General features: G+C 63.4%; 198 protein-coding genes, 3 tRNA genes and 2 pseudogenes (2 of these 203 cut by a window edge). 71 read left to right on the top strand and 132 right to left on the bottom strand.

Annotation, left to right across the window (positions count from 1 at the left end; genetic code table 11):
* Positions 1–1,334: the 3' portion of an Hsp60 family chaperonin gene (locus H2LOC_RS14440; RefSeq protein ID WP_136497686.1), read on the top strand. The gene continues 343 nt to the left of window position 1, outside the view; the window shows 1,334 of its 1,677 coding nt (coding positions 344–1,677); its start codon lies off the left edge, out of view; it ends in the stop codon at positions 1,332–1,334.
* 155 nt (positions 1,335–1,489) lie between these two features.
* Here the strand turns inward: H2LOC_RS14440 and mmoC are convergent, their stop codons facing one another.
* From mmoC to mmoX, 6 genes are all read right to left on the bottom strand, one after another.
* A complete protein-coding gene (gene mmoC / locus H2LOC_RS14435; RefSeq protein WP_136497685.1) occupies positions 1,490–2,524 on the bottom strand; it encodes an aromatic/alkene monooxygenase hydroxylase FAD-binding subunit MmoC in 1,035 nt (344 codons plus the stop codon).
* Positions 2,525–2,536: 12 nt separating this feature from the next.
* Positions 2,537–2,911: a soluble methane monooxygenase-binding protein MmoD gene (gene mmoD / locus H2LOC_RS14430; RefSeq protein WP_136497684.1), complete on the bottom strand. Its 375-nt coding sequence runs from the start codon at positions 2,909–2,911 to the stop codon at positions 2,537–2,539.
* Between the two features lie 79 nt (positions 2,912–2,990).
* Positions 2,991–3,497 (bottom strand): aromatic/alkene monooxygenase hydroxylase subunit gamma, encoded by a 507-nt coding sequence (gene mmoZ / locus H2LOC_RS14425; protein WP_136497683.1) that lies wholly within the window; start codon positions 3,495–3,497, stop codon positions 2,991–2,993.
* 32 nt (positions 3,498–3,529) lie between these two features.
* A complete protein-coding gene (gene mmoB / locus H2LOC_RS14420) occupies positions 3,530–3,946 on the bottom strand; it encodes a methane monooxygenase regulator MmoB (protein ID WP_136497682.1) in 417 nt (138 codons plus the stop codon).
* Positions 3,947–3,958: 12 nt separating this feature from the next.
* Entirely contained in the window at positions 3,959–5,149 is a 1,191-nt protein-coding gene (gene mmoY, locus H2LOC_RS14415) for an aromatic/alkene monooxygenase hydroxylase subunit beta (RefSeq protein ID WP_136497681.1), read from the bottom strand.
* Positions 5,150–5,274: 125 nt separating this feature from the next.
* The gene (gene mmoX / locus H2LOC_RS14410) at positions 5,275–6,855 is read right to left on the bottom strand and encodes an aromatic/alkene monooxygenase hydroxylase subunit alpha (RefSeq protein ID WP_136497680.1); all 1,581 of its coding nucleotides are present in this window, start codon (positions 6,853–6,855) and stop codon (positions 5,275–5,277) included.
* 1,072 nt (positions 6,856–7,927) lie between these two features.
* On the opposite strand from mmoX, the gene H2LOC_RS14405 reads away from it, so the two are divergent.
* The 3 genes from H2LOC_RS14405 to H2LOC_RS14395 are packed head-to-tail and all read left to right on the top strand — an operon-like array spanning position 7,928 to position 9,491.
* Complete coding sequence (locus H2LOC_RS14405; RefSeq protein ID WP_136497679.1) at positions 7,928–8,704, top strand: helix-turn-helix domain-containing protein; 777 nt, start codon at positions 7,928–7,930, stop codon at positions 8,702–8,704.
* A gap of 51 nt (positions 8,705–8,755) precedes the next feature.
* Positions 8,756–9,145: a VOC family protein gene (locus tag H2LOC_RS14400; RefSeq protein WP_136497678.1), complete on the top strand. Its 390-nt coding sequence runs from the start codon at positions 8,756–8,758 to the stop codon at positions 9,143–9,145.
* Between the two features lie 7 nt (positions 9,146–9,152).
* Entirely contained in the window at positions 9,153–9,491 is a 339-nt protein-coding gene (locus H2LOC_RS14395) for a TfoX/Sxy family protein (protein ID WP_136497677.1), read from the top strand.
* 20 nt (positions 9,492–9,511) lie between these two features.
* Here H2LOC_RS14395 and H2LOC_RS21815 read toward each other — a convergent pair.
* From H2LOC_RS21815 to H2LOC_RS14355, 9 genes and pseudogenes are all read right to left on the bottom strand, one after another.
* Positions 9,512–9,698 (bottom strand): annotated as a pseudogene (locus tag H2LOC_RS21815) (hypothetical protein); the annotation flags it as partial.
* 50 nt (positions 9,699–9,748) lie between these two features.
* The gene (locus H2LOC_RS14390) at positions 9,749–11,128 is read right to left on the bottom strand and encodes an MmgE/PrpD family protein (protein WP_136497675.1); all 1,380 of its coding nucleotides are present in this window, start codon (positions 11,126–11,128) and stop codon (positions 9,749–9,751) included.
* Between the two features lie 27 nt (positions 11,129–11,155).
* Positions 11,156–12,319, bottom strand: coding sequence for a PrpF domain-containing protein (locus H2LOC_RS14385; RefSeq protein ID WP_136497674.1), 1,164 nt, complete (start codon positions 12,317–12,319; stop codon positions 11,156–11,158).
* A 64-nt stretch (positions 12,320–12,383) separates the two neighbouring features.
* Entirely contained in the window at positions 12,384–13,964 is a 1,581-nt protein-coding gene (locus H2LOC_RS14380; protein ID WP_210251881.1) for a UbiD family decarboxylase, read from the bottom strand.
* Between the two features lie 123 nt (positions 13,965–14,087).
* Positions 14,088–15,692, bottom strand: a complete 1,605-nt coding sequence (locus H2LOC_RS14375; RefSeq protein ID WP_136497672.1) for a UbiD family decarboxylase — start codon at positions 15,690–15,692, stop codon at positions 14,088–14,090.
* A gap of 55 nt (positions 15,693–15,747) precedes the next feature.
* Positions 15,748–16,257 carry a pyridoxamine 5'-phosphate oxidase family protein gene (locus H2LOC_RS14370; RefSeq protein WP_136497671.1) on the bottom strand — a complete coding sequence of 170 codons (510 nt, stop codon included), beginning with the start codon at positions 16,255–16,257 and terminating at the stop codon, positions 15,748–15,750.
* Positions 16,247–16,837, bottom strand: coding sequence for a UbiX family flavin prenyltransferase (locus tag H2LOC_RS14365; RefSeq protein ID WP_425487304.1), 591 nt, complete (start codon positions 16,835–16,837; stop codon positions 16,247–16,249). The genes H2LOC_RS14370 and H2LOC_RS14365 overlap by 11 nt, the downstream gene beginning before the upstream one ends.
* 76 nt (positions 16,838–16,913) lie before the next feature.
* The gene (locus tag H2LOC_RS14360; RefSeq protein WP_136497669.1) at positions 16,914–18,677 is read right to left on the bottom strand and encodes a UbiD family decarboxylase; all 1,764 of its coding nucleotides are present in this window, start codon (positions 18,675–18,677) and stop codon (positions 16,914–16,916) included.
* Positions 18,678–18,916: 239 nt separating this feature from the next.
* Positions 18,917–20,548: a UbiD family decarboxylase gene (locus tag H2LOC_RS14355; protein ID WP_136497668.1), complete on the bottom strand. Its 1,632-nt coding sequence runs from the start codon at positions 20,546–20,548 to the stop codon at positions 18,917–18,919.
* A 311-nt stretch (positions 20,549–20,859) separates the two neighbouring features.
* Here H2LOC_RS14355 and H2LOC_RS21810 point away from each other — a divergent pair.
* A pseudogene (locus H2LOC_RS21810) lies at positions 20,860–21,051 on the top strand (ISAs1 family transposase); the annotation flags it as partial.
* On the opposite strand, the gene H2LOC_RS14345 reads toward H2LOC_RS21810, so the two are convergent.
* Positions 21,033–22,184: a hypothetical protein gene (locus tag H2LOC_RS14345; RefSeq protein WP_136497667.1), complete on the bottom strand. Its 1,152-nt coding sequence runs from the start codon at positions 22,182–22,184 to the stop codon at positions 21,033–21,035. The pseudogene H2LOC_RS21810 and the gene H2LOC_RS14345 overlap by 19 nt on opposite strands.
* A gap of 510 nt (positions 22,185–22,694) precedes the next feature.
* Here H2LOC_RS14345 and H2LOC_RS14340 point away from each other — a divergent pair.
* From H2LOC_RS14340 to H2LOC_RS14330, 3 genes are all read left to right on the top strand, one after another.
* Complete coding sequence (locus H2LOC_RS14340; protein ID WP_136497666.1) at positions 22,695–22,949, top strand: hypothetical protein; 255 nt, start codon at positions 22,695–22,697, stop codon at positions 22,947–22,949.
* Positions 22,950–23,314: 365 nt separating this feature from the next.
* A complete protein-coding gene (locus H2LOC_RS14335) occupies positions 23,315–23,485 on the top strand; it encodes a cytochrome c oxidase assembly protein (RefSeq protein WP_136497665.1) in 171 nt (56 codons plus the stop codon).
* A gap of 149 nt (positions 23,486–23,634) precedes the next feature.
* Complete coding sequence (locus H2LOC_RS14330; RefSeq protein ID WP_136497664.1) at positions 23,635–23,964, top strand: SMR family transporter; 330 nt, start codon at positions 23,635–23,637, stop codon at positions 23,962–23,964.
* Positions 23,965–24,027: 63 nt separating this feature from the next.
* On the opposite strand, the gene H2LOC_RS14325 is transcribed toward H2LOC_RS14330, so the two are convergent.
* From H2LOC_RS14325 to H2LOC_RS14300, 6 genes are all read right to left on the bottom strand, one after another.
* Positions 24,028–26,736, bottom strand: a complete 2,709-nt coding sequence (locus tag H2LOC_RS14325; RefSeq protein WP_136497663.1) for a sensor domain-containing protein — start codon at positions 26,734–26,736, stop codon at positions 24,028–24,030.
* Positions 26,729–27,193 (bottom strand): hydrogenase maturation protease, encoded by a 465-nt coding sequence (locus H2LOC_RS14320; protein WP_136497662.1) that lies wholly within the window; start codon positions 27,191–27,193, stop codon positions 26,729–26,731. Before H2LOC_RS14320 ends, H2LOC_RS14325 begins: the two co-directional genes overlap by 8 nt.
* Positions 27,194–27,205: 12 nt before the next feature.
* Positions 27,206–28,735, bottom strand: a complete 1,530-nt coding sequence (locus H2LOC_RS14315) for a nickel-dependent hydrogenase large subunit (RefSeq protein ID WP_136497661.1) — start codon at positions 28,733–28,735, stop codon at positions 27,206–27,208.
* 1 nt (position 28,736) lies between these two features.
* Positions 28,737–29,693: an NADH-quinone oxidoreductase subunit B family protein gene (locus H2LOC_RS14310; RefSeq protein WP_202620470.1), complete on the bottom strand. Its 957-nt coding sequence runs from the start codon at positions 29,691–29,693 to the stop codon at positions 28,737–28,739.
* A gap of 268 nt (positions 29,694–29,961) precedes the next feature.
* Positions 29,962–30,528: an HdeD family acid-resistance protein gene (locus tag H2LOC_RS14305; protein WP_136497660.1), complete on the bottom strand. Its 567-nt coding sequence runs from the start codon at positions 30,526–30,528 to the stop codon at positions 29,962–29,964.
* A 142-nt stretch (positions 30,529–30,670) separates the two neighbouring features.
* The gene (locus H2LOC_RS14300) at positions 30,671–31,162 is read right to left on the bottom strand and encodes a hypothetical protein (RefSeq protein WP_246206840.1); all 492 of its coding nucleotides are present in this window, start codon (positions 31,160–31,162) and stop codon (positions 30,671–30,673) included.
* 365 nt (positions 31,163–31,527) lie between these two features.
* Here H2LOC_RS14300 and H2LOC_RS14295 point away from each other — a divergent pair, with 365 nt between their 5' ends.
* The 3 genes from H2LOC_RS14295 to H2LOC_RS14285 all read left to right on the top strand — a co-directional run bounded on the left by H2LOC_RS14295 (position 31,528) and on the right by H2LOC_RS14285 (position 44,833).
* On the top strand, positions 31,528–36,639 hold the full coding sequence (locus H2LOC_RS14295; protein WP_136497658.1) for a hypothetical protein: 5,112 nt from the start codon (positions 31,528–31,530) through the stop codon (positions 36,637–36,639).
* A 23-nt stretch (positions 36,640–36,662) separates the two neighbouring features.
* Positions 36,663–42,500 carry an alpha-2-macroglobulin gene (locus H2LOC_RS14290; protein ID WP_484502534.1) on the top strand — a complete coding sequence of 1,946 codons (5,838 nt, stop codon included), beginning with the start codon at positions 36,663–36,665 and terminating at the stop codon, positions 42,498–42,500.
* 104 nt (positions 42,501–42,604) lie between these two features.
* A complete protein-coding gene (locus H2LOC_RS14285; protein ID WP_154331673.1) occupies positions 42,605–44,833 on the top strand; it encodes a transglycosylase domain-containing protein in 2,229 nt (742 codons plus the stop codon).
* Here the strand turns inward: H2LOC_RS14285 and H2LOC_RS14280 are convergent, their stop codons facing one another.
* Positions 44,834–45,046 carry a hypothetical protein gene (locus H2LOC_RS14280; RefSeq protein WP_136497656.1) on the bottom strand — a complete coding sequence of 71 codons (213 nt, stop codon included), beginning with the start codon at positions 45,044–45,046 and terminating at the stop codon, positions 44,834–44,836.
* A 792-nt stretch (positions 45,047–45,838) separates the two neighbouring features.
* Between H2LOC_RS14280 and H2LOC_RS14275 the strand changes: the two genes are divergently transcribed.
* Both H2LOC_RS14275 and H2LOC_RS14270 read left to right on the top strand, forming a co-directional pair.
* Complete coding sequence (locus H2LOC_RS14275) at positions 45,839–46,291, top strand: adenylyl-sulfate kinase (RefSeq protein ID WP_246207188.1); 453 nt, start codon at positions 45,839–45,841, stop codon at positions 46,289–46,291.
* Positions 46,292–46,572: 281 nt separating this feature from the next.
* Positions 46,573–48,147, top strand: a complete 1,575-nt coding sequence (locus H2LOC_RS14270; protein ID WP_162009776.1) for a fibronectin type III domain-containing protein — start codon at positions 46,573–46,575, stop codon at positions 48,145–48,147.
* A 227-nt stretch (positions 48,148–48,374) separates the two neighbouring features.
* Here the strand turns inward: H2LOC_RS14270 and H2LOC_RS14265 are convergent, their stop codons facing one another.
* From H2LOC_RS14265 to H2LOC_RS14255, 3 genes are all read right to left on the bottom strand, one after another.
* Positions 48,375–48,884, bottom strand: coding sequence for a hypothetical protein (locus H2LOC_RS14265; protein ID WP_136497653.1), 510 nt, complete (start codon positions 48,882–48,884; stop codon positions 48,375–48,377).
* A gap of 121 nt (positions 48,885–49,005) precedes the next feature.
* Entirely contained in the window at positions 49,006–49,797 is a 792-nt protein-coding gene (locus H2LOC_RS14260) for an ankyrin repeat domain-containing protein (protein ID WP_136497652.1), read from the bottom strand.
* A gap of 67 nt (positions 49,798–49,864) precedes the next feature.
* Positions 49,865–50,311 (bottom strand): hypothetical protein, encoded by a 447-nt coding sequence (locus H2LOC_RS14255; protein ID WP_136497651.1) that lies wholly within the window; start codon positions 50,309–50,311, stop codon positions 49,865–49,867.
* A gap of 312 nt (positions 50,312–50,623) precedes the next feature.
* Here H2LOC_RS14255 and H2LOC_RS14250 point away from each other — a divergent pair, with 312 nt between their 5' ends.
* The 6 genes from H2LOC_RS14250 to H2LOC_RS14225 are packed head-to-tail and all read left to right on the top strand — an operon-like array spanning position 50,624 to position 53,737.
* Complete coding sequence (locus H2LOC_RS14250) at positions 50,624–50,968, top strand: ArsR/SmtB family transcription factor (protein ID WP_136497650.1); 345 nt, start codon at positions 50,624–50,626, stop codon at positions 50,966–50,968.
* Positions 50,952–51,854 carry an SRPBCC family protein gene (locus H2LOC_RS14245; protein ID WP_136497649.1) on the top strand — a complete coding sequence of 301 codons (903 nt, stop codon included), beginning with the start codon at positions 50,952–50,954 and terminating at the stop codon, positions 51,852–51,854. Before H2LOC_RS14250 ends, H2LOC_RS14245 begins: the two co-directional genes overlap by 17 nt.
* Positions 51,855–51,880: 26 nt before the next feature.
* Positions 51,881–52,246 (top strand): hypothetical protein, encoded by a 366-nt coding sequence (locus H2LOC_RS14240; protein WP_136497648.1) that lies wholly within the window; start codon positions 51,881–51,883, stop codon positions 52,244–52,246.
* A gap of 35 nt (positions 52,247–52,281) precedes the next feature.
* Complete coding sequence (locus H2LOC_RS14235; protein WP_136497647.1) at positions 52,282–52,686, top strand: SRPBCC family protein; 405 nt, start codon at positions 52,282–52,284, stop codon at positions 52,684–52,686.
* A gap of 17 nt (positions 52,687–52,703) precedes the next feature.
* Positions 52,704–53,231 (top strand): SRPBCC family protein, encoded by a 528-nt coding sequence (locus H2LOC_RS14230; protein WP_136497646.1) that lies wholly within the window; start codon positions 52,704–52,706, stop codon positions 53,229–53,231.
* 20 nt (positions 53,232–53,251) lie between these two features.
* Positions 53,252–53,737 carry a VOC family protein gene (locus H2LOC_RS14225; RefSeq protein WP_136497645.1) on the top strand — a complete coding sequence of 162 codons (486 nt, stop codon included), beginning with the start codon at positions 53,252–53,254 and terminating at the stop codon, positions 53,735–53,737.
* A gap of 25 nt (positions 53,738–53,762) precedes the next feature.
* Here the strand turns inward: H2LOC_RS14225 and H2LOC_RS14220 are convergent, their stop codons facing one another.
* The 7 genes from H2LOC_RS14220 to H2LOC_RS14190 form a co-directional block, all read right to left on the bottom strand.
* Complete coding sequence (locus tag H2LOC_RS14220) at positions 53,763–54,455, bottom strand: DsbA family oxidoreductase (protein ID WP_202620469.1); 693 nt, start codon at positions 54,453–54,455, stop codon at positions 53,763–53,765.
* 140 nt (positions 54,456–54,595) lie between these two features.
* A tRNA-Met gene (locus H2LOC_RS14215) sits at positions 54,596–54,672 on the bottom strand.
* Positions 54,673–54,792: 120 nt separating this feature from the next.
* A complete protein-coding gene (locus H2LOC_RS14210; protein ID WP_136497637.1) occupies positions 54,793–55,611 on the bottom strand; it encodes a DNA adenine methylase in 819 nt (272 codons plus the stop codon).
* Between the two features lie 112 nt (positions 55,612–55,723).
* The gene (locus H2LOC_RS14205; protein WP_136497636.1) at positions 55,724–56,716 is read right to left on the bottom strand and encodes a phage late control D family protein; all 993 of its coding nucleotides are present in this window, start codon (positions 56,714–56,716) and stop codon (positions 55,724–55,726) included.
* Complete coding sequence (locus H2LOC_RS14200) at positions 56,713–56,931, bottom strand: tail protein X (protein WP_202620468.1); 219 nt, start codon at positions 56,929–56,931, stop codon at positions 56,713–56,715. Before H2LOC_RS14200 ends, H2LOC_RS14205 begins: the two co-directional genes overlap by 4 nt.
* Before the next feature lie 9 nt (positions 56,932–56,940).
* Entirely contained in the window at positions 56,941–57,363 is a 423-nt protein-coding gene (locus H2LOC_RS14195; RefSeq protein ID WP_136497635.1) for a phage tail protein, read from the bottom strand.
* Entirely contained in the window at positions 57,363–59,543 is a 2,181-nt protein-coding gene (locus H2LOC_RS14190; protein ID WP_136497634.1) for a hypothetical protein, read from the bottom strand. The genes H2LOC_RS14195 and H2LOC_RS14190 overlap by 1 nt, the downstream gene beginning before the upstream one ends.
* Before the next feature lie 26 nt (positions 59,544–59,569).
* Between H2LOC_RS14190 and H2LOC_RS21955 the strand changes: the two genes are divergently transcribed.
* The gene (locus H2LOC_RS21955; RefSeq protein ID WP_281350513.1) at positions 59,570–59,692 is read left to right on the top strand and encodes a hypothetical protein; all 123 of its coding nucleotides are present in this window, start codon (positions 59,570–59,572) and stop codon (positions 59,690–59,692) included.
* On the opposite strand, the gene H2LOC_RS14185 is transcribed toward H2LOC_RS21955, so the two are convergent.
* The 22 genes from H2LOC_RS14185 to H2LOC_RS14080 form a co-directional block, all read right to left on the bottom strand.
* On the bottom strand, positions 59,689–60,069 hold the full coding sequence (locus H2LOC_RS14185; RefSeq protein WP_136497633.1) for a phage tail assembly protein: 381 nt from the start codon (positions 60,067–60,069) through the stop codon (positions 59,689–59,691). The two genes, H2LOC_RS21955 and H2LOC_RS14185, sit on opposite strands and share 4 nt — an antisense overlap.
* Positions 60,070–60,084: 15 nt before the next feature.
* On the bottom strand, positions 60,085–60,606 hold the full coding sequence (locus H2LOC_RS14180; protein WP_136497632.1) for a phage major tail tube protein: 522 nt from the start codon (positions 60,604–60,606) through the stop codon (positions 60,085–60,087).
* Positions 60,607–61,866, bottom strand: coding sequence for a phage tail sheath C-terminal domain-containing protein (locus H2LOC_RS14175; RefSeq protein ID WP_136497631.1), 1,260 nt, complete (start codon positions 61,864–61,866; stop codon positions 60,607–60,609). It lies immediately after the preceding gene.
* A 101-nt stretch (positions 61,867–61,967) separates the two neighbouring features.
* On the bottom strand, positions 61,968–62,438 hold the full coding sequence (locus tag H2LOC_RS14170; protein ID WP_136497630.1) for a hypothetical protein: 471 nt from the start codon (positions 62,436–62,438) through the stop codon (positions 61,968–61,970).
* Between the two features lie 11 nt (positions 62,439–62,449).
* Entirely contained in the window at positions 62,450–62,641 is a 192-nt protein-coding gene (locus H2LOC_RS14165) for a hypothetical protein (protein WP_136497629.1), read from the bottom strand.
* Between the two features lies 1 nt (position 62,642).
* The gene (locus H2LOC_RS14160) at positions 62,643–64,250 is read right to left on the bottom strand and encodes a hypothetical protein (RefSeq protein WP_136497628.1); all 1,608 of its coding nucleotides are present in this window, start codon (positions 64,248–64,250) and stop codon (positions 62,643–62,645) included.
* Positions 64,247–64,624, bottom strand: a complete 378-nt coding sequence (locus tag H2LOC_RS14155; RefSeq protein WP_136497627.1) for a hypothetical protein — start codon at positions 64,622–64,624, stop codon at positions 64,247–64,249. Before H2LOC_RS14155 ends, H2LOC_RS14160 begins: the two co-directional genes overlap by 4 nt.
* Entirely contained in the window at positions 64,621–65,160 is a 540-nt protein-coding gene (locus H2LOC_RS14150; RefSeq protein ID WP_136497626.1) for a DUF4376 domain-containing protein, read from the bottom strand. The genes H2LOC_RS14155 and H2LOC_RS14150 overlap by 4 nt, the downstream gene beginning before the upstream one ends.
* Before the next feature lie 5 nt (positions 65,161–65,165).
* Positions 65,166–66,758: a phage tail-collar fiber domain-containing protein gene (locus tag H2LOC_RS14145; protein WP_136497625.1), complete on the bottom strand. Its 1,593-nt coding sequence runs from the start codon at positions 66,756–66,758 to the stop codon at positions 65,166–65,168.
* On the bottom strand, positions 66,755–67,408 hold the full coding sequence (locus H2LOC_RS14140) for a phage tail protein I (protein ID WP_162009775.1): 654 nt from the start codon (positions 67,406–67,408) through the stop codon (positions 66,755–66,757). Before H2LOC_RS14140 ends, H2LOC_RS14145 begins: the two co-directional genes overlap by 4 nt.
* Positions 67,405–68,352: a baseplate J/gp47 family protein gene (locus H2LOC_RS14135; RefSeq protein WP_136497623.1), complete on the bottom strand. Its 948-nt coding sequence runs from the start codon at positions 68,350–68,352 to the stop codon at positions 67,405–67,407. Before H2LOC_RS14135 ends, H2LOC_RS14140 begins: the two co-directional genes overlap by 4 nt.
* The gene (locus H2LOC_RS14130; RefSeq protein WP_136497622.1) at positions 68,349–68,729 is read right to left on the bottom strand and encodes a GPW/gp25 family protein; all 381 of its coding nucleotides are present in this window, start codon (positions 68,727–68,729) and stop codon (positions 68,349–68,351) included. Before H2LOC_RS14130 ends, H2LOC_RS14135 begins: the two co-directional genes overlap by 4 nt.
* Positions 68,730–68,732: 3 nt before the next feature.
* Entirely contained in the window at positions 68,733–69,017 is a 285-nt protein-coding gene (locus tag H2LOC_RS14125) for a hypothetical protein (RefSeq protein WP_136497621.1), read from the bottom strand.
* Between the two features lie 11 nt (positions 69,018–69,028).
* On the bottom strand, positions 69,029–69,595 hold the full coding sequence (locus H2LOC_RS14120) for a phage baseplate assembly protein V (protein WP_136497620.1): 567 nt from the start codon (positions 69,593–69,595) through the stop codon (positions 69,029–69,031).
* Positions 69,592–70,209, bottom strand: coding sequence for a hypothetical protein (locus H2LOC_RS14115; RefSeq protein ID WP_136497619.1), 618 nt, complete (start codon positions 70,207–70,209; stop codon positions 69,592–69,594). Before H2LOC_RS14115 ends, H2LOC_RS14120 begins: the two co-directional genes overlap by 4 nt.
* Positions 70,206–70,694, bottom strand: a complete 489-nt coding sequence (locus H2LOC_RS14110; RefSeq protein WP_136497618.1) for a phage virion morphogenesis family protein — start codon at positions 70,692–70,694, stop codon at positions 70,206–70,208. The genes H2LOC_RS14115 and H2LOC_RS14110 overlap by 4 nt, the downstream gene beginning before the upstream one ends.
* Positions 70,694–71,131: a DUF1320 domain-containing protein gene (locus tag H2LOC_RS14105; RefSeq protein ID WP_136497617.1), complete on the bottom strand. Its 438-nt coding sequence runs from the start codon at positions 71,129–71,131 to the stop codon at positions 70,694–70,696. Before H2LOC_RS14105 ends, H2LOC_RS14110 begins: the two co-directional genes overlap by 1 nt.
* A gap of 250 nt (positions 71,132–71,381) precedes the next feature.
* Positions 71,382–71,458, bottom strand: a tRNA-Met gene (locus tag H2LOC_RS14100).
* 8 nt (positions 71,459–71,466) lie between these two features.
* Positions 71,467–71,700, bottom strand: a complete 234-nt coding sequence (locus tag H2LOC_RS14095) for a hypothetical protein (RefSeq protein WP_136497616.1) — start codon at positions 71,698–71,700, stop codon at positions 71,467–71,469.
* 11 nt (positions 71,701–71,711) lie between these two features.
* On the bottom strand, positions 71,712–72,668 hold the full coding sequence (locus H2LOC_RS14090) for a Mu-like prophage major head subunit gpT family protein (protein WP_136497615.1): 957 nt from the start codon (positions 72,666–72,668) through the stop codon (positions 71,712–71,714).
* Between the two features lie 17 nt (positions 72,669–72,685).
* A complete protein-coding gene (locus H2LOC_RS14085; protein WP_136497614.1) occupies positions 72,686–73,108 on the bottom strand; it encodes a hypothetical protein in 423 nt (140 codons plus the stop codon).
* A gap of 22 nt (positions 73,109–73,130) precedes the next feature.
* Entirely contained in the window at positions 73,131–74,123 is a 993-nt protein-coding gene (locus H2LOC_RS14080) for a phage protease (protein WP_136497613.1), read from the bottom strand.
* Between the two features lie 115 nt (positions 74,124–74,238).
* On the opposite strand from H2LOC_RS14080, the gene H2LOC_RS14075 reads away from it, so the two are divergent.
* Positions 74,239–75,030: a hypothetical protein gene (locus tag H2LOC_RS14075; RefSeq protein WP_136497612.1), complete on the top strand. Its 792-nt coding sequence runs from the start codon at positions 74,239–74,241 to the stop codon at positions 75,028–75,030.
* Positions 75,031–75,257: 227 nt separating this feature from the next.
* Positions 75,258–76,979 carry a hypothetical protein gene (locus tag H2LOC_RS14070; RefSeq protein WP_136497611.1) on the top strand — a complete coding sequence of 574 codons (1,722 nt, stop codon included), beginning with the start codon at positions 75,258–75,260 and terminating at the stop codon, positions 76,977–76,979.
* 130 nt (positions 76,980–77,109) lie between these two features.
* Here H2LOC_RS14070 and H2LOC_RS14065 read toward each other — a convergent pair whose 3' ends face one another.
* The 29 genes from H2LOC_RS14065 to H2LOC_RS13930 all read right to left on the bottom strand — a co-directional run bounded on the left by H2LOC_RS14065 (position 77,110) and on the right by H2LOC_RS13930 (position 95,471).
* The gene (locus H2LOC_RS14065) at positions 77,110–78,270 is read right to left on the bottom strand and encodes a phage head morphogenesis protein (RefSeq protein ID WP_136497610.1); all 1,161 of its coding nucleotides are present in this window, start codon (positions 78,268–78,270) and stop codon (positions 77,110–77,112) included.
* Entirely contained in the window at positions 78,263–79,933 is a 1,671-nt protein-coding gene (locus tag H2LOC_RS14060) for a DUF935 domain-containing protein (protein ID WP_202620467.1), read from the bottom strand. The genes H2LOC_RS14065 and H2LOC_RS14060 overlap by 8 nt, the downstream gene beginning before the upstream one ends.
* Positions 79,933–81,543, bottom strand: coding sequence for a terminase large subunit domain-containing protein (locus H2LOC_RS14055; RefSeq protein ID WP_136497609.1), 1,611 nt, complete (start codon positions 81,541–81,543; stop codon positions 79,933–79,935). The genes H2LOC_RS14060 and H2LOC_RS14055 overlap by 1 nt, the downstream gene beginning before the upstream one ends.
* On the bottom strand, positions 81,540–82,133 hold the full coding sequence (locus H2LOC_RS14050) for an MT-A70 family methyltransferase (protein WP_136497608.1): 594 nt from the start codon (positions 82,131–82,133) through the stop codon (positions 81,540–81,542). The genes H2LOC_RS14055 and H2LOC_RS14050 overlap by 4 nt, the downstream gene beginning before the upstream one ends.
* Positions 82,130–82,696 carry a DUF3486 family protein gene (locus tag H2LOC_RS14045; RefSeq protein ID WP_136497607.1) on the bottom strand — a complete coding sequence of 189 codons (567 nt, stop codon included), beginning with the start codon at positions 82,694–82,696 and terminating at the stop codon, positions 82,130–82,132. The genes H2LOC_RS14050 and H2LOC_RS14045 overlap by 4 nt, the downstream gene beginning before the upstream one ends.
* Positions 82,697–82,700: 4 nt before the next feature.
* Positions 82,701–83,000 (bottom strand): VpaChn25_0724 family phage protein, encoded by a 300-nt coding sequence (locus H2LOC_RS14040; protein WP_136497606.1) that lies wholly within the window; start codon positions 82,998–83,000, stop codon positions 82,701–82,703.
* Positions 82,997–83,389, bottom strand: coding sequence for a DUF2730 family protein (locus tag H2LOC_RS14035; protein WP_136497605.1), 393 nt, complete (start codon positions 83,387–83,389; stop codon positions 82,997–82,999). The genes H2LOC_RS14040 and H2LOC_RS14035 overlap by 4 nt, the downstream gene beginning before the upstream one ends.
* Before the next feature lie 126 nt (positions 83,390–83,515).
* The gene (locus H2LOC_RS14030; RefSeq protein WP_136497604.1) at positions 83,516–83,698 is read right to left on the bottom strand and encodes a hypothetical protein; all 183 of its coding nucleotides are present in this window, start codon (positions 83,696–83,698) and stop codon (positions 83,516–83,518) included.
* A complete protein-coding gene (locus H2LOC_RS14025; protein ID WP_136497603.1) occupies positions 83,685–83,903 on the bottom strand; it encodes a hypothetical protein in 219 nt (72 codons plus the stop codon). The genes H2LOC_RS14030 and H2LOC_RS14025 overlap by 14 nt, the downstream gene beginning before the upstream one ends.
* The gene (locus H2LOC_RS14020; protein WP_136497602.1) at positions 83,900–84,130 is read right to left on the bottom strand and encodes a hypothetical protein; all 231 of its coding nucleotides are present in this window, start codon (positions 84,128–84,130) and stop codon (positions 83,900–83,902) included. Before H2LOC_RS14020 ends, H2LOC_RS14025 begins: the two co-directional genes overlap by 4 nt.
* A 144-nt stretch (positions 84,131–84,274) precedes the next feature.
* Positions 84,275–84,814 carry a M15 family metallopeptidase gene (locus tag H2LOC_RS14015; RefSeq protein ID WP_136497601.1) on the bottom strand — a complete coding sequence of 180 codons (540 nt, stop codon included), beginning with the start codon at positions 84,812–84,814 and terminating at the stop codon, positions 84,275–84,277.
* A 3-nt stretch (positions 84,815–84,817) separates the two neighbouring features.
* The gene (locus H2LOC_RS14010) at positions 84,818–85,297 is read right to left on the bottom strand and encodes a septal ring lytic transglycosylase RlpA family protein (protein ID WP_425487303.1); all 480 of its coding nucleotides are present in this window, start codon (positions 85,295–85,297) and stop codon (positions 84,818–84,820) included.
* A 125-nt stretch (positions 85,298–85,422) separates the two neighbouring features.
* Positions 85,423–85,818, bottom strand: a complete 396-nt coding sequence (locus H2LOC_RS14005) for a helix-turn-helix domain-containing protein (RefSeq protein ID WP_136497600.1) — start codon at positions 85,816–85,818, stop codon at positions 85,423–85,425.
* Positions 85,815–86,033 carry a hypothetical protein gene (locus tag H2LOC_RS14000; protein ID WP_136497599.1) on the bottom strand — a complete coding sequence of 73 codons (219 nt, stop codon included), beginning with the start codon at positions 86,031–86,033 and terminating at the stop codon, positions 85,815–85,817. Before H2LOC_RS14000 ends, H2LOC_RS14005 begins: the two co-directional genes overlap by 4 nt.
* The gene (locus H2LOC_RS13995) at positions 86,030–86,209 is read right to left on the bottom strand and encodes a hypothetical protein (RefSeq protein WP_136497598.1); all 180 of its coding nucleotides are present in this window, start codon (positions 86,207–86,209) and stop codon (positions 86,030–86,032) included. The genes H2LOC_RS14000 and H2LOC_RS13995 overlap by 4 nt, the downstream gene beginning before the upstream one ends.
* Before the next feature lie 48 nt (positions 86,210–86,257).
* Positions 86,258–86,764, bottom strand: a complete 507-nt coding sequence (locus H2LOC_RS21405) for a phospholipase D-like domain-containing protein (protein WP_162009774.1) — start codon at positions 86,762–86,764, stop codon at positions 86,258–86,260.
* Positions 86,761–87,015 (bottom strand): hypothetical protein, encoded by a 255-nt coding sequence (locus H2LOC_RS21400; protein ID WP_162009773.1) that lies wholly within the window; start codon positions 87,013–87,015, stop codon positions 86,761–86,763. The genes H2LOC_RS21405 and H2LOC_RS21400 overlap by 4 nt, the downstream gene beginning before the upstream one ends.
* Positions 87,016–87,027: 12 nt before the next feature.
* A complete protein-coding gene (locus H2LOC_RS13985) occupies positions 87,028–87,828 on the bottom strand; it encodes a regulatory protein GemA (protein WP_136497597.1) in 801 nt (266 codons plus the stop codon).
* Positions 87,825–88,010 (bottom strand): hypothetical protein, encoded by a 186-nt coding sequence (locus tag H2LOC_RS13980; RefSeq protein WP_136497596.1) that lies wholly within the window; start codon positions 88,008–88,010, stop codon positions 87,825–87,827. The genes H2LOC_RS13985 and H2LOC_RS13980 overlap by 4 nt, the downstream gene beginning before the upstream one ends.
* On the bottom strand, positions 88,007–88,645 hold the full coding sequence (locus H2LOC_RS13975) for a DUF3164 family protein (RefSeq protein ID WP_136497639.1): 639 nt from the start codon (positions 88,643–88,645) through the stop codon (positions 88,007–88,009). The genes H2LOC_RS13980 and H2LOC_RS13975 overlap by 4 nt, the downstream gene beginning before the upstream one ends.
* A 2-nt stretch (positions 88,646–88,647) precedes the next feature.
* Positions 88,648–89,445 (bottom strand): helix-turn-helix domain-containing protein, encoded by a 798-nt coding sequence (locus H2LOC_RS13970; RefSeq protein ID WP_136497595.1) that lies wholly within the window; start codon positions 89,443–89,445, stop codon positions 88,648–88,650.
* Positions 89,429–90,028: a hypothetical protein gene (locus H2LOC_RS13965; protein WP_136497594.1), complete on the bottom strand. Its 600-nt coding sequence runs from the start codon at positions 90,026–90,028 to the stop codon at positions 89,429–89,431. Before H2LOC_RS13965 ends, H2LOC_RS13970 begins: the two co-directional genes overlap by 17 nt.
* Positions 90,021–90,443 carry a transcriptional regulator gene (locus tag H2LOC_RS21395; protein WP_162009772.1) on the bottom strand — a complete coding sequence of 141 codons (423 nt, stop codon included), beginning with the start codon at positions 90,441–90,443 and terminating at the stop codon, positions 90,021–90,023. The genes H2LOC_RS13965 and H2LOC_RS21395 overlap by 8 nt, the downstream gene beginning before the upstream one ends.
* Positions 90,440–91,063 (bottom strand): hypothetical protein, encoded by a 624-nt coding sequence (locus tag H2LOC_RS13955; RefSeq protein WP_136497592.1) that lies wholly within the window; start codon positions 91,061–91,063, stop codon positions 90,440–90,442. Before H2LOC_RS13955 ends, H2LOC_RS21395 begins: the two co-directional genes overlap by 4 nt.
* Positions 91,060–91,863, bottom strand: coding sequence for an AAA family ATPase (locus H2LOC_RS13950; protein WP_136497591.1), 804 nt, complete (start codon positions 91,861–91,863; stop codon positions 91,060–91,062). Before H2LOC_RS13950 ends, H2LOC_RS13955 begins: the two co-directional genes overlap by 4 nt.
* Positions 91,864–91,934: 71 nt before the next feature.
* Positions 91,935–94,025, bottom strand: coding sequence for a DDE-type integrase/transposase/recombinase (locus H2LOC_RS13945; protein ID WP_136497590.1), 2,091 nt, complete (start codon positions 94,023–94,025; stop codon positions 91,935–91,937).
* Positions 94,022–94,270 (bottom strand): hypothetical protein, encoded by a 249-nt coding sequence (locus H2LOC_RS13940; protein ID WP_136497589.1) that lies wholly within the window; start codon positions 94,268–94,270, stop codon positions 94,022–94,024. Before H2LOC_RS13940 ends, H2LOC_RS13945 begins: the two co-directional genes overlap by 4 nt.
* Positions 94,267–95,118 carry a ParB/RepB/Spo0J family partition protein gene (locus tag H2LOC_RS13935; protein WP_136497588.1) on the bottom strand — a complete coding sequence of 284 codons (852 nt, stop codon included), beginning with the start codon at positions 95,116–95,118 and terminating at the stop codon, positions 94,267–94,269. The genes H2LOC_RS13940 and H2LOC_RS13935 overlap by 4 nt, the downstream gene beginning before the upstream one ends.
* 38 nt (positions 95,119–95,156) lie before the next feature.
* The gene (locus H2LOC_RS13930) at positions 95,157–95,471 is read right to left on the bottom strand and encodes a helix-turn-helix domain-containing protein (RefSeq protein WP_246207184.1); all 315 of its coding nucleotides are present in this window, start codon (positions 95,469–95,471) and stop codon (positions 95,157–95,159) included.
* Between the two features lie 78 nt (positions 95,472–95,549).
* Here H2LOC_RS13930 and H2LOC_RS13925 point away from each other — a divergent pair, with 78 nt between their 5' ends.
* From H2LOC_RS13925 to H2LOC_RS13915, 3 genes are read left to right on the top strand one after another with little or no spacing between them, the layout of a single operon-like run.
* On the top strand, positions 95,550–96,251 hold the full coding sequence (locus H2LOC_RS13925; protein ID WP_136497586.1) for an XRE family transcriptional regulator: 702 nt from the start codon (positions 95,550–95,552) through the stop codon (positions 96,249–96,251).
* A gap of 17 nt (positions 96,252–96,268) precedes the next feature.
* Positions 96,269–96,745 (top strand): superinfection immunity protein, encoded by a 477-nt coding sequence (locus H2LOC_RS13920; protein ID WP_136497585.1) that lies wholly within the window; start codon positions 96,269–96,271, stop codon positions 96,743–96,745.
* A 32-nt stretch (positions 96,746–96,777) separates the two neighbouring features.
* Positions 96,778–97,074 carry a hypothetical protein gene (locus tag H2LOC_RS13915; protein ID WP_136497584.1) on the top strand — a complete coding sequence of 99 codons (297 nt, stop codon included), beginning with the start codon at positions 96,778–96,780 and terminating at the stop codon, positions 97,072–97,074.
* A gap of 723 nt (positions 97,075–97,797) precedes the next feature.
* Here the strand turns inward: H2LOC_RS13915 and H2LOC_RS13910 are convergent.
* Positions 97,798–98,025, bottom strand: coding sequence for a hypothetical protein (locus tag H2LOC_RS13910; protein ID WP_136497583.1), 228 nt, complete (start codon positions 98,023–98,025; stop codon positions 97,798–97,800).
* 129 nt (positions 98,026–98,154) lie between these two features.
* Between H2LOC_RS13910 and H2LOC_RS13905 the strand changes: the two genes are divergently transcribed.
* The 5 genes from H2LOC_RS13905 to H2LOC_RS13885 all read left to right on the top strand — a co-directional run bounded on the left by H2LOC_RS13905 (position 98,155) and on the right by H2LOC_RS13885 (position 105,129).
* Positions 98,155–98,898, top strand: coding sequence for a 4'-phosphopantetheinyl transferase family protein (locus tag H2LOC_RS13905; protein ID WP_136497582.1), 744 nt, complete (start codon positions 98,155–98,157; stop codon positions 98,896–98,898).
* Between the two features lie 235 nt (positions 98,899–99,133).
* Entirely contained in the window at positions 99,134–99,505 is a 372-nt protein-coding gene (locus tag H2LOC_RS13900; RefSeq protein ID WP_136497581.1) for a hypothetical protein, read from the top strand.
* A 185-nt stretch (positions 99,506–99,690) separates the two neighbouring features.
* A complete protein-coding gene (locus H2LOC_RS13895; protein WP_136497580.1) occupies positions 99,691–100,605 on the top strand; it encodes an outer membrane protein in 915 nt (304 codons plus the stop codon).
* Positions 100,606–100,702: 97 nt separating this feature from the next.
* Entirely contained in the window at positions 100,703–103,165 is a 2,463-nt protein-coding gene (locus H2LOC_RS13890; protein ID WP_162009771.1) for a TonB-dependent siderophore receptor, read from the top strand.
* Positions 103,166–103,227: 62 nt separating this feature from the next.
* Positions 103,228–105,129, top strand: a complete 1,902-nt coding sequence (locus H2LOC_RS13885; RefSeq protein ID WP_136497578.1) for an HAD-IIIC family phosphatase — start codon at positions 103,228–103,230, stop codon at positions 105,127–105,129.
* Positions 105,130–105,149: 20 nt separating this feature from the next.
* Here H2LOC_RS13885 and H2LOC_RS13880 read toward each other — a convergent pair whose 3' ends face one another.
* Positions 105,150–106,685: an MBOAT family O-acyltransferase gene (locus tag H2LOC_RS13880; RefSeq protein WP_136497577.1), complete on the bottom strand. Its 1,536-nt coding sequence runs from the start codon at positions 106,683–106,685 to the stop codon at positions 105,150–105,152.
* A gap of 289 nt (positions 106,686–106,974) precedes the next feature.
* Between H2LOC_RS13880 and H2LOC_RS13875 the strand changes: the two genes are divergently transcribed.
* From H2LOC_RS13875 to H2LOC_RS13855, 5 genes are all read left to right on the top strand, one after another.
* A complete protein-coding gene (locus H2LOC_RS13875) occupies positions 106,975–107,184 on the top strand; it encodes a hypothetical protein (protein ID WP_136497576.1) in 210 nt (69 codons plus the stop codon).
* 332 nt (positions 107,185–107,516) lie between these two features.
* Positions 107,517–108,239: a thioesterase II family protein gene (locus H2LOC_RS13870; RefSeq protein ID WP_136497575.1), complete on the top strand. Its 723-nt coding sequence runs from the start codon at positions 107,517–107,519 to the stop codon at positions 108,237–108,239.
* A 920-nt stretch (positions 108,240–109,159) separates the two neighbouring features.
* Positions 109,160–109,660: an RNA polymerase sigma factor gene (locus tag H2LOC_RS13865; protein WP_136497574.1), complete on the top strand. Its 501-nt coding sequence runs from the start codon at positions 109,160–109,162 to the stop codon at positions 109,658–109,660.
* Positions 109,661–109,872: 212 nt separating this feature from the next.
* Positions 109,873–110,624 (top strand): IS5 family transposase gene (locus H2LOC_RS13860; RefSeq protein ID WP_202620455.1). Its coding sequence is split into 2 segments (ribosomal slippage): positions 109,873–110,203 and positions 110,203–110,624, totalling 753 coding nucleotides; the frame shifts between segments, so codons are not numbered across the junction.
* Between the two features lie 112 nt (positions 110,625–110,736).
* Positions 110,737–112,422 (top strand): hypothetical protein, encoded by a 1,686-nt coding sequence (locus H2LOC_RS13855; RefSeq protein WP_136497573.1) that lies wholly within the window; start codon positions 110,737–110,739, stop codon positions 112,420–112,422.
* Between the two features lie 16 nt (positions 112,423–112,438).
* Here H2LOC_RS13855 and H2LOC_RS13850 read toward each other — a convergent pair whose 3' ends face one another.
* The 4 genes from H2LOC_RS13850 to H2LOC_RS13835 all read right to left on the bottom strand — a co-directional run bounded on the left by H2LOC_RS13850 (position 112,439) and on the right by H2LOC_RS13835 (position 118,480).
* Complete coding sequence (locus tag H2LOC_RS13850) at positions 112,439–113,884, bottom strand: efflux transporter outer membrane subunit (protein WP_246206839.1); 1,446 nt, start codon at positions 113,882–113,884, stop codon at positions 112,439–112,441.
* Complete coding sequence (locus tag H2LOC_RS13845; RefSeq protein WP_136497571.1) at positions 113,877–115,862, bottom strand: MacB family efflux pump subunit; 1,986 nt, start codon at positions 115,860–115,862, stop codon at positions 113,877–113,879. The genes H2LOC_RS13850 and H2LOC_RS13845 overlap by 8 nt, the downstream gene beginning before the upstream one ends.
* Complete coding sequence (locus H2LOC_RS13840) at positions 115,859–117,055, bottom strand: efflux RND transporter periplasmic adaptor subunit (protein ID WP_136497570.1); 1,197 nt, start codon at positions 117,053–117,055, stop codon at positions 115,859–115,861. The genes H2LOC_RS13845 and H2LOC_RS13840 overlap by 4 nt, the downstream gene beginning before the upstream one ends.
* 171 nt (positions 117,056–117,226) lie before the next feature.
* On the bottom strand, positions 117,227–118,480 hold the full coding sequence (locus H2LOC_RS13835; protein ID WP_136497569.1) for a PepSY-associated TM helix domain-containing protein: 1,254 nt from the start codon (positions 118,478–118,480) through the stop codon (positions 117,227–117,229).
* Positions 118,481–118,949: 469 nt separating this feature from the next.
* On the opposite strand from H2LOC_RS13835, the gene H2LOC_RS13830 reads away from it, so the two are divergent.
* The 11 genes from H2LOC_RS13830 (at position 118,950) to H2LOC_RS13780 (ending at position 169,121) form a co-directional block, all read left to right on the top strand.
* The gene (locus H2LOC_RS13830; RefSeq protein ID WP_246206838.1) at positions 118,950–120,419 is read left to right on the top strand and encodes a diaminobutyrate--2-oxoglutarate transaminase; all 1,470 of its coding nucleotides are present in this window, start codon (positions 118,950–118,952) and stop codon (positions 120,417–120,419) included.
* 56 nt (positions 120,420–120,475) lie between these two features.
* Positions 120,476–120,712, top strand: coding sequence for an MbtH family protein (locus tag H2LOC_RS13825; protein WP_136497568.1), 237 nt, complete (start codon positions 120,476–120,478; stop codon positions 120,710–120,712).
* 65 nt (positions 120,713–120,777) lie between these two features.
* A complete protein-coding gene (locus H2LOC_RS13820; RefSeq protein WP_136497567.1) occupies positions 120,778–121,674 on the top strand; it encodes a cupin-like domain-containing protein in 897 nt (298 codons plus the stop codon).
* Between the two features lie 39 nt (positions 121,675–121,713).
* Positions 121,714–130,356 (top strand): non-ribosomal peptide synthetase, encoded by an 8,643-nt coding sequence (locus tag H2LOC_RS13815; RefSeq protein WP_162009770.1) that lies wholly within the window; start codon positions 121,714–121,716, stop codon positions 130,354–130,356.
* Between the two features lie 13 nt (positions 130,357–130,369).
* Complete coding sequence (locus tag H2LOC_RS13810; protein ID WP_136497565.1) at positions 130,370–133,726, top strand: non-ribosomal peptide synthetase; 3,357 nt, start codon at positions 130,370–130,372, stop codon at positions 133,724–133,726.
* A complete protein-coding gene (locus tag H2LOC_RS13805; protein WP_136497564.1) occupies positions 133,719–135,317 on the top strand; it encodes an MBL fold metallo-hydrolase in 1,599 nt (532 codons plus the stop codon). The genes H2LOC_RS13810 and H2LOC_RS13805 overlap by 8 nt, the downstream gene beginning before the upstream one ends.
* A gap of 38 nt (positions 135,318–135,355) precedes the next feature.
* The gene (locus H2LOC_RS13800) at positions 135,356–162,292 is read left to right on the top strand and encodes a non-ribosomal peptide synthase/polyketide synthase (RefSeq protein WP_154331672.1); all 26,937 of its coding nucleotides are present in this window, start codon (positions 135,356–135,358) and stop codon (positions 162,290–162,292) included.
* Positions 162,293–162,306: 14 nt separating this feature from the next.
* Positions 162,307–163,986, top strand: a complete 1,680-nt coding sequence (locus H2LOC_RS13795; protein WP_136496903.1) for a cyclic peptide export ABC transporter — start codon at positions 162,307–162,309, stop codon at positions 163,984–163,986.
* Positions 163,949–166,366 carry a penicillin acylase family protein gene (locus tag H2LOC_RS13790; RefSeq protein WP_136496902.1) on the top strand — a complete coding sequence of 806 codons (2,418 nt, stop codon included), beginning with the start codon at positions 163,949–163,951 and terminating at the stop codon, positions 166,364–166,366. Before H2LOC_RS13795 ends, H2LOC_RS13790 begins: the two co-directional genes overlap by 38 nt.
* A gap of 215 nt (positions 166,367–166,581) precedes the next feature.
* The gene (locus H2LOC_RS13785) at positions 166,582–167,778 is read left to right on the top strand and encodes a YncE family protein (RefSeq protein WP_136496901.1); all 1,197 of its coding nucleotides are present in this window, start codon (positions 166,582–166,584) and stop codon (positions 167,776–167,778) included.
* 194 nt (positions 167,779–167,972) lie between these two features.
* A complete protein-coding gene (locus H2LOC_RS13780) occupies positions 167,973–169,121 on the top strand; it encodes a hypothetical protein (RefSeq protein WP_136496900.1) in 1,149 nt (382 codons plus the stop codon).
* 250 nt (positions 169,122–169,371) lie between these two features.
* Here H2LOC_RS13780 and H2LOC_RS13775 read toward each other — a convergent pair whose 3' ends face one another.
* Positions 169,372–169,614 (bottom strand): acyl carrier protein, encoded by a 243-nt coding sequence (locus H2LOC_RS13775; RefSeq protein WP_136496899.1) that lies wholly within the window; start codon positions 169,612–169,614, stop codon positions 169,372–169,374.
* 156 nt (positions 169,615–169,770) lie between these two features.
* On the opposite strand from H2LOC_RS13775, the gene H2LOC_RS13770 reads away from it, so the two are divergent.
* From H2LOC_RS13770 to H2LOC_RS13750, 5 genes are all read left to right on the top strand, one after another.
* Positions 169,771–171,003 (top strand): glycosyltransferase family 2 protein, encoded by a 1,233-nt coding sequence (locus H2LOC_RS13770; protein WP_202620466.1) that lies wholly within the window; start codon positions 169,771–169,773, stop codon positions 171,001–171,003.
* Entirely contained in the window at positions 170,991–172,586 is a 1,596-nt protein-coding gene (locus tag H2LOC_RS13765) for a GMC oxidoreductase (RefSeq protein ID WP_136496898.1), read from the top strand. The genes H2LOC_RS13770 and H2LOC_RS13765 overlap by 13 nt, the downstream gene beginning before the upstream one ends.
* The gene (locus H2LOC_RS13760) at positions 172,583–173,515 is read left to right on the top strand and encodes an NAD-dependent epimerase/dehydratase family protein (RefSeq protein WP_136496897.1); all 933 of its coding nucleotides are present in this window, start codon (positions 172,583–172,585) and stop codon (positions 173,513–173,515) included. The genes H2LOC_RS13765 and H2LOC_RS13760 overlap by 4 nt, the downstream gene beginning before the upstream one ends.
* Before the next feature lie 54 nt (positions 173,516–173,569).
* Positions 173,570–175,189 carry a glycosyltransferase family protein gene (locus tag H2LOC_RS13755; protein WP_154331671.1) on the top strand — a complete coding sequence of 540 codons (1,620 nt, stop codon included), beginning with the start codon at positions 173,570–173,572 and terminating at the stop codon, positions 175,187–175,189.
* Positions 175,190–175,623: 434 nt separating this feature from the next.
* A complete protein-coding gene (locus tag H2LOC_RS13750; protein WP_246206837.1) occupies positions 175,624–176,304 on the top strand; it encodes a terminase TerL endonuclease subunit in 681 nt (226 codons plus the stop codon).
* A gap of 21 nt (positions 176,305–176,325) precedes the next feature.
* Here H2LOC_RS13750 and H2LOC_RS13745 read toward each other — a convergent pair whose 3' ends face one another.
* The 5 genes from H2LOC_RS13745 to H2LOC_RS13725 form a co-directional block, all read right to left on the bottom strand.
* Positions 176,326–176,976, bottom strand: coding sequence for a hypothetical protein (locus tag H2LOC_RS13745; protein ID WP_136496895.1), 651 nt, complete (start codon positions 176,974–176,976; stop codon positions 176,326–176,328).
* A gap of 208 nt (positions 176,977–177,184) precedes the next feature.
* Positions 177,185–178,267, bottom strand: a complete 1,083-nt coding sequence (locus H2LOC_RS13740; protein WP_136496894.1) for a tyrosine-type recombinase/integrase — start codon at positions 178,265–178,267, stop codon at positions 177,185–177,187.
* Between the two features lie 216 nt (positions 178,268–178,483).
* Positions 178,484–178,729, bottom strand: coding sequence for a hypothetical protein (locus H2LOC_RS13735; protein WP_136496893.1), 246 nt, complete (start codon positions 178,727–178,729; stop codon positions 178,484–178,486).
* A 57-nt stretch (positions 178,730–178,786) separates the two neighbouring features.
* Positions 178,787–179,005 (bottom strand): hypothetical protein, encoded by a 219-nt coding sequence (locus H2LOC_RS13730; protein WP_136496892.1) that lies wholly within the window; start codon positions 179,003–179,005, stop codon positions 178,787–178,789.
* Positions 179,006–179,016: 11 nt separating this feature from the next.
* Positions 179,017–179,190, bottom strand: coding sequence for an Arc family DNA-binding protein (locus tag H2LOC_RS13725; protein WP_136496891.1), 174 nt, complete (start codon positions 179,188–179,190; stop codon positions 179,017–179,019).
* A gap of 100 nt (positions 179,191–179,290) precedes the next feature.
* Here H2LOC_RS13725 and H2LOC_RS13720 point away from each other — a divergent pair, with 100 nt between their 5' ends.
* Both H2LOC_RS13720 and H2LOC_RS13715 read left to right on the top strand, forming a co-directional pair.
* Complete coding sequence (locus tag H2LOC_RS13720) at positions 179,291–179,602, top strand: Arc family DNA-binding protein (protein ID WP_162009769.1); 312 nt, start codon at positions 179,291–179,293, stop codon at positions 179,600–179,602.
* Positions 179,603–179,628: 26 nt separating this feature from the next.
* The gene (locus H2LOC_RS13715; RefSeq protein WP_136496889.1) at positions 179,629–180,327 is read left to right on the top strand and encodes a DUF4145 domain-containing protein; all 699 of its coding nucleotides are present in this window, start codon (positions 179,629–179,631) and stop codon (positions 180,325–180,327) included.
* Positions 180,328–180,353: 26 nt separating this feature from the next.
* On the opposite strand, the gene H2LOC_RS13710 is transcribed toward H2LOC_RS13715, so the two are convergent.
* The 16 genes from H2LOC_RS13710 to H2LOC_RS13635 form a co-directional block, all read right to left on the bottom strand.
* Entirely contained in the window at positions 180,354–183,875 is a 3,522-nt protein-coding gene (locus H2LOC_RS13710; RefSeq protein WP_136496888.1) for a tape measure protein, read from the bottom strand.
* A gap of 31 nt (positions 183,876–183,906) precedes the next feature.
* Positions 183,907–185,544: a terminase large subunit gene (locus tag H2LOC_RS13705; protein WP_136496887.1), complete on the bottom strand. Its 1,638-nt coding sequence runs from the start codon at positions 185,542–185,544 to the stop codon at positions 183,907–183,909.
* Complete coding sequence (locus H2LOC_RS13700) at positions 185,541–185,870, bottom strand: phage head closure protein (protein ID WP_136496886.1); 330 nt, start codon at positions 185,868–185,870, stop codon at positions 185,541–185,543. The genes H2LOC_RS13705 and H2LOC_RS13700 overlap by 4 nt, the downstream gene beginning before the upstream one ends.
* Positions 185,867–186,283 carry a DUF3168 domain-containing protein gene (locus tag H2LOC_RS13695; RefSeq protein WP_136496885.1) on the bottom strand — a complete coding sequence of 139 codons (417 nt, stop codon included), beginning with the start codon at positions 186,281–186,283 and terminating at the stop codon, positions 185,867–185,869. The genes H2LOC_RS13700 and H2LOC_RS13695 overlap by 4 nt, the downstream gene beginning before the upstream one ends.
* A complete protein-coding gene (locus tag H2LOC_RS13690; protein WP_136496884.1) occupies positions 186,280–186,693 on the bottom strand; it encodes an HK97-gp10 family putative phage morphogenesis protein in 414 nt (137 codons plus the stop codon). Before H2LOC_RS13690 ends, H2LOC_RS13695 begins: the two co-directional genes overlap by 4 nt.
* 9 nt (positions 186,694–186,702) lie before the next feature.
* Positions 186,703–186,999: a head-tail connector protein gene (locus tag H2LOC_RS13685; RefSeq protein ID WP_136496883.1), complete on the bottom strand. Its 297-nt coding sequence runs from the start codon at positions 186,997–186,999 to the stop codon at positions 186,703–186,705.
* Positions 186,996–187,532 carry a hypothetical protein gene (locus H2LOC_RS13680; protein WP_154331670.1) on the bottom strand — a complete coding sequence of 179 codons (537 nt, stop codon included), beginning with the start codon at positions 187,530–187,532 and terminating at the stop codon, positions 186,996–186,998. Before H2LOC_RS13680 ends, H2LOC_RS13685 begins: the two co-directional genes overlap by 4 nt.
* A complete protein-coding gene (locus H2LOC_RS22015) occupies positions 187,529–187,684 on the bottom strand; it encodes an HNH endonuclease signature motif containing protein (RefSeq protein WP_343040029.1) in 156 nt (51 codons plus the stop codon). The genes H2LOC_RS13680 and H2LOC_RS22015 overlap by 4 nt, the downstream gene beginning before the upstream one ends.
* Positions 187,681–188,085: a helix-turn-helix domain-containing protein gene (locus H2LOC_RS22010; RefSeq protein WP_136496880.1), complete on the bottom strand. Its 405-nt coding sequence runs from the start codon at positions 188,083–188,085 to the stop codon at positions 187,681–187,683. Before H2LOC_RS22010 ends, H2LOC_RS22015 begins: the two co-directional genes overlap by 4 nt.
* The gene (locus tag H2LOC_RS13665) at positions 188,082–188,648 is read right to left on the bottom strand and encodes a hypothetical protein (protein ID WP_136496879.1); all 567 of its coding nucleotides are present in this window, start codon (positions 188,646–188,648) and stop codon (positions 188,082–188,084) included. The genes H2LOC_RS22010 and H2LOC_RS13665 overlap by 4 nt, the downstream gene beginning before the upstream one ends.
* Positions 188,649–188,670: 22 nt before the next feature.
* On the bottom strand, positions 188,671–189,408 hold the full coding sequence (locus tag H2LOC_RS13660; RefSeq protein WP_136496878.1) for an Ig domain-containing protein: 738 nt from the start codon (positions 189,406–189,408) through the stop codon (positions 188,671–188,673).
* A 29-nt stretch (positions 189,409–189,437) separates the two neighbouring features.
* Positions 189,438–189,818, bottom strand: a complete 381-nt coding sequence (locus H2LOC_RS13655; RefSeq protein ID WP_136496877.1) for a hypothetical protein — start codon at positions 189,816–189,818, stop codon at positions 189,438–189,440.
* A 61-nt stretch (positions 189,819–189,879) separates the two neighbouring features.
* Positions 189,880–191,040, bottom strand: coding sequence for a phage major capsid protein (locus tag H2LOC_RS13650; RefSeq protein WP_154331669.1), 1,161 nt, complete (start codon positions 191,038–191,040; stop codon positions 189,880–189,882).
* Positions 191,037–191,543: an HK97 family phage prohead protease gene (locus tag H2LOC_RS13645; protein WP_136496875.1), complete on the bottom strand. Its 507-nt coding sequence runs from the start codon at positions 191,541–191,543 to the stop codon at positions 191,037–191,039. Before H2LOC_RS13645 ends, H2LOC_RS13650 begins: the two co-directional genes overlap by 4 nt.
* Positions 191,544–191,546: 3 nt before the next feature.
* Positions 191,547–191,885: a gene transfer agent family protein gene (locus tag H2LOC_RS13640; RefSeq protein WP_136496874.1), complete on the bottom strand. Its 339-nt coding sequence runs from the start codon at positions 191,883–191,885 to the stop codon at positions 191,547–191,549.
* Entirely contained in the window at positions 191,872–193,176 is a 1,305-nt protein-coding gene (locus tag H2LOC_RS13635; protein ID WP_136496873.1) for a phage portal protein, read from the bottom strand. The genes H2LOC_RS13640 and H2LOC_RS13635 overlap by 14 nt, the downstream gene beginning before the upstream one ends.
* Between H2LOC_RS13635 and H2LOC_RS13630 the strand changes: the two genes are divergently transcribed.
* Positions 193,175–193,351 carry a hypothetical protein gene (locus H2LOC_RS13630; protein WP_154331668.1) on the top strand — a complete coding sequence of 59 codons (177 nt, stop codon included), beginning with the start codon at positions 193,175–193,177 and terminating at the stop codon, positions 193,349–193,351. The genes H2LOC_RS13635 and H2LOC_RS13630 overlap by 2 nt on opposite strands.
* A 214-nt stretch (positions 193,352–193,565) precedes the next feature.
* Here H2LOC_RS13630 and H2LOC_RS13625 read toward each other — a convergent pair whose 3' ends face one another.
* The 7 genes from H2LOC_RS13625 to H2LOC_RS13595 all read right to left on the bottom strand — a co-directional run bounded on the left by H2LOC_RS13625 (position 193,566) and on the right by H2LOC_RS13595 (position 200,983).
* Entirely contained in the window at positions 193,566–194,486 is a 921-nt protein-coding gene (locus H2LOC_RS13625; protein ID WP_136496872.1) for a hypothetical protein, read from the bottom strand.
* Between the two features lie 418 nt (positions 194,487–194,904).
* A tRNA-Thr gene (locus H2LOC_RS13620) sits at positions 194,905–194,979 on the bottom strand.
* Positions 194,980–195,267: 288 nt separating this feature from the next.
* Entirely contained in the window at positions 195,268–196,092 is an 825-nt protein-coding gene (locus tag H2LOC_RS13615; RefSeq protein ID WP_136496871.1) for a transglutaminase family protein, read from the bottom strand.
* A 15-nt stretch (positions 196,093–196,107) separates the two neighbouring features.
* Complete coding sequence (locus H2LOC_RS13610; protein ID WP_136496870.1) at positions 196,108–197,055, bottom strand: alpha-E domain-containing protein; 948 nt, start codon at positions 197,053–197,055, stop codon at positions 196,108–196,110.
* A gap of 66 nt (positions 197,056–197,121) precedes the next feature.
* The gene (locus H2LOC_RS13605; RefSeq protein WP_136497119.1) at positions 197,122–198,528 is read right to left on the bottom strand and encodes a circularly permuted type 2 ATP-grasp protein; all 1,407 of its coding nucleotides are present in this window, start codon (positions 198,526–198,528) and stop codon (positions 197,122–197,124) included.
* Positions 198,529–198,909: 381 nt separating this feature from the next.
* On the bottom strand, positions 198,910–199,392 hold the full coding sequence (locus H2LOC_RS13600) for a glutathione peroxidase (RefSeq protein WP_136496869.1): 483 nt from the start codon (positions 199,390–199,392) through the stop codon (positions 198,910–198,912).
* A 91-nt stretch (positions 199,393–199,483) separates the two neighbouring features.
* Complete coding sequence (locus H2LOC_RS13595; protein WP_136496868.1) at positions 199,484–200,983, bottom strand: sigma-54-dependent transcriptional regulator; 1,500 nt, start codon at positions 200,981–200,983, stop codon at positions 199,484–199,486.
* A 434-nt stretch (positions 200,984–201,417) separates the two neighbouring features.
* On the opposite strand from H2LOC_RS13595, the gene H2LOC_RS13590 reads away from it, so the two are divergent.
* Positions 201,418–203,229, top strand: a complete 1,812-nt coding sequence (locus tag H2LOC_RS13590) for a M3 family oligoendopeptidase (RefSeq protein ID WP_136496867.1) — start codon at positions 201,418–201,420, stop codon at positions 203,227–203,229.
* Positions 203,230–203,532: 303 nt separating this feature from the next.
* Here H2LOC_RS13590 and H2LOC_RS13585 read toward each other — a convergent pair whose 3' ends face one another.
* The gene (locus H2LOC_RS13585) at positions 203,533–203,943 is read right to left on the bottom strand and encodes a VanZ family protein (RefSeq protein WP_136496866.1); all 411 of its coding nucleotides are present in this window, start codon (positions 203,941–203,943) and stop codon (positions 203,533–203,535) included.
* Between the two features lie 522 nt (positions 203,944–204,465).
* On the opposite strand from H2LOC_RS13585, the gene H2LOC_RS13580 reads away from it, so the two are divergent.
* Complete coding sequence (locus H2LOC_RS13580) at positions 204,466–204,987, top strand: DUF992 domain-containing protein (protein ID WP_136496865.1); 522 nt, start codon at positions 204,466–204,468, stop codon at positions 204,985–204,987.
* Between the two features lie 139 nt (positions 204,988–205,126).
* Here the strand turns inward: H2LOC_RS13580 and tam are convergent, their stop codons facing one another.
* Entirely contained in the window at positions 205,127–205,897 is a 771-nt protein-coding gene (tam, locus tag H2LOC_RS13575) for a trans-aconitate 2-methyltransferase (protein ID WP_136496864.1), read from the bottom strand.
* A gap of 114 nt (positions 205,898–206,011) precedes the next feature.
* On the opposite strand from tam, the gene H2LOC_RS13570 reads away from it, so the two are divergent.
* The 6 genes from H2LOC_RS13570 to H2LOC_RS13545 all read left to right on the top strand — a co-directional run bounded on the left by H2LOC_RS13570 (position 206,012) and on the right by H2LOC_RS13545 (position 212,052).
* On the top strand, positions 206,012–207,046 hold the full coding sequence (locus H2LOC_RS13570) for a sulfate ABC transporter substrate-binding protein (protein ID WP_136496863.1): 1,035 nt from the start codon (positions 206,012–206,014) through the stop codon (positions 207,044–207,046).
* Positions 207,043–207,903, top strand: a complete 861-nt coding sequence (gene cysT / locus H2LOC_RS13565) for a sulfate ABC transporter permease subunit CysT (protein WP_136496862.1) — start codon at positions 207,043–207,045, stop codon at positions 207,901–207,903. The genes H2LOC_RS13570 and cysT overlap by 4 nt, the downstream gene beginning before the upstream one ends.
* Positions 207,896–208,792: a sulfate ABC transporter permease subunit CysW gene (gene cysW / locus H2LOC_RS13560; RefSeq protein WP_136496861.1), complete on the top strand. Its 897-nt coding sequence runs from the start codon at positions 207,896–207,898 to the stop codon at positions 208,790–208,792. The genes cysT and cysW overlap by 8 nt, the downstream gene beginning before the upstream one ends.
* Positions 208,767–209,888: a sulfate/molybdate ABC transporter ATP-binding protein gene (locus H2LOC_RS13555; RefSeq protein WP_136496860.1), complete on the top strand. Its 1,122-nt coding sequence runs from the start codon at positions 208,767–208,769 to the stop codon at positions 209,886–209,888. The genes cysW and H2LOC_RS13555 overlap by 26 nt, the downstream gene beginning before the upstream one ends.
* Positions 209,889–210,024: 136 nt before the next feature.
* Entirely contained in the window at positions 210,025–211,590 is a 1,566-nt protein-coding gene (locus H2LOC_RS13550; RefSeq protein ID WP_136496859.1) for a PepSY domain-containing protein, read from the top strand.
* Positions 211,591–211,731: 141 nt separating this feature from the next.
* Positions 211,732–212,052, top strand: coding sequence for an acylphosphatase (locus H2LOC_RS13545; RefSeq protein WP_136496858.1), 321 nt, complete (start codon positions 211,732–211,734; stop codon positions 212,050–212,052).
* Positions 212,053–212,076: 24 nt separating this feature from the next.
* Here H2LOC_RS13545 and H2LOC_RS13540 read toward each other — a convergent pair whose 3' ends face one another.
* From H2LOC_RS13540 to H2LOC_RS13495, 10 genes are all read right to left on the bottom strand, one after another.
* Positions 212,077–212,508, bottom strand: coding sequence for a universal stress protein (locus tag H2LOC_RS13540; protein ID WP_136496857.1), 432 nt, complete (start codon positions 212,506–212,508; stop codon positions 212,077–212,079).
* A 215-nt stretch (positions 212,509–212,723) separates the two neighbouring features.
* On the bottom strand, positions 212,724–213,293 hold the full coding sequence (locus H2LOC_RS13535) for a hypothetical protein (RefSeq protein WP_136496856.1): 570 nt from the start codon (positions 213,291–213,293) through the stop codon (positions 212,724–212,726).
* 207 nt (positions 213,294–213,500) lie between these two features.
* A complete protein-coding gene (locus H2LOC_RS13530) occupies positions 213,501–213,926 on the bottom strand; it encodes a cytochrome C oxidase subunit IV family protein (protein WP_136496855.1) in 426 nt (141 codons plus the stop codon).
* A gap of 15 nt (positions 213,927–213,941) precedes the next feature.
* Positions 213,942–214,667: a heme-copper oxidase subunit III family protein gene (locus H2LOC_RS13525; RefSeq protein ID WP_136496854.1), complete on the bottom strand. Its 726-nt coding sequence runs from the start codon at positions 214,665–214,667 to the stop codon at positions 213,942–213,944.
* Positions 214,668–214,695: 28 nt separating this feature from the next.
* A complete protein-coding gene (locus tag H2LOC_RS13520) occupies positions 214,696–215,400 on the bottom strand; it encodes a cytochrome c oxidase subunit 3 (protein WP_136496853.1) in 705 nt (234 codons plus the stop codon).
* Positions 215,397–217,163, bottom strand: a complete 1,767-nt coding sequence (locus H2LOC_RS13515; protein WP_136496852.1) for a cytochrome c oxidase subunit I — start codon at positions 217,161–217,163, stop codon at positions 215,397–215,399. Before H2LOC_RS13515 ends, H2LOC_RS13520 begins: the two co-directional genes overlap by 4 nt.
* Positions 217,164–217,209: 46 nt before the next feature.
* On the bottom strand, positions 217,210–218,037 hold the full coding sequence (locus H2LOC_RS13510; protein ID WP_136496851.1) for a cytochrome c oxidase subunit II: 828 nt from the start codon (positions 218,035–218,037) through the stop codon (positions 217,210–217,212).
* Between the two features lie 452 nt (positions 218,038–218,489).
* Positions 218,490–219,020 (bottom strand): GlcG/HbpS family heme-binding protein, encoded by a 531-nt coding sequence (locus H2LOC_RS13505; protein WP_136496850.1) that lies wholly within the window; start codon positions 219,018–219,020, stop codon positions 218,490–218,492.
* A 41-nt stretch (positions 219,021–219,061) separates the two neighbouring features.
* Positions 219,062–219,304 (bottom strand): hypothetical protein, encoded by a 243-nt coding sequence (locus H2LOC_RS13500; protein WP_246206836.1) that lies wholly within the window; start codon positions 219,302–219,304, stop codon positions 219,062–219,064.
* On the bottom strand, positions 219,301–220,716 hold the full coding sequence (locus H2LOC_RS13495; RefSeq protein WP_202620464.1) for an aryl-sulfate sulfotransferase: 1,416 nt from the start codon (positions 220,714–220,716) through the stop codon (positions 219,301–219,303). The genes H2LOC_RS13500 and H2LOC_RS13495 overlap by 4 nt, the downstream gene beginning before the upstream one ends.
* Before the next feature lie 197 nt (positions 220,717–220,913).
* On the opposite strand from H2LOC_RS13495, the gene H2LOC_RS13490 reads away from it, so the two are divergent.
* Positions 220,914–222,326, top strand: coding sequence for a PQQ-dependent sugar dehydrogenase (locus tag H2LOC_RS13490; RefSeq protein ID WP_246206835.1), 1,413 nt, complete (start codon positions 220,914–220,916; stop codon positions 222,324–222,326).
* A gap of 61 nt (positions 222,327–222,387) precedes the next feature.
* Here H2LOC_RS13490 and H2LOC_RS13485 read toward each other — a convergent pair whose 3' ends face one another.
* Positions 222,388–222,546, bottom strand: a complete 159-nt coding sequence (locus tag H2LOC_RS13485) for a hypothetical protein (RefSeq protein ID WP_154331667.1) — start codon at positions 222,544–222,546, stop codon at positions 222,388–222,390.
* A 411-nt stretch (positions 222,547–222,957) separates the two neighbouring features.
* On the opposite strand from H2LOC_RS13485, the gene H2LOC_RS13480 reads away from it, so the two are divergent.
* The 8 genes from H2LOC_RS13480 to tnpC all read left to right on the top strand — a co-directional run.
* Positions 222,958–223,395: a nuclear transport factor 2 family protein gene (locus H2LOC_RS13480; RefSeq protein ID WP_136496849.1), complete on the top strand. Its 438-nt coding sequence runs from the start codon at positions 222,958–222,960 to the stop codon at positions 223,393–223,395.
* A gap of 235 nt (positions 223,396–223,630) precedes the next feature.
* Positions 223,631–223,831 (top strand): hypothetical protein, encoded by a 201-nt coding sequence (locus H2LOC_RS13475; RefSeq protein WP_136496848.1) that lies wholly within the window; start codon positions 223,631–223,633, stop codon positions 223,829–223,831.
* A gap of 326 nt (positions 223,832–224,157) precedes the next feature.
* Positions 224,158–224,796 carry a hypothetical protein gene (locus H2LOC_RS13470; RefSeq protein WP_202620463.1) on the top strand — a complete coding sequence of 213 codons (639 nt, stop codon included), beginning with the start codon at positions 224,158–224,160 and terminating at the stop codon, positions 224,794–224,796.
* An 80-nt stretch (positions 224,797–224,876) separates the two neighbouring features.
* A complete protein-coding gene (locus tag H2LOC_RS13465; RefSeq protein WP_202620462.1) occupies positions 224,877–225,089 on the top strand; it encodes a helix-turn-helix domain-containing protein in 213 nt (70 codons plus the stop codon).
* Entirely contained in the window at positions 225,086–226,435 is a 1,350-nt protein-coding gene (locus H2LOC_RS21600) for a DUF3631 domain-containing protein (RefSeq protein ID WP_202620461.1), read from the top strand. Before H2LOC_RS13465 ends, H2LOC_RS21600 begins: the two co-directional genes overlap by 4 nt.
* A gap of 1,272 nt (positions 226,436–227,707) precedes the next feature.
* Positions 227,708–228,097 carry a transposase gene (locus H2LOC_RS13455; protein WP_136495378.1) on the top strand — a complete coding sequence of 130 codons (390 nt, stop codon included), beginning with the start codon at positions 227,708–227,710 and terminating at the stop codon, positions 228,095–228,097.
* On the top strand, positions 228,094–228,438 hold the full coding sequence (gene tnpB / locus H2LOC_RS13450) for an IS66 family insertion sequence element accessory protein TnpB (RefSeq protein ID WP_136495377.1): 345 nt from the start codon (positions 228,094–228,096) through the stop codon (positions 228,436–228,438). Before H2LOC_RS13455 ends, tnpB begins: the two co-directional genes overlap by 4 nt.
* Before the next feature lie 78 nt (positions 228,439–228,516).
* A protein-coding gene (tnpC, locus tag H2LOC_RS13445; protein ID WP_246206786.1) for an IS66 family transposase crosses the window boundary here: on the top strand, positions 228,517–229,934 show its 5' portion. The gene runs 169 nt beyond the window's last position; only the first 1,418 of its 1,587 coding nucleotides appear in the window; the start codon lies at positions 228,517–228,519; its stop codon lies beyond the right edge, outside the window.

Here is a 229,934-nt window from a genome sequence, read left to right as displayed (position 1 = left end):
GCGACGTCTCGCTCGGTATGGAGAAGGCCTGGCGCGCCGTCGACGAAGATTTGTCTCGCCGCGCCCGGCCGTGCTCGGACAGGCGCGCGCTTGCGGATGTCGCCAAACTCGCTTCCGGGGACGAAAGCATTGGCGCGCTCGTGGCAGAGGCGTTCGATCTCGCGGGCGACGGCGTGATGTCGGTCGAACTCGGCAGCGGCGTCTCGGATGCAATCGAAACGTCGGAGGGCATGCGCTGGGCGCAAGGCTATCGCTCACCCTACTTCATCACCGACAGTTCGCGTAAGGTCGCGGAGCTGGAGCAGCCCTACATTCTGATCTACGACCGCGTAATCAGCGACCTAGGCGAACTCGTTCCCGTGCTCGAACTGGTGCGGGAGCGGGGCGGCAGCCTATTGATAGTCGCCGAAAACATCGCCGAGGAGGTGCTGCCGGCGCTGTTGCTGAATCATATCCGTAAGAACCTCTGCTCCATCGCCGTCAAAGGGCCAGGTTACGGCGACGGACGATATGATTTTCTGATCGACCTGGCGGCGCTGACGGGAGGCCGGGCGGTCCTCGAGGCCTGCGGCGACGATCTGCGCAAAGTTACGCTAGGGCATCTTGGGCGCGCGCGCCGTGTCATCGTCGGCGAGGAGGAGACGCTCGTCGTCGGCGGCGCCGGCGACCCCGGCGCCATTGCCGAGCGTCTTACGAGCGTCAGACAGCAGATCGATTGGATCGAGAACGGCGATCCCAGGCAAGGCTCGCCGAGCGGCAAGAGGCGAGAACTCGAAAAGCTGAACGACCGGGTCGGCGCACTCTCCGGAAAAATCGTCACGATCAAGGCGGGAGGCCTGTCGGATATTTTGATCAAGGAAAGGATGCAGCGCATCGACAACGCACTCAATGCGGCGCGGATGGCGCGCGAGGGCGGAGTCGTCGCGGGCGGAGGCGTCGGCCTTTACCGTTCTCAAAGCGCGCTTTCGACGTTCCGGGGCGACAATCTCGACCAGACTCACGGCGTCGCCATCGTCAAACGTGCGCTGACCGAGCCGCTACGTCGTATTGTGGAAAACGCGGGACACGACGCGCATGAGGTGATGTTCGAACTGGGCCGCTCCAACGAGGAGTTCTGGGGGTTCGACGCGCAGTCTGGAGTCTACGGCGATCTCTATGAAGCCGGCGTCATCGACCCCGTGCGCGTGACGCGGCTTGCTCTGCGCAATGCTGTGAGCACAGCTTCCTCGATGATGACGGTGGAATGCGCCGTCATGACCCGGCCGCCAGCCGATCCGACTTTCGGCTTCGATCCGCACGACGCCGCAGTGACGAGGGAAGACCCTCGGGCGTGACGCGTATCTGGCCCGAGCCGCGTGTTTCATCCGAGCAGCGGTGGGACAGGCGGTCAGCTACTAAATTCAAAAAAGAAGCCCGCCCTCTGCGAACGCCTGGGCGGGCCGTTATTTAGCGCGCGAAGATAGTGAGCGGCGCGCATTTAAGGGCAAGCTCAGCCGCTGGCCAGAAATTTTTCCTGATAGACCTGCTCCCTCGGTACGCCTGCCGCCGCCGCCGCCGCGAAGGCCGCGTCGATCATGCCGGGGGGACCGCAAAGATAAATGTCTGGATCAGCGGCGCGGATCAGCAGCTCCTCGCGTAGCAGATCGATGACGGTGCCGTGCGCGACGTCCTTGCGCTCCGCTCCTTCGACCACGGCGACCAGCACGTCGAGGTTCGACATCCCGTCCCGCAGCGATTTGAGCTCGTCGAGATAGAAGAGCTCGTCACACCGGTTGACGCCGAAGAACAGCTTCGCCGGCCGATTGTCGCCCTCCTTTTTCATCTGCCGGATCATGGACAGCACAGGGGAAAGACCTGTGCCGCCGCCGACGAAATACCGAGGACGCATACCGTTCTCGTGGAGGCCGAAAGATCCCGCTGGCCCCCGCATATTAATGCGCATTCCGATCTTCGCCTCATTTGTGAGAAACTTCGAAAAAGCGCCGTCTGGAAGGATGCGAATGAAGAACTCCAGCAAGCAGTCGCCGGACACGGAAGCCATCGAATAGGAGCGTTTCGTATGCGTTCCAGGAATTTCTATATCGATGAACTGACCAGGCTTGAAGTTGAGGGCGATCGGTGCGCTTCCGTCGGCTGTGAGCACTTGAACCACCAGCCTCACCACATTTGACGAGACCTTGTCGTAAATCTTGATCTCGCCGATCCAATTGGTCTGGATCGCTTCGAAGGAGATACGATCGTGCGTGTAAGGGACCAGAATGTGCAGATCGCTCCGCGGATAGGTGCGGCAGAGCAGCACCATGCCGTTTTCTTCTTCGTCGGGCGGCAGGGCCTGAACCTTCGCGTCGACCAATTCATAGTCGCCGTCCGTACACTCGCCTTTGCAGGTCGCGCAGCCGCCGGCCCGGCAGGACGACAGCAGAATGACGCTCTGGCGGAGCCCTGCGGAAATCACGTCTTCGCTGGGTCCACATTCGAACGATACGGTTTCACCTTCCTCGGTTTCGATTATCACCTGATACATTTTAAGCCGCCTTCAACGGGGTTCGACCGGAGCCGTGCTCTCGTCACGGCTCAAAAACTGCGCCACGCCGACGTCGAGCAGTAACTCTCGAATGGCGTCCGCGTAGCCGCCTTGTTGGGCGCGCGCCTGTTCCTGGAGTTCGAAGTGTCGGATCACATGAGCGACCGCCTCGCGCGACGATGATTCCGATAAGGAACAGCCCTCTTGCACGAACTCGCCGTCGCGACGGATCTCCCAATGCCACATGTAATCGAGATCGGTCGCGTGAGCGGCGTATCGGGAGTCGGCATATATGAGAATGGCGTTGGGAAAGGTCGGCTCGATCGGCTGGGTCAAGCCGGCCCCGTTGTCCTTGTCTTGAAGATTGGTGTTCTGGCTCGGTTGCATGATGGTAATCCTTACAAGACGCGATAACGCCCGGGCAACTACGCCCGGGCCTGAAACGCATGAGAGTAGGCGCGCGATCTCACGCGAGATGAAGAACTCTGACGCCGCGTTGCTCACGCAGCCCTTCGAGCGGAGTTGCGTAATAATCGGTGTTGCGTAGCTCCATAAGGATTGTGCCAAGCGCCGCATCCGTGCGCAGGAACACGTTCACTGGGAGAACCGGCGGCTTATAGAGCTGACGGAATTCCGCGTGAATCCGCTCCGCCTCGAATTTGCTCTTGGCTGTCTTCATCTTCGCGATCCACGCCTGCTCAACGGCGACGGCGTCTTCGCCAGTCGTCGCCTTGGTGACGAGCTCCGCCGGTTTAAACTGCGTGACCTTCAGCTGCGAAAGCTTCTCTTCGATTTTGCGCTCGATGAATTGATAATCGAGGTCGAGATCGTAGCTCTTACGCCAGGGTGAAGTGTTGGCGATGCGGAAGTCCTGGATGAATTTCGTCGCCGCTTCGATACTCGCCAGCTTGGCGATCTTTCCTTCCCACTCCGTGCGAGTGGCGTTTTCGTGAATTCGTTCTGCTTTCGCCATTTGACGCAATCCTTATAAATGGACCCGGCAGGTCAGATGTCGGTCAGGGCGCGATCGAGGCCCATGAGTTCGGAGGTGATGGTGAATTTCGTGCCGAGCGTGTAGGAGCGGCCGACCGTCGAGGAGACGTTCACCAAAAGATCGTAGACTGAGAAGGGCTTGCCGAGCAGATCGGCGGCATCGGCGGCGTCGATTTCGATCGCGCCGTCGGCCTTGATCCACCAGAAGCCCGCCTTGTCCTCCACGACGATGGATGGATTCTTTTTCTTGCCTTCGCCGAGAACGATGTCTTCGACGATGGCGTCGATCTCGTCGCTCTTCATCAGGACGAGGACGACGGCGTTCGACTCATGCACGGTCTGGTTTTCTTCGGCGAAGAACTCGTCGGCGAAAGCCTTGCCGGTCTTCTGCATGATGCCGGCGTTGTAAGCGTTGTGCGCAGTGGACATTTGAGCGATTCCTTAGTTCTTGAAGCCGGCCAGGATCGCGTCGACCTGCTGATCGACGTTGACCTTGTAGCTGATCTTGTCGGCGTAATCGGCCTTCCAGTCGCTGAAGACGCGATGCAGCGCCTGGCTGACGCCAGCCTTGTCGGTCGCTCCGGCGACCTTTTCGACCTTGGCGTAGAGACCAACAAAATCCTTGAGCGCATTGACCGACTGGCCGAGGTAGTGATCGGTCCAGACGTGCAGGAACGCGCGATTGTGCGCGCCAAACTCGTGGTCGTTGGCAAGGCAGTGGACGAAGAGATCCTCAATCGCGCCGCGAGTGATCTGGAAATAGGTCTGCGACTGCGCCGTGAAGAACGGCGTCAGCGTGTCGCCATAGACCGTCGCCAGACGCTGGAAAAACTCGCGCCGTACGAACTGGCCGAAAGTTGCGTCGTAGACGGCGTGGCCCGCCCAGAGGATTTCGTTCCAGTCCTGGATACCCTGCCATATCCCTTCGACGGTCGAACGGGCGCCTGCGTAGATCGGATCGCTCGTCCAAATTTTCTTCGGTATGTCGGTCGCAGCGTCGAAACCCGGAACGAGCTTGGCGATGAACAGACGTTCCATCTGGATCATCTGCGCATTGTCGACCTTGTCGAGGCTGGCGAACACCGCCGTCTGGCGGATCACGTCGGACAGGCAGTCGCGGCCGACCGAGGAGTGCGAGTTGAATAGGCCATATTCGTTGTAGAGCAACGCGCCATAATATTTGTTGAGGATCTCGTCGCGCCAGTAGACGTCGATCGTGCGGATCGAGCCTTCCGAGGCATAGGCCTGAAGGAAGCGCTGGGTGTAGCGGGCTTCTTCGGACTTGTCCTTCACATAGGGCGCGTGCCAGCGGCGCGCCGGATCGCGATGGCGATACCAATCCGTCGTGCGCAGCTCGGTTGACTCATTGCCCCATGAGGGACGGCCCCCATGGAACTTCTGAGTCCAATCGCCCCAATCGAGGCCGCCAGCGATCCAGTCGGGATTGGGCTGCGCATAGATCGAAAGCTGCTCATATTCGGAAAGGCGCTTCCAGCGCGGTTGGATAAAGTAGTGATATTTGCGCTGGGTGTCGAGCGCGTGATCAGGAACGGCCTTGAGGATGACGGCGGCGCGTTCGGGATCGATCAGACCCCGCTTGGTGACCGCGGAACTCTGTTGCGGTTGAGACATTTCAAGTTTCCTCCATTGAGGGGTTTTGATGCTTCGTGCTTATTGCGCCGGGCGTGCGCGTCCGGCGGTCGACACCGGGCCTTGAGCCCGGCGCCTTCCGTTCAAAGCCGCAGAGGCGACTTCGATCAGAACCTGGCCAACGGATCTGAAAAGACGCAGCCCGCGCGCTTGATATCGTCGAGCGTCCAAAGATTGTCGCCGCGGACGTGGGGCTGGGCGATCAGCGTCTTGCCGTCTGAGCGAACGCCATGGCCTTCGGCGATCACGTCGGACAGCTCGCGTCCCTCGTACTGCTCGAAGATATTGTGGCACTCGTAGCGCTCCGGCTCCGTCAGCCACATCCGCTCGCCCCATTGATCCGTGAGCGAGTGCTTTTTGCCGTTGTATTCATGTACGCGCAGCGACCCAGAACCTTTCGCCAGCGACGGAATGAACGGAACCTGCGAGACGCGGTCGATGTAAACATCGTGACCGTTCTGCAGCAGCCAGGCGTAGGGGATGAACCCGCTTTTGGGGTCCTCGTAGCCGAGCTTCTTCCATTCGTTGTAGATTTTGCCGTAGTGGTCGGCCCACCCCGGATAGTTCGCCTCGAACCACTCCTGATCTTCTTGGTCCGGGAGGGACAGGCGCGAAAAGCCCAAAGGCCAAAGAGCGTAGGCGGCGAGCGCGAGATCGTGGTGCGCCCAATAGGCGTCCGTCTTCGCATCGCGCAGCGAGCGGGGACTCTCCACACCGTATTTGCCGAGGCGGCCGATCCAGATTCCACCCCAGTCCTCATAGACCCAGCGGTTCCAAGTCTTCACCCAAGGCTCGACCTTGAACTTGGAGCCATATTCGAACAGGTAGCCAAGCGCCGGCGTGAAATATTTCTGCTGGGTCCAGAACGCGTTGTTCAAATCGGTGTTCAGATATTTCGCCGAAGCCGGATCATGGGCGATCGACACGACCGTCTGATAGCCATTGGCCATGTGACGGAGTTCATCGGTCTCGACCGAGAGGAACACGGTCGGCGTGATCTCGTCGCCGTTGGCTGAGGCCCACTCGGTGACCGCCACGATCAGCGGGTTGGTGAAGCAGGCTTCACCAACAAGCTGAAGGTTGATAGAGCACTCCACCGCGTCGCCGGAGATAAAGCCGTCGGCGAACACGCGCTTCATGCCCTTCCACAGCGGGCCGATCGCGCGGGTGCGGCGCGCGTCGTTGTGTCCCGCCGGATCGTGATAATGTTTCGAGTAATAGTGGTTGATGAAGGCGCACTGATGAGTGTGACGGATTTCGTCGAGCACCTGGGCCAAATAGCCGTTCTTCTGTTCGGCGGCCGTGGCTGAGTCCCATAGCATCGCAGAAGCCGCGATCGCGTTATATTCGCCGACCTCGAGAAAGTTTGAGATAACCTTCATCGTCTCGCCCCAGCGCGGGTGCACGCGGTTGCCCGCGCCGAGACGCGCGAGACCGTCGAGGAGCGTGCCGAACTGGCGCTCGTCCTTCGCGGCCTCCATGCGGGCGTATTCCTTGGCGATGACCTTGAACTGCTCCTTGGTCTCGTTCGCCATGTGATACTTGGTGGCATATTTCGTGCGGTTGTTCTTGAAATCCCAGTTGAAGCTTTGGAGCCACTTGTGGACCTCCTGCGGCTCGACGCCGACCGGAGCGCGGTTGACCTTGAAAGCATCGGTCGCCGCGTTCGTGGCGAGACTGATGGCCATGTCTTTTCCTCCATTTACATCTTGAGCAGCGCCGAATTCGTGAGCGCTGGCTGACGCCAGTTCACGGGTTTGACGCGGGTTCTCATTCGCGCTTGATAGCGATTGCCGCATTTGGTGATTGTTGCTTGGGCCAAAAGCATCGCCGGCTTGCGCGCCAACCCTTCAGCAAGGGGTGTACCACGACCAAAGACTGCTGAAGATAATAGGCTTTCTCGAAACTTGGGCGCTGTGAGCGCCCGCAACTCATGTTCAGAAAATTGTTAGACGCATCGCGCTCTTTACAGGTGTATAAAAAGCGAACGCCATGCATCACTCGTTAAAGCTAGTATCCGGAATCAGTGATCCGCGAAACATGGTCTGAGGCGGTTTCGTTGTAGCTTGCGATGAAGTCCTCGATATGAACGTCGAGTTCCGGAACGCTCTGGAAGAGAGCATGCAAAATCGTGGGGGGCTTCATGCTGCAAGGCCCGCTGGGTAGCTTTCATCGTCTGGTTGGAAATCTGGATAGAGCCGCCTGAAGAAACCCGCGAGTGTTTTGTTGAGAACGGCGACGCGCACGTCGAGGAAGGGCTGTACGGACCCATCTATTCCATCGCATCTGCTGTTTTTTGATCATGCGTTTTGAAGGAATTTCGTTGACCGCGCTTTCGACGAAAGCGGTTGCAATTGGCTGCAGATCGCGGCATCTCAGTCCATAGCTCACGAGTGCAAGCTGATTGGCGTGAAGATGTTCAATTAGGTCGTTAACGTGTAGCTGGGCTGCGGCGGGGCCTTTGACATCTCCGACATGAGCGGCGTCAAACCAATGGGTCAGGCGCGCCAATCGCGTTTGGCATGCGTTCGATCGACCTTGCCAAAGTTTCCACCTGGAGCTCTCGAGCTCGCGGATTGGATGACCACGGAGGTAATACTCCCCACGACCTTGCATGCTCTCATCCTGAAGCGGCTTGGCCCGCTTGCGAAAAGGTGAAGAGGACTCTCTCTGGACACATGGTTTACACGCGAGATGTTCCGCCAGCTTCGTGATACGCTGGAGCCTGAAGTTCAGTGAGACACATGGAGTAATCATTTCATGCCATTGCCGCCCGGCTACTCGGAAAGCATTCGGATCGGCGATCGTGTCGCGCCGGTTGAGGCGGCTTGGCGTTACTTTGCAGAGATGGACGGCGAGCATCGCGTCTTGCCCGACGGGCGCTGCGACCTGATTTTGCGGTTCCATTCCGACGGTGAGTCGGCGTTAGGAGACGTCGTTCCGGTGATCGCGGGACCCGCTACGCGATTTCATCTGGTTCCACTCGCCGGAAATACGGCGTTCGTAGGCGTGAGGTTGCGCCCCGGCATTGCTCGCGCCGTACTCGGCATAGAACTCGCACCACTCGTCAATCGCGTTTTCGTTGGCCAGGATACTCTGGCGCTCATCCCAGCGCTTTCACAATTGCGATTGTGCGGGCTATCGATTGAACAGATCGCTGCACAGCTCGATGCTTTCGTTGCCGAGCGTTGCTCAGGCGCCGTGATCGACTTGGTTGCGCTTTCCCTGATTGACAGTTTTCACGTGACCGGCGGCCGGGTGTCGGTCGAGGATGTCGCGCGATCACATGGGGTTCATCCGAAGACTGTCCGACGGAAAATTTCTGGGGCAACAGGTCTTACGCCCAAGCAATATACGTCGATCGTACGATTCCACCGTGCGCTCCGGCTCCGGCGTGATGCCGGTCTCGACGCGGTCGCAGCCGCCTTCGAAGCGGGCTTTGCCGATCAGCCCCACATGTCCCGAACCTTTCGGCACATGGGTGGCATCAGCGCCGCAAAGCCCGTGACGTCCGTGCTGGCCGGACTTCCGATTTGACCGTCCCTTTTCTTCAAGACTGAGCCATCGACGATCTGTATTATCGGCCGCATGAAACTTGGATACACCATTCTTTACGTCGGCGACGTGCTGGCCACCGTCGATTTCTATGAGCGGGCTTTCGGCCTGAAGCGCCGTTTCGTGCATGAGAGCCAGCTCTATGCTGAGCTCGAAACCGGCGAGACAACACTCGCCTTTGCGGGCGAGGCGATCGCGGAAGCCAACGGCCTTGCCATCAGGCCCAACCGGAAGGGTGACGTTGCTGGCGGCTTCGAAGTGGCGCTTGTCACCGAAGACCCGGTTCAGGCTTATGCCTCGGCCATCGATGCGGGCGCGGGCGCGGTCTCTCCGCCCGTCAAAAAGCCGTGGGGGCAGCTTGTTGGTTATGTCCGGGATATCAACGGGTGCCTGATCGAGATCTGTTCCCCGGTCAGCCGCTGAGTCCACCGTGGCCACGCGAACACAAACCGTCGACTTCATTCTCGATCAACTTTCCGATCTCGTTAGCGTGTCGGCGCGGAAAATGTTCGGAGATTACGAACTATGGTTTGATGGCAAGCTGGTGGCGGTGATTTGCCGCGATCAGTTGTTCCTTAAAATTACGGCGGCGGGGCGAGCATTGACAGTCGATCCGGTCGAAACTCCGCCGTATCCGGGAGCCAAGCCGAGCTTGCTGATCGACGCGGGTCGGTGGGACGATAGGGAATGGCTCGGTGGTCTAATCCAGAAAACCGCCTATCAACTTCCGACTCCTGCGCCCAAACGGCCCAAGAGAGCTCGACAATAGACCACGTCTGGGTGCGGCGCTCACGCGCCGCCGAACCTCCAGACCGGGATGCCGAGCTTTCTTAGCCTTGTCGGCGAGGTTGTCGTTGATGCCCGTGCCGGGGAAGTGCATCACGCCCTTCGGCACGATGTCGAGCAACGCATCATTGCGCTTGAAGGGCGCCGCGCGGCCGTGTTTGGCCCAGTCGGGTGCGAAGCCGATCTGCGGGTGGGGCTGCAAATACCACGTGCGTCGGGCGTCGCGCCCCGGGACGACTTTCAGGCCAGCTGCTCGCGGCTCATGGCCTGCATCAGGACGGTCAGGTCGTCTAGTCCCATAAACCCGCGCAGCATTCCCAACAGAGCTTCGATTTTCGAGGGCGCCGCCAGCGGCGCGAGGTTTTTGCGGAACTTCGCTTCCAATTCCTCGATCGACATGGGGTTTTGCTGCGTGCCTTTGGAATGGCGCACGCGCTCCTCGTAATTCTGACCGGAGCGAAGCGTGACTATGACGATGCTGCCAAATCCCTCAAACTGCTCCTTCTCGGCCGTCGGGTCGATGAACATGGTGATTTTCGCGGCAAGCTCGCGTATGCGAGGGTCGTTGACGACTTCGTCCGTGACGTCGTATTCCCCCGGGGGGCCGTTGACCAAGGCGATAGCCAGCATGGTGTTGCAGCTGAACTGAGCCGACACGGCGTCCTCGGGATGGCGCATGGCTCCGACATGGTCTACGCCGAACTTGCTGTGGCCGACTTCGACCTTTTCGATGTCCTCGGGCCGACTGCCACGTTTGTCGCAGATGGACAGGAACGCCTCCAGAGCCGAGTGGATAACGTAGCAGCAGTTGTAGGGCTTGAACGCCGTCTGCAGCATGAGCCAGTCGTGACCGAGACCGTCGGCGATCCGTCCGATATGCGCGCCGTCGTCAAAGGTCTTGCAGACGCCATGGTCGCCTTCGAGAATCGAAGCCGGCCCGGTCAGGCCCTGCCTGGCCAAATAGGCGGCATTGATGCCGGCAATCGCTGCGATGCCGGGTAGGCAACGTTTCACCTCGCCGCCGGTGCGCGTGTATTCCTCTACCCCGCCGGCAAAACTGCCGCAGATGCCCAGGGCATTGACCAGGGCCTTCTTGTCGAAGCCGAGGAGGAGGCCGGCTGTCACGGCCGCGCCGAAGGGCCCCGCTACGTCTGGCGTGTGGAACCCCCGGGCATGGCTGGCGGGAATGGCGAAACCGATGCGGGTCATGGCCTCCATCCCGATGGCGATGGCCTTGGCTGCTTCGACCGGTTTGGCCCCGACCTGCTCGGCCATGGCCAGGGCTACGGGGATCATGATGCCCGAGGCATGGAGCCTGGCCCGGACGTTGGTGTCGTCAAAATCCTGAGCATGGCCGGCGCTGGCGTTTATGAAGGCCGCCTGCTGGGGCGAAAGACGGTCGCCATGGTAGGCTGTCGTCGCTTTGCCCACGGCCGGAAAGGTCGTCACGGCTCGGCGGACGCCCTCGGTCCAGGGGAACCGACTTCCGGCGATTTCCAGCCCGATCTTATCGATCAGCAGCTTCGGCAGGAATGCGGCCACGTCCGGCGGCAGGTCCCCCGCGAAGGCGGCCAAGCAGAAATCGGCCAGAGTTTCGGCAAGGTAATGCTTCTGTTCCATCGGACATTCTCTTCTTTTTGGATCGCCTTACAGGCAGTCCACGGCGTCGGCCCACGGTTTCAAGGAAATGAAGCCTTCCATGATGCGTCTCGCCGTGCGGGCATAAGCGGCGCGTCGGATCACGTAGCCGTCGCCGGCTTTTTCCAGGGCGATTTCCACCTCGAACTTCCCGCAGGGATGACCGATCCGAATTATCGGGGCAGCCTTGGCCGCCTCGGACAAAACGGCGTTCACCACGGTGCCGGCGAGCCGTGACGCCACCGCTGTGCACACTGCGCCCGTGCCCGAATAGGTCCGGTGGTAGGCTCCCGCGAAGCGGATGATCGCTTTGACGTCGTAGCTGTCCGCCGCGATGGCCGTTCCGTTCTGGAAGCTGGCGTAGGGGATCGGCGGGCCGACGAAAACGCAAAAGGGCATGGTCGGATTGGTCTTAAGGAACGTCACGAGGTTCTCGTAGAGCCCGAGCTTGACCCCTGCGGCGCCGCGTATCTTGTCTGCGAGGTCGCCGAGGCCCTGGTTTCCGAGCACGGCCTCGAAAGGTTCGCCGCCGGTCAGGCCCACGTCCGCCGCCTTGACGAACACTGCCGGGTTGGCCGCGTCCACGATGGAAACCGTGAAAGCGCCGCAACCCTCCACCTCGAGCGTTTCCACGGCATTACCGGTCGGCAGCAGGCCCTTGCCGAGAGTGCCGCCGGTGCCAGCGAAATCCAGGAGAATTTTCGCTCCTGTCCCTGGCACGCCATCGATGGCGAAATCGCCGGCCACCGCCGCCTTGCCGTCGACGACCGGCACCTCGGCCACGATGATCTTGTCGGTATTCGTGTTGTAGATGCGGACCTTGGTCACCGGCGAGACCGCCGCCGCCAATCCCTCGTCCACGGCGAAAGGTCCGACGCCGGCGGAGATATTGCCGCAATTGATCCGGTAGTCCACCAGCGGTTCGGTGAACATGACCTGACCGAACGTATAGTCGACATCGGCGTCAGGGCGTGCGCTCGGGCCGATGATGGCCGTCTTGCTGGTGAGCACGTTGGACCCGCCCAAACCGTCGATCTCGGTGATGTCCGGGGCGCCGTAGACGTCGAGGATGACCTCGTCGCGCAGGACCGGATCGGCGGGCAGATCGTTGACGTGGAAATAGACCCCCTTGCTCGTGCCGCCGCGCATAAACACACCGCGTATCTTTTTCATGGCGAGTTCCCCTGCCGCTGATGGGCCTCATGGAGCAGTCTCCGATACCGGCTCCGGCGCGTTGTTATTTCCCGTCTTTGCTTTTCTCGTAGACGAAGCAAGTTTCGGCGAAAGCGTAGGGATATTGCGGCCTGCGGTCGGCGATTCGGCCCAGCTTGGAGAAAGCCCTGTACAACAAGGGATTCGGCTGCCCGTGGAATTCCTTCAGGATTTCCAGCCAGGTTCGAGGCGCGGAACGGATGAAATCCGCCATGCGTTCGGTGAGCTGTTCCTCCGAGAGCGCCGTGACGCCGGCCGGAATGGCCCCCAGCGGTTCGGTGATGGCGCAGGCCCGGAAAGACTCGAGGTCATAGCCGCCAACCAGCGGGATGGTGCAATCGAAGCCTACCTTGGACATGAAGACTGGCGGCTTGTCCGTGCGACCCAGGGGGTCGAGCGGCAGAACGTTGAGCTCCGGGATGATGAGCGTGTCCTTATGCGGGTCGTAGCGCCACGCCATCGCCCACTTCACGCGGTCGTCGTCGAAAATGTCCACGTCCTCGTCGAAGACATAGGCGAGTTTGGGGAACCACTGCCGGGAGCAGCTGAGCATGATGGCCAGCGTCTGCTTGGCGTCTCCTCCGCCACGGGTCTTGATGCGCGCATAGGCGATGTTCGTGCATCCGCCCGGCGGCATGAAAACATCCAGTACATGAATTCCCGCGGCCTTCAGCGCCGAGTGGATGTCGCCTTCGACGGCCAGGTTGAAGATTTGCATGTCCGTGAGGCCAGGCTTGAGCCCGCCGATGGTGGCGTGCTGGAAGATCGCGCCCTTGCGGTGAGTGATGCAGTCCACGATGAAGCGACAGTTGCTCGGCAGCCCTCCGCCGTAGGTTCCGGTGAACTCGCCATACGGGCCTTCGTCATAGATCCAGCCTTCGGTAGTGATGATGCGCCCTTCCAGCACGATCTCCGCGTTGGCCGGCACGGTGAGATCGTTCGTCTCGCATTTGACGACTTCCGCGGGCTCCCCGCGAAAGCCGCCGAGCACATCCCAATCGTCGACGCCGGGAAACGAGAACATGCTCGCGATCTTGTCCAGGGTCGGTCCGCCCACCACCATCGCCGCCGGCATGTCACGGCCGAGTTCCTGGTAGCGCTTGGCGTTGACCCGGGAGTTGTGACTGTCGTTCCTCATATCGACGTTGGTCTCGTTTTTGGAGCGGTACATGAGCCGGTACATGCCCCAGTTTATGAGCCCGGAGTCGGGGTGGCGGGAGACCACATTCACATCTTGGATATACGCGTGACCGTCGTGGGGATGGTGGAGGAACAGCGGAAAGCGCGTCAGATCGACATCGTCGCCTTTACGGATGACGTCCTTGCACGGGGCGGTGTCGACGACCACGGGAGGGATGCGCCGGTGGGCGAGCTCGCCCAGCTTGGCGCTGACGGCCCGGGGGTCGCAGCCCAGCGCGTGAGCGTACTGCGTCCGGTTCGAATAGGCTCCGGCCAGGACTGGGAAGTCGTGGTCCTTGATCTTTTCGACGAGCACGGCCTTGTCATGGACCGCGTCGATCAGCGAAGGCAGTTCGTCGGCCCGTTTTTCCTCTGCGATCCGAACGAGCTGGCCGAGCTTTTCAAGCTCCGAGACAAAGTCCGACATGCTCTTTCGCGACATGATTTAATCTCTCTTCGCGCTGCGTTGTATGACGACAATTCCCAAAAGGCCTGGTCCGCACCCGCCCCGCGCGAGGCGTCCACCGTGCTCGGGCGCCCTTGGCCCAAGCTACTTTCGGTCCCGTTCCTTCTCGTAGACGAAGCATTTGTCGGCGAAAGTGTAGGGATATTGCGGACGGCGGTCGGCGATGCGGCCGAGCTTGGGCCGCAGATTGCCGAAAGCCCGATAGATCAGCGGGTAGGGCTGCCCGTGAAACTGCTTCAGGATCTCGCGCCACATGCGCGGCTCCTTCTCGATGTAGGCGGCCATGGCTTCGGTAAGCGCTTGCTCCGTCATCGGTGCGACTTCGCCGGGATCGCCCAAGGGGGCGGTCACGGAACATTTTTCGAAGCTGAAGCGGTCGATGTCGCCCACGATGGGAATGGTGCAGTCGAAGCCCACCTTGGGCGTGTGCACGGGCGGGTGATTGGTCTGGGCGAGAGGGTCGAGCGGCAGGATGTTGAGGTCGGGAATGACCACCGTGTCGATCTGTGGATTGTAGCGCCAGGCCTGCGCCCATTTGACCTGATCGTCGTCGAAAATGTCGATGTCTTCGTCGAAGACATAGGCGAGCTTGGGGAACCATTGCCGCGAACAGGTGAGCATCAGCCCCAGCGTCTGCTTGGCGTCGCCGCCTCCGCGCACCTTGATGCGGGCGTAGACGATGTTGTGGCTGCCGCCGTAAGGCGCGAAAACGTCCAAGACCTGAATGCCGGCGTTGACCAGGGCCGTGTAGATGTCGGCCTCGACAGTCGGATCGAATATCATCAGATCGGTGCGGCCCGGATGCAGGCCGCCGATCGTGGCGTATTGATAGATTCCGCCCTTGCGATAGGTGATGCAGTCCACCACGAAACGGCAGTTGGCGGGCAGGCCCGAGCCATAGGTGCCGGTGTATTCGCCGTAGGGCCCCTCGTCGTAGATCCAGCCCTCGGAGGTCATCATCCGGCCCTCGATCACGATCTCGGCGTTGGCCGGCACGGTGAGGTCGCTGGTCTCGCATTTCACGACCTTGGCCGGTTCGCCGTAGAAGCCGCTGAGCACGTCCCAGTCGTCCACTCCCGGGAAGGAATACATCGAGGCCACCTTGTCCAGGGTCGGACCGCCCACCACCACGGCGACAGGCATATCCAGTCCGCGCTCCTGGTATTTCTTGGCCTGTATGCGGCCGTTGTGTGAATCGTTGCGCATGTCCACGTTGGTCTCGTTTTTCGAGCGGAACATGAAGCGGTAGATGCCCCAGTTGATCAGCCCCGTTTCAGGGTCGCGCGAGACCACATTTGTGTCCTGAATGAAGGCGTGGCCGTCGTAGGGGTGGTAAAGGAACAGGGGGAAACGGGTGAGGTCCACCTCGTCGCCTTTCAGAATCACCTCCTTGCACGGCGCGGTCGGCGTCAGCGCGGGTTTGCCGCGCCGGGGAGTCAGCTTCGCGATCTCCTTTCCGAGGTCGCGCGGGTCGCAACCGAGGGCGTGGGCGTATTGCTCCCGGGTGCAATAGGCGCCGGCCAGGAACTGGAATTCGCAATCCCTGACCTTTTCCACCAGAACCGCCTTGTCTGGATGCGCCTCCATGATCGCAGGCAATTCGTCGACGCGCTTCTCCCCTGCGATGCGGACCAGTTGACCGATCTTTTCCAGTTCCGTGACGAAATCCGACAGGTTCTGTTGCGCCATGGCTCTCTCCTCGGGGGCTTATTGCTTCGCGCCGAAAACGTCGGCGCGTTCCTGGTCATTGTGAATCCTCCCGCTCGGGCGACCCCAACGGCAGGCCGTCTTCGAGGCGGACGACGAAGCGCGTTCCGAAGCCCAGTCTGTTGTCGAGGTAGCGGATGCGCGTCGGGATGAAGACATGGGGCGTCACGCGGGCCGCCTTGCGGGCGACCTCGCCCGGATGCGTCAGCAGATCGGCGACGAAAGGAAACTTCGTCACATAGGCGGCCATGGCGGACGCTTTGTCGAGCAACTCCGACAACGGCTCGGCCCGACCCTCCATTTGCACGCCGCGTATGTCGCGCCAGGACGCCACGACCGGATGAATAGTGGCGGCGCAGGTCGGCTGGGCCGCGAGATTGCGGCAATGCCGAGAGGTAGGCGACGATAAAAAAACGAGCCGCCGTCCTTGCGTCGCGAAATAGACGTCCGTCGCCCAGGGAACGCCGTCCGCGCAGGTCGCCAGCGTCACGACCGGAACCTGTTCCAGTATGTCGCCGAGGGCCTGGTCGAACTCTTCAAGCGTCATGGCCGCCCCAGCGCTTGAACAGCGTATGGGGGATCTCGAATTGGTCCAGGATCTTGCCGATGGTCTGATCTACCATGTCCATGATGGTTTGCGGGTGATGGTAGAAAGACGGCGCCGGCGGCAGGATCACCGCGCCCATTTCGGCCAGAGCGACCATATGGCGCAAATGCCCAAGGTGCAGAGGCGTCTCGCGCGGCACGAGCACCAGTTTGCGCCGCTCTTTCAGAGTCACGTCGGCGGCTCGGGCCAGCAGATTGTCGCCGAGCGACAGGGCGATCTGGGCTAGGCTCTTCATCGAGCAGGGCGCGACAACCATGCCGTAGACCGGGAAGGAGCCGCTGGAGACCGAGGCGGCCAGATTGGCGTGGTCGTGGACCACATCGGCCAGGGCGGCGACATCCTGCGTCGTGCGGTCGGTTTCGAGCTGGAGGGTGAGGCGCGCGCCCTTGCTTAAAATCAGATGGGTTTCCACCTCCGGGATCGTGCGAAGAACTTCAAGCAGCCTGACGCCGAAAATGACGCCGCTGGAGCCGGAGACGCCGACGACAAGACGTTTCATGGAACGGTTTCCTTCCCGCATGTTTTTTGGATCGGAGGCCAGCCGGACTCGCCGGCCGAACCCCCGTTGTTCTTATGGCGTAGAGACGTCTTGCGCCCTACACGTCGGTGGAGAAATCGTCCCGCAGCGGGAAGCCCGGGGGATATTCCACTTCGCCGGTCTTTTCGTTGTATTGGACCACGCCTTTGCGGGGCACGCCGGCGGTGGGCCCGCCCACAGCGTCGGCGTCGACGAGAGAGGCGGTGCGAATTCCGTTCAGCAGCCAATCGCCGGCGACGGCGCGCTCGGCGCATTTGGTCCATTCGTCGGTCCAGTCGCCGAGGTTGTAGCCATACCATTTCCAGCGCGGGGCGACCGGCGGAAGGCCCGCCTCGAGCCACAGATCGCGGGCTTCCTCCATGATCTCCTTGGTCGGCAGCGCCACCGGCGGCATGGGATAGTGCATGGTGGCGTCGATCATGATCTTGGCCTCCCATTCGCGGTCGCGCAGCTTGGGCGCATGGCCGTTGGCCTGGTAGTCCTCGATCTTCACCGATTTCATGAGGTCGGTGCGATAGGCGATGGCCCAGAGCACTTCCTCGACATTGTTGGGATTGACGTCCTCGTCGACGGCCACGGTGATCTTGCCCACCGAACGCATGAAGGTGGTGGCGCCTGAGAGCGCCCGCCAGACTTCCGTGCGCGGAGTGTTTTTCTCCAGCACGATGACGGTCAGTCGCGACACGCCGATCATGGGGCCGTGGAGCGCCACGTCCTTCACCTGTCGGATGTAAAGCGTGTCCTTCAGGTGGTTCAGCATCACCGCGCTGTAGTTGAGCTGCTTGATGACGCCGGATTCCGAAGGGGCCATCTGGGAAATCATCGAGGTGATGATGGCTTGCCTGCGCCTCGTGATGGCGGTGACCGTGATCGAGTGGTTGTATTCCTCCACGCTCATATTGCCGTAGGATTCGCCGAAAGGCGCCTCCATTTCTAGCTTGGCGGGATCGATCCAGCCTTCGATGATGATTTGTGCGTCCGCCGGAGCCCACAGCGGCACGGTCTTGCAGCGGACCTTGCGATAGGGCGCGCCGACGAGGCCGCCGGCCACGTCCAGATCGTTCAGGTTCTCGGGCGTCTTCTGCGGGCCGATGACCTGGAGCGCGGGCGGCGCCCCGACAATCAGGGCCACGGGCATCTTCTCGCCGCGCTCTTTGTATTTCACCCAGTTGTTGTGGGCGCCGCCGTTGGTCTGGATCAACCACATGGCGGTCATGCGATCCGACGCCTTGAGGCTGCACCGATTCTGGCTGATGTTCTCGACGCCGGTGTCGAGGTCCTTGGTGATCCACAGCCCGGCGGAGAAATAGGGGGCCGTATCCCACCCGGGGGTGTTGTTGGGCACGGGCAGCGCGGCCAGCCCTTTGCCTTCGCCTCCTTTAAGCTCGTCGCCCGTGATGATCACTTCGTGGACCGGAGCTTCCTCGGAGGGTATCTCCACGGCCGGAATGGGATTACTGAAAGCGTGGACCCATTTCTCGTAGACTTTTTGCGACAGCGCCGTGAAGTCGTCGCCGGCATCGTCGATGCCGAGCGAAGCGGCGTATATCCGCGGGGAGCCGGCTGTGCCGCCGACCATTACATCGCAGTCGCCCTTATATTTGCGGCCCTTGCTGTCGGTGACGTTAGTGAAGAGAAAGGCCCGTTTGGGGTTGGTGCTGACCACCGTGCCGACGTCGCCGACATAGCCCCAGCGCACGAAGGGATGCAGGTGTCTGTCTTTGTTGATTTCGTGATCGACGGTCCACAGCAGACCGGCCTTGTCCAGTTTTTCCAGGTGGTCGTTCAAGTCGTCGTAATGACGTGGAAATCCCTTTTGCATGGGCGTCCCTCTTGTACACGTTGCGACTTTGGTGTGATTATTTCTGGAAATTTGAGACCAAAAGCGACTGGAGCGACTTAAGCTTTCATGAACTTTTGTGATCGTTTGAATATAGATAAGTCGTTCCCTTGAAGTCGTTCCGCGTTCAGTATTCGCTCCAACTTCATCTTTGCGCAAGCGTTTCGAGATGCGAGGCATTGTCGCACGAAGGCTTTGTGGGCGCCCGTGCTCGGAACCTCCTATTCGGCGCGGAAGACGATCCCGCGCGCAGGGTCTTGCGGCTCCGCCGTCGCGCTGCGGTGCGCCGCCGAGCGCCGGCCATTGGCGATCCAGTCGCCCTTGGCGGCGCGGGCGGCGCAGGCGTCCCATTCATCCGACCAGTCCCCCAGCGAATAGCCGCTCCACGGAGATTCCGGCGCCAGCTGGGGAAGTTTGAGTTCCTCCCAGATGACCCGCGCCCGGTCCATGAACTCCTTTTTCGGCAGGGCCACAGGCGGAAAATTCCCCTTGGCGGTGGCGTCGACGAGCATGGTGGAATCGGTCCCTCCGCCGGGCAGCTCAGGTCCGTGTCCCTTGCCCCGGTTGGGCACGACATGGGTGTCGACCAGGGGATTGGAGCGGTAGGCGATGGCCCAAAGCACATGGTCGGCGTTTTCAGGGTCGATGTCTTCGTCGATGGCGACGCAGAATTTCCCGATCGCCGGAGTGAAGCTGGCGGCGCCGAGAAGCGCCCGCCACACTTCGGTGTTGGGCGTGCCTTTGGCGATGGTGATGAAGAGAAAGCGCCGCAGATTGGTCAGAGGCTCGTGCATCGAGACCCGCTTGACGCCTTTGATGTTCAGCGCATTGCGCAGGTGGTCGAGGTAGAGCGGCTCATAGGCCACTTTCTTGATCACGCTCGATTCACTCGGCGTGACCTGGGAGATGATGGAGGTGATGGTGTAATTGGTCCGGCGGGTGATGGCCGTAACCGTCATGGAGAAGTTATATTCCTCCAGCGCCATATATCCGTGGGATTCGCCGAAGGGGCCTTCGGGCTCCAGACTGTCGGTGTCGATGAGGCCTTCCACGATCACTTGCGCGTGGGCCGGCGCCAGCAGGTCTACCGTCTTGCAGCGCACCACCTCGACGGGACGACCGCCCAGCCCGCCGGCCACGGTGAGCTCGTCGCAATCGAGCGGCAGCTTCTGTGGGCCGGTGAAGGCCACCAGGGGCGGCGCGCCCAGCACGACGGCCACGGGCATTTTCTCGCCCCGGGCCTTGTATTTGAGCCAATGCACGCCGCCGCCGGCGAGCGTCGAGCGCTCCATCATCACGGCCACCCGGTTGGGGGCCTTGAGATTGCCCCGGTAGAGGCCGAGATTCTGAACGCCGGTGTCAGGGTCGCGCGTGGCCCAAAGCCCCGCGGTGAAATAAGGCGCGGTGTCGTAGCCCGGCGTCGAGATCGGGATCGGCAGCGCGTCGAGCCCCTTTCCCTCCCCGAGGAGATCGTCGCCCGTCAGGACGATCTCCTGGCAAGGCGCGCTGTCCACGAGGCGGGGGGCGATCGGCGCGGCCATGGCGGCGAGCCAAGCCCGACCGATGTCGGCCACGGGCTTGCCGAGTCCGACCGCATATATTTCAGGGTTCGCAGCAAGGGCGCCGATAGCGACGCGCGCGCCGGGATAGGAGCGTCCCTTGGCGTCGGTAACATTCGTGAAAAGAAATGCCTTGCGCCGGCTTTCCGGAATGCCGCCGCGATACTGCCAGCGCACCAGCGGGTGCATCTCGCGATCCTTGTCGATGGGGCGGTCTATGACATGGAGCAGGCCGGCGGCGGCCAGCTTTTGCAAATGGGCGTCGAGCGCATCGGTTTCTGGGCTGTCGCTCACGAGAACCTCCGGCAGGCTGGCTTTTGCGGGCTCTCCGCTTTCTCCTCGACGGGCACGGGTCTGAACGGATCAGCCGGTTCTGCGCTTCTCCTGCATCGAGACCCTTGCTCGTATCGGCGACGCGCGTTTTGGCGAGATCTACAACCTTTTATCGATGTTCATGCCTGAAGATGAAGACAGACGGCGGAATAAAATCTTGCTTGCGCTGTCGAGCAAAAGGTAACCCAAGCTTTATCGGGCCGCAACACGAACTTGGCCTTTCCAGGGCAATCGGGTGAAGAAGTAGCTGACAAAGGGTTAAATGTCTGAATGGACAGGTCGACGTGGCGCAAAAGTCCAACGAGATCGTCGCGATTCCCGCGCTTTAAGAGATGATGGCGATCGAAGGCGCCGTCGTGACGATCGACGCCATGGGATGCCAGCGCGCCATCGCCAAAAAGATCAAAGACAAGAAGGCCGATTACAACATCGCGCTCAAGGGCAATCAGGGAACGCTGCACGAAGACGCGATGCTGTTCGCAAAAGAGCAGAAGGCCGCGGGCTTCAAGGATACGACACTGGCCGGATCCCAATAAACGAAACCCGGCTGCGTTCCGGCCGAATGAATATCGCCGCCTATCAGAGCGGGATTGCCGCCCTCGATCCGGACGTAGGAGGCTATTACGCCGAGCAGCCCGGCGTTTTGGGTGACGCCGTAAACGCTTGTCGGGCATTCGGCGCTGGCGACGCCCTGCATGACGACGCTGGCGCCCGACGTGCCGAGGGTTTTGTAGTCGAAGTTCGTAGGATTGATGAGGTGGGCGTCATTGTCGATCAGCGGCACAAAGTTGGCGCTGTCCACGCAATAATAGCTGCCGCCATAGGATTGCTCGAGTGCGTTCCACACCGTGAACAGCAGCTTGGTCGTGTGCAGCTGATAATCTTGCCGCAGATCCTGGTTGCAGCTGGCCACCGCAAGATAGTTCCCGCCGGCGCCGAGCCGGCCGAGGGTTGCGCCGTTAGGCATGAATGAAGCCGCATTGTACGATGGACATGCATCGTAATCGTTCGGCCGGCCGTCCAGGCGAATGGCGCCGGGCGGTCCCATTACGGTATTATCCGCCGCCGGTCCGCTTCCAAAGGCGTTCAACGCCCAAAAGGACCAGGCGCTGTATTTGAGCGCGCCGCCGACGCCCAGAACCGATGCTGCGCCATGCAGATGGTTGAACGCGATTTGCTGCGTCGCGCCCTGGTCGACCGCAAAGCAAACCAGCTCGCCCCGGTAAATGCCGCCAAAGACGGGATAATCGCCGTAGCTCGGGAACGGCGGAGGCCTGATCTGATCGCCGGTCCTGGTTCGAACATCCCAGGATACGGTTGCTTTTCCCGACATCTCGAAGCCGAAGCCGACTCTGCCTTTTTGCTCGTTCACATAATAGCATTCGACCTGAACCGGCGTGACCTGATCGTTCGAGATTTCGATGATCGTGTCGGCGCTCGCCCCCGGATCTATATTTATCATGGGGAAGATCAGCAGACTCCCTTTCTTGGACGTATTGGTCACGGAGACTGTGGAGGTCGAGGGCGGGATCTGAGCAACGGCCGAACCGGCGCTGAAGGCAAGAGCGATGGCCGCCAAAAGGATTTTGGCCGTCATGCAAAGACTCCTCGGGTCTGATTTATCGGATCTAAACTAAATTATCGTTGCTCGTCATTATCTTATGTAATACGGCAATTGTATATGACAACATTTTGCAATGTTGACAATTAAACGAGTTGACATGGTTAACCAAATGTGATCCGCGAACAAATAGTGGGATCGCATTTGTTTCAACTGAAATACCGATCGCCATAGGTTCATGATCTATCGAATATTTCGTTGCATCAGGCGTTTTACAGTCTCTCTTTCAGGGGCTTTCCCTTCTCCCTCGAAGGAAGACGCCATGAAAAAACCGCGGCGTTTTGCTCCTCTCTCTGAGCTTTCTGGCGCCGAGCGAAGCGGCTATGGCGAGCGGATGCGCCAAAGGCGCAACCATCGGGGCGGCTGCCGCCCAAAGCGCGGGCGTCTCCGACCGGCGCTGAGCGCGCGCCAAAGATTGACCGTGAAGCCTGTCAACTTTCGCCGCGCGCGCTCTAAATCACCTCCTGCGGCGCAGGGGAATTCGACATGACCCAGGACAATTCGCACAGCCACGATCCCCAGGTCTCCAAAAAGGAGGCGGACCGTTACACCGGCATGGCCGAAATCGACTTCGCCATCAGCCCCAGCGTGATCGTATGCGGGCTAGCTGGCGCGGTCCTCGGATTCATCCTCGCCATGTGGGCGACGTCCGAGATCCCGATCGTCTTCGCGACGACGATCGTTTTCGGGGTTCTGTCAGGCATTTTCGGCCTGTTCGTCCCATGGTGGAAGCCTCGTTGACCCCGCGACAGGACCGAGTTCCCGGCGTTTGAAGCGCGTGCGAATCTTGTTGAGCCACATTCGCTTCAGCCCTCGGCGCGGTTCAAACCGCCGAAGCGCTCGCGCGAGGGCGCCTCTAGAGCGCGTTCTTGTTTCGTGGAAACATGGACGCGCTCTAAACTTTTTTAACGCGTTTCCCATGCCGAACCGGCGGCATCCACTTCGACTGGAAACGCTCGAGCATCTCGAACAAGAAAGTCTCTTGAGATGCAATTGTCTCGACGCGCGCTGAACTCCTAGAGGCCTTTCGCGGCGAGGCGCTGCAAGGGTCGAACGCAGCGGCGCGGCTTCGCTCGCAATATGCTCGAGGCGCAAAAACGCGACTGATGATGGGCCCGCCGGTCGGTTGCGGCCTCGTCGGCGTCACGCGGCCTTTCGCTCTCGAAGACCAGCATTACGCGGGCCTCGTCATCTGGGTCGGCGGCAGGCTGGTCTATCTCCTTGTGATCCCGCGGCTGTTCATCGATTGGATGCGCCCCTGCGGAACCAACCGTTAGCTTTACACAGTTAGAGTCGGCGCTCACGCAGCCGGCGCAAAGCCGCGTGCTGTGCATGTTCCCGAACCGGCGAAGCGGCTTTTGGAAAAGAACATGCTCGGGCGATAAAATTTGAAGCGCGTTCGACTGTTTCTCAGGAGGGGCTGCAAATGAAATGGGCATATCTGCTGGTCGCCATTTGCGCGGAAGTCGCTGCGACTTCCGCGCTGAAGGCTTCGGCGGGGTTTACGAGGCTCGTCCCTTCCGTCGCCGTCGTGATCGGATATTGCGTCGCATTCTATTTCCTGTCGTTGACGCTCGACACCATTCCGGTAGGCATCTCCTATGCGATATGGTCTGGAGTCGGAATCGTCCTGATCTCCCTCATCGGCTGGCTGAGCTTTGGTCAGAACCTGGACGCGCCCGCCATCGCCGGAATCGCCCTCATCATAGCCGGCGTCGCCGTGATCAATCTGGTTTCCAAAACCGCTTCGCATTGACGCCGCGCCGCGCCCGGCCTTGCGGGCGGGCGCGAAAACCCGGCGCCGTTCTTTGATGTGGCTTCATGCCCGGCGAAGAAGGCCGCCATTGTCTTTTTCGTTCCCGAACTCCGTTCTCTGCGTCAGCTTGGCCGGCATGGCGCGTGAAGCATGGCTCAGAAGCATGTCCTCCATGGCCGAGGCGGCGAGCGGGCGGCTGAACAGGAAGCCCTGGGCTTCCTCGCAGCCCATTTCCGCGAGGCATTGGGCCTGAGCGGGCGTCTCGATCCCTTCCGCGAGAACATTCAGATGCAGGCTGTGGCCGAGCGCCACGATGGCGCGGGCGATCGCGGCTTCATTCTCTCCGCTCGGAAGGTCCGCGACGAAGGAGCGGTCGATCTTCAGCTTGTTCACGGGCAGACGCTTGAGATAGGCGAGGGACGACTGACCCGTGCCGAAATCGTCGATCGCCAGGGAAAGGCCGAAAGCGCGGAGGGCGTCGAGAACCTGTATGTTCTGCTGCGCCTGGCGCATGACATAGGTCTCGGTGATCTCCAGCTCGAGAAACTCGGGCGGCAAGCCGGTCTCGGCCAGCACATCCCCGACCATGCCGACGATATCCGAGCGCTCGATCTGGACGCCGGATATGTTCACGGCGATGCGGCGCAGGCCGCACCCCTTGCGCGCCCATTCCATCGCCTGGCCGCAGGCGGTCCGCAGGGCCCATTCGCCGAGGCGCAGGATCAGGCCGGTCTCCTCTGCGATGGCGATGAAACTGGCGGGCGGGATGTCGCCGCGCTCGGCGTGGCGCCAGCGCATCAGCGCCTCCGAGCCGAGAAGCCGGCCGTTGGCGAGCTCGAACTGCGGCTGGTATTCAAGGAACAGTTCGTCCTTGTCCATCGCCTTGCACAGCTCGCCTTCCAGAAACAGCCGTTCCTGGGCCCGATCCGTCAGCTGCGCCGTGTAGAACATGAACTTGCCGCGTCCTTCCTCCTTGGCCTGATACATGGCGAGGTCGGCGTTCTTGATCAGCGTGGCGGCGTCTTCGCCGTCGCCGGGATAGCTGCTGACGCCGATGGAAGTGCGAACCTCGAGCCGATGGCCCTGGATGACGAACGGCCTTGAAAGCGCCGCCAGGATTTTCTGCGCGACTCGCTCGGCGTCCTCGGGGCCGTGGACGTTCTGCAGCAGCACGATGAATTCGTCGCCCCCGAGACGCGCGATCGTGTCGCTCTGGCGCAGGTTCTGCGTCAGCCGCGCCGCGACAGCCCGCAAAAGCTCGTCTCCGACCGGGTGTCCCAGGCTGTCGTTGATGTATTTGAAGCGGTCGAGATCGAGAAAAAGCAGGCAGAGCTTGCGGCCGGTGCGCTGCGACATTTTGATGGCCTGGGCGCAGCGGTCGTTGAAAAGCTGTCGGTTGGGCAGGTCGGTCAGCGTGTCGTAATAGGCGAGGTGATGGATATGCGCGGCCGAGCGCTTCTGCTCGCTGAGGTCGTAGAAAACCCCGATATAGTTCTTCACCTTGCCGTGCTCGTCGCGCACGGCCGAGATATTCTGCCACAGCGGGACGACCTTGCCGTCCTTGCGGCGGTCCCAGATTTCGCCCTGCCACTCGCCTTCCCGGATCAGCCTCGCCCATATCTGCTCGTAGAATGACGCATCGTGGCGCTTCGACTTGAAGATGCTGGTCCTTTTTCCGACGACTTCCTCCGGCTCATAGCCGAGAATGCGGCTGAAGGCGGGGTTGGCCTTGATGATCCGGGTTTCGGAGTCGGTGATGATCACGCCGTTGAGGCTGCTGTCGAACACGCTGGCGGCGAGGCCGAGCTGCTCGTCCGCCAGACGCTGGGCGGTGACGTCCTGGAGGGTTCCGGTCGCGCGCAACGGCTTCCCGCCCTCGTCGTAATGGATCAGCCCGCGCAATTGGATGCATTTCGTTCCGCCGTTGGCCAGCAACAGTCGGCAGTTGCACGAAAAAAGGCGATGACCGGCGATCGCGGCGCTGAAAGCCTCGGCGATTTGCTGGCGGTCGTTCGGATGGACGATGGCCAAAAAATCCTCGGTTCGCGCCGGGGGGCGCCCGAGTTCGCAGATTTGCAGCAACTCGTCCGACCATTGGACGACCTCGCCGGTGGTCGGGTCGAGCTCCCAGCGACCGATCTGGGCGATGCGCTGAGCCTCCTTGAGTTGCCTTTCGCTCTCGATGAGGGCGTCGCGCTGGTTCTTGATCGCGGTTATGTCCGTCGCGCAGACGACGGCGCCTTCCTCCTTGCCCTGGGGATCGTGCTGGACGCTGGCTTCGAGCCAATAGACGCGATATCGCCCGTCCCTGCCCAGCAGGCGGTGTTCCGCGCAGTAGGAGCCGGCGCTGCGCGCCAGTTCGAACAGCGGCGAATAGACCGGCCACGGCAGGGCGCCGAGCGACAGCTCCAGCCGGGCTTTTTCTTCCGGCGGCAGCCATTCGTCCAGGACGCGCCGGGCCGCCGGCGCTTCCGGCTCGCCCAGGGCGACGCCGAAGCGGCGGTTGACCTGGCGTATGAAACCTTCCGGCCCGAGAACGATCATCAGAGCGGAGGAGGTGTCCATCACCCGCTGGATGAAATTGGCCTGGCTGGTCTGGCGCTGATTGGCTTCCTGCAGGGCCTCGGCCTGCAGCTCCATCGTGCGCAGCATCCTGTCCGCCTCGCCGGCGTCGACGCCCAATTGCCTTTGTATGGCCGCGTTGGCGAGACGAAGCGTCTCCACCTCCGCGCGCAGGCGGATGATTTCTTGCGCGAGTTCCGGATCAGACATGGCGTTCGGAGTCGAAATAGGAACGAAGGAGCAGCGCCGCAACTTCATCGGCGGCGCGCGCCACCGGCTCCGAGAGCCCCGGGCGAAACGGCGCGACGGTCCCGGCCTCCGCTCCGATGATCTCGATGGCCGGCGGGCGCTCGGAAAGCGCCGCGAGGGCGCGCAGGACATAGCCCAGTCCGACGCCATGCCCGGCGGGCGTCGCTTCCTGCATGACGGCGGCCGGAGAGGGTCGTCCGATCCGCCCCGGAGTTCCGGCGGGCGCCAGCGCATCGACGATGACGATTTCGGCGCAGTCCTGGAACAGCGCCAGCGCAGCCGGTCCCGGCGCGCCGGCCTCCGTGAGGCGCAGGCCGGCGGGCCGCGCGTGCGGCGCCAGCCGTTGGTAGACCGCCGGGCCGAAGCCGTCGTCGCCGTGCAGCGGGTTGCCGAAGCAGATGATATGGCGCTCGATCACGAAGCGGTTCCCTTATGCGCCAAAATGGACCTTGCCGCCGGTGTCCAGCATATGGACCGTGCAAACCAGGCAGGGATCGTGAGAACGGATGATATGGCCGATTTCGATGGGATCGTCGGGATCCTTCACCGTGACGCCGACGAGGCTCTGCTCCCAATGGCCGGGCAGGCCCGCGCTGTCGCGCGGCGAGGCGTTCCAGGCTGTCGGCGTAATGATCTGGTAACGCTCGATGACGCCGTTCCGAATCGCGATCCAGTGGCCGAGCGCGCCGCGCGCCGCCATGACGAGGCCGAATCCGTCGCCGTCGGCCTCGCTGCTCCCGGCGGGCGGGGTGAAATGCTCGCCATGCGGCTCGGCCGCGAGTTCGTCGAGCATGCGCTGGGCGTAAAAGAACTCATAGGCGATGCGCCTCACCCGCGCGAACTGACGCAGCCAGGCGCCGCCGCCCTCCATTGCGTGGAGCGACGCGATCAGGGCGTCGCCGCCGATCAGCAGTTCGGCGAGCGGCCCGGTCTGGACGGCCTTATCGCCATAGCGGGGCGCCTTGGCCCAGCTGTAGCGATCGCCGCCCGGCTGGTAGTTCGGGACGGTTTCTCCGCGCCAGGGATGTCTGCCGCCGTCGTAATGCCGGAACCAGGAATGGCGCACATGCTCGTTGATCAGCTCCTGGTCGAGCTGGGCGACCGATCCGGCGTCGCCGTCGTAAAAACCGGAGCGAAGCAAAGACGCGCCGGCTCCGGGCGAGGATTCCAGCGGATCGCGCCAGGAGCCGTAGCTCAGCATATGTCCGGTCCCGGCGGCGGCGCGATGCAGTCCGAGCGCACGAGCGCAGCGGGTGAGGGCGCCGAGAGCGCTCGCCGCATGGAGGGGCTCGTCCAGCCAGGCGAGGTAATCTTCCGCCCTGTCCAGCGCCAGCCAGCGGTCGAGCGGCGCGCCGACGATGCGCTGCTCGTACCAGCGCTGGGCCTCCTGCAGCACGGCGCGGCACGCCGAGATGCGCCGCAAATCGGCCGGCAGGGTGACGCCGCCGGGAGCCATATAGCTGGAATGCGGCCATTGTCCGCCGAAATGAGCCACGATCTCGACCAGCCGCCGCGTCATGGCCAGAGTTTCGAGATAGATCGCGCCGCGGAACGGCTCGAACATCGCCGTCATTTCGTCGAACCAGGGCTCGCCGGCGTAGCGCGAAGTGCAGAAGTCGGGCGAGAAGAACAGAAAGGTCTGCCGCAGGTCGTTCTGGAGGCCTTCCGCCATCAGGCACAGATTGCGGATGCGCGTGGCGTTGGGCGGCGGCGACAGGCGCCAGGCGTTCTCGAGCGCCAGGACGGCGGAATAAAGATGCGCTGTGCCGCAAATGCCGCAGACGCGCGGCGTGATCACCAGCGAGTCGCGCGGGGCGCGGCCGATCATGATCTGCTCGAAGCCGCGATACATCGTGCCGATCGTGCGGGCTTCCGCCACGACGCCGTCCTCCAGCGCGACGGCGATTTCGAGATCGCCCTCGACCCGATTGAGGCTGACGTTGAGTTCGAGGCGCGCCATGTCAGACGTCCATCTCCTTGTCCTTCACGCGCTGGGGCGCGGCGGCGCGGGCGAGGTTCTTGTAGGCCATGTAGCGGGCTCGCTCGACCCCCATGGGGAGACGAAGCGGGACGTCGCCGATCTTCGCGGTGGTAAAGAGATCGGCCTCGCGCGGGAAGTTGGGCGCCGTGCAGCCGAAGCAGGGCACGCCCGCCCTGGTCTTGCTGCTTACGCCGTTCCAAAGATCGTCGTTGCACACCGCCTGCGTCAGCGGTCCCTGACATCCCAGATTGAAGAACAGGCAGGCATGGCCGCCGAGCTGCGCGTCCTCGATGTCGTATTCGTGGTACTCGCTGCGCGTGCAGCCCTGATGCACCAGCATGCTGAAGAAAGCGCTCGGACGATTGAGCGGATCGAGAGCGATCGGCATGTCCTCGGCGAGCGCCGCCAGGGTCTGCGTCATGGCGTGGGGATGCGCCGGACAGCCGGCGATATTGATGACGGGCGCCCCGGATCGCGAGCGCCAGCCGGCGGGCAGCAGGCCCCCCGGATTGGCCCGATTGAACTGCATGCCCGTGCAATCGCCGGGGTTGGGGCTGGCCGCGTGGACTCCGCCGAAACTGGCGCAGGTTCCCATGGCGACGACGAATTCGGCGCGCTCCGCGAGGCTGCGAGCGATATCCATCCGCGCGCGGCCCTTGTAGCTGTCGAACAGCCCGGTGCCGCGCGGCGCGGTGATGATGCTGCCTTCGACGCACAGAATGTCCAGTTTCTGCGAGCCCGATGCGATGTCTTCGATCAGCGCGTCGAAGCGTTTGGCCGGCGCATGCGAGAGCGAAGGATGCCAGAGAAGCTCGATCCCGTAAGAAAGAAGCAGTTGCTCGAAGCTGGGCGCCTCGGCGCTGAGGATCGCGAGTGAATCGCCGCCGCAAGCCCCGGTCTGGAGCCAGAACAAGGTTTTCACCTGCGTCCCTCTCATATTTGCATGTCTGCCATAGGACCGTGCAAAGCTTTAAAATTCTTGAAACTTTGTGCTCGAAAGCCTCTGCGGGGGAGATTGCGCGACGCGGTGAGCGGTCCGCCCCGGCGGGGCGCGATGGCTTCAGACCGGCGAACCGGCGCGGCGAAAATGCGTTGCGGCTCGCGGCGCATGGTTACGGATCGGTAAACGGCCGCCCGAAGCGCGGCGGCCGTTTTGTCGGTTCATCGCGATCGTCCTGCGAAGACGACGGCGGCGGTTCGCCGGTTCATTCCGAAATCGCCCGAAGCTGCAATCCGAGTGCGACGATCGCGGCGCCCTTGAGGATCAGATCGACCCCGATGAACAGTCCGATCGCCCACACTCCGGACAGCGGCCAGCCCGCGAGCAGCATTCCTCCGAGCAGCGCGCTGACGAGGCCCTGGAGCGCATAGGCCCATTGCCCCTCGATATGGGCGGAAAGCGCGAAGCCGATCGATAGGACGCCTGTCGTGACGAGATAGAACCCGATCACCAGCGTCATCGCTTCGGCGCTGATGGCCGGGCGCGTGACGAGGATGAGCCCGACCACCGCCAGCATGGCCGCCCACAGCACGTGAATGAAGAAATCGGTCCAGTAGCCGGCGAGCAGAATGGCGAAGAGCAGCACCGCGAGGGCGCTCACGAGCAGCAGCGCCCCCAGAAAACTCACATAGATCAGGGTCGCCGCCCGAGCGCGCCAGAGGCACGCGAAACCGAGCGCGGCCACGATCAGCCCGAGCGCGATCGGCCATCCCCAATGAACCGCCAGCACGTCAGGCGCTTCCGCGACGAAAATTTCGAAATGCCTTTGCATATGGCCCCCTCTATAAACGCGTCCGGCTCGCAGCGAGCCTATCGCGTAAACGTCCGGCGACGCTTTCGGTTGCGGCGGCGCGACCAAAAGACGCGGCCTCGCTCTGACGCGCGCGGGCCGGAGGCCGAATGGAGAGGGCGTTCTATTCCCGGCTCATCCTTCGAGCTATTTCGCTGCGCAGCCATTTCCACGCTTCGATCACGCGCGGCTTCGCCCAGAGATAAAAGGCCTTTCCCCATTTCCAGGCCTGGCGCCCGGCGGTTTTGGCGAGTTCGACCGCCCGGTCGAACCAGGGCAATAGAGGGCTGTCGGGCGGAATCTTCGCCCGCGCCCAGGCCACCCGATCGTTGACGATCTGAGAGGCGGCGCGCCCCAATTGGCCCCACGGGTCATCGACCGGCGCATGTTGCACGACATCGCGATAATGAGCGAATTCGGCGGCGATCTTGACGCGCGTGCGGCGTTCTTCCTCGAGCTCGGCCGCGAGGGCGTTGGCGCGCGCGGTCTCCTGTTGCGTCCGATGCTCGCACTCTTCCGCCTTCCTGGCGTTATGCTCCGCAACCAGCATGGCGTCGTCGATTTCCCGGGTGGCCTCGTTCACCTGAAGAGCCATCGCCTCAAATTGGGAAACCACTTTGTCGCGCTGCTCGGTCACATCGCGCAAAAGCGCGATCAGCTGGTCGCGCCCCAGTTGCTGGCGATCGATATCGACGCCCGGTCCGGGAATGGGATCTTCCGACAGCGTCCCCTCCTATTGAAATTCCATGTTTAATTTCGGCGTCGCGGCGTCCCGGCGAAAGAACCGCGGCTGCGGCGATAACGGTTAGGTAATGCGGTCGAGCTTGTCGTCCAGCACAACGCGCGAGCGGCGCCGATTTTTGAGAAGGAAAACCGCTCGGATCCGACGAATAGAGCTTTCATCGCGCCGATTTCAGATTAAGCTTGCCCCGGGCGCGGGACGCAAACCGCTCTTTTTATTTGGCGACTTTGGGGGGCTCGATGCGCCGTCCTGTTTTTAGCGCCTGTGCGGCGGCGATTGCGTTTTTTTCCTTTTCCGGCGCGCTGGGCGCGGCCCGCGACCAGGCCGCGAAACCTCCGGCCGGGACAGCCGCGCCGAAAGCGGTCGACATTGCGCCGCGCGAATTGGCCGGCGGGCAGGACGGCGACAGTCTGATCTCCATTCCCACTCCCGGCCGTTATTCGATCCGCGCCAAAAACGCGTCCGGCGCGCGCATCGAGCTCGTCGACATGATCGCCGGCCCGCTCGACTCCTCGGATTCGGACGGCGTCCGCGACAGCCGCATCGACGCGCTGCTGGACAAGGGCGTCTACAAGCTGCGCGTCAAAGCGCGGAAAAACGCCTCGGGAAAAACCGCGCTTTCCGCGCTGCCCTTCGTCGAAGCCGAGCCGGGCGCCCCGACTCTGGCCGCCGGCAAGGTTTTGAGCGGCGAGCTCGGCGACCTCCAGCGGCGCTCCTATGCGCTCGAGACCGCCGCAGAGGGCCCCGTAGCGATCGAAGCGATCGGCCGCGCCCTGCAGGATCTGCGGGTCTGGAACGCCGAAGGCGAGCTGGTCGACCTCGCTTTCGAGCGTGCGGCCGCAGAGACGAGGCCCGGTCGCTTCATGACCAGGCTGCGGCTTCAGGGCGCGCTGGCGCCGGGGCGCTATGTCGTCACCGCCTATGGAGGCGAGCCGCTGACCTGGGGCGACGGCGCCAAAGCCCAGCCTTTCCTGATCCGGCTCGATACTCCGGCCTTGCTCGCCGCGGGAGCGGCGCAAGGCGTGATCGACGCTTTCGGGATCGCGCGTTTCGAGGCGCCGGCGAGCTATGATTCCTTCCGGCTCGATCTGCCGCAGCAGGCGTCGGCCGCGATCGAGGCGAGGCGGGGCGCTTCGCGGCAAATGGCGGCGATCGACAAGAAAAGCCGTCAACCCGCGGTCGTTCTGCGCCTCGGCGGGGACGGCAAGACCGCCGCGCAGCTGGAAGTGACGGGCTATGAAGGCCAGGCCTTCGCGCTCAGCGCCCTGCGCCAATCGAATTACGAAACTTTCCGCGGCGCGGGACCGCATCTGGTCTTCCTCGACCTCGCCGGCGAAGGCGGCGACGAGGCGCCGGCGACCGCTTTGTTCGCCCGCCTCGACACCGACGGCAAGGCCCGCGTCATCGCTTCGGACGCGCCCCGCATCGGCGCGGGCGCCCCCTGGCGCGGCAAGTTCAATCTGTTCGGGCCGACTTCGATCCTTTTCGAGGCGGCGCAGGACGGGCCTGTCGCGATCGAGGCCAAAGGCGTCGCGCTCGACGCCGCCATCGAACCCGCGCTCGGCCAGCTCGCCCCCACGGCCGACGGCAAGGATAAGACCCGTTATGATCTTCAGGCCGGCTTCTACTTTCTGAAACTCACGCCCAAGGAAGGCGCCGCGGGCGTCGTCGACGTGCAGCTCGGCCCGCCGGGCCTCGGCGCGCCGCCGCCCGCCCCAGCTCCGGCCCGCGCGCAAATATCCTTCGGCGCCCAAAACCTCGAAGGGGACGGCGCCTATCTGATCCTCGCCAATGTCGCGCCGCAATTGCTGACGGGCCCCCGCGTGGTCGCGCTGCCGGCGGAACTCGCCAAAGCCCCGCTCGCCCTGCGGCAGGACGCGGGGCGGGAGATCGCTTTGCCGGTGCGAATCCCGCAGAAAGGCCGCATCGTCGCGCGCGACGACGGGAACGCCGTGATCGGGACGACGCTCCTCGACGAAAAAATTGAAGCCGAGCAGCGTCTTGCGACCTTGAAGATCGCGGCCCCGACGGCCTCCCGCGCCATCGGCCTCGTTTTCGTTCCAGAGGCCGCGCCGGAGGAAAAAAACGAAGCGGAGACGACGCAGAAGGGCAAGCCGCTCGCTTTCGCGGTCGGGCGTCCAGCCTTTTTCGATCTCGCGCGGGACGAGACCCGGCGAGCGCGGTTCGAGGTCGCGCAGGGCGGGCTTTATCGGGTGGAGACTCTGGGCCGCATGAAGACGGCGCTGCGGATCGGGGCCGTGGTCTCGCCCAATCTCGGACAAGGCGACGCCAACGGCCCCGGCGCCAACGGCCTCGTAACCACCTTCCTGCGGGCCGGCGCCTACCGCGCGGCGGTGACGGCGGAGGAGTCGGCCGGCCATCTCGGCCTCAGCGTTGCGCCGGCGGCCCTCGCGGCGGCGGCGAAGATCGTCGATGAAGGCGTGGCGCGCGCGACGCTGCGGCCCGGCGAGGGCGCGGCGATACCATTCGACATCACGCGGGCAGGCGAATACCGGCTCGATCTTCTCGGCCTCGCGCATGATTGGCGCGCCCGTCTCGAAGACGCGGAAGGCTGGCCTCTCGCCGCGCCGGGAACGCTGAAGACCCTCACGCAGCATTTCGACCCCGGCGCCTATCGTCTCGTCGTCAGCCCGGAAGATGTCGAGGGGCGGGTGGTGGCGCGGCTCGCGCCGGTCCCGGCGCCGCCGGCGCTCGAGGGTCATGGGCCTCACGCCCTTCCTTTCGAGGCGGCGCAAAAGCTGCAATGGCGCGAACCGCAGGGAAAAGACGCCCCCCGCGCGCCCGATGTCTGGCGTTTCGCGCTCCACGGCGACGCCGACGTCGAGCTGTCGATCGGCGAAGGCATGATCGGCGAGATTTTCAAAGGCGACGAAAGCGTCGGCAGGACCGCCGGGGACCGGCCTTTCAAGGGCAAGCTCGGCGCCGGGGATTACCGGGTCGAAGCGCGCAGTCTCGCCCATGACGACCGGCTCGATTATGAGATTTCCCTGTCTTCCAAACAATTGCAGCCGGGCGCCACGCGCCGCGTCGACCTCCCGGCGCAGCTCGAATTTTCGCTTGCTGCGGACGGGATCGTCGATATTTCCGGCTTCGGCGACATCGAGACCATCGGCGTCCTGAAGACCGCGTCGGGCGAAGCGGTCGAGCGCCTGGAGCCCCGACCCGACGACTGGAACCTCGCGCTGTCGCGGCGTCTCCCCGCCGGAGCCTATCGGCTCGAGCTGGAGGAGCTCGGCGCAGGCCTGGGATCGTCCGCGCAGGAGGAGGCGAGCAGCGAAGAATCCTCGGATCAGTCCGAGGCGCAGGACGGCGAAGGCGCCGACGGCGAGACCGAGCCCTCCGGCGTCGAAATCCGCCTCGCTCTGCCCGCCGAAAAAGACGAAGGCGCGCTGGAGGCGAAGGGCGGAACGCGCCTTTCCGGCGCGAGCGCCCATGCGCTGCGTCTCGCCCCGACGCCCGAAGGATCGCTTGCGCTGGTCGCCGCGCGCTCGGAGGCCGACGTGGCGCTCGCGGTGGAGCGCCGCGAGGGCGACGCGTGGCGCTTGATCGGCATGGACCGCGGACGCGCTCCGGCGGTCGCCTGGCCCGCCGGCAGGGACAAAGCCGAGCTCCGCGTGCTGCTGTGGCCGCTGGGGGACGCCCAGGCGCAAATCGACGTCGTGGCCCGCGTCGTCGAAGGGCGCGGACGGGCCCCCGGCGAGGTCGCTATGGAGCCGGTCGAAGGAACCTCCCTTTGCGCAGCCAAGGTCGCGACCCCCGACGCAGCGCTGGTCACGGCCGCCTTCGCCGGCAAATTCGCGGCCGGCTCGACGCCGGGCGAAGCGCTGCGCTGGCGGGAGAGAGGGCCGCTGGCGCCGCAATCCCAGTCGCTGTGGCTGGTCGCGCGCGGCGACTGCAAGGCGCCTCTCCGGATCGACGCCTTCGCCTGGCGCGGCGAGGAAGTCGCGCTCGATCTTCAGGAAGGCGAGCGCGTACGACTGCCGGCGCTGGCTCCCCCGAAGAATAAAACCCGGCTCTGGCTGGCGCGGTCTTCCCTAGCGCAGCCCGCGCTGGACGCCGGCGCGGGGATGGGCGTCGCAAAGGGCGCGGCGCTGGCCTTTGCCGCCGGCAAGGAGCCGCTGCTCTGGAACGCCGACCCTGGCGCGTCCATGCGCGCGGCCTTGCGCGCCATCGATCTCGATACGCGCGAGCCCGTCTCCGCCGGCGCGCTCTATGCGGGCGTCATCCCGCCGATGAGCGTGCAGCCGGTCGATCTCGAAAAATCGCAAACAGCGCTCGCCCTCGATCTCGGCCCCGGCCTCGCCGCTTTCGCCGGCGGGACCGGCGTCTTCGGCGACGGCGCGGCTGTCTCGCGCGTGGCGGCGGGCGCGGACCGGGTCTGGCTCGCCAATCTTTCCGCCGAGCCGGCGCCGGCGCGCATCGCCCGCGCCACCGGCGAAACGACCAAGCTCGCGCCGGGCGCTCTGCTGCGCCGCTTTTTCCCGGCGGCCGGCGAACGCGCGCTCTTGCTGGAGGCCAAGCCCGGCGATCGTCTCGTGGTCCTGGGCGCGGAGGCGACTTTCGTTTCGCAGAGCGGGCGCATCGCGCGCGGGCGCGACATTGCGCTCGACGGACCCGGGGAGGCCGTGCTCGCCTTTTCTCCCGGACTTGTCGTCGCCTGGATCGAACGTGACGGCAAGACGCCCTGGCCGCAAGCGCAGACGGTCGCGCTGACGCCGCCCCAGCGGGTCAGGCTGGAAGGCGCCGCCATGCGCTTTTCCGTCAAGCTCGACACGCCCGCGCTCATCAGCGCCACCGGCGGCGCGCCCGCTCTTGCGGCGCTCACCCAGAATGGCAGGCGCGAGACTTTCGCCTTCGCGTCGGGCGTGGACCTGCATCATTATGCCGCCGCGGGCGAGACGACGCTCGAAATCGCCGCCGCCCATGACGGCGGGGCGCTTTCGGGGACGCTCGAAATCTCGGCTCAGCCGGCGATCGAGGCGCATGAGGGCGTCAACGATCCGGTCGCCGTTTCGCCGGGCTCGAGCGCCCTCTTCACCTTCGTGACCAAACGGGACGGGGACATCGGCGTCGGCCTGCGCGCCGAGCCCGACCGCATCTTCGCGCGGTTGCTCGACGCCGAGGGCAAAACCGTCGCCGAAGGGGTGGCGATGATGAAAAAGCTCCCGCCGGGACGCTGGTTCCTGGAGGCCCGCGCTCCCTCCGACGCCGGCGCGACCACGATCCGCGCGGCGATCCTCGGCCTGTCGCCCCCTCCGGCCGCGCCTCCGGACGAGGTGGTGGCGGCGCTTCTCGAAAAAGCCGGCATGAAAAAAGGCGGCAGGAAATGACCCAGAAACCGACGGGCTCCGCGATGAGAAAGATCCTGCTGCTCGCCTTCTGCGCGGCGCTCGGCTTCGCGCAACCCTTGCGGGCCGAAACGCCGCCGGTGTTCGACCGCGTTCAGCGCTCCGACGGCGCCAGACTCGCTCCCGACAGATTCTTGCGCGGCTATGACCCGCTGACGATCTTCTTTTCTTCCGACGCCGGCCCCAAGGCGGGCGGCCCGGAGGACGCGCCCGACAAATTCGCGACGATTACGCCGCCGCCGCCGGGCGAATGGCGCTGGCTCGGGCCGCGCGCCCTGCAATTCCGGCCGGCCGAACCCTGGACGCCGCTCGCCCGCTACAGCGTGAAATCGGGCGGCGCCGAAACCAGGCTCGTCGCCCTGTTGCCGACGCCTGTCTCGACGCAGCCCACGGCCGACGCCGATCCGCCGGCCGAGCTGACGCAGATCGCTCTCGTCTTCGCGCAGCCGGTCGACGCCGCCTCCCTGGCGCGGCTGCTGACGATCGAGCTGCGGCCCTCTCCCGGGGTTTCGCCGCAGGGGGGACAGCTCCTCAGTCCTTCAGCCTACGACATCCGCCCGCTCGAGCGCGCCGAACGCGACAAGCAGCAAAGCTATGTCCTGCGTTTCCACGAACCCGTCGCCGATGGACGGGTCGCCGTCCTGCGCCTCAAGCTCTCGGACGAGCCGGGGCTCGACGACGAGACCTATGAATTGCGCTTGCGCACGGCGCCGCCCTTCGCCGTGACCGAGGCGACTTGCGGCCGCGGCTGGAGCGACGACAAAAATCCGGATGTGCTGCGCTGCGCCGCCAACGCGCCCGAGCCTGTTTCCCGCGGCGAGGACGAAGACAGCGCCGTAAAAGCGCCAGATTATGCCCCTGCGGCGAGAAGGCGGATCACGCTGAGCTTTTCGGCGCCGCCGGAAGAACTCGACATCCAGCGCGCGCGCAACGCCCTGCGCTTCACGCCGCCGGTAGACGATCTCGCGGTCGAAGCCGATCGCGCGCATCTGAAGATCAGCGGAAGATTTCTCTCCGACAAGGTCTATGAGCTCGCTTTGGCGCCCGGCGCGCTGCATGACGAGCGCGGCCGCGCGCTCGGTCCCGCTTTCGTCCAGCGTTTCGCCTTTACGCGCGACGTGCCGGCGATCCAATGGGACGCCGGATATGGCGTAGTCGAACGCTTCGGCCCTCAGCTCCTGCCCTTGCGCGGGCGCGGCTACGACCATGCCGACATTCGCATCCACGCGATAGATCCGCTGGCGCGCGACTTCTGGCCCTTCCCGGCGCAGGGCGTGGAGACGCAGGACGATCAGGCGCCGCCTTTGCCGGGCGCCGAGCCCAAGCGATGGTCGGAGAGCGGCAATATCGAAGCCGAGGCAATCAAGGAGAGGATCAAGACCCTGGGCTCGCCCGCCGTCTCGCGGCTGGCCGATCTGCCGATCCGCCGCAATGGCGGCGACGCCAAATTCGGGCTCGATCTGCGCGAGGATTTCGCGCGCATCGCCGGGCGGGATCAGCCGGGGGCCTATCTCGTCGGCCTGCGCGCCGTGGACAAGGACGTGCGCCGCTGGATTCGCGTGCAGGTCACCGACCTGACCCTTTCCGCCGTCGAGGAGCCGACGCGGGTGCGCTTCGCCGTCACCTCGCTCAGCGCGGCGCAGCCGGTCGGCGGCGCCCAGATCCGCATCGAGGGCGTGAAGGACGACAAATTCGTTTCGCTCGCGAGCGGCATCACCGACGATTCAGGGTTCTTCTCATGGAGCCCCGGCGCCCGCGGCGCAGGCGAGCTGCGGCGGGTGGTCGTCAGCAAGGGTCTCGACGTCCTCGTCATCGATCCCGACAGCGCGCCGTCCGAATACGCCAAGGAAAACTGGTCCAGGCCGGAGTCGCCCTGGCTCTCCTGGACCGGCGAGGCCGATGCGCCGCGGGCGGAAAAGCCGCGGACGCTGTGCCATCTGTTTTCGGAGCGGCCGATCTACCGTCCCGAAGAGGCCGCTCATATCAAGGGCTTCGTGCGGATCTACCGCGGCGGCTCCCTGAGCCTTCCCAAGAAAGGCGGAACCCTCGTCGTCTCGGGTCCGAGCAATCAGGAATGGCGGATTCCGGTGAAGCTCGATTCGAGCGGCGGCTTCTATCACAAATTCGACGCGCAGACCCCGGCGACGGGCGATTACGCCGTGCGTTTCGAGCCCGACGCGCCGAAAGCCAAGCCCAAAGCCAAAGACGCCAAAACGGAAGAAAGCGAAAAGCCTTCCGACGACGAAGAGACCGCGGACGCCGGGCCCGACCAGGACATTTCCTGCGGACGTTTCTCCTTCAAGAAGGAAGCCTATCGCCTGCCGACCTTCGAGGTCGTGCTCAACGCGCCTCAGACGGCGGCTCTGGACGGAACTTTCGACGTCGATCTGCTCGCGAGATATTTTGCCGGCGGCCTCGCCGCGGACCGTCCGGTGAAATGGCGCGCCGCGCAATTTCCCCATATTTTCACGCCGCCCAATCGCGAGGGGTTTTTGTTCTCGACCGACGCCCGTTTCTCGGGCGAAGGCAAGTTCAAATCCAGCGCCGTGCTGGAGCGCGACCAGCGCACCGACGCGGGCGGCGCCGCGCGCATGACCTTCGACGCGACGATCGAACCGACCGCCCAGCCGCGCAGATATTCGATCGAGGCGACGGTGACGGGCGACGACGGCATAGAAGTCCGCAATGTGCAGAACGTCATTGCGTTGCCTCCCTTCGTGCTCGGGGTCAAGACGCCGCGCTATGTCGAGCGGCCCGGCGTCGTGACGCCGGAGCTGATCGCGGTCAACGGCAAGGGCGAGGCCGTCGAAGGCCTGGAGATGACCTTGCGCTTCATGCGCCGCAATTGGATATCCACTCTGCAGGCCAGCGATTTCGCGCTGGGAGCCGCCAAATATGTCACACAGGCGCAGGACGACATCATCTTCGAGCGGAAAATCGCGAGCGCCAAAGAGGCGCAGAAGATCGAGCTCCAGGCCAAAGAGGCCGGCGTCTATATCGTGCAGCTCGAAGCCTATGACCGCCTGAAGCGCCGCCAGCAGGTGAGCGTCGATTTCTTCGTCGGCGGCGATACGCCCGTCACTTTCTCGCGCCCGCCGGCGGCCTCGGCCACGGTGACTTCCGACAAGGATAGATATGCTCCCGGCGAAGTCGCGACGCTGATCGTTCAATCGCCGTTCCAGACTGCGCGCGCGCTCGCCATCATCGAGCAGCCGAACGGACTCTATGATTACAGCTTCGTCGACATCGCCAACGGCTTCGGCCGTTTGGCGGTTCCGCTGAAGAAGGAGCAGACGCCGAAGCTCGCGGTGCATTTCCTGATCATGCGCGGAAGGCTCAAGGACAGTCCGCCCCAGCCCGCAGCCAATTTCGACCAGGGCAAGCCCGTCACCATCGCCGCCACCAAATGGATCGAGGTGACGCCGGTGAAAAACATCGTCAACGTCAAGCTGGAGCATCCCTCCCAGGCGCGTCCGGGCGACGAGGTGGAGGTGACGCTGCGGCTTTCCGACGACGCCGGAAAACCCCTCGCCGGGGAAGCGACCTTCTGGATGGTGGATCAGGCGGTGCTGTCGCTCGCAAAAGAGCGCCCGCTCGATCCGCTGCCGGATTTCATCGTCGCGCGCGAGACCAAGATGGCGGCGCGAGACACCCGCAACATGGCTTTCGGAGTGATCCCGCTGGAGGAGATCGCCGGTGGCGACGGCGATCTGCAGGAATGGGGCGCGGAGAACAACATCTCCGTGCGCAAGAATTTCACGCCCGTTCCGATCTATCTGCCGAGCGTGAAGGTCGGGGCCGATGGCGCGGCGAAGATAAAGGTCCGGCTGCCCGATACGCTGACCGTTTTCAAGCTGCGGGCCAAGGCGGTGAGCGGGCCGGATCGCTTCGGCGCCGCGGGCGGTGAAATGTTCATCCGCCAGGCGCTGGTGGCGCAGCCCGCCCTGCCGCGCTTCGCCCGCGCGGGGGATTCATTCGATGTCGGTCTCGTCGCGCGCATCGTCGAAGGGCCGGGGGGCTCGGGCAAGGCGGCGATCGCGGCGAATGGGCTGAAGCTGCAGGGCGAGGCGAGCCGCAAAATAGAATGGGCGCAGAACAAGCCCGTGCGCGTCGATCTTCGCGCCGAGGTTCCACAAGATGCGCAACAGGAAGCCAAGCTTCGCTTCCGCATCGAGCGCGACGCCGACCACGCTAAGGACGCGGTCGAGGTCGACCTGGCCGTAAAGCCGGATCGCGAGCCCACCCGCCGCTACGAGATCGTCGAAATCGCGCCCGGCGAAACCAAAACGGTCGCGGCCCTCGGCGAGGCGGCGCGGCCCGGGACATTGTCGCGAACGGCCGTCGTCGCCGCCGATCCGGCGCTGGTCAAATTGATCGCGGGGCTCAACGCCCTGGTCGCTTATCCTTATGGCTGCACCGAGCAGCGCCTGTCGCTGGCGCGCGCGGGACTGGCGTTGAAAAGCTTCGCCCCCATTCTCGCCGCCGCCGGACTGGAGGATCGTCTTTCCGCCAATGTCAAATCGACGGCGCAACAGATCGATCAGGCGGTCGACCACGACGGCCTCGTCGCCTTCTGGCCGCGCGCGCGCGGAAACGTGTCGCTCACCGCCTGGTCCTACGCTTTTCTCACCGAGGCCGACCGCGCGGGCGAGCCGGTCGATAAAACGCTGATGGACCGGCTGGCGAATATTCTCAAACTTTCGCTGCGCTCAGACTATCCCCGGCTGCTCGACGGCCAGGAGATGCGCGAGCGCGCCGAGGCGCTGGCGGCGCTCGCGGAAGGCGGCCGGCTCGACGATTCCTACGTGGCGGAATTCGTGCGGCGGGCCGATTTCCTCCCCAATGCCAGCGTCGCGCAGCTTGCCGCTGCGGCGGCGTCTCTGCCGAAAGTCGATCCGCGCGTCGTCTCTTCGCTCGCCGAGACCATGTGGGGCCGGGTGAAATTCGCGATGCGCAACGGCGCGCAGGTCTACGTCGGCCAGGCGGCCGACTCCGGGGCGCCGATCATTCTGCCTTCCGAGACCCGCAGCCTCGCGGAAATCCTGCGCGCAGCGGCGCTCGCCGCGCCTTCCGATCCGCGCGCCGCCGTTTTGCGCGAGGCCCTGCTGCGGCTCGGCGAGGGCGACGGCTGGGGCGAGACCCGTGCGGACAGCGCCGCCATCACGGCGCTGGCGCAATACTGGCGGCGGCCTGCGAACCCGATCAAAGTGACCTTCGCCTCGGGAGAGGCGTCGAAGGAGGCGATCATCGAGGCCAACCAGCCGGTCGCGCGTCATGTCGACGCCAGCGCCGCGCCGCTCGCCATCGCCAACAGCTCCAATGCGCCGCTGATCGCCCTGATCGAAACCAGCTATGTTCCGCAGCAGCCCGGCGCGCTGGCGGAGCCGGTTTCGGAAGGGTTTGCGATCACGCGGGGGAGCTGGCGCATCAAGAGCGGGGCCGCTCCCGAAAAACTCGAAGCGCAGAACGCCGCAATCCGAGCGTCGGTCGGCGACGTGATCGAGGAAATCGCCGAGGTCGTCAATCCGCAGGATCGCACCCATGTCGCGATTTCTCTGCCGCTCGCCGCGGGCTACGAACCGCTCAACCCCAATATTGCGACGGCACCGGCCGAGGCGCAGCCCTCCAGCGCGCCGACTCTTGCGCCGACCTGGGTCAGCTTCGGCGACGACCGGGTGTTCTACGCCTATGACTTCCTGCCGAAGGGAACCTATCGTTTCGCCTTTAGGCTGAAAGCCCAGACCGCAGGGGTCTATACCGAGCCCCCGGCGCTGGTCGAGACCATGTACCGAAAAGGCGTGCGCGGATCGAGCGCCGGCGCGCGCATCGAAATCTCGAAATAGAGGGTTTTCGAGCGAAGTGGATGCCGGTTCGCGTGAAGAAAACACGATCAAACAAGGAAGCGTGGAGAATTTCCGGTTCAATTCCAACTGGAGTTCCTCCAGCCATGCGCAGGGCGCTGGCCGCGTTCGGACTTGTTTCGCTTGCCGCCATAATCGGCGGCGGCGCCTTTCTGGCGTGGGACGCGCTTTCCCGGGCCGCTCTCGCCGCGCCTCGCGCGACTGAAATCGTCTATGACCGCAATGGCGCTTTCATCACCCAGATCGCGCACGGGCGACGCGAGAACGGCGAGGTCGATTACGGTTTCTGGCCGCTGCAGGCGATCCCCGAGCGGGTCATGCGCGCGACGCTGGCTCTTGAAGATCGCCGCTTCTACGCCCATCCCGGCGTCGACTGGCGCGCCGTGCTGCGCGCCGTCTGGACCAACGCTACGCGGCGCAGCCGGTTGGAGGGCGCCTCCAGCATCGCCATGCAGGTCGCCCGCATGCAGGCGCCGGGGCCGCGAAGCTTTGCGAACAAGATCCGGGAAGCGTCGACGGGCCTCGCCATTCTCGCACACAACGGCCATGACGCCACGCTGAAACATTATTTGCGCATCGCGCCCTACGGCAATGGCAGCCACGGCGTCGCCCATGCCGCGCGTTTTTATTTCGACAAGCCGCTCGACGATCTCTCATGGGCGCAGGCCGCCTTGCTGGCGGCGATTCCGAAAGCCCCGGGGCGCATGAACATCGCGCGGCAGGAAGGCTTGAGGCTCGCTGCGTCGCGCGCGCGCCGCGCCATCGAAAGACTGGCGAAGGAGGGCGCGCTCGACGAAGCGCAGGCGACGCTCGCCTTTCGCGAACTCGCCGCGATGCGGCCGCCGACGCTCAAGCGCCGCCCGGACATGCTGCACCTCGCGCTGCGCTATGAACATCTGGTGCGCGAAGGGCGTCTGCGCGCGGCTTCTTCTTTCGAGCCGCGCATCAATGCGACGATAGATCTCGGCGTCGAGGAACATGTCGCGCAGCTCGCGCGGCGTTATCTCGCGCTCTTTCGCGGCGCCGGAGCAAGACAGGCGGCGGTGATGGTCGCCGAACGCGGCGCAAACGCCGTCATCGCCGACGTCGGCTCGGTCGGCTACGATGACCCGCAGGCCGGCGCCTTCGATTTCACCCGGATCGCGCGTTCTCCGGGATCGACGCTGAAGCCCTTCATCTATGCGCTGGCTTTCGAACGCGGCGCCTTGAAGGCGACCGATCTTCTCGACGACGTTCCGGAAGGCGCCTCCGGCGTAAACAACGCGGACGGGCAGTTCCTCGGGCCGCTGACGCCGCGCCAGGCGCTCGCCAATTCGCGCAATGTGCCCGCCACCAATCTGCTGCGCCGCACCGGGCTGGAGGCCAATTTCGAATTTCTGCACGAGCTCGGCCTGCATAATCTCGAAACGCCGGCGGATAGTTTCGGCGTGTCGATGGCGATCGGCGCGTTGCCGACGCGGCTCGAGGATCTCATGCGGGCCTATGCGATGCTCGCAGACGACGGCGTGATGCGCGATCTTTCCTTTGCGCGCGAGCAAGTCTCGCATGCGCCGCGGCGACTGCTGTCGCAGGACAGCGCAAGGCTGATCACGTCGTTCCTGTCCGACCCGCAGGCGCGGTTGCCCTCCTTTCCGCGCTACGGGCCGCTCGAATATCCTTTCGCCGTCGCAGTGAAGACGGGCACGTCGCAGAACTATCGCGACGCCTGGACGCTGGCCTTTTCGCAACGTTTCATCGTCGGGGTGTGGATGGGCCGCGGCGACGCCGGCGGCATGCGCGGCGTCGGCGGCGCGGCTTCCGCCGCACGCCTCGCCCATGCGGTTCTGGGCCATTTGCACGGCGCCAAGCCCGGCGAAATCACGCAGGAGAGTTTCGCGCCGCCGCCGGGACGGGTTTCGGTCGAGCTCTGCCAGAGCGACGCCGGCGTGCTGTGCGCGCAAACGCTGCGCGAATGGGCGACGCCGCAGGAACTCGGGCGGCAAAGCTCAGCGATCGGCGGCGAGGCGGCGTTGGTCCCGCAGCGCCCGGCCGCCGCAGCAACCCGCGCGATATCGCTCGACATCGCGACGCCCGAGCACAATATGCATGTCTGGCGCAATCCCGAGCAGCCGGCGCGGCTCAACAAGCTGGCGTTGAAACTCCAGGCCGGCGCGCCCGATGTCGAGATCCTGTGGATGGTCGACGGAGAGCCTTTCGCGCTGGCGAGAAGCGACGAGACCGTATTCTGGCCCATGAAGACCGGCGCTCATCGCATAGAGGCGCGTCTTTCTCTCGCGCCTGTGGCGTCGAAGCCGATCACCGTGACGATAGATTGATCAATAATCGCCGCTGCCGACCAGCGGATGTATCCCGCCGGCGCTGCTCCTGCTGCGGCGGGAGGAATGCGACCTGGCCGGAGCGCGTTTGGCGATCGGGGAAATGAATGCCGCCCGCGATGCGGAAACCGACGTCGAAGCGACGCTCGGCAGGGCCTGAGCTGTGGGCGCGCCGATCGCAAAAACAACGACCGCAGCAAGAATATAGCGCATTGGCGTCCCCCTTCGCAGCTCTATGCTTTGCTCAAATTTGTAAACGCAAACCGTGGAAACGCCGATCGCGCGCCTGCCTCGCCTCGCGGATGTCGAATGATTCCATAGGATCGAAAGTCGCGCCAGCATCAATTTCAAACGTGGAAAACAAGCGGACCCGTCGAGCGTTTTCGAGCGCATGGAGCCATCCGTCCGATAAGCAGCCGCTCGAGATCACCGAAGTGCGCTTTGCAAGAACAGACCGTCCTGCGGCGGCCTGTTCCTCATGCGTCGTTGAAATGAATCAATAGCCGTGCCGGCGACTGACCCGGCGCGAAGTCCGCCGCGCAGATCTGTGCGCGACGCCGGCGCGAGTCACGGTTTTAACGACGAGCCCGTCGGAAGCGACGAGTTCCGTAGCGGATCCGGGAGTTGAAGCCGGCGCAGCTTCGGCGACAGGCTCGAATCCGACAAGAAGCGAAGAAGCGATCAAGAATCCAAGGAGTTTCGTAGGTTTCATAGGCATCCTCCTCTTTTCCGTCCCCTTCGTCGCCGGCGCTCAGCGCTCCATGCGAGCAGGTTCTCCGCCGGAGGGACGCGACGTCTCAATCTATCCTCCTTTCCGTCTTCGGCAAAGCGCCGCCGCTGTGTCGATTGATCGCGGGCGCTTTTCTCTCGATGATGCGGCTCCCGCCTCTCCCGAGAGAACAAAAAGACAGCGCAATCTGGAAATGTATGGGAAATACGTGCGGCGGTCGCTGCGATTAAGATTCTTTCCCAAGCGATGAGATCTTCGGGAGAATGTTTTTGAAAGTGCTCATCATGGGCTTGCCTGGAGCAGGCAGAACGTCGCTGGCGCGAGCGCTCAGCCAAAGACTCGATGCGGTCTATTTCAACGGAGACGAGTTTCGCGCCAACATCGCGAGAGGGCTCGGCCTCTCGCTGGAAGATCAAGTCGAGCAGGCCCGCCGCATCGGATGGCTGTGCAACTGCGTCTCGGAAGCGGGCGGCGCGGCCGTCGCGGATTTGGTCTGTCCCACCGAGGAGACGCGCGCGGCCGTCCAGCCTGATTTTCTGATCTGGGTCGACCGAGTCGAACCGGATCAAGACGAAGACGCAGTCGCCCTTTTTACGCCGCCCGCGCAATATGATCTGCGCGTTCCCGGCGACGGTTCGCTGGAAGTGTGGGCCGATAACATTGGCGCGCTGCTGCCGCAGAGAGATCGGAACAAACGGCGCTGGGATTCTTGGCGAACTCCCGGCTGAAATGGGGCGTTTTCCAGGCATGTAAATTTGATGGGCTTCCGTTCAGGCTTTTTAAACAGGAGATTTCTAACCCTGGCCCTGCGTCCGAGGACAGACAGGAAATCCCATACAGCCGGCGCAGAACTCCATCCCCTTTATTTGAGGTTTCAATGAGCAGGATATCCTCCACGGCTCTTTTGGCCGCGACGATCTTTGGAAGCTGGGCCGGCGCGTCGACGCTGGCGTTCTCATGTCCGGCTCCGTGGAGTGCGTCGGCCGTATATGCCGCGCCCGGAAGCCAGGTGAGCGAGAACGGACTCATCTATCGCAACAACTGGTGGACCCAGGGCCAGGACCCCGCGACCAACAACGGCGTTTATCCTGGTTCGGGCGAACCGTGGACCCTTGTCGGCTCCTGCTCGGGCTGTTCCACGGCTCCGCCGACGCCCACCGGCCTCGCGGCGTCGGGAACGACGAGCGCCTCCACGACCCTGAGCTGGGGGCCGGTCACGGTCGCCTCCTGCACGGTGACCGGCTACAATGTCTATGAGAACGGAACGCTGATCGGAAACGTGCCCGGCGCGAGCGTGGCGATCTCCAATCTCTCGCCCTCGACCAATTACAACTTCGCGGTCGCGGCTGTCGATTCCTTCGGCGCTTCGGCGCAGACGCAGCCCATCACGGTGACGACGTCGAGTTCCGGCGGTGGCGGCGGGGGCGGCGGCTCCAGCCAAAGCTCCGGAACGATCAATTTCCACCTGCTGCTCGGCGCAGGAACCGCCCAGGACTCGATGACGCTCACCGGCGGCAATTACGACGATCTGATCATGTCGAACGTCATCGCCGGAGTGATGTACGCCCATCTGGTGAAAGAGGGTTTTCCGGGCATTCAATTCAACAATGATTATCTCGTCGGATCGATATTCGCGCAGCTGCTGCAGGAGAATATCGAAACCCAGCTCTATCAGGCGAGTTCGAACCTGATCGACCCGTCGTCGCTGCAGCAGGCGGTGATGGGCATGGGCCAGGGCGGGCCCTACCAGATCAACAATTATGCGGTCGACATGGTCTCCGGCACTTATGCGCCTTCCGGCCATTCGCTCATCAATTATGTCGCGATCCAGAAGAACATCGGCTACACAATGGCGACGGCGGCGACCCAATATGCGCGCGCTACCCCGGCCTCCTTCAACAACAAATATTACGGCCCGATGCTGCCGGCCTATTTCCACTACAACGACATGGTCGCCCTCAATGTCACGGGGAAGGGCGCCGGCGGCTGGACCACGCCCTGGGAGCCAGCCTATGACAATGCGCTCGCCAATTTCGTGAAGCTGCCGAACAGCTTCCTCGATGTGATTCTGAACGTCGCGTATAATCAGGGCTATTACGGAACTCTGGTCGGCAAATACAGCACGCTGGGCGCAACGGCGACGGCTGCGACGATCGCCTCGGTCAATTCCTACGCACAAGTGTGGGGAAGCCAGGACTCTTACGCGCAATATCCGTATCAGGTGCACTATTATCTCGATCAGCTCTATGACAACCCGATACCGACCACGAGCCCGTCGAGCGTCGTGACGCCGCAGAATCACGTGGGATTCAGCGTCGCCGCATTGTCGGCGGTGTTCTCCAATGTGGCGCAGACGCTGTCCTATTCGAGCGGAACCGCCGCCGCGCAGTTCTTCACCGCCAGTCAGGCGAGCGCGGCTTTCAGCGCCAGTCTGGCGAAGAACGCGGTGTCGTCGACGGCTAATCTCGATCTGAGCAGCGCTTCTTCCCGCGCGGTGATCTTTGCGGTCATCGACACGGCTCTCTCGAGCCTCGAAAAATCGGTGGGAATGCAGTTCAACGCGACGACGACTTCGCAGCTCTGATACGGCTTCCGCGAGATCGCTTTGCGATCTCGCGGAAGCAACTGCCGCAAAAATCGCTGATCGGCATCGATTTTTGCGGCGAACGAAAGCGAAATGCCGCTCCAATCGAGCGGATTTCGTATGACCTGCGGGAACCAAGAAGCGATCCCGGACCGCGCCAGTGCTCCTGGATCGCCGCGGAGCTTACGCTCCTCGAGAGGAGGAAGCGAAGCCGAGCGGCTTTCACCTCAGATCTTGCGGCTGTCGTAGGCCCAGTGCAGCAGCGCCTGGCGCTGGCGCCGGCGGCACGTCAGATCTCCCGGCGCGCAATTTTTCCTGATCTGGGAGACATGGCGTTTCATCGCCTTCCATCGCCCGATCTGGCGCGCATCCTCCTGCGGCATGCGCCGGCCCATGTAGTAGCGGCAATACCATTGGAACCAGCCGCGCGGATCGTCGGGATGAATCCAGCCCTTCCTGCGCCATTCCGACAAGGGCTGGCTGGCGTCGACGCCGAAATAGTTCAGGGAGCAGTCGCGCCCCGAGAACGAGAGCCGCGCCCGCTCGAACCAGCTCGCGGGAAACTCATCCCGGCAGTCGGTCAGATATTTGCCGCAGAACACGCCGAGCTCCAGCATCTGCGCCGGCGTCAGCTCGGGCAGGAACTGCGGATCGAAGTCCCGGCCCGCCGGCGCCGACAAGGCGTAGCGATAAAACCGCTGCATCTTGTCGCCTACGGTGATGAAGCGCTGCGGCATGGGGCCTTCCTTTGCGCCCGCCCGGCGAACCCGGCCGACCCGCGTCTGTTTCGGGGCTGACGGAGCCCGGGCACGTCTAGCGTCGCTCTCGCTCCTGTCGGAGAGGCGGAGGCCCCGGAGCTCAGTTCGCCTTGTTTCTGCGGGCGGCTGCGCGCATCAGGTCGAGGCATTCTCTGGTCGAGGCCATGTCCAGCGCACTCAAGCCGAGATCGGTTTCAAGGGTCGGATCGGCGCCGACCGCAAGAAGCGCGGCGACGGCCCTGGCGCGGCCGGAGGACGCGGCGAACATCAAGGGCGTCGCGCCGCTGAAGTTGACATGCTGGACCTCGATCCCCGCCTCGGCCAGAAGGCGGATGTTTTCCACCGCTTCGCCGACGCAGGCGAGCCAGAGCGCCTGATTGCCGTCGGCGTTCACGGCGCAAATATCCGCGCCGGCTTGAAGAAGCTCGCTCACCAGCTCAGGCGGCGCCAGCCTCGCCGCCAACATCAGCGGCGTCGCCCGGCTTTTGTCGGGGGCGTTGACGTCGCCGGCGTCAAATCCGTGCTCGGCGAGAAAGGCGCGGAGCCTCTCGCTCGGCGCAAAGGGCGCCGGCGGCGCGGGCCGCAGCGCGGCCTCCCAGGCCGCATAGCCGCCCTCGAGGCTGAATAGGTTGGAAAACCCGCTGTCGGCGAAGGTCCTGGCGCAGGCCCGGCTCGACTCGCCGCTGTAGCAGCAGACGAGGATCGGCCTGTCCTTCGGCGTAACGGAGAGATATCGGGCGATGTCCTCGGCGCCGGCATGCTCGGCGCCATCGATATGCCCGCGCCGAAACGAATCGGCGTCTCGGATGTCGAGCACGAGCGCATCGCCCCGCCCGATGATCACGCGCGCCTCGGCGACGCCGATGCTGCGATAGCTCTGAGCCCGCGTCATGCTCCCCCTCCCGACGCTTACGGCCTAGCCCGCATCGCCTCTGCGGGCAAGGGGGAAGAAGTTTTGACTAATCCTCGCGTTTTCCCGGACCGCGGCCGGCGAGATGCGGGCCTCCGGGCGGGAGCGGGCGTGCGCCGCCGTTGGGAGGAGGAAGCGCCGCCGTCGCCATGGGCGTATTGCGGGGCACGCCCGGCGAATCCGCGCCCTCCCCGGAAGGATTGAAGATATCGACCACGGGACCGGTCTTGGAGGCGGCGTAGACGAAGTTGAAGTCCTTGAGGAACAGCACCGAGGTGACGACTTCCTGCAGCGATCCCGAAAATGATCCGTTGATCGGCATGTTGAGCGGCGCGGAGGAACGAAACTCCAGGCCGAAGGATTTCTTCAAGGCCTCGAGCAATTCACTGAGCGGCGCGTCGCTGGCCTCGACCTTCACGGCGCTGGCGTCGCCCTCGATCTTGATTCCGGCCGGCGCGGCGGTCGGAAGGCACACCGCCATAAGGAGCACAGCCATCGCCGGGGCCTGCGACCGCGCGAGACGAGCAAGGGACGAAATTGGTTTCACGATCACTTTTTTGTCCCGCTTCGAGAGTGTCCTGGGCGCGATCCGTCCTGAAATCCACGTTGGATTACGTAGCGCGCTTTCCGCCGGGTTTAAATCGCGCAAGCGAGAAACCGGCAGGATTTTAGGACTCGAACACAATTTAACGAAGAAAGCCTGTCAATTTTAAGAAACCCGAGCGGTGCGGGGCTGAATGAGGAAGGCTTGACGCGAATGAACCCATCCTATAAATAACTAATAGGTTATATAACTAAACAGGAAATAATGCTCGATCCACTGAGCGCCACTCTTTCCGCCCTGGCGGACCCGACCCGGCGCGCCATCCTCGCCCGGCTGGCCCGAGGCGACGCGTCCGTCAACGAACTTTCGGCGCCGTTTTCCATCAGCCAGCCGGCGATATCCAAGCATCTCAAGGTGCTCGAGCAGGCGGGGCTGATCAGCCGGGGCCGCGTGGCGCAGTCCCGCCCCTGCCGGCTGGAGGCCGCGCCGCTGCGCGACCTGGCCGGCTGGCTCGAAGGCTATCGCCAATTCTGGGATCAGAACTTCGATCGCCTCGACGCCTATTTGAAAGAATTGCAAAAAGGGAATCCCGATGAGCCTCGCAACTGATCCCGCCTCTCCGCCGCTCATCGTTTTTCGTCGCTTCGCCGCGCCGCCGGAACTCGTCTTCGACGCCTGGTTCGAGCCAAAGGCGCTGGGAAAATGGCTGTTCGCAACTCCCGGCGGAGTTTCGGAAGAGATGGAAATCGATGCGCGGGTCGGCGGCGGCTTTGCAATTCACGAGCGGCGCGGCGAAATCGTCGCAACGCATTTTGGCGAATACCGCGAAATCCTCCGCCCTAAGCGCATTGTTTTCACATTCGGAACAGACAAGGCGGGCCCGTTCGGCATCGTCGCGGTGGAGATCAAACCAGATGGCGACGGAAGTCTTCTCACGCTCACGCACGCGCCGCCGCCTGAATGGGGAGCGCTCGACATCAGCGCGAACGCCGGATGGGAAAGCATATTGGAAGGTCTCGCGCGCGCGACGGGCGAAGAAGGCCATGGCCATACGCTCGTGATGCGCCGGACTTTCGACGCCCCGCGCATTCTCGTCTGGAAGGCCTGGACCGAATCCGACCATCTGATGCGCTGGATGTGCCCGGCGAATTTCAATGTGACATTCGCCGAAAATGATTTGCGCATCGGCGGACGATGGCGCTCGGGAATGCGCTCGCCGGAAGGCGAGGACTTCGTTCATTGCGGCGAATATCTCGAAATAGAAAAACCCTCGCGTCTGGTCTTCAGCCATGGATGGGAAAGAAACCATCTCGAACCGGCGGCCGATACGAGGATCACCGTCGTTCTCGACGAAATCGGCGGCAAGACCCGAATGATCTTCGTCCATGCGGGCCTCGCCACCGAAACCTCCGCTTGTTCGCATCGGGAGGGCTGGACAGGCGCCTTCGAAAATCTCGCCCGGCTCGCGGGCGAGCTCGCCCCGAAAAACTACTGATCGCCCCGTAAACCAAAGGAGACGTCATGACTGCGAACAACGCCTATCTCGCTATTTTCCTCGGCGGCAAGACCAACCCCAAAATGGAGGCATGGAACGCTCTCTCCGAAGCTGAAAGACAAAAAAAGGGGGAGGAGGGCATGGCCGCCTGGAAATCATGGGTCGAGAAACATCAGTCCGCCATTGTCGCCATGGGCGGTCCGCTCGGCAAAACGAAGAAAATCTCCCCGAATGGAATCGAGGACGTCGTCAACGCAATGTGCGCCTTCACCGTCGTCAACGCCGATTCGCACGAAGCCGCTGCGAAGCTCTTCGAAAATCATCCGCACTTCACGCATTTTCCGGGGGAATCAATCGAGGTGATGCCCGTGCTGCCGATACCGGGAGCCTGATCGCTTTTTGATCGCCGAAGCAGGAAGCCAATGCGATGAAAATCACGGTCGAAGCAACGGTCGCGGCGCCGATCGATCGGGTCTGGCGCGCTTACACCACCCCCGACGACATCAAACAATGGAACGCCGCGTCGGACGATTGGCATACGACGGCTGCGACCGTGGATCTGCGTGAGGGAGGGACGTTTTCCTCCCGCATGGAGGCCAAGGACGGCGGGATGGGTTTCGATTTCGCCGGGGTCTATACCAAAATCGTTGCGCCGAGGCTCATCGAATACCGCTTCGGCGATCGAATGGCCCGGGTCGAATTCACCGACGCCCCAGGCGGCGTCATTGTGCGGGTGACATTCGACGCGGAGGCGTCGCATTCGATCGAGCAGCAGCGCGGCGGCTGGCAGGCGATTCTCGACAATTTCTCCCGTCATGTCGAAAGATCTTAAGAATAGGAGTTTGATTTATGACTCTCATATTGTTGTCTTGTTTGATCGCTCTCCTCGGCGCGTTCGTGATCTATGTTTCGGCGAAGCCGGGTTCATGTCGCTTCTCGCGTTCAATCCACGTCTCGGCGCCGCCGGAAAGAATTTTCCCGCTGATCGACAATCCGCGCGCCATGAACGAGTGGAACCCATTCGTAAAATCCGATCCCGCCATCAGCCTCACCTACAGCGGCCCGCCGAGCGGCGTCGGCGCGGCCAATGATTTTGCGGGGGACAATCGAGTAGGCGCGGGTCGAGCGGAGATCGTCGAAAGCGCGCCGCCTTTGAAAGTGGTGATGGCGCTGCGCATGGACCGCCCGATGAAATGTCGGAATCGGGTCGAATTCACGATCTCTCCCAGGGACGGCGGCGCCGACGTCACCTGGGAGATGACCGGCGAACAGCCTTTTTTGGGAAAGTTGTTCGCGGTCTTCGTCGATACCGAAAAAATGGTCGGCAGCGCTTTCGAATCCGGCCTCGCAGACCTCAAAGCCAGGGCCGAAGCCTGATTGAAAAAGGACATAGGCCAATGACATCCACACAAAAGGTTCGCCCCTGCCTGTGGTTCGATACGGAGGCCGAGGAGGCGGCTGGTTTCTATGTCTCCCTCATCCCCGGTTCGCGCATCGTCGACGTGGCCCGTTGCGGCGACGCGGGACCGGGGAAAGCCGGCTCCGCGCTCATGGTGACGTTCGAACTCGCCGGCGCTCAATATCTGGCGCTGAACGGCGGCCCCATCTTCAAATTCACCGGGGCGATTTCGCTTTCGATCGATTGCGACGATCAGGCGGAGATCGATTATTTTTGGGAGAGGCTCGGCGCGGGCGGGTCCTACAGCCGATGCGGCTGGCTCGAGGATCGCTACGGCCTGTCGTGGCAGATCGTTCCCAGGCGCCTGCCGGAACTGCTCGCCGGCGCCGACCGGGCCGGCGCCGGCCGCGCGATGGAAGCCATGCTGCAGATGGGCAAGATCGACGTCGCGACGCTCGAGCGGGCCTACGCCGGGGGCGCCTGAACCGTCTATCGGCAGGCTTGCGGGTTCAGCACCAGCTGGCCTGATCGGCGTTCGGCTCGCGCAGCAATTCCTGGATATTGGCCTCGATGATCCGATAGCCGACATTGCCGTAGAGCTTCTGGCGGCCCTGGTTCAAGATCATGGTCGGGCTGCCCTTCACCCCCAGGTTCTCGGCCTCTTTATAGTCTGTATCCAGGGAGGCGTGGGCGCGGCCGTCTTCGATGAATTTCAGCACGAGATCATTGTCGACGCCGGACCTGCGGCCGACCTCTCTCTGAACGTCCTGCCGCGCAATGTCGAGGCCTTCGAGGAAGAAAGCTTCGCGCATCATGCGCAGGGCGCGCTCGAACGCGCCCGGCGCGCCTGCCTCCGCCTCGCTCAGTTGAACGGCCTTGAGATAAAGATGGGGCGATAGAGACGACGCCGGCCGCACGCTGCGCCAGAGATCGGGATGGAGCTTGATCTCGGGGAATTGCTGCGCCGCATGTTGCAGGTGATCGGCGAAGCCTTCATAGCCGCCCTTGGCGCTCCAGGCCGCGGCGATCTTCTGTCGCGTATCGCCGAAGATCGAGCAGAATCGCATGTCCAACCGGACGTGTTCGCCGAAATTGCGTTGAACGGCCGCAAGGCGCAATTCGGCGAAAAAGGCCCAGACGCAGAGCACGTCGGAAAAATAGACGATGGGAAGGCGCTCCACGTCGGTCCCTTGGTCGGCCATCTGGTGAAGCGCGTCTTGTGCATCCTGCGCTGGCCGGACAGGAGCCGTAACTCAAGATCGTGGGGCGACTGGCGACAATCCTCGGATTGCCCGGTTTGGGCGCGCCAGCGGAAAACGCCAGGAAAACCATTGGGGGCAGGTGGTAGCGGAGGAGGGATTCGAACCCCCGACACAAGGATTATGATTCCTCTGCTCTAGCCGACTGAGCTACTCCGCCCGAAAGCGGCCACACCTATAGAGGGCCTCACCGACGGGTGTCAAGAAGTTGTCTTGCGTCGCAGCTTTCTTTCTGCGCTCGTGTTGTAGCGCGCAAAATCAAATGAGGTCGCGCGCAGGATCAAATGGGGGCGCCCCCGCAGCTGGTCACGATGATCTCCCGCGCCCCTTTGGCCTTCCCGCCGCCCCCGGCGCAGTAGGTCAGCTCGGCCGACTCGAGTCGGCCCAGGCCGCCGTATATCTCCCGCGTCGCTGGGCAGTCGTTCATGGTCAGGATGAAGCGGCCTTTAAGGCCCCTTAAAAGCCCCGCCAAGGCCTCGTGATCGGCCCGCGGGAACGGCGCCCGGTAATAGCCCTCCGTCCCGTAGTAGGGCGGATCGACATAGAACAGGGTCTCCGGCCGGTCCCAGCGGGCGAGGAAATCGCGCCAGTCCAGGCACTCGATCGTGACCCCCGCCAGCCGCTCATGCACGGACTCCAGGATCGGCCCCAGCTTCGTGGTGTCGAACCGCGCCGGCCCGTGGGTGTCTATCCCAAAGGTCCGCCCCGCCACCTTGGCCCCGAACGAGAGTTTCTGGAGGTAGAGGAATCGGGCTGCGCGCTCCAGGTCGGTGAGTCGCTCCGGATCGGTCCCGGCGAGCCGCTCGAACTCCGACCTACTCGTCAACTGCCATTTGAGCATGTCCATGAAGGCCTGATAGTGCCTTTGCAGGATGCGGAAAAAGGTCGCGACGTCGCGGTCGCGGTCGTTGATCGCCTCGACCCGCGCCGCGCGCCGCCGGCGGAAGAACACCCCGCCCATGCCCACGAAGGGCTCGGCATAGACCCTGTGCGGCTCGGCCTCGATCAACGGGCAGAGCCGCTTTGCGAGCTGGCGCTTGCCGCCGATCCAGCCTGTCGCGGTCGAAACCGGCGAAACCTCACGGAAATCCGTCTCCATTTTTAATTAAACCCGCTCATGCATCCTCGCCGGCGGCGGGGAGCGTTACGGTTTGTCGCGCTGCGCGGGTTGCTTCCTACGGCCTGCCCGCGTCCGGGGTCTCCCGGCCCCGCTACCCCTGTTGCGGCTGCGCCGTCGTCGTGACGGCGAGGCCCTCCTTGTTCCACCTGAACTCCCGCGATTTGACGGTCCAGGCGGTGTCGTCGTCGTCGCCGAAGCCGCTGGCGTTGACGACGCCGCCCGGCGGGACGCCGGTCAGGCCCGGCCGCAACGCGAAATGGGCCTGCCGCGAATCTCGATCGAACTTCTGCTTGCGGCCGTCGGCGTGGTTCTGGGCTTCGGTCTGGGTCCCGAAAAGATGGACGTGGGTGAAATCGGGAGCGCCGTCCTGGGGCTGGCCCTTCTGGCTGGCGACGTCGCTCCGCTTGGCTTTACTGCGGTCGTAGTGGGTCCCGTGGCTCTTATCGCGGGCGTTGCGGTCGTTCTCGTCGAAGCTGAACGACTCGCAGTCGTTGGGCGTGATCTGGCAGCTCGCCGCCGCCCCGCCGCTGGCCGTCGTGCCATTGCCCAGGGGCACGACCACCAGATTGCCGTCTTTCACGGTTGCGAGCGCCCCATAATGGCGGGCGAGACGGGTCACGAGATGCATGTCGCTCTCGGCCGTCTGGGCCACGATCTTCTCGATCTTGATGCTCGCGATGGTCTGGTCCACCGCCGCGCTCAGCCCGTTGTCCTTGGCGACCTGTTTGAACACGTCGCCGAGCGTCTTGGGGGCGGTCCAGCTGCGGGTCTTCTGGCCCTTGAGGGTCTTTTTTAGGTCCGCCGCCTCGCCGGTGACGTGAAACACGGCCTCGGGCCCCTTCTTGCTCACGGTCGAAATGATGAACTGGCCCACCTTCACCGTGCCGATTTCCTCCCAACCCACTGCGACGACGACGGTCTGCCCTCGCGTCGGTTTCTTGAGGCGGCCGTCGTAGTTCGAGATTTCGAGGTTGAGCGAGTCTGCCTTCTCTCCGTCGCTTTCGATGATCGCCCCCGAGATCGCACGCTTCCGGACCTGGGTGAGCGGATTGCCGTCGATCGAGACCGTGACGACGGGGATCATGACCACAGGCTCACGGTCGCGAGCTGCGCGGGCTGCGCCGGCGGCAGGTCGGGGATGATGATCTTCAGGCCCTCGGGCAGCAGCGGGCCATAGGAGGCGAGCCCGTCGTTGGCGTTCAGGATCGCCTCGGTGGCGCCGCCGTGCTCCGAGCTGTAAAAGCGTGACGCGATGGCGTCGACCATGTCGTTTTGCTTGGTGACGTAGGTCTGGGGCACGAGTCCTCCTCAAGGCCAGATCGAGAAAATCCCGCCGTCGCCGTCGTCGTGGGGGTGGAAGTGGAGTTCGTATTCGATCCGCTGGGCGTTGCCGGCGGGGTCGAGATAGGTCCCGATCGCCTCGGCGCGTTCCAGCCGATACGGCCCCTGGATGTCGCCATTGGCGGATAGGAGCGTGTAGACTTGGCCCGTCGTGCAGTCCGACAGCAGCGCCTGCACCTGGGCGTCCTCGCCGCCCATCATGTCGAGCGGATAGACCACGCCGCGCAGCGTCACGGACTCGTCGCCGGGCCCCAGATATTGCCCGGCCGGACGCCGCCCGATGATCTCGTGCTTGCCCCAGCGACCTTCGGCGCGCTGGCGTAGCTCCTCATAGGCCATCGAGCCCACGGTGAAGCGATGCGGCCCCCAGCCCATGAGCACGCGGGCCATCAGTGGGTCTCCGTGCCGTCATGCAGGGAACCGAGGCCCGAGGAGCCGGCCGATCGGTTGATCTCCAGCGCGGCGCCGCGCGCGGCCGTCTTCGCCCGCTCCAATTTGGCGATGAGCGAGTCGGCCGCGCCGATCGCGGCCTCGATCGAGGAGATGTCGACTGTGGGCTTGGCGGTGACGTCGAGCGCCGCCTTGATCTGAGGGCCGGCCTCTTCGGCTTTGGCCTTGGCTTGGTCGATTTCGCCGGTGTCGACCTTGGGAGCCGCAGCCCCAGCCGAAGCGCCGCCGCCGCCCGCCGGCCCAGCGGGCTGCTCTTTTTCCCACCAGGGCATCTCGACGCCATGGCTGCGCCAGAATGCATGGGCCTTGCCCTCGATCGCCGCGCGCGCCTTGGCGTTGGACTCGGGCGTCCAGCCGAAGGCTTTTTCCTCGACCTTCTCCATACCGGCCTCGGCCGCCGCCGAAACCACGCCCATCAGCAGTCCTTTGCCCAGGCCCTTGAGCAGGTTCCGGCCAACGCTGGCCGCCTCGGCCGCGATCGGGCCTTCTCCCTTGGCATAGGCTTCGGCGTCCTTGATCAGCTGGGATTGAGCCTCGGGACCGCCCTGCAGGATCTTGGCGGCGAGCTTGGCTGGGATGCGCCCGTTGCCCTTTGCGACCTCCTTGACCATCTCGGCATATTCCGAGCCGGCCTGCACGCCGGCCGGAGCCCCGGCGGCCGACTCGCCGGTCCACCAGGAGCGCGCCTTGGTCATGGCGGCCATGGAGATTTTGAGCGACGCGGTAAGACCCGCCGCAGCAGCCGAAAGCTCCGCGATCGCAGCCCCGGCGGGATATCTCTCGGTCACAGAACTAAGGGCGCTTTCGATCTGCGCGAGCCAGTTCATGAAGCCGGTCGCCGCCGGCATCACCCCCTTGTTGGCGTCGCGCAGCATGTTCTCGAACTGGGACGTCACGGCGTGAACCGCCATGGAGGGGGCCTTGTTGGCCCAGCTCTCCGCAGCGGCGAGTCCCGGAGAAGCCGCGATCTGATTGCGATCCTTCTGGATGATCTGCTGCTGGTTAAGCAGCTTGTCGGCGATGTTGCGGGCGGTCGCGTCGGAAAAGAGCGACGCCTCGACTTCCTCTCGCCTCTCAGCGGAAAGCTTTTCCAACGCGGGACCGAGGACCTGTGTAATCCACTTGTCCGGGTCGCTTTGGAACAGACGCCACCCCTGGACCGCGCCCGGTTGCGCCGCCCTTACGCCGAACGGGCCGCCTTCGACGATCTTGTCCTTGTCGAGAAGTCCGAGATCATTCAGCGAGGCCAAAGCGCGCGGCTGCGCCCGACCCGCGACAATGGCCATGTACATCTGGCTCAGCGCATTGCCGGCCTGATGGCCTCCCATTTCCTGAATGAAATGACCGCCGGCGCCGCGAAGGAAGTCCTCGGAGAGCGTGCGGGCGATCGGCCCCTTCAGGCCCGAATAAAACTCATTGATCGCGTCGACCGAAAAGGTGTCGCGATAAACATCCATCCAGCGGGCGAAGGTGTCGACGCGGGCCGCGCGCTTGGCGGGATCATTTGCGACGCCGCCCTGTTCGAGCGCCTTGGCGAGATAGGCGAAATCCTTGTCGCTCGAATGGCCGTGCATGCCCTGCTGGATGGTCCGCAGCTTGAGCAGCTCCGGCATCGCCTCATAGGCGTGTTCCAGCGAGCCGACGAAAGTCTTGGCGTCGGCGATCATGTTCTCGATCGAGGTCTTGTCGAAGGCGCGGAACTGGCGCGACAGCTCGGCCGCCTTGGCCTGTATCTCGCGAATGTCGGCGGCGCTGTTGCCCTGGGTTTCGAGAGAGACCTCGGTATGGGCGCCCTCGACGCCAGCCTTCACCCCGGCCATGGCGAGATCGACCGATTCATGCGCCAGCTTGCGGGCGATGGCGGCGTCCGCCATGGCGCGCATCGCCGACTCGGATTTCTCGACCTCCTTGCGATAGGAGTCGAGTTCCTTGGCCGCCTTTTCGATCTGACGTTGCTGTTCGATCCAGGCGACAGCCGGTCCGGCGCCGCCGGCGCCAGAGCTTTTGCCGAGATCCTTGGCGGCCTTGTCGAAGTTCTTGAGTTCGCTCTCCGCGGCGCGCATCGGCGCGGTGAACTGATCCACCAGCCGAAGCAGCATTTCGACGGTCATCGCGCTCATGGGCTAACCCCGTAAATCATGGCGAGATGCCGAAGCGCGCGGATATGCAGGCGCTGTATGGCGGGAAGCGGCATGGCGGCGACTTCCCGGCGCGAATAGTGGAAGCACAGCCCGATGTCGTCGAGGACGTTCTCGATGTCGGGGCTTAGGCCAAAAAACCCAGGGCCGCCTTGGTGATCGCCTTATAGTCCGCCGCGTGCAGTTTCAGCAGGATCGTAGAGTCGAGCCCGGTCAGCTGTATCGCGAAATCGAGCGGTGTGGCCTTCCCGGAGACGTAGTTGGCGATGTCCGCCCCGGAAGGGGTTCGGATGGTGACGCTCGTGTAAGTCACACCCGCGAATTTGAACGGATGCTTGAGCGGGTAGACTTCGGACTGCCAGTTCTGCCCGGCGTCGAAATCCACCACGGCCGGACCCGCGGCGCCAGCGTCTGGAGCGCCGCCGGCCGGAGCCTGCGGGTCCGCGGGGACGACGACGATCGGCGCGATCGCGGGGATGGGAGCAGCAGCAGCGGGTGCGTCCGTCATTTGAGAAACCTCCTTTTAGAGCCCGAGCGCGGTCTTGATGGCCGCGTAGAAATCGTTGCCGCCGACGTTGTAGATCCCGTTCTTGGCGTCGATCCGCCAGATCGTATTGCTGTCGATCTGCAGCGCGACGGCGTAGAGCGAGGCCTTGAAATCGACCTTGGCGAGCTTGCCCGGAGACCAATCGCCGAAATCGAGATCGGAGACCTCGCCCGCCATCTGACAGATCGCGGTGTGCTGGGCGTTGTTGTCGCCGTCCAGGTAGCCGCGCACCGAGAAGACGAGATCCCGGTTGCCGAGATAGAGACCGCCCTGGGCGAGCAGATTGGGATCGGCCGCGATGATGCTGGTTCCGAACTCCATCGCCTCATAGCCGAGCGATATCTTGCGGCCCATCAGCATGCCGCCGCCGCGATGCTCCTCCATCTTCTTCTTCATTTTCGGGAGCGTGCATTTGTCGGCGGCGCCGGCATACATCGTCCCGGCGACGGCCACAGAAAACGCCTGCAGCGTGTAATCGAGCTGGGTTCCGCCCGCCATTTAAGCCCCCGTCGTCAGAGTGCCGGCGTTGATGATCGAGGCCAGCGAGGTCAGCTCGTCGGTGTAGTACTGGTTGTTGAGCTGGGAGTAGTAGGTAATGGTCTGCATCGGCGCGGCCGGAGTCGGGTCGATGCGCCAGCAGTAGATGCCCTGGCTCATTTGCTGGGCGTTGTTGTCGTTGGCGTCGAGCCACACCTTGCCGCCGATGATGACGCCCTGGTTCTTCAGGCTGTTGAAGAACTGCTGGGCGGCGAAGGTCATGTCGGCCAGCGTCTGAGGCGTCGGATCGGCGTCGACCCATTGCAGCGAGACGACATCGAGCGCGTCGAAGATCGCGTCCATCGTGGTGCGGACGCATTCGAACTGCGTCGCGGTGTTGGCCGAGAGGTTGGTGTTGCCCCAGCGCCGCCAGCCGCCGATCCCGTTCCCCATGCTCTTCTGGATATTGATGATCGTCGCGATCTTGTTCTCGTTGAGCAGGTTGGCGAGGCAGGCATAGCTGTTGTCGAAATTGATCGGGCTCGACGTGCCGCCGATATCGATCAGCTGGTTTGAGGACGACCACCAGAAGCCTTTGGTGTTTTGCACCTTGGCGAGAAGCCCCGCCATGGTGGCGTCGGCCGGCGCATTTATGTAGGCCGCGAGGCTCTCCGCCCAGGTGAGGACATTGGGATAGAACGCCACCACGCGGTCCGAGCCCCAGTCGGCGGCCCAGTAAAAGGCGTCGGTGAAATTGGTCGAGGGCGTCGAGGCATAGACCCGGCCGCGCAGGCTTTCCGCGATCGGGAGCAGCGCCGCGACCACCGGATTGGCCCCGAGGACGCCCGGAGCGGAAACGGAGGCGACGCGCTGGGGCGTAAAGCCCGGCGCGATGAGGGTCTTGGGCTTGACCCCCACCACAGGCGCGGCCGAGAGCAGCCCATACACGCCGGTCTGGGCCGAAGCCGAGCCGATGACATTGGCGAGCTGAGTGTCGAGGTCGACGGCGGAGGGAACGCGGATCATCACCACATTGCAGCCCGCCTGCGCATAGATGTCGGCGATTGCCTGCGGCAGCGTGCCGGCGGTCCCCAGCCCCGCGGCGGCCGTGGGGTTCTGGATCAGGATCGGCTCGTTGAACGGGAATTTGGCGTTGTCGGCGCCATCCGCGGTGCCGACGAGGCCGACGGCGGCCTGATCGCCGAGAACCGGCGACTGGATCGCCTGCGTGCCCTCGACGACCTGGGAGCCGTGGAAGAATTGGAGCGGGGTCGCCGTCATTTGAGGCCCTTTCAAGAGCGCTTGACGCGCCCGTTTCAGGGCCTCAATCTGAGGACGCCCCCAAGGAATTGCGCCTGCGACAGCTGTCGCAGACGTTTTTGTCAGCGCACCCAGGGCGCGATCGGCGCCAGCGCGCCGACGATCGGCATGGGGATGTCCTTGCCCTCCTGCAGATCCTCGCGCGTGAGCGGAATGAGATCCAACTTCAGGCTTTTCGCCGCGATCGCCGCATAGTCCTTATTGAACTCGGCGAGCTTATCGGCGGCGCATTCCGTGGCCTGCCGCACTGGGCCGCAGCGCCCGGCGAGGGCCGCCGCGACGTCCTTCTGATAGGGCTCCAGCGCCGCGGTCAGGCGGTTCTTGTCCTTGATGATCGCGATGCGCACGGGGTCCGAAAGCGCCAGCTCGGTTTCGGTCCAGCGGTCGCCGTCCTTGACCTTTCGCTTTACCGCCTGGACGCCCTTGAGCGCGTCGAGAACGACAAACCCCTCGCCGACGGTGATGGCGATTTCATCGGCCCGTGCGGCGGCGCAGGAAGCGAAGATCGCAGCGACGATCAGAAACTTTCTCATGGATAGGCCCTTCAGCAGTTGGGGATGCTTTGCGGATTGCGCGCGGCTTTGCGCCGGATCTGACACGGGGTCATTGTGGGGTGAGGAGGCCGCAGCGCGGTCTGGCGTGATTGGATCACGATGACGGAGGGAATGGCCACGGTTTGAGCCGCAGCCAGGAGAGGCACGCAGGCGAGAGCCAGCGCCAAAAGCAATTTGGTCATGTCAAACTCCGGAAATGCAGTTCCAGACTCCGCCGCCGGCGGAGACGCAGAGACGCGATCCGGCGGCGGCGCCCGCGCGCTGATAGATCGTCCCCGCCGGCTGGACGATCCCACTGGGGTCGCCCGCGCCGGAGATCTGCGCTGCAGTGGAGTCGAAAACGACCGCGCGGGTATAGAGGGCTCCGAACACATAGGCTGAATCGCCCAGGCTTTCGGCTCCGCTCACCGAGGGGAGAATGCTGTTGTTGACTATGATCATCCCCGCTCCGAGCGCCCCGAGGACGAGGTTGGCGTCGCCCGCGCCGGTCGCGAGCACATAGGCTTGGTGGGGAGCGACCGCGAGAGCCATGCCGTTGGGCGCTTCGCCGCCGACATATTCGGAAGAGGTGATGTTGATGGCCGAATTGATTGACTGGATCGAAATCGCCTGTCCGACGCCGGCGGCATTGTAATAGACGAGGTCCAGCACAGAGGACGGGCTGTTGGCCGTGCGCGCCTGAGAACCGAGATAGAGGCCAATGACGCTCGTCGCGTCGTCCACGACGAAACAATGTGAAAAGACAATTCCCGGGGCCCCGAGATTGCCGCAGGTGTAGCCGTCGGCGCCGACAGGCTGCTGCGTCGACGAGCCCATAATGGCGTAACCCTGGAAAGTGGTCTTGTTTGCGTGAACCGACACGTCTGCTTCGTCGATGACCAAAGTTCGGCCGATCACATCGGTCGTGATGACGCATCCGCCGGCGAGGCAATCCGAGATCGTCGGATTGAGCGCCCATGTCGCTGAGCCGTCGACGTCGCCAATCGCCATCCAGTAGGTGGCGACCGCGTTGCTGCAGGACACCCCGACGTCTCCACCGGGACAAGTCGAGCCCGATACGACAGCAGCATCGTTGAGGAGAAAAATCCCCAGCGCGTCGGCGTTCGTCATCAACGAACCCGATGGCACATGCAAGGTCAGTTTAGCGAGGTCGAATGTAAACCATCCTGGCGGAGTGCCTGGATTGTAAAGCATCGTATTGGATACCGCCGGGTCGTTCTGGACCGTCAGCATCGCTCCCGGCGCGATGATCGCCCCCGGCGTCGCCGAAGCGATGATGGCCTGCGGCGCGACGAAGATGTTGGCGCCGGCGAGGAGATTGGCGATCGCCGTGCTGGCGGCCGACGCGGCGCTCGACGCGCTCGCAGCCGCAGAATTGGCGCTGGCGAGGGCCGCCGCCGCAGAGGCCGCCGCATTGGCCGCGCTGTTGCCGATGCTCGCGGCCGAGGCCGCTGCGCTGGCGGCGGCGGCCTGGGCGACGCTCGCGGCCTGCTGCGCCTGGGCGGCGGCGGTCTGCGCCACCTGCACCGGCGTCATGATCACCGGCGTTCCCCAGCCTGAAGTCGACTTGGGGCCATAGACCGCGCCCTGCGAGGCGTCGAAGGCCCAGTCGCAGAGCTGCCCGAGCGCGGGCGACGGGGCGCCCGAGGTGGGCAGCACCGAGCAGCCGGGATCGCCCTGCGGGCCCACCGGCGAGGGCGCGCCGCCTGTGGGGCCCATGGGGTCCCAGGCCCCGGCGAAAGCCGGCGTGGCGCAGAGCAGCGCGAGCAAAAGGAGAAGGCGACGGATCATGGCGAGATCACCGTGAGAGTGACGACTGCGACGCAGGTCACGCGCGGCCCGAAGACGCCGTCGCGCGGATGATTGTGAAGGATGGCGCCGGAATAGACCCCCGGCGGGATCTGCAAGACCTGCTGGGCGCTGGCGCGGAACCCGAGTTCCAGCGATGTGTTCGAGACCCAGTCGATGATCTCGCAGCTGCGCTGCGCGTCGGCGGTCGAGAAGATCAGATAGGCGTTCTGGGGGGTGTTCGGATCGACGATGCAGAGCGTGAAAATGCTGCCGTCGAGCCGCGGATCGTTGGGGCATGCATAGGCGTAATTGATGGGGAGATCGAGGCTCTCGCCGAGCATCACGCCCCAGCCGTCAGTCGGAGGCGCGCTCATGATTGCGGCCAGGACGGGAGGGGCGTTGGCGGGTTGTCCACCTGAGCAAAAGTCGTGATGGCGCCTGCGGCGATCGCCGCGAGCACCGCCCCCAGCGTCGTGAAGCTGTTTTGAACGAAGGCGTGGGCCACGCCGTAGATCGTCAAGATCTGCGCCGAGGTGAGCTGGGTCCCGCCGACGCTCCCGACCCATGTGAACACGGCTCCTGGATTGCCGCTCGCCAGCGCCGCCGCGCCATTGAGCGCGGCAAGGCTTTGCGGATCGAGGCTGACCTCGACGCTCTGCGCGCCGATATGGACGAGGATCATGCCGCCCGCGATCGCGGCCTGCTTGCTCCTCGCATAGGCCGCGAGCTCGGTCGCTGTGGGCGCGGGAGATGGCGGCGCCGTGAAGCCGGCGCCGTCGTACACGTCCCCGACATTCGCCGTCTCGGACGCAACTGCCGTATAGCCCTCGGGGAACACCCAGTCCTTACCGGCGAGGACCACATGTTCGACCGGGCCCTTGGCCCCTTTGATCAGCGCTGTTCTGGTCATGATCCTCACCCGAATTCGAAGATAAGGGCCGCAGCCCGGCCGCCGGCTCCGCCCTGCTGAGCCTGCCCGCCATAGCCCCCGGAATCGCCGCCGCCGCCGCCCGAGCCGAAGCCCCTACCGGCGCCGCCCGGCGCATAGCCGGGAGCCCAGGGCGACTGGCCGTCGGCCCCGACGCCGGCCCCGCCCCAGAAGCTCGCGCCGCCGTTTCCGGCGCGGTAATCGTAATTGTCGCCCTGCCGGCCCTCGCCGGGATTGCCCGGCAGGATGACGTCGCCGACGGCGACGCTGATGTCCGTCGGCGGCGGTGCGCCGCCATAGCCCACCGAATTGAGCCCGGCCTGTCCTCCGGGCGCTACCGCGATCGAGCCCACCGAGGAGAGCGACGGCGCTGCCGCCTGGCTGTTGGGCGAGGCGCCCGCGGGCGATGGCGCCGTGGCCGCCGCGAGCGTGACGGCGAGGGGTCCGGTCGCGCGCGGATCGAAGAATTTCCACACCGTGCAACCGGCCTCGCCGCCGCCGCCCACGAGATTGGACGCCCCGGAGGAAGCCCCGCCCGGACCGCCCGGGCCGGTGAGTATCACCCAGCAGAATTTGGCGTTGGCGTTTGGCGTATAGGTCCCCGAGGACCAAAAGCCCTGGACCCCGAGAAATGAGGTCTTGAGGCTGAGCAGATTGGCGAGCGTCGAGGTGAGATAGGAGGCCGGATTGCCCGGCCGCATCAAAGCGACGAGATCGGACAGCTGCGCCGCGCCCGCGCCCAGCGTCGAATAATCCATATTGATCGAGCGGTCCCCTTTGACCGTGACCGCGTTTCCGGAGCCATAGACCAGCGCTGTGAAACCGGCCCGCACCTGCGCCAACGTCGGCCAGGGCAACGCGAAGCCTCCGAGCGACGCGCCGGCTACGAACTCAGCATCGGTGGCCGGGCGGCCATAGCCGGTGTTGCCGCCGTCGACGACGGGTTGGCCCTGAGCCGGAGCCGCGGGCTGGGAGGCCGGCCGCAGTCCGAACACGCGCCGAATCCAGCCCGTGGGCGTTTGCGTATCGGTCTGGGTGAGCGGGGCCGCGGCCGTCGGCAAATTGGCGTTGAAGGCGTTCTCGACCTCGACCATGGTCACGAAATTCGCGCTCGGCGGCGTGATGACGACATTGGCCGTGTTCGAGACCACAATCGCCGCTACGAACATCACCGTGTTGATCTGGCCCTGTTGAGAGGTCGTTTTCTCGATGTTGGTGATGCCGAGGACGCAGAGATTGCCTTGCTCGTCCCAGATCGCGAATTCCCGGATGGTGAAGCCACCGACCTCGACGCCGTTGACCACATCGGGGATGACGCATTGAATGTCGATCTGATTGGCGGCCTGATCGTCCTGATTGACCCCCGTGATGGTCTGCCCCGACCACACCTGATGGGTGAGGCCATTCTGGGCCACCAGCGTCGAGAGCATCGGCACGGCGCCATTGCCGTCGCCGACCGCCAGCGTGCCGCCGACGAAATTGAACGGCGGCAGCGGATTGGGCGAGGAGCCGCTGGCGTCGATCGCCGCCTGCCGGTTGAGAAAAGCCTGCGTGACTTCGGTGGCGTAGAGTGTGGTCATGCGGCCCTCGTGAGCGGCGCGAATTTCTGCGGCAGGATTTTATTGAGCGGCAAGCAGCGCGAGCCCGCGCCGACGCGGATTTGCGGGGGCGGAGGCGGCGCGGCCTGGGGATAGATTTTGGCCTGCACCGAGAAATTGCAGGCGGCGCCCACATAGAGCGCGCCCGCGGGATGCTGCACCCTGATGCGCACCGCCGGCATGTCGCGCACATTCTTGCGGTTGAGCGCGCTCTTCATCACCGCGCCCTTCATGTCGGGCAGCGGATCGCCGGGGTTGATGACCGCCTGCACGAAGAACCACGGCCAGACCAGCGAGGCGTCCTGGAAGAATTCGACGATCTCGATCCGGTAGCCGGTGTCGAGCGCGATCTCCGCCTCCAGCGCCGGCGGCGAGCCGTAATCGACGTGGTCCTGGAACGACGAAGCGACTCGAGAACGGTTTCCGGCTTCGTCGGTGGGGTCGTAAAAATGGATCGAGCGCTCCCAGGCGAGGAAGGGGACGAATTGAGCGTCGCAGCGCGAGGGGTTGCGTTCTCTCCGGATGACGTCCGTATCGGTGTCGAGGATGCGCGCCGAAACCGTGGAATTGACCCGCATCCACGGCGTCGCGCTGGTGGGGAGCAGATCGTCGGTATCGCCCGGCTGGCTCATGGCGCGGGGCTCCATGTGATGTTGATGGCGGTGCAGACCGGGGCCGAGAAGGGCGCGCCGCCGATCGAGGGCGGGTTGTTCATGTCGATCGCGCCCGAGAAGGGCAGGAACAGCTCCACGCCCTTCACGAGGCCGGGCTGGTTGTTGTAGCCGATCGCCGCCATCAGCCCGCCGAGCGTGACCTCGCCGCCGATGGTCTGGACCGCGGAAGCATAGGCCGCGGCGGCGGCCCATTGCGCCGCCTGGACCGAGGGTCCGTCCGCGCCCTGTCCGAGCAGCAGATTGGCCTTGATCTGATATTGCAACAGCTCCGCCGGCACGACGTTAATGAGGTCATTGACCTTGCGGTCCGCGCGCCCGGCGGCCCCGAGGAACTGCGCCTTGACCGCCGCAAGCGCCGCAGCGGGCACGGCCCCCGAGGCGTGAGCCCCGAGCAGCACGATGCGCACCTCTCCCAGCGCGACGCCCGGAACCTCGTGGCCATAGACCGCGGCCTGGGCGAGATCGGCCGGCGCGGCCGAGAGGGCCTGATATTGATAGCCGCCATAAGAGCCCCCTTTGCTGAGGTTCTCCCAGGCGAGCTGGGCGCGGGTGCGCAGACTGTCGTCGCTCTCTCCGGAGGCGCGCGCCGTGCCGACATTGGCGGCGAGCTGATCGAGATCGGTCCCGACCGCCTTGGCCAGCATCGTCGCCAGAACCGCCTCATTGACGCGCTGCCTGACCAGCCCCTCACGATAGGCGTCGGTGAACTGCAGCATCGAGCCGGGGTTGCTGGTGAGCGAGGTAACGTCATAGGTCGGCAGCGACGGGTCCTGGACCACCGCCTGTTGCCAATAGATCAGGAACTGCTGGAACCGCGCCGCGATAATGGCGTCGAAGGTCCAGTTCTCCAGCGCCGTCGGCGCCGGCAGATTGGCGAGATTGATGGTCTGGAACCGGCTCATTGCGCAAAGCCTCCCACCACGACCTGCAGGCCGGCGTTGGTTTCAACCACCGAGTAATCTCCCTGCAGGGCATTGGGGTAGAAGTCGCCGGTGAGCGCGAAACCGACGCGCCCGTCGGCGCCGAGCTGCTTGGCCTGGATGTTCTTGAGCCGATAGCCGGGCTCCCATTTTCTCAGCGCTTCGGCGATGGCCATGAAGTGGTCCATGATGGTGAGCGCATTCTGGGGCGCGTCCTGGAGCGCGGGGGCGTCGGAGCCGAAGGAACGGCCGAGCGCGAGCGAGCCGATCGCCGTGCGCGCGATGAGGCCGATCGACTGCTGGCACTCGGCCCAGCCGGTCAGAACCGCTCCGGTGTTGGCGTCGAGCCCCACGCGCATGGATCAGCCCTCGGCCGCCGGCGGCGCGGGCTGCTCGGGCGGCGTGAAGCTCGGGGCCACGGGCTGCTCAACCTTGATGCTGTCGCCCGCCTTCGCGTCCGCCGGCGCCGGCGCCACGATCTGCTCCAGCAGCAGATGCGTCATCGCCGTGGGCGGCGCGGCGAAGACCTCCCCCAGCGCGCGGCGGGCGCCATGGATGCGCCCGGCATTGCTGGGCTCCTTGGTCACCACATAGAGCTCTGTCGGCGCATCCATGGCGGCGCTGCGCACGGGCGTTCTAACGGCCATTCAAACCTCCTTTAACCGGGCGTTACGGCGGTCGGGACCAGCACATAGGACTGGCCGCCGATGATGATTTTCAGATTGGCGAGCGAAGAGACTTCGAGATGCACGAGCTGCCCCGGCATCGCCCGCACCGCGGCGCCGTCGGCATGGGTGAGTTCGGCGTTTTTCGCCGCGTTGACCGCGGTCTTGTTGTTCGCGTTTTCGAGCGAGGCCTGCGCGTCCGTGGTGCGCAGCCGATTGCCGTTGCGCTGAGCGCGAAGGTCCTCGTCGCTCGATTGCGACGGCGCGGGGTTGGCGTCGTGAAAGCCGCCTGGAATAACGAAGCCGTTGGCGGGATCGCCCGAGGGGCAAAGGAACGTGATCTGCTGGCCGACTTTGAGCGGCGCCCAGTCGGCCCCCGAGCCCGCGTGCCAGCCCACCGGCACGCTGTGGGTGTCGTAGCCCACGTCCAGAACCGCGCCGCTTTTGGGGTCGAAGCTTTTCACCGTGCCGACCTGGACTACGGCGGCGAGACGGCGATGCAGCTCGGCGACCTGAAAGGAAAGATCGTCGAGGCGCTTGAACAGCGCAGAATGGCTCATGGCCGATACCCCGGCAGATTGGGGGCGTCCGTCATCGGGTCGGCGCCGGGCACGGGCGCCGGGGCCGCGCCGGCCGAAGGCGGCGCGATGAATTCGACCCCGTTGATGTAGAGCTGCGCCAGCGCCGTGATGACTTGATCGGTCGGCTGTCCAGGCGGCACCAGGGTCACGGGAGACGTCCAGGTCACCTCCCACAGCGCGAGGCCCGCGTCGATGAAAGCCTCGTGATACTGGTTCTGGGCGCGGAGCTTTTCCGGCGAGAACACGCCGTCGAGGCCGAAGCGATTGCTCGCCACAGCCAGCGTCACGGCGTTGGCGATCAACATGGCGGAGACGTCGCGTGGATTGGCGGTCCCGTCGGTGTTCTTGGTGTCGCGCGTGACGATGACGGCGGAAAATTCGACCGGGACCTGCAGCCCGTAATTATTGCGCTGCAGCTCCTGGAAGCCGAGCATGGCGACGCGGATCGCCGGCGTGCGGGTCGCGAAGGCGGCGATATCCTGCTCGCGAAACGCGCCGAGATGCGGCTCGATCGAGGGCACGCCGGGGATCTTCGCCTTGAGGCTCGCCACCACGGCGTCGCGCAGATTGGCGAGGGAGGAGGCAAAACTCATTGGCCTGCGACCTCCCCGATGAAGCGTTCGGCGACGCGGATCATCTCGGCCTTATTGGCCTCGGACAGGCCGACATATTCGCGCGCGGGGATCGTCACGCGCTTGCTGAACACCTTCTTGCCGCCGGCCATGAAGCACAGCGCCTTGGCGTTCTTGGGCGTAATCGTCGCGCCATATTGATGCACGCGCGCGCCGATCCAGCCCGTGCCCCAGCGCGCCTCGGTCTCGGAGGCCTGATAGTCGATCGAGCGGGCGAGATGGGTTCCGGTGACGAACAGCGCGCCGCGGCCGTCGCGGGTCGGCTTCCATGCCGCGCCGCCGGGCGTGGTCTTTTCCACCTCGAGTCGGCGGGGGGTCTGCATCTGGCCGAGGCGCCCGAGCCCTTCCATCAGCTCGTGCTTGTCGAGCGCGCCGAGCGCATTGAAGCGCGTGATGACGCCCTCCAGCCCGGTGACCTTGACCTCGAAGGAGACGCCGTCCGCCATCACATGCCCCTCAAGCGGTGGCGCGAGAATTGGCGCGGGTCGGAGATCATCACCGCTTCCTGCGGCGAGGGCGCCGGCGCACCGGGCGCCGGGTTTTGCGGAACGCCCGCCTTGCCGGCGGCGACGAGTGCGAGGAAATCCTTCGCGTCCTTGATCGCCTCCTTGACGATCTCGTTGCGCACGCCGGGCGTGTTCGAGAGCTGCCCCATGGCGAGATCGCAGCACAGGCCCTTGAGCAGCGTCGCGCCATCGGGCGAAGCGTCGACCGGCAAATTGTAACGCTGCACCAGATAGCCGTTGATCTGGGCCGCGGCGGCGTCGAGGGCGGTGGTGATCCGCAGCGGGCTCGAAACGCCCGTCTCCGGGTCGATCGAGGCGAGCGCGACGAGATCGCTGCCCCATTTCGCGGTGAGATCATCGGAAGTGGCGTAGGCCATCGGATAAAGCGCTCCCTCGTGAAATTCGCGAGGGAAGGCGCAAGCCTTCCCCCTTGAGCCCTGCACGCCGGGCCTGCGTCGCTATCCGCGTAGCGCTCGCCTACTCCGAACCCCGTCCCGCCGGCTCCTCCGTGAGCTGGTGGCGGGCTTTGCCCATGGTTCGTTTCGCTTCGGGATGGTGCTTCCTCCGGCCATCCCCGCGTTTTTGATCCGCGAGGCGTTGGAGCCTTCTGCCTTTGCCGGAGGAATTTGGTAGCGGGGGCGAGATTTGAACTCGCGACCTTCAGGGTATGAACCTGACGAGCTGCCGGACTGCTCTACCCCGCATCAAAGGATCAGGCGGCGGCCCCGCCTGCGGGAGGATCGGCCGGCGGGGCTGGCTTTCGGATCGAAAGGTATGGGTCGCCCTCGATCTCTGCGAGCTGCTCCGTGCTGAGCGTCGAAAGGTCCACCTCGACCTCGCTCGGCCCGAACCACAGGCCGCCGCGCCAGCGGCCGTCCTCGGGACCGCGCACCTTGATGATCTCGCCCTTCTTGCCGGCCGGGTTCTTGATCGCAGCTTTCGCCAATGCCGCCTCCTTTAGTTCAGCCACGGCGTGGCGAAGACTTCGATCGAGTTCATGTCGGTGTTGTCGATGACCGCCGGGACGCCCGGCGCCGGCACCTGCATGCCCGGCGAGCCGTCGGTGGGCAGGAACTTCGCCTTAATGAGGTCGGTCGCGAGGTCTTTCTGATTGGTGCCGACGACGAGCAGATTGGGCTCGATCCCAAGCGGGCGGCCATAGTCTGCGGTCAGCGCGCGCATCGCCGCGCGGGCGGCGCGGAAATTGGTGCGGTTGAGCGGGGCGCTGCTCATGAAGGCGAGCTGCCACAGGCCGAAGCCGGCGTTGCAACGGCCGTCGACGCCATATTCATATTCGTTCCGGAGCCAGACCATGTCCGACTGCTGCGGATTGGTCTTGGAAACAAATTCGAATGCGCGCCGGGTCTGGTAGATCATCGGTTTGACGGCGCGCGTGGTGTCGAGCAGATACCAATTATAGCCCGCTGCCCCCGCCTGATAATTGGAGGCGAAAACGGTGACATTGCCCAGCGCGTCCTTGATGGGATGATTGGTGTCGAAGAAGTTCTGGCCGTCGTAGCAGGGCGAGGTATGCCCGGTTTTGAGCAGGCCGTAGACCAGCTCGTCGGGGAACAGCGCGACCGAACGCCCGAGCTCGGCGAACATCGGGTTGAAGAGGCCGTATTGATCGTCCTCGATCTGCTCGCGCTTGACCCCGATCGTGGTCTCGTAAGTCTTGTTGCGGATCTGATAGCCGAAGGCGTCGAGCGAATTGACGACGCGATCGCCCAGCCATTCGCGGAACCTCGGCATCTGGCCGAGCCAGCCGTAGTTCTGGGCCGAGGCGCTGGACGGCACCGACATCGCGACCTTGTTCCAGGTCGGGTCGACGCCCTTCAGCGCATCGTTGAAGATGAAAGAGAAGCCCTGGAAGATCGCCTGCAATACGCTCGGCGTGATGATCGTGCCAGCCATGTTCTAAGAGCCCTTTGTCAGCTGAATTTGACCCAGACCAGGCCGGACGGATCGATGTCGAAGACGACGCCCGCGACCGGCTGCGTATTGCCGCCATTGGAGTGCGAGACGGTGTTGTCGTCGGCGGCGTAGCAATTGGCCCCGATGTCGCCGACGGTGACCGGATCGGTCGCGGAATTGTTCATGGCGAAGACGCCGGTTCTCACCTCCGCCGTCATCGCGTTGGCGACGCCGAGGCGATTGTCGGCGGTGGCGTCGGCGACCCCGATCACGCGCAGCGCGGCATTGGCCGAGGCCGGCACGGCGACCGCGGCGGCCCCGGCGCCCGAGAGCGCCACCATGCCGCCCTCCCAGCACACCGTCGCCGCGGCGACCGGCGGAAAGCGCGTGCGCGCCTGTTCGCGTTCCTTGAGCCGATATGCGGCCTGCAAAGCGGTCATCAAAGCCTCCTAAAAGCGTGCCTCAGGCCGTCGTCTGAGCGGCGAGATGTTCGGCGAATTTCTTGGGGTCGATCCCCATGACCTTGGCCGCTGCGAGTTGATCCGCGTTCAGCGCGACCTTGTTTGCGTCCTGCTGCTGCGCGAGATCGACGACGGAGGTGAAGAAGGAAGGCGCGGCGGCGAGGAAGCCCTCGAACTGCTTGACGCCTTCGTCGTTCGAGCAGAGGCGGACATAGAAATCCTTGGTCGCGGGCGTGATCTTGCCGGCCTTCAAGGCGCCGTCGACGAGGCTTGCGACCTTGGCGGCGCGCTCGTTGGAACGATGCGTCTCCAGCGCCGTTTCGGCCGCTTTCGCACGGTTGAGCGCGACGTCGTAATCCGCGCGCGGCACGTAAAGGGCGAGCGAGACCTGTCCGGCCTTGGCGGCGTTGAGGCTGGTCTGCAGCGTCTCGACGGCGGCGATGGCGTCGTTCTCGGTTGCGGTTTCCGCGAGACCGAGTTTGGCGAGAAGGTTCTTCATGGAAGCTCCATGGGAGTTGAGGGCGGGCATGACGAAGTTCGGCCGGTTGACGAGCCCCGCGCCGGCGATCGAAAGAACCGCCCCGGCTTTGTCGGTGATCAGCGCCGGCGAAATGTAGCGATAGGATTTCGCATTGAGCGCCGCGGCGCCCGAGGGCGTCCATTCGACGCGGCCCCAGATCGCGCCCGCGCGCAACTCGAGTTCCTTGATCCATCCCGCGGCGGGAGCCTCTTCGCCCCGCGGCGCGCGGTGGAATTCCGCGTGGTTGATGTCGATCGGCAGATCGAGCCCGCGCGCCTTGAAGACGTCGACGACGCCCTGCGGATCGCGGTTGAGAAAGACGCGACTGTCATTGCCCACGACCTTCTCGCCGGCCGGCACGAGCTGGACCCATTCCGGCGGCGCGTCGCCCTCGAAATTGAGCGCGACGCCGGCCCCGAGCCCCGGAAGGTCCAAGGCGGCGTTGAGAGAAAGAGTTTGCGTCGGGCTGTTCATGTGAGCACACTAGCCCGGCCCGCCAGCCTGTCTCGACTGCGACAGCTGTCGTAGGCGTCTCCCGAAAATCAGCCGCCTAACCTGCCCTCGGCTTTTCGCCGAGGGAGTTCCCACCATGTTTCGATATCTGAGAGGGCTGGCGCTGCTCGCAGCCCTCGGCTTCGCGAGCCCGGCGCTCGCGATCACCTGCGCGCCCGGCGCGTCCTGTTCGCTCACTCAAGGGACCTGGACCGATCTCGGCGCGGGCCCCTTGCAGGTGAACAACACCGGCCTGTTCCAGGCCCAGCTCGCCGTCAGCACGGATTCGACGCTGGCCGCGGCGCCGTCCGGGACGCCCACGACCTATCTCGGACCGGGCGGCGTCGCCTATTTCTCCAGCGCGGCGCATGTCTGGGCGCAGGCCTCCGGCCCGACCGGCGCGACCATCCTCGCCTCCGCGATGGCGACGCCGGCGACGCCGGTGACGGTGGTCAATCCGCGCAGCGTGACGCCCGACACCAGCCAGAACGATTTCCACGCCACCAGTCTCGGCGTGACGCAGTTGCATAACGACATTGGGGCTGCGGCGACGGGCGTCTCGCCGCCGTCGGGCGGGACCGGGCTATTGGGCTGGCTGAGCGGGATCTATCAGATACTCGCCGGCACGGCCGTCGCGCCCCTGTCCGTGACGCCGGTCAGCGGCATCCCGTCCCTCATCACTCCCTCGGACAGCGTGACCTTTCCGCCGCCGAAATACGGCATCGCGCTAGACGTCAGCGCGACCGGCGCGATCAAGCTCGGCTGGCCGAACGGCTATACGCGCACGATCATCCTCAACGCCACGGGGCCGTGGACCTTCGATGACGGCGTGAACCAGATTTTTGTCACCGGCAGCACAGCGACTTTCGTCGCCACGGCGCGCAACTGAGGAGCGAGACGATGAGGTTTTTCTTTGCGTTTCTTCTCGCGCTTTGGTCCGTAGCGGTTCCCGCTGCGGCTTTCCAGAGCGGCTTTTCCGCTCCGCCCGCGCTCACTCAGACGACGATCGCCCCGGCGCTGAACAGCGTAGGATCTGCGGCATATAATACGGCCCTCATTCAAGCCGCCTTTGACGCCGGCGGAGAGATTTTCCTCCGGGGCTCCGGCGTCGCCTATGTGTCCAAGCTTTGGATCGGCAGCAACACGCATCTGCATGTCGACCCGGCCATGACAATTCGGCAGGCGCCTGGGTCCAATGGAAATCTGATCAGCACCAAGGCGGCCAACCGCGCGTGGCAGAGCGCCACGATCACGTGGACGTCAGGGCTGACGGCCACATTGACCCAGACCGCGCATGGCTACTCGGTCGGGAGCCCGGTTGTCGTCGACGGCCAGACGGATGTGACCGATAGCGCCTACAGCTGTGTATGCATCGTGCAGAGCGTGATCGACGCGAACAATGTCGTCATCTCGCTACGCCGGACGCCCGCAGCAGCGGCGACCGGAACTATCCAGGGGAAGCTGGCTGACCAGAACGTATGGATAGAGGGAGGCCTCTGGGACTTTGATCAGGCCAACAACGCGGGGGCGCCTGTGGGCGTCAACAAGGTTTCGTTGGTCATGTTCGGCGTGCACCGACTGAAAGTGGAAAACGTTTCGGTCACAAACAGCGCCAAATATGCTCTCTTTCTGTTGTCTGTCGCCGATGTCGAGGTCCGCGGGCTCGATGTCGTCAACATGCCGTCCGACGCCCTGAAAATTCAGGGACCGGCGACCAACTTTACAGTCGATCGCGTCTCCATCCGCTCCAACGGCGACGATGGGGTCACTGTGCAACCGATACAACCGTACGCCTATCCTGGCTGGAATCTCAACCGCGGCGGAGATATCCTGAACGGACATGTGCGCAACGTGTCGTCGACTAAATATGTGCTGACGGGGATGGTCGCGGGGATTTACGCCCAGCCGAATTTTGTCGTCGACAACATCGTATTTGACGGCATCTCCGGAGAGGCGGGCAACATCGTCTCCTACCAGAACGGTGGCGCCAATACGTCCGGAGGCCCGACCGCGAGCACGATAGGCTCGACCGAAATTGCCAATGTGGAGACCGACGGAACGCACGTGGCCGTCTCTCTTATCGCAAATCTCCCAACTGGACTGACGATAGAAAATCTTCTTCTGCGGAACATAAACGATGCGAATACTGCGTCGATATCCGTCGGCCCGATCAACGTCGGTCCCAACACGACGGTAAAAAAACTGAACGTTCTCGGCGGGTCATTTAAAAACCCTCCAGCCGCGAACCAATACATCTACCTCAGCGGAGCGCTGGAAAGTTTGACCGTGGATGGGCTTTACATCGCCGGAGCGAATGCGTCCATTTTGCAGTCCGCCTCTGGTGCGTCACTGTCCAACATGACGATTTCCCGGTGCAGGCTGAACGGAATTTCGAGACTGGCATATCTCGTAGCGGGATCGACGGGAAATCCCCTATTCGTCGTAACCGGCAATTACGGTTCGGCTGCCCAAGGCCTCGCAATCTCGGAAAGCGCCGACGCATATTTTGAGGGGAATAGTTTCTCGGGAATTTCGTTGGGATTGGTCCGAGCTTACAAATCCGGCGCGGATATCCCCAACGTGTCTGTCCGTTCCGGCGGAGGCAATATTCTGTCGGGTGGTTCGATCTGGCTGACCCTGGTGACCGGGACGGAGGTCATGTCCCTATACGGCATGGACATCAGGGCGGACGCCTCGATAATCACACGAGCGGATGGGGAGTATTTTTACAATACCAACCCGGCGCTCGGAACGCTCGGCGTAGCGGGGCTGATTTTTGGCCAGGGAACGGCGACTGGCTCCCGTCATCTCATGAGCAATCCGTCGCTGGCTTACTGATCGGCCGAAGTGGAAGCAATCGGCGCTTCCAGCGCGCGCGTTAAAGGCCCATTGAAGGCTCTGGGCGCGTGTTTCTCATAAACGGCTCCGGTTGGAGCCTCGAAGCGCCCAGGGCCCTCCCTGGGCGTTTCTATTGGTCGTTCTCAAGCTCTTCGAGATAGACCGCCGCGCCGGCATTCTCGACCCGCAGCCGCAGCCGCCATTCGACGCCGGCGAGCGTCGCCGTCACCACCCCGTCCTCGGATATGGCGCCCTTGTCGAGCGCGGCCTGCACGGGTTGATAAAGCTCCGGCTCCAGGTGGATGTTTTGGGCGTCCTTCACCGAGAGCCGCAGCGTGCGCGAGGTCGCGCCGATCCTTTTGGCGGTCGCCTCGGGGATCTCGGCCATCGGGATCGCGATCTGGCCGCGCGAGACCTGTTCGGGATCGGTCGAGGTCGGATCGAAATTGACCCCGCCGCCGGCGATATGGCGAAACAGCGAGGAGCCGGCGAGATCGGCCGCCGCGATGCGGCGGGCTTCTTCGTCCATGCCGTCCAGCCGGCCGGCGATCAGATCGGCCGCCGATTGCATGCGGAACTTGCCCGGATTGTGATCCCAGCCCGGATCGATGCCATTGGGCACGCGCGACACCTCGCCGGTGCGCTTGTTGACGAAGGTCCGCGAGCCGAAATCCTCGGGCTGCTGGCCGAAGCGAATTTTGGTTTTGGCGTCGTCTTCGGAGAGCTGGCCCGTGCGGCACTGGCACAGCCACGCGCTCGGCGGATAGTGCGTGTCCCACCACGGATCTTCGACCGGGAGCACCGTGCCGACCCACGCCAAATGCTCGAGTCTCTTATGGCCTGCGGTCGAGATCAGATATTCGAGATAGGGCAGCACGCGGCGGGTGCGCCATGTGCGCTCCCATTCGCCGGCGGCATAGGCCGAATTGACATTGGCCCAATAGATGGTCTTGAGCCGCCGCGAGGAGCCGAGCTGCACGGTCTGGGCCTTGCCGGTGAGCGGGTCGATCGCTTCCTGCTTGCCCCACCAGCCCTTAGCCTTCAGGACCGGCTCCAGCTCCTTTTTGAAATCCTCGAAGTCCTGGCGCTCACGGATGGCCTTGGAGAGGGCGTCCTTGACGTCGCCCAGCACATCATAGCCGGCCGTCCGCGCCACGGTGAAGGCGCGGGCGTGTTCGTCGCCCATGACGTCCTGCCAGTGCCAGGACGGCGCCAAGCCCTTCTCGTCGAAATAGCGCGTGACCTCTTTCGGCGCGTGCTTGAAGGCCTCGGGAGCGAAGGGGTCAGTCACGCTTGCCCCCGGCGAGGCCGAAGCCGCGGGCCTTCAGCGCCGAGATCGCCAGCCGCTGCTCCAGCTCCTCGGTAGGAAGGTCGCTGAGAAGCTCGTTCAAACGGGCTTGAAACTCCTCGTAAGAGCTGCTCGCCTTGAGCGCGTCTTGGATCGCATCCTTGAGCGGGCCGAGCTGCTCCTCCCAGTCCGCGGCCTCCTCGGCGCCGATGGCGTCCACGGCGTCGGGCTCGGCGGATTCGGCGTTGAGGGAGACGCGGGTCTCGCCGCAGCAGGGGCAGCCGCCACGCAGCCGCTGGCTATTGGTCGCGGCATCCGCCAGCTCGCGATCGCCGGGGGCCTTGGGCGCGGGCTCCTTTGGTTTAGCCGGCGCCAGAACCTCGTCGCCGTCCTCGGGCTTGCTGAGCCCGATCTTCTCGCGGACTTCATCCGCCTTCACCTTGAGCCCGAGCGGCACGAGGATGGCGAGGGCGTTGGAGATCGCCGCGACGTCCTGCGGCTCGGCGACCGGGATCACGACACGCGGGACCGGCGCGCCGTCGCCGAAGTTGAAGGCCACGAATGGCGCGATGAGATCGCGGTTGAGCGTCGCGGCGAGCTGGCGGGCGTCGGCCTGCTTCAGGTCGATCCTGATCTGGTTATGGACCTGCGCCTGGGCGAGCGATCCGCCGTTCTCGGACGTCATGGTCTGGCCGAGGATCGCCTTGGACATTTGCTGATCGAGGAATCGGCACAGGCTCTCGAAAGGCGTCGAAGCGCCGAAGCCCGCGCTCTTGGTCTCCAGCAGCTCGATGATCATGCTCTCGGGGATGATCGCAGCGGCGTCGGCCGCGATCTGCGTGACCGCCTGCAGCAGCTTGCGGCGATCCTCCGGCGTGGCGGCCGGGTTGTATTTGCCGAGGCGGATCGGCATGCCGTAGATGTCCAAAAAGCTCGCCCAATCCTTGAGGGCATAGTTCTTGAACAAAAAGGCCCAGGCGCAGGCGCGGGCGAAGCCGCCGCGGATCGGAATGCCGCTCTTGATCTTCGGCGCATGGACGATGAAGCGCGACGGCGGCAGCTCAAGTCCATCGATCGTGCCCAGCGCCTGCAGCCGCACTTCGCTGCGCGAGATGAAGTCGAAAGTGAAATATTTGGGGTCGCGCCAGACATAATAGGGCTTGAGCCAGGGCTGCGGCCCCTGGCCCCACAGGATTTCGACGACGGAATAGCCCTTGCCGAGCCCGTCCATCAGATCCTCGATCATGTCAGGCAGCAGGGGATCGTCGAGCAGCTGCTGCACGGCGGCGACGATCTTCGGGTCATCCTTCGGCCCATCGATTACGGACGGCCGGATCTCGGCGAGCGCCAGCTTGCGGGTGCGGAGCACCGAAGCGTAATGGTTGTCGCGCTCCTCCATCTCTTCGGCGAGTTCGAGGTAGGGGCGATGATCGCCCCGGATCGCGCCGCGCAACAGCGCAGCCAGGCGTTCCGGCTTGAGGCCCGAGGCGACGGACTGATCCCACAGCGTGCGCACGCCGACGAGCTCGGGGGCCGCGATCTCTTCCGAAGCCTTGCGGCGATCGGAGGGCGAAAGCTCGCGGCGGACAGGGCGTCCGTCCGGCCCGAGGATCGGCCGCGGCCCGTGCATACCGATGGCGTCCTGGTCCGCCGTGAGATCGTCCATCAATAGAGCCCTCCCTGCGGCAATCTCAGATCGTCGGCCTCGTCCTCGCCGCCGCGGGATTCGCGCAGGGTCGAGGCGGACTCGTAGTCATATTCGATGAAGGCGGTGCGGCATGCGGCATAGGCCAGCATCAGTGCGACGGCGGAATCGCCGTGGCGATCCTTGGCGACGCCCGACTTCAGCGCCGGCACATGGGGCACGCCCGCTTTCACCGCGACGAGGCGGAGATCGGAATGGATGTCGGCGTCCATCGGGATCTCGATCATGTCGTCTTCGAAGGCCTTTTTTAGAGGCTCCGTATTTTCCCGATACCAAGGGATGTTCAGGCTGACGGCTTCGGTGCGCAACGCGCCATATTGCTGCATCGCGAATTCGGCGATCGACATGCCGAGGCCGGTGGCGTCATGCTTGGAGCCCGCGAAATTAGGGAGGCGATCGCAGACATATTGCAAAATCTGCTTTTGCTGATCGAAAGGCATGCTCCGTATCTCGACGACAAAAGGCGTGACACGTTTAAGGCCGCGTGTCGTAGCCAAGGGCCAGAGCACTGTGAGGTCGGAGACGCGGGCATAGTCGCCGCCGAGGTGATGCGAGACCCTGCGGTCGCATTGGTCGAGCAGCGGTTTCAATTCACGATCGCACCATTCCTTGATGTCCACCTCGCGCAGATGCTTGGGCCAAAACGTGAATTCCGAGGGTCGCGCGACGCGAATTACAGGAATGCCCTTCTTTGCGCGCGCTTCGATTAGCGGCGCGGTGAGCCACGATCCGTCGCCCTCGCGCGGGATGCAAAAGAGTTCTTCGTCGGCCGCGTCGCCATATTCGCGCACGATCCCTGCGCGCCACGCCGCTTCGCCTTCCAGCGTCCATTCCTCGCCGGTGCGAAGACACACCCGCCGATAAAGCCCGTCTTTAATGGCGTCGTCGAAATCGAAACGCACATAGCCATAGCCCTTGGCGCCGCCCTTGGCCTCCTTGACCAACTGGTTGAAGGGATTGGCGTCGCCGTTGTGGGTCGAGATCACCAGCACCCGGCCGCCCCAGATCAGCAGGGCGAGCGCCGCTTTCATGAGTTCCGCGAGATCGTCGTGGAAGGCTGCCTCGTCGATGATGACGAAGCCCTGCATGCCGCGAAGACTGCGGGGGCGCGAGGGCAGCGCGATGATCTGAAAGCCGCTGGCGAATCTGATCCGGAACGCCTTGACGAATTTCTCGGGCTCGTCCTCGAACAGATATTCTTCCGTCTCGGCGGCGGCCTCGGCGAAAGCCTTGGCCCACATGGCGCAGGTGTCGATGAACTCCCGCGCCATTTCGAGGTTGTAGCCGATATAAAAGGCGTCCATGCCCCGCGCGGAACTCGCGCTCGCGGCGGTCAGAACGGCCTCGGCCGCCACCGCCCAGGTCGCCCCGGTGCGGCGGCTCTTCTCGCAGACCGTGACGCGAAACAGCGCGGTCGTGGAGAGCAGCGTCTTCTGACATTCGATCAGGACGCCTTCAGGCTGCTCGGAGTCGAAGTCGGGCGGGAGCGACTTGAGGCTTTCCTGCCGCAGCGCTTTCCACTCGGCCTCCGTGATCGCCCGTGGCGAGCGGATTTCGGTCGGGCCGCTCATCCTTCCTCCCCGTCGAACTTCGTCCGCTCATTGCCCCAATTGTCCCAGCCGCGGCGCGATTGGCGCGAGAACAGGTCGAGCTTCTTGACCTTGGGAAACATCCGCTCGCATTTTTCGTAGATGTCCTCGGGCTTGCGCGAATGCTCGCGCCGCGCGGCCTCGATCAGATTGCGTTCGGAGCGAGAGACGATCTTGGGCGCGCCGATCGCGCCCCAGAGATAGACTTCCAGGCAAGAATGCTCCCAATAGCCGGTTCCGAATGCCCACTTCGGATTCTCGCAACCGCGCTTCCATGTCGGGGAGCGCTTGGCCCAGCCGCCATAGCTCTTGTAGGCGAAGCCCCAATGCTGCATCAGGTCGAGCTGCATCGGCAGCTGCGCCGATGTGGTCCAAAAGCAGATCGCACAATTGGGCGCGGCGAGCCGCCAGACGGGAAGCTCATAAAGCTCTTCCCGGCTCATGGTGGGATAGTGGCGCTCGGCGCTCTTGCCCATGCCCTTTTTCGAGCGCGTGATATAGCGGTGCGGATTGTCGGCGTGGATCAGCCCATAGCTGCCCTCTTGCAGATCGCCGAAGGGCCGGTCATTCATGGCTTCCTCTGGATGCCGAGGAGTTCAGCCTTCAAGCGCTCGCGGGTCTCGGCCGAGAGTCCCGTCTTCGCCGCCACCTTGTCGACCGCCTTGCCGGCCTCTTCCTTAAAGGCCTCTACGGCCTTGGAGCGCCGCTCGGTCGAAAGCTTTTGCCCCTGAATGGTGGCGAGATAGGCCCGCGACAATTCCATCGCCCCCTTGGGGCTGAAATCCTTGCCGTCGGAGTCTAGCATTTCCGTGATCAGGACCTTGATCAGCTCGCCGATGACGAGATTGGTCTGATCCACCCGCTCGGGGGTGAACTGCGGGGCGAGGCCTTCAAACAAGGCCCGGCTTTCCGCCAGCCGCCGCGCCGCGGAAGCGACCCGCACGGCCTTGCGGTTGAAGGCGCTCTTGCTGATGCCGGGGAGGCCCTTGGCTTCGAGCATTTCGTTCAGCTCGCAGCGAATCTCCTCCTGGGTGCGCGAGCGCTCGTTGAGCTGGGCCATCGCCCAGACGATGTCGTCCCGCGCCTCCTCGGGCAGCAGGTCGATCGAGGAGAGCCGCCCGCGTCCCTCGGCCATGGGGTCACTCCGCCGGGCTCGGGCGCTTGACGCCGGTGATGACGCGCCGGCGCTCGACATGATCGAGCCCCTTCTGGGTGAGCTTCGCGATCAGCACGGAGCCGATCTCGTTGACGGTGGCGGCGCCCATTTCGGCCAGCCAGCGCAGCTCGTCGTGGACCCATTCGCGGGTCTTGGTGATGGCCCAGCGCTCTTCGAGGTCCTCGCGCAGCGCCTCGCTGTTCCAGCGACCGTCGGGCTGTTCGGCGAGATCGCGCAGGATGATGAGGCGGGCGTGTTCGCGGATGATCTGATCGGCGCTCATTTCGCCCGCGCCTCCGCCGCCGCCGCGCGCTGCTCGGCTTCGATCGCACGCTCCTCCGCGCGCTGATATTGCCGCGAGATGGTCTTTACGTTGTCGATCAGCGCGTCGAGCTTCGCAGTCACTGTCGCCTGCAGCGTGGCGACCGCAGTCGCAAGGGCGTGAAGCTCCTTTTGCGTCGGCAGATGCTCGATCTCGTTTTCGACCCGAGCCAAGCGGCTTTCCATGCCGTCGACGCGCTCGAACAGGCGCGTGATATCCTTGCGCCCCTCCTTGAACTCCCCTGACAGATCGTCGATCGCCTTCTGATCGCGGCGGTAAAATGCGCCCCAGATCGCAACGCCGAGGGCTGTAGCGACGGCCGCCCATTGTGCCCCAGTTCCGACATCCATTATCTGCCCCAACAGCCCGCGAGAGTGAAAACGATGATGAAAGGCGTCGCCACCAGCAGGGCGGCGCCGAGGAGCATGAGGAGACGCGCCGCTCCCATGACGCGCCCAATGTTTGCGCCGCCTGTCTCATCGACAGGCGGCGCGGGTTTTCCCGTAATCGCCGATCATTCTGGCGAGCTGCGAGTTCCTGGGCAGCTCGTGCAGTTCGTCGGCGGCCTTTCGCTCCTGGGCGGCCGAGTAGGTCACGAGCGGCGGACAACCGCCGCCCGCGCTCACGCAGGCCGACACCAGAAGGCTAAAACCGACCATTGCGAAGATCGTCCTCCACATCGGAAAGGTCCTTCTGCTGCGCCATTATCTGCCCTTGCCGCTTGGCGGTGGAGGCATCCGCCTCGGCGCGATCGGCCCGCTCTTTCTCGCTCCCGGCTTTGCCGAGAGCGTCCATCACGGCGCGGCCGAGCGCATAGGCGACGAGGCCGGCGACCGCGAGGGCGGCGAGCAGCGTGGGGTTCACGCCGTCACCTTGTGGGTGGCGCGGATGCGGCCATAGAGCGCCACGGCGCCGGAGACCACGCCGATGGCGCTGGAGACGAGGCCGCCGCCCTGCGCCAGGGCCTGCGAGATCGCGTTCTGATCGTCCGGGCTCACGGTGTAGCCGAAGGTCGCGGCCGTGCCCGCGCCGATCGCGACGAGACTGCCCCAGACGCCCGTGCTCTGATACCAAGGCTTCGTATTTTCCATTTTCTCTCTCCGTTGAAACGCCGAGGGCTCAGCAGCCCCAGCGAAAGCAGTAAGCGGTCGCGAGACCGACCCTCAGAAGCGCCGAGCCGCAGAGGCCGGCGAAAACGGACCACGCCGCGACGCGCAGAAAGGCGTGAGCGTCCATCAGTCCACCGTCGCGAATTGGAAGTGCATGGGGTCGGGGCGGTCTTCCCAGCGTCCGCCCCAGATCCAGCCGTGCTTTTCGAAGCACTGCACGATCAGGCTGACGGACTTGAAGAAACCATGATGCTGGCCGAGCTGGTTTTCGCCGGCGTCGAAATCGAGCGCGAGCGCGTAGGCGTGCATGGAGGTCATGGAGCCGCCGCGCATCTGGCGCACAACCCAATCGCCCGAGAAGCGGTCGATGTGCAGCGCTTCGATCTTGGCCTGGCTCTTGCCGCAGCTCTCCCAGATGTCTTTGAGCACGAGCTCCAGCGACGGCGCGGCGCATCGGTTGACCTTCAGAAAATGGATATCGAGATCACCCATGCGCATCTGCCACGGCGGCTGCACATGCTCGATATGCACGCCGAACTGCGGACGGCTGGGGTTCCCGAATAGCTTTAAGCACTCGCTCTGGAGCGGGCGCGAAGGCGGGATCGCCGGCGCGGCAGGCTTGGCTATAGGCTTCGCGACAGGCTTCTGGACGGGCGCTTTGGCCATGGATCATCTCCCCAGGATGGCGACGCGCACGGTTCCGACGCCGCGGCGGACAAGGCCGACGACGCTGGCGGCGCCGCGCGAAAGATCGAGAGAACGCCCGGTCCATCTGGCCGGGCCGCGGTCGTTGATGCGCACAACCGCGCAGCCGGAAAAACACACCCGCAGCTTTGTGCCGAAGGGCAGCGTGCGATGGGCCGCCGTGAAGCCCCATTGATTGAAGCGCTCGCCGTTTGCGGTGTGGGAATTAGGCTCGTATTTCCGCGGGCCGCCGCCATAGAAGGAGGCGAGCATCGCGTGGCCGATAAGCGGCTGACGGACGGCGAGGCGCAGCGGCGCCCGTTTGCGCGCAGCGGTCACATGATCGCCTCCCGTGGAAGACCCTGAAAACAGCGCAGAGAGGAAATCGCCCACGGAAGCGGCCTTCGCCGGCGCGCAAGACGCGGCGGCGATGAGAAGGGCCGAAATGAGGGATTTGATTTTCACCGGGGACGCCTCTGCTTCGATGGGTCGAAGCTAGACGAGGCGGGTTCCTCAATTCGACTGCGACAGCTGTCGCAGCAACGAGGCTGATTTAATCGTGAGGGTGAATCGGCTTTAAAGCAAGCGGCCTAAAACAGCCGGCCCTGCGGGTCGTCGAGATCGCGGCGGCGCGCCGCGACACGCTGGACGGTGCGCAGATGCACGCCGAGGCGACGCGCCACCTCGACCTGATTGACCCCTTCTTCGAGCAGTTTCACCGCCGTGCGGCAGGCGCGCTGGTAGAAGCGGTGCGGGCCCAGGGGAATCAGGAGGCGGACTCCGATGTCGTCACTGAAGTGGGCGCAGATCTTGTCCGCGGCCTCGCGTCCCACGCATTCGACCAGCCAGTGGCCGTCGCGCGCGCGGGGCGGGAAATAGACGCCGGTTCCGCCTCTTGCCTCGGCCAGTTTCAGCGCCGCGACGAGCCCCGCCGCGTCGGCGATCTCCTGGAGCGTGGGGGGCAGGAAGAAGGTTTCTTCGCTCAACGTCCGGCCTCGCGGACGCTGACGAGGGAGCCCTCGATGATGCGATAGGAAAGGCCGCCGACGACGATGCGGTAATCACGCGCCTTAATCGATTCCGCCGCATCGGCCGCGCGCCCGAGGCTCTCGGAAAGAGCTGCGCGCAGGGTCTCGACCGGAAGGGTTCCGGCGATGCGCAGCACATCGAGCAAGGCGTGGTCCGTCACCTTAACGCTCATGGCGTCGCTCCCTTGGCTTTCTGCTCTTCGAGAAACCGCTTGAACGCCTCGCCATGAACGACGAGGAACTTCATGACCTCGATGCCCTGGACCAGCCGGGCCTCGTGCATCTTGGCGATCTCCGGTGCGCCGATAGGGCATGAAGGCGAACTCGCCGCGGTAGTGCTGGAGCACATGCTCCAGCTCCTCCTGCACCCCGCGCGGAGAAGGCTTGCTGAAATCGTTCAAGGCCTCCTCCACATCGCTTCGAAGGCCTTTTCAAAGCGGTTCAAAGCCTCCTCGCATTGGAGCGCGACGAGGGAATTGTCCTGGCGCATGAGACCGCTGTGGGTGAAGTTGCCGGCGCCCTCGCGCAAGATTCCGTCTGCGGCGTAGGCCTTCAGATGCATGAAGGGCGCAGGGGAAGCCTTGTAGCGGATCTCCGCCGAGGGCTCGGCGTGCAGCCGCTCCATGGCGGCGGCGAGCGCCCTGGGCTCGCGCGAGAGGCGCCCGTCGCGGTAGAGCCGCACCGTGACGCCGCGACGCGCCGCCTCGGTCAGCGCGTCGATGACGGGAATCGAGGTCAGCACATAGGCCGCCATGTCGATGCGATGCTTGGCGGCGCCCAGCAGATCGACGTCGATTTGTTCGAGGTTCTCCTGCGGCGCATAGGCGATGCGCCGCAGCTCGCAGGGGCCGGCGAGCGCCGGCGATGCGAGAAGGATGAGGGAGAGGAGCGAGAGGCGCTTCACCGGCGGAACTCCGGGGCTTCCTCGAACTGCTTTTCGACCGCCAATCTCACCTCGTCGCAAAGCCTCCAGGCGATTTCGCGCGGCAGAGGAAGATCGAGAATGAGGGTTTCGATATTGCCGACCTTCGCGAACTGCCTCGCGCGGCCGGCTGAGCGCGCCTGCTCCAGCAGCTGCGCCTGATTGACCAGCAGCTCCTGAACGCGTTTCTCCAGGCGCTGGACTTCCTTGCTTTCGCGTTTGAACCAAATCATCTGCAAGCCTTTCTAGCCTTTGAATGGGGGATTTCTCTCGCCGTTGCAGGCGCCGCAAGGGACGCCGCGGAGGGTATCTTTGATGTTGAGGTCTACGCGATATCTGAGTTCGCCGCCGCAGCGCCGGCAGCGAAACAGGGTGAAACCGCCGATCGCATCCGTGCCTCTGTCGGCCCTCCGCTTCTTCTCTTCCGCCATCGCGCGGCGCAGTTTTTGCCCGAGGCGGTTGGCGAAATCGTCGATCCGCGTCGGGCTCACCCCCGCGATCTCCGCCTGGAAGGCGAAATCGAAAGAGACGCCCGGCATGCCGAAGGATTGGAGCGCATGGAGCTTCTTCGCGATCGCCCGGCACACCGCGCGCTTTTGCGCAAAGGACCCGGCATCGCGACCGACCGGCCATTCGACGCCGCCGGCCCGCGCCAGCCAGCCCCGCAGCGCCTCGATCGCCTTGCTGGCGTCCTTGGCGTCGGTGAGCCAGCGGGTGTGATCAATCCGGGTCTGGCGCTTGACGAACTGCGCCAGAGCGGCGTCGTCGCGGTTGTGGATCAGGCCGAGATTATATCCCGCGATCCAGAGCGCCTGAAGGATCTTGGCATAAGGCCCTTGGAGCCTCACCGCTTTCCCCCGCGCCGAGCCGCAATGCACGGGCGGGATGTCGAGCCCCTTGAGAAACAGCGCGGCTTCTTCGTCGGTCAGTTCTGTGGAAGACCGTTTGCCGAACTGGCTCCACAGCATGTCGCGGTAGAGCGCGTCGTCGAGGCCCTGCTTGCGCAGCGCGGCGTGGATGGCGCGGCTTTGTGCGGCAGTGGTCATTGGCGCGCTCCCTGTTGCAAACGCAGGCCGATCATGACGAGCGCGACGGCGGCGCAGCCCGAAAGCAGCGCCAGCAACAACGCAAAGCCGAAGGCCTGTTCGGCGAGCCCGGAAGCCACGGCGACGACGCCATGTGCCGCGACAGCCGCGGCGAGGGTGTAGAGGAAAGACGGCCGGCTCATGCTGAAGCCCTTTCCGCGCTGGCGAGATCGACCGTGACCGGGCGCCATGCGCCGTCCGGCGTGTCGCGCTCGGAAAAGCGCAGATAGGAGCGCGAGCCGATGACGCGAATACTGTCGCGCACGGCGTTCATGGCCTGCGTCCAGCGCTCGTCCTCGATCTCGACGCGCAGCAGCATGAAGATTTCGGCGCGATTGATGCGGCCCTCCTTGTCGACCTGAAAGGCGCGGGTGACCAGGGCGCGGATCTCGTCGCGGGAATCGGCCGCCCATTCGTTGAGGCATTCGTCGACGAGGCTCTTGGCCGCCTGCAGCTCGGGCCCGAACTCGAGCTGATCCTGCACCTGGACCTGGACGCGCATCAGCCCGTCGAAGCTGGTGAGGGTGAGATTGCCCTTCTGGCCGCCGAGTTTGGCGCCATAGTCCTGGGCGACGAGGGCCTGCAGCGAGCCGATGTCGTCGTAGCAATGGCCCTTGAAGCGGGCGATCTGGGCCGAAATGTCGGTCGCAAATCCCATGATCTTGCGCACCGTCTCGTCGAGGAGAAGGTCCATCGGCTTGATCGCGCTTTCGGGCACCAGCGCGCCTCTCGCGTCCATTCGATAGGGCTTGCCGTTGATGATCTGCACGGGGTCCATGTTCAATCCTCTCTTTCAATGGTTTCAATGAGGTTTTGCAGGGCGGCTTCGCGCCGCTCGCGGGCGTTGCGTTCGCCTGCGGTCCAGAGCGCCTTTTCGACGGCGGCATGGGCGGCGAGGAAGGCGGCGAAGCGCCGATCGCCGGAGTCCCGCGCTGCGTCTATGGCGTAGCGCAGGCGCCAGAGATTGGCCCGGGAATCTCGGGCCCGCAGGCTCCGATCGGCGAAGACGAGAGCGCGGAGCAGCTCGCGAGCGCAGGGAGACCGGACGGGCGCAGACGCGGGATCGTCTACGTCCAGATTCACGTCACAGTCGCTCTCCTGGGTGAAATGCTCGTGCAGCGCCCCGCAGATCGCCATGATCTCGATCACCGAGAGCGAGATCGCGGCGCGCGGGCCGCCCTTGACGACGCGCATGGCCACGGCGGGGAGATCGATATCCGCCATGTCCGGCGGCAGGCTCTTCGCCCTGGCCGCAGCGCGCTCAAGGATGCGCCGCTCCAATTCCGCCACTTCCTCCGCGAGGATAGGATCGACCGCAAGGCGCGCGGCGAATTTATCGCGGCCAAAGAGCACGGTGGTATGGTCACGGCCGCCGAGGGCCGAGCCGATCGCCGGCAGGGATTTGCCGGTGAGGCGCGCGGCGAGGTAATAGGCCGCAGCCCGAGGCCCCGTGACCGATGCGCGGCGGCTGCTCGAAGCCAGTTCGATCCGGGTGAGGCCGTAATGCGCGCATATCTCCTCGCTCACCTCGGCGATGGTGGGCGCGTGGAACAGCGCGGGATCAGGCAGCGCCGTCATGACCCGCTCCCTCTCGCTTGGCCGCGTTGTATCGGCTCTCCCGTGCGAAATGCTCGCGCAGATCGACGATCGCCGCGCCGCCTTCCAGGGCCTTGAGGTCGGTCAGGCGCTGCTCGATCTCCTCGCAGCTCTTGCGGGCGAGGAGTGCGCAATCCATCGCCGTGAGCTGGGTGCGGAGGCGCTCGATCTCGCGCTCCCGCACATGGGCTTCGAGTTCCAGCCGTTTGGCCTTTTGTGCCAGCATTTCGAGCGCCTCGCCGACGGCGCCATAGCCCTCGAAGCTCTTCTGCGGCGCGAGTTCGATGAGGCTGTCGCGCAGATCCCCGAAGCCGCTGGCCATCTCGCTCAGCGCATTGGAAAGCGGCAGATCGGGGGCTTCGTCCAGCGCGTCGGCGATCGCGGCCTTGCGCTCCAAAGCACGGCGTTCGACGCCAAGTTCGATGGCCTTTCGTCCCATCTCGTAGATTTCATCGGCGAGGGCTTCCATCGCCTGCGGTTCGAAGTGACAAGGCGAGGCCCCGAGGCTACGCAGGCAGGCTTCGAGATCGGCGAGCTTTGAGACGAGGGTTTGCGGTTCAGCCATCGACGCCTCCCGCAACTTTGAGCCGCGAATGCTCGCAGCCGCCGCGGCAGGCGTGGAACAGCGCGGTGCGCGTCGCGCTGGTGCCGGTGAAGGACTTGGCCTGTTCGTCCTGGCAATAGCCCTTGGTGATTTCATCCAGCACCGGGCAGACCACGGTCTCCCGCATCAGCTCGCCGCGCACGCGCGCTTCGATTCCGCCCCAGTCGCGAGCGCCGTAGCTGTTGGAGAGGATCTGCGAGACGGTCGATGCCGACACGCCGATCTTGCGCCCGGCCGCCGCCGCAGTGTTGGCGTCGGCATATTTGGCCAGCTCCTCGATCCATTGGGGAAGCGCGGCGCCATAGGCCTCGCGCGCCTTGTCGAGAAACAGAGCCTTAACAAGCGGTAAAGAATTAACCTTAACAGCCGCGGTCATGGACGCGCCTCCGTAACTACCGCCTCGCCCAGGGGCTTGCGGGTGTTCATGTCGAAAATGAAGTTCGCGTTGCAGAGCTTAGGCGCCTGCGGGCCGCTGTTGGCCCGCGGCGAGAGTCGATAAACGCCGACGGTCGAGCCCTTGCCCTTGAGGCGCTGCGGCGGGTCGATCACGATGACCGCGCCGGCCTTGAGCAGCGCGCGCACATAGGCGTCCGCCGTGCGCTGCGCCACCGGGCGCTCTTCGGTCGAGGCCGCTATGGCGAGTTCGTTGATCGAGAAGCGCGCCAGGGTGCGCATGGCGTTCCACAGCGCCTGCCGCGCGGTGAAGGGCTCCGTCTTGCCCTCCGCGCGCCTGATCGGCGCGTTGCGCTGGGGCCGCTTGACGGCATAGACCGCCTGCATCGCAAAGCCGTCGCGCTTCTCGCCTATGCGCACGACGAAGCCTTCGGCCTTGAGGAACTCGACGTAGCGCTTGACCGATTTATAGGCGACGCCTTCCGAGGCCAGCGCGATGGAGCGAATGGTGAAGCCCTTCGGTCCGGCGGCCTGCATCAGAGACCAGTAATGCGCCGGGCCGGAAGGCATCGCGATTTCGATGGCGATTGGCTTGCGCGTCACGAAGCCCTCCGCGTGTTGGAGGCGACGATTTCGGGCTTCACGATGAGCTTGGCGGCGCGCGCCTTGGGCGCTTCGCCGGTGTAGATCGCGCCGTCGTAATTGGCCTTTGAAACCGCCTTCACGCCGGCGTTGCGGGCCCAATGTCCAACGCCGTCGAGGCTGGTGGCGATGCGGCGGGCGCGGCCGTCGCCCTGCACGCGGATTTCGTCGAGCAGAGCGTCCTCGATCGTGACGCTTTCGGGCAGGAGCAGCTCGGCGAGCTTTCGCGCATCGGCGAGATCGCAGGGCTCCGCCCCGAACCAAGCGAGGATTCGGTTGTGCAGCCGTTCGACCTGGGCGAGCTTCGAGGGCAGCCGCTCCTCGCCGATCAGCAGCACGGGCACGTTGGAGCCCATGGCGATTTCGCGGATCAGCTCGATGTAATTCTTGTCGCAAATCTTGTCGGCTTCGTCGACAAAGAGCGGCCGGCGCGGTTCTTCCGCCAGCGTCTGGATCGCGAGCTGCGACAGCTCCGCCACCGAGCCCGAAGGCCGGTGCACGCCGCATTCCTGCAGGATCGCGCAAAGCAAAGTCTTGCGGGTCCAGCTGTCGCCGACCTCGACGCGAATGGCCCGCGTCTTGTTCTGCGCATAGATCGAGGCGTAGCTTTTGCCGTCGCCGGAGCGGCCGTGCATGACGCCGATATTGGGCAGCGACGGCGAGCGATCGCGCACGCGCGAAACCAGTTCGAAGAATCCCGAAACATTCTTCAACGCCGCGATACTGCCGCGGGGTTTGACGGGAGGGGACAGGTTTGACATAGTTGCTCTCGTATCCTTTTCGGTTTTGAGGGGCGCGCCGCTGCAACGGCGCGCCTTTCCTTTTGAAAAACTCACTTCAACGCTTGCTCACCAAAGTCTTCGAACATGGCCTTCATCGCCGCGTATTCGGCGCCGGCCTGATAGCCGCCGAGCCAAAGGGCCAGATCGGTCGGAATCGCTTCGCTGCGCGCGATCGCGGCCTCCAATTCCAATGCACGCTTGAAGCGCTGCTGCTTGGTCTCGGGGAGGCGAACGACGGAGGTCGAGGGGGCTTGTTCCTGCGTCTTCTCGGCGAGATAGGCCTTCACCTCTTCCACCGGGCTCAGCGCCTCTTTCGCCGCCGCAAGCGCCGGGGTCTCGTGGGTTTCCGCAGGGCGCGGGAAGATGGCGAGCTTGCCGCTCTCCAATGCGCCCTGGCGCAGCACGGCCTCCGCCATGTCGCGCGGCTTGATGCGGCGCATGCCGGCGCGAAGCTCTTTCGTGCCTTCTTCCAGCAAGGCCTTTTGCGCCGACTTGGCGCGCGCCACTGCTTCCACCGGATCGACGCCGGCAAGCTCGGGGCAGATCGCCTCGCCGAGGAAGGTTTCGCCATCGGGTGAGAAAAGGAAGGCGCGGCCCATGTCGGCAGGGTCCATGCGCACGAAGACGCGATCGCCGGGGAGGACGGTGGTCGGCAGATAGAAGCTGCCGTCGATGCGCACGCCCTGTTTGCCGACCATGCGCAGCCCATCGGCGCCCGCGAGCGGCGCCAGCAGCAGATCGAGCGCGCGCTCGTCGGCGACGCGGCGGACCTTGCCGGCATAGGAGGCGGCCTTGGCCTGCGGCGAGACGCCGTCGATCCCGCTATGGGGCCGCGAGGCGTAGCGACCCCGCGCCCAATCGTCGAGATAGGCCTGCAGCTCCCTGGCGGTGAGCTCCACGCCGAAGGCGCGGGCGTCATCCTGGCCGAGGCGGGCCGAGAAGGCCTTGCGCTCCTCGATGACCTTGCGGTCCTTGACGCTGTGGCCGATGAAGCCCGGCAGCAGCGGCATCAGATCGCGCTGCATCGAGCCAATGGCGCGCTCGACATGGCCCTTCTGCTCGGGGCTGAAGGGCGCGGAGAATTCGACCTCGATTTCGAGGCTGGCGAAGAGGCGCTGCGAGGCCTTCGCGATGAAATCCGAGCCGTTGTCGAGCTTCAACCGCTCCGGCGCGCCCCATTCCAGGATCGCCTTGCGCATCAGCAGGGCGACGGCTTCAGCCTTGGGCGTGCGCGAGAGATAGATGCAGAGCCGGCGGCTGAAAATGTCGATGCAGACATAGACCGAATGGCGGCCATCGACGCAGAGGACGTCCGCGGGCGAAGCGTCGATCTGCCAAAGCTCGTTGAGGCGCGTGACGGGATGGGAGTTGGCGCCGGAAACCCGAAAGGCGCTCTTGAAGCGATCCGGGTTCGTCACCCGCGTCAGCAGCACGCCATTGTCGGCTTTGAGCCGGGTCAAATAGAGCTGAAAGGTGCGCTTCGAGGGCAGTTCCAGCCCCGCGAAACGATCCGCCACCAGCGTGCGGACATGATCCGCGGAAAGATGCGGCTGATGGGCGACATGGGCGAGGATGAACGCCTTCACCTTACCATCCTCCGCCACGTCCAACGCGCCCTTACCCCTGCGCGCCGCGCCTCGATCGACTCCGAGGCGGGATTTGTCGCGCCGCGCCGCGATGCGCCAGCGCTGGAGCGTCTTTGCGCTCGTCTGTTTGATCTGCGAGCGCACCCAGGCCGCGACGTCGATGCGCTCGGCGTTGTAGAGCGCCGCGAACAGCCGGTCCGCCGTGCGGTGGCTCATGGAGCCCTCGACCGCGAGCCGGTCCGCGGCCATCACCAGCGCCATGCGGGCGTCGCGGGACTCCATCATCGGCAGGGAGAGCTGGTCGCAGCCCGCGGCGCTCTCCTTGGTGGCGTCGACGAGGCCAAGGGTCCCGGCGACATAGGCCGCGAGGCTTTCGGGCGGCAGCAGCTCGATGTGGTATTCGAGCCCGCCGCCGCGCCCCGAGCGCGCCCGCACCATGCCGGCGCGCTCGTCCCAGCCGTTGCGCTCCGCCCAGTCACGCCAGCCGCGCGGCGTCGCCGGCAGGCCGGGCAGCGCGAGGTCAGCGAGTTCCTGGAGCGAGAGCCAGCTGTTCATTTTCCGGCGGCCTCAAGGCGCATGCGGGCGTCGGAGACAGCCTTGCGGCCGGCCTCGGTCAGGCGAAAACAGTTGCTTGGGAGGTCATGGAAATAGAGGCCCGCATGAAGCCATTGGCCTATCACGGTTGGATGAGGCTGCAGCCGCACCGCCCAGAACGGCGTGCCGTCAAACTCGCTCAAGGGGACGCCCGAAGCGCCTGGAGGAAAGGTCTCGCGAAGGAGATAGACCTGCTCGACCGTCATCTCCGCGTCTCCGCGTAGGCGAGCCCGAACTTCTTCATGAAAGAGGCGCGCGTGGCCTTGCTGGCCTTGTCGAAGGACTCGGAGAGGTTTGTGAGCAGGCGGCCTTGCGGGTCGTTGGCGGGCTGCCGCTCGAAGCCGCAGGCCCATTTGGCCTGCAGCACCGTTTTGGCCTCGCCCGAGGAGATTTTGCGCGCCAGGGCGAGCTGCTGTTCGGGCTCGGCCTCGGCCAGGGCGAGCAGCTCCTGCTGATTGGTCTCGACCCCGGTGCCGCGAATGGCGGCGATGATCTCTTCAGACAAATTGTTAGCGATATGGAGTGCGCGATCGATAGTGCCCTTGCTGTAGCCGATCCGCTTCGCCGTCTCCTCGGAAAAGCGGGAGGAGAGAAAAACCCCCAAGTTGGGGTTTTTTTCTTCCTCTTTGAATTCAATGTCTTTGCGCTTGCGACCGCGCGTCTCCCCATATTTTTTGACGAAGAGTTCCCGGCGCTTGGCGATGAAGATCGCCCGATCCAATGGATTAAGGTCGCGGCGGGCTACGTTCTCGTCGATCTCGGCGATTTTCGCTTCGAGATCGTCGAGTTCCTGCACCATGACGTGCTTGCCGACGACCAGTTCTTTCCAGCCGAGATCGACCATCGCCCAGTGGCGGTGGCCGCCGATGACGAGCTGATAGCCGCCCGCCGACTTGGGGCGGACGATGATCGGCTGATCGAGGCCTTCGCCGACAACGCCATTGCCTTTGCGCTCGATCGAATCTGCGATGAATTGAGCATGCGCCACGTCGACCGGCCGAAGACGGTCCGTGGCGTCTATGTCCGCGATGGCGATTTTTTCGGGGATTTGCATTCTGCCTCCGGGGCGAAAGGGCGTCGGTTAACCAAAGCTCAAGCGGCGCGGCGGCGTAGCCTCGACCGGAAGGACGCTGTCGGGATAGGCTGGGCGCTCGGGCGCGGAAGCGCAGCCGTGGAGATCAGCTTGCCGTCCGCGTCGAACCATTCCGGCCACAATTCGCAGAGCGGCACGCCGAGAAAATCGGCGATGGCGGCGTTGGCGCGCGGATGGGGGCGAATTTGCGCCCAATACATGGTCTGGCGCTTCAGGCCGTGGTCGCGGGCGATCGCCGCGAAACTCGATCCTTTCATGCGGATCGCCGCCATTATTTCGTGGCGGTTCAACCCCTCTTTGCTCGCCTTGGGCACGTCCAACCTCTCGAATCCACTATTTAAGGTGGATTTAAGCTCAAGTTTGGCGATGCGTCAACCTTGTATGGTGGATTGATGGCGCGCGATCCACTTTTCGATAAGGAGCGCTTCGGCGCGCGGATGCGGGAGCTGACCAAGGGGTTCAAATCGACCGCAGAGGCGGCGAAGTTCCTCGAAATTCCGGAGCAGACGCTCCGCAATGCGCTCGCTGGAAAAAATGAGCCTCGCGCGCCCTTCTTGATGGCCGTGAGCGAAAAGCTGGAAGTCCCCTTGAATGATCTTCTGGGGATTGCGGAGCAGACCTCGCCGAAGAGCGAGATCGTTCCACCGCAAATGGTGCCCGTTCAAAAGCTCGACGCCCTCGCTGCCGCGGGCGCGGGCGCGACCAACAGCGCCGTCGCCGTCGACGAGGAATTGATATTCCCGACCTGGATGATCCGCTCGCTGGCGCCGCCGGGCGCGAAGCTGCGCTTCATGCGAGCGAAGGGCGAAAGCATGGTCCCGACGATCGGGGATGGAGCGCTCCTGCTCGTGAACGAGGCGGAGCGAACCCTGCCGACGAAGCCGCCCAGGCCGAAGAACGAGTTCGACAACCCCGACGTTTACGTCTTCCTCCAAGAGGGCGAGCTGCGGGTGAAACGCCTGCGCAAGACGCCGAAGGGCGAGATCGTCGTTTCTAGCGACAACCGGGCTTATGATCCCGAGGTGCTCGGCGGCCCCGATCTCAAGCGGTTTAAAATCTGCGGCCGGGTGGTATGGTGGGACAATAGGCTTTAGAGTTTGAGGCGCATTAAATGCGTGTTTTGAAGATCGTTTTCTTAGGTCTGGCCGCTCTCGCCTGCTGGTTCCTCACGGCGTTGGCGGCCTATTACAGCGCTCCGACCTGGTTCAGGAGCTATCCAAACCTGATTGCGCCCGCGCAGACGCTCTTCTCGATCCTGGAGCTTCTCGCCTTGGCCCTTGCGGCGATTTTGATCTACGTCGCGCCCAGCGTCGTCGCCGTCGGCTACAAGCATCGCCATGCGCAGGCGATCATCGCGCTCGATCTGCTGTTGGGCTGGACCTTTCTGGGATGGGTCGGCGCGCTCGTTTGGGCGCTGATGGCCGCCGAGCCGGTTGATCTGCAGCGTCCGACTCCTCCGTCGCAAGAAGAGCCCCCCGCTGCCCTGCACGAGGAATCAGACGCCGATTTGCTCGGGCCGCGCGTTCTGCGGTGGTTGGGTGCAAAGACCGCTGGCGTCTTTACTCGCAGTCGGTCCAATTCTCAGTGAAACGATGCGCTCTCGCCCTCGCGCTTTTGCTGATGGCTGCGTCGCCCGCTTTCGCCTGCAAGGGCTGCGGGTGCCGGGGCGGTCCCGGCTATCGTGGCCCGGACGGCCGCTGTGTCGGCTACGCCAATCTCAAGAGCGTCTGCGGAACGCCTCCCGAGACCAATTGCGCGAAGGAAGGCGCCGCCCAGGTCGAGGAGCCGGAATGCACCGGCTGCGGATGCAAGGGAGGCCCGGGCTATCGCGGCCCCGACGGCCGCTGCGTGGGCTTCCACAACATCAAGAGCGTCTGCGGCGACCCTCCCGAAACCCGCTGCAAGAAGGAGCTTTGATGAGCCCTTCAACGCCCCTTGAAGCGCCTCTCCAGTTCCTACTTAAGCGTTTTTGTAGACTAATGCGTTCTCGCGCCCGCCGCTTAGGCAATGCTAGGATTCAGCAGTTTCCGGGGCTCGGGCGCGCTGCTTCGTCCGAGTTCCGAGTTTGCGCCACCGCGGCGCTCGATTGCCCCGGTTTTCTTGGCCACACGCCGTCGGCCTCGGCCGTCGTGACCCCATTTGATCTTGCGCGGTCCTTTTCCGATGCTCCCGCCAAAACCCTCGGTTTTCCCGGCTAATCCCGGCCAGTTCCGGCTAATCCCGCCGTGTCCCCATATGATCCTGCGCATGACACGTGTCATGCGCAGGATCATATGGGGACACGGCGGGACCAGGCGGGATCCTCCGGAATTAGGCGGGATCGCCGGGGAAACCGGGTATTTGGGCGGGGGGAGCCCGAAACCGCCGCGCAAACTCGACACTGGGCCGACGCGGCGCACAGCAGCCAGAACCCAAGCATTGCCTGAGCGGCGGGGCGAAAACGCGTTAGCCTATAAAATAAGGCGCGACCAGGAGCTGAGACGGCGCTTCAAGGGGCGCCGAATGGCTCGCGGAAGCTCCTTCTTGCAGCGGGTTTCGGGAGGGTAGCGCGCCGACAGGCGAATCCCCGCAGGCCCCCGCGCCTCAGGGGGCGATAAACACCCCTTGAGACCGCGGGGCGCGGTGGCTGCGCTTGTGTTTTCAGCCCCAGTGGCGGCAAAGCCCGGTCCAGTGCCGAATGCCCTTGTCCTGCTCCCGGCGGGTATAGGACGCGTAGCAACGATGGCGGTGCTGGTTCGGCGATATGAGAGCCGCCGGCGGAGGGGAGTAAAGTCCATAGGGAGCCGGCCTGGCGTCATAAGCCGCCGCCGGCAGGATCGCGCCGAGCAACATCCCCAGCGCGAACATCGCTACGCCTGCTTTTGTCATTGTCGGGTTCTCCTTTTCGCAGCCAAATAGGAGAGGCGGAACGTCCGTGTAGGGCCACGCAAGATGCAATGTGGAAACCAAAAACCTCAAATGCTCGGGTTGGGATCGCGTGGAGGGTAGCGCAGCAAAATGTCTTTCGAACTCGACGCTCTCCTGCGCACGCGGCCTCAACCGCCGGAGACGATCGCCTGGGCGTGGGCGTTGGAGCGCAACGCAGCCGAGCCGCTGGAACATCGGGTGTTGCCTTCAATCGCGGACGTCCCGAGCCGTCCTCCGACGCGGGGGGAGCTTTGGCTGTGGTTCGGCGAACCGGCGACGGCGAGCTTCGCCGAATTTCTCGCGCATCTGGACTCCGCCGAGCAGGCTCGCGCGCTCGGCTTCCGCGTGGAGGCCGACCGGTGGACCTGCGCCGCCTCGCGCGCCTGCCTGCGCGCGCTGCTCGGCGCTATGCTGGGGGCCGCCCCGCTCGGTCTGAGTTTTCTTTCCGGCCCCAAAGGCAAACCGCTGCTGTCGTCGGGGCGGATCCATTTCAATGTGAGCCACACGCGCGGCCTCATCGCCATCGCCATCGCCGGCAGCCCCGTGGGCGTCGATGTCGAACCAATGCGTCATCTGCCGGATTTGATGGACCTGTCGCGCCTCGCCTTCGCGCCGCAGATGCAGGCTGAGCTCAGCGCCTGTCCGAATGAAACTCTCAGAACAAGAATGTTCTTCCGCTTCTGGACCCTGGCGGAAGCCTATATCAAAGCGACCGGCGAAGGCGTTTCTCAGGGGCTGTCGAGCTTCGTCTTCGACGCCGAGGCAGCTCGATTGATCCAGGCCGCTCCGGCTTGGGGTCCTGCGTCCCGCTGGCGTTTTCATGCCGGGCCGTGACGGCTGCATGGATGAAAGCCGTCGACGCGGCTTCAATGATGAAGAATGAAACATGATATGAAAATGTTGGTCGGGAGCAGTTCAAGCTTGCGCCGGCTTACCTGCGGATATAACGTAAACGAATGCTGAAGCCCGGATTGTCTCGGGTTCGGCGACGCAATTTGCAAGACTCATAGCGTTGAACATGTTTGGGCTGGGGGACAAAAGAGACCGTTGGCGCGGGAATGCGAAGCCGATGTTGGCTGCGCTCCTTCTCGTGCTGTTGGCCGCGCAGAGCCTCCTGATCCTCTCGACGCCGTGCCGTCACGCCGCCTACAACGCCAACGGCGTCGTCGCGGCTTCGCTTGAAGCAAATTGTCTGCATGCGCCGGACGGCGACCAGTCCCGTCGCGAAGGCAAGGATTACGACCACTGCTGCTTTGCCTGTTGCACGCGCGACGCCGACGCGGCAGTGGCCTTCGCGGTTGCGCGCATCTGGGAATCGATCCTCGAATTCCATGATTTCGAAATAGCTTCCGGAGCGCCGGCCGCCGGCCCGGAACGCCCGCTGTCGTCGGCGGGCTGGGTCAGCTCATGGTCTTCGCAGGGGCCTCCCGCGTCGGCTTGAGTTCCGTGCAGTGGCGTTTCTCCCGCCACAACTGCGCCTTTCCCTTCACTAGCTGAAACTTCCCTCGAGCGCTTCGGCGGCTTCGAGGCGGCAAACTCGTGACTCGGAGTCCGCTCATTGCAGTCGGCTCCGTTGCGGGTGGAACGCGGCGCGTCGACGTCGCAAACACTCAAGGATTTCGCACGATGAAAAAAACTCGCGCCCTGTGGGCCGTGATCCTTTCGGCCTGTTCCGCCGGGTCGGCTCTCGCCGCCGATCTTCCCATTCTCAAGGCTCCGCCCGTCGTTCCGCCGTCGCCGCCGACATGGACGGGCTTCTATTTCGGCGCCAACGTCGGCGCCGTGTTCGACGCCAGCCCGAGCGTCACCACCAGCGCCTATCCGCTTTACAACGATCTCGCCGATCAATCGGGACTGGGCTTTGGTCCGACCTATTTCGGCTCCGCCGTCGCGGCCTCCACGCCGCTCGGCGGCTCCTTGAGCAATGTGGGCGTCATCGGCGGCGGCCAGGCCGGTTTCAACTGGCAGTTCGGCGCTTTCCTCGCGGGCGTCGAGGCTGATGTGCAAGGCTCGACGCTCGGCAGTTACAAAAATCTCTCCGGCGCCGCGCTGGAGCCGACGACCCAGGCGCTCCTCACCACGACGTCGAGCCTCAACAAGTCATTGAACTATCTCGGCACGGTGCGCGGACGCCTGGGATATCTCGTCACCCCCACTTTGCTGGCGTTCGGATCCGGCGGCCTCGCCTATGGCGGAATGAATTTCTCGAACGCCCTCTTCATAAGTTCGGCTAATCCGAATTTCACCGCTTCAGCGCTTTCCGCCCAGTTCAACGACGCGAAAATAGGATGGGCGGCGGGCGGCGGGCTCGAATGGATGTTCCGCCCGGACTGGAGCGCCAAGGTCGAATATCTCTACTACGACCTCGGCGCGCAGACAGCCGCGATCAATTTCGCGGCGGCCCCGCCCAATGGCGCGGCGACCCTGCTCTATTCCGCGGGCTATCGGTCGTCTGTGCGCTTCAACGGCCACGCCGTGCGCGCCGGCGTCAACTACCACTGGCATTGGTTCGCGCCCGCCCCGGTCGTCGCGAAATACTGACATTCGCTCGAGGGGGCGTCTCGTCATGCGCGCCGCCTCTCTTTTCTTGAGAATTTGTCCTGTCACGGCGCCGCCGATGCGGCGCGGGAGATCCCTGATGAAAACCAAACGCCTTTTCTTGGAAGCATCCCTGGCGGCCATCGCCGCAGCCGCGGTCGTCGTCGAGGCCCGGGCGCAGGAGAGCTTGCCTATGATCGATGTCGGCGCCGAGAAAGTTGTCCAGGGCGCGCCGCCCGGTCCAGCCGGCGGCGACGGCGGCGGAACCGGAGGGGCGGGCGGAAACGGCACGAGCATCGGCATCGGGAATAACGGCGAGATGTGCGCCGGCGACATCTGCAACAACCCGAAGTCCTATGCGGCGCCGGTCCAGTCGATCGGCACCAAGGTCAACACGCCAGCCATCGAAACGCCGCTCTCGACCAAGACTGTCACCAACCAGATGCTCGAAGACCAGCAGGTCACCTCGATCGAGCAGGCGCTGCGCAATGTCAGCGGCGTCTATTTCTCCGGCGGCGGCGGCAGCTCCTTCGGCTATTCCTTCGGCGCCGTCGTGTTGCGCGGCTTCCCCACCAGCACCTACTACCGCGACGGCGTGAGGCTGGACACTTATCAAGGCGGCACCTCCGGGATCGGCGGCACGCTCTTCGCCAATGTCGAAAATGTCGAGGTGCTCAAAGGTCCGGCCGCCATTCTCTACGGCGCCGTGGAGCCCGGCGGCATCGTCAACCTCAATTTGAAGCAGCCGCTGGAAAAGCCCGCCTACTCGATTCAGCAGCAGGTCGGCAGCTATCAGTCCTATCGTACGGTGCTCGACGCGACCGGACCGCTCTCCGCGGATAAAAGCCTTCTTTATCGCTTCATCGCCTCTTACGAAAACGACGGATCGTTCCAGGACTACGGCTACAATCGGAACGTGATGTTCTATCCCGTGGTGAAGTGGAACGTCGACAACAACACCTGGATCCGCGTCAGCGATCAATATCAGGAAAACCGCATAAACCAGGTCTTTCTGTCCTATCTGACCTACAACAACGTTCTTCCGCTCTGGCTGGGCCGCAGCTGGAATCCGGGGCCGCCGTCTCCCGACGCCCAGAAGCAGAACTTCGCCACTGTGACCTGGCACCACGACTTCGACAAGGACTGGTCGGTCCAGCAGAACTTTCTGTGGCAGACCGTCAACCACACCTACACCCAGACCGGCGCCATCCTCGTGTCGGATTGCATCTCGCCCGGGGGCTATTGCGGCGCAGGCAACTTCACCGGCGCCTTCCTGCCCGGCAATGCGCAGCTTGTGGAGAGCGGCTATCCCAGCTTCGGGACCCAGCAGACCTATGTCACCAATCTGGACGTGGTCGGCCACGTCAAGACCGGCGAGCTCCAGCACACCATGCTGCTCGGGGCGGACTACTACCGTTACAACGGTCGGCTCCTCAACACTCTGGCAAATTCGTTCGGGTCGCTGACCGTGTTCGGGACCGCTCCTGCGACGACGCCCTCGCTATATGCTCCCTCTGCGGCCTCGGGCCAGCAGGGCGACAATGTCGGCGCCTATATTCAGGACCAGATCAAGCTTCCCTATGATTTCGAGATCCTCGCCGGCGGTCGTTACCAGTATGTCAACAGCCGCTTCCAGACGACCACTGACGACACCTGCGGCTATCCGAACAATTACGGCCTTTCCATCCCCTGCGTACAGGCTCTCGAGACAATGAAAACCCAGACCGTCAACCAGAGGGTCACGCCGCGTGCGGCTCTGCTCTGGCGGCCTTACGAGTGGATGAGTCTTTACGGCAATTACGTCGAATCCTACAGCCCCAACTACAACGGCTATCTGGTCCTCGGCTCGAACCTGCCCAATCCTCCGAGCGCAGGCCAGCAAGAGGAAGCCGGCGTCAAATTTCAGTTCTTCGACCAGAGGCTGCAAGCCCAGCTCGCCTATTATCACCTCGTCAAGACCAATATTCCGGTCGGCATTCCCAACGACCAGATACACGAGATTCTGGTCGGCCAGGGACGGTCGCAGGGACTCGAAATCGACATCGGCGGCGAGATCATGCCCGGCTGGAGCGTGAATCTCGCTTACGCCAACACCGACGCCCTGGTCACCAAGGCTTCGCCCTTCGGGGCCGGCTACAATCCCGCGATCGGGTCGCCCTTTCCCTATGTGCCGCGCAACCAGGGAAGCATCGCGTCATCCTATGAGTTCAGAAACGGCTCGCTGCAGGGTCTGAAGGTCGGCGCGAGATATGACTACACCGGATATCTGCCGTTCTTCCATTACAACAACGACGGCACTTATATTTATGGACAGGGAACCCCTAGCTACGGCCTCGTCGGCGTCTTCGCGGGCTATGATTTCCTGTACAACGGCTACAACATCCACACTCAGCTCAACGTCGATAATCTGTTCGACAAGACCTATTACCTTCAGGGCGGCCTCGTGCCGATGTCCTGGGATCAGCTGTCGTCGCCCCAAGCGGGTTGGAGCCTGGCCTACCAGAACAACTCGGTGCTCGGCACGCCGCGCACGATCCGGGGGTTGATCAAGGTGTCGTTCTAGCGCGCGCATTGCGTCCTGTCCGCGCGTAAGCGATTGAGCAGTCACAGTGGGGGCGAAGGCCGTTGGAACTCGAACTCTCCTGGCTTCCGCCTCCCTCCGACGATTGGGCGATCGCGGTCAAAAAAATGGAGCAGGAGGGCGCCTCCTGGTCCGACTTCGTGGCGCTCGCCGGCGCGCGGCTCGGTTTTCTCGAGACCGAGCGGCTCGACCGAATCTTCGGCAGATATTTCGCCCATGATCCGCCTCGCGGCGTCGCGGGCGAGCCGATCAGACTCGCGCTGCTCGGTTCTTCGACGCTCGCGCATTTACGCTCCGGCATTCGCATCGCTGCGGCGCGCCGCGGATTGTGGGCGTCGATCTACGAAGCGGGTTATGGCCAATATCTGCAGGAGTCGCTGGACGAGAGTTCGGCGCTTTACGCCTTCAGGCCGAATGCCGTGCTTATAGCGCTCGACGCGCGCCATCTGGCGGGCGCCGTCGCCTCCGCTGCGAACGAAGCCGAGGCCGAGGCGGCGCTGGGCGAAACTCTCGCGCGTCTCGAATTGTGTTGGAGCCGGCTTACCGCGCGCCTCGGCGCCGCCGTCATCCAGCAGACCCTGCCGCCTGTGTTTCCGCATCTGCTCGGCGCCAATGAGCATCGCCTCGCAGCCTCGCCCGCGCGCGCCGTCGCGAGACTCAACGCCGCGCTGCGGGCAAGGGCTGATCGCAGCGGCGTCTCGATCCTGAATCTCGACGAGCGGGCCGCACAGGATGGCGTGCGCGCATGGTGCGATCCGGCGCTCTGGCTACGCGCGAAGCAGGAGATCAGCCCCATCGCATCGCCGCTCTATGGCGATCTGGTGGCGCGGATTCTTGCGGCGATGCAGGGACGCTCCAAAAAATGCCTCGTTCTCGATCTCGACAACACGCTCTGGGGCGGCGTCGTCGGCGACGACGGGCTCGACGGCGTTGTCCTCGGCCAGGGCAGCGCGCTCGGGGAAGCTTACGTTTCCGTGCAGAGCTACGCCCTGGGGCTGGCGCGGCGCGGCGTCATTCTCGCGGTCTGCTCGAAGAACGACGCGGAAAACGCCTATGCGCCCTTCGACAGACATCCGGAGATGATCCTCCAGCGCGATCACATCGCCTGTTTCATGGCCAATTGGGACGACAAGGCGACCAATCTGCGCCGCATTGCGCAGGAGCTCAACATCGGCCTCGACAGCCTCGTGTTCCTCGACGACAATCCTTTTGAGCGCAATCTCGTGCGCAAGGAGCTGCCGCAGGTCGCCGTTCCTGAAATCCCGGACGACGATCCCGCCCTGACGCCGCAAATTCTTTCGGACGCGGGCTATTTCGAGTCCCTCGGCGCGACCGACGACGATCGCGCGCGTATGGCCATGTATCGGCAAAATCGAGTGCGCGCGCAACTGCAGGCGGCGGCGACGGACCTTCCCACCTATCTTCGCAGCCTGGAGATGGAGCTCGAATGGCGCCGCTTCGACTCCCTGGGCCTGGCGCGCACGGCGCAGCTCATCAACAAGACCAATCAGTTCAATCTGCGGACCCGGCGCTATACCGAGGCTGAGGCAGCCGCGGTGATGGAAGATCCGCGCGCCTTCGGTCTTCAGCTGCGTCTCGAGGATCGCTTCGGCGACAACGGCGTCATCGCGGTCGTCATCGGCCGCCTCGACGAAGAGGAACGCTGCGTGATCGACACCTGGCTCATGAGCTGCCGGGTGCTGGGCCGCATGGTCGAGCAGGCCACTTTGAACATCGTCGCCGAGGAGGCGAGGCGCCTCGGCGCGACGCAACTCGTCGGCGAATATCTTCCGACAGAAAAAAATGCCATGGTCGCAGGCCTTTATGAGAAGCTGGGGTTTTCGACCCTGGAGCGCCGCGCCGACGGCTCCGCGCTCTATGCGCTGACCTTGGCGGATTTCCAGGCGCGAGAGGCGCTCATGCGTGTGCGGCGGGCCGGAGAATGAAATTTTCTTTGCGAACCCGCTCAGAACTGGAAGTACAGAAAAACCGCGGAACCCGGCAGCATGAGCAGGTCGCAGCCGAGCAGCAGTCCGGCGGCGAGCGAAGTGGCGTAGTTCAAACGCAGCGAAGATGCAGCGGCGGCGTGCGAGGCCAGCCATTGCATGATCGTCTGGCTGTTGGGGAGAGCCCATACGATGAAGAAACGTTCGGCCAGATCGAGATAGGGCATGGGCATCCCGGCGTCGTCCGGCGTCGTCCAGCCGTTGAGGCCGAGCATGCCGCCGAGCGTCGTCATCGCCTCGCCTATCGAGTCGGCGCGAAAGAAAACCTGGCCGACGAGAACCGCGAGATAGGTCACGATCACCTGAGCCGCGACGATCGAGGCTTTGATCCCGATGGGCGCCGCCTCCCGAGGCTTCGGGCCATAGGCGCGCCACGCCTGATTAACCGTGAGATAGAATGCGTGGCACAGGCCGAAAACGAGGAATTGCAGTCCGGCTCCATGCCACACGCCGGCGAGGGCCATGGTGACGAGGGTCGGAGCCGCGACGCATTCGAGGAAAGCGGGCATGTCGACCACGCCGCGCCGAAAAGGGGGCAGGCCCTGTTTTTGCCTGCGGCGGGCGACGAGCAGCGAGATCGGATTGTAGAGCAGAAGCGTCAGGTAGCGGGTCAGGGTCATGTGCCAGCGCTGCCAGAAATCGATGATGCATCGCGATCTGTATGGCGAATTGAAATTCAAGGGGAACTTGATCCCGAACATGGCGGCGAGCCCGATCGCCATGTCGGAATAACCCGAAAAATCGAAGTAGAGCTCCATCGAATAGGCCAGAACATAGCCCCAGCTCGAAAGCGTCCCGAAAGCAGCCGGATGGGCGAAGCCGAGCGCAACCTCGCGGGCCAGGGGATCGGCCAGGATCACTTTCTTCGAAAGGCCGATGACGAAATAGAGCGCGCCGAACAGGAGGTTTTCCGTTCTCACCGCATAGATTCTGCGATCGAGGAGCTGGGGCGCAATTTCCCGGACATGCAGGAGCGGCCCGGCCGCGAGATGCGGGAAAAATGAAGCGAACAACGCATAGCGAACGAGGTCCAGGTCCTTCGCCTGTCCCTGTCGACAGTCGACCAGGTAACTGATCTGGGTGAAGGTATAAAAGGAAATGCCCAACGGCAGGATGATGGATTGGTCGTCGCCCGGGATTCCGACGAGATTATGGAAAAAGTCCACTATCGCTGTCAGATATTTGAAATACATCAAAGGAATCAGGTCGCAGACTATCCCGAACGCCAGCGCGATATCGGCTTTCATGGACGGACTGTCTTCGTCGCCTTCGAGCTTGTCGCCGAAGCCGAGCAGGAACCTCCCCAGGAGGAAATTGAACAGGATCGAAAGCATCAGCATCGGAACGAAAGCGACGTTCCAATAGGCGTAGAAAACGAAGGAGGACAGGACGAGCCATGCCGCGGCGGCGGTCGGGCCGAATTTGGACGTCAGGTGGTAGCCGAGAAGGGCGATAGGGAGGAAAGCGCAAATGAACGCATAGGAATTAAACAGCATGCGCCCGATTTTCCCTGTCTGCGATGCTGAGGCAGTTCGCGGCTCTGCGCAATTTGCGTCCCTGAACGAAGGCGACGGCTAGAGTGTTTTCACGTTTCAGGAAAACTGAAAACACTCTAGGCTCTTGTTTTAACGCGTTTCCCACGCCGAACCGGCGTCCACTTCTGCTGGAAACGCTCTAGTGTGCGCCTGGAACTCGGCGCCGGCCCGAAGCCGAAGCCTCTGCGTAAGCGTGCAATAGTATCGGAGCTCCCGCCTTAGCGTCGGCATATCGAGACGGCGATCGCGCATGCCGCAGTTGGGCGGGGTCAAAGAGAGCCATGCAGGAGGCTGCGGTCAGAATATCGATCCAGCAGAGCTGGCGCTCGGGCGAAAGCAATTCATGGATGACGCTCCAACCCAACCTCTGCTCCAAAAACCGAAAGATGAGGACGAGGCTGAAGAGCAGGATGGCTCCAATCGCCGCCATTATACGGCGCTGGGGCGCCTGCGCGCGTGACGAGAATCGCCATGCTACGGTTATGCCCTTTGAAATCATTGACGCGCCTTTCGAGAAAGTTGAGCGAGGGCGACAACCCCAAAGCGGACAGGTCGTTGCGCGGCTCCGCATGAGGAGCCCTCCGGGCCTGCCGCATTGACGGATAAGACGCGCCGAAGCGCCAAAAAACGACATCTTCGATCCTGCGCGCGGAAACTTTTTTCGCCCGCCGCGCGCGTGGCCCAATGTTGCAGGATCCGGCTTCCCTTCTTTCGCTGCATCAGTTAGACGAAGCGAAGCTCAGGGCGCCGTCACCCTCGCGCATCCAACCCGTTCTTCACGCCCCGTGAAACATGCCCACGCCAGAGATAACGCTCTTTTGCTTTCCCTGCGCCGGCGCCAGCGCCTCCGTCTATTATTCATGGCGCCGCAGGTCTCCCCCCTGGCTGCAGGTCGTGCCGGTGGAGCTGCCGGGGCGGGGCGCGCGTTTCGGCGAGCCGCTCATTTTCGATTTCGAACGCCTCGCACGGCAACTGAGCGAAGAGCGGCAGCGCGACCTGCCGCGTTCATTCGCATTCTTTGGGCATAGCTTTGGAGCCTTGCTCTGTTATGGCGTCGCTCATGAACTCGCTGGACGGGGTTGCAGTCTTCCCCTTGCAATGTTCGTCGCCTGTTGCTCGGCGCCGACACGACGCGACGACGAGCGTCTGTCCAGGTTGGACAACGACGATGCGATCGTCGCGGAGCTGCGCAGTCTCGAGGGTACGCCGAAAGAGCTCTTCGAGCATCCCGAGCTGCTACGTCTGACGATCGACGTCGCGACCGCTGATTTCGCCGCATGCAGAAGCTTTCGGAAAAAAGACCTCCCGCCTCTCGACGTCGACATCTTCGCGTTCGGCGGGCGGGACGATGAAGTGACGCCGGAAGCGCTGGACGCCTGGGGTCTGGAAACGTCTCGGCAATCCGCCGTCGAGCTTTTCCCTGGCGGGCACTTCTTCCTGCAGCGTCGGGAAAGCGAGTTTCTCGACAGGCTGTTCGGGATACTCGGCGCTCTCCGAGCGCGCGCGAAGCGATGAAACTCACAATGCGGATGGAATGAATGTTCGCCGCCAAGTTGAAAACGAAAAGTTCTCGCGCGACGCGCCGACTTTCGACAACCGACATTACGGATATATTGCAAGCTCTGCAGTTCGATGTTATGGAAGTTAAGGCTGACAGTTCACAAATTTCGTAAGTTCGAATTCACTATGATCGGGCGACGCTCGAAACATCCTGAATCGAATATGCGCTTGCTGGACGGGTCGGTCGTGGAAGCGCTGTAGGGGACCCTATGGGGAGCGACCTGCTCAGGAGCTGGAAGAAACGCATCGCAGCTCTTGCGATAGCGCTTGCAGTCTTCTTTGCGCTCGGCTTGCCCAACGCGCTCCATGCGACATCCTCTCCGGCATTTGAAAACAGCGCCGATTGCGGCAAAGGCTTTCCCGGCGCTCCGGCTTCCGGAAGCCATGCGGGTCACTGTTGCATTTTAGGTTGCGGCGGACTGAGCTTCATCGGCTTCGTCGCAGTCATTGCGGAGATCCTCGCCGAACCAGAGTCGGGCGCAACCGTTTTTGTTTCGACGCTCGAAACGCCTCCGCGTTCTTTCATTCTTTCTCGATTCGCCGCGCGAGGACCGCCCCGACTGGCGTGACGCGGCCAAACTTCCCAGGCATCTCGCGACTAAAATCCTGAACGCGGCTTTGCGCTTCGAAAGATGCGGCAAGGGCCTGTGGCGGCTTCGCTTGCGACGCGAGCGCCGCAGCGCATATGCGTCTGGGATTTCGATTGCGAATTCAAAGCCGGCGACGCGGCCGCATGAGTTTCTTCGCCTCCGCGGCCTGTCCGGTCGCCTTTTGCTCGTTGCAGGGATTTCTCATGTTTCAACAACCGCGTTATCAATCCGAGCGTTCGCCGACGCGTGGACTGCCGACCTGGTCTCGTTCTGAAGGAGCAGGCCATGTCGACCGCTAACCCCGGGATCGCCGCCCTCTACCACAACCATGCCGGCGAACTTCGAAGGTTCGTCCGCCGCCGGCTGGGCCCCCAGGAAAGCGAGGATATCGTGCAGGACGCCTATCTGCACGTCATGCAGAACGGCGCCGCTTCGTTGCTGCAATCTCCGCGCGCTTATTTGTTCAAGATCGCCGCCAATCTGACCATCGATCAACTGCGAAGGGCCAAGGTCAGAGCCGGGCAGTGCGAACTCGAATGCGGGGATTTCGAGATTGGGCACAGCGGAGCCTCGATGGAGGTCTCGATGGAGTTCCGAAGGCTGGAAAGCGCGCTCGCCGAATTGCCTCCCCTTTGCAGGAAAGCTTTTCTGCTGAGCAGGGTGGTCGGGCTGAATTACCCGGAAATCGCCGAGCAACTCGGCGTTTCCGTGCGCACGATCGACCGTCATATGGTGAAGGCGTGGAGACATGTCTATCACAAGACAGGCCGCTCCCCGGGGACATGATTGGAAAGACCCAACTCTGCCGGAATCGAGCCGAGCCCGGTCTCGAGCATGTTCCCAAAAAGTGCGAAGCGGTTTTTGGAAAAGAACATGCCCCGTCAATGAGGCCTGGAGCCCGTTCGACTGCGTTTAAACCGAACGCGCTCTAGGGCCTGTTGAGAATCAGGATTCCCATTTTGGTGGAAGGATGATTCAAGCTCCGAAAGGAGTTTGCAATGCCCCGATTCTGTCTGACGGACGGCCAATGGTCGAAGCTGGAGCCCTTTTGTCTTGGCAAGCCCTCCGATCCCGGCCGGACCGGGAGCGATGGGCGATTGTTTTTAGAGGCGATCTTGTGGATTGCGCGCACGGGCAGCCCCTGGCGCGATCTGCCTCCCGCCTTCGGCAAGTGGAACACCGTGTTCAAACGCTTTCGCGATTGGGTGAAGGCCGATGTGTTCAAGCGGATGTTTGACGCCGTGTCGGACGATCCAGACATGGAATACGCCATGATCGACGCCACCATCGTCAAGGTCCACCGCCATGGACAGGGCGCAAAAGGGGGACTCAGGGCCAGGCCATAGGCAAATCCAAAGGCGGCTGGACCACCAAAATCCTCGCGCTCACCGACGCGCTCGGCAATTTGGTCCGCTTCGTTCTGCTGCCGGGGCAACGCTTCGACACGGTCGGCGTCGCGCCTTTGATCGAGGGCGTCGAATTTGGCGCGCTGCTCGCCGACAAGGCCTTCGACAGCGACTGGATCGTCGCCGAACTGAACGAGCGCGGCGCGCAAATCGTCATCTCCCAACATCCAAGACGAAACGCGCCTCTCGCCATCGACATCGAGCTTTACAAAGCCCGTCACCTCATCGAAAACTTCTTCGGCAAACTCAAGGAGTTCAAGCGGATCGCCCTGCGCGCCGACAAAACCGATCAAAGCTTCACAGCCATGATCCGCCTCGCCGCCGCGCTCATCAATTCGCGATGAATCTCAACAAGCCCTAGATCGCTCTCCTCGCGGTCTTCGATAATTCGGACAGTCCGGGCCATGAGCCCGGGCTACGCATCGCCCGCTTCAGCGGAAGAGAAGAGATCTGTTTATGCGGCGACCTCGCTTGCTTCTGGCGCTTCTGACGCTCGCCGCGTTCCTTGCGGTCACGCGCGGCGAATTCTCCGACGCCGACACCCAGCAGCGGCTTCAAGTGACGCACTGGCTGTGGTCGGATCAGCCCCAGGTGGCGCAATACCAGAGCCGAGGCTCCATTCCAGCGCATCCGACCTATTGGAACATCATGGCCCGCCCGGGATTTTGCGTCCTGCCGGGCAAAGATGGAAAGCTCTATGCGCAATTCGCGCTCGGCCAGTCATTGCTGATGGCGCCGTCGGATATTCTGGCGGCGTCCCTTATCGGAAGCCTTCACGGCGCAGCAGGATCGGAAGATGCGGATCGTTTTTCGCAGGAGCGTATGACGGTCGTGAATTTCGTGACCTTTTCCATATTGAACGCGTTCGCGATAGTTCTGTCATATGACTTGCTGCTGTTGCTCGGTTTCTCCGAGAGGCAATCAATGGCGTCGGCGGCGCTGTTATTGTTCGCGACGCCGTTTATCGTCTACATGCAGGACGTCGCCGAGACGAACCAGATGTATTTGTTCTACGTCGGGGCCATGGTCTTCGCCTTGAAAGCGCGGCGGAACAGACTCTATCTGAATTGCGCCATTTGCGGGACGCTCGCGGGCTTCAATGTGTTGATGAAATTGCCGAACCTCGTCTACGCCCCGGGGCTTGTCCTCGTCTTTCTGTTTGCGGAAGAGGGCGATCTTTCCTGGCCGGAGAGGCTGCGGTGGGCGATATCCCGGCAGGCCCTCAAAGGGATGGTATGCCTCTTCGCTCCACTTTGCGCTTTCATATTCGTCGATCGATACTATCAATATTTTCGTTTCGGGGAATGGTTCAGCACTTACATGAAGGAATGCGCGGAAGCCTATGCGGCCGTCGGCGGCTATCCCGAAGCCTATCCATTCGGCTACGATAGGGCGGCGGGGTTTCTCGGGCCGTTCTTTTCCGCGGATCGGTCGCTTTTTCTTTTTTCGCCATTCCTCGTCTTCACGGTAATGTTCCTGGCCTTCAACTGGAGGAGCGTTTCCCATTCCCGGCGGCTCGCAGTCGTCGCCTCCCTCGTCGCTTTGGCGGGATTGGCGCTGATCTACGGTGGGTCTTATTACTGGAACGGGGGAGCCGGATCCTGGGGGCCGAGACATCACTTGCCGCCTGCCCAAGCGCTCTGTCTCCTGGGCTTCGCCTTCGCTGCGCAAGGTTTCGCGTCCTTCAGGCCGCTGACGCGAAGCCTCGTCGCCATGAACATCGTCATAGCTCTAGCCTGTCAGACGGCAGCCCTCGCCTATTCGCCGCTGCTCGAAAATCAGGCTTATTTTCTCGGCGATCCGTGGCGGGTCGTTCCGCTGATCAGAGCGAGGAACATCTATCGTCTCTTGAACGGCAGCCTGAACTCCTATGGAGCGACGCTCGACGATGCGGAGATGCGATCCCATGTCGAGGACTTCGCCGAGGGCTCGCCGGACATTTTGTGGCTCTCGATCGGCTTTGGCGCAGCAGCCGAGGCTCCGCTTCTGGCTCGGGCCGTCATAACGGCGTGGTGTCTCTTTGCGGCCGCCGTAATCGCCGCCGCGGGAGCGATCTGCGTCGTCGGCTTCCGACGTTCTGATCGAGCGCCGAGCCCGGCGACGGCGTGCAGAGGGCTCTCCGAGGATGAGGGAAGCGCCTGAACTCTTGTTCGGCGCGTCATCGATCTTCTTTCTTCCCCCATCCGCCGCCGAGCGCGACGAAGAGGGCGACCGAGTCGGCGAGGCGTTGCGCTTCGGCTTCTATTCTCGTTTTCGTCGCGTTTAAAACTGCGCGTTGGGCGTCGACGACGACAAGCTGCGAGACATCGCCCTGCTTCAGTCGCCAGCGCACTTTGTCGAGATATAGTTTGGAGGTCGCTTCCGCGGCTCTTGCGGAAGCGACCGCGCGAGCGTCGCTTTGAAGCGCTCGCAGCGAGTCTGCGACGTTTTCGAACGCCTTCAGCGCCACATCCCGGTATTGCGCCTCGGCTTGCTGGAGCAAAGCCTCGGCCGCGCGCTGCCTGTCGAGCAGCGCGAAGCCGTCGAAAGCGGGCTGCGCGACGGCTCCCGCCAGCGTGTAGAAACCGGTCCCGGGCGCGAACAGCTGGGCGAGCTGGAATGCGCTCGTGCCGCCCACGGCGGTGAGAGTGACGTTGGGCAATCTCGCCGCGACTGCAACGCCGACGAGCGCGCTCGCCGCGTGGATGTTGGCCTCGGCGGTCCTGATGTCCGGACGCTGCTTCACGAGTTGTGAAGGGAGGCTCACGGGAAGATCCCGCGGCAGAGCGAGCTGAGACAGTTCGAAGGTCGCCTCGATCTCCCGAGAAGGATAACGTCCTGCCAACGCCGTGAGCCGATTGCGCTGCTGCGCCAACCGGCTCTCCAGACCCGGCAGGGTCTCGAGAACCTGCGTCAGTGCGGTTCGCTGCGAGAGGACTTCGGGCGAGGCGATGGCGCCATAGGCGAACTGCCGCTCGAGCAGCCTGAGACGCTCCTCCTCGAGCGCGACGATCCGGCGGGTCGCGGCGATCTGATCGCGCAACATCGCTTCTTCGATAGCGGCATGGGCGATATCGGCGGCGAGCATCATCTGGGCCGCCTGCTTCAGATAGGTCAGGCTCTCGCGCTGCGCCTCGAGGGACTCCACCTGGCGCTGCGTCGCGCCCCAGACATCCAGCGTGTAGCTGACCTGCACCTGCTTGGTGAAGTAGGAAAAGGGGGTCTGCAGGACGGTGGAATTGGTCGCGTCTCCGGAAGAGAGATTGTAGGTCGAGCCGGAGGTCAATGCGAGTTGCGGAAACCAGGCTCCCGCAGCCGCCGAGGCGTTGAAATCGGCGGCGTGAATGGCCGCTTCGGCCGCTTCGAGGGTCGGGCTGGCGGCGATCGCTTCGTCGATGAGCTCGTCGAGACGCGGCGACGCGAACACGGTCCACCAGCGCGCGGGAACCTCCGCCCCCTCGCGAAAACGCTGGCCCTCGCCGGGCGATGCGGTTTTTTGCGGCGTGTAACGCTCGACCGACGGCGGCGCAGGCGGCGCGAAATCGGGACCCACTGCGCAGCCCGCGATTTGCAGCGCTGTGAGCGCCGAGCCGCAAAGCGCCGATGTGCGCCAGCTTCTAATCACGGGAGAGCGCATCCACGGGGTCGAGCGCGGCGGCGTTGCGCGCTGGGAAATAGCCGAACACGAGCCCGGTCAAGGCCGCGCAAAGCGTCGCAGCCAAAATAGCAGTGGCGGAGAGTCGAATATCCCAGCCTGGCGGCAGCGCATAGGTCGCGGCATAGCTCAGAATGAAGGAGAGAAGGACGCCGAGCACGGCGCCCATCAGACAGAGGACGACGGCTTCGATGAGGAATTGACGCCGGATGTCGGCCTGGCGCGCCCCCACGGCGACCCGCACGCCGATCTCCCGGGCCCTTTCAGAGACGGAAACGAGCATGATGTTCATGACTCCGATGCCGCCCACGATCAGCGAGATCGCCGCGATCGCCGCGAGCAGCATTCTCAGCGACCAGGAAAAGGATTCCATGGCGCGGATGCTCGCGTCGTTGTTGTCGACCCAGACGTCCTTGGCGCGGTGGCGCTCGGCCAGAAGGTTGGAAATCCTCTCGACTCCCTCCTCTCCGGTCGTGTTCTGCTGCAATCGCACCCACACCATGTCGAGATAATTGCGGCCCGTCAGACGGGCGTTGCTCGTCGTATAGGGGAGGAAGACCGACAGACGGTTCCCAGGCTCCGCCCAACCCGGCTTCTGGGCCACGACCCCGACCACCACACAGGGAAGCGAGCCTATGTAAATCACCTTGTTCAACGGATTGCCGTCCCCGAAGAATTGCTTGTGAGTTCTATCGTCGATTACCGTCACGGGCGCTTGCCGGTCGAAGTCCTCTTGGGTGAAGCCGCTCCCGAGCTTGATATGAAAGCCTTGAAAATCGAAGTAACCCGGACCGACCCCCACCGCCGAGCCGTCGCGGTTGAAGGAGCGGTAGCGCAAAAGCGCCGTCGTATATGTCTGAAAGGTGGCGCTCAGCACATAGGGCTCTCGACGCAGCGCCTGGACGTCAGACGGCTTGAGCGTTCGAATTCTCGGCCCGAACGGGTCTCCTGCGACATGGCCGGGATAGATGATGAGCTCCTTCAGCTTGAGAACGGAACCGAACTTGTCTTCCAACACTCTCGAGGCGCTCTCCCCCACGGCGACCATCATCGTCACGGACACGATGCCGATGACGACGCCCAGCAGCGTCAGCCCGGAGCGTAAACGATGCGCCAGCAGCGCCGTCCAGGCCATTTTCGTGACTTCGAAAAAACGCTCCCAGGGCGATCGCGAAAAAATCGGGGCCGGGACCAGCGTGGGCTCGGAGTCGTGAGGAATCGGGCGCGGCGCGGCGCGGTCGGTTCGCCGGTCCGAGACAATGACGCCGTCGGCGACCTCGACGATCCTCTGGGCGCATCCTGCTACGTGAAAGTCATGGGTCGCAACGATGATCGTGTGGCCCTGCCGGTTCAGCTCCATCAGAAGCTCGAGGACCTCCCGGCCATTGGCGCTGTCCAGCGCGCCGGTCGGCTCGTCGGCGAGAATCACTTCTCCGCCGTTGATCAGCGCCCGTGCGATCGAGACGCGCTGCTGCTGACCGCCTGAGAGTTCTCTGGGGAGATGCGTCGCTCGGCCGCCGAGACCGAGCCGTTCCAGCAGCGCCCTGGCGCGGGCGTGGCGCTCCTGCGCGTCGAGATTGGCGTAGACGGCCGGCATTTCGACATTGGCCTGGGCGGAGAGCTGGGAGAGCAGATTGTACCGCTGGAAGATGAAGCCGAAATGCGCGCGCCGCAGCTCCGCCAACTGCTCCGGGCCGAGCTCGGATGTATCCTGTCCGGCGACCCTATAGCTTCCTTCGCTCAGGCGATCGAGGCAGCCGAGGATGTTCATCAGCGTCGATTTGCCCGAGCCCGAGGCGCCGATAAGCGCCACCATCTCTCCGCGCCCGACGGAGAAGTCGATCCCGCGCAACGCCACGACTTGCTGATCGCCCGAGGCGTAGCGGCGGACGGCTCCGCGCAGCTCGAGAAGCGCGTCGTTCGTCGAAGGCGTCGCCGCGCCGCTCATGATTTGTCATCCTGGGAGGGGGGGATCTCCCCCGTGATCACGTCCTCGCCCTCCTTGAGTCCGTCGAGCGCCTGCGCCTCGATGTGATTGTTGACGCCGACGCGCACCCTTCGCTGTTCGATCTTGCCGCCGGGGCCGAGGACGCGAACGATATAGCGGCCGTCGTCCCCCTGGCCGCGCAATGCGTTTGAGGGAATGATCAGCGCTTGCCTCGCGACGCCGGCGACGATCGACACCTGGGCCGTCATGCCGATGCGAAGGCGACGATCCGCGTTCGGAACGTCGAGCAGCGCGCTATAGAACACGGCCCCGCTGGCGGCGCTCGAAGCGCCCGAAGATTGCGCGCCGGTCTGAGAGGTCGACGCCTCCGAGTAGCTCTGCGGCGCCAGTTCGACCGCGCGCAAGGCGCCCGAATAGCGTCTCTCCTGGTCGCCCATGATGGTGAAATAGGCATTCTGGCCGACCTTCACCTCGACTACGTCGGCTTCCGAAACCTGCGCCTTGATCGTCATGGAATCGATCCGCGCGAGCCGCAGAATCACCGGCGCGACCTGCGCGGCGACGACCGTCTGGCCTTCCTGCGTCAGGACGCCGACCACCTCGCCCTCTATCGGGGCGGTGATTTTCGTGTAGGCGAGATTGGCGGCGGCTACGCCGACCTGGCCGGTGGCCTGGGCGATCTGCGCGTCGAGCGCATTCACGCTGGCCGCGTCGGCGAGCTGCTCCGCTTCGGCCGCCTCCAGGTCGCGCCGCGAGGTCACGGCCCCCTTCATCATGCCGCGCTGCCGCTCGAATTCCAGTTTCGCGCGTCGCAGCTTGGCGACCGCCGAGAGCTTCTGGGCCTCGAGATTGGCGAGATTGGCCTGCGCCGCTTTCAACTCGTTTTCCGGCACGAGCGGATCGATCTCGGCGAGGAGATCGCCCACGCGGACGTGGTCGCCCAGCTTGGCCTTGAGCGATTTCAACTGGCCGGATACGCGCGTTCCCACGTCGACCTGGCGGATCGGCTGGACGAGGCCCGTGGCCGGCACCGTGCTTTCGATGTCGCGGCGCTGGACTTTCGCGGTCGTGTATTTCGGCGCGGGGGCTGCGGCGAGCCAGACGCCCGCGAAATAGGCGGCCGCGAAGGCCGCCGCAAGCGCAATGAGAGCGTAGCCTCGCCTCGACCCAAAGAATTTTTTAAAAGGCCCCATAAGTTTAGCCGTGTAATCGGGACGCAATCCCGCGTGTCCCGACGAACCGCGCTTGCGATGGAAATCAGTCAGCCGAAAGCCTTGGAGACGTGCGGCGGGAAAGCTCGCAAGCGGCGCCAGTAACATGGATCTGGCGCGAACGACAAGGGAGCCTGGAGCGTGGTTCACAGTTCAGGATCTCTCGCCCGGGATAGCCAGCGCGTCCCGCGCGCTCCGCAATTCAGTGGACGAGTCGCGTGCTCGTTGTCGCGCGCTCCGCTTCTTCCACCATATGTAGACTCCCGTGACCGACAATGTTGCGACTCCCAGCCCGACCACGATCATGAAAAGCCGGTAGATTGCAAAGTCCATCGGGTCTCTGGCCATGTGCAGCCCGCGCAACCAGCTGGTGAGCAAGTCGCCGATCTTTCCATCGCTCGCGTACATCCGCGCATGAAAAGCGCCCGTGTCCGCGTCGAAGAACACCGTCGCCATCTGGTCCTGCGGAAATGGGCGGTCGGTGACCACGGTATAGTTGTAAAGACGGGATTCCTCGAAGCGGTTCAAGGAATGCGGCCGCACGACCTTGAAGCCCTGCCTGACTGCTTCTTCATCCATCAGCCGCTCGCCCGCAGCCTGCGCCTCTTTCCAGTCGAGCGTGAAGGGCGCGCTGCTTTCGCGCTGAGGGAACAGCGCGCTGTCCTCCGATCCGCCGCGATAGGGGAGGACCCGGCTCATGATCCAGTCATAGACGTCGAGCCGGTCGGTGAGCTGCACGCTGGACCATGCGAAGACCAACAGCATCAGCCACAGCCAGAGGCCCCCGGCGCGATGCAGATCGAAATTGATGCGATAGAAGCTCCCGCGCCATTTGACGAGCCAGGCTGGTTTCCAGCGCTCCCAGAATTTCTCGAGCGTTACGGGCAGCGTGAGATAAAAGCCGACGAAGCAGTCGATCGTCCAGCACAGAGCGACGACGAACAGTATCCACAATCCGGTTTCGCCGATCGCGAGATTGACGTGAAGAGCGAGCACGAAGGGCATCACGGCGGCGAGGAAGCGAGCGGTCGCCGTCGTCGGCTCGGCCGCGGCGAGGCGCTCTCCCGTATAGGGATTGAGAAAGACGAAAAACGGCTCGTCCGGGTAGCGCGCGCCGGTTTCCGGATTGCGCCGGCCATACATGCGAATGGTGGCGCGATCCTCGGAATTCTCGGCGAAATATGCGGCATGCTCCTTCGGCTCCAGCGCTTCGGCGCGCTTTGCGAGCGTCGCCAGGTCGAGGCGCCGGGCGTCGGGCGCCGGCTTGGCGGCGACGAGGCGGGGATCAAATACGCCCTGCAGGTCCGCCCTGAAGGCAATCAGCGCGCCTGTAACCCCCTCGATGAACAGGAAGGTCGCAAGGGCGAGCCCGACATATCGATGCAGCCAGACGAACACACGCCGCATAGGACGACAACTTTCTCAATCTAACCCGGACAAGCGCGCGGCGCGTCGACCGGAGAGTTTTCAAATTCGTTCAGATTACGCTTTGGAGCCGTGCGCGCGCTGGGGAAACTTCTCTGACCGGCGCAGTAGAAGAGAGTGTCGACGATCCCGTCAACTGCTGTCAACCATTGTCAAAGCCGTGGTGGAATCTGAATTTCAACCAATCCTGATAACGTTTTAACCGGCCGCGGATCGATTGCGCCGGCTCGAAAAACATCAAGAGCCGGAATATTTTTTTGAACCTGTCGTGTTTGGGCGCGGACGAACGTCTCCACTAGTCAGGTGAAGTGCGCGCCGAGCGGTGCGCTGCTCCATCGCAAAAAAAAAGTCGGCCCAAAAGGCGCCGAAAAGGATCCTGCGAGGGGGAAGCAGAGTGGGGACGATAGAGCGCCCGGGCCCTCTCGCGTGTGAACCGAGTGGAGTCGCACGATTGCAGCAGGTCAATGTGTTTCATTCCCCGGCGCCGATCAATCGGGAGCAGGCTTCGTCCGCAGAGGCCTGTGGCGGAATGGTCGGGAATGGCGCGGCTGCGCCTTCCGCTGCGGGCGTCTCTTCGCGCGTCGCCTATCTCGAAAGGCAGGCGACGATCGAGTCGAACGCACGGGCGTATCCCCGCCGCCTGCCCATCGTGATCGCATCGGGGCGCGGCGTCGTCGTGCGCGACGTCGACGGGCGTGACTATATCGATTGTCTCGCCGGCGCCGGCGCCCTCGCGCTGGGTCATAGCCATCCCGCGGTGATCCAGGCGATCCGTCAGGCGCTGGACGATGGGGCGCCGCTTCAGACGCTCGATTTGCCGACGCCGCTCAAGGACGAGTTCACGAGAACGCTCTTCGAGAGTCTGCCTGCGGCCTTCGCCGAGGATTACAAGATTCACTTTTGCGGTCCGACCGGCGCCGACGCGGTCGAGGCGGCGTTGAAGCTCGTGAAAACCGCTACGGGGCGAAAAGGCGTACTCGCCTTTCACGGGGCCTATCACGGCATGACGCAGGGCGCGATGAGCGTGACCGGCGACACGGCGCCGAAAATCCCCGCCGAAGGGCGCGCCGCGGACGTTCAGTTTCTGCCCTTTCCTTCCGAATATCGTTGCCCCTTCGGAATGGGTGCGCAGGCCAGCGCGGAAATCAGCGCGCGCTCCCTGGAGGCCGCGCTCGAAGATCCGAGTTGCGGACTGCTGCCGCCGGCCGCGCTGATTATGGAAATCGTTCAGGGCGAAGGCGGCGTCAATCCGGCGCCGGACGATTGGCTGCGCAAAGTGCGCGAGATAACCGCGCGTCATGGCGTCTTGCTCATCGTCGACGAGGTTCAGACGGGATTGGGGCGGACGGGACGTCTCTACGCCTTCGAGCAGCCGGACATCCTGCCGGATGTCGTGATCCTCTCCAAGGCGATCGGCGGTGGGCTTCCGCTCTCCGTGATCCTCTACCGCCGAGAGCTGGACGTCTGGCGTCCAGGAGCGCATGCCGGCACCTTTCGGGGAAATCAGCTCGCCTTCGCAGCGGGCGCGGCGGCTATCCGCTTTGTCATGTCCAACCATCTCGAGCGGCACGCCCAGGCGGCCGGGGCGAGGCTCCAGTCCCTCTTGACCGGGATCGCCGCCGAGACGTCCTGCATCGGTCATGTGCGAGGCCGCGGTCTGATGCGCGGCGTGGAGATTCACGATCCGCGAAGCGTCGGCGCCGCCGCCGGCGTCGGTGTTGTCCCTTCTGCGAGCGCGATTGCGCGGCGCGTTCAAGAAGAATGCCTGCGTCGCGGATTGATCGTCGAGCTCGGCGGACGCCATGGCGTCGTCGTGAGATTTCTTCCGCCCCTCGTCGCGACGCTCGCCGAAATCGACGAGATAGCCCAGCGGTTTGGCGAAGCGGTCAAGGCGGTCGAGGCGTCTCGCGTTTCGCAATGAATCACGACAGGCCGCGCGAGACGCAGCCGAATGCAACAATCGAGAGGAGCGAGCCCATGGCTTGGGAAGAAGACGAAACCGCCGTGTACAAGGTCGTCGTCAATCACGAGGAACAATATTCGATCTGGCCCGACTACAAAGAGATTCCGGCAGGATGGCGCGCCGTCGGCAAGGTCGGACTCAAGGCTGAATGCCTCGAATACATCAAGGAAGTCTGGACCGACATGCGGCCGCTCAGCCTGCGCAAGCAGATGGCCGAGCGGGAGGCCGAAGCTGAAGGCGTTGCGGGCTGACGCGCCGCGCGCCGCGCAGTGCGAATCGAAGAGACGCCGGTGTTTCCGACGGGAGGTTGGGTAGGATGAGTGCGGAATTGAATGTCGACAGGCGCGAGAACCTCGGCGCGGAGGAATTCGCGGAGAGCTATGTCGCCAGACGAAGGCCCGTGCTCGTGAAGAATGCGCTCGCGGGCAGTTCGGCGCTCTCCCGTTGGGATTTCGATCATCTGCGCGAGCGGGCGGAAGCCCGTATCGTGCCGCTCAAGACGCTGAGCGAATCCGGCATCAAGGTCACGAACCAGCGCCTCGACGATTATCTCGACGGGCTCGAAGCCTTCGAAAAGCATGCCGCGTCCGCGGGCTCCGACCGGCCGTCGGCGCCGGCCTATCTCCATGACATTCCGCTGACAGCGCTGCTGCCGAACGCGCAGGAGGACCTCGAGCAATTTCCAACCGACTATTTTCCGGCGTGGTACGGAGAGCGCTGGCCCCAATTTGCGCAAGTGTTCCTCGGGCCCACGCACAGCCTGACGCCGTTGCACTTCGACTGCCTGCTCACCCATAACCTCTTTTTTCAGATCAGGGGGCGCAAGCGCTTCGTGCTCATTGCGCATGACGAGCTGAAATACTGTTATCCGAGCCGTTGGCGATGGTGCGAGATCGACGTCGAGAAGCCCGATTACGAACGTTTCCCGCTGTATCGCCACGCCAGACCGGCGGAAGTGGTCGTCGAGCCGGGAGACTGTCTCTATATGCCGCCGGGAACGCTCCACCATGTGCGCGGCCTCGATTGCGCCCTCTCGTTCAACGTCGACTGGCACACCAGGGAGAGCGCGGCGCAGGGGGTGTTCGCGGCCGCGCGCGGCATGCCTTTGAAGAACGTCTATTACAACGCGATCATCGCCTTGGGGCTATGGACGGGCGCCTCCGCGCAAAGGCTCTTTCCCTATTACCGCTCCTATCTCAGCTACATTTCCTGAGCGGCGCGGCGTCGGCCTGCAGTGAGGATGAACGCAGAAATGTCGAACTTCGCCACGCTGGACGTCGAAGATGAAATGGCGTTGCGCAACCCGGTCGATCTCGCGTCCTTGCTGCGATTGCGCGCTGCGCTTCAGGCCGAAGACACGGCCTTCGTATTTCTCGCGCGCGGAGAGCGCGAAACCGCGCGTCTGACATTTGCGTCGCTCGATCGGCGCGCGCGCGCGATAGCGGCGCGCCTGCAAAAATCGCGCGCGACGGCGCCCGGCGCCCGCGTCATGCTGCTCTATCCGGCGGGACTCGATTATATCGAGGCGTTCTTCGGTTGTCTTTACGCCGGCGTGATCGCAGCGCCGGCCTATCCGCCGGCCGGCCATCATCGCCAGCGTCTGCACGCCATCATGGACGACGCGGAGCCGGCGGCCATTCTGACGATCGCCGAGCTTCGCGATCGCTTCGGCGCCGATCCGGGCTGCCGTTTCGACGCGAATGCTCTTCCCTGGCTCGCCACCGATGCCGTCGATTCCGCTGAGGCGGATGATTGGACGCCCTATGAGGCGACCCCGGACTGCATCGCATTCCTGCAATATACCTCCGGCTCTACGGGCGATCCGCGCGGCGTCATGGTCAGCCATGGCAATCTCGTCGCCAACCAGCAGGTCATCAGGGACAGTTTTCATCACACCCGCCGATCGAACCTCGTCGGCTGGCTGCCCCTCCATCACGACATGGGGCTCATCGGGAACGTTCTGCAGCCCCTCTTCGTCGGGGCCGCCGCTCATCTGATGTCGCCGCTCGCCTTCCTGGAAAAGCCGGCGCGTTGGCTGCAGGCGATCGCGGCGTGCGGAGCTCATACCAGCGGCGGGCCAAATTTCGCCTACGACCTCTGCGTGCGCAAGGTGACGCGCGAGCAGAAGCGGGATCTCGATCTGAGCTGCTGGAAAGTCGCATTCAGCGGAGCCGAACCGGTGCGCGCCGCAACGCTCGATCGTTTCGCCGAGGCCTTTGCCGAATGCGGTTTCAGGAGAGAGGCCTTTCTCCCCTGCTTCGGCCTCGCGGAGGGAACGCTCGTCGTCACCGCGCCGGTGCGCGGCGAGGCGCCTGCGGTGCGTCATGTCGAGCGAGAGGCGCTCGAAAGAAACCGGATATTGCCGGCCGAGGGTCGCGACGCCGCGGCGCTGGTCGGATGCGGACGTCCTTGGCGAGGCCATCGGCTGCGCATCGTCGATCCCGACAGCCGTCGGCCCAGCAGGGATGGGGAAGTCGGCGAAATCTGGTGTGCGGGTCCGAGCGTCGCCGCAGGCTATTGGCGAAGGCCCGAAGAAACGGCGAACGTCTTTTCTGCGCGGATCGTCGGCGAAGACGCCGACGAATATCTGCGAACCGGAGATCTGGGCTTTATCGACGACGACGAGCTCTATGTCACGGGGCGGCTCAAGGATCTCATCATCGTCGCCGGGCGCAATTACTATCCCCAGGATTTCGAGCGCGTGCTCGATGATTCGATCGATGCGGTGCGGCCCGGTTGCAGCGGGGCTTTCTCCGTCACGATCGACGAACGGGAATCGGTCGTCATCGTCGCCGAGCTGGAACGCCAGGCCGCGCAGACGCTGGAGAGCGCAGGCGCGAACGCCCTGCTCGCGCAGATTCGCGATAGCCTCGCCGCCGAATGCGAAATCGCGCCGCACGAAATCGTGCTCGTGCGGGCCGGCGCCATCCCGCGCACGTCGAGCGGTAAAATCCGCCGCGCCCAATGCCGGCGGGAATATCTCGAAGGGCGATGGCCCGTGCTGGCGCGCAGCGGCGCCGCGGCGCCGACGGAACGCCCGAGCGCGCGCGCGTCGGGCGCGCAGGCGATGCTGCAGCAGGCGCTGACATTGCTGGCGCCGCCGCAGCGCATGCAATTGACCACGGGCTTCCTGATTTCACAGGCCGCGAGGCTATTGGGGATTGCGGAGTCGGAGCTCGGGCCCGGTTCGCGGCTGACGTCCCTTGGCCTAGACTCGCTGCGGGCCCTGGAGCTCAAACACGCGCTCGACGCGGCGCTCTGCGTCGAGACGCCCCTGTCGCCTCTCCTGACCGACGGAACGATCGTCGAGATCGCGGAGGCGGCGACTCAGGCGCCTCCTTGCGCCACGGCGGCCGAGAGCGCCGCTGCAGGCGCCGAAGGTTTCCCCCTGTCGCTCGCGCAGCGGGCGATCTGGACGACGCATCGGCTGGAGCCGCACAGCAACGCCTACAATCTGCACCTCGCTTTCGATATTCGCGGTCCGTTGGACGCGAAAGCCTTTGCGCATGCGTTCGACTTGATGGTCGAACGGCACGCCGCCCTGCGCATGACCTGTCACGAGGGCGCGAGCGGTCCCGTTCAGCGTCCGCATGCGTCGCGTCAGAGCGGCTTCGCGATCATCGACGCGCGGGGCTGGAGCGATGACGCCTTGCAGGCGGAGATGGGCGATCGCGCCGCTCGAGGCTTCGATATCGAGCAGGGGCCGCTCTTGAAGGTGGCCTTATATCGACGGTCGGAGGCCAGCGCCACGGCGCTGCTCTGCGCTCACCACATCGTCGCGGATCTGTGGTCGCTGATTGTCTTCCTCAAGGAGTTCGAAGCGGCCTATCGGGCGGCGCGCGCAGGCGAGCCTTCGCAATTTCCGTCTCCCCAGGCGGACTACTACGACTTCGTAAGCCGGCAGAAGCGCTATCTCGCAAGCGACGCAGCCTCCCGGGACTGGGACTATTGGCGAGATCGGCTGACGGCCGAGCCGCCGATGCTGGCGCTTCCCTACGACCGGCGACGTCCAGCCTCGCCGGGCGCCGCCGGCGGGGCGGTCGCGCTGCGGCTCGATTCCGATTGCGCCACGCGCCTCAGGGAGTTCGGGCGCGAGCAAGGCGCGACGCTGTTCGTGGTTCTGCTCGCGATCTACAAGACGCTGCTGCGCCGCTACACGAACCAGGACGAGATCGTCGTGGGAACGGCGGCGAGCGGCCGCGGCCAGGGCCGCTTCTCGTCTCTCGTGGGGAATCTGGTCAATCCGCTGGCCCTGCGGACCAGGCTTCGCGGCGATGCGCCTTTTGTCGATTATCTGCAGGATGTGCGACGTTGCGTCGCCGAGGCGCTCGACCATCAGGACTTTCCGTTTTCGACGCTGGTCGAGCGCCTGCGTCCAGACCGCTGCGAAGGCCAGTGGCCGATCTTCCAGACCTTCTTCGTTCTGCAGCAGGCGCAGGAGACAGAGCTTGCGCAATTTGCGGAGCTTGCTCTCGGCGAAGGCACGGCCCCCTTCGCCTTCGCCGACCTCACGATCAACGGGGTTGCGATCGACCGGCGCGTCGAACGTTTCGATCTGAAGCTGATGGCCGCGATCTCTTCCGACGGCGGTCTCGTCCTTTCGTTCCAATATCGCAGAGAGCTGTTCTTCGAGGAGACGATTGCGCGCCTCGCCGAAGATTTTCGTGTGCTTCTCGAGCGCATCGTCGCATCGCCGCAGACGCCGATCGGCGCGCTGTTCCGCTGCTTGCCGGGGGAGCGGCTTTCGATCCTGCGCGGGACGCAGAGAAGCCTCTCGGACGCCGTCTTCATTCCGTCGTCGCTGTCCCGGGTCGCGGGCGGATCGCCTCGGGATGCCGCGATCGTCGGCCCGGACGCAAGCTTGACCTACGCCGAATTAGAAGACCGCACGAACCGCATGGCGCATTATTTTCGGCGCCGGGGCGTCGAGCGCGGCGAGCCGATCGGCATTTGCGCGACGCGTTCGATCGACACGATCGTTGCGATCGTCGCGGCGCTGAAGGCGGGCGTCGCCTATGTTTCGATCGAACCCGACCATCCGCCGGCGCGGGTCGCCGCCATGTTGCGGCTCGCTTCGGCCCGCTTCCTATGTGGCTCGAGAGAATGGCTCGCCGAAGCGGCCGTGGCGGGCGCACAACCGATCGTCCTCGAAGATATAGCGGCCGACCTCGACGCCGAGCCTTCATGGCCGCCGAGAGTGGAGATCGGAGCGGCGGATCTCGCCTATGTGATTTTCACTTCCGGCTCGACAGGAGAACCCAAAGGCGTCGCCGTCACGCATGGCGGGCTCGCGAACTACACGGCGTCGATCGTCGATCGTCTCGACGAGCCTGGTCTGCGATTCGCGCTCGTGTCGACGCTTGCCGCCGATCTCGGGCATACCGCGCTCTTCCCGTGTCTGGCGCTCGGCGGAAGCCTGCATTTGCTCGACGACGACGAGGCGACCGACCCGCTCCTCTTCGCCGCCTATCTGGAGCGCCATCGCATCGATGTGCTGAAGATCACGCCTTCGCACTTCGCCGCCCTGACCGACGCCGACGCGAGGCTATCGGCTCTGCCGCGAAAGGCTCTGATCTTCGGCGGCGAGGCGTTGCCGCTCGCTTTGGTCAAACGCGTGTTTTCACGCGCGGTGCGGGGATATGGCGCGCTTCGCCTGTTCAATCACTACGGCCCGACCGAAACGACCGTCGGCGCGCTCATGACGCCGCTGAGCTTGAACGACTGCACGGTCGAGGAATGGGAGAGCGCCCCCATCGGACGCCCACTCGAGAATAAGCGAGCAATCCTGCTCGGACCGGACCTGACGCCGACGCCGCGCGGAGTCGGCGGCGAGATTTGCCTCGGCGGCGCGGGACTGGCGCAGGGCTATGTCGGGCGCCCGGATTTGACTGCGGAGCGCTTCCTGCCCGACCCCTATGGTCCGCCCGGCGCGCGCCTCTACCGGACCGGCGACCTCGGTATCCTGACGGACGATGGCGCGATGCGGTTTCTGGGGCGCATCGATTCCCAGCTGAAAATCCGTGGCTTCCGCGTCGAACCGGAAGAAGCGGAGGCGCGGCTCAAGGCGCATGCCGGAGTCGCGGGCGCCGCGGTTACTCCCATTGAGGCGGGAAAGGGCAGGGTTGCGCTCGCCGCATTCATCGTGGGCAAGATCGGCGCCGCGCCATCTCGTCAGGCTCTGCATGCATTCCTGCGGCAGACGCTGCCGGATTATCTGGCCCCTTCGACCTATGTCTTTGTCGACGCCTTGCCGATGACGCCGAACGGCAAGATCGACCGCAAGCGTCTGCCGGCGCCGGACCGCACGGCGCACGCCGGCGAGACCTACCGCGCGCCGCGCAACGATGTGGAAGCCCGGCTCGCCGCCATCTACGCCGCTCTGCTCGGCGTCGAGACAGTCGGCATAGACGACGGCTTCTTTGCGCTCGGAGGCGATTCCATTTTGAGCATCCAGGCCGCGAGCCGCGCCATCGCGAACGGCCTGCGGCTGTCGCCCCAGCAAATCTTCCGTCATCAGACCATCGCCGAGCTCGCGGCCGCGATCGCCGCCGCCGACGAAGCGCCCCAGCGCGACGTCGACGCTTCGGGCAATGACGCCCCGCTCGTAATGCAGCCGGCCGGGTCGGAAGTCTTCGAATGCGTCTATCCGGCGACGACGCTGCAGGAAGGGCTGCTGTTTCACACGCTCTCCCGGCCGAATTCCGGCGTATACGTCATGCAGCATCGCTATTGGATCGAGGGTGATGTCGATGTCGGGACTTTCAGGGCTGCCTGGCAGGCGCTCGTAGATGCGCACCCGATTTTCAGGACCTCCTTCGCCTGGGAGAACGTCCCGAAATGTCTGCAGCTCGTGCATGAGCGCGTCGATCTGCCGTTCGACTTTCTCGATCTGCGTGGCGATAGCGCGGCGGCGCAAGAGGAGCGGCTCGACGATCTGCTCGCTAAAGAGCGGCGCAACGGCTTCGATCCGGCGAAAGCCCCGCTGCTGCATATCCGTCTCGTCAGGTTCGCCGAGCGTCGTTATCTGCTGATCCGAAGCCATCATCACATATTGTTCGACGCCTGGTGCACTTCGCTCATCCTGAAAGGGTTGCAGCAAAATTATCGCGCGCTCGCCGCCGGTGCGGCGCCGGCCGGGCCGAGCCGTCCGAATTTCGCGGATTATATCGGCTGGCTCGGCAGGCAGGATCTGCAGGCGGCAGAATTCTTCTGGCGGCGCAATCTGGAGGGTTTCTGCGAGCCGACGCCCTTGATCGGAGCCGCGCCCGCCGGAGCGGAGGAAAGCGACGAGGAGGAGGTGGAAGACCTCGTCGTCCATCTGTCCGCGACCGACACGGCGCGATTGAAGGAGGCGGCGGCGCGGCTGCGCGTGACGCCGAACACTTTCGCGCAGACGGCGCTCGCGCTGCTGCTCGCCTATTATGCGAACCAGGAGGAGGTCGTCTTTGGCGTCACGGTGTCCGGGAGGCCGCCGGAACTCGCAGGCGTCGAGACGATGCTGGGTCTCTTCATCAACTGCCTGCCGCTGCGGGTTGCGATAGACATGAGCGAGCGGTTGCCCGCGCTGCTGCAGCGCGTGCTCGCGCAGAACTACGCGATCCGGGACTATGAATACGCGTCGCTGACCGAGGTGCAGAAATGGAGCGATGTCCCTCGCGGCGTCGATCTGTTCCAATGTCTCCTGACCTTCGAGAACGCTCCCATCGACTGGAGCCTGCTCGAAGACGGCGGCGACTGGCGCTTTACCGAATCCTGGCATCGCACCCACACCAATTATCCGCTGACCTTCGTCGTCATTCCGGGACCGAGGCTGCATGTACAGCTGACCTATTCCCGCGCGCGCTACGATCGAGCGACCGCGGAACGGCTGCTGGCGCATTACCGCCTCCTCCTCGAACGGATGACCGCCGATCCTCAAGCGCGGGTCTGCGACATTGCTCCGCCCGGCGAAGACGAACAGCGTCTGCTCATCGAAGACTGGAACCAGACGGACCATGATTACGCAGAGCCGCGTGATCTCCTCGGGCGGTTCGAGCGTCAGGTCTTGCTCACGCCCGACGCCGTCGCCGTCGCCTGTGGCGATGCGACGACCGACTATGCCGAGCTCAACGCCAGAGCAAACGACATTGCGCAGGCGCTGATCGAGGCGGGGGTGGGCCCCGATCACATCGTCGCGCTCTTCGACGGACGGGGGACCGACTTCCTCGCTGCGATGCTCGGCGTCTTCAAGGCCGGCGCCGGCTATCTTCCGCTCGACCCCGCGCATCCCGACGCACGCATCCGCCAGGTTCTCAGCGAATCGAAACCCGGCGTCATGCTTTGCGGCGCGCAATTCCTCGAACGCGCGCAAACCGTCGTCGCCGAACCGTTCCGGCTCGACCTGCGGCTGCTGGAGATCCGGCCGCTCGCGTCTCACGGCGCGGGGCGCCGGAATCCGGCGCGGCGTCACGCTTCGCAGAACGTCGCCGTCGTGATCTTCACCTCCGGCTCGACCGGGAAACCCAAGGGAGCCACGATCGAACATCGCGGGATGTTCAACAATCTCATCACCAAGGTCCCGGCGCTCGCACTGACCTCGAAAGACGTGATCGCCCAGACGGCGTCGCAATGTTTCGACATTTCGATCTGGCAGTTTCTCACCGCGCTGACGCTCGGCGGGCGCGTCCAGGTCATTCCCGACGAGATTTCGCAAGACCCCCGCCGGCTGCTCGACGAAATCTCCCGACGCGGCGTCACGATACTCGAGGCGGTGCCGTCGATGATCCAGGCGTTGCTCGACGCCTCGGAATCGCGATCGGGTCTGGAAGGGCTGCGCTGGCTTCTGCCCTGCGGCGAGGCGTTCACGCCGGAACTCTGCCGGCGCTTCATGGAGCGATACCCCGAGGTGCGGCTTCTCAATGCTTATGGGCCGGCCGAGTGTTCGGACGACGTCTCCTATCATCCGGTTTTGGAAGCGCCCTCGGGCAATGAACTCAGCGTGCCGATCGGACGCCCCGTGGACAACGCCCGGCTCTATATTCTCAACCGTTGGTTCATGCCCGCGCCCATCGGCGCGCCCGGGGAGATTTGCGTCGCGGGCGTGCAGGTCGGGCGCGGCTATCTTCATCGGCCGGATCTTACGGCGGCGGCCTTTCTGCCGGATCCTTTCGGCGCCCCCGCCTCGCGACTCTATCGCACCGGCGATCTCGGGCGATGGCGCGCCGACGGGGTTCTCGAGTTCCTCGGGCGCGTCGATCACCAGGTCAAGATTCGCGGCTTCCGGATCGAGCCGGGAGAAATCGAAGCCTGCCTGCTGCTGCACCCGAAGGTCAAGCAGGCCTGCGTCATGGCGCGCCCCGTGTCGAAGGGCGTGAACCGCCTCGTCGCTTATGTCGTAGGAGGCGCATTCGCGCCGATGGAGCTGCGCGAGCATGTGCTGGCGCGCCTTCCGCATCACATGGTTCCATCGGCGTTCATCCTGCTCGAGGCGATGCCGCTGACGCCGAACGGCAAGATCGACCGCGCGAGACTGCCGGCGGATGACGCCGACAGCGCGCCGCTCGACGCCTATGTCGCGCCGCGCAACGACACCGAAGAAGCTCTCTGCAGAATCTGGACCGAGATTCTGGGCGCGACGCGCGTCGGCGTCGAGGACAATTTCTTCGAGCTCGGGGGACATTCCTTGTCTGCGATTCAAGTCCGCTCGCGCATCCAGGCCGCCTTCGGCGTCGAGCTGCCATTGCGCGGCATTTTCGACGCGCCGACGATTTCACTGCTCGCTCCGCGCATCGAGGCGGCGCTGATTGCGGAGCTGGAAGCGCTCGACGAAGCGGAGGCCGCGGCGCTTCGAGCGCAAATCCTGGGCGCGTCGGCGCAGCCGGAGCAGGACTTTGCGGCCAAGGCTTCGAGCGACTGACCGAGGAGCGGAAATGCAAAGCAAGCTGGACATCGCGGCGATGGACGCCAGAAGCAAGCTGTCGGCGGCGAAGCTGGATCTGTTGCGGATGCGCCTTTCCGGGCGCGGCGCGGAAAACGCCGTGGGCGCCCGTATCGCGCATCGCCCGGCGGGGGAAAATCCCGTGTCGTTCGGGCAGGAACGCATCCTGTTCCAGCTCCTTCTGGAGCCCGACGCCACGCTGTTTCACATCCCCCTGCTCGTGAAGTTCGACGGGGCGCTCGATCGGGGGGCGCTCGAAGCCGGTCTGAACGAAATGATCCGACGGCATGAAGTCCTGCGCTCCAGCTACGCACAGTGGAGCGGCGTCTGGCGACAGTCGATCGCTCCGCAGGCTGAATTGGCGTTCGCGCGGATCGACCTCCGGCATTTGTCGGAGCCGGAGCGGGAGACGGAGCTCTCGGCGCTGGTCGCAGCCGAGGCGCGCAAGCCCTTCGACCTGGCGAAGCCTCCCTTGATGCGGGCGACGCTGGCGGCGCTCGGACCGAACCGCCACGCGCTTCTTCTGACCATCCATCACATCGTCTGGGACGGCTGGTCGAGCGTGCTGATGATCCGGGAGATCACCGCTCTGTATAAGTCCTTCCTCTCGGGCGGGGGATCGCCGCTGGCGCCGCTGCCTGTTCAATATGCGGACTTCGCGCATTGGCAGCGCCGACTCGTCGACAGCGAGATCGGCAAAGGGCAGATCGCCTATTGGAGGCGCCAGCTGGCGTCATTGCCGCAGTATTCGACCCTGCCGACCGATAGGCCGCGCAGCGCTGCGCAGCGGCGCCGGGGCGCGTCGCATTCCTTCAGCCTCGCGCCGGAAGCGCAGGCGAGGCTCTCGGAGCTGGCCCGCCGGGCGAATACGACTCTCTTCGTCACGCTGCTATCGGGTTTTTTCGCTTTTCTGTTCCAGGTCACCGGGCAGAGCGACTTTGCGGTCGGAACGACGATCGCCTATCGCACGCGCCAGGAACTCGAAAAACTGGTCGGCTTCTTTACGAACGTGCTCGTGCTTCGCGCCGACATGGCCGGCGGCCCCTCGTTCGAAACGCTGCTCGCGCGCGTTCATGAGATCGCTGTCGACGCGCAGGCCAATCAGGATGCGCCCTTCGAAAGGATCGTCGAGGAACTCGCCCCGAAACGCGACCTCGGCCACAACCCGCTCTTCCAGATCGCCTTCGTCCTCCATAATCTTCCCGCAGAAAGACTGGAGCTGCCGGGCGTTGCGATGACCGTCGCGGAGACGGACGCCGCGGCCGCGGCCTTCGATCTCGTGCTGCATGTTTTCGAAGAGCCGGATCGGCTGAAGGCGCGGTTCGAATATGACGCTGATCTCTTCGATCGATCGACGATCGCGAGGCTCGCTTCGAACTTCGAATCCTATCTCGGCAATCTGCTCGATGATCCGGCGCAGCCGATCGGCTGCGTCTCGCGGCTGACCAAGGCCGAGGAAGGACGTATTCTCGCCGCGGCGCAATCGGGGCTGGCTACGGTCGCGCCGCGGGCGATCCTGCACGATCTCGTCGACGCATCGGCGAAAGGCGACGCCGCAGCCGTCGTATGCGACGCAGAGCGGCTTTCCTACGCCGAGCTTGGCGCGCGCGCCAACCAGCTTGCGCATCGGCTCATGGGCCTCGGGGTTGGACCGGATGTTGCGGTAGGCGTGTTCGTAGAACCCTCGATCCAGGCGATCGTCGCGATCCTCGGCGTTCTGAAGGCCGGCGGCGCTTATGTTCCGATTGATCCGTCCTATCCCGCCGCTCGCATAGACTTCATGATGGAGGACTGCCGAGCCGCTGCGATCGTTTCGATGCGGACGTCCGCGGCGGCTCTGCCTTCGCTCTCTGCGCCGATCGTGCTGCTCGACGACGACGAAATCCTCGATCAGATGCCGCAGTTGGAGCCGGAGTCTTCGGTCGGTCCGGACAATCTCGCCTATATCGTCTATACCTCAGGCTCGACCGGCCAGCCCAAAGGCGTGATGGTCTCGCACCGCAACGCCGTCGCCTCGACTCTCGCGCGGCGCCATTATTATCGCGAGCCCGTCGGCGCCTTTCTGCTGCTGTCGTCGATCGCCTTCGACAGTTCCGTCGCCGGCCTCTTCTGGACGCTCGCCGACGGAGGGATTCTCTGCATCCCCGACGAAAGGACGCGGCGCGATCCCCTGGCGCTGCTGCGGCTCATCGAGCGCCATTCGATCTCCCACCTGCTCGCGCTTCCGTCCATGTATTTCGCGCTGCTCGAACTTTCCGCAATACGCAGCTGCGCATCTCTGCGCAGCGTCATCGTCGCCGGCGAGGAGTGCAAGGCGGAGGTGGCCCTGCGGCATTTCCAGCAGCTGCCGCAGGTCCGGCTCCATAATGAATATGGCCCTTCCGAAACGACCGTCTGGGCCTCGGCGGACACTCTTTCCGCGCCCGGATCGCACACCGTTCCGATCGGCCAGCCGATTCCAGGGGCGCAAATCTATTGCGTCGGACCGAACGGCGACCTCGCGCCGACCGGGACGCCGGGAGAGCTGTGGCTCGGAGGAGAGGGCGTTGCGCGCGGCTATCGCAACGCGCCGGATCTGACCGCGGAGCGTTTCATTCCAAACCCTTTCGCCGGAAGCGGCGCGCGACTTTTCAAAAGCGGCGACATGGGGCGCGTCGACGCCGACGGCAGGATCGAATTCCTGGGACGAATCGACGATCTGGTCAAGATCAGCGGCTATCGCGTGGAGCCGCGTGAAATCGAGGCGGCCCTCCTGCGCGATTCCGCGGTGATGGAAGCCGTCGTCGTCGCGCGCGTCGACAGGCGCGGGAGCCCGCGCCTCGTCGCCTTCGCCGTTCTCGCGAAGGATACGCAGAATCTTGAGGGAGATCTCAAGGGACGTCTTTCGCAGACGTTGCCGGCCTATATGGTTCCCGAGCGCGTCGTCGTCGTCCCGAGCCTCCCCCGGCTTCCCAACGGGAAAATCAGTCGCGCCGCTCTGTCCGAGTTCGAGACGGAGCCGCCCGCCAAGCTGCAGGACGGAGGTCCGCTGGACGACATCGAGTTGCTGTTCGCCGAGATCTGGCAGGATGTCCTGGGCGTCGATCGCGTCGAGGCGAGCGACAATTTCTTCGACATCGGCGGCGCCTCGCTGTCGGCGATACAGGTCATAGCGCGCGTGCAGCAGCTGTTCGAAGCCGAAATCCCTGTGACCATCCTTTTCGATGCGGCGTCGCTCGCCGAATTTTCACGGGAGGTGGTGCGGATCGCCGGCGACAAGACGCTGCCGAGCGAGGAATTCGACGCGCTGCTGCGGCCGAATGAAACCGAATCTGTACAGATGGCGCGAAGCGGAGGCTTCGATGTCTGACGGCCTCGGCTTCATGCTGTCCGCCAGCGCGTGCATCGAACCGCTGGTCGCGCGCTGGCCGGCGTGGCCTCATACTCTGGCGCCGGTCGCGCACAGCCTGCATCTCGCCAACTATCAGATCGACGTGCTGCAATCCTTTCTCGACAATCCACGGCAGCACGAACTGGCGTCTAAAAATCCACGCCTCCTCGGCGGACCGTTCATCGACCATCCGGCACACGAATCCGGAAGGCTGAAGACGCTGCTCGAGACGACGCTCGGCGCCATGAAGGACAATATCGAATTCGCAGAGGCGCTGCTCCAGTTCAGCCGGAGCCTGGCGCAAGAAGCGAAAGGCGAGAGCCTCGAAGAACGCTACGCCAGCCTGCCTGCGCCTTTGCGGGGGCATGTCGAGCTTTTTTACGACTATCTGAACAATCCGATCGTGCGCTGCCTCGAGGGCGCCCTCTATAAGAGCCGCTACTATAAGCCGGAGCAGCAATCTCTGCGTCTGTTCGATCTGCAGAGCGACGACGACCGTCCCTACTATATGAGCACCCCGCGGCTTGATGGCGCGGGGGTGTTCGACTGGCGAATTTCCTTCGCCGACGCGAGGCTCGACGATCTTTTTCGTCTCGACGTCGAACCCGCCGGTTATGAGGCGATCTTGGAACTGCTCGGCGGTGAAGCAGCGGCGAACGGCGCGCTGGCGCCGTTGCTCGAGGAAAGCCGGGGAAAGCCCGATCCCAAATGGCGCGGGGAGGGCGTGCGGATCCGCTACTTCGGCCACGCCTGCGTTTTGGTCGAGACCCGCGACATTGCAATCCTGGTCGACCCGCTGGTCGCGAGCGTCCCCCGCGAAGCGAAGGTCGAGCGTTTCAGCTGGGCCGATCTTCCCCACCGCATCGACTATGCTCTGGTCACGCACGGCCACCATGACCACTTCGTCGTCGAGACCCTGTTGCGATTGCGGCACAGGATCGGAACGCTCGTGGTTCCCAGGAATTCGGGAACCTTTTATGCGGATTTTTCGCTGCGGCTGCTCGCCGAAAATCTCGGGTTCAGAAATGTCCGCGAAGTGGATTGCTTCGACGAGATCGTCTTCGAAGGCGGCCGGATCGTGGCCATCCCCTTCCTCGGCGAACACAATGATCTGCCTGCTGCGAAATCCGCTTATCTGATCGAGGCGGCGTCGCAATCGATTCTGTTCGCTGCGGACTCCAATTGTCTCGACTGTGCGATCTATGAGCCGATCCTGAGATTGGCCGGCCCGATCGGCGTGCTGTTCGTCGGCATGGAATGCGTCGGGGCGCCCTTGTCCTGGGTTTATGGTCCGATGCTGCCGCTCAAATCGGAGCGTCGCCACGACCAGAGCCGCCGCTCGAACGGCTGCGACGCCGCCAAAGCCCTGACTCTCGCGCGGTCCGTCCAGTGCAAAAGAGCGTTCGTCTACGCCGTCGGGCGCGAGCCGTGGATCAAACATCTGCTGGCGCTGAGTCCCTCGGAGAACGACCCGTATATCCGCGAAATCGACAAGTTCATCGCCGCCATGAAGGCTGAGCTGCAGGGCGACGCGGAGCTTCTCTTCGGCAGGTCGGAAATTCTGGTTTGAAACGTCCGCCGGACGCAATCCTGCAGGAAACGAGAAATATGAACGAGCAGCTTTTGCGCCTTTCGAAGCTCTCCCCGGATGAACGCCGCCAATTGCGCCGGCGCCTGGAGGAGGGAACGCTCACGGCGGAGCCGGGCGCAGCGAGTGAGTTCGGCTGCAAACCACTTTCCTTCGCCCAGCAGCGCCTCTGGATGCTGAGCGAAATCGAGTGGGGCGGCGCCCATTACAACAACGCCGCGGCCCTGCGGATCGTCGGAGCGTTCGACGCGGCGGTCTTCAGGCGCGCCCTGAACGAGATCGTCCGCCGTCACGAAGTGCTGCGCACAGCGTTCGTCCTTCGCGGCGGTGAGCCTCGTCAGGAAATTCTGACGTCGCTCGAAATCGACGCGCCGCTCGTGGATCTGACAGGTTTGCCGAAGGACAAACGCGAAGTCGAAGCGCGCCGCCTGGTCGAGATCGAAGCGATCGCGCCCTTCGATCTTGCGACGCCCCCGCTCCTGCGGGCGCTGCTGCTCGATCTCGGAACGCATGCGGCGACCGGAGAGCGGGAGCACATCCTATCGATCACGCTGCATCACATCGTCTCCGACGGCTGGTCGACCGACGTTCTGCTGCGTGAATTCCGCGCGCTTTACGCCGCCTTCGCCTCGGGTCTGCCGTCGCCTCTCGCGGAGCTGAAGATCCAATACGCCGATTACGCGGTCTGGCAGCGCCAGTGGCTCCAGGGCGAAGTCCTGAAGCGCCAACTCGCTTATTGGCGAGAGGCGCTGAGCGATGCGCCGGCGACGCTGGACCTTCCTACGGACCGCCCGCGTCCGCCGACGACGGATCACCGAGGGGCGATTTACGCCTTCACCGCCCCAAAAGAGACGCTGGCGCGGCTGCAGGCGCTGAGTCGGCAGTCCGGAACGACATTGTTCACGACGTTGCTCACGGCGTTCCAGGCGTTGCTGCATCGCCATAGCGCTCAGAACGACATCTGCGTCGGAATTCCCGTCGCAAACAGGCGGCGGGTCGAGCTCGAGCCGCTGATCGGATTCTTCGTCAACACGCTGACGATCCGGATCGACCTGTCGGGCGATCCGAGCTTCGCGACGCTGCTGGCGCAGGCGCACGAAACGGCGCTCGCCGCTCAGGCCCATCAGGACCTGCCTTTCGAGCGATTGGTGGAGGAGCTGTCGCCGGCGCGCGACCCGAGCCGCACTCCTTTGTTTCAGGCCATGTTCGTTCTCCAGAGCGCGCAGGCGACCGAGTTGTCGTTCCATGGTCTCCGCTTCGAGTCCTTCCGCTTCGAGAACCCTACGGCAAAGTTCGATCTCACCCTTTCGGCGCAAGAGAGCGCCGGCGAGCTGGCGCTGAGTTTCGAATATGCGACGGCGCTGTTCGACGAGGCGACGGTCGCGCGATTGGCCCGGCATTATACCCGCCTGCTCGAGGCGGTAGCGTCCGCCCCGCAGCGACGCCTGAGCGAATTGCCGATGCTCGGCGAGGAGGAGCGCCATCGCCTCCTGACGCGGTTCAACGGGACGGATTTTGAACATGGCTGGGGGGAGGTTTTACAGGGGCGGTTCGAGGGGGAGGCTGCGCGGTCTCCGGGAGCGGCGGCGGTTTCGTTCGACGGCGAGACTCTGAGCTATGGCGAGCTGAACGCGCGGGCCAACCGTCTCGCGCATTTCCTGCGGTCGCGGGGGGTGGGGCCGGACGTCGTGGTGGGGCTGTGTCTGGAACGCTCGGTTGAGATGGTGGTCGGCCTTCTGGGGGTGCTGAAGGCAGGCGGGGCCTATCTGCCGCTCGATCCCGACTATCCGCAGGAGCGCCTGGCGTTCATGATCGCGGACGCCGGGGCGCGCCTCGTGCTGACGCAGGCGGGGCTCGCCGACCTTCTGCCGGAGAATGTCGCAAAGCTTCGGCTCGACGCCGATTGGGACGCGATCGCGCAGGAGAGCGGGGAGAACCCGCCGAGCTGCGCGGGCGGGCAAAACCTCGCCTATGTGATCTACACCTCGGGTTCGACCGGCCGGCCCAAGGGGGTCGGCGTCAGCCATGAGGGGATCGTCAACCGCATCGCCTGGATGCAGTCGCGCTATGGGCTGGAGCCCGCGGAGACGGTGCTGCAGAAGACGCCGTTCAGCTTCGACGTTTCGGTGTGGGAGTTTTTCTGGCCGCTTTCGGTGGGAGCGCGTCTTGCGGTTGCGCGGCCGGGCGATCATCGCCTGCCGGAGCGTCTGGCGGCTCTGATCGCAGGGGAGGGGGTGACGACGCTGCATTTTGTGCCGTCGATGCTTCAGGCGTTTATGAGCGGCTTCGCGCTGTCGTCGTTTGCGAGCCTGCGGCGGGTGATGTGCAGCGGCGAGGCGCTGCCTGGGGGCCTGGCGCGGGCGGCGTCGGCAGCGGGGATAGAGCTGCATAATCTCTACGGCCCGACCGAGGCGTCGGTGGACGTGACGGCCTATCAATGCGGGGCCGGGGAGGAACAGGAGATCTATGCGCCGATCGGCTCCGCGATCTCCAACACGCAGATTTATGTTCTGGGTCCTGGGATGCAGCCGGCTCCGCTGGGGGTCGCGGGCGAGCTCTACATCGGCGGGGTCGGGCTTGCGCGGGGCTATGTCGGGCGTCCCGATCTGACGGCGGAGCGCTTCGTTGCGAACCCGTTCGGCGCGGCGGGGACGCGGCTCTACCGCACCGGGGATCTGGCGCGGCGGCGGGCGGACGGGACCATCGTGTTTCTGGGCCGTCTCGACCATCAGGTGAAGATCCGGGGCTTTCGCATCGAGCCGGGCGAGATCGAGGCGGCGCTGCTGCGCCAGCCTGCGGTGCGCGAGGCTGTGGTTGTGGCGCGCGAGGACGGGGCCGGGGCCAGGCGGCTGGCGGCTTACGTTGCGCTGGGCGAGGGAAGCGCGCTGGGCGAAGGCGGCGCGGCGGATGCGTCGACCTTGCGTGCGGCGCTGTCGCTGGAGCTGCCGGACTATATGGTCCCAGCGGCGATCGTGATCGTCGATGCGCTGCCGCTGACGGCGAACGGCAAGCTCGACCGCAAGGCGCTGCCGGAGCCGGATGAAGCTTTGTCGACGCGTCGCCATGTCGCGCCGCGCAACGCCGAAGAAGAGACGCTGTGCCGGGTCTTCGCCGAGGTCCTGGGCGTCGAGCGGGTCGGGATCGAGGATAATTTCTTCGAGCTCGGGGGGCACTCGCTGCTGGCGATCGGTCTGATCGAGCGGCTGCGCCGGGAGGGTCTTTCCAGCGACGTGAGGGCGCTGTTTTCGCATCCGACGCCCGCGGGCCTGTCGGCGGCGATCTGCGGCGCGAAGCAGATCGAGGTTCCGCCCAATCTGATCCCGCAGGGCTGCGCGACGATCACGCCGCAGATGCTGACTCTGGCGAAGCTCTCGCAGGCCGAGATCGACCGCATCGTGGCCGGCGTTTCCGGCGGGGCCGCGAATGTGCAGGACATCTATCCGCTGGCGCCGCTGCAGGAGGGGATGCTGTTCCATCACCTGCTGGCGGAGCGGGGCGATCCCTATCTGATCGAGACCGTCATCGCCTTCGAGACCCGCGACGCCCTCGACCTCTTCCTGGCGGCGCTGGAACGCGTGATCGCGCGTTTCGACATATTGCGCACCGCGGTGGTCTGGGAGGGTCTGTCGGAGCCGATGCAAGTGGTGTGGCGCGAGGCGCCGCTCGTAGTGGAGGAAGTCGCACCCGAGGCGGATGCGGATGTGGCGCAGACGCTGGAGGCGCGCTTTCACCCCGAGCGTTTCCGGCTCGACGTGCGCCAGGCGCCGATGATGCGCGTCGTCTTCGCGCGCGACGCCGCGCAGGATCGCTGGGTCGCGGTGGTGGCCTATCATCATCTGATCGGCGACCACGAGACGCTGGCGGTGGTCGGCGAGGAGATGCGCAGGCTGTTTTCGGGCGGCGGCGATCCCGCGCCGTCCGCGCCGCCGCCCTACCGCGATTTCGTGGCGCAGGCGCGGCTGTCGACGGATCGCGCGGCGCAGGAGGCCTACTTCCGGGCGCAACTCGGCGACGTCGAGGAGCCGACGGCGCCCTTCGGCCTGCTCGACGTCCGGGGCGACGGCGCGGGGATTTGCGAGGCCGCGCTGGAGATCGAGTCGGATCTGTGCAGGCGTCTGCGATTGCAGGCGCGCGCGCTCAAGGTGAGTTCCGCGAGCCTGTTCCACGCCGCTTTCGCCCTGACGCTGGCGCGGGCCTCGGGGCGCGAGGACGTGGTGTTCGGCACGGTCCTGTTCGGGCGCATGTATGGCGGCGCCGGGGCCGACCGCGCGGCGGGAGCCTTCATCAACACGCTGCCGCTTCGGCTGGGGTTCGGGGAACGAAGCGTGGAGGCGGGGGTGCGGGAGACCCATGCGCGGCTCACGGAGCTGATCGCGCATGAACATGCGTCTCTGGCGCTGGCGCAACGCTGCAGCGGGGTCGAGGCGCCTGCGCCCTTGTTCTCGGCGCTGCTCAACTATCGCCACAGTCCGGCGACGGCGACGGAGGATCGCGGCGCGCTGGCCTGGGCCGGGGTGAAGACGCTGTCCTATGCGGAGCGCACCAATTATCCGTTCGAGATCTCGGTGGACGACGACGGCGAGGCGTTCCGGCTGACGGCCTATGCGGCGGAGAGCGTCGGCCCGGCGCGGATCTGCGGCTTCATGCGCAAGGCGCTGGAAGGCCTGACGGAGGCGCTGGAGGCGGCGCCGCGGACGCCGCTGCGCGCGATCGACGTTCTGCCCGCGGAGGAGCGTCTCCGGCTGGTGACGGATTTGAACCGCACGGCGCGCGACTATGGCGAGCCGCTGGACTTCCTGGCCCGTTTCGAGGCGCAGGTCCGGCGCGTTCCCGAGGCGGTCGCCGCCCGCTGCGACGGGCGCACGCTGAGCTATGGCGAGCTGAACGCGCGCGCCAACCGTTTGGCGCATGCGCTGATCGGGGCAGGCGTCGGGCCCGATTGCTTGGTGGCTCTGCTGGAAGAGCGCGGGCTCGATTTTCTGGTGGCCATGCTCGCGGTTCTGAAGGCGGGCGGGGCCTATCTGCCGCTGGAGCCGGCCTATCCCGACCGGCGCCTCGCGCAGACGCTGGCGCAGAGCGGGGTCGGGCTGCTGCTGGCGGGGCCGGGGCTGGCGGCCCGGGCGCAGGCGATTCTGACCGCGACGCCGCAGCTCCCGGCGCGGCTGTGCGAGCTTGCGGCGCTCGAAGCCGGCGGGCCTTGCAGCTTCAACCCGCCGCGGCGTCACGGCCCGCAGTCGCTGGCGGTGGCGATCTTCACCTCCGGCTCCACCGGCTTGCCCAAGGGAGCGATGATCGAGCATCGCGGGATGTTCAACAATCTGATCTCCAAGGTTCCGGCGCTGGGGCTTTGCGAGCGCGACGTCATCGCGCAGACCGCCTCGCAATGTTTCGACATCTCGGTGTGGCAGTTCCTGACCGCGCTCGCGCTGGGGGCGCGGGTGGAGATATTCCCCGACGCCCTTTCGCACGATCCGGGCCGGCTCATGGCGGAGATGGCGGCGCGGGGGGTGACCGTTCTCGAAGCGGTTCCGTCGATGATCCGTTCTGTTCTCGATGTTTGCGGGGCGGGATCGGATCTGCCGACGCTGCGCTGGCTGCTGCCCTGCGGCGAGGCTTTCGCGCCCGGGCTGTGCCGAAGGTTCATGGAGCGCCACCCCCATGTTCGGCTGCTCAACGCCTATGGTCCGGCGGAATGTTCGGACGACGTCTCCTATCATCCGATCGTGGAGCCGCCGCAGGGCGACGATCTGAGCGTTCCGATCGGGCGGGCGGCGGACAACACGCAGCTCTATCTGCTGGGCCGCGATCTCGAGCCGGCGCCTTTCGGGGTGGCGGCGGAGATCTGCATCGGCGGCGTGCAGGTCGGACGGGGCTATCTGAACCGGCCCGATCTGACGGCCGCGGCCTTTGTTCCCGATCCCTTCGGAGCGGCGGGCTCGCGTCTTTATCGCAGCGGCGATCTCGGCCGCATCGGCGACGACGGGACGATCGAGTTTCTGGGGCGCATCGACCATCAGCTCAAGATCCGCGGCTTTCGCATCGAGCCGGGCGAGATCGAGGCGGCGCTTTCGGCTCTGCCCGAGGTCGAGGAGGCGCTGGTCGTCGCGCGCGAGGACGGGGCCGGGGCCAAGCGGCTCGCAGCCTATGTGGCGACGTCGGCGCCGCAGCAGACCGCCCCAGCCGCGCTGCGCGCGGCGCTCGCTAAGACCCTCCCCGACTTCATGATCCCCGCAGCCTTCGTAATATTGGACGCGCTCCCTCTCACCCAAAACGGAAAAATCAACCGAAACGCCCTCCCAGAACCGGAGACGACGAGGCGTGAGGAGAGGCCGTACAAGGCGCCAGGCAATGCGACGCAAGAGACGATGTGCCGCATCTGGGCTCAAACGCTCTGCCTCGAGCGCGTCGGGATCGACGATAATTTCTTCGAGCTCGGAGGGCACTCCCTGCTCGCGGTTACGGTGATCGAGCGGCTGCGCAGGGAGGGTCTTTCCAGCGACGTGAGGACGCTGTTTTCGCATCCGACGCCCTCGGCTTTGTGCGGTGCGCTGGGCGAGGCGTTGCGGATCGATGTTCCGCCCAATCTGATCCCGGAGGGCTGCACGGCGATCACGCCGCAGATGCTGACGCTCGCGCCGCTTACGCAATCGGAGATCGACGGGATCGTCTCCGGCGTCGAGGGCGGAGCGGCGAATGTGCAGGACATTTATCCGCTCGCGCCGCTTCAGGAGGGGATGCTGTTCCATCACCTGCTGGCGGAGCGGGGCGATCCCTATCAGCTGCGGACCCTGCTTTCCTGCGCCTCGCGCGAGCGGGTCGACGCCTTCGTCGCGACGCTGGAGCGCGTGATCGCGCGTCACGACATATTGCGCACCGCGATCGTCTGGGAAGGTCTCTCGGAGCCGATGCAGGTGGTGTGGCGCAAGGCGCCGCTCGCTGTGGAGGAAGTCGAACTCGACGCGGGCGAGGATACGAAGGAGGCGCTGCTGGCGCGTTTCGATCCTGCGCGCTACCGGCTCGATGTGCGACGGGCGCCGATGATGCGCGTCGCCTTCGCGCGCGACGCCGCGCAGGATCGCTGGGTTGTCGCCATCGCGCATCATCATCTGATCGACGACAATATGACCTTGAGCCTCGTTGTGGAGGAGGCGCAGGCGCATCTTTCGGGGCGCGGCGACGAAATCTCCGCGTCGCCGCCCTTCCGCGACTTTATCGCGCGGGCTCGCTTGTCGGCCAATGGGCAGGAGCAGGAGTTCTATTTCCGGTCGCTGCTCGGCGACGTGGAGGAGCCGACGGCGCCCTTCGGCCTGCTCGACGTCCGCGGCGACGGCGAGGATATCCAATTGCATGAGGACCGGCTCGATTCGTCGCTTGCCGGGCGGATTCGCGCGCAGGCGCGCACACTCGGGGTCAGCGCCGCGAGCCTGTTCCACGCCGCCTTCGCTTTGACGCTGGCGCGCACCTCGGGGCGCGAGGACGTGGTGTTCGGGACGGTTCTGTTCGGGCGCATGCAGGGCTCGCGCGAGGCCGATCGGGCTGTCGGCGTGTATATCAATACGCTGCCCGTTCGGGTCCGGATGTGCTTGCAGGGCGTGAGCGAGGGCGTTCGTGGGTTGCATGCGCAGCTGACGCAGCTTCTGCAATATGAGCACGCGCCTCTGGCGCTGGCGCAACGCTGCAGCGGCGTCGAGGCGCCGACCCCGCTGTTCTCCGCGCTGCTCAATTATCGGCATAATTTGGAGCCCGACGAAGACGTTCGCGCGTCCTGGGGCGGAATCGATCCGCTGTACACCGAAGAGCGCACGAACTATCCTCTCACGCTTTCAGTGGATGATCTCGGCGAAGGCTTCTCGCTGGTGGCGCAGACGCAGCAGCCGCTGGCGCCGGAGCGCTTGTTCGGCTTCATGGTTTCGGCTCTGGAGCGGCTCGTCGCCGCGCTCGAAACTTCGCCGCAGGCGCCTCTGTGCGAAATCGACATCCTCCCGCCGGCGGAGCGGTCGCCGTTGCTGACGCGGTTCAACGGGACGGATTTTGAACATGGCTGGGGGGAGGTTTTACAGGGTCGGTTCGAGGGGGAGGCTGCGCGGTCTCCGGGAGCGGCGGCGGTTTCGTTCGACGGCGAGACGCTGAGCTATGGCGAGCTGAACGCGCGGGCCAACCGTCTCGCGCATTTCCTGCGGTCGCGGGGGGTGGGGCCGGACGTCGTGGTGGGGCTGTGTCTGGAACGCTCGGTCGAGATGGTGGTCGGCCTTCTCGGCGTGCTGAAGGCAGGCGGGGCCTATCTGCCGCTCGATCCCGACTATCCGCAGGAGCGCCTGGCGTTCATGATCGCGGACGCCGGGGCGAAGCTGGCGTTGACGCAGGCGGGGCTCGCCGACCTTCTGCCGGAGAATGTCGCAAAGCTTCGGCTCGACGCCGATTGGGACGCGATCGCGCAGGAGAGCGGGGAGAACCCGCCGAGCTGCGCGGGCGGGCAAAACCTCGCCTATGTGATCTACACCTCGGGTTCGACCGGCCGGCCCAAGGGGGTCGGCGTCAGCCATGAGGGGATCGTCAACCGCATCGCCTGGATGCAGTCGCGCTATGGGCTGGAGCCCGCGGAGACGGTGCTGCAGAAGACGCCGTTCAGCTTCGACGTTTCGGTGTGGGAGTTTTTCTGGCCGCTTTCGGTGGGAGCGCGTCTTGCGGTTGCGCGGCCGGGCGATCATCGCCTGCCGGAGCGTCTGGCGGCTCTGATCGCAGGGGAGGGGGTGACGACGCTGCATTTTGTGCCGTCGATGCTTCAGGCGTTTATGAGCGGCTTCGCGCTGTCGTCGTTTGCGAGCCTGCGGCGGGTGATGTGCAGCGGCGAGGCGCTGCCTGGGGGCCTGGCGCGGGCGGCGTCGGCAGCGGGGATAGAGCTGCATAATCTCTACGGCCCGACCGAGGCGTCGGTGGACGTGACGGCCTATCAATGCGGGGCCGGGGAGGAACAGGAGATCTATGCGCCGATCGGCTCCGCGATCTCCAACACGCAGATTTATGTTCTGGGTCCTGGGATGCAGCCGGCTCCGCTGGGGGTCGCGGGCGAGCTCTACATCGGCGGGGTCGGGCTTGCGCGGGGCTATGTCGGGCGCCCCGATCTGACGGCGGAGCGCTTCGTTGCGAACCCGTTCGGCGCGGCGGGGACGCGGCTCTACCGCACCGGGGATCTTGCGCGGCGGCGGGCGGACGGGACCATCGTGTTTCTGGGCCGTCTCGACCATCAGGTGAAGATCCGGGGCTTTCGCATCGAGCCGGGCGAGATCGAGGCGGCGCTGTTGCGTCAGCCTGCGGTGCGCGAGGCTGTTGTGGTTGCGCGCGAGGACGGGGCCGGGGCCAGGCGGCTGGCGGCTTACGTTGCGCTGCGCGAGGTAGGCGCGCTGGGCGAAGGCGGCGCGGCGGATGCGTCGACCTTGCGTGCGGCGCTGTCGTTGGAGCTGCCGGACTATATGATCCCAGCGGCGATCGTGATCGTCGATGCGCTGCCGCTGACGGCGAACGGCAAGCTCGACCGCAAGGCGCTGCCGGAGCCGGATGAAGCTTTGTCGACGCGTCGCCATGTCGCGCCGCGCAACGCTGAAGAAGAGACGCTGTGCCGGGTCTTCGCCGAGGTCCTCGGCCTCGAGCGCGTCGGGATCGACGATAATTTCTTCGAGCTCGGAGGCGACTCGATCACCTGCGTGAGATGCGTCGGACGGGCCAAGCAGGCAGGAATCGAGCTGAACCTCTTCTCGATCTACAAGCGGCCGACGGTCCGCCTCATTGTCGAGGCCGACGGCGTCGGTTTCCATGAAAAGAAGGAGCAGGCCGCCCCGCGCGATCACGGCGGCGATCGACTGTCCCTCGTGGAGGAGGCGGACCGCGATCTCATCCCCGAAGATGTCGAGGACGCCTATCCGCTGACCGAGCTTCAGCTCGGAATGATCTATCACAGCTACGTCGGAGACGACGCCTATCATATAGTGGACAGCATGACCCTCAAATGCGCCTTCGACCAGGAGGCGCTCGGTCTGGCGTTGCGCGGCGTCATGGACAGACATCCGGTTCTTCGGACGGCCTTCGATCTGCGCACCTACAGCGAACCGCTGCAGCTTGTGCGTAGAGGCGTTGAAACGCCTCTGGTCGTGAGAGACATCAGAGCGCTCTCGGACGGAGAGCGCGTCGCATACATCGACAGATTCCTTGAAGTGGAACGCCAAACCCCATTCGACCTGGCGCAGCCGCCTCTCTTCCGCGTCGTCATCCATCGGCTGACCGACGATTTGCTGGAATTCACATTCTCGCATCATCACGCGATCCTCGACGGATGGAGCGTGAATCTGTTCTGCGTGGAAACCGTCGGCGAATATGTTTCTCGCCTGCGGGGGGAGCATGCGGCCGCGTCCGGCGATTCGGACCGCTCGATGCAGGAACTCGTCCGTCTCGAGTCGGATGCGAAGCGATCCGCGGGGATCGAAGGTTATTGGAAAGAGCGCATAGACCGCCTCGAACCCATGGCCCAGGCGACGAACTCCTTCAAGGCGCAGCAGGCCGAGGCGGTCCGGGCCGAGCCGCTGCTTTGCCGGCGGACGCCGCCGCGGGAGTTGCATCGGCAATTGAGCGCGCTCGCCGCAAGCTTGGGCGTTCCGCTGAAGACAGCGCTCCTGGCGGCGCATTTCGTGGCGCTCGGTCGCGTTTTCGGGCGATCGGAAGTGACGACGGGCACAGCTTGCGCCCTGCGCCCCGAGGAGATCGGTTCGGATCGGGCGCTCGGCCTCTTCCTGAGCACTCTGCCACTGCATGTCGCGCTGAAAGGCGGGACCTGGCGCGATATGATTCTCGAAGCGTTTCGTCTCGAAGCCGAGCTGCTGGAGCGACGCTTCTATCCGCTTTCGGCCCTTCAGAGGCTCGCCGGCAATCGCCCCCTCTTCGACGTTAATTTCTACTACCTGCACTTTCATGTGTCCAAGGACGTGGCGAGATTGGCCGACGTCGGAATATTGTCCTTCCGCGAGATTCCAAAAGCCTTTTTCGGGCTGAACGTAGATTTCTACCAGGATCCCGACACCGACGACCTGCGGCTTTCGGTCGTCGCCGATCCCCGAATTTTCGATTCCGCGCTCCCCGAAATTTTCGCGGACGTTTTAACGCGTGCGCTCGAAGCGATGGTCGCAGATCCCGACCAGCGGTATGAAGACTTTTCAGCTCTGGGCTCAGACGATCGCCGGCGAATTCTCGTCGATTGGAACGAGGCGGCCGGCGATCGCCGCACGCCGGCTTGCCTCCAGGAGCTGTTCGAGACTCAAGCGGCGCTTTCGCCCCGAACGGTCGCCGTTGCGCATGAAGGCGAGGAGCTGACATATGGCGAATTGAACGCCAGGGCCAATCGGCTCGCCCGTTATTTGCGCAGACGCGGCGTTGGCGCCGACGTTCTCGTCGGGCTGTGCGTCGAGCCCTCCATCTCCATGGTCGTCGGCCTTCTCGGCGTGCTGAAGGCAGGCGGGGCCTATCTGCCGCTCGATCCCGACTATCCGCAGGAGCGCCTGGCGTTCATGATCGCGGACGCCGGGGCGAAGCTGGCGCTGACGCTGGAGCGGCTGGTCGGGAAGCTTCCCGGCGACATTGCGACATTGCGGCTCGACGCCGATTGGGACACGATCGCGCGGGAGAGCGCCGAGAATCTTCCCGTCCTCTCGAGTCCGGAGAACCTCGCTTATGTGATCTACACTTCGGGCTCGACCGGCCAGCCGAAGGGGGTCCTTACGCCCCATCGCACGATCGGGCGGCTGGTCCTCGACAACCGCTATGCGGCGTTCGACTCGGGCGACAGGATCGCCTGCGTCTCAAATCCCGCCTTCGACGCCATGACGATGGAAATCTGGGCCGCGTTCGCCGTTGGCGGACGCACGGTGATCATCGATCGCGATACGCTGCTCGATCCCGCGCGCTTCGCCGAGGCCTTGGAGCGCCATGCCGTCACTGCGTTGTTCCTGACGACGGGCCTGTTCAATCAGCTCGCCATAGCCATTCCGGGAACGCTGGCGGGCCTGCGTTTCCTGCTGACCGGCGGCGAGGAGGCCAACCTTGCGTCCTTCAAGGCCATATTGGCGGAGGGTGGGCCCGTGCGCCTCATCCACTGTTATGGTCCGACCGAGACGACCACCTATGCGACGACCTTCGGCGTCGATGCAATCGACGCCGGCGCGAAGGCTTTGCCGATCGGAAGGCCGATCGCCTGCACCGAGGCCTATATTCTGGACCCGCACTTCAACCTCGCCCCGGCAGGGGCCGTGGGCGAGCTTTTCATAGGCGGAGCGGGACTGGCGCATGGTTACCTGAAGCGGCCGGATCTCACGGCCGAGCGCTTCGCGCCCAACCCCTATGGCGCGCCCGGCGAGCGCTTCTATCGGACCGGCGATCTCGCCCATTACGACGGGGCGGGGAATATCATTTTCGTCGGGCGCGTCGATCGCCAGGTCAAAATCCGCGGCTTTCGGGTCGAGGCGGGCGAGGTCGAAGCGGCGCTCGGAGGCCTCGCCGCCATTCGCGAGGCTGTCGTGGTCCCGCAGCAAGAACGCTCATCGGTCAAGCGGCTCGTCGCTTATATTGTCGCCGAAGAGGGATTCGAGACGAGCGCGGCGGCGCTGCGCGCGGCTCTGTCGGTTCAGCTGCCGGAATACATGATTCCAGCGGCCTTCGTGCTTCTCGACGCGCTGCCGCTGACGCCGAACGGCAAGGTCGACCGCAAGGCGCTGCCCGAACCCGACATCGAGACCATGCTCTCCGCTTCCTATGTCGCTCCGCGCAATCCGGCGGAAGAGACGATGTGCCGGATATGGGCTGAGACCCTCGGCGTCGGCCGGGTCGGCCTCGAGGACGACTTCTTCAAGCTCGGCGGACACTCGCTGATTGCGGTGACGCTGATCGAACGGCTGCGCAAGGCGGGGTTTTCGGGCGACGTGCGCGCATTGTTCGCGCATCCGACGCCTTCCGGCTTCGCCGCCTCCTCCGCCGCAGGGTCGGTGGCTGTCCCCCCCAATCTCATTCCCGAAGGCTGCGCGACGATCACGCCGCAGATGCTGACTCTGGCGAAGCTCTCGCAGGCCGAGATCGACCGCATCGTGGCCGGCGTTTCCGGCGGGGCGGCGAATGTTCAGGACATCTATCCGCTCGCGCCGCTGCAGGAGGGAATGCTTTTCCACTATCTGCTCGCCGACGGCAGCGATCCCTATATTCTCCACTCCCTCCTGAGCCTTTCATCGCGCGGGCGACTGGAGGATTTTCTCGAAGCGCTGCGGGCGTCAATCGCACGCCACGACATTCTGCGCACCGCGATCGTCTGGGAAGGCTTGTCGGAGCCGGTACAGGTGGTCTGGCGCGAGGCGCCGCTTATCGTCGACGAGGTCGCGGTCGACCCGGAAGGCGACGAGGCGGCCGCGCAGCTGCGCGATCGATATGGCTCGCGGCGCCATAGGCTCGATGTCGGGCAGGCGCCGCTGCTGCGGGGCGTCTGCTGCCGCGACGCCGCTCGTGACCGATGGCTTTTGCTGTTGCGAGCCCATCATCTCGTTGTGGATCATGCAACGCTGGAGGTCGTTGTCGAGGAGGCGCAGGCGCATCTCGCCGGCGCTGCGCCGCAGCTTCCCGCTCCGGCTCCGTTCCGCAATTTCGTCGCTCAGGCTCGGCTCGGCGTTGCGCGCGAGGAGCATGAAGCGTTTTTCAAGGACATGCTTTCCGACGTCGAAGAGGCGACGGCGCCCTTCGGCGTGACCGACGTTTTCGGAGACGGTTTTGGAATAAGGGAGGCGCATTGCGCGATCGACCACGAGCTGGGAATGCGAATCCGGGAGCGGGCCCGGCATTTGGGAGTCAGCGCGGCGAGCCTGGCGCATCAGGCGTTCGCGCAGGTTCTGGCGCGTCTTTGCGGACGTCCGGACGTCGTGTTCGGCGCCGTTCTGCTGGGGAGAATGCAGGGCGGAGCGGGGGCGGACCGGGCGGTCGGCCTGTTCATCAACACGCTTCCGGTAAGGGCGCGCTTTGGGAAGCAGTCGGTCGTCGAGGCTGTTCAGGACATGCACGCCTCGCTCGCAAAGCTGCTGCGGCACGAAAGCGCGTCGCTGGCCCTGGCGCAACGCTGCAGCGGCGTCGAGGCGCCGACGCCTTTGTTCACGGCCCTGCTGAACTATCGTCACAATGCGGTCGAACCCCGATCCTCCGACGACGCGGCCTTGGCGTGGGCGGGAATCGAAACCCTCTTCAACGAAGAGCGGACAAACTATCCCTTGACGCTGTCGGTCGAAGATTCCGGGACGGAATTCGGATTGACCGCGCAAACGGCGGCCTTGATCGATCCCGAACGATTGTGCGGCTATATGCTCAGGGCGCTGGAGGAACTGGTCGAAGCGCTGGAGAAGAGGCCTGGCAAACCGGCGCGGCTGATCGAGGTCCTGCCGGAGACAGAGCGTCGCCAGCTTCTCGCCGAGTGGAACGACGCCGGCGCAGATTATCCCCGCGACAAAGGCCTGCACCAACTCTTCGAGACGCAGGCGGCGCTTCGCCCCGAGGCGATCGCGGTCGTTTGCGAAGGCGTTGAACTGAGTTATGGCGAGCTGAACGCGCGCGCGAACCGTCTTGCGCATTTCCTGCGCGGGCGCGGCGTGGGTCCCGAAGTTCTCGTCGGACTTTGCCTCGAGCGCTCAGTCGAGATGATCGTCGGGCTTTTGGGCGTGCTGAAGGCCGGCGGGGCCTATCTGCCGCTCGATCCCGCTTATCCCTTGCAACGTCTCGCCTTCGTCGTCGAGGACGCGCGGCCCGCCATCATCCTCACGCATGAAGCGACGCAAGGGCGCGCGCCTGAAGGCGTCCCGGCGTTGCGCCTGGACGCCGACTGGCCCGAAATCGCAGGCCAGAGCGAGAGCAATCCCGCGCAAGCGACGCTGCAGCAGAACCTCGCTTACGTAATCTACACATCGGGCTCGACAGGCCGGCCCAAAGGCGTCGGCGTCAGTCACGAGGCCGCCGTAAATCACATGCTCTGGATGCGGGAGAGATTCCACTTCCAGGCGACGGACCGCGTCCTGCAGCGCACCTCCGCAAGTTTCGACGCTTCGGTATGGGAGTTTTTCGTCCCTCTCGCAACCGGAGGCGCGCTCGTGCTCGCGCCGAGGGAGCAGCTGATCGGGGAGCGAGAACTCGCGAGCATTATCGCTCGCGACGCGGTTACGGTTTTGCAGCTGGTTCCATCGTTGCTGCGCCGGTTCGTTCAAGCGGATTTGAAAGAATGTCCCACTCTTCGCTGTATTCTTTCAGGAGGGGAGCCGCTGTCCGGGGAGCTGGCGTCCTATTTCAAAAGCTCGCACATTGTTCTTTGCAATCTCTATGGTCCGACGGAAGCCACGATCGATTCGACCTATCACATATGTACGAGGGATGAGCAGGACAACGAAGTTCCGATCGGACGTCCCATATCGAACGCCACGGCCTATTTGCTGGACGAAACTTTCTCGCCGGTTCCGATCGGCGTTTGCGGCGAGCTCTACATCGGCGGGGTCGGGCTTGCGCGGGGCTATGTCGGGCGTCCCGATCTGACGGCGGAGCGCTTCGTTGCGAACCCGTTCGGCGCGGCGGGGACGCGGCTCTACCGCACCGGGGATCTTGCGCGGCGGCGGGCGGACGGGACCATCGTGTTTCTGGGCCGTCTCGACCATCAGGTGAAGATCCGGGGCTTTCGCATCGAGCCGGGCGAGATCGAGGCGGCGCTGCTGCGCCAGCCTGCGGTGCGCGAGGCTGTGGTTGTGGCGCGCGAGGACGGGGCCGGGGCCGGGGCCAGGCGGCTGGCGGCTTACGTTGCGCTGCGCGAGGGAAGCGCGCTGGGCGAAGGCGGCGCGGCGGATGCGTCGACCTTGCGTGCGGCGCTGTCGCTGGAGCTGCCGGACTATATGGTCCCAGCGGCGATCGTGATCGTCGATGCGCTGCCGCTGACGGCGAACGGCAAGCTCGACCGCAAGGCGCTGCCGGAGCCGGATGAAGCTTTGTCGACGCGTCGCCATGTCGCGCCGCGCAACGCCGAAGAAGAGACGCTGTGCCGGGTCTTCGCCGAGGTCCTGGGCGTCGAGCGGGTCGGGATCGAGGATAATTTCTTCGAGCTCGGGGGGCACTCGCTGCTGGCGATCGGTCTGATCGAGCGGCTGCGCCGGGAGGGTCTTTCCAGCGACGTGAGGGCGCTGTTTTCGCATCCGACGCCCGCGGGCCTGTCGGCGGCGATCTGCGGCGCGAAGCAGATCGAGGTTCCGCCCAATCTGATCCCGCAGGGCTGCGCGGCGATCACGCCGCAGATGCTGACGCTGGCGCAGCTCGGCCAGGGCGAGATCGACCGCATCGTGGCGCAGGTTCCGGGCGGGGCCGCGAATGTGCAGGACATCTATCCGCTGGCGCCGCTGCAGGAGGGGATGCTGTTCCATCACCTGCTGGCGGAGCATGGCGATCCCTATCAGCTGGAGAGCATGCTTTCCTGCGCCTCGCGCGAGCGGGTGGACGCCTTCGTCGCGACGCTGGAGCGCGTGATCGCGCGTCACGACATATTGCGCACCGCGGTGGCGTGGGAGGGTCTGTCGGAGCCGATGCAAGTGGTGTGGCGCGAGGCGCCGCTCGTAGTGGAGGAAGTCGAACTCGACGCGGGGGTGGATGCGGTGGAGGCGCTGCGGGCGTGCTTCGATCCGCGGCGCCGCCGGCTCGACGTGCGCAAGGCCCCCATGATCCGTATCGCCATTGCGCGCGACGCAGAGAGAGAGCGCTGGCTGTTGCATATATTGGCGCACCACCTGTCGCTCGATCACGCCACGCTCGATATCATCTTGCGTGAGGCGGCGCTTCTCTCGGAAGGCCGCGATCTTGCGCCGTCCGCGCCGCCGCCCTACCGGAATTTCGTGGCGCAGGCGCGGTTGTCGACGGATCGCGCGGCGCAGGAGGCCTACTTCCGGGCGCAACTCGGCGACGTCGAGGAGCCGACGGCGCCCTTCGGCCTGCTCGACGTCCGGGGCGACGGCGCGGGAATTTGCGAGGCCGCGCTGGAGATCGAGTCGGATCTGTGCAGGCGGCTGCGACTGCAGGCGCGCGCGCTCGGGGTCAGCGCCACGAGCCTGTTCCACGCCGCCTTCGCCCTGACGCTGGCGCGGGCCTCGGGGCGCGAGGACGTGGTGTTCGGCACGGTCCTGTTCGGGCGCATGCAGGGCTCGGCGGAAGCGGACCGGGCCGTCGGGATTTTCATCAACACGCTGCCGCTTCGGCTTCGGCTCGGGGAGGCGAGCGTGGAGGTGGGGGTGCGGGAGACCCATGCGCGGCTCGCCGGGCTGATCGCGCATGAACATGCGTCTTTGGCGCTGGCGCAACGCTGCAGCGGGGTCGAGGCGCCGACTCCGCTGTTCTCGGCGCTGCTCAACTATCAGCACGCGCCGCGCGCGGCTGAGACCGATCGGGATTACTCGTCCGGGATCGAGGCGCTCTTTGGGCAAGGGCGCACGAACTACCCAGTGACGCTTTCGGTGAACGACTTCGGCGATCTGTTTTCGCTGGACGCGCAGACGCAGCAGCCGCTGGCGCCGGAGCGCCTTTTGGCCTTCATGGGGCAGGCTCTGCAACAGCTCGTCGCCACGTTGGAGCAGGCGCCGCAGACGCCGCTGCGCGAGATCGACGTTCTGCCTGAGGCCGAGCGATCGCTGCTGTCGACCCCGCGCGCCGCGACGGGGTTTGAGCATGGCCTGGGCGATCTGCTCAAGGAAGAGTTCGAGGCGCATGTCGCGCGGTCTCCGGGGTCGGCGGCGGTTTCGTTCGACGGCGAGACGCTGAGCTATGGCGAATTGAACGCGCGCGCCAACCGTCTCGCGCATGGGCTGCGGTCGCGTGGGGTTGGGCCGGATGTTCTCGTCGGGCTCTGCGTCGAACGCTCGGTCGACATGATCGTCGGCCTCCTCGGCGTGCTGAAGGCGGGCGGGGCCTATCTGCCGCTCGATCCGGCCTATCCCCGGGAGCGGCTGTTCCATATGATCGCGGACGCCGGGCCGCGCCTCGTGCTGACGCAGGCGGGGCTCGCCGACCTTCTGCCGGAGAATGTCGCAAAGCTTCGGCTCGACGCCGATCGGGACGCGATCGCGCAGGAGAGCGGGGAGAACCCGCCGAGCTGCGCGGGCGGGCAAAACCTCGCCTATGTCATCTACACTTCGGGCTCGACCGGCAAGCCCAAGGGCGTCGGCGTGACGCGGGGGAATCTGGCGCGGCTGTTCGCTGCGACCGAGGCCGATTACGGTTTCTCGTCGCAGGACGTGTGGACGCTGTTCCACTCCTTCGCCTTCGATTTTTCGGTGTGGGAGATCTTCGGCGCGCTGCTTTACGGCGGCCGCCTGGTCGTGGTTCCGCATTGGGTCGCGCGTTCGCCGCAGGACTTCCATGCGCTGCTGGCGCGGGAGAGCGTGACGGTTCTGAACCAGACGCCTTCGGCTTTTTACCAGCTCGACGAAGCGGATGGGGAAGCCGGCGCGGGGGCGTTGGCGCTGCGTCTGGTGATTTTCGGCGGCGAGGCGCTGGAGCCTTCGCGGCTTTCGGACTGGTTCGCGCGGCGCGGCGCGGGCGGGCCTTCGCTGGTCAATATGTATGGGATCACCGAGACGACGGTGCATGTGACGCTGCAGCGTCTCGGCGGCGCGGGATCGGCGAGCGACAGCCTCATCGGTCGTCCGCTCGGCGATCTCGCGGCCTATGTTCTGGACGCGGGGATGAGGCCGGCTCCGGTCGGCGTTTGCGGCGAGCTTTACATCGGGGGGGCGGGTCTTGCGCGGGGCTATCTCGGCCGTCCCGATCTGACGGCGGAGCGCTTCGTTGCGAACCCGTTCGGGGCGGCGGGGTCGCGGCTCTACCGCACCGGGGATCTTGCGCGCTATGAAGCGGACGGGACGCTGACCTATTTGGGCCGTCTCGACCATCAGGTGAAGATCCGGGGCTTTCGCATCGAGCTCGGCGAGATCGAGGCGGCGCTGTTGCGCCAGCCTGCGGTGCGCGAGGCTGTTGTGGTTGCGCGCGAGGACGGGGCCGGGGCCAGGCGGCTGGCGGCTTACGTTGCGCTGCGCGAGGTAGGCGCGCTGGGCGAAGGCGGCGCGGCGGATGCGTCGACCTTGCGTGCGGCGCTGTCGCTGGAGCTGCCGGACTATATGGTCCCAGCGGCGATCGTGATCGTCGATGCGCTGCCGCTGACGGCGAACGGCAAGCTCGACCGCAAGGCGCTGCCGGAGCCGGATGAAGCTTTGTCGACGCGTCGCCATGTCGCGCCGCGCAACGCCGAAGAAGAGACGCTGTGCCGGGTCTTCGCCGAGGTCCTGGGCCTCGAGCGGGTCGGGATCGACGATAATTTCTTCGAGCTCGGCGGGCACTCCCTGCTCGCGGTTACGGTGATCGAGCGGCTGCGCAGGGAGGGGCTTTCCAGCGACGTGAGGACGCTGTTTTCGCATCCGACGCCCTCGGCTTTGTGCGGTGCGCTGGGCGAGGCGTTGCGGATCGATGTTCCGCCCAATCTGATCCCGGAGGGCTGCGCGGCGATCACGCCGCAGATGCTGACGCTCGCGCCGCTTACGCAATCGGAGATCGACGGGATCGTCTCCGGCGTCGAGGGCGGAGCGGCGAATGTGCAGGACATTTATCCGCTCGCGCCGCTTCAGGAGGGGATGCTGTTCCATCACCTGCTGGCGGAGCGGGGCGATCCCTATCAACTGCGGACCCTGCTTTCCTGCGCCTCGCGCGAGCGGGTGGACGCCTTCGTCGCGACGCTGGAGCGCGTGATCGCGCGTCACGACATATTGCGCACCGCGGTGGTCTGGGAAGGTCTCTCGGAGCCGATGCAGGTGGTGTGGCGCAAGGCGCCGCTCGCTGTGGAGGAAGTCGAGCTCGACGCGGGCGAGGATACGAAGGAGGCGCTGCTGGCGCGTTTCGATCCTGCGCGCTACCGGCTCGATGTGCGACGGGCGCCGATGATGCGCGTCGCCTTCGCGCGCGACGCCGCGCAGGATCGGTGGATCGTCGCGCTCCTGCATCATCATTTCATCGACGACAACACGACGCTGCGTCTGGTGAGCGAAGAGATGGAGGCGCATCTTGCGGGAGCCGCTGCGAACGCCGCAAAACCGCACCCGTTTCGCGACTATGTGGCGCAGACGCGGCTCTCTGCGAGTAGGGCCGAGCAGGAGACATTCTTCAAACAGATGCTTGCCGATGTCGAGGAACCGACGGCGCCCTTCGGCCTGCTCGACGTCCGCGGCGACGGCTCGGAAATTTATGAGGCCGCGCTGGAGATCGAGTCGGGTCTGTGCAGGCGTCTGCGATTGCAGGCGCGCGCGCTCAAGGTGAGTTCCGCAAGCCTGTTCCACGCCGCCTTCGCTTTGACGCTGGCGCGGGCCTCGGGGCGCGAGGACGTGGTGTTCGGAACGGTTCTGTTCGGGCGCATGCAGGGGGCGGCGGAAGCGGACCGGGCCGCCGGGATTTTCATCAACACGCTGCCGCTTCGGCTTCGGCTCGGGGAACGAAGCGTCGAGGCGGGGGTACGGGAGACCCATGCGCGGCTCACGGAGCTGATCGCGCATGAGCACGCGTCTCTGGCGCTGGCGCAACGCTGCAGCGGCGTCGAGGCTCCGACCCCGCTGTTCTCGGCGCTGCTCAATTATCGGCATACGCCGCTCGAACAAAGACAGGGGTCGTCGTCGTTCACGGGGATCGAAGCGATCTATTCGCAGGAGCGCACCAACTATCCCCTGACCCTTTCGGTAAACGACTTCGGCGAAGGCTTCTCGCTGGTGGCGCAGACGCAGCAGCCGCTGGCGCCGGAGCGCTTGTTCGGCTTCATGGTTTCGGCTCTGGAGCGGCTCGTCGCCGCGCTCGAAACTTCGCCGCAGGCGCCTCTGTGCGAAATCGACATCCTCCCGCCGGCGGAGCGGTCGCCGTTGCTGACGCGGTTCAACGGGACGGATTTTGAACATGGCTGGGGGGAGGTTTTACAGGGTCGGTTCGAGGGGGAGGCTGCGCGGTCTCCGGGAGCGGCGGCGGTTTCGTTCGACGGCGAGACGCTGAGCTATGGCGAGCTGAACGCGCGGGCCAATCGGCTCGCGCATTTCCTGCGGTCGCGGGGGGTGGGGCCGGACGTCGTGGTGGGGCTGTGTCTGGAACGCTCGGTCGAGATGGTGGTCGGCCTTCTGGGGGTGCTGAAGGCAGGCGGGGCCTATCTGCCGCTCGATCCCGACTATCCGCAGGAGCGCCTGGCGTTCATGATCGCGGACGCCGGGGCGAAGCTGGCGTTGACGCAGGCGGGGCTCGCCGACCTTCTGCCGGAGAATGTCGCAAAGCTTCGGCTCGACGCCGATTGGGACGCGATCGCGCAGGAGAGCGGGGAGAACCCGCCGAGCTGCGCGGGCGGGCAAAACCTCGCCTATGTGATCTACACCTCGGGTTCGACCGGCCGGCCCAAGGGGGTCGGCGTCAGCCATGAGGGGATCGTCAACCGCATCGCCTGGATGCAGTCGCGCTATGGGCTGGAGCCCGCGGAGACGGTGCTGCAGAAGACGCCGTTCAGCTTCGACGTTTCGGTGTGGGAGTTTTTCTGGCCGCTTTCGGTGGGAGCGCGTCTTGCGGTTGCGCGGCCGGGCGATCATCGCCTGCCGGAGCGTCTGGCGGCTCTGATCGCAGGGGAGGGGGTGACGACGCTGCATTTTGTGCCGTCGATGCTTCAGGCGTTTATGAGCGGCTTCGCGCTGTCGTCGTTTGCGAGCCTGCGGCGGGTGATGTGCAGCGGCGAGGCGCTGCCTGGGGGCCTGGCGCGGGCGGCGTCGGCAGCGGGGATAGAGCTGCATAATCTCTACGGCCCGACCGAGGCGTCGGTGGACGTGACGGCCTATCAATGCGGGGCCGGGGAGGAACAGGAGATCTATGCGCCGATCGGCTCCGCGATCTCCAACACGCAGATTTATGTTCTGGGTCCTGGGATGCAGCCGGCTCCGCTGGGGGTCGCGGGCGAGCTCTACATCGGCGGGGTCGGGCTTGCGCGGGGCTATGTCGGGCGTCCCGATCTGACGGCGGAGCGCTTCGTTGCGAACCCGTTCGGCGCGGCGGGGACGCGGCTCTACCGCACCGGGGATCTGGCGCGGCGGCGGGCGGACGGGACCATCGTGTTTCTGGGCCGTCTCGACCATCAGGTGAAGATCCGGGGCTTTCGCATCGAGCCGGGCGAGATCGAGGCGGCGCTGCTGCGCCAGCCTGCGGTGCGCGAGGCTGTGGTTGTGGCGCGCGAGGACGGGGCCGGGGCCAGGCGGCTGGCGGCTTACGTTGCGCTGGGCGAGGGAAGCGCGCTGGGCGAAGGCGGCGCGGCGGATGCGTCGACCTTGCGTGCGGCGCTGTCGCTGGAGCTGCCGGACTATATGGTCCCAGCGGCGATCGTGATCGTCGATGCGCTGCCGCTGACGGCGAACGGCAAGCTCGACCGCAAGGCGCTGCCGGAGCCGGATGAAGCTTTGTCGACGCGTCGCCATGTCGCGCCGCGCAACGCCGAAGAAGAGACGCTGTGCCGGGTCTTCGCCGAGGTCCTGGGCGTCGAGCGGGTCGGGATCGAGGATAATTTCTTCGAGCTCGGGGGGCACTCGCTGCTGGCGATCGGTCTGATCGAGCGGCTGCGCCGGGAGGGTCTTTCCAGCGACGTGAGGGCGCTGTTTTCGCATCCGACGCCCGCGGGCCTGTCGGCGGCGATCTGCGGCGCGAAGCAGATCGAGGTTCCGCCCAATCTGATCCCGCAGGGCTGCGCGACGATCACGCCGCAGATGCTGACTCTGGCGAAGCTCTCGCAGGCCGAGATCGACCGCATCGTGGCCGGCGTTTCCGGCGGGGCCGCGAATGTGCAGGACATCTATCCGCTGGCGCCGCTGCAGGAGGGGATGCTGTTCCATCACCTGCTGGCGGAGCGGGGCGATCCCTATCTGATCGAGACCGTCATCGCCTTCGAGACCCGCGACGCCCTCGACCTCTTCCTGGCGGCGCTGGAACGCGTGATCGCGCGTTTCGACATATTGCGCACCGCGGTGGTCTGGGAGGGTCTGTCGGAGCCGATGCAAGTGGTGTGGCGCGAGGCGCCGCTCGTAGTGGAGGAAGTCGCACCCGAGGCGGATGCGGATGTGGCGCAGACGCTGGAGGCGCGCTTTCACCCCGAGCGTTTCCGGCTCGACGTGCGCCAGGCGCCGATGATGCGCGTCGTCTTCGCGCGCGACGCCGCGCAGGATCGCTGGGTCGCGGTGGTGGCCTATCATCATCTGATCGGCGACCACGAGACGCTGGCGGTGGTCGGCGAGGAGATGCGCAGGCTGTTTTCGGGCGGCGGCGATCCCGCGCCGTCCGCGCCGCCGCCCTACCGCGATTTCGTGGCGCAGGCGCGGCTGTCGACGGATCGCGCGGCGCAGGAGGCCTACTTCCGGGCGCAACTCGGCGACGTCGAGGAGCCGACGGCGCCCTTCGGCCTGCTCGACGTCCGGGGCGACGGCGCGGGGATTTGCGAGGCCGCGCTGGAGATCGAGTCGGATCTGTGCAGGCGTCTGCGATTGCAGGCGCGCGCGCTCAAGGTGAGTTCCGCGAGCCTGTTCCACGCCGCTTTCGCCCTGACGCTGGCGCGGGCCTCGGGGCGCGAGGACGTGGTGTTCGGCACGGTCCTGTTCGGGCGCATGTATGGCGGCGCCGGGGCCGACCGCGCGGCGGGAGCCTTCATCAACACGCTGCCGCTTCGGCTGGGGTTCGGGGAACGAAGCGTGGAGGCGGGGGTGCGGGAGACCCATGCGCGGCTCACGGAGCTGATCGCGCATGAACATGCGTCTCTGGCGCTGGCGCAACGCTGCAGCGGGGTCGAGGCGCCTGCGCCCTTGTTCTCGGCGCTGCTCAACTATCGCCACAGTCCGGCGACGGCGACGGAGGATCGCGGCGCGCTGGCCTGGGCCGGGGTGAAGACGCTGTCCTATGCGGAGCGCACCAATTATCCGTTCGAGATCTCGGTGGACGACGACGGCGAGGCGTTCCGGCTGACGGCCTATGCGGCGGAGAGCGTCGGCCCGGCGCGGATCTGCGGCTTCATGCGCAAGGCGCTGGAAGGCCTGACGGAGGCGCTGGAGGCGGCGCCGCGGACGCCGCTGCGCGCGATCGACGTTCTGCCCGCGGAGGAGCGTCTCCGGCTGGTGACGGATTTGAACCGCACGGCGCGCGACTATGGCGAGCCGCTGGACTTCCTGGCCCGTTTCGAGGCGCAGGTCCGGCGCGTTCCCGAGGCGGTCGCCGCCCGCTGCGACGGGCGCACGCTGAGCTATGGCGAGCTGAACGCGCGCGCCAACCGTTTGGCGCATGCGCTGATCGGGGCAGGCGTCGGGCCCGATTGCTTGGTGGCTCTGCTGGAAGAGCGCGGGCTCGATTTTCTGGTGGCCATGCTCGCGGTTCTGAAGGCGGGCGGGGCCTATCTGCCGCTGGAGCCGGCCTATCCCGACCGGCGCCTCGCGCAGACGCTGGCGCAGAGCGGGGTCGGGCTGCTGCTGGCGGGGCCGGGGCTGGCGGCCCGGGCGCAGGCGATTCTGACCGCGACGCCGCAGCTCCCGGCGCGGCTGTGCGAGCTTGCGGCGCTCGAAGCCGGCGGGCCTTGCAGCTTCAACCCGCCGCGGCGTCACGGCCCGCAGTCGCTGGCGGTGGCGATCTTCACCTCCGGCTCCACCGGCTTGCCCAAGGGAGCGATGATCGAGCATCGCGGGATGTTCAACAATCTGATCTCCAAGGTTCCGGCGCTGGGGCTTTGCGAGCGCGACGTCATCGCGCAGACCGCCTCGCAATGTTTCGACATCTCGGTGTGGCAGTTCCTGACCGCGCTCGCGCTGGGGGCGCGGGTGGAGATATTCCCCGACGCCCTTTCGCACGATCCGGGCCGGCTCATGGCGGAGATGGCGGCGCGGGGGGTGACCGTTCTCGAAGCGGTTCCGTCGATGATCCGTTCTGTTCTCGATGTTTGCGGGGCGGGATCGGATCTGCCGACGCTGCGCTGGCTGCTGCCCTGCGGCGAGGCTTTCGCGCCCGGGCTGTGCCGAAGGTTCATGGAGCGCCACCCCCATGTTCGGCTGCTCAACGCCTATGGTCCGGCGGAATGTTCGGACGACGTCTCCTATCATCCGATCGTGGAGCCGCCGCAGGGCGACGATCTGAGCGTTCCGATCGGGCGGGCGGCGGACAACACGCAGCTCTATCTGCTGGGCCGCGATCTCGAGCCGGCGCCTTTCGGGGTGGCGGCGGAGATCTGCATCGGCGGCGTGCAGGTCGGACGGGGCTATCTGAACCGGCCCGATCTGACGGCCGCGGCCTTTGTTCCCGATCCCTTCGGAGCGGCGGGCTCGCGTCTTTATCGCAGCGGCGATCTCGGCCGCATCGGCGACGACGGGACGATCGAGTTTCTGGGGCGCATCGACCATCAGCTCAAGATCCGCGGCTTTCGCATCGAGCCGGGCGAGATCGAGGCGGCGCTTTCGGCTCTGCCCGAGGTCGAGGAGGCGCTGGTCGTCGCGCGCGAGGACGGGGCCGGGGCCAAGCGGCTCGCAGCCTATGTGGCGACGTCGGCGCCGCAGCAGACCGCCCCAGCCGCGCTGCGCGCGGCGCTCGCTAAGACCCTCCCCGACTTCATGATCCCCGCAGCCTTCGTAATATTGGACGCGCTCCCTCTCACCCAAAACGGAAAAATCAACCGAAACGCCCTCCCAGAACCGGACGCCGCCCTGCAGCCGGCGCAAAGCTATGTCGCCCCGAGGAGCGTCGTCGAGTGGGTTATCGCCCGCGAATTCGAGAACACGCTGCGGCTCGATCGGGTCGGGATAAATGAAGGCTTCTTCGAACTCGGAGGAGATTCGCTGTCGGGATTGAAACTCGCGGATCGCATCCGCAAGGTCGTATGCAGCGCGCTTCCGCTGTCGGCTGTGTTCGAGGCGCAGACCGTGGCGAAGCTCGCCGAATGGATATCCGGGAACCAAAACCATGCCGGCTCTCCTTTGGTCTTGATGCGGCCCGGCGGTGACGAGCCGCCGCTCTTCGTCGTCCATCCCGGCGGCGGTTCGATCGTTCGCTACCAGCCGCTCGCAGAAGCGATCTCGCTGGCGCGGCCCGTCTATGGCTTCCAGTCGCGCCGGATGTTGGAGCCGACTCTGCCCGGCGTCACGATGGAGGAAATGGCCGCGGATTACGTCGCGTTGATGCGCGAGCTCCAGCCGCAGGGACCTTACCATCTTCTGGGGTGGAGTTCGGGCGCCCTGACGGCCCTCGCCATGGCGTCCGTAATCGAGCTGCAGGGGGAACGGCTGGAGTTTCTGGGCCTCGTCGACGCGCCTTTCGAGGCGACGCGCGCGCCTGCGCCCGAATCTGTCGAGCCGGATGCGGCGGCGGAACGGTTCCTCGCGCTGGACTATCTGGAGGACTTCGCGCGACTGCAAACCATCGGGGGCCGCAAAGGACTGAAGCTCGACTTCGACGAGCTGCTGACCGACGCCGACTTGAAGGAGCTTCGCGACGCTTCCGAACGAATGTCTCGAAAGGAATGTTTCATATGGACCGCGCTTTGGGGACAGGAGCGCGGGTTTTGGACCGGCGTCTCCGCCGAGTTGATGGAATTTCTCCACTCCGAGCAGGAGGACTCCGACCGGCAGATGCTGGGGCTCTCGCTGCGAAAAATCTCCGCGCCCATTCACTGCTGGCGCGCCGACGAATCGCTCGGGAAAGGCGCGGAACCGACGGACTGGAGCGCATTGACCGAGGGTGCGGTCGAGATCGAGATAATTGCGGCAGACCACGAGACCATAATCGACCAGCCTGAACTTCACAGAAAAGTGAACGATGCGCTGACGCTGGCCTCGCAGCGCCGCTATCCGCCGTTGTGAAAGAGGCTTCGATCATGAAACCGGAAGCGCGGGCGTCGATATTGGATCTGTGGCGGATGTTCGGCGCCCCGAAAGCGGCTTTGATCCTGTCTGGGGCCGCCGGCCTGCTCGCGGGGGGCAGCAGCGCGGGACTGGTGATGCTCGTCAACCGGTCGCTTTCCGGAGGCGCCGAGGGCGCCGATAGCGCGACGCCGCTCGTCTTCACAGGCCTCTGTGCGCTGGCGCTGATCTCGAGCTCGGTTTCGGTGGCGCTTCTGTCGAGAATAGCGCAGGAGAACCAATACAGGCTGCGGATGCGGCTGGCGCAGCGCATTTTGAACACCCCGGCGCATCGGCTGGAATCCTGTGGACGGCATCGGCTGATGGCGGCGTTGACCGACGACGTGCAAAGCGTCGTCGCGGCGCAGGAGGTCCTGCCTTTTCTTTTTGTGGAGGGCGCCAAGATCGTCGCAGCTTTCAGCTACCTCGCCTATCTCTCGCTTCCGTTGTTGGGCTTCGTTCTGTTCTTCGTCGTGTTCGGCGTGTTGAGCTATCAATTCGCGCAAGCGCAGGCGATGCGCTGGTTCGCTCTGGCGCGGGAGACCGACGACGCCCTGTTTCGACATCTTCGCGCGCTCACCGAGGGCTACAAAGAACTGATGATGGATGCGAGGCGCAGGACCGCATATCTCGAAGCGGATCTGGAGCGCACTGCGCGATTGCTGCGAAATCGGCTCAACAGGGCCAATGTGATCGCGGTCCTGGCCAATAACTGGAGCGAAACGCTCTACTACGTCTGCATCGGCGCGATCCTCTTCGTCGCTGCTAGGCTGGTCGAGACGCCGCAGGCGACGTTGATCGGCTTCACGCTCGCCATTCTGTTCATCGGCGGACCGCTCTCGGTCATTTTCAACGGGATTCCCGCGATCGCGAAAGGCGTCGTGGCGCTGCGAAACATCGAGGCGCTGCGGCTGGAGAGTTCCGATAACCCCCTTGCGCCAGTCGATCGGCCGGTCGAGGGCGCGAGCCCGCAGACCCTCGCGCTCGCCGGGGTGACCTACCGCCATCAGGGGCAGGGCGAGAATGGCGGCTATCCGATCGGTCCCTTCGATTTCGTGATCCGCCCGGGAGAGCTGATCTTCCTGACTGGAGGCAACGGAAGCGGCAAGACCACGCTGGCGCTCGTCATTCTCGGGCTCTATGCGCCGACGACAGGGGAGGTTCGCATCGGCGGAGAACGCGTCACGGACGGAAATCGCGAAGCTTATCGCCAGAATTTTTCCGCCGTCCTCTCCGACTCCTATCTTTTCGACTCCTTGCTCGGCTACGGCGAAGGAGCCCAGCGCGAGCAAGCGGAGGCCTTGCTCGCCATGCTCGAACTCGATCACAAGCTGCGTATCGACGGGGGGCGCTTCTCCACCATCGATCTCTCGCGCGGCGAGCGTAAACGGCTCGCCTTGCTCGCCGCTTGTCTCTCGGACAGCCCGTTCTTCCTGTTCGACGAATGGGCCGCCGATCAGGACCCGAAGTTCCGCGATTTCTTCTATCGGCGCCTGCTGCCTGATTTGAAGGCGCGGGGGAAGACCGTGATCGTGATCACGCATGACGATCGTTATTTCCGTTTCTGCGACCGGCGCCTGCATCTGACCGTGGGCCAGCTGGAGGAGCTGCAGCCACATGCGCCCGATTTGCCCGCAGCCGCCGTTTTGGAATAGGGCGGCGCCCAGACGCCTGGGATGGTTCCTTCTCGCTGCGACGGCCTTGCCGGTTCTGTCCGCAGGCGCGGTTCTCGGACTCCTCCGCCTGTCCCTGCCGGATCTCGATCGCGGCCTCGACTTCGTCGAACTTTCCGCGCCGGTCGAAATCGCATTCGACGCACGGGCGACGCCGCATATTCACGCCGCCAATCGCGACGACGCCTTCGCCGCGCTTGGTTTCGTCACGGCCGGCGATCGGCTGTTCCAGATGGATCTGTTGCGCCGTCGGGCTGCAGGGCGGCTCGCGGAGATATTCGGCGAGAAAACGGTCGCCTCCGACAGGCGCAGCCGTGTGTTGGGACTCGAAGGCGTCGCGCGTGAGGCGCTGGCCCGGCTGCCCGGGCCGCAGCGATCGACGCTGGCGTCCTACGCCGCCGGCGTGAACCGCGCGATCGCCGGGATGCGGGCCTGGCCTTTTGAATTCTACGTCCTCGGATATCGGCCGGAGCCGTGGCGCGCGGAGGATAGCCTGCTCGTGCTGCTGGGGCTGGAGGACCTGATTTCGGACGGCGAAGCCCAGGAGAGAAACGCGACGATCATGCGGCGCGCGCTGCCGCCCAAGGTCGTCGCCTTTCTTACGCCCGAGGCGGATTGTTTCAACCAGAGGCTGGCCCCGCGAGATCCCGAATATTGCGCGGAAGGCGCCGCGCCGGTCGAAGACCTCGCGCCCTTGTTCAGGAGCCGGGACAAGCGCGTCGAAGGAGGCGCCGCCGCGCGCGAAAACAGAGCGCCGGCCTCCAACGCCTTCGCGGTCTCGGGGAAAAAAACCAGGGATGGAAGAGCCATACTCGCAAACGACATGCATCTCGCGCTGTCGGTTCCGAATATCTGGTATCGGGCCGAGCTCGAATATGGCGGGGCGCGACTTGCGGGGCTGACCCTGCCGGGCCTTCCGCTGATGCTGGCCGGCGAAAATGCAAAAGTGGCCTGGGGCTTGACCAACCTGCGCGCGGACGTCGCCGACCTCGTCGTCTTGTCGGGCGAGGCGAACCGAACCGACGAATATCGCACGCCTGCCGGATTTCGCGCCTATGGCGCGCGGACGGAGACGATCCAGGTCCGCGGCGCTTCGAGCGAGATACTGACGGTCGAGGAGACCCTGTGGGGGCCGGTGGCGCCCGAGCGCCTGCTTGGAGAAAAGGTCGCTTTGCATTCGGCGCTGCTCGATCCCGCGACGACCGATCTCGCTTTGCTCGACATGGACGCCGCGCCGTCCGTCGGGGAGGCCGCTGCGCTTTTCCGACGGGCGGGCGGTCCCCCCCTCAATGTGGTGTTGGCGGACGATCACGGCGACGTCGCCTGGACGGTGATGGGCCATCTACCGCTCCGGGTCGGCACGAGCGGCCTGTTCAGCGAGAGCTGGGCGGACGGGACCCGCGGCTGGCGGGGCTATCTCTCCCCGGACGATCTGCCGCGCCGCGTCGATCCGCCGTCGGGGTTCATCGTCAGCACAAATCAGAGAATGCTCGGCGCCGCCGAGTTCAAAGCCGTGATCGGTCACGAATATCAGGGCGGCTTCAGAGCCTGGCGCGCCGCCGAAGAATTGTCGCGCGCCGATTACGTTTCCGAAAAGGATCTTCTGGCCCTGCAGCTGGACACGACCTCCTCCTACTACGCCTACTATCGCGATCTGGCGCTGAAAGCGCTGGCGGGCGAGACTTCGGACGCGGCGGATGACGAAATCGCTTCGATCCGCCGCTATATTGAAGCCTGGGACGGACGGGCCGAGACGGAATCGCTCGGCTTGCCTCTGCTCGAAGAGTTCCGCGTCGAACTCAGGCAGAGCGTGCTTGCGCCGGTCGTGGCGCGATGCCGGGAGACGGACCCCGATTTTTCCCTGGAATGGAGCCTGCTCGACGATCCCGTGAGGCGCATCATCGAAACCGGTCGCCCCGAATTGATTCCCGAAGCGGATTATGTGGACTGGGGAAGTTTTCTGCGGGCCGCGCTGCTTCGGAGCGCCCGGCGCCTGAAAGCGCAGCAGGGCGGCGCCGATCTGGACCGGCTGACCTGGGGACGCGTCAACCGGGTCGCCATGGGCCACGTCCTTTCCCCGATCGCCCCGTTCCTGAACTTGCTGCTCGATATGTCGCCGCAGCCGCTTCCGGGATGCGGCTTCTGCCTGAGGGTCTCCGAGGATACGCATGCCGCCAATGCGCGTATGATCGTGGCGCCCGGCCACGAGGGCGATGCAATCATGCAGTTTGCAGGGGGGCAATCGGGGCAGCCGGGCTCCGCTCACTATGGCGACGAGCAGGACGATTGGCTGTTCGGACGTCCGACTCCTTTCATGAGTCAGGAAGCGCGGCACAAAGCGATCCTTCGCCCGAGGCGGTGAGACGCGAGCGGGCTGCCGCATTCGGCGCAAAAGTTTTTTCGACCTGTCGTGATTCAAAGCGCCGATACGTTTCAGTTTCGGAAGCGTCTCACACGCAAAGGAGGGCCTCGAAAGCGCGTCCATGGGCGCAGCTTTTCGACGAATCATGACCGGGGCAGCCGTGGTCTTCGATTCGAAATGCGTCGACGTTTTCGTTTTCATCAAGGGAGCAAGGCATGAATCTTTTCAGATACAATCTAGGGGCGCCGAACTTCGGGGCGACTCTCGTCATGGCGACAGCGGTTTCGTTCTGCTTCGGAGATCCGGCGCAAGCCTCGATCAACGATTTGTATGTCGTCGGCGGCAACAACACCGCTTACGTCGTGCGCACGAACTCGCAGGGCGTTCCGCAAGGCGTCGTGAGGACTATCGCATTGGGCAATTGCCCGCAGGCGGCGCGCGTGTCTCCGGATCGCACTCAGGTTTGGGTGGTCAACGGCTGCGACGCTACGGTCACGGCCATCAATACCTCCACCTATGCGACGCAAACTTTCCCGGTCGGAACCGCGGGTACCAATTTCCCGACCTTTCTGGCGTTCAGCCCCGTCAGCAACGCGGCGTACGTGATCGACGGCAACACCAACCAGGTGCTGTTTTTCGACACCTATACCCACACTCAGACCGGGACGGTCGGCGTCGGCAATACTCCTGGCTATGCGGCGGTGACACCCAACGGAGCCAGACTCTACGTCACCAATTACTTCGACAACTCCGTATCCGTGGTGAACACCTACTCCAAGTCGATCATCACGACGATCGTCCTTCCCAACACCAATCCTCCGGGCACGAGCACCCCGCCGAACGACTCCGTGGACGGGTGCAGCGCGACTTCGCTCGAATCCGTCAGTCCGCCGAGCCCGCAGGGCGTCGCCGCCAGCGCGGACGGCAACTATGTCTATGTGGTCAACGGCTACAGCGCCAATCTGTCCCCCTGCAAGAACGGCGGCAACGGCGACATTCCGTTCCAGCAAAGCACCGTGAACGTGATCTCCACCTGGAGCAATACGATCGTGGGCACGGTCCTGACCGGCGGCGACTCTGCCGACTTCCCTGCCTTCTCCCCGGATGGCAGCAAGCTCTACGTCACCAACACCGGCAATGACGACTATCCGCTCACCACGATCGGCGTCCTCAATGCTTCGTCTCGCAGCGGAGGGCCGCGGGCCGTGATCACCCTTCCGAACGGCTGGTCCGGCCCCACCGAAGTCGACACCGACCCCGACCCGCGCGACAATCTCGTCTATGTGGCGACCGACCAGAACGGCGTCGCGGCGGTGAACACGCTGAGCAACGCGGTCGTCGGGCAAGTGCCCCTCGTGGACACGACGAACGGAGCCTTCCCCACTTCCATTGCGGTCGTTCGGCGCTGGTGACGAAAGCGGCGTGACACATCTCGCGTGTCGCATGGCCGCCTCATTGCCCTGTTCCGGATTTCGGCGGCGCGGACGAAAAGTCGGCGCCGTCGGCGTTCGATCAGGTGTCGATCGGCCTGTATGCCGGGCGATCTGGCCGGCGAAACACAGCGCATCGAGCGCTTTTGCGTTGCAGACTATCGGAAGGAGCCGACGTGGGCGAACATGGATTTGCTGGCGTCCGCGGCGGCGCTCCGGCCGGACGACGCGGCGCCGCCTTGAAGGGTCCGCTTTGTTCCTTGATCATCGCTGCGCTTGCGACGCTCATTGCGGCGGCATGGGTCAATTTTTCCGTCGACTGCGGAGCGGTGTTCCTCGTCAGGCGCGCCACGGGTTCCCAACTCGTCGAGAGTTTCGTATCGAGGCTTCGCGTCAACGCGTCTGGCCTCGTGACGCCCGATCAGACCCGGCTGATCAAGCTCGAACTCGCCCGCCGCAGCGAGGCGGATTGTTTCGTCATCGGCTCCAGTCACGTCTATCAATTCGACGCGGAGACGGCGCCGGGCCTCTTTGCAGGTTGCCGGGAGGTCACGAACCTCTCCGTTCCCGCCGGCGGTTTCGAAGACATGGTGATCATCGCGCAGCTGTTTACGCAGCGGCGAGAGCGCGCGCATCTCTTCATCGAGACGCCGACCTGGGCGCTGCGGCCCAATCCGGTCCCGGTCTGGGCCAATGAATATGCTGATGTCTACGATCGCGCCAGATCGGCGCTCGGCCTCCCGCCGCGCTGGTCGCTCCTTCCGATGCTTCACGCCGGCGCGTCGCTCTTGCTGAGTTACGACTATCTCGCCGCGACGCTGAAGAAAACCTTCCGCACCGACTTCAGGCAGCGAGAGGCGCAATCGGGGATCGCGGCCGCCGACCGACGCGAGGACGAAGATCTCATCCTGCCGTCCGGCCGGTTCGCCTATTCCGACGCGGAGCCCGTTTCCCCGGGGTTGGTCAATGACGGAAGCTTCAACACCGAAGAGCCCGCGCTCGATGTGGCGACCGTGGAAGAGTTCGAGTCCGTCATCGGCGCGTTGCTGGCGCGCGGCCACCGCCTTTCCTTCATCATCACGCCTTACCATCCGAGCGTCCCTGCAGCCTGCAGAGCGCCCGCCGTCTGCCGATGCCAGAAAGCGGTGGAAAATTACGTCCGGGCCGCTGCTGCGCGCTGGGACGCGACGGTCATCGGCAGCTTCGATCCAAGGCCCTTGGGCATCCTCGCCTCGGATTTCATGGACGCCCAGCATTTGATGTTGTCCGGCGTGTCGAAGTTGAAGCTTCAGGCGCCGCCTGAACAGGCGGGGACAGCGAGATGAATCGCTCGGCCCGCCTTCGAACCTTCCTGAACGCATGCTTTCGCGCGCGCCATCTCGCCGACCGCGCTGGTTTCGTACCGCTTCCGCGAGATTGCTTCGTGATCCGCAGAAGCGACCGCCGCAAAAATCGCCGATCGACATCGCTTTTTGCGGCGAACGAATACGAAATGCCGCTCCAGTCGAGCGGATTTCGCGTCATTCGCAAAGAAGCGCATGAGCAGGCGCGTAGGGTGCGATCTCGCCGGGCGGTTCATTTCGATTTGCGCTCGATCAGATCGACAAAGTCCCCCACGACCTGCAGGCGCTCGATCTCGGCCGTGCGAAACTTGACCTTGAACACGGATTCGGCGGCGACGACGATACTGATATGCGCCATCGAATCCCATTGCGGCACGTCCGACGCTTTGGTTTCCGGATGGATCGGCGTCTCATGGTCGCCGACGATCGTTCGGATGATCTCAACGAGCCTGTCAAAGATCACGGCGTCGGCCATATCATCCCCCTCGCTTCGTTTCGCAGCGCTCGACTTCGCCCCTGAACTCTCAGTCTTATCTCGCGACATCCCGTCGCGACAAGCCCGCAATGCGAGCGCCGAGCCTTCATCGATGTTTCATCGCGGATGCAAGACCCTACTACATGGGGAGCGCTCATGTGCGTCGAACTGAGCATCGTCATGCCGTGCCTCAATGAAGCGGAAACGCTCGAGCGCTGCATCGCCAAGGCGAAGGACTTCCTGCAGCGTTCGGGCGCCAGCGGAGAAATCATAATCGGAGACAATGGTTCGACCGACGGATCCGTCGAGATCGCGCGTCGATGCGGAGCGCAAGTGGTCAATGTTTCGATAAAGGGTTACGGTGCGGCGCTCGGCGGCGCCATCGCCGCTTCCCGCGGCAGATACTGCGTCATGGGCGATAGCGACGACAGTTACGACTTCGGCGATCTGGCTCTCTTCGTGGCGAAGCTGCGCGAGGGAGCCGACCTCGTCATGGGCAACCGGTTTCTCGGTGAAATGGCTCCGGGAGCGATGCCATGGAAGAACAGATATATCGGCAATCCGGCGCTCTCTGGATTGGGCCGGTTTCTGTTTGCAGCGCCGATAAGGGATTTCCATTGCGGATTGCGCGCATTCTCGAGAGAGGCGTTTTTCCGCATGGACCTTAGAACCACGGGCATGGAGTTCGCCTCGGAGATGGTGGTCAAGGCGACCCTGTTGAATATGAATATCGTCGAGGTCCCGACCACCTTGAGCCGCGACGGGCGCTCGCGAGCTCCGCATCTGCGCCCGTTTCGCGACGGCTGGCGGCATCTGCGATTCCTGCTGCTGTTCAGTCCGGACTGGCTGTTTCTTTATCCTGGCCTGTTCCTGATGGTCGCCGGCGCTCTTCTGGGAGGGTGGCTGCTCACGAGTCCTATTCACATCTTCGGCGCGCGTCTTTCCTTGGATACTTTGATCTATTGCGCCGCCATGATCGAGATCGGGTTCCAGTCGATTCTATTCGCCCTGCTCTCGCGCGCTTACGCCATTCAGGAAGGTTTGTTTCCCAAGCCGCTCCGCCCCAGTCGCTTCGAGCGGATATTCAGCCTGGAGCGAGGCATTCTGGCGGGCGCCCTGTTGCTCGGAATAGGGGCCTGGTTGTTCCTGACGGCTTTCGGCATATGGCGGGAGGCGCAATTCGGCGCGCTCGACGTCGAGCGCGTGACGCGCGTCGTGATCAGCTCTTCGCTTTCGCTGTCGCTGGGTTTCGAGGTTATTCTGTCGAGCTTCCTGTTGAGCATGCTGAAGATGAACGTCAGGCTGTTGCCGAAAGCGACGCAAGCGGGCCGGGACGGAGCCCAATCCATCGCTCTGTCCGGCGAGCCGGAGGCCTCATGCACTATGTGATCGGGTCCGGCCCCGCGGGAGTGGCCTGCGCACGCGCGCTCGCCGCCTCGGGTCGTCCCGTGACAATTTTGGACGCGGGCCATCTTCTGGAGGCGGAACGGGAAGGCGCGAGATCGCGGCTGGCCCATCGGGATCATTACGACGCGATCGCGAGGGAGAGAAATTTTGGCCCTGGAGCCGTATTGCAGAAGCAGGGAGCAGTCCCCAGAAAGCTCGCATTTGGTTCAGATTATCCCTATCGGAAAGCGCCAGGCGCGGCCAATGTCGCGCAATCCACCGATCTTTGCGTCGAAGGCTCCTACGCCCGTGGCGGGCTGTCGAATGTCTGGGGCGGGGCGATCCTGCCCTATCGGCAATCGGACATCGCCGATTGGCCAATCTCGGCGGAGGATCTGCACCCCTTCTATAACCTTGTCGCGAAGTTCCTCCCCGTGGCCGCAGAGCCGGACGATCTCGAGCATCTCTTTCCCTTGGCCACGGAGCTCTCGCCGCCCCTGCGTTGCGGCGCGCAATCCGAACGATTCCGGCGTGCGCTCGCCGACAATAAAGCGCGCCTCAACGCCGCCGGCGTCTATTTCGGGGCCTCTCGCCTCGCCGTCGATGCGCATGGCGTCCGCGGGCAAGCGCCATGCATTTATTGCGGGCAATGTCTACATGGTTGTCCGCGCGAATTGATCTATACCAGCCGGCATGGCCTTTCCGACCTTTGCGCGCGCGGCGGCGTCGCCTATCGAAGCGGAGTCGTCGTCAAGTCGATAGAAGAGCGGGCCGATAGCTCAATCATCCGCGCAGTCGCCTTCGATGGAACCCCTTGCAGCTTCGAGGCCAAGCGCGCGTTCCTCGCCGCGGGTCCGCTGCATTCGACTGAGATTCTGCTGCGCTCCCTCGGATTATATGATCACGCCGTTCATCTTCGGGACTCTCAATATTTCCTGTTCCCGCTCCTTCAGTTCACGGGCGCAAAAGACGTGAGTTCAGAACGACAGCATACGCTTGCGCAGACATTCATGGAAATTCTCGACGCGGGCCTCGGCGACAAGACCGTTCATCTGCAAATATACGCTTACAATGACCACATCTCGCGCCTGCTCGACGAAAAACTGGGGCGGTTACGGCGCTATTTCCCCGGCGGCGCCTTGCTTGGCCGTCTGCTGCTCGTCCAGGGCTATCTGCATTCCTCGCTCTCCGCGACAATCGCGACCTCTCTTCATGCATGCGGCAAGTCGGACGAGTTGCGCCTGAACCGTGTCGAGAACCCGCAGACAAAGCCGAAGATCATGCGATTGCTCTCCAAACTGGCGGGACTGAGCTGGCCGATGCGCGCATTTCCCGTCGCTCCGCTGCTGCGGATTGCGGAGGCGGGCCGGGGATTTCATTTCGGCGGCAGCTTTCCCATGGCGCGCGATCCAGGCCCCGGCCAGACCGATCTGCTGGGGAGGCCATTTGGTTTCCGGCGGCTTCATGTCGTCGACGCTACCGTTTTTCCGAGCATTGCGGCGACGACGATCACCTACACCGCGATGGCCAACGCCTATCGAATCGGCGCGCGCGCCGCGTTCCTCGATGAAGGAAGCCTGCAATGAGCGGCGCAAAGGTGGTCGCAGTCACGGGCGCCAATGGCTATGTCGGCTCGATCATCGCCGCCGCCCTGAAAGACGAGGCCGAAGTCCTGAGCCTCTCTCGCGCGCCGCGAGGCGACAATCAAATCGCATTCGAGTTCGGCGGCGATATGGATCTGCTGGCGAGGCGCCTGCGCGAACATGGCGTCACCCATCTCATTCACGCCGCCTGGGACATGCGGACGAGTACGGCGAAAGAAGCCGAGCGCATCTGCGTCGCGGGCTCCCGGGCTGTTCTGGCCGCCGCGCGCCGCGCAGGAGTCGAGAAGCTAATCTTCATCTCCAGCGTCAGCGCCTTTCGATCCGCGCGTTCGACCTATGGCCGCTCCAAGCTCGAGGTGGAGCAGGCCTTTCGCGATGCAGGCGGTCTGGTTCTCCGCCTGGGTCTGATCCACGGCGCGCACGCCGGCGGCGCTTTCGGCGCCATGAAGAGGATCGCTACGACCTCGCCCATCATTCCGTTGATCGGCGACGGGAAAGCTCCGCAATTCCTCCTCGCTGAAGACGATCTGAAGGACATCATTGTACGCGCGGTTCGCGGCGAGTTCGACGACGAGGCTTCAGTCATGACGCTCGCGCATCCGGAGCCCCTCGCCTTCCGAGACATTCTCTTTCGACTTGCCGAAGAGGCCGGTTGTCGCCCCATTTTCCTGCCGATCCCGTGGCGCATCCTCTATTGCGTTCTTCTGAGCCAGGAGAAGCTGGGGTTCAAGCCGAGGGCGAGGAGCGACAGCATTCTGAGCTTCGTTTATCAGGATCCGGCGCCTGACTTTGTTCCGATGCGACGTCACGGGATCAGCCCCAAGCCCTTTTCCTGTAGCGCGTCGGGCGCGTGCGCAGAATCGGCAGGATCAGAACGTGCGGCGAACAGAAAAGCCTGGCCGCCAGGCTGAACGCCATTTCCGTTGGAGGCCGAAGCGGCGACGTCGACATTGGGGAGAATTCTTATGACATCCGGCTTCTGGGGAGCCTTTGTAAAGAAGACCCGGCGAGGGGAGGAAGGCGCCGTCGAAGGCTTCGCTGCGTTGGACCGCAACAGGGTCGAGTTTGTCGTTGTCGCGGCGGCGTTCTTGTGGATTTCGTGGGTCTATGTCTCAGCGACCTATGCGATAGCCGCGACCAAGGGCCTGTGGATGGATGAAGCTCTGGCCGTCTCGACGGCGAAACTTCACAGTTTCAGCGAGATATCTTCGGCCATTTGGAACGGCGCCGAATTCTCGCCGCCGACCTATCACTTTTTTTTGCATCTCTTCATGGATCTTTTCGGCGAAACCGGCGCGCTTCTGGCGCCGCGTCTGCCGTCGATAGTTGCGGTCTATATCGCCGCCTTGTGCGTCTATGCGCTGGTCCGGCCCTCTACGGATCGCCTCGTCGCTTTGGCGGCTTTCGCATTCACGCTCGATTCCGGGCTGTTTCCCTATGCCGTGCAGGCGAGGCCCTATGCGCTCATTGCGGCCTGCCTCGCCGGCTCCCTAGCGCTGTGGAGCCGGATGGAGCATCGTCGGACAACAATGCGGGCCGTTGTGCTCTGGCTGTTGCTTTCCGTCAGCGTCAGCTTGCATTTTTATGGTTTCGTCGCGCCGATGATCATCGGCGTCATGGAAATGCTGTGGCTGGTGACGCGGCGGGAGTGGCGCTGGCGGGTTTGGGCTCCGCTTCTGCTGGCGCTGCCGGTCCTCGCCGCCTGGCTGCCGCTCGGATTGCATTTGAAAGCCTATGTGCTTCTGGACGCGATGGGAAGCGGCTACTACGGAAGGCCGACGCTCGATCTTCTCCTGGATGCCGTCTTCCAGTCGCTTGTTTCCGAACAAAGCGGCGCATTGCTGGCTTTGGCCGTTCTCGCCTTGTGCGGCTGCGCCTGTCTGGCGCGTCGGTTCTCAAGGCGGGATATCGCAACCGCCGAGGACGCGGATCGCGCCGATGGGTCGAACATATCCCCGATCGAAATCATGTGCGTGGCGCTGTTTGCGACGCCGTTCCTGATATTTTTGTTTTCGCTTTGCTTCAGCTCGACTTTCGCGGTCCGATATGTATCCGCGGCATCGCTGTTTCCCGCTCTGTTTTTCGGCTGCGCGGTGCGGCGCGCGCCTTATCGAAGGGCGATCGGCCTCGCGCTTCTCCCGCTCGCCGCCCTCGGCATCGACATGCGGGGGGCGGATTTTTCGCCGGGTTCAATGGCGTCGGCGCAGCCGCTTTTGGCCAAGATGAAAGAGGCGCCTCTGCCCATCGTGGTCGACGCGGGGATGCAGTATATCGAGCTCATGGCGGGTTCCGATCCAGACCTGCGCTCGCAACTGAACTTCCTCCTCGCTCCGCACAGCGAGACCCGCAGCGACCCGACTTTCGAGAACCAGGTGAAACGCCTTGCGGCGATTCATTCCGATTTTCGGGTGCATGAAGAACAGGCGTTTCTGGCGGCGGTCCCCTGCTTTTACGTGCTATTCAGGCCGGAGGACACGACCGGCGCGACCCTCGCCTCCTTGATGCGGCAGGGACTGCTCGACGCGCCGTTGAAAGCCGAAGGCGGAATCTGGCTGTTTCGGGGCGGGCGCGGCTGTCGCGGGTGAGGCCTTGATGCTCGTGGCGTGTGCGTGGCGGCCGGCATAGGCGTCGGGCGCTCTTCCCCTCTTTTCAAAGGAACCTATTTCATTGTCGAGATGGGCGTATACCGGGGGAACATCCGCCATGGCCAATAGAGAGCAACATTCCCGCCGCGAAGAAAGAAAACCGAAGAAAGACAGAGCTAAGCTCGCGCCTGTTTCAACAGGAACCGTCGAGGGGCTCATGGACAAAGCGCGGCCGGCGTTCGGTCGCAAGAAACAGCCTTAAGCGCGGCGCTCGGCTGGCCGCTCTTGGCTGCTGGCGCGTTCAGCCGAGAGTTGAACGCGCCTTAAGGGCGGCCGCCGGGAAGGTATCGGATTGCGGCGAGGGTGACGCCGGTAGCGGCGATCAGCTCCACCTGAATGTCTGGCTCGACCATTCCGTCGACCCCTTCGTCGATATGTCGATTTGCGACGAGGGCGCGGAGCCGCTCGACCTTGACGCGCTGGCAGGCGCCCCCTGCTATCTCGGCGTCGACCTTTCCAGCAATTCGGACCTGACCGTGGTTGTCGCCCTGTGGCGCGTCGGCGATGGTTACGCCGTCTTGCCGCATTTCTTCTGCCCGGCCGACAATCTTCGGGGCCGACAGGACCGGGACGGCGTGCCGTATATCCGCTGGACAGATGAAGGACACATAGAGCCCACGCCCGGCAACGTGGTCGATTTCCGAGCCGTCGAGGATTGCATCCGCGACTTGTGCTCCCGCTTCGACGTGCGGAGCATCGGGCTCGACCCACACCTTGCCCGCTCGACCATCAATAACCTGATGGAGGAAGGCCTGCCCGCCGTCGGGGTGCGCCGGGGCGGGGTGACGATGGCGCCGGCGATCAAGGAACTGGAGCGCGCCATCGTCGGGCGGCAGTTCCAGCACGGCGGCCACCCTGTGCTTCGCTGGTGCTTCGACAACATCCAGGTCGAGACCGACCGGGCCGGAAACCGGCTGTTCTCAAAGGGCAAGGCGCGGGAGCGAAACGACGGCGCCGTGGCCTGTGCGATCGCGGTTAGCGTGGCGTCGAACGACGACGCCGGGCCTAGCGTCTATGAGAGCGGCGAGCGGCCGGACGGGTTTCTGTGGCTATAGGCTCACGTGAAGTTGGTCTCGTCACTCAGTGGCGAGAGGGATATCATCGAAGTTCATGACCTCGATCTGCATTTTCAGCATATCTTCCGTTGAGATCTTCTCAAACATTGCATGCGGACGACCTGGAAAAACCTCCCAAGTTGAGGCATCAGTTTCGTCGTGCGGGGAAAGGAAATAGACGCGTTCGAACTTCGGTTGACTCAGCGAAAGTTGCCGGCGAACAACCTCGATTACGGGCAGTGAGACAAAAAAAGCGCTGTGTGTTTTATACGTAAGCAACAATCGGTCTCGACCACCTTGGTGGTTCGACTTCTTGTTTATAAGCTCAAGATAAAAATCGCAGAACTGACTCATGGTAAGGTAAGGCGGCGCTCGATCATAGGATGTCTTAAATTTATCAAGAGGGGCAAACTCTGCCAGCTCCAGCAGCTTTTTCCCCAGACCAGTATCGACTGTGAAATCCAAGTCATTCTCTGGATTTGGTTTCAAGTTCGAAAAATACCTCAGGTCATTATTTGGCAAGACGCGGCTGTTGACGAAAAGCTCAGCAATCATCAACTCCAACTTCGCCTTGTCCGTTGGGAATTTAACAAGATGGCGGCGAGGGCCATTGCCTCCCAGGCTGATGGGGCCTGTTTGACCGGACGGCTTTTTAGGAGAACGCTCCGCCATTAAAAATTCCTTGGACCTTTGGATAAAGGAGCTACCAGCGCTTCTTCATAGCGCCTTCAAGGTGACGGTGACTATTTGGTGACTCATATCCGAGTCCCTTGGTCACGCTAGCTGTAACTCTTTGATTTAATGGTGCTGCAAGAGAGGATTGAACTCTCGACCTCTCCCTTACCAAGGGCTGCGGACAAGCTATTATCATGTTGAAATATCACGATATCGCAGTTTTTTCTTGAGATTTTTCCCCTTGGTTTCCCCAAGGTAGGTTTTGGATGCCCTTGGCGTGTTCTTCTACGTTTGCGTGAGCATAGCGAAAGACCATCGCCACGGTTTTCCAGCCGCCCAGTTTTTGGAGGGCGGTTAAGTCGCGGTTCGCCTGATAGTGCCACGTCGCCCATGTGTGCCGGCATACGTGCGGCGTGACGTCGGTTTTGAAGACGGGTTGCTTGCCCTTGCCGGGAACGATCCAGCCCAGCCCAGCCCGTTTGCAGGCGGTCTTAAAGGCGCTTCCGATGTGGGTTCCCGCCGACGTATCGGCGTCTTTGCCCGGGTCGGGCCGTTCGTATGGGTTGCCCTTATGCGTCAAGAAAACCGCTCCATCGCGGTGGGGCAGATTTGCAATTGATTGCACGACGCGGGGGTGAAGCGGGACGCTGCGGGCCTCGCCGTTCTTCGTCTTCACGAAGGTCACTTGCGCCTTGTCGAGATTGACGTTTGACCAATCGAGCCAAATCGCCTCGCCAGCGCGAGCGCCTGTATAAAGCAGGAAGACGACAAGGGGCTTTAGATGCGGGGCGCAAGCTTCAACGAGCTTTTCCGCCTCTTCCGGCTTTAGCCATCGGAGCTTGCCCTTGGGCTGCTTGGGCCGGGCGAGTATGGGGACGTCGCACCATTTCTTGCGAGCGGCGTGGCGCAAGATCGCAGAGACAGGCGTATAGACTTGCCTATTGCGGGTCGCGGGGCCGGCATTGGGATAGAGCTTCTTGGCGGCAAGGTCTATGGCGTGTTGATCAATGTCCTTAAGCAGCGTCGTGTTGAAGTGATCCAGCAACGGGGTAAGGAACCGCTTATTTCCCGCGCCATGTTCTAGGTAGTCGGCTAAGGCATGGGCGAAGGTCATTATGACGGTCTTGCCGTAAACCGCCTCGTTTATGATTTCGTTTTCCCTTTTGGCCCTGATTTCTTCGGCGAGCTTTTTGTCAGCAGTTCCTGTGCTTTCTTCAATGCTTTGTCCGCGGACGGTGCCGCGCATGATCCAGTAGGGGCTTTTTGGCCGTTTGCAGATTTTGAGCATGGCAGCGACTCGAACAATTTGTTCACGTCTTCGACGGTGAAAAGGATCACCCGGCCGGCTTGGTGGCCGATGCCGTGTTGCTTCGCGAGCCGCAGAAAGACGCTTTGGGAGATTGGGGAGGGAACAGTGCCGTCAGCCACAAGCTGGCGAGCGGTCCGGTATTTGGGAACCGGGACGGCGGAATGAACCGCCGTCGCCTTGGCCTTCTTTGCGAAGTCAAGCGCCATCGACGCGGCCCATGCGCAAGATCACGATGACCATGCAAACCAGCCACAAAGCGAAGAGGGTTGCTCCCGGCGCGGCTCCAAACCCCAACAAGAGGGAACCGAAGACGAAAACGCTCCAGAACAGCTTGCGGGCGAAGCATTTGAGGCCCCGCCATGCTTGCCGCCCTACTCTTTCGGCAAGAGTAGGTTTTTGGGGGAGATAGAATTCGGGGGAGAGGTAACGGCTGTTATTCATGACACACGCTCCAACGCTTAGAGAAAAACCCCGGCATGAGGCCGGGGGTGCTTATGATCAGCGCCGGATTTCGTTCCATTCGCTGGGGTCGCGGTTGCGTAGATCGCGATAATCCCCCATCGTGACGCCGCGACGCTCGCACTCGTCACGCGCCTCGTCGTATGCTTCTTGGAGGGTCGGCCTGTTAAACAGGAAATCCTCCGTGTCGGCGTCGTAGACGTCGTAAGTCTTCTCTTCTGCCGAGTAGTCGAAAATCAGGTTCAGTTCCTTTGTCATGATCTTATCCTTCACTGCTTGCTTGTGTTTGACGCCTGCTTCCGCTTCGTCTCGTCATTCTTGGCGTCTTTCAGGATGGCGAGAATTTCCCCGTTGATCGTCCGGCTGTTGGCTTCCGCGCGAGTGGAGAGCCACGATTTCACGTCGGCGGGGACGCGTATGTTGATTTGGGTCTTGGCTGTCATGTCGGGCTCGCGGTTGAGTGAGCTTCAAACTGATATCATTTGGGCGCTATTGCAACAGAAAAATCCCAAATGATATCGTTTGGGCACAAGAGAGGTTAACGTGGCCAAAGAGACGAGAACGCTTCCCGAGAAATTTGCGCTGAGGCTTCCAGAAGGGTGGCTTGCAAAGCTGGGGGCCTCGGCTGAAGCCAATCGGCGATCAACGAATGCCGAGATTGTCGCCCGCCTTGAGCAGAGCTTTCAGAACGAAAATCAGCCCGCCCAAGACGAAGATCGTGAAGAACGCTTGGCTATGGCTGAGGTTCACGCCGAAGTAGCAATCGAAATTGCTGATCAACTTTCGTCGGATATTGATGATCTAAAGAAACGGGTTGCTGCGCTGGAAGCGCGGCCGCTTGGAATGAGGTCTTAAGCAACATACGCGAGGACATAAGATATATGAAAGCAGATCATATTTCCCCCTCCATAACCGAAAATTCCTTCAATTGTCCAAGATGCGGGGCATTTTCTCATCAGAGGTGGCATAATATATTTGCAGGACACGTAGATAGACCTAACTTAATGAAAAATATTACTACTAGCTATGCTAGAGGTCCCTATGGGGGAGAGATGCTGTATGTATTCAACTCATTTCTCTCAGTATGTGACCGGTGCAACGAATTTTCATATTGGATAGAAGACCGACTTGTATATCCATTAACCGGCAATACTCCTCCGGCAAATTCAGACCTACCTGATGATATACTTAGAGACTATAACGAAGCGAGTTCAATCCTCGATTTGTCGCCCCGTGGCGCAGCAGCGCTCGTCCGCCTGTGTATTCAGAAGCTTTGCGCACATCTAGGGAAGCCTGGCAAAAACATAAATGACGACATAGCCGCGCTGGTCCAAGACGGACTTGATCCTCGGGTTCAAAAGGCCCTCGATATTGTCAGAGTCATTGGCAATAATGCCGTTCACCCTGGAGCCATTGACCTAGCGGATGATCGCGCAACCGCTGAAAGTCTTTTCAAGCTACTCAACCTCATAGCGGAAAAGATGATTTCAGAACCCAAGCATGTGGATGAGCTATACAACACGCTTCCCGCCGGAGTGCGAGACGCGATTGAGAAGCGCGACGGTAAAGCCAATCCCTAGCAATTACTGGCGTCCGTCAAGCCTAATCATCGCCAGCGCGCGGCGGCTTGAGAGAGGGCCGCGCCGGCAACAGCTGCGATTTGGCCTTGCGAGCGGCGGAAGCTGTCGGCGTCCTTCGCTTGAAGATGAAGCGTCTGAGAGACGGTCCGTTGATTGTTGTGGGTGACGCTGCTTTGCTGATTATTGTTCACGGCGTAAGAGGCAAGGCCCCCGTCGACAAAGCCCCCAGCAGCGAAGCGGGGAACCCGCCCTTCATTGATGGCATGCAATATACGGCCATGTTTGGACGTGGCCGCTGCGTTCACGACAAATTCCCCATGACTGAGCATGGCGGGAATAGAGTCGGAAGTGGATGTTCCGGGGCCATGCACCATGCCGCCTTCGGCAAGCCCCAACGCTCCCCCAAGCGCGCCGCCAAGGCCCCCCAAGCCTTCGCCGCCTCCCCCCAGCAATTTGCCGAGAAGCTTTTCAATCGATCCTGCGAAGGTGTTGGTTGCGGGAGCGCCTTCCTGCAATGAGCCCGCAAGCTTGCTAATCCCCGTATCCATGGACTGGAGGGGAGTCGTCACGTCCTTTGTAGCCTGGGCCGCTTTCTGGGCTTGTTCGGCAAGCTTGCGCTGGGCTTCTTCAGCCTGCTTCGCCGCCTGTTCGACTTCCTTTGAAATCGAGCCCGTTGCGGTCTGGTCTATATGTTTGTCGGAATTGGCGAGCTTTACCCCGAATTCGCCGGGTCGATATTTTTGAAGCTCTTCAGTCGTGCCGTGAACATGCTCGCCGAACTTGGGGCCTTTAAGCGTGTCTATCCACGCCCAATTGTTCGGGGTAGAGGCCGCGCGGTTCGCATAATTCAGATGGTCTCCGACTACAGACTTTGCGCCAGCGGCGCGCTCCGCAAGCCATCGATCGACAAGCGAAGAGGATTGACGGCCTCTCGCCGTATCAAGCGCGCTGTTGGGAATATCGTCGACGCCGCGCGCAACCTTCCCATTGAACGCAATGCCGCCGTTGATCGCGGAGAACTGCTTTCGGGCGTTCACGACGTCCGTAACGCTGTCACCCCAATGACCGGACGCCCTGCGGTTCAAGATCGTGTCGATGATCCCCTTGCCTTGCATATCGCCTTGGCCGGGAACCCATTCAGTCAGAACCGTCTTTTTGAGGTCGAGAATTTCCTTGGGCGTGAGACTTATGCTGTTAGCCGCGCCGGGAATGGCCTTCGCTGCGCTCCCGATATTCATATCAGGCAAGGAAAGCTTCGTTGCCTCTTTGGCTCCTGTCGCCGAAGCAGCGGGAGCTTCCGTAGTCGCTGGCGTCTTGGGTTTCGTCTTGAGCGCCTGCAACGGGTCGGGAGGCATGATTTGTTTAAGAGCGGTTCCCGACGTAGCGGGATTGAGCCCCGGAACAATCGACTTGAAAAGAGACTTGTCGATTGCATTGAGGTTGAGAAGGCCGCCTTGCTCTTTCAGCCCCATGACGCCGGCAAGCGGTCCCTTTCCTAGAAGGGCGGCTTCCATGACCATTTTAAGCAGAGCTACGGCAAGCTCCCGCAACACGTCGCGAAGCTTCGCCGAACGCGTTACGATCTTGTCGAGCGCTCCCCCGAGTTCCGAACTAAGGGCGTCGGAAAGCTCTTTGGTCGATTGCTTGAGGTCTTGGAAGCTCTTCACATTCTCTTGCGCCGTGACGCCGGCTTCCGCCATCTTGTGAAGCTCTTCCTTTTGCTTTTCGGTTAGCTCAATGCCCTTGCTCGCCGCCTCGTTCCAAAGCTCTTGCTCCTTGACCAAAACCGCGCCCTCATGCTCTTGCATCTGGGCGGCTTTGAGCTGGATTTCCTGATTTTGGATGAACTCTTTCTGCTTCGTCAGCAGTTCGTTATAGGCCTTGATTTTTTTGGGGTCTTCGCTGTCCTTTAGCGTCTGTCCAAGCGAGCCTTCGTCCTTTTTGGGCTTTTTGGCCGCTTCCTCGCGCTGCCGTGCGATTTCCTTCGCCTTGTCTTCAAGGGCTTTCAATTCCTTTTCGGGCAAGCCCAGCATGCCGCCGATGTAGTCCTTTGCAGCGGACTTAAAGCCTTGCTCGAATGCGTCGCCAGCGGCTTTGCCAGCCCCGACAAAACCGTTCTGGACGCGGCCTAGATCAATCGTGCTGGCGTGGCCGAGATCAACGCCCGTGAACCGCTTCATCAAATCGGAAATCGAATTCAGGCTTTCGACAACCTTGTTCGCCATCCATTCGACGTTCTCAATGATCTTATTGACCATGGAAAGCGTTATGTCCCCGATGGCGGGGCCAAGATTTTGCCAACTCGCTTTGATCCCTTCCGCCGTTCCCACAAACACGGTGATGACCGCATTGCCGAGAGTCTTCACGACGGTAAGGAAGGTCTCCAGGGGAACCCCCACGCCTGAGAAAATGTCGCTTAGAAGCTTTGAGGCTTGCGCAAACTTCTCTTCGAGGAAAGCAGCCGCTTCCCCGCCGGCTTCCTTCACAAGCTCGAATGCCGCCCGCACAAGATCGGCGAGCGTCGTCATTTCCCCCGCGATGGGGTGTATTTTGTCTGAGAAACCGGCAATGGCGATAACAGCGGCGGCAATGCCGCCAAACGCCACGGACTGAGGCGAGAAGGCGAGAGCAAGCGCAGCGGCCAATGCGAGCGCAGAGGGAGCGACGATATCAATATTGTGGCCCAAGCCCTGTATGGCTTCCGAAATGGTTTTCGTTACGCCTATGCCCTCGTCAGTCTGCCCTATCCAACGGGACATAGCGGTTTCAAGGCCGGCAAGAGATTGCTCGATTGTCGGCTTGAGCTTCCCGAATTGCTGTTCAATCTGTTCCTTGGCGTGGAGGATGGCCTTTATCATCTGGGCCGAAGTGACTTCCCCGCCCTCTTTCATATACTCATGAAGCTTGGAAGCGCTTATCCCGAGTTCCTTGGCGATTGCATCCATAAGGATGGGGGCTTCGAACGCCAGCTTGTTGAACTCTTGCATGTTGGCGCGGCCCGCGCCCAGCGCATGAGAGAACTCCAAGATCGCGGCGTTCGTGGTTTCCACCGGCTGCCCGCCGAGGGCGAATGCCTTCATGAGCGTTTCGGTAACTTGGACGGCTTGAGCCTCGTTCGCCCCGACTTCCTTCGCCCCGCGTCCTACGGCTGTGTAGACCTTGCCGACTTGTTCAAGGCTCGCATGCGAACGAATGGCTATGTCGGAAAGCTGTTGAAGCTTGTCGTGCAAATCCTCGGTAGCGACGCCCGTAGCTGCGATACGGCCTGAAAATGCAGTCCACTCGTCAGCCATCTTTTGCAATTCGCGTATGCCGAGGCCTTCGGCGAAGATGACGCCGATTTCCTTGCCCATTTCGCTGAATTTGTCGTGCATGCCCTTCGTAGCTTGCGCTACATGGGCTTCCATCTTGGCAGCCCCGGCTTTGCCGCGCGCTTCAATGGCGGACCAACTGCTATCGGCGACACGGGAGGCCCGCGCAAACGCCTTTTCAAAGTTGATGATCCTGGCCTCAAGGGAGGTAAGAAGAACCTGTTCGTCGCTCGCCATGATGTTCCCCTCGTGCAATTAATTGCACGCGCTACCAAACCATGATGCCGTCTGGACGGGCTTCCGTCGCATAGATCGAGCGATGATCTTCGCCCAATGAAGCGCGGCTTACGGCCATTGCAGAGGCAACAGCGCCGTCTATCTTTTCGGAAGCCTTCGCCTTGCTGAAAGTGATGTTTCCAGCTTGATCTTTCTGCGTCACGATATTCAGGAAGTTCCAGCGCAATATCGGGTGTCCGCCATGCGTGAACTTCCCGCCCAAAATGGCCTTTTCAAGCTCTTTGATCGCGGGAGCCATTGAAACCCAGCCCTGTCGGAACTCTACCGCGGGATAGCCGTCCTCTAAGAGGTTGCTCATGGTAATGCGGGCAAGATGCGGGTCAAACGCAATCTCTCGCACGTCGAAACGGTCGCAGAGTTCCCGAATGCGCCGCTCTACCGTGCGAATATCAACCACATTGCCGGGCGTCGCTTCAATTAAGCCTTCTTCGGCCCATTGGACATAGGGAACCCCGGTTTCTTCCTGTCGCTTGTAGAGATTATCGCCGGGACAAAAGAACCACGGATGCACAATGTAGCCGTCTTCGCCATCCTTCCACGCCGCGACGATGACGGTAAGGTCACTGGTCGAAGACAAGTCCACGCCCAACCAGCAAGGCGCTTTTTCCAGAGCGTCTAGGTCAATGAGCTTGTTGCCTTTGTCGTAAACCTCATGATCCACGAACGGGCTTGCGCTGTTATCCAGCCACATATTGAGGTGATACATCTTGAAGGCGTCGCGGTCCGCCGGGCGCTTTCTTGCCGTCGCGGCGCGCTGGCGCATTCTCACAATGTCGGGATAGCCGTGTTTGAACCCCGGATTGACGCGCTTCCAAACGTCTTCATCCTCCCAATTCGCCTCGGGAGAGGTTTCAAATAGTATGACGAGATGGTTCGGCTCGTCGATTTCACCGCGCGCAATTCTGCGGGCATGATTGACGACTTGATAGCCGATATTCTCTTCACCGCGTCCCGAGGTCGTGAGGGTCACGCGCAAAGAGCCTGGAGTTTTGGAAAGGCCCGTATCAATGACGTCCCAAATGTCGCGCTTCGGCCAAGCGTGAATTTCATCGCAGAGGGCGAAGACAGGCGTGCGACCGTGAGCGCTCGCAGCGTCGCTAGAAATGGCCTCTATGTAGCTTTCTCCCGGAAACAGAACCCGGTTGAGATAGTCTTGCAAGCGCACCATGCTGGGAGCGTCAAACTTGCGGTTCCCTTGTCCTTTCTGCCAAAGAATGCCGCCCGCCCGGATAATGCCTTCGACCTCCCGCAACGCGATTTTGGCCTGTATTTGATCCTTCGCAGCAAAGAGAACTTCGCTATTCGGAACGGTTTCGGGGCCAAGCGTATGCAGGATCGAAAGCACGGCCCCAAGACTGGTCTTTCTGTTCCCGCGGGGAATAAGGATCGTCACGTCATTGACGATCCGATTGCGAAATTCGTCGCAGGGACCGTAGATGCGTCTGACAATGCGCTCTTGCCAAGGGTCCAATTGGAAAGCGTGCTTTTCAAGCCGGCTCTTGGGATGTTTCAGCGAGCGAATGAACTCAACCGCCCTCTCGCCATAACCGAAGGGGTCGGGAATAGGGGAGTCGTCGAAAACCCAATGAGGATAGGTGTCTTTGCTCATTTGTGAACCACGCAACGAAGCTCTAGGCCCTTGCGCCTCCCGATTTCGGCAAGCTCCTTTATGTCGTAATGGAGCCCGTCATAGGTTACGCGGTTGTCGAGAGTGACGACGTTCGTCCAGCGAATGCGGAAGACGACGTTTTCAACATATTCAGCGCCGAAGTCGCGAAGGAACTCCTTCGTCGAATTTTGGACGAGCTGCGCCCGGCAAGGGGGAAGAACCGGCGCCCATGTTTCTATCTCCGCGCCAGCGTCGTCTTGCGTGCGCGTGCAAGCCTCAATGACGATGTTTCTATCCATGCTCCCAGAGCGAATGAACGCTGTCATGTCAGCCTCTGAATGTGCGCGTAGATCGTGAGTATCCCGTGAGCGTGAAAGCCGTCAGGGTCCCGCATGTAATGCGAGCGATGCACGTAGAGGTCCGCGACGTGGTAATCAGGAAGGCTTTTGATATTGGCGTCGGCAAGCGCGTCTTTGACGGCTTGTGCAATTAATTTCACTTGGGAAACCGCCGTCTCCAGCGTCCAAATGTGCAAGTCCAGATAGACGGACCATCTATTGCGGGCCAAGCCTTCCGGCTCAAGCGTCTGATCCTCCCCCAACAGAATGATCGGGAACTCGTCGGGCTTGCGGTTCCTGTCGACAATCGCGTTCGCCGGCACAAAGGCAGTGACCGCAGAGGACGCTATTAGCGCCCCTCGTATTGCTTTCTGGAGGGCAAGGGAGGGTTCATCGATCATTTGCCGACCCAGCCCTCTCTTACCGCCTTGTTGATCGCCCTTTTGATCCGGTTTTGATTGCGTTTCTTCGTCAGCCGGTAAGCCGGCCAAAAGAACGGCTTGGCGTGAGAATGCGAAGTCCCGTATTCGACCAGATGCACATATCTGGCTTTCGTGTCTCCCGCCGTGATGATGACTTCGTTCTCTTTGGCGACTCTCGAGCCGCCCGGCTGAGAGTAAGGGGGCGTCGATTGGCCGGGGTAGGTGACGGCAATAGAGTTTTTCAACGCCCCGGTATCGACTGGCGCGAGAGTGCGAGCCGCGCGGGCCATGTCGTCCCCGCTCTTTATCAATGCGGGTTGCACGGCCTCCCGAACATCCTTCGGAATGGCTGCAAGACGTTTCTTCAGACTCGCAAGATCGTTCGCCATGGTCACCCTTTAGAAGTTCCATTGCCGATAAGGGGCCAAGAGCCCCGAAAGGCCGGGGCAGTTGTCCGCAATGCTTGTCCCGACGAAGACGCTTTCCCGATTGTTGTAGAGATGCGCGGCGAGCTGCTTCACGGCTTCCATGATTGGAGCGTCCGGGGGCTGTGTCGGGTAAGAGGAAAGGCTTTGCCCGATGAACGATCCTACCCACGCTTCCGCCGCGTCAATCTTGCCCTGTATCATCGCGTCTTCGTCAGTCGTGATGATGTTGGCGTGAGCCTTGAAGTCGTCCAATGTGAGAATGCTCATGGCCGAAGCTCGCCTTTGCGTTTGCAAATCACCTTTTTGACTCCCCCGGCCGGTCCCCTTGCGGGTTCTAAAAGATGGTTAACACCCCCGGGGGTGGTTGCGGGCTTGGTAAGGTTAACGGGATTGGACGGCTGAGGATGGTTAACCGGTAAGGTTAATGGAGTGGGTTCGGGTAAAGCCTCGGTGGCTCCACGGTGGCGGCCAGATGAAGGCTGAACGGGAAGGGTCAAGGTTTGCTCTACCGTCAAGCCTCGATACAGGCGCTCTTTGAGCGTGCATACGCGTATCCCGAGTTCCTTCCCCCATTGCGAAAGAGGCATGCTCTTGCCGTTATGGGTGTAGAGGCGTCCCCGATGTTTTCGCTTGATTGGTTCGAAGGTAAGCTCTTCACCGGGATTGATCCCGCAGCCCCGAATGTGGCGATAGATCGTGTCGGCTGACACTCCATTCTTTGCCGCGATCTCTTTGGGCGTCAGTTGCTCGCCGTTGAAGCCGTATCGCTTCGGTTTTGCCCCGCTGCGGATGATGATCATTGACGCTCCCTTCGCCGCTCTTCGCGCTGCTTTCGTGAGTTGTGGCAGGGTTCGCAAAGCGGTTGCCAGTTCTTACGATCCCAGAAAAGTTTAATGTCGCCCTTGTGCGGGGTGATGTGATCCACAACGGTCGCCGGGTTAGGGCATTTCACGCATGTCTTATGGACAGCAAGGAAATCTTTGCGGGCTTGATCCCATTTGCTGTCGTAGCCACGTTGGCGAGCGGAAGGGCGCGTCTTGTCGTATCGGGCGCTGCTTTCTTTGTGTCGCCTGATTTGACAAGCGCAGCGTTCGCCGTGCGCAACGACTTTGCCACATGAACAGATGCGAGGGGCGGAGATTGGCATTTGAGTTTGCCCTGCTTATCGAAGACGGCGAGCGTGTAGCGTAACGCCGACATGATGCGTTCAAGCTGTTCCATTCCGAGCCTACCGCCGCTGTTCAGAAAATGGTGAAGAGTAGACCTGCTGACGCGCGTGCAGCGAGCCAATTCACGAACAGAAATTTGCTTTTCCGTCAGCAATTCGCGAACGATCTGCGCCCACTTGCTCATATCGCCACGCCCTCGCGAGTGACTTTCTTGGCCCCGAACGATTGCATGACGGACGAAACCTTTTGATCTAGGCTCATGCCGTTTTGTTTGGTTTCATTGGGGTCGCCGAAGATCGCTTTGAGCATGTCCGTTCGGCCCTTGTATGCCTCAAGGACTTCCGCGGGCGTCGCGTCAAGCGCCACATTCGGGGGCCATCCAATCCAGCCCGTCGCTATGCGGTAGAGGCCGGCAAGATGCTCTTCGAAGCTGACGGTGGAAGCATTGTTCGAAGACTGCTCGTCCGCGTCGACGTCTATTCCCGTGCATAGGAACAGATAGGCCAGCAAAGGCTCTTTGAGATTTTCGAGCCCCGCATCCATGATCTTTTGTTCAAGGAACGGGACGCAATAATTCGTGATGATGATGTCTCGGGCGGCGGTTAAAGAACCGTCCAAGACGTCTTGAGTGACGCTCGCGAATGAACCTTCCCGACGCGCAAGCCGGAGGGCGTTGCGGAGAGTGGGACGCAGAGCAATGAACTCTTGGCCCAGCTTGATCGTGATTTCATCATTCGCGAGTTGCATTGTTTTGACCCTTAGCCGAGGCTTAGGACACGGCGAGCGTGTAAGCCGTCGTCTGCGTGCCGCCAGCGCCGCCAGAGAAGTTGGCGACAATCGAGAAAGTGAAGTTGCCCGCCGCGCTAGGCGTGCCGCTGATAACGCCGGTCGCGGGATTGAGGGTAAGCCCGCCGGGGAGAGAGGAACCCGCCGCAAGAGCGTAAGTGACCGCGCCGTCGCCGCCGGTGGCCGTGATGGTTTCCGAATAAGGCGTCGCATGCGTCGCAGCGGGAAGAGCGCCAGCGGCGGGCGTGACGGTAATGGAGTAGTCGGCGAGGACTTCGAAAATCTCACCGTCCACGCCAATCTTGAATTCGGTCATGGTCACGTCGTCGGCTTTGCCGAATTTGGTCTGAGCCCCGAGAATGACGCCCCGGAAGAAGAAGGTGGTGGGAGTGCCGTTGGCGTTGGGCGCGTCGTTCAGCGTCGACTTGAAGCTGAATTTGCTCCCGATGTTCGCCCGCAAGAATGCCTGGCCGGGGTCCAGCGCGTCGAATGAAGCGGCGAGAGTGATAACTCCCCCGTCCACAGTGCCGGCAAGACGACGAACGTAAGCGTCGTCAATGTGACGAACGGCGATTTCCTTGGCTTCCGGTCCCCAATTGCCGAGGTCTTCGATTTCCTTGATTTCCGTATAGGTGTCGGCCTGAAAATCGGAAAGCAAGGAAATGGTGTTGCTCGGCGAGCCGACGTAGAATTTTGCTTTTGCGGTTGCAGTGATGGTCATTTCAGAAACCTTTCGGAATGGGAGGGCGCTTAGGCCACGGGAGCCGAGTGCGGGAAGCCCTTGAGGGCGGTTACGCCGATGACGAGAGACGTCCCGCTGACGAGCGTGAGAACGGCCTGCACATAGCGATTGAAGCCGCGATAGCCGACTTTGTAGGAAGCGTCCGCCGCGAGATACTGAGGCGCGTTGCTGTCGACCAGCGTCGGGTCGACGGCGTTGAACGTCGTGCCGTCCGCGCTGTCCTGAAGGCTGACGGAGAATTCAGCCGCCCCGACAAGCGCCCCGGTTTCGATGATGAAGGCGAGGCCTTCGAAGCCTTCGAGGTCGATTGCCGCGGTGTCGACGGTGGCGCTTTGCACGGCGGGAGCGAGCGCCTGGACTACGCCTACGTTGGAATAAAGGTCACGCATTGGTCGTGTTCCTTATGAGAGAGGGAGAGACGGCGGGAGTTCCGCCGTCATGTTGGGTTGATTAGGCGGCACAAACCACTTTCTTGATGGCCGGCGGATAGATCACGGCCCCGCCGACGCGTCGATTGGCGTAAATGCGCGTCATCTTGCGGGAGGCCTGTCCGTAGGGGTCGACAAGAATGTTCATGCTGGCGCGGTCGACGATGCGATAAGCCCGCGCGATGTCGCCGAACACGATGGGGAAGGTCCCCGCGCCGGGGTCGTCCATGTCGAAAATCTCGTAAACCGGACGGCCAAGGATCGTTTCGGGCTGCCCTTCCGCAAGCGACGGCTGCCAGATGTATCGGCCCGTGCTGTCCTTGATGGTGCGGATTGCGGCGAGCGTGGTTGAGTTCATCAACCAAGAGCCTTTCATGCGATAAGGCGCGGCGAGGCCGTAGAAGAATGTCGTGATGAAATCCGAAAGCGCGTTGGCCCCGGTCGGGAGGCCGGACGCATTGCCAGTCTTCACGGCGGCAACATTCGGATTGGAGAGAATGCCTTCCGGCTGGAGCGGCCCCGCGCCCTTGACGAAGGCGAGGCCTTCTTTCTGGGCGAAGTCTTCCGAAAGGGCGATATTGACTTCACGGTCTACCACGCCCGCGCTGTCCTCCAGCAACTGTTTGGAGATATCCACGAACGTGTCGATAGAGCGCGTCGGAATGGTGGCTTCGCCGAAGCTGGGCTGACTTCCATTGACGGTCTGCGTCTCGCCCTCCCATGTCGCGTTCGTGATCCCCGTGCGGGTCGGATAGGTCACGGACTGCGAACCCGTAGAGCGCACGGAAGCGATGGCGCGAATGGGGCTCACAAGCACGAGGTTGCGGATGAATTCCGAAGAGAACTCATGCGGGGCCAGATAGCCCGCGCCGGGGTCGCTGGAGGAAATGAGCGCACGGATTTCGTCTTGCGGGGCCTGATTGCCGTAGCGCAGATAACTCGCGAAGGCCCGCCGTTCCGGGGAAGGCTCGTTCGGGTTGATGGGCTGCGCCGGCAAACGATTGAGGCGCGTTTCAATGCGCGAGAGACGGTCGCCGAGCGAACGGGTTTCTGTCGCAAGACGCTCGTCAAGACGAGCATTATACTCTTCGGTCGCGGCGCGGAGCTCGTTCACGGCCCGCGTGGCGTCGTCAAGGTTTTCGGGAGCCGGGTCGGGTTCGCTACGGATTTCAAGATCGGTCATTTGGACAGTCCTTCGAGGGAGGCGATTGCGCCTGCTATGGCGCGGTTGAAAGCCTCCCGATTGGAGGCGTTCCTGACGTTTGTGACGCCAGAACCCGGAACAGCCGGGAATGCGGTGAAGCTGACTTCGTGAAGGTCGGCTTTGGTTATGTGACGCACGCCGTTGCGGCGCTCGTCTTTGAGGGTGCGGAAGCCAATTGAGAGGCCCGACACGTCGCCGGCCAAGAGCATGGCGCGGACTTCGCGAGCGCGCGCCACGTCCAAATTGAGCTTGCCGACGATCTTCAAGCCTTCCCTGTCGGCTGATATGGAACGAACAGAACCCACGACTTGCGCGGGGTCATGGTTCCACAAGAGGGGAATGCGCTTGTTCGCCACGTCGAATGCACGGCGATCAAAGGTCGTGTTGTATTTGTCCACGACGTCGAAGCTGACGGCTCGTCCCTCAATAATCCCGTCTTCGCTGATCGGGGAAAAACGGACTTCTTTTGCAGTTAATTGCACTGGTCAGCCCTCTTCTTCAGTGTTCGTGGCCTTGCCAAGCGCAAGGGTTTCGAGGATGGCGACGGCGAGCGGGTAGGTTTCCATAATCGGACGACGTTCTCCGTATGCGGCAACGAGGGAGGCGGCGGCTTTGGGGGTCTCTCCCCCGCCAATGAGGCCAAGGCGAATGATGTTGAGGACTTCGCGGAAGCCGAAGTCACCGGCAAAGAACCGCTTGCAAAGCTTGCCGACGCCGCATCCTGTGAGGCGTTCAAGCTCGTCTATGAGTTCGGGCGCAAGCGAGAAGTCATAGTCCTTGTCGCCAAAGAATGCGCGATGAACGGGGCTCTTAATCGCCGTCATTGTCGGGGTCCGTCTTCTTGCCTTCGTCGCCATCGGGCTCTTTGCTGGCGTCAATGTCAGAGCCGCCGTCTACGGTCGTATTAGCGTTGATGAATTCGTCGCCGCCTTCGTAAGGCGCGAGGTTTTCGCGTTCGCGCGCTTCGTTTGGCGATAGGATGCGGGCGTTAACGAGAGTGGCGTATGCTGCGGCGCGTGTCGGAAGATCGGTCCTAAGCAACTCGTCCGTGTTGAACTTGAAAAAGAGCCGCTGGCGTTCGTCTTCGGAAAGAAGCTTGAGGTTGAGTTGGCTTTCCCATTCCATCAGCCAACGCGAGAGGGAAAGCTGTAGGAACGACGCCCGCATATCTGCGGAATTGGCCCAAGTGGCGCGGCCAAGCTCATAGATCATGCTGGGAGGGACGCCGAAGACGCGCGCAATCTCATTGATGCTGAATTGAAACAATTCGAGATATTGGGCGTCGACGGACGTGAAGGATATGGGCGTCCAAACCGCGCCCTCTTCGAGGATGGCGGTTCCCCCCGAGTTCGGTCCCGAGTGAGCGGCTTGCCAAGACGCTTTCATACGCGCGTTAGCTGCGTCGCCGAGGGCCTTGGCAAAAGAGAGCATGCCGGCGGGACGCGCGCCGCGACCAAACAAACGCGCGCCATAACTCATCATCGCGATGTTTAGGGCGATTGCTTCCTTGGCCTGAATGACGGGGGAAACGCCCAAGATGCCGTCAATGGAGGCGTTCTGAATGTGAACGACTTCATCGAAATTGAGTTGCTTGGCCTCGCCGTCCGGGCCTGCAATCGAGAACAGATAAAACGGCTCTGAGGTATCGAGCCGATATTTGACCGTCGTGTAAGGCGGTCGCATGTGAATGAGTTCCGCCAACTCGCCGTTGCTGCGATGCGGCCAGAGAAATCCGTTGCCGTAAAGCAGCGCGTCCCGCGTGACTTGTTCAATCATGCGAGAAGCAGGCGTCCACGGATTTGCGTTCTGGCTGACGAGTCGCAATGCGGGATGGCCCGCCACGGGCTTGCGCGCCCCGCTGGGGAGTCTTTCGAAGAGTTGGAGTGGCAAGGTAGCTACGGCGGAAGAAATCGTCTCTACGGCCTTCCGAACCGCCGGGGAACGCATGGCGGTTTCGGGGCTGATATTGACGCCCGCTTCCGTGTCGGGATTGGAGCCCGCAAGGATTTCATAAAGCCACGAACTGGGCGCGGCCAGATCGCTCGCGATGGGAGCCGAGCGGGCTTCTGCGGGAGCGATGACGGATGCGAGACGGGAACGCCATGAATTCAGCATGGCTTCGCATAATGTTCATGAACTCACGCTTGTCAGCAAGTTTCTCGCGGGACGGCGCATGGGTGAAGCCGGCGGCTTCCCGGTGATGGCGATGGCGAGTGCAATAATTTCACTTTCTAAAAATTGGCAGTTCGATAGCTCGTTCCCGCTTCTCTCTTCCGGGAAGGAATTTTAAAAGATCGTCTTGGAGGCTCACGCCCGGAGTGCAACGGGGGCGTGAGCACTCTCCATCCTCAATCATTTTTTATATTCAGTGTATTTGAATATATATCTGCTTTTTGGAACTGCCAGTTTTTAGAAATTACCCCGGAAAATGGGGAAAAACATCCCCCTAAACCCCCAGTGCCGCGCTCATAGCGAACTGCCAAAACCGTTTCTAAAAAGGAGGCTCATTCGTCCAGCAAGAGCGCCTTCCGCAACCCAATGTAACGGGGTGATCCTGCCTGCGCGTAGGGGGCTTTGACGTGCTTCGGAGTGATTTGGATTGGGGTCGTGAGTTTGTCGAAAACCTCTTGCCGTTTGTGGGGGCATGCGGTTTCGAAGTCGTGGCCCATCGCCTTCTTGAACAGCTTCTTAAGTTCCTCATTGATCGCCGCGTGTTTAGCGCTCAACCCCCGCGGCATGCCCTTCTTGACCTTGACGCCGCCCTTCGGTTTCGGAGCCGGGGCGAATTCAGCCTTCAGCGTTTCCCAATAGCCCGGCTCCCAAAGGATGCGCTCAAGCTTTTCCCCCGGCTTGATCCATAGGCACGTTTTGCCCAGCCAAAGCGCGCTACGGGCCTCAATGAGGGCAAGAGCCTTCAGCTTGTCTTTGATCCTGTGAAAGGTGCGCTCGGAAACCTCATACCCCGCGTCAAACCCGTTTTTCTGTTTTGAGACGCGCCAATCTTCGACCGGACGAACGCCGTAGCGCTCCCATCGGCCCAAGGCGTCGTTCCAACGTCCGTTGGTCGACTGGTGGTATTGAAAATCCACGTCCCGCAAAAAGCGCACGACGAATGACCGCTGGCGCCCGCCGACATATTTGGCCAACTCCTTAATGATCTCGTAATAATTCGCGACGCGGGGAAGGTCGTCATCATAGTGCGAGCTTGGCAACAGCTTTGCCGCTCCGGTCGGAGATAGATGGACATAAAACTTCGACGTGCTCGTTCGCAGCCAAAGAGGTAGCTTTTCCAACGCTTCCGGCGGCTCGGGCTCTATATCGTATTTGACGATTAAGCCTTCGTCCTTGAGCTTCTTTTTTTCAACGTAAGCTTTTATCTCTGCATAAGCGCTTTGGGAGTTCAGCCACGAATTTTGCCACGTCATATGCCTACCCGATGTCGCCCATAGGAATGGGGTTGCGTGTCTATTCGGGTAGGGGTAAAACTATCCTGCAAAGATAAGTTCCCCTACCAGTGAAGCCCCCGACCGTTGGACGCGGCCGGGGGTTTTCATTTTTTCACGGAAGACGATCGGGGGAAGCCTGTCCGTTGAGCCGCGGACCAAACGGCGGACCGGGGCTTTTCTTATGGCCCCCTTTGAATGACCGCCTTCGGCTTTAAGCGTCGGGTCCCGTGCATACGATTGCAGCGCGGGTTGAGACGGGAAATCCCGAGAACGACTCGCGAACAAATTCCCCGGATTTTCCCCAAATGTGCTGGGGAAAACTGGGGAATATTCGCAGTCTGTTCGTTGGGGAAAGGGGAGTGCTTAACCCCCAACGCCATGTTTTTCTTGGGAAAGATGGTGCTGCAAGAGAGGATTGAACTCTCGACCTCTCCCTTACCAAGGGAGTGCTCTACCACTGAGCTACTGCAGCGCTGATGAGGCGGCCTTGTGCCACAGCCGGGCCCCTCTGGCAAGCCGTCTTGGAGCGCATTTTCGCAAAAGCACACATGCTCTTGTGACAAGAACGGGCTCCAGCCCTACCATCTGGGGCGGTTTGGCGACCAAAACCGGTCGCCGAACGACCGAGCGGGGCGCATCTTTATTGGAGAGCCCCGCGGTTTTGCGAAGAATACGCCCCAAACCCGAGCGGCGCCACGGGCGGCCAGCGGCTCGGCGCGCCCGGAAAGATCCGCCGGTTTACGCGGGGACCGCGCCGCCCTCAGTTCTGCGATTGGGCGCGGGCCATGGCCAAGCGCAGCCGCATATCGATCGATTCTTCGCCCCCGCCGGTGCGCGCGCCCCGGACCGGCGCGGCGCCGAGGCCGTCCAGCCCGACCGCGACCCGCACATAGGCGTCGTCCGGCGACATGCCGCGGGTGGAATCGAAACCCACCCAGCCCAATTCTTCGACGTAAGCCTCGGTCCAGGCGTGGGGGGCGACCTCGATCTCCGCGCCCTCGCCTGCCGCAAGATAGCCGCTGACGAATCGCGCCGGAATTTCCAGGGCGCGGGCGCAGGCGATGTAGATATGGGCGAAATCCCGCCGCCCGCCCAATCGCTTGTCGAAGGCGAGGCGCGCCGCGCTCGCCTCGAGGGCGTCCTCGGGATCGAGCCGCATCCGTTCATTCGTCGCAGCCATAAGGGCGTGCAGCCGGTCGAGCGTCGCGCTTTCTCGGCTGGCGGCGGAGAGCGCGAAGTCCCGCATATGCTCGTCCAGCGCGGTGAGGGGCGTTTCACGCAGGAAAAGCTGCGGCGGAAAGCGCTCGATGGTCCCGCTCACCACGCCGGAGGTGTCGAAGGTCTCCACCTCGCCCTCGACCAGCGTCGTCATGGTCTCGAACGGGCCGATGACGGAAAAGCAATGCATGATATTGCCGAAAGCGTCCTCGCTCTGGCGCAGGCGGCAATCCTGGTCGACCTCGATGCGCCAGTTCACCACGCGCTGGCTGTTGCAGTTGCGCGGCGTCACCAGCAGTTTCTGGTTGGCGGCCTTCGCCGGCTGGCTGTAGCGATAGACGATCTCGTGCTTGATGCGCATCCGCATGAGGGAGGGCCCGGATTAAAACAGATATTGGTCGGACAGAAGCGCGTTGAGCTGCGCATTGTCCGCTATGAACGAGCCGATGAATTCATGCAGCCCGCTCTGGAACAGGTCTTCGACCGACATGTTCTCCAGCTTGCCGTAGACGGCGCGGGCATGGCGCTGGGCAGGCCCCTGGCGCCCGTGGGCGTTGGCCAGCCGGTCGAGATAGCGCGCCACGCTTTCATAGCAGGAGGTGAGTGAGCGCGGCATTTCGGGACGAAGGATCAGAAGATCGGCGATCAGCCATGGCTTGAGGCTTTCGCGATACACCCACTGATAGGCGGTGTGCGCCGAAACCGCGCGCAGAATGGCGGCCCATTGGAAATAGTCGAGCGAGCCGCCGATGACCTCCTTCTCCGGCAGCAGAAGCTGGTATTTGACGTCGAGCAGCCGCGCCGTGTTGTCGGCGCGCTCGATGAAGAGGCCGACGCGCGAGAACCAATAGGCGTCATTGCGCAGCATGGTGCGATAGGCGCCGCCGTCATAGGTCAAGGAGACCTGTTTCACGAAATCCAGAAAGCGGGTCAGGTCCTCGCCCGAGCGCGCGCCGCGCAATTGCTCGATCGACTGCATCTCGAGATAGCCGCCGTTGATCGCTTCCCACATTTCGACAGTCAAAGCGGTGCGGACGGCGCGCGCATTGGTGCGGGCCTGCTGGATGCAATTGCGGATCGAGCTCGGGTTCTCGGGAGAGAAGGCCAGAAAATCGATGACATTGCCCTCGGTGAGCTTGCGTCCAGTCGCGTTGAAGGTCTGGGCCGAGCCTGAAGAGAGCAGCACGCTCTCCCATTCGCTCTCGGCCCCGCCGTAGGCCTTGGGCAGGGAGGCCAGCCTGCGCGAGGCCTGAATGACCCTCGCGAGAAAATCGGCGCGCTCCATGTAGCGGGCGAGCCAATAAAGATTGTCGGCGGTGCGTGAAAGCATGGGCGAAACTCGAACGGCGGCCGAGGGACGGGCGGAGGCGGAAAAAAAGAAACGGAGCGCCGGCGCCTATCCCGGAACGTCGTCCACCACCCAGGTGTCTTTGGTTCCGCCTCCCTGGCTCGAATTCACGACGAGCGATTTTTCGGTCATGGCGACGCGCGTCAGCCCGCCGGGCACGACGCAGACATCCTTGGCTCCCTGCAGCACGAAGGGCCGCAGATCGACATGGCGCGGCGCGATGCCCGCCGCCACCGAGATGGGGCAGGTCGAAAGCGCCAGCGTCGGCTGGGCGATGAAATTGTCGGGCCGCTCGATCAGCTTCTTGGAGAATTCGTCGATCTGGGCGCGGGTGGCGTGAGGGCCGACCAGCATGCCATAGCCGCCCGAGCCGTTCACTTCCTTGACGACCAGCTCATTGAGATGGGAGAGCACATAGGACAGCGCCTCCTTCTCGCGGCATCTCCAGGTCGGGACGTTCTTCAATATCGGCTCTTCGCCGAGATAGAAGCGAATCGCGTCCGGAATATAGGTGTAGGTCGCCTTGTCGTCGGCCACGCCGGCCCCGACTGCATTGGCGAGCGTCACATTGCCTGCATTATAGGCGCCCATCAGACCGGCTACGCCCAAGGCCGAATCCGGCCGGAAGGCCAGCGGGTCGAGGAAGTCGTCATCGATGCGCCGATAGATCACATCGACCCGGCGGGGGCCCTCGGTCGTTCGCATATATACGACGTCGTCGCGCACGAAGAGATCGCGACCCTCGACCAGCTCGACGCCGAGCTTGTCGGCCAGAAAGGAATGCTCGTAGAAGGCTGAATTATACTGGCCCGGCGTGAGCAGCACGATGGTCGGGTCTTGGCTTGCGTTGCGGGGCGCCACCGAGCGTAGCGTTTCCAGCAGGCGGTCGGGGTAGTTCTCGATCGGCGCCACCTGATGCATGGCGAAGAGATCGGGAAACAGCCGCATCATCACTTCGCGGTTCTCAAGCATATAGGAGACGCCGGAAGGCGTGCGGGCGTTGTCCTCCAGCACATAGAAGCTGCTGTCGTCGGTGCGGACGATGTCGATGCCGGCGATCTGGACATAGACGTCGTGGGGGGCGCGCCGCCCCGCCATCTCCGGCCGATAGGCGGGGTTGCGGTACACGAGTTCAGACGGCAGGACGCCGGCTTTGAGAATCTCGCCGGGGCCATAGAGATCGGCGAGAAAGAGATTGAGCGCGCGAACGCGCTGGATCAGGCCTTTCTCCAGCGTGGTCCATTCGCTTCTGGAAATGATCCGCGGCAATATGTCGAACGGGATAAGCCGTTCGGTGGCTTCCTGCGAGCCGTAAACGGCGAAAGTGATGCCGATTCTTCTGAACAGCAGTTCGGCCTGAGCGCGGCGCGAGGACAGAAATTCCCCGGGAGTGTCGGCCAGCCATTGTGCAAGCTTGCGGTAGGGCGGGCGGGTCGAACCCTCCACGCCGTTCATCTCGTCGAACTGGACCCTGCTGAATTCCAAAGCTGCTGCTCCTCGCTGCTCAGAGAGCCACGACAGCGATCCCGCGCCCGGCTGGAAACTCGAGGCGTATGATCACATGCTCGCCACCCTGAAGCAAAAGCCGGGCCATGCCGCGGAAAATGCGCGTTCCGGCGCAATTGCGGGCGCCGCAAGCCATTGAAAGCTTTTCCGGAACGCGAATGAGATTTTCCTGGAAGCTAGCCCCGGTTTGTTACACTCTTGCGAAATTCGGGCGTGGCCCCCGGCGGATCTCAAGCACGGGCGCTGCGCGTCGGGAGCGAGCAGTCAACGGCGGCGTCGTCTCGCTGCGAATGCGTTTCGAATTTTTACAAGAAACGCGCGGCCGCGGCGTCACGCCAGCGCGGCTTCCACCTCGGGCTCGATCGATTCGGGCGTGTCGCTCGGGGCGAAGCGCTTGCGCGCCCGGCCCTGGCGATCGACCAGGAATTTGGTGAAATTCCATTTTACCGCCTGCGTGCCGAGCAGGCCCGGGGCCTGCTGCTTGAGGAGGGCGAACAGCGGATGGGTTTCGTCTCCGTTGACGTCCACCTTGGAGAACATGGGAAAGGTCACATCGTAGCGCAGGCTGCAGAACTTCGAGATTTCCTCTTCGGTTCCGGGCTCCTGGCCGCCGAACTGATTGCAGGGGAAGCCGAGCACGACGAGTCCCCGGTCGGCGTATTTGCGGTAGAGCTTTTCCAACCCGGCGTATTGCGGGGTGAAGCCGCATTTGCTCGCCACATTGACGATGAGCAGGACCTTGCCGGCGTAGTCCTCTAATTTCTGTTTCCTGCCGTCGATGGCCGCAACTTCGATGTCATAGAGCCGCGTCATTCCTTCGCCTCCTTCGGCGCGCAGTTCGAAACCGGCCGGCCGCGCGCGAAAGGCCGCGGGCAGGGCGAGGCGCGCCCTGCCGCTCGTCGGCTCAGGCGACCAGGCTGGTCTCGGAGGCGTGGTCTTCGGATCCTTCCTCGCCCAGGCCATATTCTTTCATCTTGCGATAGAGAGTCGAGCGTCCGATGCCGAGCCGGCGGGCGATCTCGGACATCTGCCCACGATAATGCTGGAGCGCGAAGCGGATCGTCTCGCCTTCGAGGTCTTCGAGCTTTCTCAACTCCCCGCTCGGGCCGAGCAAAGGCAGCACATTGGGATCCTTGACCTCAACCCGCACGATTTCTCGCTCGCGCGGCGCGGCCTGCGGCTCCATCTCCGGCAGCGGCGGGACGCGGACGTCGAAACCGGCGACATGCGCCGCGATCTGGGGAAACTCCGAAACCGTGAGCTCGTCGCCCTCCGCGAGCACGACGGCGCGGAAAACAGCGTTTTCGAGTTGGCGCACATTGCCGGGCCAGTCGTAGGAATCGAGCAGCGCCAGCGCTTCCGGCGTCAGCCCGCGAACGGTTCGTCCTTCCTCGGCCGAGAATCTCGCGCAGAAGCGGCGCGCGAGGTCCGGAATGTCCTGCTTGCGCGACCGCAGCGGCGGGATGCAGATCGGAAAGACGTTCAGCCGGTAGAACAGGTCCTCGCGAAACAGGCCGCGCTTCACCAGCTCGATGAGATTTTGATTGGTTGCGGAAATCAGGCGGATGTCGACCCGCACCGGGCGCTTGGAGCCGATCGGATCGATCTCGCCCTCCTGCAGGGCGCGCAGCAGCTTGACCTGAAGATCGAGCGGGAGCTCGCCGATTTCGTCGAGGAAAAGCGTCCCGCCATTGGCCTCGACGAATTTGCCGACATGCTTTTCGGTCGCTCCGGTGAAGGCTCCCTTCTCGTGGCCGAACAATATCGATTCGACCAGATTGGCCGGCAAGGCGCCGCAGTTCACGGTCACGAAAGCCTTGCCCCTGCGGTCCGACCCGCCTTGAATCGCGCGCGCGACAATCTCCTTGCCGACGCCCGATTCTCCCTCGATGAGGACCGGAATGGTGGAATGCGCCGAGCGTTCCCCGAGGCGTATCACGCGAGCCATCTCGGGGCTGTGGGAGACGAGGTCCTTGAAGGTCAGCGAGCCCTGCGAGCGTCGGTTCATGCGCCGCATTTCTCCGGCGAGCGCATCCGCCGACAAGGCGTTCTTGATCGAAATCTGCAGGCGCTCGGCGCCGACCGGCTTGACCACGAAGTCATGGGCGCCCGCCCGCATCGCCGAAATCACCGCCTCGATCGAGCCGTGGGCGGTCTGCACGATCACCGGGGTCGAGAGCTTCAGCTCTTTCATGCGGGTGAGGACGCCCATGCCGTCGAGATCGGGCATCACGAGATCGAGGATGAGCAGGGCGATCGGGGCGGGAGCAGCCTGGGCGAGACGCGAAAGCGCCTGTTCTCCGCTCTCCGCCGTCTCGACTTCATAGCCGAAGCGCCGCGTCATTGCCTCGAGCAGGCGGCGTTGCACCGGATCGTCGTCGGCGATGAGAATTCTCGGAGTCATTGGAGCCTTTGATGCGCGACGCCTCTGCGCCGCTGTCCGTAATAAGTTGTGTCATTTTCGGCCATGACCATAGCCGATAGGGAAGCATCGTCTGAGAACAGGGTAAAGGCCGGGTTAATAAGCGCTTGAGACGAACCCTCACCATTTAATGCAACACCACGATTTTATTAGGTTTTCGACAAATTGCCAAGGGTGTGTCCTGCTGCCGCCCGGCGGCGCGGCGATTGCATATTTTAGCGCCGCGCATTCCCCGCGGGTTGATCCTGCTCCGGCTTTGGCCGATATTATGCTTGCGAGCGTCGCCGGCTTGGCTTTGGTCCGCGACATAATACCGCGCCAGGGCAATGCGCCGGAGCAGGTTCCCGTCGCAAAAGCTCGTCGGCTTTTTCGTAAAAGCGCGCGCGTTTCCCTCCTCGATCCACGGTCTTTCTCCCATGCCCGCACCTCAGCCGTCCTCCTCGAACGCAGACAGCTTGCCCGAGTGGAACCTCGCGGATCTCTACCCCAGCGTCGATTCGCCCGCGCTGGCGCAGGATTTCGAGCGCGCCGCGCAGGACGCGAGCGCCTTCGCCGCGGAGTATCGCGGCAGGCTCGAGGGGCTCGCGGCGGGGCAGCAGGCGAGCGAAAAGCTGGGAGAAGCCGTCGCCCGCTATGAAAGGCTTCAGGATCTCCTCGGGCGCATCATGTCGTTCGCCAGCCTGCTCCATGCGGGCGACGTGACCGATCCCGCGCGGGCTAAATTCTTCGCCGATACGCGGGACAAGATCGTCGACGCCTCGACCCGGCTCCTGTTTTTCCAGCTGGAACTCAACCGGATCGACGACGCGCTGCTCGACCGGATCGCCCGGCAGCCGCCGCTCTCGCATTGGCGCCCCTGGCTCGAAGACATTCGCAAGGAGAAGCCTTACGAGCTCGACGACAAGCTCGAAGAATTGTTCCACGAGAAATCGGTCACCGGCGCGAGCAGCTGGAACCGGCTGTTCGACGAGACCATCGCCTCGCTGCGTTTTACCGTCCAGGGCAAGGAGCTCGCGATCGAGCCCGTGCTCAATCTGATGCAGGACCAGAGCGAAGCGGTGCGCCGGGAAGCGGCCGAGGCGATCGGAAAGACGCTCGGCGCGAATCTGCGCATATTCTCGCTGATCACCAATACGCTGGCCAAGGACAAGGAAATCTCCGACCGCTGGCGCGGATTCGCGGATGTCGCCGATTCCCGCCATCTTTCCAACCGGGTCGAAGGCGAGGTCGTCGCGGCGCTGGCGTCGGCTGTGGAGGCCGCGCATCCGCGGCTTTCTCACCGCTACTACCGGCTGAAGGCCAAGTGGTTCGGCAAGGATGCGCTCGATTACTGGGACCGCAATGCGCCCCTGCCGATGGCCCCGGCCCGGAATTTTTCATGGGACGAAGCGCGCAAGGTCGTGCTGGACGCCTATAGCGGATTCGCCCCGCGGATGGCGCAGATCGCGGGCGACTTCTTCGAAAAGCGCTGGATCGACGCGCCGGTGCGTCCGGGCAAGGCGCCGGGCGCCTTCGCCCATCCCACCACGCCTTCGGCCCATCCCTATGTCCTGCTCAATTTTCAGGGCAAGCCGCGCGACGTAATGACTCTGGCGCATGAACTCGGCCACGGCGTGCATCAGGTGCTGGCCGCGGGGCAGGGCGCGCTGATGGCGCCGACGCCGCTCACCCTGGCGGAGACCGCTTCGGTGTTCGGCGAGATGCTGACTTTCCGCAAATTGCTGGAGAGCGCATCGGACCGGAACGAGCGCCGCGCCATGCTGGCCTCCAAGGTGGAGGACATGCTCAATACGGTGGTGCGCCAGACCGCCTTTTATTCCTTCGAACGCAAGGTCCATCTCGAAAGACGCAATGGCGAGCTCACCGCGGAAAAGATCTGCGAATTATGGATGAGCGTCCAGTCGTCGAGCCTTGGACCTTCCATTCGTCTCGGGCCGGGATATGAGACCTTCTGGGCCTATATCCCGCATTTCATTCATTCGCCCTTCTATGTCTACGCCTATGCGTTCGGCGATTGCCTCGTGAATTCGCTCTATGGCGTCTATCAGAACGCGCATGAGGGCTTCGCCGAGCGCTACTTCTCGCTGCTCGAGGCCGGCGGGTCGCGCCCCTACAACGAGCTGCTGGCGCCATTCGGGCTCGACGCGCGCGATCCCGCCTTCTGGAACATCGGCCTCGAGATGATCGAAGGGCTGATCGGCGAGTTGGAGGCGATGGAGGAGGGCTGAGGGCGCCCAATTAGCCTTTGGGCTTCGTTCCACCCTCGATGTCGTGAGCCCGTCGCAGGAGAGCGCTTGCCGCGCTTTTCCCCTACCGGCTCGCGATGAAGCTGGCGCATTTCTCGACCGGGCGGAAACAGCCGACGGCTCGCGCAATGCGGTAAATCAATAACCCGGAGCGCCGGTTTTGATCGGGTCAAAACCTGCGCCCTGGCGCGCGTTCGGTTCAAACGCAGTCGAACACGCTCCAGAACTTATTGACGGAGCATGTTCTTTTCCCAAAAAGCGCTTCGCGCTTTTTGGGAACATGCTCTACCGCCTGAGCGCAAATTCGAGCCATCTTTTCAAGATTGGAAACATCAGGGCCGCCGCGACGAGACCAAAGCTGAGGCCGAGCGTGCTCGCGAGCGCGTCGACAAGGCTGGGCGAGCGACCCGGAACGAAAAATTGCAGCCCTTCGAAAGCCACGCTGGCCGCCGTCATCCCGCCCCAGATCATGATACGAATTCGCCTGCTGTTGGCGAAGCCCAGTCCAAAAAGGAAACCCGTGCCCGCGTAGGCGCAGAAATGTTCTAACTGCCCCGGCATGCCGGTGTGCGGCCGTTCGTCTCCCGGGAGCAAAGACAGAACCGTAATTACGCCGACGCACAGTCCCGCCAGCGCGCGAATCAGGCGCGTAACCGGCGGAGTGGCGAAGGCGTCTAAAATCGGAGTTACGTTCACCAAGGTTTCTCCACTTCTGCTCGCCGGTATGCTCGCGCTCGGTATGCTCGGGAGCGGCCCTCGTCCGCCCGTCTTAGCGCATTCCGCAAAAGTTGACAGGCTCTCGCTCCAAGAATGCGGCACATCCACTTTATATGACGTCATTTCCGACCGCTGGAACGGTTCCGTCCAAGCAGAACTCGCACCAGAGCGGCATCTCGACTGGCTTCTGCGACGGGTTTGGCGGCCGACCGATCCGGCTGCGCTTCGCGTTTGTCTGCGCGCAGGCCGGTCGGGCGCCGCGCGGGACTCTGCTTTGGAAAAAGGGCTGTTCGATGTCTGTCGCCGCGCCAATTTTCCACGGCGAATATGGCGGGCTGGCGTCGATCGACAAGCGGCGGCTCGATGACCGGAGCGCCTCTCGAGGCCGCTGGCCGGTCGGGCGCGATGCTGCGGCGCGTGGTCGCATAGCTAAACGCAGAGGCCGGCGCGAAACTCTATCGTCGCAGTTGAACCGCGTCTGATTCAGACCGGGGAGGAAAAATGTCCAAGAATTTGCTTAGGCTGGCGCTTTACGCCGCCACTTTATCCGCAATGCTGGCTCCTGCCGCGAGCCTCGCCCAATCCTCCAGAGTGGGTGCGCTCCAGTGCCATCTCTCCGGGGGCGTCGGGATGATCCTGATTGAAAACCAGGCGCTCGATTGCGTGTTCAAGAACCAGGCAGGCGGACCGCCTTCCCATTACATCGGGCGGCTGACCAATGTCGGCGCCAATATCGGCATAAGCGGTCCGGGCAAGATGGTGTGGGCGGTCGTCGCCGCGACCAATCAGCTCGGTCCGGGCGCGCTGGCGGGCGATTATGCGGGGGCGCAAGGCTCCGTCGCCGTCGGGGCGGGCGCCGGCGGCGCCGTTCTCGTCGGCGGCTCCAACAATACGATCTCGCTTCAGCCGCTTTCGGTCTCGGTCGGCACCGGCCTCAATGTTTCGGCCGGCGTCGGCAACCTCAACCTGCAATATATGCCCGTGACCGCCCCGCCGCCCTTCTCGGCGCTGCGCGGCAAATAAGGGCTGATCGACCGGCAAGGAGCGCCGGCGGGCTTTTCGGCAATCGGGGGCGGGGGCGCTCAGCGCGCTCCCGCTTTCGGCCCGTCGCCGCGTCGCCGCCGGAAACATCGCCGCCGGGGGGCGACAGGGGCTCCCGCCTCTATCGTCCGGCGACGAAAAACAGCCGCGGATAGCGCAGCAGGAGCTTGCCGTCGGGCTGCGCCAGATAGGCGGCTGCGAGTTCCTTCTCGTAGCGGACGAGGAAGCTTTCGCGCTCCCATGGGCTGAGGGGTTCCAGAAAAGGCCGAAGCCCCGAGCCTTCAAACCATTCTACGATCCCTCTGGCCCCGTCGAGCGGGTGAACATAGGTGGTCTGCCAGCTTTCAAAGCAGGCGCTCGCGGGCGCGAGCAGACGGTAATAGTCTTCGATCGTTCCGATCACGGGGCGCGATTTTGCGATCGGAATCAGCCGGTCGGCCCATGGCCCTTCCGCCGCCACCATGCGCATGAGCGCATGTGAAACCTCATGGATGTTGTGAGGCATTTGCACGGCGAGCCGGCCGCCCTCTGTCAAATAAGACATCAGCCGCGGCATCAGGCGCTCGTGATCGGCCACGAAATGCAATGCGGCGTTGGAGAAAATCAGCCCGACCTTCCGGTCGGGGCGCCAATCTTCGATGTTCTGGTTCAGAAACAGGGCGCCGGGCGTCTTCCTGCGGGCGACCTCGAGCATTTCCTCGCAATAGTCGACGCCGATGATTTCCGCCCTCGGAAAAGCCGCCGCGAGCAATTCGGTGCTGTTTCCCGGTCCGCATCCGAGGTCATAGACCGTTTCGGGCTCGAAGGACGGAATGCGGGACAGGAGATCGCGCGCCGCGCGGGTGCGCTCGCGTTCGAATTTCAGATAAAGCGCTGAATTCCAATCGATCATGTTTCCCTTTCGGTCCAGCCGGCTCAGCGCCGCCGCGATGTTGACAAAATAAAGATTACATAGTCTATTGAATTAATATACAAGTCCAGAACCCAAACATGGAAGCCCTCAGGAATGCTCTCAGGCCGCCGCAACCTTTTCCATCGTCTTCTTGTCGCCGCAGCGGCGACCGCTGTTTTCTGCGGGGCCGCCGCGCAGGCTGCGACGACGCTGCTGAACGTATCCTACGACCCGACCCGGGAGCTTTATAAAGCGATCAACCCCGCCTTCGCCGCGGAGTGGAAAGCCAAGACCGGAGAGACTCTCCAGATCCAGGCGTCGCACGGCGGCTCGGGAGCGCAGGCGCGCGCCGTGATCGATGGACTCGCCGCCGATGTCGTGACCCTGGCGCTCGCCGCCGACATCGATGCGATTTCATCCAAGACGGGAAAGATTCCCGCAGACTGGCAGAAGCGTCTCCCCAACAATTCCTCTCCCTATACGTCGACGATCGTCTTCCTTGTGCGCAAGGGCAATCCCAAGGGCGTTCATAATTGGGACGATCTCGCGAGGCCGGGCGTCGCGGTGATCACGCCCAACCCGAAAACCTCCGGCGGAGCGCGCTGGAACTATTTGGGCGCCTGGGGCTACGGGCTGAAGAAATTCAATGGCGACGAGGACAAGACCAAGGAATTCGTAAAGGCGATCTACAAGAACGCGCCCGTCCTCGACACCGGCGCTCGCGGCTCCACCATCACCTTCACGCAGCGGGGCCTCGGCGATGTGCTGATCGCCTGGGAGAACGAAGCTTATCTCGCTCTGCAGGAATTCGGGGCCGATAAATTCGAGATCGTCTCTCCGCCGGTCTCGGTTCTCGCGGAGCCGCCGGTCGCGCTGGTCGACAAGAATGTCGACGCCGACGGCAATCGCAAGGCCGCCGAGGCCTATCTGAACTTCCTTTATACGCCTGCGGCGCAAAAGATCATCGCCAAGAACTTCTATCGTCCGGCGCATCCCGAAGAAGCCGACAAGAAGGACCTCGCCCTGTTTCCGAAGATCGAATTCTTCACGGTGAACGGCGTTTTCGGCGGCTGGGCCGCGGCCCAGCAGAAGCATTTCGCCGACGGCGGCGTGTTCGACGAGATCCAGAAGCAGGGCGCGGGCAAATGAGTTCGCTCGCGCAGCGGGGCGGGCTCGGCTCCTTTCCGGCGCCGAGCGTCATCCCGGGGTTTCGTCTCACCTTCGGCTTCACGCTGTTCTATCTTACGCTGCTGGTTCTGTTTCCGCTCTCGACGCTGGTCTGGCGTTCTTCGGGGCTGGGCCTGTCGGGATTGATCGCAGTCGCAACGGAGCCCCGCGTCGCCGCGGGTCTCCAGACCACCTTTCTGATCTCCTTCCTGGCGGCGGTCACGGATCTCTTCTTCGGCCTCGTGGTCGCCTGGGTGCTGACGCGCTACGCCTTCCCCGGCCGGCGCGTCTTCGACGCCTTCGTCGATCTTCCCTTTGCGCTGCCGACGGCGGTGGCGGGCATTTCGCTCGCCGCTCTTTATGCCCCCAACGGCTGGTTCGGCGCGCCGCTCGCGGAGATCGGCGTCAAGGTCGCCTTCACGCGGCTCGGCATCTATGTCGCGCTCATTTTCGTCGGGCTGCCCTTCATCGTGCGAACCGTGCAGCCGATCATCGCGGAGCTGGAGGTGGAGCTGGAAGAGGCCTCGGCGACGCTGGGCGCCTCGCGCTGGCGTACGGTCCGCAGCGTGTTGCTGCCGCCGCTGGTTCCGGCCCTGCTGACGGGCTTCGCGCTCGCCTTTGCGCGCGCGGTCGGCGAATACGGATCGGTGATCTTCATCGCCGGCAACATCGCCTATGTTTCGGAGATCGCGCCGCTGCTGATCATCGTGAAGCTCGAACAATATGACTACGCCGGCGCGACCGGCATCGCGACTATCATGCTCGCGATTTCCTTTGGTTCTCTCCTCGCGATCAATCTCGTCCAGGCCTGGAGCCGCAGGAGGTTCGGACATGTCTGATCTCACCGCGCCCATCCTGACGCGCGCGCCGGCGCAGCGCTCGGGAGCGCGTTCGGCGACGCAGGACCCGCCGCTTGCGCGCTATGCGCTCACCGGCGTCGCCATTCTCTTTCTCGCCATGTTCCTGTTTGCGCCGCTGGCCGTCGTGTTTACGGAGGCCTTCGCCAAGGGCGCGGGGAAATTCCTCGAGAGTTTCTCGGATCCCGACGCGCAGGCGGCGATCCTGCTAACCCTGATCGTCGCCTCGATCACGGTTCCGGCCAATCTCTCGTTCGGCCTCGCGGCGGCCTGGTCGATCGCCAAATTCTCCTTTCCCGGCAAAAGCCTGCTGATCACGCTGATCGACCTGCCCTTCTCGGTTTCGCCGGTGGTTTCGGGACTTGTTTATATGCTCGTCTTCGGGGCGCAGGGACTGTTCGGGGATTGGCTGAACGCCCATGGCGTACGCGTCGTCTTCGCGGTGCCGGGCATCGTGCTGGCGACCGTCTTCGTCACATTCCCCTTCGTCGCGCGCGAGCTCATTCCGCTGATGCAGGAACAGGGCCCGGTGGAGGAGGAAGCGGCGCTGACGCTCGGCGCTTCGGGCCTGCGGACATTTCTCACCGTCACATTGCCCAACGTCAAATGGGGACTGCTTTATGGCGTGCTGCTCTGCAATGCGCGCGCGATGGGCGAATTCGGCGCGGTGTCCGTCGTCTCCGGACATATCCGCGGAATGACCAACACCATGCCTCTCCAGGTGGAGATTCTCTACAATGAGTATAACAACGTCGCCGCTTTCGCCCTCGCTGTTCTTCTGGCGAGCCTGGCGCTCGTCACCCTCGGACTCAAGACCTTTCTCGAATGGCGCCACGCCGGCGAGCTTGCCGGACACGGCGGGCGCCATTGAGGGCGCGCAGGGTTCGGCAATCCGCATCGAGGGCGTCGAGCAGGACTTCGGCGCCTTTCCGGCGCTGCGCAACGTCACGCTCGATATCAAGCCTGGAGAACTCGTCGCTTTGCTCGGTCCTTCGGGGTCGGGCAAGACAACCCTGCTGCGCGTGATCGCCGGCCTCAATACGCCAGATCGCGGCCGCGTTCTCTTCAACGGCGAGGACGCCACCAATCTGCGCGTGCAGGATCGGCGCGTCGGCTTCGTGTTCCAGAACTACGCTTTGTTCAAGCATATGACGGTTGCGGACAACATCGCCTATGGTCTGCGGGTGCGACCGCGCCGCGAGCGGCCGTCGCGGGCGGCGATTGCGGATCGCGTCAAGGAATTGCTCGCTTTCGTGCAGCTCGAAGGCCTTGATCGGCGCTATCCCGTCCAGCTTTCGGGCGGTCAGCGCCAGCGTGTGGCGCTTGCGCGCGCGCTGGCGATCGAACCGCGCGTGCTGCTGCTGGACGAACCCTTCGGCGCGCTCGACGCCCGGGTGCGTAAGGATCTGCGGCGGTGGCTGCGCGACATTCACAAGAAAACCGGCCTCACCACCGTTTTCGTCACCCATGATCAGGACGAAGCCATGGAGCTCGCCGACCGGGTCGTGGTGTTGAACCAGGGACAGATCGAGCAGGTCGGCGCTCCCGAAGAACTCTACGACAAGCCGGCTTCGCCCTTCGTCATCTCCTTCGTCGGCGAGGCGGTGGCGCTTCCCGTGAAGGTCGCAAACGGGCGCGTCGTTTTCGGCGATCGCGAAATCCATGTCGACGCCAACGGGCTCGACAACGGTCCGGCTCGCGTGTTCTTTCGTCCGGCGGACATCGCCATCGCCGCCGACGGGGGCGGTGAAATCGAGGGCCGCGTCGAAAATCTCCGTCGGACGCCCTCGGGCGTTCGGGCCACCATTTCGATCGACGGCTACAACCAGACTCTGGAAATCGACTCGTCGATCGAAGATGCGGCCACGCTCGGGGAACGCGTTCCCCTGTCGCTTTCGAGAGCGCGAATCTTCCCCTCCGATGCGGCCGGCGCCGCGGCGTTTTCCGACGCCGGAGAGGGGATATGAGACGGGCCGGAAAAGCCGGACAAGGCGCAGGCAAATATTTCGCCCCCGCATCTGATATGCAGAGCCGCGCGGACCAGCGGGCTTTTCAGATCCCGCGCGGCGGCGCTTTCTACCTGATTAACCCCACGGATCGCTGATGTTCGGCCTGCTTACCTTCACCCATCGCTGGTTCGGCGTAGCGCTGGCGATTTTCATGCTGGGATGGTTTTCCTCGGGCCTGGTGATCGCCCTTGTCGGCGGTCCGCCGTCGACGCGCAGCGAACAGCTTTTGCACGCCTCCAGCCTCGCGCCGCAGGAGGGATGGCTGTCGCTCGGGCAGGCGCTGAAGCTCAGCGCCGCCGCCCATGTTTCGGCGGAGGGGCGCGCCGCTGCGCCGAAAGTCTCCGCTGCGCCCATGCACGAACATGGAGCGGGTAGATCCCGGGGCGACGGCGCTGTGGTGGATGCGCGCCTGACCCGCATCGATGGCGCGCCGGCCTGGATCGTCGAGGCCGAAGGCGGCCGGCGCCGAGCGATTTCCGCGCTCGACGGCGCCGTCCTCGACGTCTCGGCGGCGCAGGCCGAAAGGATCGTGCGCAGCTGGCTTGCGGCGCCGGCGTCTTTACAGCTCTCCTACAGCGACACGGTCGACGCAGTGGTGGGTTTGCGCAACGCCGATGCTTTGAAGCCGTTTCACCGCATCGCAATAGAAGACGGCGCCGGCTCGCAGGCGGTGGTGTCCGAACGAACGGGCGAAGTGGTTCAGCTTACGACGCGCGCCGGCCGCGCTGTCGCCTATGCCGGCGCCTGGCTGCATCTCTTTCGCTGGCTCGACGCGCTCGGCGTCGGAGAATATCGCCGCGACGTGCTCACCTATGCCGGGTTCTTCGCTGCATTCGGCGCTTTGACCGGGATGATCCTCGGCTTTATCCGGTGGCGACCGGGCTATTTCGGCAGGCCGACCTATTCCGGCGGCCGCACTCAGCCGTTCCGGGAGTTCTGGTTCAAATATCATTTCTGGGCCGGCCTGATCGGCGGGACTTTCGCCCTGCTGTGGGCGGCGAGCGGGTTTCTTTCCACCAATCCGGGGCAGATCTTTTCGTCTGCCGCGGCCAGCCCCGACGAGTTGTCGCGCTATCGCGGCGGACCGGAGTCCACGATCGTCGCGGACTGGAAACCCGACGCGCAATTTACGCTCGACCCCGATGTCGTCGAATTGCAATGGAGCCGTGTCGGCGAAGAGGCGACGCTGTTTGCGGTCTCGCGCGACGGCGCGCGGCGGGCGCTTCCCATTTCCGGAACGGCGGGGACCTTTTCCGAGGCCGCGTTGTTCGCCGCGGCCCAGCGTCTCGCCGGCGAAACCAGGCTCGCCGGCCATGAGCTCTTGCAGGTTTACGACAGCTATTATTATCCGGGTCATCGACAGGCCGCCGCGGACAAGCCGCTTCCCGTGCTGCGGGTCGATCTCGCCGACGCCGGGAACACCTCCCTCTACATCGATCCGGTCGACGGGCGCCTGCTCGCCAAATTCGACGACAGCCGGCGGGCCTATCGCTGGCTTTATTCCGCCGTTCATCACTGGGATTTCGGCTGGTTCCGCCAGATCTGGCTGTGGAACGCCTGGATGATCGTCTGGGTTTCCTTCGGCCTCGCGCTGGCTGCGAGCGCCGTCGTGCTGGGCTGGCGCCGCTTGCGGCGCACCGCGCGCGAGGCGCTGACCTAGCGCGTTCGGCTCAAACGCAGTCGGATGCGCTCCAAATCTCATTGACGGAGCATGTTCTTTTCCAAAGACCGCTTCGCACTTTTTGGGAACTGCTCCGGTTCCGAAGTGCGGGTGCAGAGATCAAAACGCGAGGCGGAGAGGATGACGACGAGCCGGGAAATCACAGGGAAGCGCTTCGCCAGAATAATCGTTCGTGGCGAGGTGCAGAACGTCGGCTATCGCGTCTTCGTCGCAAGGGAGGCGGGCCGGCTGCGCCTTCCGGGCTGGGTCCGCAACCGTCGCGATGGAACCGTCGAGACGCTGGTCGCGGGCGAGGCGGAGAGAGTCTCGGAATTCCTTGAGGCGGCAAAGCGCGGGCCGGCTACCGCTCGCATCGACTCCTTCAGCATCCAAGACGCCGACGAAGCCGCTTTGCGCGAGGGCTGTGGGGAGGAAGGCTTCGTCGCCGCCCCGGCGATCTGAGAACTCGACATATCAAAGAGGCCGTCATCTGGCCGCGCGCACGACCCACACCGAGCACTTGGCGTGCTGCACGATGGCGTCGGCGGTGGAGCCGATGAGAAACCTGTCCATGCCCGGCTTGTGAGAACACAAAAGGATCAGGTCGGCGCCCCAGGTTTCGGCTTCCTCCAACAGCTTGTGATAAACCGGCCCAAATAGCACTTTGGTCGAAATGCGGTCCGGCCCACAACCGATCTCCTGCGCGATGGCGGCGATTTCCTCTTCGAGGCCCTGACGAATCCGACTGTCGAAATCTTGAGGAACATAGTCGAAAAACGAGATCGGAATGAGCGACTGCACATTGACGAGTCGGAAATCGCAATTGAAAGCGCTTGCCAACTCCTTGGCCTGATCGATCGCCAGCTTGGTCATTTCCGGCTGAGTGAGATCGACTGGAAGGAGGATTTTTCCGAGCACCACCGCCTCCAGTTCGTGAACCCCTAACTCACGAAGCGCCTGGTGCGCCTTCGGGAGATTTTTTCAGCAGCGCGTTTTACGCTTTTCCCAAACTGTTCGAGCAGCCGCCGGCGACGACGCCTCCACTCGAACCTCGTCGTCGAGAACGAGCCGACCTTCACTCCGCGACAGGCGCCAGCGCGTCGCTCGCATGGAATTGAGCCGCCTGATCCGAGTTATACCGCGACGGCGTGAACATGCACATGGTGCCCGCCGTTTTGCTGCATGAGGGACATCGCCTCGCGTTCGCGCTGTTCGGTCCATGTTCGCACCCAAAGCAGCAAGCCGCCTCGCTCGACTTGCGCGCGCGCCCATTTGGCTTGGCGTCTTCCGATGAGCAGCGCCAACCCCAGTCCTGCGAAACCGGCGATCGCGCCCGTCACCGCTCCGGCGACGATCGGGCTCGAGAAAACGCCGCTGCTCATTGACCAGGCGCCGGCGCCCATGAGGGCGCCAATGTAGAACAGCCCGCCGACGAGCGCAGCCTTGCCTTCGCTGAGCGACTCGGTCTCGATATAGGGCGAGCGCGGCGCCCGGTTGTCGTCCTCGAGGTCGACGGCGCCTTCGGAGCCTCTGCTCGCGCGAACGACCTTGTCTTCCTCGAGCAGGCTGATTTCCGACCGATCGAACCCGGAAACCAGGAGACCGTCGATTGCGGCCTGGAGGGAGTCGACACTGCCGAAAACCCCGACCACTTCACGTAACTCGCCTCTCGGTCCCATTGCGCCGCTGCTTTCTTCGCTCATCGAGGTGCTCCTTAGGAAGACTGGAAGACAGGCCCTATCCCTTCGAAGGCACTAACATGACCTAGCGTCATGCGGTTCAGTTTCAATCGACACGCTTACGCGAAATGCTGTCCGACACGGCTTGCGCGAAATCGCTTCGCGATCCGCAGAAGCGGCCATTGGCTGCGAGGCGCAGAAGCCTCGCCAATCGGAACCATCCCGCAATGCTCAAGATCCCGGTCCAAAGAAAATCTGACGCAAAAAATAGGTGTAGTGACCCTCCACGGCCATGGTCGTCATGAAGACGAGCACCGCCAGAGGCGGCAGCAAAATGGCCGTGACCAGCGCCAGCCGCTCCCAGGCCATATGCATGAACACAGCGACGATCGCGCCGGCTTTGAGCAGCATGAAAATGATGATCAGCGTCCAGCGCAGATAGCCTTGGAAATTGAAATAATCGACGGCATAGGAGCAGCCGCTCAGCACGAACAGTAGAATCCATACGGCAAAATAGAGCCTGAGCGGGTGCTGTTGGCCATGGGCTGCAGCGTTCGGGGGCGCGCCGGCCGCATGGTAGGCATGCGCAGAGACAGTCTCGCCGCCGGTCTGCTCCTCGGCGACGCTCTTTGTGCCGGTTTCGGTCGTCGATGTCATAGGCCTGCCTCGTCGTCACCAGAGATAGAAGAAGGCGAAGATAAACACCCATACGAGGTCGACGAAGTGCCAATAAAGGCCCATGACCTCGACGATTTCATAATCGCCCCTGCGGTGCGATAGCGGGCTGCGTCTGCCGGTCTCGTAATCGCCGCGCCAGACATTGCGCGCGATGACCAGCAACGCGATGACGCCGATCGACACATGGAAGCCGTGGAAGCCCGTAATCATGAAGAAGCAGGAGCCGAACTGCGGCGCTCCGAAAGGATTGCTCCAGGGACGCACGCCCTCATGGATGAGCGTCGTCCATTCAAAGGCCTGCATCCCGACAAAGGCGGCCCCGATGACCGCAGTGAGCGCCATCAGGATCGCGGCCGCCCTGCGCTGGCGCGCATAGGCGTAATTCACCGCCAGCGCCATCGTGCCGGAACTCGTAATGAGATCGAAGGTCATGATCGCGATGAGAATGAGCGGAATTTTTTTCCCCCCGATTTCGAGCGCGAAGATTTCGCTCGGATTCGGCCATTCCACCGTCGTCGAAACACGCACCGTCATGTAGGAGATGAGAAAGCAGCTGAAGATGAAGGTATCGCTGACGAGGAATATCCACATCATGGTTTTGCGCCAGGATGCAGTCTTGAACGAGCGCTGGTCGGAACTCCAGTCGGCCAGGGCGCCTGCGAAGCCCTCCGGCCGTGGGGGCGCTTGATGATCGGTCGTCGTTACGGGTTCCGCAGTCATGATCGCGTTCTCGGTTTTGAGGGGTCGATCAAGAAAGGATCCGCCGGCAGATGACGCCGAGCGCATCCGCTTTCCCGGCCAGCATTGCAAAGAGCAGCAGCCAGACGAACAGCAGAAAATGCCAGTAGACGGCGCAAAGCTCCACGCTGGCCGCAAGAGCGGCGTTCGATTGCTCGGTCCAGGCCCGGCGGATCGTGAGCGAGAGCGCGGCGAGTCCGCCGATGAGATGCAGCCCATGCGCGCCGGTAAGCAGATAGAAGAAAGCGCTCGCCGGATTGCTCGATGCAAAGACGCCGGCGTCGACAAGCTCACGCCACGCCTGAATCTGGCCGAGCAGAAACGCCAAAGACAGCACGCCGCTCGCGACCAGCAGGAACTCGAGCCTGCTGCGGTCGCTCCGCGTCGCTTCAAATGCAGCGAGTTGAATCGTGACGCTGCTGGCGATGAGCGCCATGGTATTCAGCCATAAAATGCCGGGCGTCGGCGGCGCCCGCCAGTCCGGCGAGCCCGCCCGCATGAAATAGGCCGCGGCCATCAGCGAAAACAGGCAGCCGGCAACCGCCAGAAAGACGCCGAGCCCGAGTTTCGCAGCGGGCGGCGGGGAGAGAGAGCCGCCGGGATAAGCGGCGATTTCGCCTTCCTCCAGCCATGGCGAGCGCATGACGCCCTGCCGCCACAGCCACCATACGGCTATCGAAACTATGAAAAAGATGTAGATGCCCATCAAGCTCATGATGAATGCTCTCCGTGCAATGGCGGAGCGTTCTGCGGAAGATAATCCTCGGGAGCGCCGGGAACACTGTAGGCGTACGGCCAGCGATAGACGATTGGCGGCTCATCGCCCCAGTTGCCGTGCCCGGGCGGGGTCTGTGGCGTTTGCCATTCCAGCGACGCGGCGCGCCAAGGATTGCCCCCCGAGGGCGCGCCATATTTGATGCTGCGGAACAGATTGAAGAAAAAGATCGCCTGCGCAGCGCCGACGACAAGCGCGACGAAGGTGATGAATATGTTCAGCGCAGATGCGGACTGAGGCACGAACGCGGTCTGCCCCAATTCGTAAAAGCGGCGCGGGATGCCGAGCACACCCAGATAATGCATCGGGAAGAAAACGGCATAGGCGCCGATGAACGTTATCCAGAAGTGGATTTTGCCCAGGCGCTCGTCCATCATGCGGCCCGTCATTTTGGGGAACCAGTGATATATGGCTCCGAAGATGACCAGCACCGGCGCGATGCCCATCACCATGTGGAAATGCGCGACCACGAACAGCGTCGCCGAAAGAGGAACGTCGACGATGACATTGCCGAGATAGAGACCGGTGATCCCGCCGTTCACGAAGGTGACGAGAAAGCCGAGCGCGAACAGCATCGGCGTCGTGAAATGGATATCGGCGTTCCAGAGCGTCAGCACCCAATTGTAGACTTTGAGGGCTGTCGGTATGGCGATCGCCAGCGTGGTGACGGCGAAGAAGAAGCCGAACCAGGGATCCATGCCGCTGACATACATATGGTGGCCCCAGACCACCATGCTCAGCACGCCGATGGCGATGATCGCCCAGACCATCATGCGATAGCCGAAGATGTTTTTACGGGCGTGAACGCTGATGAGGTCGGAGACGATGCCGAAGGCCGGCAGCGCGACGATGTAAACCTCCGGGTGCCCGAAGAACCAGAACAGATGTTGGAACAGGATCGGGCTGCCGCCGTTGTAGTTCCTGTGCTCGCCGAGCTCGACGATGTTGGGCATGAAGAAGCTGGTGCCGAGCGTGCGGTCGAGCAGCAGCATCACGCAGGCGACGAAGAGGCCCGGGAAGGCGAGCAGCGCCATGACTGCAGCAGTGAAAATTCCCCAGACGGTGAGCGGCATGCGCATCAAGGTCATGCCGCGCGTGCGCGCCTGCAGCACGGTCACGACATAGTTGAGCCCGCCCATCGTGAAGCCGATGATGAAGAGAATCAGGGAGGCGAGCATTATGACGACGCCATAGTCGTATCCGGGCGTTCCGGTGAGAATCGACTGCGGCGGATAAAGCGTCCAGCCGGCGCCAGTCGGCCCGCCGGGCACGAAAAAACTCGAAGCAAGCACGAGCGTCGCGAGCAGATAAACCCAATAGCTGAGCATGTTGACGAAGGGAAACACCATATCCCGCGCGCCGACCATGAGGGGAATGAGATAATTGCCGAACCCGCCGAGAAAGATGGCGGTCAGCATGTAGACCACCATGATCATGCCGTGCATGGTCACAGCCTGATAATAGACATTGGCGTCGATGAAGGACAGGGCGCCGGGAAACGCCAGCTGCAGGCGGATGATCCAGGACATCGCGAGCGCGACCAGACCGATCCCGATCGCGGTGCCGGCATATTGGATCGCAATGATCTTCGCGTCCTGGGAGAAGACGTATTGCGTGATCCAGCCATGCGGGTGGAACAGCTCCATTTCGGGCGTTTCGGCGGGCGGAACCGCATCCTCGGGTCTTGCAGTCGCGTCGGTCATGGACTGTGTCTCCCGCGTCTTCTTGCGCGCGCCCGTCGGCCGTCCGTCATGGATTGGACTCCCGCCGGCCGCGATCGGCGTCGGTCTTCCGCGATTGTTCGAAAGTCTGCTGGGCCTCTCGCCATCTGGCGTAGTCGGAGTCGGTGTCGACGATCATTTTCCCGCGCATTTGCGGATGCCCAAGTCCGCAAAAGGCGGCGCAAAGAATGTCAAATTCGCCGATCTTGGTCGGCGTGAACCACAGAGAACTCACGATGCCCGGCACCAGATCCATCTTCGCCCGGATCTGCGGCACGTAGAAATCGTGAAGAACGTCGATCGAGCGCAACAGCACCTTCACCGGTTTGCCGACAGGCAGGTGCAATTCGCCGTTCGTGACGATGAGGTCGTCCTTGCCGTTGCGGTCGGCCGGGTTGAGGCCCAGCGGGTTGCCGCTGTCGACGAAGCGAATGTCGGTCGCGCCCAATTTGTTGTCGTCGCCCGGCAAGCGGAAGCTCCAGTTCCACTGCATGCCGACCGCTTCGACCTCCATAGCGCCCGCGGGCGCCTCGATATATTGTCCCCACACTGTTAGGCCTGGGGCGAGCAGCACGACCACTGCAACCGTGGTGATGATTGAAAGCCAGGCCTCGAGCTTTCGCTTCTCCGGTTCGTAGGCCGCCCGCCGGCCGGGCTGGTGCCGAGAGCGGTAGAGGCAATAGGCCATGAATAATACGACCGCGACGAAGCCGGCTCCGGTGATCCAGAAGGTCAGCGCCATGGTGTCGTCTATGAAGCCCCAGTTCGAGGCGATCGGCGTCGCGCGCCACGGGCTCGCAAAATGGAAGGCCAGCGAGGCGATCAAGACCGCGACCATGGCGAGAGCGACGCGCATGCTGACCTTACTCCCACTTACAACGTGAAAAGAAGTTATCTCACGCGCCTTTCGCGGTTAGGTTCTTCCGTCTGCTTTGGCCTCGCTGCACGCTGAAATTTGGAACTAGAGCTGACGTTGCGGAAGGCAAGCGCGAGGGGAGCTGTCGCTTTTGGCCGGTCTTTGGTCGGGGAGCGCATACGACGCCGCCCTGTTCGGGAGCTTCCCAAACCGTCGGGAGCCGACATTCAGGATCTTCGCTCGCCGACTAGACGCTCAACGCGGGCGAGCAGTTGCTGCGGTTCTGTTCCCCCCGCCATAGCCGCGCGCAAAAAAAAGCGGCCCCGAAGGGCCGCCAGTCACGAGGGAGGAAGGAAACGATGAACCACAATAGAGCCAACTGAGCCTTGAACGCCATGCGCTCCGGTGACGCGCCCCATTTTGTCGCGGGGCGCGGAACCGAGTCCGCGGCGCTACTTCAGCCGCGCCTGTACTTTCTGGACCCCGGCGAGCGCATATTGCTCGTCCTTGTCGGACCCGCGCGCGCCGCCGACCCCGATCGCGCCGATGATTTCGTCATTGACCCTGATGAGAACAGCGCCGGCGCGGGCGAGATAATTGGGGTTGGCGGCGACTTTTTCGGCGAGATCCTTGTTGGATTTCACCTGTTCGGCGAGCTCGCCGGAGGTCTCCTTGAAGGCGAGCGCGGCCTGGGCCTTGAAGTTGCTGTTCTGAACGGCGCGCGGGCCGGTTCCGTCGGAAACCAGCACCGCTTTCAGCACGCCGGCCGAGTCGATCACCGTGACCGCGACCTTCTGATCGGCGGCCTTGCCCGCCTCCAGGGCGGTCTGGGCGGCTTCCAGCGCGAGGTCGAACGAAGGTCCGCGGGCCGGGGGAGGCGGGGGAGACTGGGCCGGCGCCGCATTCGGCTGCGGAGCCCCTTGGGCGAGCGCGAGCCCGGCGGAGGACAAAACAACAAGCGCAGCGACAGTAGATCTGATCATTTTGAGGTTTCTCTCCGTGAGGAATGGGCGATCGGCGGGTTTCAACCGGTCGCAAGCGAGGTCAGCGCGGAAAGCTCGCGCCCGGCGCTGCAGTGAAGTTCGAGCGCCGCGCTCCGGGCCGCGTCGGGGTCGTCGAACAACTGGTCTTCGAGCGCGCGAAACCTGTTCTTGAAGGCGCAGAAGCGAAAGCCGTCGTCTTCCTGCGTCACAACCCCGACGGCGTGCGGACCGATCTCGACAAGAAAGGCGCGAAAGCCTGGCGCACCTAGCGTTCCGGCGATCACGGCTGTTTCTCCCTGGCCGTGATGTGGAAGGCCGAATTTTCCGGGGGCGTTACGCCCGCCTCCGCATGCGGCGTTCCTTGCGGGGCCCAGTCGTAGGGAACCGGCTGCGCCCGGTAGACGCTGTAGTTCAGCGTCGTTCTGCCGGTTTCTGCGTCCTTGCCGCGGCGGGGATAGGGGTTGAGATATTCCCAGACGATCTCACCGTCCGGCGTCACCTGGAAAAACCGTCCGATCTGGCCTTCGTCGATGAAGGTGTTGCCGTTCGGCAGTCGCCGCGCATTGCTGATATGGGTGCTGCGAAAGGTCCAGCCCGCGGCGCCGGAACTCGCCGCGGAATATTGCCAGACGATCTGCTTTGTGGCCGGATTGATTTCCAGCACGCGCGAGCCGCTGGTCAATGTGGTCGGCGCCGGGGGAAAGCCGGCCGCGCCCTGATTGTCGAACACCAGCAGGTTTCCGGCGCCGGGGAGGCCTTTGGGAATGATATGCGCGTCGTGCTGGCCGGAAATCTGATCCACTGGCCGCGGGACCTTGCGGCCGGCGCCGTATTCTTCGATCCGCGGGAAATGGGGCCCCAGCGTCCATACGATCTTGCGAGTCTTGCGATCGACGATCGCGATGAAATTGGCGCTGCGCGAGTCGAATATCAGATTGTCGGGCGCGAAGCGGTTGTCGCCTTCGTCGAACCAGTGGTTGGGCCCGAGCGGTTTCAGATTATTGACGTGAAGGAAATCTGCGTCCGGGGACGCCTTGACGAGCTTCAACTCCTCAGGGGAGAAGCCGATCTCGTCGATATGGTCGGAGGCCGCCCAGGTCCAGACCACGTCGCCGTCCGGATTCACCTCATAGGCGACGTCGTCCAGCACCTGCGGCTGAGCAAAGCCTGGAAGCGGATAGGCGATGTTGGAGAGCACGAGCGTATTGCCATTGGGAAGACGCGAGATGTCGTGATGCTGCCGGGCGCGGCCGCCCGGCGCGCTCTGGCCGAACTCCCAAACCGGCTTGCCGTCCCAGTCGATCTCGCCGACCCGCTTGACGATGCGGGTCTGGCTCCTGCCGGGAAGAAGATCCGTGCCTTTGCCTTCCTCGGTTTCGAGCGTCGCAAAGATATGCCCGCGCGCGCCGTCGACGAGGGCGGGATCGATGAAGGCGACGGGCTGCCCGCCGTAGGTCCACTCGTGGACGACCTTGCCCGTGAGGTCGATCAAGTGGGAGACATTGTCACCGCCGGCGAACAGGACGTAGGAATTATAGGCCCGCGAAGGATCGTAGATCGTCGTTCCGGTGGGATAGACGCTGGGCTCGGCGAGGGCCTCGCAGGCGCAAAGCGCGAGCATCGAGGCGCCGGCGGCGACAGCTTTTTTGCGGCGTCTCGTCGAAATCGTTGAAATGTCCGTCTTTCTGGCGTCCATCGTCATTGTCCCCGGGGTACTGGGAGCTGATGCGCGATATAAGCATATCAAATCGGTCTAGTAAACATGATTATAACGGGCATCGGCATTTTGCCAGCTGCGGCTTTATTCGCGCAATATTAGGGGATATAGAGGCGCTCGTGCAGTGTGCGTGCATTGAGATTGGAAGCTATTTACATATTCAATTTATAGCTATAATGGTCTGTGACGACATAGAGGCCGATCCCGGCCACGGCCTCACGGGAGAAGATAAGGCCATGCCGACTGCAAGATTTCCAATCGCCTTGGCCTTTTCCGCCGCTGCGCTGGCCTTGGCGGCGCCGCAAGCGTTTTCAGCGCAGTCGGGCGGCGTCCTTACGGGCGCCGCAGCCTTCGGCGATTGGCGTTCCGACGCGCCGGGCGTGGTTCGGAAAATTTCGCCCGGCGACCTTCCGCCTCCCTTCGCCGGAGAGCTCGCCGCATTCCGCTCGCAAGTCGCGCCGCGCCCGGAAGGCGCTTGGCCCAGGACGCCGGAGGGTTTCTCGGCGGAGATCTTCGCCTCCGGGCTGAAGGGGCCGCGAACGATCAGAGTGGCCCCGAACGGCGACGTCTTCGTCGTCGAGAGCAACGGCGGCCAGATCAGCGTTTTCCCGGGCGGCCAGCCGGGGCCGGGCCGGGTTTTCGTCTCCGGGCTCGAACGCCCCTCGGGCCTCGCCTTCTATCCGCCCGGTCCCGAACCGCGCTGGATCTACGTCTCGACGCCGTCGCAGCTGCTGCGCTACGCCTACAGGCCCGGCCAGACGCAGGCTTTGGGCGAAGGCGAAAAAATCGCCGATCTTCCCGGCGACGGCGGGCACTGGACCCGCGACCTCGTCTTTTCTCCCGACGCCGGAACGCTCTATGTCGCGGTGGGCTCCAAGACCAATGTCGCGGAAGGCCATCCGCAGCCGACCGCCGAAGAAACCTCCGTCCTTGAAAAAAACAGTGGGCGCGGCGCCAGCGCCGGCTCGGAGCTTCTGCGCGCCGATGTCTTGGCTTTCGACCCCGAAGGCGGCCACAAACGCGTTTTTGCGACCGGGCTGCGCAATTGTTCGGGCCTCACGATACGTCCCGGGACCAGCGACGTCTGGTGCGTCGTCAATGAGCGCGATATGCTCGGCGACGACTTGCCGCCCGATTACGCCACAAAGGTGAAGCCCGCCGCCTTTTACGGCTGGCCCTGGTATTACATCGGCGCTCACGAAGATCCTCGCCACGCAGGACGGCGACCGGATCTTTCCGCGGAAATCGCGACGCCGGACATATTGTTCCAGCCCCATTCCGCGCCGCTGGGACTAGCCTTCTATGAAGGCGCGCAATTCCCGGAAAGCTATAAGGGCGACGCCTTCGTCGCCTTGCATGGTTCATGGAACCGCTCCAAGCGCACGGGCTACAAAGTGGTGAGGCTGCGTTTCAGGGACGGGGCGCCGACCGGCGAATATGAGGATTTTCTCACCGGTTTCGTCGTCGCTGCGGACGACAGCCGGGTTTGGGGTCGCCCTGTCGACCCCGCGGTGGCGGCCGACGGTTCGCTGCTCGTGACCGACGACGCCGGCGGCGCGATCTGGCGTATCGCCTATAAGGGGAAGTAAGCGAAGGTCGCTGGAAGGAGATCGGGGAGCCGGCCCGGGCTCCGATACATCGGCGCCGGGACTACCGGAGGCTTTTTTGTTTTACCTGTGGGCGGCTCCCCCATCTCGCGATGAAGGGGCCGTTTTCGGCGTCGCCGATAAAGCCCGTCACCACCAGGCGGGCGAGGCACAGCATCGCAAAGGATGCGAAGAACAGTTCGACCAGGGCGGAAGCGCTCATGGCGTTGTTTCCTTTGGCGTTACGACTGCGCGGCGAAACGCGTCGACAAAGGCATTCTGAAGCCGCCCGCCGTCAGGAATCCATACCGATTGCAAGCCGCGAGATAAGGAACTCATAAAGGCCGCCGCAGCTGTCGCGCGCGAGGCGTATCGGCGCCCGAAGATCCGATGGCGCTCCCCGCGGTCGTGCAGGCAGTTCGCGACCTGATCAGTTCCCGCCGACCGGCCTGAACTTCCAGCTTATTCCGAGCGTCGCCCGGCTCTCCAGCCAATGATGGCTCTGGTAATAGAGCGGGAAGACCCTCGTCGCGCGGGCGGGCGACCGATCTGGAATGGCCTGCCAGATCGGCTTGCGTTTGAAGCATGGCTCTCGTTTTATCGACACTCACGCGGAACGCTGGGAGAGAGCCGGATGCCCAACCGGAAATACGCAGCCTACGAGCCCGCCGCTCCATATTTCGATCTCATCCGGGGCGCGCTCGGCGACCTCGTCGACGGCGAGCATTTTTTCGACGTCATTACCGACGCCACCATCTATGAGGTGCTCTACGAGGTTCCCGGCTGGCCCCGCATCATCACGGGGCGTACGACGCTGATGGCCGCCTTCAGGGGCTATGTCGACATGATAGCGCTTCGATCCGCCGACGCGCTGATCGTCCACAGGACGGATGACGGCCGAGTCGTCGTCATCGAATATGAAGTTCACGGAACCGTCCTCGCGACGGGCGTGCATTATGACAATCGATTCTGCTCGGTGGTCAGGATCGAGAACCGCAAGATCGCACATTGGCGGGACTACATGGACTCGCTTGCTGCCTGGAACGCCCTCACGGCGCGGGCCGGCAAATAAAATGACAGAGGCCCGCGGACCGAAGCACTGGACCGTCTTGCGTCACAGCCGCTCATACGATCGAATAAGGAAACGCTCTGTATCCGTCGGCGTCTCGTCCCAGCGATTTGACGGCGCATATCCGCAGAGCCGGTTCAGTGCAAAGTGCCGTTCCATTGTGATCGACGACACCTCGGACAACTTGTCCCGCTCGTCCTTCGTCCATCCATCCATGAAGCCGGGCGGAGGCGCGGTCATGGCCGACAAAACCACAAATCTGGAAATTATGGCGCGCGTCGCGACCGAACCGGCGTCAGGCTTGTTGGCAAAGGTCGCCATTGCTTCAGGCTCCGTTGGCCGTATCGTTATCGCCGACCGGGCATGGCTGGTTCCCTGGCGGGAAATATGCTCCGGCCTCATCGACTGCCATCGCCAACAGTCAGTCTCAGGCGGCTGAAGCTTTTGGCGCGGGCTAAGAAGTTTGTATTGTCTTGAAGCGTAAATTCATTGCCTGGATCGGGGTCGTCCGTGGGTCAGGCGAGTTCATAGGTTAAATAAAATCATCTACTTGGAACGCATAACTGGCGGGGAGGCGAGAACCGAACTACTTATATATCTTATTGTATCTATTATTTATTTTTATAAATGAAAAACTCGTCCCCACATTATTCCCCACGCTTTCCGAAAGTGTCCTCCAAGTTGGCATCGAGCGCTGCGCGTAGCTCGCGGGTATTTGCATCGAAAGAAATCGACACCGGCCCGCGCCCATGCAAATTGGGCCGGATGGATACGGCTGAAAAAATCAAATTGCTCCTTGGCGAACTTAGGTTGAACGCTCTGAGAGCGTTCGACAGGCAGATATGGAAAATCTACTCCGATAATTATGTCATCCCCGTTAGCATGGTCCATGAAGCAGTGAGGGCAGCGGAGGACAACATCAGCCGATTGCTTCCAGAAGCCATATCCGGTGCTTTGGCCCTTTCGGAAGGGCCGGATGCGTTCCGTCTGGTTCACGATGCCATGGCGGGTCATCTCTTGGACTTGGAAAGAAAGATTGAACAGGGGTGTGGAAGTCCGCTGCGACCTGAGACGCTCAAAGTGGCAGGTGAACGATTTGCGGCGGTCAGACAACGTTCATCCCAGAACCTTGAGAACCACCGTTCCTATTTCACTGGCTCGAAGAATACGGGTGGCCGCCCCCGAAAATGGGATTGGGAGGGAGCGCTGATCCATCTTATTGCCGAAGCCAACAAGCCGGACGGACTCTTTACGGATCAGGGAATAAAGCAAGCGCAGATTGAGAAAATCATGCGCGACTGGTTCATTCTGAAGAAACGGGATGCTCCTGCCGATAGCGAAATACGGAACCGTGCAAGCGAGATCATGAAAGTCATTTCCAAGCCCCAAAAGGCCGGAAACTAGTTTTCAACCCTTTCCAGCCGACGCCTCCCTTCAAAGCTCGTAGTTGTTCGTCCGCTCTCGCAGAAAGCCGGCGCAATCGTGTGCTGACTGATGAGTTGGAACTGAAGATTATGAATGAACAATATCTTTGCTCCGTTGCCGATGCGGCAAGGATGCTCGGCGTCGGACGAACGAAACTCTATGACATGCTCGCCAAGGGCGAGTTGCTTTCTATGCGGATCGGCACGCGGCGGCTGGTCAAGGTGGACAGCATCAAGGCGCTGATCGAACGTGCGACTGGCGGTGTCGCGTGAACGGTAGCGACCTGACGAGAGAGGCCGAAGCTGCGCCAACAGCTACCGGCCCCGATGATGCCAAAGCTCCTAGTCCGACATTTTCACCTAGCACGGAAGAGGAGGCAGCGCCACGCGTGGAGCCGTCCGGTGCGGCCGGTATCGACGGCGCGGACGTGCTAAACCGTGTCAGTGATTTTGCACGTCGCTTTATATACTATCCGTCCGAAACGGCGTGCATTGCGCATGTGCTGTGGGCTGCTCACACGCACCTCATGGATGCGTGGTTTTCCACGCCGCGCCTTGCTGTTTTGTCCCCGGAGCCAGGAAGCGGAAAATCTCGGGTGCTGGAAATCACGGCGCTGCTCGTGCCAAACCCGGCCCTTTCGGTGAACTCCTCGGCGGCTTACATTTTACGCAAGGTAGCCGATCAGAATAACCGGCCCACTATCCTCTATGATGAGATAGATGCGGTCTTCGGTCCCAACGCGAGGGGCAATGAAGACTTACGCGGCATGATCAATGCCGGGTATCGCCGGGGTGCAACAGTGGGGCGATGCTTCACGGAAAAAGGTAAAGTCCTTACTCAAGATTTCTCTACCTATGCAGCTGTTGCCATGTGTGGCCTTGGTGATCTGCCGGATACGATCATGAGCCGGTCGGTCATTATGCGGATGCGTAGGAGGGGACAGGGTGAGAAAGTGGAAGCTTTCCGGCCTCACCTGCATGAACAGCCTGCCAGCGTCCTGCATGGCGAACTGGCGTCATGGGCGGCAAGCGTGTCCGGCTTGGCTGAGACTGCCCAGCCGGCCTTACCCGATGGCATTGCTGATCGGGGCGCAGATGTATGGGGGCCACTGCTGACGGTCGCAGAGCTTGCAGGCGGCCGGTGGCCGGACTTGGCCAGACAAGCCGCAATAGAGGCGGTGCTGTCGGCAAAGGTAAACGAGCGGCCTTCCCTCCCCGTCCAGTTGCTGGCCGATATTCGAACCTGCTTCGGCGACAAGGATCGATTGCCAACCGCCGATCTGTTGGCGAAGCTTCTGGCGGATGAGGAAGCTCCGTGGGGTGATATTCGGGGCAGGAAGATAGACGCCCGCAAGCTGGCCGAACTGCTGCGCCCCTATGGCATTCAGTCGTCAACAATCCGCATGGCAGATGGTTCTACGCCGAAGGGATACAAGCGCGATTCATTCCAAGACACATGGAAACGCTACCTGCCCGCCCCCGAACCCGACGCAACATGCGCAACAGACGCCACAAGTCAGGAAAGCCACAATAAAACAGGAGCTTCCAGTGTTGCGGATAAAACCGCACCACCGCCATGTGGCGGCACTGATGAAGGCGTTGCAAAACCAGAAAGCTGAAAACACAACGATTCTGGCCATTGTTGCGGCGTGGCGCTTGTTGCGGCAATTTCGGAAGGGGGCAGGGAAAGTTCAGCCCTGCCGTCTTCTGTTAGTCTAGCGCTGTCACTGAGTCTGATTGGCAGAAGCCAAATCGACTCGCGGTCACTTGTGAAGCGTCCTCTGCCATGCCCGGAACGCGGCGTTCAGCAGGGGCCTGCCGGCGTATGATCGACCAGAGTCGTGACGGAAAGGGCGGATTGTAGCAACAGGCGATCAGCGGAGCTGGTCGGGGTTGCGCAGCGGATCGCCTGTTGCGGTGAGGTCAGCGTATGCTCCTTAAACGTTTGTTGAGCGATCGGGAGATGTGGATGCCGAAAGATTGGGAAGCGATGCTCATAACAGTATTACTCATATTCGGGATGTGTGTGTTACTCGCCTATTTCCCTGTGCCAATAGAATTCCAAGGCGCACGAGGAAGATGAAAATGAAGATGTCCGGAAACTACTTCCATCCATTTGCCGTACATAGTAATTAGGTTATGTAAAGCCTGCGCTATTTCGGGTTGACTTAGTATGAATGGAAAGAAATTCCAACTTTCAATGTTTAGGTATGTCAACTTTAAGTTGGATGTTAATTATCGTTAAGCGTCTAAAAAGTCATCTAGCGTATGTCTTTTTCTAGTTAGATCAGAAGACATTTTTTCTCTTTAAGCGGGACTGATATGTCAGTCGGGTTATCGGGTTGATTTAGGAGGAAGAATTTTAGAAATATGGTTTAGGATGCCAGCGGATTCGCCGATAATATCTTCATTACCCGTACTGTATTTCGTTCGACGATGGGAATAACTCAACGTTCCTTTCATGATAGTCAGCCTGCATTGACCGGGACCATCGAGCGGCACTCCGTACGTAATATGTGGGAGCAGCGCTGTTGCGCTGTGACTCCCATGTCACTTACTCATTCAGTTGTGAATGAATTGATTGTTGGTTACTTAGATGCGTGGAGTTTCGTGATAGTCGAAGTTTCATCCACTTCGACCTCAAGTCCATGCAGCTTGGCGAACTTATCGTACGCTTTCTCGAAGAGCTGCTTATGTTCAGCGCTCTTCTTGCAGTACTTGATCACCTCTTGCTGCATCTCAGCCTCGGCTTGAGCACCTTCGATGACCAACTGAGTCTTGAAGAGTGCAGCATCATTCTTGTGCCGTAAGCGCCAAGGCAGCCCCGTGATGGCGGCGCATAGGTGGCCCAGCTATCAATAGCAGCACAATTTGTACTGCTGTGAGCATCTATGTCTGCGCCTATGCCTGGTGATAGAAGTTTCCAACTGATCGAAGCCGTGGTTGATCGTCTTGATGGCGCTCCGGTTTCTCGCCGTCGCCGGTGGTCTGACGAGTTCAAGGCACGAGCTGTTGCGGCGACACTGGATCCCGACGTGAATATTTCCGCGGCCGCGCGGGAGATGGGCATTTCGCCGTCTCAGCTTTTTGGCTGGCGCCGGCAAGCGATGCGCGAAGGTGCGGTGACGGCCTCGCCTACCGCTTGCGCGAATCCGCCGGATGTCGAGGGCAGGTCTGCGCCAACGGTGGAAATCTCCGTCGGCGCCACAGTGATCCGCGTCAGCGCCGACATTGGCGAAGCCGATCTGCGTCGCGTGATCCGCGCGGTGCGCTCGGCATGATCGCGTCGGGCGTGAAAATCTATCTGGCCAGCCAACCGGTCGATTTTCGCAAAGGCCCGGACGGTTTGCTGTCGCTGGTGCGCGATGTCGGCGCCGACCCGTTCAACGGCGCGCTTTATGTGTTCCGGGCCAAGAGAGCCGATAGAATCAAGATCGTTTGGTTTGATGGGACCGGCGTGTGCCTGTTCTCGAAGCGATTGGAGGAATCGCAATTTTGCTGGCCGCGGATCGGGCCAAACCAGGTTCAACTCAATCATGCCCAGTTGATGGCGCTGGTTGACGGATTGGATTGGAAACGGGTGCGTCCGGTCGACCTCAAACGCCCGGTCAGCGCCGGCTGAACGGTCGGAAAATCGGCATGATTACGTTGAAAACACGAGCGTTTCCACTGGATCTGTGCTTTAATCATCCTAATGAAAATGCTCGATTTTCCGCTTCCTGACGATGTTGACGCGCTGAAAGCGCTGGTCCGCGTCATGGCCGAAAAGGCGGCGCGCACAGAGGCGCTCGAAAGCGAAATCCGCGACCTCAAAGTCCTCAATGCGGCAGCTGACGAACGCATCGCCCGGCTGACTTCGATCCTCAAGGCGCTGGAGCGAAACCGCTTCGGCAAGCGCTCGGAAAAGCTGGGGGCTGCCGCGGCCGAACAGCAGGCCTTCGTGTTTGAGGAGATCCAGACCGGCATCGCCGAAATCAAGGCGGGGCTGGACAAAGCGGGCGGCTCGGCCAAACAAAAGCGGGCGCCGCGTCCGCGTAAGGCGTTCGCCTCTCATCTTGAACGGGTCGAGGTGGTGATCGAGCCCGAGGTACCCGCCGAACATCTGGGCAAGGAGAAGATCAAGATCGGCGAGGACGTTTGTGAACGCTTGGACGTCGAGCCGCCGCGCTTCCGGGTGATCGTCACCCGCCGCCCGAAATACGCCTTCAAAGACGTCGACGTCGATGGCGTCATCCAGGCGCCTGCTCCCGCGCGCATTATCGAGGGCGGCATTCCCACCGAGGCCCTGTTGGCGATGATCGCCGTCTCCAAATACGCCGACGGCCTGCCGCTTTATAGGCAGGAAGGCATTTACGCCCGCGACGGGGTCGAGCTTGATCGTTCGCTGATGGCGCAATGGATGGGGCGGCTTGGCTTCGAACTGGAGCCGCTTTCGGACCATGTGCTGTGGCGGATCAAGCAGAGCCCGCGCGTCTTTGCCGACGAGACGACGTTGCCGACGCTGGAGCCCGGCGCCGGCAAGGCGAAGAAAGCCTATTTATGGGCCTACGCGAGAGACGATCGGCCCTTTGGCGGCGGCGATCCGCCGATGGTCGCCTACCGCTTCGAGGACAGCCGTTCCGGCGATTGCGCCTTGCGGCATCTGAAGGGGTATTACGGCATTCTGCAAGTCGATGGCTACGCCGCCTATCAGCGGCTGGCCGGGGCAGATCGCGGCGAGAAGGCTTTGCTCCTGGCCTGCTGCTGGGCGCATCTGCGCCGAAGATTTTACGAACTGCATGTCGCCGGCAGCTCCAGCTTGGCCACCGCTACGGTCGAGCGGATGAAGGATCTCTGGTCGGTGGAAGACCAGGTTCGCGATCTGATGCCGGACGATAGGTTGGCGGCGCGCCGCCAATCCTCGGCTCCGATCGTCGCCGAATTGTTTGCGCGCTGGGAACGGGAGCTGGCGCTCATCTCGGGCAAATCCAAGCTCGCCGAACACATCCGCTACGCTTTGGGGCGCCGAGCCAGCTTGGAACTGTTCCTCGCCGACGGCCACGTCGAGATCGACTCCAATGTAGTCGAGCGGGCGATCCGGCCCCAGACCATTACAAGAAAGAATGCGCTCTTCGCCGG

This window comes from Methylocystis heyeri (assembly GCF_004802635.2).
GTDB classification, from domain to species: domain Bacteria; phylum Pseudomonadota; class Alphaproteobacteria; order Rhizobiales; family Beijerinckiaceae; genus Methylocystis; species Methylocystis heyeri.
Note: the sequence above shows the minus strand (reverse complement) of the source record. Positions and strands in the feature narration are given on the sequence as shown.

Excerpts from the sequence above, each read along its gene's own strand:
- H2LOC_RS14060 (WP_202620467.1), bottom strand. The coding sequence starts at position 79,933 with ATGGACGATCTCACGGCGGACCAGGACGCCATCGGTATGCACGGGCCG.
- H2LOC_RS13745 (WP_136496895.1), bottom strand. The coding sequence starts at position 176,976 with ATGGCGGAGCGTTCTCCTAAAAAGCCGTCCGGTCAAACAGGCCCCATC.
- H2LOC_RS14405 (WP_136497679.1), top strand. The coding sequence starts at position 7,928 with ATGCCATTGCCGCCCGGCTACTCGGAAAGCATTCGGATCGGCGATCGT.
- H2LOC_RS14190 (WP_136497634.1), bottom strand. The coding sequence starts at position 59,543 with ATGAGCGCGATGACCGTCGAAATGCTGCTTCGGCTGGTGGATCAGTTC.
- H2LOC_RS14175 (WP_136497631.1), bottom strand. The coding sequence starts at position 61,866 with ATGACGGCGACCCCGCTCCAATTCTTCCACGGCTCCCAGGTCGTCGAG.
- H2LOC_RS14330 (WP_136497664.1), top strand. The coding sequence starts at position 23,635 with ATGAAATGGGCATATCTGCTGGTCGCCATTTGCGCGGAAGTCGCTGCG.
- H2LOC_RS13545 (WP_136496858.1), top strand. The coding sequence starts at position 211,732 with ATGACGACGAGCCGGGAAATCACAGGGAAGCGCTTCGCCAGAATAATC.
- H2LOC_RS13570 (WP_136496863.1), top strand. The coding sequence starts at position 206,012 with ATGCTCTCAGGCCGCCGCAACCTTTTCCATCGTCTTCTTGTCGCCGCA.
- H2LOC_RS13980 (WP_136497596.1), bottom strand. The coding sequence starts at position 88,010 with ATGAGCCGGCCGTCTTTCCTCTACACCCTCGCCGCGGCTGTCGCGGCA.
- H2LOC_RS13655 (WP_136496877.1), bottom strand. The coding sequence starts at position 189,818 with ATGCGTGACCTTTATTCCAACGTAGGCGTAGTCCAGGCGCTCGCTCCC.
- H2LOC_RS14085 (WP_136497614.1), bottom strand. The coding sequence starts at position 73,108 with ATGACCGCTTTGCAGGCCGCATATCGGCTCAAGGAACGCGAACAGGCG.
- H2LOC_RS13690 (WP_136496884.1), bottom strand. The coding sequence starts at position 186,693 with ATGGCGAACGATCTTGCGAGTCTGAAGAAACGTCTTGCAGCCATTCCG.
- H2LOC_RS13750 (WP_246206837.1), top strand. The coding sequence starts at position 175,624 with ATGTCGATTTGCGACGAGGGCGCGGAGCCGCTCGACCTTGACGCGCTG.
- H2LOC_RS14030 (WP_136497604.1), bottom strand. The coding sequence starts at position 83,698 with ATGGTCGGTTTTAGCCTTCTGGTGTCGGCCTGCGTGAGCGCGGGCGGC.
- H2LOC_RS13510 (WP_136496851.1), bottom strand. The coding sequence starts at position 218,037 with ATGCGCGTCGCTCTCGCCATGGTCGCGGTCTTGATCGCCTCGCTGGCC.
- H2LOC_RS21395 (WP_162009772.1), bottom strand. The coding sequence starts at position 90,443 with ATGACCGCGGCTGTTAAGGTTAATTCTTTACCGCTTGTTAAGGCTCTG.
- H2LOC_RS14260 (WP_136497652.1), bottom strand. The coding sequence starts at position 49,797 with ATGACGCGGGCTCAGAGCTATCGCAGCATCGGCGTCGCCGAGGCGCGC.
- H2LOC_RS13925 (WP_136497586.1), top strand. The coding sequence starts at position 95,550 with ATGGCGCGCGATCCACTTTTCGATAAGGAGCGCTTCGGCGCGCGGATG.
- tam (WP_136496864.1), bottom strand. The coding sequence starts at position 205,897 with ATGATCGATTGGAATTCAGCGCTTTATCTGAAATTCGAACGCGAGCGC.
- H2LOC_RS13765 (WP_136496898.1), top strand. The coding sequence starts at position 170,991 with ATGCACTATGTGATCGGGTCCGGCCCCGCGGGAGTGGCCTGCGCACGC.
- H2LOC_RS13775 (WP_136496899.1), bottom strand. The coding sequence starts at position 169,614 with ATGGCCGACGCCGTGATCTTTGACAGGCTCGTTGAGATCATCCGAACG.
- H2LOC_RS13890 (WP_162009771.1), top strand. The coding sequence starts at position 100,703 with ATGAAAACCAAACGCCTTTTCTTGGAAGCATCCCTGGCGGCCATCGCC.
- H2LOC_RS14055 (WP_136497609.1), bottom strand. The coding sequence starts at position 81,543 with ATGAGCGGCCCGACCGAAATCCGCTCGCCACGGGCGATCACGGAGGCC.
- H2LOC_RS14075 (WP_136497612.1), top strand. The coding sequence starts at position 74,239 with ATGTTTCGATATCTGAGAGGGCTGGCGCTGCTCGCAGCCCTCGGCTTC.
- H2LOC_RS13935 (WP_136497588.1), bottom strand. The coding sequence starts at position 95,118 with ATGCAAATCCCCGAAAAAATCGCCATCGCGGACATAGACGCCACGGAC.
- H2LOC_RS14385 (WP_136497674.1), bottom strand. The coding sequence starts at position 12,319 with ATGAAAAAGATACGCGGTGTGTTTATGCGCGGCGGCACGAGCAAGGGG.
- H2LOC_RS13715 (WP_136496889.1), top strand. The coding sequence starts at position 179,629 with ATGAAAGCAGATCATATTTCCCCCTCCATAACCGAAAATTCCTTCAAT.
- H2LOC_RS14230 (WP_136497646.1), top strand. The coding sequence starts at position 52,704 with ATGACTCTCATATTGTTGTCTTGTTTGATCGCTCTCCTCGGCGCGTTC.
- H2LOC_RS13470 (WP_202620463.1), top strand. The coding sequence starts at position 224,158 with ATGGATACGGCTGAAAAAATCAAATTGCTCCTTGGCGAACTTAGGTTG.
- H2LOC_RS13600 (WP_136496869.1), bottom strand. The coding sequence starts at position 199,392 with ATGACGCGGCTCTATGACATCGAAGTTGCGGCCATCGACGGCAGGAAA.
- mmoB (WP_136497682.1), bottom strand. The coding sequence starts at position 3,946 with ATGTCCACTGCGCACAACGCTTACAACGCCGGCATCATGCAGAAGACC.
- H2LOC_RS14150 (WP_136497626.1), bottom strand. The coding sequence starts at position 65,160 with ATGACCAGAACAGCGCTGATCAAAGGGGCCAAGGGCCCGGTCGAACAT.
- H2LOC_RS13705 (WP_136496887.1), bottom strand. The coding sequence starts at position 185,544 with ATGAGCAAAGACACCTATCCTCATTGGGTTTTCGACGACTCCCCTATT.
- H2LOC_RS13505 (WP_136496850.1), bottom strand. The coding sequence starts at position 219,020 with ATGATCAGATCTACTGTCGCTGCGCTTGTTGTTTTGTCCTCCGCCGGG.
- H2LOC_RS13455 (WP_136495378.1), top strand. The coding sequence starts at position 227,708 with ATGTCTGCGCCTATGCCTGGTGATAGAAGTTTCCAACTGATCGAAGCC.
- H2LOC_RS14145 (WP_136497625.1), bottom strand. The coding sequence starts at position 66,758 with ATGACCACACTCTACGCCACCGAAGTCACGCAGGCTTTTCTCAACCGG.
- H2LOC_RS14170 (WP_136497630.1), bottom strand. The coding sequence starts at position 62,438 with ATGAGAAAGTTTCTGATCGTCGCTGCGATCTTCGCTTCCTGCGCCGCC.
- H2LOC_RS13880 (WP_136497577.1), bottom strand. The coding sequence starts at position 106,685 with ATGCTGTTTAATTCCTATGCGTTCATTTGCGCTTTCCTCCCTATCGCC.
- H2LOC_RS13530 (WP_136496855.1), bottom strand. The coding sequence starts at position 213,926 with ATGACATCGACGACCGAAACCGGCACAAAGAGCGTCGCCGAGGAGCAG.
- H2LOC_RS14115 (WP_136497619.1), bottom strand. The coding sequence starts at position 70,209 with ATGAGTTTTGCCTCCTCCCTCGCCAATCTGCGCGACGCCGTGGTGGCG.
- H2LOC_RS13695 (WP_136496885.1), bottom strand. The coding sequence starts at position 186,283 with ATGATCGATGAACCCTCCCTTGCCCTCCAGAAAGCAATACGAGGGGCG.
- H2LOC_RS14015 (WP_136497601.1), bottom strand. The coding sequence starts at position 84,814 with ATGGCCAAAGCGCCCGTCCAGAAGCCTGTCGCGAAGCCTATAGCCAAG.
- H2LOC_RS13910 (WP_136497583.1), bottom strand. The coding sequence starts at position 98,025 with ATGACAAAAGCAGGCGTAGCGATGTTCGCGCTGGGGATGTTGCTCGGC.
- H2LOC_RS13580 (WP_136496865.1), top strand. The coding sequence starts at position 204,466 with ATGTCCAAGAATTTGCTTAGGCTGGCGCTTTACGCCGCCACTTTATCC.
- H2LOC_RS13615 (WP_136496871.1), bottom strand. The coding sequence starts at position 196,092 with ATGCGGATGCGCATCAAGCACGAGATCGTCTATCGCTACAGCCAGCCG.
- H2LOC_RS13525 (WP_136496854.1), bottom strand. The coding sequence starts at position 214,667 with ATGACTGCGGAACCCGTAACGACGACCGATCATCAAGCGCCCCCACGG.
- H2LOC_RS14290 (WP_484502534.1), top strand. The coding sequence starts at position 36,663 with ATGAGAAAGATCCTGCTGCTCGCCTTCTGCGCGGCGCTCGGCTTCGCG.
- H2LOC_RS14165 (WP_136497629.1), bottom strand. The coding sequence starts at position 62,641 with ATGACCAAATTGCTTTTGGCGCTGGCTCTCGCCTGCGTGCCTCTCCTG.
- H2LOC_RS14135 (WP_136497623.1), bottom strand. The coding sequence starts at position 68,352 with ATGAGCCGGTTCCAGACCATCAATCTCGCCAATCTGCCGGCGCCGACG.
- mmoZ (WP_136497683.1), bottom strand. The coding sequence starts at position 3,497 with ATGGCGAAAGCAGAACGAATTCACGAAAACGCCACTCGCACGGAGTGG.
- H2LOC_RS13665 (WP_136496879.1), bottom strand. The coding sequence starts at position 188,648 with ATGCAACTCGCGAATGATGAAATCACGATCAAGCTGGGCCAAGAGTTC.
- H2LOC_RS14210 (WP_136497637.1), bottom strand. The coding sequence starts at position 55,611 with ATGGAGACGGATTTCCGTGAGGTTTCGCCGGTTTCGACCGCGACAGGC.
- H2LOC_RS14105 (WP_136497617.1), bottom strand. The coding sequence starts at position 71,131 with ATGGCCTACGCCACTTCCGATGATCTCACCGCGAAATGGGGCAGCGAT.
- H2LOC_RS14185 (WP_136497633.1), bottom strand. The coding sequence starts at position 60,069 with ATGACGGACGCACCCGCTGCTGCTGCTCCCATCCCCGCGATCGCGCCG.
- H2LOC_RS14140 (WP_162009775.1), bottom strand. The coding sequence starts at position 67,408 with ATGAGCCAGCCGGGCGATACCGACGATCTGCTCCCCACCAGCGCGACG.
- H2LOC_RS14390 (WP_136497675.1), bottom strand. The coding sequence starts at position 11,128 with ATGGAACAGAAGCATTACCTTGCCGAAACTCTGGCCGATTTCTGCTTG.
- H2LOC_RS14360 (WP_136497669.1), bottom strand. The coding sequence starts at position 18,677 with ATGCAAAAGGGATTTCCACGTCATTACGACGACTTGAACGACCACCTG.
- H2LOC_RS14240 (WP_136497648.1), top strand. The coding sequence starts at position 51,881 with ATGACTGCGAACAACGCCTATCTCGCTATTTTCCTCGGCGGCAAGACC.
- H2LOC_RS13595 (WP_136496868.1), bottom strand. The coding sequence starts at position 200,983 with ATGACTCCGAGAATTCTCATCGCCGACGACGATCCGGTGCAACGCCGC.
- H2LOC_RS13590 (WP_136496867.1), top strand. The coding sequence starts at position 201,418 with ATGCCCGCACCTCAGCCGTCCTCCTCGAACGCAGACAGCTTGCCCGAG.
- H2LOC_RS14220 (WP_202620469.1), bottom strand. The coding sequence starts at position 54,455 with ATGGCCGACCAAGGGACCGACGTGGAGCGCCTTCCCATCGTCTATTTT.
- H2LOC_RS14045 (WP_136497607.1), bottom strand. The coding sequence starts at position 82,696 with ATGGCCGAGGGACGCGGGCGGCTCTCCTCGATCGACCTGCTGCCCGAG.
- tnpB (WP_136495377.1), top strand. The coding sequence starts at position 228,094 with ATGATCGCGTCGGGCGTGAAAATCTATCTGGCCAGCCAACCGGTCGAT.
- mmoX (WP_136497680.1), bottom strand. The coding sequence starts at position 6,855 with ATGGCCATCAGTCTCGCCACGAACGCGGCGACCGATGCTTTCAAGGTC.
- H2LOC_RS13725 (WP_136496891.1), bottom strand. The coding sequence starts at position 179,190 with ATGACAGCCAAGACCCAAATCAACATACGCGTCCCCGCCGACGTGAAA.
- H2LOC_RS13480 (WP_136496849.1), top strand. The coding sequence starts at position 222,958 with ATGCCCAACCGGAAATACGCAGCCTACGAGCCCGCCGCTCCATATTTC.
- H2LOC_RS14195 (WP_136497635.1), bottom strand. The coding sequence starts at position 57,363 with ATGGCCCGCGTGCTCATGGGCTGGGGGCCGCATCGCTTCACCGTGGGC.
- H2LOC_RS14345 (WP_136497667.1), bottom strand. The coding sequence starts at position 22,184 with ATGACGGCCAAAATCCTTTTGGCGGCCATCGCTCTTGCCTTCAGCGCC.
- H2LOC_RS14340 (WP_136497666.1), top strand. The coding sequence starts at position 22,695 with ATGACCCAGGACAATTCGCACAGCCACGATCCCCAGGTCTCCAAAAAG.
- H2LOC_RS13865 (WP_136497574.1), top strand. The coding sequence starts at position 109,160 with ATGTCGACCGCTAACCCCGGGATCGCCGCCCTCTACCACAACCATGCC.
- H2LOC_RS13840 (WP_136497570.1), bottom strand. The coding sequence starts at position 117,055 with ATGGGGCCTTTTAAAAAATTCTTTGGGTCGAGGCGAGGCTACGCTCTC.
- H2LOC_RS13630 (WP_154331668.1), top strand. The coding sequence starts at position 193,175 with ATGGCTTCGCATAATGTTCATGAACTCACGCTTGTCAGCAAGTTTCTC.
- H2LOC_RS13995 (WP_136497598.1), bottom strand. The coding sequence starts at position 86,209 with ATGTGCTCCAGCACTACCGCGGCGAGTTCGCCTTCATGCCCTATCGGC.
- H2LOC_RS14020 (WP_136497602.1), bottom strand. The coding sequence starts at position 84,130 with ATGGAAAATACGAAGCCTTGGTATCAGAGCACGGGCGTCTGGGGCAGT.
- H2LOC_RS13855 (WP_136497573.1), top strand. The coding sequence starts at position 110,737 with ATGCGGCGACCTCGCTTGCTTCTGGCGCTTCTGACGCTCGCCGCGTTC.
- H2LOC_RS13795 (WP_136496903.1), top strand. The coding sequence starts at position 162,307 with ATGAAACCGGAAGCGCGGGCGTCGATATTGGATCTGTGGCGGATGTTC.
- H2LOC_RS14365 (WP_425487304.1), bottom strand. The coding sequence starts at position 16,837 with ATGCGGGAAGGAAACCGTTCCATGAAACGTCTTGTCGTCGGCGTCTCC.
- H2LOC_RS14250 (WP_136497650.1), top strand. The coding sequence starts at position 50,624 with ATGCTCGATCCACTGAGCGCCACTCTTTCCGCCCTGGCGGACCCGACC.
- H2LOC_RS14265 (WP_136497653.1), bottom strand. The coding sequence starts at position 48,884 with ATGCCGCAGCGCTTCATCACCGTAGGCGACAAGATGCAGCGGTTTTAT.
- H2LOC_RS14120 (WP_136497620.1), bottom strand. The coding sequence starts at position 69,595 with ATGAGCCATTCTGCGCTGTTCAAGCGCCTCGACGATCTTTCCTTTCAG.
- H2LOC_RS13940 (WP_136497589.1), bottom strand. The coding sequence starts at position 94,270 with ATGACGGTCGAGCAGGTCTATCTCCTTCGCGAGACCTTTCCTCCAGGC.
- mmoD (WP_136497684.1), bottom strand. The coding sequence starts at position 2,911 with ATGCAACCGAGCCAGAACACCAATCTTCAAGACAAGGACAACGGGGCC.
- H2LOC_RS13900 (WP_136497581.1), top strand. The coding sequence starts at position 99,134 with ATGTTGGCTGCGCTCCTTCTCGTGCTGTTGGCCGCGCAGAGCCTCCTG.
- H2LOC_RS13490 (WP_246206835.1), top strand. The coding sequence starts at position 220,914 with ATGGTCTGTGACGACATAGAGGCCGATCCCGGCCACGGCCTCACGGGA.
- H2LOC_RS14285 (WP_154331673.1), top strand. The coding sequence starts at position 42,605 with ATGCGCAGGGCGCTGGCCGCGTTCGGACTTGTTTCGCTTGCCGCCATA.
- H2LOC_RS14375 (WP_136497672.1), bottom strand. The coding sequence starts at position 15,692 with ATGGCGCAACAGAACCTGTCGGATTTCGTCACGGAACTGGAAAAGATC.
- H2LOC_RS13825 (WP_136497568.1), top strand. The coding sequence starts at position 120,476 with ATGGCTTGGGAAGAAGACGAAACCGCCGTGTACAAGGTCGTCGTCAAT.
- H2LOC_RS13660 (WP_136496878.1), bottom strand. The coding sequence starts at position 189,408 with ATGACCATCACTGCAACCGCAAAAGCAAAATTCTACGTCGGCTCGCCG.
- H2LOC_RS13475 (WP_136496848.1), top strand. The coding sequence starts at position 223,631 with ATGGCCGACAAAACCACAAATCTGGAAATTATGGCGCGCGTCGCGACC.
- H2LOC_RS13895 (WP_136497580.1), top strand. The coding sequence starts at position 99,691 with ATGAAAAAAACTCGCGCCCTGTGGGCCGTGATCCTTTCGGCCTGTTCC.
- H2LOC_RS13680 (WP_154331670.1), bottom strand. The coding sequence starts at position 187,532 with ATGATCATCATCCGCAGCGGGGCAAAACCGAAGCGATACGGCTTCAAC.
- H2LOC_RS13875 (WP_136497576.1), top strand. The coding sequence starts at position 106,975 with ATGCCGCAGTTGGGCGGGGTCAAAGAGAGCCATGCAGGAGGCTGCGGT.
- H2LOC_RS14090 (WP_136497615.1), bottom strand. The coding sequence starts at position 72,668 with ATGGCTGGCACGATCATCACGCCGAGCGTATTGCAGGCGATCTTCCAG.
- H2LOC_RS13650 (WP_154331669.1), bottom strand. The coding sequence starts at position 191,040 with ATGACCGATCTTGAAATCCGTAGCGAACCCGACCCGGCTCCCGAAAAC.
- H2LOC_RS13550 (WP_136496859.1), top strand. The coding sequence starts at position 210,025 with ATGTTCGGCCTGCTTACCTTCACCCATCGCTGGTTCGGCGTAGCGCTG.
- H2LOC_RS14315 (WP_136497661.1), bottom strand. The coding sequence starts at position 28,735 with ATGGCGCGCCTCGAACTCAACGTCAGCCTCAATCGGGTCGAGGGCGAT.
- H2LOC_RS14310 (WP_202620470.1), bottom strand. The coding sequence starts at position 29,693 with ATGAGAGGGACGCAGGTGAAAACCTTGTTCTGGCTCCAGACCGGGGCT.
- H2LOC_RS13950 (WP_136497591.1), bottom strand. The coding sequence starts at position 91,863 with ATGTCAAACCTGTCCCCTCCCGTCAAACCCCGCGGCAGTATCGCGGCG.
- H2LOC_RS13800 (WP_154331672.1), top strand. The coding sequence starts at position 135,356 with ATGAACGAGCAGCTTTTGCGCCTTTCGAAGCTCTCCCCGGATGAACGC.
- H2LOC_RS13625 (WP_136496872.1), bottom strand. The coding sequence starts at position 194,486 with ATGACGTGGCAAAATTCGTGGCTGAACTCCCAAAGCGCTTATGCAGAG.
- H2LOC_RS13770 (WP_202620466.1), top strand. The coding sequence starts at position 169,771 with ATGTGCGTCGAACTGAGCATCGTCATGCCGTGCCTCAATGAAGCGGAA.
- H2LOC_RS13640 (WP_136496874.1), bottom strand. The coding sequence starts at position 191,885 with ATGACGGCGATTAAGAGCCCCGTTCATCGCGCATTCTTTGGCGACAAG.
- H2LOC_RS14335 (WP_136497665.1), top strand. The coding sequence starts at position 23,315 with ATGATGGGCCCGCCGGTCGGTTGCGGCCTCGTCGGCGTCACGCGGCCT.
- H2LOC_RS13790 (WP_136496902.1), top strand. The coding sequence starts at position 163,949 with ATGCGCCCGATTTGCCCGCAGCCGCCGTTTTGGAATAGGGCGGCGCCC.
- H2LOC_RS14125 (WP_136497621.1), bottom strand. The coding sequence starts at position 69,017 with ATGGCCGTTAGAACGCCCGTGCGCAGCGCCGCCATGGATGCGCCGACA.
- H2LOC_RS13520 (WP_136496853.1), bottom strand. The coding sequence starts at position 215,400 with ATGAGCTTGATGGGCATCTACATCTTTTTCATAGTTTCGATAGCCGTA.
- H2LOC_RS14255 (WP_136497651.1), bottom strand. The coding sequence starts at position 50,311 with ATGGCTGTGCTCCTTATGGCGGTGTGCCTTCCGACCGCCGCGCCGGCC.
- H2LOC_RS13815 (WP_162009770.1), top strand. The coding sequence starts at position 121,714 with ATGTCGAACTTCGCCACGCTGGACGTCGAAGATGAAATGGCGTTGCGC.
- mmoY (WP_136497681.1), bottom strand. The coding sequence starts at position 5,149 with ATGTCTCAACCGCAACAGAGTTCCGCGGTCACCAAGCGGGGTCTGATC.
- H2LOC_RS13835 (WP_136497569.1), bottom strand. The coding sequence starts at position 118,480 with ATGCGGCGTGTGTTCGTCTGGCTGCATCGATATGTCGGGCTCGCCCTT.
- H2LOC_RS13740 (WP_136496894.1), bottom strand. The coding sequence starts at position 178,267 with ATGCTCAAAATCTGCAAACGGCCAAAAAGCCCCTACTGGATCATGCGC.
- H2LOC_RS13710 (WP_136496888.1), bottom strand. The coding sequence starts at position 183,875 with ATGGCGAGCGACGAACAGGTTCTTCTTACCTCCCTTGAGGCCAGGATC.
- H2LOC_RS14080 (WP_136497613.1), bottom strand. The coding sequence starts at position 74,123 with ATGAACAGCCCGACGCAAACTCTTTCTCTCAACGCCGCCTTGGACCTT.
- H2LOC_RS14050 (WP_136497608.1), bottom strand. The coding sequence starts at position 82,133 with ATGAATGACCGGCCCTTCGGCGATCTGCAAGAGGGCAGCTATGGGCTG.
- H2LOC_RS13635 (WP_136496873.1), bottom strand. The coding sequence starts at position 193,176 with ATGCTGAATTCATGGCGTTCCCGTCTCGCATCCGTCATCGCTCCCGCA.
- H2LOC_RS13985 (WP_136497597.1), bottom strand. The coding sequence starts at position 87,828 with ATGACCACTGCCGCACAAAGCCGCGCCATCCACGCCGCGCTGCGCAAG.
- H2LOC_RS14180 (WP_136497632.1), bottom strand. The coding sequence starts at position 60,606 with ATGGCGGGCGGAACCCAGCTCGATTACACGCTGCAGGCGTTTTCTGTG.
- H2LOC_RS14235 (WP_136497647.1), top strand. The coding sequence starts at position 52,282 with ATGAAAATCACGGTCGAAGCAACGGTCGCGGCGCCGATCGATCGGGTC.
- H2LOC_RS14160 (WP_136497628.1), bottom strand. The coding sequence starts at position 64,250 with ATGATCCGTCGCCTTCTCCTTTTGCTCGCGCTGCTCTGCGCCACGCCG.
- H2LOC_RS13915 (WP_136497584.1), top strand. The coding sequence starts at position 96,778 with ATGGCTGCGTCGCCCGCTTTCGCCTGCAAGGGCTGCGGGTGCCGGGGC.
- H2LOC_RS14295 (WP_136497658.1), top strand. The coding sequence starts at position 31,528 with ATGCGCCGTCCTGTTTTTAGCGCCTGTGCGGCGGCGATTGCGTTTTTT.
- H2LOC_RS14380 (WP_210251881.1), bottom strand. The coding sequence starts at position 13,964 with ATGTCGGACTTTGTCTCGGAGCTTGAAAAGCTCGGCCAGCTCGTTCGG.
- H2LOC_RS13945 (WP_136497590.1), bottom strand. The coding sequence starts at position 94,025 with ATGAACAGCTGGCTCTCGCTCCAGGAACTCGCTGACCTCGCGCTGCCC.
- H2LOC_RS13905 (WP_136497582.1), top strand. The coding sequence starts at position 98,155 with ATGTCTTTCGAACTCGACGCTCTCCTGCGCACGCGGCCTCAACCGCCG.
- H2LOC_RS13845 (WP_136497571.1), bottom strand. The coding sequence starts at position 115,862 with ATGAGCGGCGCGGCGACGCCTTCGACGAACGACGCGCTTCTCGAGCTG.
- mmoC (WP_136497685.1), bottom strand. The coding sequence starts at position 2,524 with ATGTATCAGGTGATAATCGAAACCGAGGAAGGTGAAACCGTATCGTTC.
- H2LOC_RS13700 (WP_136496886.1), bottom strand. The coding sequence starts at position 185,870 with ATGACAGCGTTCATTCGCTCTGGGAGCATGGATAGAAACATCGTCATT.
- H2LOC_RS13810 (WP_136497565.1), top strand. The coding sequence starts at position 130,370 with ATGCAAAGCAAGCTGGACATCGCGGCGATGGACGCCAGAAGCAAGCTG.
- H2LOC_RS13820 (WP_136497567.1), top strand. The coding sequence starts at position 120,778 with ATGAGTGCGGAATTGAATGTCGACAGGCGCGAGAACCTCGGCGCGGAG.
- H2LOC_RS13870 (WP_136497575.1), top strand. The coding sequence starts at position 107,517 with ATGCCCACGCCAGAGATAACGCTCTTTTGCTTTCCCTGCGCCGGCGCC.
- H2LOC_RS14000 (WP_136497599.1), bottom strand. The coding sequence starts at position 86,033 with ATGAGCGTTAAGGTGACGGACCACGCCTTGCTCGATGTGCTGCGCATC.
- H2LOC_RS13965 (WP_136497594.1), bottom strand. The coding sequence starts at position 90,028 with ATGGCTGAACCGCAAACCCTCGTCTCAAAGCTCGCCGATCTCGAAGCC.
- H2LOC_RS13785 (WP_136496901.1), top strand. The coding sequence starts at position 166,582 with ATGAATCTTTTCAGATACAATCTAGGGGCGCCGAACTTCGGGGCGACT.
- H2LOC_RS13920 (WP_136497585.1), top strand. The coding sequence starts at position 96,269 with ATGCGTGTTTTGAAGATCGTTTTCTTAGGTCTGGCCGCTCTCGCCTGC.
- H2LOC_RS14325 (WP_136497663.1), bottom strand. The coding sequence starts at position 26,736 with ATGTCTGATCCGGAACTCGCGCAAGAAATCATCCGCCTGCGCGCGGAG.
- cysW (WP_136496861.1), top strand. The coding sequence starts at position 207,896 with ATGTCTGATCTCACCGCGCCCATCCTGACGCGCGCGCCGGCGCAGCGC.
- H2LOC_RS14035 (WP_136497605.1), bottom strand. The coding sequence starts at position 83,389 with ATGGATGTCGGAACTGGGGCACAATGGGCGGCCGTCGCTACAGCCCTC.
- H2LOC_RS13970 (WP_136497595.1), bottom strand. The coding sequence starts at position 89,445 with ATGACGGCGCTGCCTGATCCCGCGCTGTTCCACGCGCCCACCATCGCC.
- cysT (WP_136496862.1), top strand. The coding sequence starts at position 207,043 with ATGAGTTCGCTCGCGCAGCGGGGCGGGCTCGGCTCCTTTCCGGCGCCG.
- H2LOC_RS14110 (WP_136497618.1), bottom strand. The coding sequence starts at position 70,694 with ATGGCGGACGGCGTCTCCTTCGAGGTCAAGGTCACCGGGCTGGAGGGC.
- H2LOC_RS14305 (WP_136497660.1), bottom strand. The coding sequence starts at position 30,528 with ATGCAAAGGCATTTCGAAATTTTCGTCGCGGAAGCGCCTGACGTGCTG.
- H2LOC_RS14130 (WP_136497622.1), bottom strand. The coding sequence starts at position 68,729 with ATGCGCGTGGGGCTCGACGCCAACACCGGAGCGGTTCTGACCGGCTGG.
- H2LOC_RS13535 (WP_136496856.1), bottom strand. The coding sequence starts at position 213,293 with ATGAGCGAAGAAAGCAGCGGCGCAATGGGACCGAGAGGCGAGTTACGT.
- H2LOC_RS14040 (WP_136497606.1), bottom strand. The coding sequence starts at position 83,000 with ATGAGCGCCGATCAGATCATCCGCGAACACGCCCGCCTCATCATCCTG.
- H2LOC_RS14155 (WP_136497627.1), bottom strand. The coding sequence starts at position 64,624 with ATGAGCGCGCCTCCGACTGACGGCTGGGGCGTGATGCTCGGCGAGAGC.
- H2LOC_RS13735 (WP_136496893.1), bottom strand. The coding sequence starts at position 178,729 with ATGAATAACAGCCGTTACCTCTCCCCCGAATTCTATCTCCCCCAAAAA.
- H2LOC_RS14370 (WP_136497671.1), bottom strand. The coding sequence starts at position 16,257 with ATGACGCTTGAAGAGTTCGACCAGGCCCTCGGCGACATACTGGAACAG.
- H2LOC_RS13975 (WP_136497639.1), bottom strand. The coding sequence starts at position 88,645 with ATGGACCCCGTGCAGATCATCAACGGCAAGCCCTATCGAATGGACGCG.
- H2LOC_RS13755 (WP_154331671.1), top strand. The coding sequence starts at position 173,570 with ATGACATCCGGCTTCTGGGGAGCCTTTGTAAAGAAGACCCGGCGAGGG.
- H2LOC_RS21400 (WP_162009773.1), bottom strand. The coding sequence starts at position 87,015 with ATGATTTGGTTCAAACGCGAAAGCAAGGAAGTCCAGCGCCTGGAGAAA.
- H2LOC_RS13495 (WP_202620464.1), bottom strand. The coding sequence starts at position 220,716 with ATGGACGCCAGAAAGACGGACATTTCAACGATTTCGACGAGACGCCGC.
- H2LOC_RS14280 (WP_136497656.1), bottom strand. The coding sequence starts at position 45,046 with ATGCGCTATATTCTTGCTGCGGTCGTTGTTTTTGCGATCGGCGCGCCC.
- H2LOC_RS22010 (WP_136496880.1), bottom strand. The coding sequence starts at position 188,085 with ATGAGCAAGTGGGCGCAGATCGTTCGCGAATTGCTGACGGAAAAGCAA.
- H2LOC_RS13730 (WP_136496892.1), bottom strand. The coding sequence starts at position 179,005 with ATGACAAAGGAACTGAACCTGATTTTCGACTACTCGGCAGAAGAGAAG.
- H2LOC_RS13685 (WP_136496883.1), bottom strand. The coding sequence starts at position 186,999 with ATGAGCATTCTCACATTGGACGACTTCAAGGCTCACGCCAACATCATC.
- H2LOC_RS13485 (WP_154331667.1), bottom strand. The coding sequence starts at position 222,546 with ATGAGCGCTTCCGCCCTGGTCGAACTGTTCTTCGCATCCTTTGCGATG.
- H2LOC_RS13805 (WP_136497564.1), top strand. The coding sequence starts at position 133,719 with ATGTCTGACGGCCTCGGCTTCATGCTGTCCGCCAGCGCGTGCATCGAA.
- H2LOC_RS14225 (WP_136497645.1), top strand. The coding sequence starts at position 53,252 with ATGACATCCACACAAAAGGTTCGCCCCTGCCTGTGGTTCGATACGGAG.
- H2LOC_RS13610 (WP_136496870.1), bottom strand. The coding sequence starts at position 197,055 with ATGCTTTCACGCACCGCCGACAATCTTTATTGGCTCGCCCGCTACATG.
- H2LOC_RS14400 (WP_136497678.1), top strand. The coding sequence starts at position 8,756 with ATGAAACTTGGATACACCATTCTTTACGTCGGCGACGTGCTGGCCACC.
- H2LOC_RS13760 (WP_136496897.1), top strand. The coding sequence starts at position 172,583 with ATGAGCGGCGCAAAGGTGGTCGCAGTCACGGGCGCCAATGGCTATGTC.
- H2LOC_RS14245 (WP_136497649.1), top strand. The coding sequence starts at position 50,952 with ATGAGCCTCGCAACTGATCCCGCCTCTCCGCCGCTCATCGTTTTTCGT.
- H2LOC_RS13605 (WP_136497119.1), bottom strand. The coding sequence starts at position 198,528 with ATGAACGGCGTGGAGGGTTCGACCCGCCCGCCCTACCGCAAGCTTGCA.
- H2LOC_RS13515 (WP_136496852.1), bottom strand. The coding sequence starts at position 217,163 with ATGACCGACGCGACTGCAAGACCCGAGGATGCGGTTCCGCCCGCCGAA.
- H2LOC_RS14205 (WP_136497636.1), bottom strand. The coding sequence starts at position 56,716 with ATGATCCCCGTCGTCACGGTCTCGATCGACGGCAATCCGCTCACCCAG.
- H2LOC_RS21955 (WP_281350513.1), top strand. The coding sequence starts at position 59,570 with ATGCCGAAGCGCGCGGATATGCAGGCGCTGTATGGCGGGAAGCGGCAT.